The sequence below is a fragment of the Streptomyces sp. NPDC021562 genome, assembly GCF_040640875.1.
GTDB lineage: Bacteria > Actinomycetota > Actinomycetes > Streptomycetales > Streptomycetaceae > Streptomyces.
This window is the reverse complement of sequence record NZ_JBFACN010000020.1, coordinates 1-166,369: the sequence shown is the minus strand read 5'-3', so window position 1 is coordinate 166,369 and position 166,369 is coordinate 1. Positions and strand designations below refer to the sequence as shown.

Below are 166,369 nucleotides of genomic sequence, written 5' to 3'. Positions count from 1 at the left end.
CGCCCACGCCGGGGGTCGACCGCCCACGCCGGGGGTCGACCGCCCACGCCGGGGGTCGACCGCCCACGCCGGGGGTCGACCGCCCACGCCGGGGGCCGGCCCCCCACGCCGGGGGTCGACCGCCCACGCCGGGGGTCGACCGCCCACGCCGGGGGCCGGCCCCCCACGCCGGGGGTCGACCGCCCACGCCGGGGAAGCCGGCCGCCCACGCCGGGGAAGCCGGCCGCCCGTGCTCGGGGGCCGGTCGTGCTCGTCCTGGGGTGGGGTGCTCAGTCCTCGTCGAGGTCGGGGTGGCCGTTCTCGTCCAGTTCCACGTCCTCCTCGGGGTCGTGTTCGTCGTGCGGGGCGGCCACCGTGGTGGTGTGCAGGGGGGCCGGGGCGACCGTCCGGGTCGTGGCGTGGGCGGTGCCCAGCGCCGTGGTCAGGGCGGCTGCGGTCAGGGCGCCGGCCGCGGCGGTACGCGGGGTGAGTTTCATGTCCCGGAAACGATCTTGACGAGGGCGCGGTCACCGTCGTAGGGCCGAACGGGCCGGTGGGGCCGCCGTGCTCGCCCGCTCCACCAGCCGCGTCGACAGCTCGGTGCGGGTGCCCTCCGGGCGGTCCCCGTGCATCATCCGCACCAGCAGCCGCAGCGCCGTCGCCGCCATCTCCGCCAGCGGCTGGCGGACCGTGGTCAGGGCCGGAGCCGCCCAGCGCGCCTCGGGCAGGTCGTCGAAACCGACCACGCTGATGTCGTCCGGCACCCGCAGCCCGCGCTCGGCCAGCGCCGAGTACGCCCCGAGCGCCATCAGGTCCGAGCAGACGAACACGGCGGTCGGCGGCTCCGGCAGGTCGAGCAGTTCGTGCATACGGTGCCGCGCCGTGCCCTCGTCGAAGCCGGCGTGCCGGACGTACTCGCCGCGGTGGCGCAGTCCCGCCGAGGCGAGCGCCGAGCGGTAGCCGGCCACCCGGGCGGTGCCGCACATCTTGCGCCGGCTGCCGGCGATCACCGCGATCCGCTCGTGGCCGAGGGCGAGCAGGTGCTCGGTCGCGGTCACCCCGCCCTGCCAGTTCGCCGCCCCGACCGAGACCGTCCCCGACGGGGGTTCGTGGACGGGGTCGATCAGGACGTACGGGATGCGGTGGTGGTCCAGCCAGGCGTACTGGGCCCGGGTCAGCTCGGCCAGGTTGAACAGGACGCCCGAGGAACCGCGTGCGGTGAGCTTGTCCAGCCAGTCACGCTCCGGGTGGCCGGCCCGCGTCCGGCTCAGCCCCGCCGAGACGACGATCTCCAGACCGGCCTCGTACGCCGCCTCCTCCACCCCGTGCAGCACCGCGCCCGACCAGGAACTGTCCAGTGAGTGCACGACCAGGTCGATCAGGGCGGGCGCCTTGGCCGCGTCGAACCGCGGCCTGCGGACGTAGCCGAGCCGTTCGAGTGCCTCGGTGACCCGGCGGCGGGTCTCGGGGGCCACGTCGTCCCGGCCGTTGACCACCTTGGAGGCCGTGGGTACGGAGACGCCCGCCTCGCGGGCCACCACCGCCAGGGTCGGACCGGCCGCCGCGACGCTCGTACTCCCGGCACGGACCATGGGGAACCCGCCTCTCCGGCCCGCCGTCGGGCCAACGAAAGTAACGAAAGTTGCGACCAACGCTGCTTCCGTGGTCTGCGTGCAAGCCCTGTAGTAAGCGCTTCCTACGATAGGTGCGCGTCAACACGGCGTGAAGACCTGGGAATTCGCCGAATCATCGCGGCCGTAACTTTCGAAACTTCGAACACCGGGGCGGCCGCCGCAGGTGTCCGCCCGGCCGCCGTGCGTGCCGGAATACCGTGAGTCACTGTGGTGCTCTTGTCATACCGGCATACGGCACACGCGGCGGGAGGAGCTGGTGGGCGGATGACGGCGCACGGCACGGACCCGAAGGACCCGGTGACCGGCACCCCGTACGGGGCGGTGCGCGGCAGGTGGGAGCGCGGCATCGCGGTGTTCCGCGGCATCCCGTACGCCGCCCCGCCCTTCGGGGCGCACCGGTTCCGGCCGCCCGTGCCGCCCGAGCCCTGGGACGGCGTGCGGGACGCGGGCGCCTTCGGACCGACGGCCCCCAAGCCGCCGTACTCGGAGGCGTTCGCGCGGTACCTGTCCGACCCGGTGATCCCCGGCGACGACTGCCTCAACCTGAACGTGTGGACCCCGCAGCCAGGCCCCGGCGCCCGGCTCCCGGTCCTCGTCTTCCTGCACGGCGGCGCCCTGACCAGGGGGTCCTCCGCAGTCCCGGTGTACGACGGGCACGCGTTCGCCCGGGACGGGGTGGTCTTCGTCTCCGTGAACCACCGGCTGGGAGTGGAGGGCTACGGCCTGTTCCCGGACGCCCCGCCCAACCCCGGCCTGCACGACCAGCTCGCCGCCCTGCGCTGGGTCCACGAGACCATCGCGCACTTCGGCGGCGACCCCGGCCGCGTCACCCTCTGCGGCCAGTCGGCCGGTGCCATCGGCGCCGGCGTCCTGCTCGCCGCGCCCGGGACCCAGGGCCTGATCCGGCGGGCCGTACTGCAGAGCGGCCCGCCCGAGGCCGCCGAGCGGGACAAGGTCCGGCGCATGGTCCGCCGGATGGCCGCCCGGCTCAGGATCCCCGCCACCGCCCGGGCCTTCGCCGCGGTCGACCGGACCCTGCTGCTGCGCACCCAGGCCGAGGTGGGCCGGCTCAGCAGTCCCGTCCTCGGCGGCCCGGCCTTCGGGATCGTCGTCGACGGCGACCTCGTCCCGCGCGACCCGCTCCAGGCCCTGGTGGACGGCGGGGCGGCCCGGGGAGTCGACCTCCTGATGGGCTGGACCCGCGACGAGTACCGGCTCTGGCTGGTCCCCGGCGGCCTGGTCGACCACGTCGACCGGCTCGGCCCGGTCGCCTTCGCCGGCGCCATGGCCCGCTGCCACGCCTCCCACGAGGTGCCGCGCGGCTACCGCGCGCTGCATCCGGACGCCGGCCCCGCCGAGATCGTCGGCCAGATGGTCACCGACCACCTGCTGCGCCGCCCGCTGCACCGGCTCGCCGGGGCCCGGCCCGGGTCGTCGTACCTCTACGAGTTCGCCTGGCCCTCCCGCCGGCCCGGCCTCGGCGCCTGCCACGCCCTGGAGCTGGGCTTCGTCTTCGACACCGGCACGGTCCCCGAAGCCACCCTGCTGGCCGGCGACGGCGCCCCGCAACGGCTGGCCGACGCGATGCACGGCGCCTGGGTCCGCTTCGCCACCACCGGCGACCCCGGCTGGCAGCCCTGGGACGACACCCACCCGGTCCGCGTCTTCGGCGACGGCGAACCCCACACGGTGTCCGGCCCCCGGGACGAGGAGCTCGCCCTGTGGGCACCGGGCACGACACCACGCCTCGAACGCACGGCCGACCTGACCCTCGCGGTCCGGCGGCTGCGCCGTTCAATGGCCGCGGTGCGCCGCCACTGAGTCCCGTACCACCACCCGCGTGCCCACCAGCAGCCGCTCGGCGGCCGGTGCCTCGCCGTGCCCGAGCGCGGCGCGCACCGCGAGCCGCCGGGGACGCGGGACAGGGCTCGGTGTGGCTCCGCCGCGTGGGCGCGACCGGCCCGGCACGGCCTTCAGCGGCCCCTGCGCAGGACCCGGTACGGCGTCGGGGCGGCCGGCCTCACACCGCCTCCGCGATCCCCGCGATCCCCTGCGGCCCCACCCGGCAGCACCCCCCGATCAGCCGGGCCCCGGCCGCCCGCCACCCCGCGACCTGCTCCGCCCCGAACGTCGTCGGCCCCGTCCACGCCCGAGCCCCCGCGTCCCACACCTCACCGCTGTTGGGATACACGACCACCGGCTTCCCGGTCACCCGGGCGGCCACCTCCACCGCCCCCGGCACGTCCTCGGGCGCGCAGCAGTTCACGCCCACCGCGATCACCTCGTCCACCTCGGCGGCCAGGGCGAACGCCTCCTCCAGCGGCTGTCCCGCCCGCGTCCGTCCCCCCGCCACGCTGTACGAGAGCCACGCCGGCACCCCCAGCCCCCGCACCGCCCGCAGCAGCGCCGCCGCCTCGTCGGCGTCCGGCACGGTCTCCAGCGCGAACACGTCCGGCGCGGCCCCGGCCAGCACCTCCAGGCGCGGCCGGTGGAACGCCTCCAACGCGTCGACGCCCAGCCCGTACCGCCCCCGGTACTCGGAGCCGTCGGCGAGCATCGCCCCGTACGGCCCGACGGACGCGGCCACCCACAGCGGCCGTGCGATCCCCTCCTCGCGCGCCCGGCGCACCGCGTCCCGTCCCAGCTCCACGCTGAGCGCGAGCAGCCGGGCGGCCTCCTGCCGACTGATCCCGCGCCTGCCGAACCCCTCGAACGTGGCCTGGTAGCTGGCGGTGATCGCGACGTCCGCGCCCGCCCTGAAGTACGCGAGGTGCGCGTCGCTCACGGCGTCCGGACGGTCGGCCAGCAGCCGCGCCGACCACAGTTCGTCGCTCAGGTCGTGACCCGCGGACGCCAACTGGTTGGACATGCCGCCGTCGAGCACGACCGTCCCGGCGGCGAGGGCGTCGGCGAGGCTGGGAAAGGTGTCGCTGCGCATACCCCGACGCTAGCCGACCCGGCGCCGGACGACCGACGAGTCCGGTCCGCGAACAGCTCGCCCACGATTCGGACGCGGGCACTCGGCGCCCGACGCTTCCCATCCCGCACAGGGAATGCCGGTCCCGCCGCGCGCCGCGGGATCTGCTGCGAAGCAGCCTTCCTGCCGAGGAGCCGCCCGCGATCGAGATCGACGCACAGTAGCTGGCCGACCGCTGCATCGAGCGGCTGTGGGCCGAGGACGCCACGCACGTCCTCCAGCCGCCCGCGGAGATCAGGGAGACCGCCGCGGAACTCGGCTTCGACCACACGGCTCTGGAGGCCCAGGGACACGATGCCGTCGAGACCCGGGCGGCGCGCACCCACGAATGGTTCGTCGAGAAGCAGGGACTCACCTTCAGGGCAGGCGCCGACGCCGTGCGCCTGCACTGTGTGGTCGAATTCGGCTGGGACGCCGACGGCCGGATCAAGGCCGACTACATGTTCCCGGGCGCCTGACCCGCACCTGTCGGGGCAGCGGACCCGGCGGCTGCCGAGAGCGCCTCGGCCGTCGCCGGGTCGGTCGGCAGGAACGCCTCCAGCTTCAGCTCGGCGAGCGTCACGTCGACGGCGGTGGCGAAGGTCGTCACGGTCGTCATCAGGCGCAGCTCGCCGTACGAGGACCGCAGGCGGAGCGGGACCGCGAAACCCAGGAGCCCGGCGGGTGGCTCGAGTGGGGGAACGTAGGCGGTGAGTTCACTGCGCAACTCCGGCAGATGAGCCAGCCGGGACAGGATGTGGCGGGCCCACTCGGCGAGGTTCAGGATGCGGGGTGCCAGACCGTCGGGATGCAGCGCCAGGCGGTAGACGTTCGTGCCCGGGCCCACGAGTTCGGGGGCCGCGCCCTCGGTGATCACGTCCAAGGCGGTGTTCGCGGCGACCAGATCGCCGCGCCGGTCCGCCACCAGCGCCGGATACGGCCGGTACCCGCGCAGGATGTGGTCGATCGCCGTCCGCACGGGGGCCAGCACCGGGTCCTCGAGCGGGCTCTCGGGGTAGGCGGGCGCGTACCCGGCGGCCAGCAGCAGGTCGTTGCGCTCCCTCAGCGGCAGTTCCAGCGACTCGGCCAGCCGCACGACCATGTTCCGGCCGGGGACGGACCTGCCGGACTCGATGAAGCTGAGGTGCCGCTGGGTGGTGCCCGCCCGCAGCGCCAGGTCGAGCTGGCTGAGGTGACGGCGGATACGGCGTTCGCGAAGCGCACGGGGGAAGTCCACCGGCCTGTTGTAGCGGTGACCGAGGACGCCCGGCCATTCCCCGCGGGGAATTGTCGCCGGCCCGGGCGGTCGTGAACCTCTGGGGCATGGACATCGGTGTACTGCTTCCGACCGGAACCGCCCAGTGGGGCGCGGATGGCGACCCCCGTGATCTGGTCACCTTCGGCCGTCACGCCGAACACGCGGGATTCTCCTCGCTCTTCGTCAACGATTCCCTGATCAGCCCGCGGATCGAGGCGCTCACCATGTTGGCCGCGCTTGCGCCGGTGACCGATACCGCGACGCTGGGCACAGCCGCACTGCTGCCGTTTCTGCGGCGGCCGGTGCAGGCCGCCCAGGCACTCGCTTCGATCGACCTGCTCTCCGGCGGACGGCTCACCGTGGCTGTCGGCGCCGGGTTCCCCGGCCGGTTCGGGCGGCCTCTCTACGTGCTGTCCGAACTGCCGTGGGAGCGGCGCTTCGCCCGTCTGGACGAGACGGTCGCGCTGTGGCGGGCCCTGTGGGAGGGGGCCGACGCCTTCCACGGCGACATCCTCCGCTTCGACGGCATCCCGCCCGCGACCAGGCCCGCCCGCCCCGCCGGTCCGCCCGTCTGGCTCGGCGGCGCGAGCCCCGCCGCGCTGGCCCGAACGGGCCGGATGTACGACGGATGGCTGCCCTACCCGCCCGCCGCGCAGGAGTACGCGTCCGGGCTCCGCGAGGTCCGCCGAGCGGCGACCGACGCGGGCCGCGAGGCCGGGGACATCACCCCCGCACTGTTCGTCTCGGTACGGATCGACGACGACGCGGAGACCGGCCGTCCGGTACTGGACGCGTACGCGCGGGCCACCTACGGCATGCCGCTGTCCGAACTGGAGCGGATCCAGGCGGTCGTCACCGGTACCGCCGACCAGGTGCTCGATCGCTTGGGCCGGTATGTCGCCGCCGGCGCCCGGCACCTCGTCGTCCGTCTCGGCGCCCTGGGCCCGCGCTCCCAGCGCGACCAGCTCGAACGCGTCGCGGACCTGATCCCCGCACTTCGGCGGGCAGGGACCGCACCCCAGCCCGGGGAAGCCCCGTAACCACCGGTCAGACAGCGTGCCTGCCGACCCTGTGCTGCTTTCTCTTTTGGGTGCGCAGGCGGCCTGCCGGGACCGTCAGGCCGCTGAGGAGGCCGCGGGACAGGGTTTACGGCCACCAGCCGAAGGCGTTCCGGGAGCCGGCGGCGTGCGGGTGGTCACGGTGGAGGTGGCGGAGTCCGTCGTGTCTGTCTTCGCCGTGGTCCTGGCCGTCGTCGAGACGAGGAGGTGCCTTCGGTGGGGGGACGGTGCCCGCGTGGTCGATCACCGTGATGCAACGGGCGGGTGCGGTGCCCGCGTCGGACAGGATGAGGCGGCCCGTCATCTTCAACGGCTGCCGCTGAACGACGAGTTCGCCCTGCTGGTCCCGCACGGTGCCCTTGCCGGCGAGCGTGGCGGCGACCCGCAGACCGGCCCGGCGCACAGGGCCAGCGTGTCGTGGATGCGGCGGCCGCCGATCGGAGCGGCTGCCGCGTTTGGAAATCGCTTTCTCCCTTGTCTCGTCAGATCCGTTGACCCGCGCGTAACACGCCCTTACCTTTTCGGCGATCACAACGTTCGTCATGTCAGCTGCCGTTCGGAATCCCGAAGCTCATTCCTTTCCCCAAGGAGCGTGTGTGAGATGAGACGTGCGTTCGCGGTCCTGCTGTCGCTCTGCCTGGCGGTGATCGGCGCCCTGGCCGCCGCCGGCCCCGCCGCGGCCGCCGCCGGGACCGTCACCAACGGCACCCGGTTCACCGACACCTCGGGGAACATCGTGCACGCCCACGGCGGCGGGGTCATCAAGGTCGGCTCGTACTACTACTGGTTCGGCGAGGACCGGAACTCCGACAACACCTTCAAGTCCGTGGACGCCTACCGTTCCACCGACCTGAAGGCCTGGGAGTTCCGGGGCCACGTCCTCACCCAGTCCTCAGCCGCCGAGCTGGGCACCGCCTATATCGAGCGCCCGAAGGTCATCTACAACGCCGCCACCGGCAGGTTCGTCATGTGGATGCACAAGGAGAACGGCGTCGACTACAGCCAGGCCCGCGCCGCCGTCGCCGTCTCCGACACCGTCGACGGCACCTACACCTACCAGGGCAGCTTCCGGCCGCTCGGCCAGTACATGTCCCGGGACCTCACCACGTACGTGGACACCGACGGCACGGCGTACATGGTCTCGGCCGCGAACGAGAACGCCGACCTGCAGATCTACCGGCTCACCGCCGACTACACCGGCATCGACAGCCTGGTCGCCAACCCCTGGGCCGGCGCGAGCCGCGAGGCCCCGGCGCTCTTCAAGCGGGGCGGCGTCTACTTCATGCTGACCTCGGCGGCCACCGGCTGGAGCCCCAACCAGCAGAAGTACGCCACCGCCACCTCGCTCGCCGGACCCTGGACCTCCTGGACGAACGTCGGCGACTCCACGGCGTACGGCTCCCAGACCGCCTACGTCCTCCCGGTCACCGGCACCTCGGGGACCTCGTACCTCTACATGGGCGACCGCTGGGGCAACTCCTTCGGCGGCACCGTCAACGACTCCCGGTACGTCTGGCTGCCGCTGACCTTCCCGACGTCCACCTCGATGTCGATGTCCTGGTACCCGGAGGTGTCCGTCGACACGGCCGCGGGGACCGTCAGCGGCACCGGTGCCACGTACAACACCCTCGTCGCGCGGCACAGCGGCAAGTGCGCCGACGTCCCCAGCCAGTCCCTCTGGGAGGGCGTCGCGATCAGTCAGTACACCTGCAACGGCGGCACCAACCAGAAGTGGTGGTTCAAGGACCTGGGCACCGGCTACTACGAGCTCATGGGCCGTGGCAGTTCGCTCTGCCTCCAGGAGAACGCCGCCGACGTCACCCAGGAGGACTGCACCGGCGCCACCACCCAGCAGTGGTCGGTCGTGACCTCCGGGTCCTACGTCACCGTCAAGGCCCGTACGAGCGGTGAGTGCCTGGACGTGAGCGGCGCGTCCACCGCCAACTCGGCCGCGATCATCACGTACACGTGCAACAGCGGCACCAACCAGCAGTGGACGCGCGGTACCTGAGCGGTCCCGCCGGCCGACGGGTTCAGGCCAGCAGGTCGATCGCGTCCACCGAGGTGCCCGCGCTGAGGAAGGACGTCGTTCCCGAGCCGCTCGCCACGTAGATCTTCAGCGTGTTGTAGGCACTGGGGTCGGTCAGCCAGGCCGACGCCGGGACGCTGTAGGTGAACGTGTGGTTGTTGCCCCGGTAGGAGCCCACGGTCAGCGACCGGGTGCTCGGCTGGGCGGGTGCCGAGGGGACGGCGGAGGTCCAGGTGTCGTTGACGACGACCTGCGGCCGGCCGTTGGCGTACGCCGTCGTCACGCCGATCCTGAGGGTGTGCGCGGCGGCGGCCTGGGCGGCCGTCAGCCTGAAGTAGACGATGATCCCGCTGTTGACGTCCTTCCACAGGTAGCAGGGGAAGGACGAGGTCTCGGTGCCGCTGCCCACGACCACGTTCCCGGTCCAGGACGAGGCCCGCACGTCCGACGGGTGCGCGTACGTCATCAGCTCGGCGTTCTTGAACCCGCCGGGTGTGCCGTCCCAGTTGTTGATCCGCCAGATCGCGGCGGCGTTGCTCGGGTCGTTGGAGGAGGGGATCGCGATGGTGTTGAGGGTGGTGGTCGCACCCGCCGTCACCGTCACGGAGCCGGTGTGGACGGCCAGTTCGCCCTTGAAGACGGTGAGCGTGTACGTCCCCGGCAGCACCCCCGCGATGGAGAACCAGCCGTCCGAGGAGCGTGCCGAACCCCAGTACTGGGCGGCCGGGTTGGCGAGGCCCACGGTGTACGGGTAGGCGGTGTCCCGCCCGGTGATGCCGACGCCCGCGACCCGGCCGCGGCCGCTCGCGGAGACGTACCCGGAGATGCCGAGCGAGTCCGCCCACGACGTGGTCAGGGTGCCCGGGTACAGCGCGGAGGAGGGCGCGCCGCCGTCCGTGAACGCGATGACGTACGGGCCCTGGAGGCCGAAGCGTTCCGGCTCGGTCTGGTTCTCGCCGTAGTACAGGATCTCGTACAGCCCGCCGCCGTCGGCGCTCTGGTGGCGCAGCAGCGAGCGGTAGAAGGGGCCGCCGGAGGCCTTCTCGTGGTTGCTGCGCACGATCCACAGGCCGACGCTGCCGGTGGTCCAGCCGATGTAGTCGTAGTCCATCACCCGCCGTTTCGCGTAGTGCTTGGCGCGGGTCTGGCCGTCGGACTTCTGGAAGACGTCGGCGGACTCGATGACGGTGGGCGCGTAGGTGTAGGAGTCCGGCTCGTCGTTGAGGAACAGGCCGGCCTTGACGCGCACGATGTAGCGGGTGGCGGTCACGGACGAGTCGGCCTTGTCGGTCCACAGGTAGATGTTGTTCTCGCCGCTGCGGGCCGCGTAGTAGTGCTTGAGCGTGCCGTACGTGACGGAGACGAGGATCGTCGGACCCGACTGGGCGATGGTCACCGTGGAGGTGCCGAGGCCGGACTCGACGTGCGAGTTCTTGCCGCCGTAGCCCTGGTACTCGGTGCCCTTGTAGACCAGCGAGGTGAGGTCGCCGTTGGTCTTGCTGACCTTGAAGACCAGGTTGGCGCCGGTGTCGACGACGTAGTGGGAGCCGTCGTCCGACCAGCCGAAGCCCGCTGCCGAGGCGCTCGTGGCCAGCGGCCCTGCGAGGGCCGCGGTGCCGGCGGCGGCCGCGCCGCCGAGGACGAAGGTGCGGCGTCCGAGCGGTCTCCCGGTGGATTCGGACATGGGGGTGCCTCCTTCGGTGGTGCGGGGATGCGGGTGTCCCCGAGCGTGGCAGTTGAATCGATTTCGCGAAAGGGCTTTCGCATGGATGGAGTTGGCAATCTTGTGAAATCGACGCAGGGGCTAGAAAGCGCTTGCGAGCAGCGGTACGGTCCCCGCCAGACGCTGTCGGCATGACTGTCCCGTGACGGAGGAGCCCCGAGTGAGACGTTTCAACGGCGTTCGTGCCACCGCGCTCGCGGCGGTCGTCCTCGGCACCTGCCTGACGGCCGCACCCGCCGCCCAGGCCCACGACCGGCGCCCGCCGCTCGGCCTCGACCACTGCACCGCCGGCGCCTGCCACTTCGACGTCCCGACGGGCGACTACGACGTCACGGTCCGGCTCGGCGGCGAGACCGCGTCCAGCACGGACATCAGCGGGGAGACCCGGCGCTCGCTGCTGCCGGAGACGGCGGTGGCGGCCGGCCGGCACGTCACCCGCACCTTCACGGTCAACGTCCGCACCCCCGAGGGCGAGCCGACGGGACCCGACGGAACCCCCGGCCTCGACCTGGTGATCGGCGGCTCCGCACCCGCACTCGCCGACATCCGGGTGACCCCCGCCCGGCACACCCGGCAGCTCTTCCTGATCGGCGACTCCACCGTCTGCGACCAGCCCGCCGCCCCCTACACCGGCTGGGGCCAGCAGCTCCCGCGGTTCCTGCGCAGGGGCGTCGCGGTCGCCAACTACGCCGACTCCGGCGAGAGCACGGTGACCTACCTCCAGAACCCGCAACTCTGGGACACCGTCCAGCCGTTGATCCGCCCCGGCGACCTGGTGCTGATCCAGCTGGCGCACAACGACAAGACGACCGACGGGCCGACCTACCGAGCCAACCTGGAGACCCTGGTGGCGGGTGCCCGGGAGAAGGGCGGCCGGCCGGTGCTCGTCACCCCGATCGTGCGCCGCTGGTTCAACGCCGACGGCACGCTGAACAACGACACGGCGCTTCTGGTCAACGGGCTCGGCGTCAATCATCCTGAGGTGATCCGCTCGGTCGCCGCCGCCGAGGACGTTCCGCTGATCGACCTCACGGCGGAGACCAAGACGCTGGTCGAGTCGCTCGGCGTGGAGGGCTCCAAGGCGCTGTACCTGTACGACGAGAAGAAGGACAACACGCACACCTCCGCGTACGGTGCCACCGTCTACGCGGGCCTGGTGCGCGACCAGCTCCTCGCCCAGCACCTGGTGCCGCGCGGCACCGTGCGGGTGGAATGAGCCCCTGGGGCGTCCCGACCGGAACCGGGGCGCCCCAGGTCCGAACCGTCCGAGGTCCTGAGCGAGCGAGAAAGAAAGAGCACCGATGCAGCTGCCCCCCGAGGACCGCGGCCCCAGCCCGCGCACCGGCTACACCCGGGCCCACTGGGAGGCGGCGGCCGACGCCCTGCTCGCCGCCGTGGAGCCCCACGCCACCGAGGACCGCGCCCTCTACCACCTCCCCGGCACCCGGCAGAGCTGGTCGGGCCGCCTCTCCGACGGCCTGGAGGGCTACGCCCGCACCCTGCTCCTCGCGGCCTTCCGCCGCGACGAGACCGTGCTCCAGCGGTACGCCGACGGCCTCGCCGCCGGTGTGTCCGGGGTCTGGCCGCGCATCGAGGACCGCGGCCAGCCCCTGGTCGAGGCGGCCTCCGTCGCCCTCGCCCTGCGCCTGACCCGCCCCCTGCTCTGGGACCGGCTCGACGACGCGGTGCGACAGCGCGCCGCGGCCTGGCTCACCGACGCGCTGACCGCCGAACCATGGCCCTGCAACTGGGAGTTGTTCCCGGTGACGGTCGGCGGCTTCCTCGCGGAGATCGGCCACGAGACCGCGGCCGCGCACAAGGCGATCGACCGCGGCCTGGCCCGCATCGAGGACTGGTACGTCGGCGACGGCTGGTACACCGACGGCGACGGCCGGAAGTTCGACTACTACAACGGCTGGGCCATGCACCTCTACCCGGTGCTGCACGCCTGGCTCGCCGACGACCCGGCCCTCCTCGACCGCTACGGCGGCCGGCTGCAGCGCCACCTCGCCGACTACGCCCGGCTGTTCGGCGGCGACGGCGCCCCCCTGCACCAGGGCCGCTCGCTCACCTACCGCTTCGCGACCACGGCCCCGCTGTGGCTGGGCGCCCTCACGGGCCGTACCCCCCTCACTCCCGGCGAGACCCGGCGCCTGGCCTCCGGAGCGCTGAAGTACTTCCTCGACCGCGGCGCGGTGGACGACCAGGACCTGCTGACCCTCGGCTGGCGCGGCCCCGACCCCGCCGTCCTGCAGGGCTATTCGGGCCCGGCGTCCCCCTACTGGGCGAGCAAGGGGTTCCTCGGCCTGCTGCTGCCGCCGGAACACGGCGTGTGGACGGCGACGGAAGAGCCCGGCCCGTCGGAACGCGCCGACGCCGCCACCCCGGTCGCCCCCGCCAACTGGCTGCTCCAGTCCACGCGTGCGGACGGGATCGTCCGCCTCCACAACCACGGCAGCGAGGACGTCCGCTACGACCCCTACTACACCCGGCTCGGCTACTCCACCGTGACCGAGCCCTCGCCCTCGTACGACAACAGTGTGATCGTCGGCGGCGACCCCGGCCGGACGGGGATCGAGCCGCTCGGGGTGGGGGAGGAGTGGGCGGCCTCCCGGCACACGGCCGGGGCCGGCGCCCGGGTCACCAGTGCCGTACTCGTCCGCGGGGCCGTGGAGGTGCGGGCCTTCCTGGTGACGGGTGCCGAGGCCGGGACGTCCGTGCGGGTGACCGGGTGGGCCGCGGGGGACGGGCTGCGCTCCGAACTGCTGCCCGCCGTGGGGCTCGACGAGGCGCTGACCGGGGTCACCGGGGAGGGCGACACCTTGTTCGTCGCGCTGAGCCGGCTCACCGGTGCGGCGGACGCCGAGCCGCTGGGGGAGACGGTCGCGGTTCGCGCGCACGGTGCCCGGGAGTTGACGGTCCTGTGGCGCGAGGGACCCGGTCTGCGGGTCCGGTGGCAGGGCTCCGGGGTGGACGTGGCGGAGGTCGCACAGGTCTGAGCCGCCGCTCGCGGTCCCGGTCCCGCGCGGCCGGGGTGCGTCACGAGGGGCCGGGTCCGCACGCGAGCAGCGTCCGCCCGACCCGGTCCGCGAACGCGCCGGGGTGTTCCAGTGCGCCCAGGTGGCCGCCCGGGAACTCGGCGAAGGCGCCGCCGGTGTGAGCGGCGACGGACTGCGCGGTCCGGTGCAGGAGTTGCTCCCGGGATTCCGTCCCGGCGGCCACGGTGAGCCGGGGCAGACCCTCCTGCGGCCGGTAGGCGGTGAACGGGCGCAGGACGTGGTCGAGGAACACGGTGAACGGGGTCACCTCACCGGAGTCGCGGCGGCCGCCCTCGAGTTGGCCGATCAGCTCCGCCCGCAGCCGCTCCCCGTCCGGCAGCAGCGTGACGCACGGCGGCTCGTGGACGATGACGTGCCGCAGCCGGGCGGGGTGGCGGGCCAGCAGGTCGAGGGCCGCGATGCCGCCGGCGCTGCTGCCGAGGACGTACGCCGACTCGCCCTCGGGCAGCACCTCCTCCAGGATCCGGTGCGCGCCGTCGCTCCAGTCCGGCACGCGCTGGTCGGCGACGGGGGCGCCCAGCCGGCCGTGGGCGAGGCCCAGCGGGTCGTGGGTGACGACGGTGAAGTGCGCCGCCAGCTGTTCGGTGAACGGGCCCAGCCCCATGGGGTGGCCCGCGCCGCCCGGCACGACCAGCAGGACGGGGCCGCTGCCGGTGACGTCGTAGTACAGGTCAGACATGGTGATCGGGGTCCTCTCGGGGCCAGTGCCCAAGGGCGGTGTGCAGGGCGTCGATCGCCCGGTCCCAGGACGCGCGGACGTCCCGTGGGGCGTTGAACCCACCACTGGCCTCCAGGGCGCAGTAGCCGTGGAAGGTGGCGCGCAACAGGCGGACGGCGTCGGTGAGATCGGGTTCGGCCAGGCCGTAGCCGCGCAGCATGCCGTAGGTGATCTCCACGGTGCGGCGCATGGCCGGGGCGTCCGCGTCGACGAGCGCGGGGTCGACCCGGATCTGGGTGGCCGCGTAACGACCGGGGTGGGTGAGGGCGTACGCCCGGTAGGCGTCGGCGTAGGCGGCCAGCGCGTCCTTCCCGGAGAGCCCGGCCACGGCCACGGCGATCCGGTCGATCATCTCGCCGCCCGCGAGGAGCGCGAGCCGGTGGCGCAGGTCCTTGAGGCTCCGGACGTGCGCGTACAGACTCGCGTCCTTCACGCCGAACCGGCGGGCCAGCGCGGACAGCGTGACCTGTTCGAACCCGACCTCGTCGGCCAGCTCGGCCGCGGCCGAGACCAGCAGGTCGGCCGTGATCCCGGCACGGGCCATACGACGCCACCTCCCCTAGGCTTCCTAGATAATATCCTAGGACCACTAGGTTTGGCGTCCGCGTCATTTTCTCGGCGCACCGTACGATGCGTCATGTACCTGGCCTCACGGGCGGCTTGGGGCGGCCGGGAGGCGGGAGGGGGAGGGGGAGCCGTGGCGTACCGGGCGCGGCGCGTGGCACCGGCGGTGCCACGGCGCGCGGTGGAGAGCAGGCCGTTGTGGCGGCAGCGGGACTTCGGGTTCTTCTGGCTCGCCCAGACGCTGTCCGTCCTGGGCGACTCCTTCAGTCTGATCGCGCTGCCCCTGCTCGTCCTCCAGGCGACCGGCTCGGTGGCCCGGATGGGCCTGCTGACGGGCGCCGGCGGCGTCGCGATGGTGCTGGCGGCGGTCTTCGCCGGGGTGGTCGTGGACCGGGTCGACCGCCGTAAGCTCCTCATCGCCTGCGACCTGGTCCGCATGGTCCTGTACGGCCTGGTGCCCGTCGTCTGGCTCGCGGGGCCGCACCTCTGGCTGCTGTACGTGGTCCTGCCCCTGTGCGAGGCCGTCGGCATGCTCTTCGCCGTCGGGTACGTCACCGTCGTACGCGGACTCGTCGGCACCGGCCGGCTGACCGAGGCCAACGGCCGGCTGAACGCCACCGCGGCCGCGGCCGGCGTCCTCGGGCCGCTCGGCGCGGGCCTGGTGGCCGCCTGGACGGGCCCCGCCGACGCCGTGGCCGTGGACGCGGCCAGTTACGCGGTCTCGGCGGGCTGCCTGCTGCTCGTACGGGTCCGGGAGCGCGCCGGGGACGAGCGCCCGCCCGAGGATACGGGCCTCTGGCGCGACCTGCGCACCGGGATCGCGTACCTGGTCCGCCGGCCCGTGCTGCGCTCGCTCACCGGTCTCCTCGCCGTCTTCAGCTTCCTCAGCCTCGGCATCAACGACCTGATCATCTATCACCTGAAGCACGACCTCGGGCACGACGACGGCACGGTCGGCACGGTGCTGGCGGTCGGCGCCGCCGGCACCGTCGCCGGGGCCCTGCTGGTCGCCCGGCTCCGGCGGCGGCTGGGGTTCGGACCGACCTGGATCGGCTCGACGGCGCTGTGCGGAGTGGCCTTCGCCGGGCTCGGCTGGGTCCGCCCGGTACCCGCCGTGGCCGTCCTCGGCGCCGTCTACCTGGGCTGCGCGGGCATGGCGGGCACCTGCTCCATGTCCCTGCGCCAGGAGATCACCCCCGAACATCTCCTGGGCCGGGTCACCTCCGCCCACTGGACCCTGCAGTACTCGCTCGCGCCGATCGGCGCGGCCGTCCTCACCTGGGCGGCCGAACAGTACGGCACCGGCCCGGTGGCCGCCGTCGCCGGAGCGTGCTGCGCCCTCGTCGGCGCCGCCGGCCTGGGCACCCCGATCCGCAGCGCGGGGCGCACCTGACACCCCTGACACCGCGGAGCGGTCAGCCGTTGACCCCCGTGTAGTGGCCCAGCGCCCACCGCCACAACCCCCGGGAGGCCAGGTACAGCAGCAGGCCGACGAGGGGCGAGCCCGCCGCCAGCCAATAGGGGACAACGGTCGAGTGGCCGTGGCCGGTGAGGACCGCGACCGGCAGGTAGGCGACGAAGGCGAGCGGAAGGCCGTAGGTGAGCAGCCCGCCGACCGCCCGGGGCAGCACGTTCAGCGGGTAGCTGCCGAAGGTGCCGAGGAGCTCCTCCAGCCAGCGGCTCCAGTAGTCGGCGGCCGGGTAGCGCAGGGAGGCACAGGCCACCACCGTGAACAGGGCCGCCTCCAGCAGCATCCCGCCCAGGACCGCCGCGATCAGGTACGAGACCCGGCCCGCCGTCCAGTCGAGGTGGCTGCGCCCGAGCGCGCCCACCATCAGACCGGCGGCCACCGTCAGGTCGCCGATCGCGTTGGTGGGGAAGTACTCCAGCTGCACCTGCCGGTGCACGGGCAGCGGGCGGAGCAGATAGGCGTCGATCCGGCCCTCCTGGATGTACCGGCCCACCCCGTGCACCCGGCCGAGGAACAGCACGAACAGGCCGTGGGCCAGCATCCGCGTCGCCGGGATGAGCAGGACGTCCGCGCTGTCCCAGCCGCCCATACCGGTGAACCGGGTGAGCAGCACGGTCGCGAACACGATCACCGACACCTGCCAGACCGCGCCGATCGCGATCATCATCAGGAACTCGGTGCGGTACTCCAGTTGCGCGCGGAAGTTGAGGCGCGTGATGCGCCAGGCGATCCGGACGGCGTTCAACGGCCTCAGCCTCCCTGGGAGATGACACGGCGGGCGGCCCGCCGCCACACGAAACGGGTGAAGAGGTGCAGCGCCACGGCCCAGCCGGCCTGGACGCCGAGCTGGAAACCGGCGTCCGACAGCGGGATCCGGCCCACGTACAGCGACAGCGGCACGCTCAGGGTCGCCTGGAACGGCAGGAAGGAGCTGAGGACGACGAACCAGTGCGGGAAGAACCACAGCGGCGCGTACACCCCGGACAGCAGGTTCTGCGCGAAGACCAGGATCAGCATCGCCGCGGTGTTGCGCAGCGTCCAGAAGCAGAACTGGTCGATGAGGAGCATGACGTAGTAGAGGACCAGCTGGCCGAGCAGCAGGCTGAGCGCGGACACCGCCGCCACCGCGGCCGACCGCGGCGGCTCGACGACCCCGGCCGCCAGACAGACCGCGTACCCCGCCGACGCCCAGGCCAGACCGTACAGCTGCTCGCCGACCGCGCGCAGCGCGTGGTAGCGCTGGGGCGGCAGCGGACGCAGGTACCAGTAGACGATGGTGCCGAAGTGCATGTGCTGCATCACGGAGTCCCGGCCCGCGTACTGGTCCAGCTCCCGCAGCCGGGAGGCGAGCACGGCCAGCACCGCGTAGGTGACGGCCTGGTCGCGGTCCAGACCCGCGGTCGTACCGGACTGGGCGTACAGGCCCCGCCACAGCGAGGCGACCAGCACCACCTGCACGGTCAGCCGCAGCAGGACCCCGGTCATCCGGGGCGGGGTGTACAGCTCGCCGAGCGGGGTGACCCGGGCGGCGCGCCAGGCGTACGGGAGGGCCATCTCAGACCTCGGCCTTCGCCTGCGCGTAGGCCGCCCGCATGACGTCCTCCAGGTCCGCCTCGTCCACCGCGACGCCCGTCACCTCGTACCGCTCGATGACCAGCTTCAGCGCCTCGTGGACCGTGGGCGCGGCCGGACCGTCCGGGCCGAACACCGCCTGCGGGCCCTCCCGGCGCACCAGGGCGACGCCGGGCAGCGGGCCGACCGGGGTGTGCGCGTCGGCGAGCGTGGCCCGCACCTGCCAGGTCGAGCCGAACCGGTGGCGCATCTCGTCCAGCGAGCCGTCGAGGACCAGCCGGCCGTGGTTGACCAGCACCACCCGCTCGGCGAGCCGCTCCACCTCGGTCATGTCGTGGGTGGTGAGCAGCACGGTACGGCCGCGTTCGGCCACCTGGTACCGCAGGAACTCGCGGACCTGTTCCTTCACCACCACGTCCATGCCGATGGTCGGTTCGTCCAGGAAGACGACCGGCGGGTCGTGCAGCAGCGCGGCGGCCAGGTCGCAGCGCACCCGCTGGCCGAGCGACAGGTGGCGCACCCGGGTGTCCCAGAACGCGGAGAGTTCCAGCAGGTCGTCGAACTCCCTCAGGCGGGCCTCGTGTTCGGCCTTGGGCACCTCGTAGATGTCCCGCAGGATCGCGAACGACTCCCGCACCGGCAGGTCCCACCACAGCTGGGTGCGCTGCCCGAACACCGCACCGATGTTTCGGGCGTTGCGTTCCCGCTCCAGGTACGGCACCACACCGGCGACGCGGGCCTCGCCGGAGGTCGGCGTGAGGATGCCGGTGAGCATCTTGATGGTGGTCGACTTGCCCGCGCCGTTCGGGCCGAGCAGGGCGAGGAGTTCGCCCGCGGCGACGTCGAAGGAGATGTCCAGGACGGCGTGTTTCTCGACGCGTTCGGGGTTGACCAGGGACCGCAGGGCGCCCGTGAAGCCCGGGCGCCTGACAGTGGTGTGGAAGGTGCGGGACAGACCGCGGACCTCGATGTTTCCGGCCACGCCGGGGGCCTCCCTCGTTCCGTACACGACGTACGGCCGGCCGGTGTGAGGCCGACCGGCCGCGGATACGTCCCGACGTTCGCAGAGCGCCGAGGGGCCCGGCAATGGATTAATCGACGGGCGATTTGGACTGGTCGATCATCACCGGAGGCCACGGCATCAGCGGGGCAACGCCGGTCGATCAGCGGGGGAACGGCACGTCGATCAGCGGGAGGACGTCATGCCGATCAGCGGGAAGCCGCCGGTGTCCGGCTCGCGCGCCCACCGCCGCGCAGTCGCACCGGCCGCAGCGCGCCCTCCAGTGCGAAGGTGGCCGCGCCCAGGCAGACCGGGTCGCTCGGGATGGGGGAGAGGACGATCTCGGTCGCGGCGAACGGCCGCCCGAGAGCGTGCCGGCGCACGGCCTCGCGCACCTCGTGGAGCAGCGGTTCGCCGAGCCGGCGGGCCACCCAGCTGCTGAGCACGACCAGTTCGGGGTTGAGCAGGTTGACCAGGTTGGCGACCCCGGCGCCGATGTAGCGGGCGGTGTCCCGGACCACCTGGACCGCGACCGGGTCGCCGTCGGCCACGCCCCTGGCCAGCGCGTCGACGGTGGCGGTCTGGTCGTCGGGGTGCAGCAGCGGGCTGTGCGGGCTCGCCTCGCGCAGGTTCAGCATGATCCCGGGGGCGCCGACGTACGTCTCCACACACCCCCGGTTGCCGCAGTGGCAGGGCCGTCCGTCGAGCACGAGCGTCGTGTGACCCCACTCGCCGGCGCTGTTGCTCACCCCCCGGTGCAGGCCGCCGCCGAGGGCGAGCCCGGCGCCGACCCCGGTGCCGAGGTTCACCACCACGGTGTCCCCGCGTCCGCGGGCCGCCCCGAACCACTGCTCGGCCACCGCGCAGGCGCGCAGCGGGTTGTCCAGGTGGAGGGGGTAGGCGATGTGCTCGGCGAGCAGGTCGAGCAACGGGACGTCGTGCCAGTCCCAGTTGGGCGCGTACTCGGCGATGCCGGTGTCCCGGTCCACCTGGCCGGGCACGCTCACCCCGACACCGAGCACCCGTGCACCCTCCACACCGGCCTGGGCCACCACCGAGCCGACGGCGGCGGCGACCTGGGCCACCACCTGCTCGGGCCGGTTCTCGCCGGGCCGCATGTCCTCGTCCGCGCGGGCCAGCACGGTCAACGCGAGGTCGAACAGCTCGACGTGGACGTAGGTCTCGGCGATGTCGACGCCGATCAGCGCGCCCCCCGGGGCGTTGACCGCCACCAGCCCGCGGGGGCGGCCGCCCGCGGAGTCCTCGAAGCCGACCTCCGTGATCATCCGCAGGTCGAGCAGCTCCCCGACGAGCGTGGCGACCGTGGCCAGGCTCAGCCCGGTGACGGACGCCAGCTCCTGCCGTGACGTGGGAGATGCGGCGATGATGTGCCGGAGCACCTCATAGCGGTTGGCGGTGCGGATGTCCCGTGATGTGTGCTTCACACGACGCAACGCTATGACGTGGGAAGCGCTTTCGACAAGCCATTACCTTAAGGGTTGGATTAAGTCCGGCGGGCGGCCCCGGCGGTCAGTCCCGCAGCACCTCCGCCACGAACGGGTTCGTGAACTTCCCGTCGGGGTCCAGGTCCCGGGCCAGGGCGCGGAAGTCCGCGAGCCGCGGGTAGCGGCCGCGCAGCGCCTCACCGGACATCGCGTACACCTTGCCCCAGTGCGGGCGCGGATCGAACGGCTCCAGCGCCTCCTCCAGCCGGCGCACCACCGGCAGCACGGCCGCCGCGTCGTCCACCCAGGTGAAGTGCAGGGCGACCGAGTCCCGGCCGTGGGCGGGGCTGAGCCACTGCGGATCGGCGGCGACCGTCCGCACCTCGCAGGTCTGCAGCACCGCGGAGACCGGCCGGCGGACGCCGTCGACCGCGTGCAGCGCGGCCACCGCCGCCGACCTCGGCAGCAGGTACTCCGACTGGAGTTCGTCCCCGCTGCTCGGCGTGAACTCCGCCCGGAAGTGCGGTAGCCGCTCGTGCCAGGGCCCCGGCACCCCGAACTGCTCGGTGCAGTTGCCGCCCGGCATGCCCGGCACCGGGTGCATCGCCACCTTCGCGGGCACACCCCAGCCGAACTCCACGGCCGCCTCGTCGGTGCGCCGCTTCACCCACGCCTGCCGGAACCCAGGGTCCCGCCAGTCGGTGAACAGGCTCACGCTGTACGCGGCCCCGGTCACGGCGGCGAAGTCCATTCCCTCCATCGGCAGTTCGACGTAGACCGACTGCTCGACCTCGTACGCCGGCTCCAGGTCCAGGGTGAGCGCGGTGACGACCCCGAGCGCGCCCAGCGAGGTCACCGCACCGTCGAAACGGGCGTCCCCGCGCGCGATCGTCACCGTCGAACCGTCGGCGAGGACCAGCTCCACCTCGCGTACGGGCGCCGCGAGCGGCCCGTTGGCCACGCCCGAACCGTGGGTGCCGGTGGCGACCGAACCGGCCACCGAGATGTGCGGCAGCGAGGCCATGTTGGGCAGCGCGAGGCCCTGCGCGTGCACCGCGCGGGCCAGTTCGGCGTACCGCACGCCGCCCGCCACCCGCACCGTACGGGCGGCCGCGTCCACCTCGATCCGCGGCGGCAGCCCGGCGATCGACACCAGCACGCCCTCCGGCCCCGGGTCGGCGATGCGGTTGAAGGAGTGCCCGCTGCCCAGCACCCGCACCCGCGCACTGCCCGCCACCAGGGACCGCAGCGCGTCCGCCGAGTCCGGGCGGTGGAACTCCTTCGCCGTGTACGTGATGTTGCGTGCCCAGTTGGTGACCGTCTGCGCCGGATCCGTCATCCCTGCCGTCCCATCCCTGTCCCCCTTCGGGGAGTACCTGTCCGTTGACCCTCTCATGCGCCGATACCTACGGTAGAGACCGGTTGCTGTCCGTGCGTCACCGAGACCGGAAGGTCACTTCCTTGCCCGAGCGTCCCCAGGCTCTGTTCGCCATGACGGCCCAGAACGTGCCGCACGTCTTCCCGCCTGAGGTGCTCGCGCGGCTGCGTGAGTCCGTGGACATCGATCCCACTCTGGTGGCGCAGGACTTCACCGACACCCGGGTCCGGGAGGCGCTCGCCCGCACCGAGGTGCTCGTCACCGGCTGGGGCTGCCCGGTCCTGGACACGGCGGTCCTGGACGCCGCGCCCGAGCTGCGCGCCGTGCTGCACGCGGCCGGCTCGGTCAAGGGCTTCACCACGCCCGAGGTCTGGCGGCGCGGCATCCTCGTCTCCTCGGCCGCCGCCGCCAACGCGCTGCCCGTCGCCGAGTACACCCTCGCGATGATCCTGCTCGCCGGGAAGGACGTCTTCGCCTTCCGCGACCTGCTGCGCGACCGCCGCTCCTTCCCCTACGGCGACATCGTCCCCGGCATCGGCAACTTCCGCCGCCGGGTGGGCGTCGTCGGCGCCTCCCGCATCGGCCGCCGTCTCATCGAACTCCTGCGCCCCCACGACCTGATCGTCAGCCTCGCCGACCCCTACGTCGACCAGGCCGAGGCGGCCCGGCTCGGTGTCCCCCTGCTGCCGCTGGACGAGTTGCTGCGCACCTCGGACATCGTCACCGTGCACGCCCCGGAGACCCCCGAGACCCGGCATCTGGTAGGCGCCCGCGAACTCGCCCTGATGCCGGACGGGGCCGTGCTGATCAACACCGCGCGCGGCTCACTGGTCGACCACGACGCCCTGGTGGGGGAAGCGCGCACCGGCCGGCTGCGCGCCGTCCTCGACGTCACCGACCCCGAGCCGCTGCCCGCCGGCTCCCCGCTCTTCGACCTGCCCAATGTCTTCCTCACCCCGCACCTCGCGGGCTCCCAGGGCAACGAGCTCGCGCGGCTCGGCAGCACCGTCGCGGACGAGGCGAGGCGCCTGCTCACCGGCGCCGCGCTGCGGTACGCGATCGACCAGTCGGTCCTGGAGCGGGCCGCGTGACGGCCCTCTCATAGGCGACGCGGACGACGCGACGAGGGAAACCGAGCGGTGACGAAGAGGACGCGGCCGGCACCGGGCGGGGGCGCCTCGACGGTACGGGACGTGGCCGCGCGGGCCGGCGTCTCCGCGTCGACCGTGTCCCGGGTCCTCGCGAAAAGCCCGATACCGGGACACACCGCCCGTCGTGGGGGACCCGGCACGGCCGGCGGCCGGGCGGGGGCATACCGTGAGGAGTCGAACGCCTGAGCCGGGAGGAGACACGGGATGGGCAGCCGTACCGCGCTGGTCGAGGATCTGATGGAGAGGTTCCCGCACGTACCACGGGAAGCCGTCTTCAAGGAGGACCTGCTCCGGGGCGGAGTCGCCTTCGACCCGTCCGCGCTGAGCGACAACGAGAGCGGCGAGGTCAAGCCGAAGTCGTACTTCATCTTCTCCTTCGACCACGGCACCCTGCCCGAACTGGGCGAGGCCGCGCTGCGCCGCCCCCCGGAGGAGATCATCCTCACCGGCGGCCCCTACGACCTGCGGCGGACCGTGGTCTCGGTGCGCGTGAACCCCACCTCGCCGTACCGGGTCGCGGCCGACGACGAGGGGATGCTCGGCCTCTACCTGGACGGGAAGCGGATCGCGGACGTCGGGGTGCCGCCGATGCCCGAGTACTACCGGCACAAGCTCTCCAACGGGAAGTCCGTGATGGAGGTCGCCCCGACCATCCAGTGGGGCTACCTGATCTACCTGACCGTCTTCCGGGTCTGCCAGTACTTCGGCGCCAAGGAGGAGTGCCAGTACTGCGACATCAACCACAACTGGCGCCAGCACAAGGCCGCCGGACGGCCGTACACCGGGGTCAAGGACGTCGAGGAGGTCCTGGAGGCCCTGGAGATCATCGACCGGTACGACACCGCGAAGGCGTCCACCGCCTACACGCTGACCGGCGGCGCGATCACCAAGACGGTCTCCGGGCGGGACGAGGCCGACTTCTACGGCCACTACGCCAAGGCCATCGAGGAGCGCTTCCCGGGCCGCTGGATCGGCAAGGTCGTCGCGCAGGCGCTGCCGCGCGACGACGTGCAGCGGTTCAAGGACTACGGGGTGCAGATCTACCACCCCAACTACGAGGTGTGGGACGAGTACCTGTTCAAGATGTACTGCCCCGGCAAGGAGCGGTACGTCGGCCGGGACGAGTGGCACCGGCGGATCCTGGACTCGGCCGAGATCTTCGGCGCGCGCAACGTGATCCCCAACTTCGTCGCGGGTGTGGAGATGGCCGAGCCGTTCGGCTTCAAGACGGTCGACGAGGCGATCGCCTCCACCACCGAGGGCCTGCGCTTCTTCATGTCGCAGGGCATCACGCCCCGCTTCACCACCTGGTGCCCGGAGCCCACCACCCCGCTCGGCAAGGCCAACCCGCAGGGCGCCCCGCTGGAGTACCACATCCGGCTGCTCCAGGCCTACCGCCAGACCATGGAGGACTTCGGCCTCTCCTCGCCCCCCGGCTACGGCCCGCCCGGCCCCGGCCGCGCCGTCTTCTCGGTCAGCTCCTTCATGGACAGCCTCCCCGCGCAGGAACCGACGCAGGAACGGGCCCAGGAACCGGCGGAGGCCTGATCCGGGCTGACGGCAGAAGATTCGCGGGAACGGTGAGTCGAACGGCGGTCGCCGTCCGTACAAGAGGACGGAGTTGTGGGCCACGGCACCGAGTACCGCACCGAGGACGGCACTGAGCAGGGCGGGTTGACGCAACACCGGTGACCGGTGGTATGGGTGACGGCGGGAAATCGTCGCGCGACCACCGGTAGCCGGGTTTGAATATGCCGCTTGTCAGTTGTGCAGGAGACGTGAAAAGCTCGGGTCCTGCCGCGAGGTTCCCCCCAACTCCGTCGCCCCTATGGTGAGTTGACCTCGCATTGGATGCAGGAGACCCATGCCTGACCTGCCGACCCCTCAGGACGCCGCCGAGGCAGCGCTGTTCTCCGAATGCTGGGACGCGGTGCTCTCCTACGCCGACCTGTGCACGTCCGGCTCGCTGACGGCCAATCAACTGGCCACCGAGGCCTTCACGCTCGGTATGCGCGAGGTCCGCGAGGCGGACTTCGCGCCCCAGCGCGGCAGCGGACGGCGCGCCGCCCGGCTGCCGATGATCCCGCTGCTGCTCACCGCCGTGCGCAACACGGCCGCCGGCTGGGAGGCGCAGGGGCTCGGCCACAAGCTCGACCCGGACCTCCGGCTCTGGCTGAACTCGGAGAAGGCCACACGCTACACGGGGCCGCCGTTGCAGCGGCCCATCGCGCTGCGCGGCCTCCGGGACATGCAGGACGCGGACGCGTCGCTGCTGTGGCTGGCCGAGGTGGAGGCGCTGCCGCTGTCCTCCGTGGCCCGCCGGCTCGGTCTCGACCCGGCCGCCGCCGCCCAGGAACTGGAGCAGGTACGCGCCCTGTTCCGGGACCGCTGCCACCGCGCCCACCTCGACTCGCCGATGGACGCCGAGTGCCGCAGCTACGCCCGGCTCCTCGACGCGGTCACCCGGTCCTCCGCGGCCGACACGCCCGACGACCTCTCCCGGCACCTCGCCACCTGCGTGCAGTGCGCCGAGGCCGCCGCCTGTCTGCGGCTGCACGGCGGCGGACTGCCCGCGGCGCTCGCCGGCGGGGTCATAGGCTGGGGCGGCCTCGCCTACCTGGAGCGCCGCCGCCGCGCCTCCGAGGTGCGGCTCGGCGTGGGCCGCCCGGTCCCCGCGGACAACGACGCCGGCGACCCCAGGGAGGGCGCCGGCCGGAGCAAGGTGCTGCGCCACGGACTGCTCGGCGCGGCGGTGCTGATCTCGCTGGTCGCGCTCGGCGTGTCGATGATGCCGATGGGCGGCGGCTCCGGTGACGACACGACGGCCGCCTCGCACGACGACCGGCAGCCCGTCGCCGACCCCGGCTCCGCCCCGCCCTCCACCGCGGACCCGTCCCCCACGCACACCACCTCGGGCGCCCCGTCCGCCTCCGCCTCCGCCGGCAAGCCGGACCACGGCAACCCCGATCCGGAGCCGCAGGGCACGGCCTCGGCCACCGCGAGCAGCGCGCCCGGTCACCGGGCCACCGGCTCCGCGGACCCCAGCGCCTCCGCGTCGGCCACCTGCCGGGCCTCCTACGACCTGGTCAACCAGTGGAACGACGGCTTCCAGTCCACCGTGACCGTCAGCACCACCCGGGCCCTGGCCGGCTGGCGGGTCGAGTGGTCCTTCCGGGACGGCCAGAAGGTCACCCAGATGTGGGACGCCACGGTCAGCCAGAGCGGCGCCCGGGTCTCCGCCGACGCGGCCGACTACAACCAGTCGGTCTCCGCGAACGGCAGCCTCTCCTTCGGCTTCCTCGGCACCTGGAGCGGCAAGAACTCCGCACCGTACGCCTTCACGCTGAACGGCGAGTCCTGCTCACTGAGCTGAGACCGGCCCGGCCGGACCCGCGACGGGCGGCCGGGCGGACCCCACCAGGGGCCGCCCAGCCGCTGTCGGCGCGTCAGAAACCCTCGTCAGAGAGCCTCCGAAGTCCCCAAAGTCCCCCTCAGCACTGCGACTTGTAGAAGTACTTGCTGGTCGACGGGTCGTTCATGTTGTCCTTCGTGATCGCCACCATGTCGGTGCCGACCGACTTGCTCACCGACCTGCCCTCGAAGGCGTCGGCGAGCTGGTCCACCGCCTGCCTCCCGATCGCCGCCGGGTCCTGCGCCACCAGCACCTGGAGGGTGCCCGCCTTCAGCGCGGCGACCTCGTCCGGTTCCGCGTCGAACGCGGCCACCTTCACCGCGCCCTGCTTGCCGGCCTGCTTCAGCCCGGTGGCGATGCCGGTACCGGTGTTGGTGTTGCCCGCGAACGCGCCCCCCAGGTCCGGATGGGCGGCCAGCGTCGACTGGATCTGCGAGGCGGCGGTGGCCGGCAGGTCGTTGTCGTAGAGCGTGGGCAGCACCTTGATGCCCGGGTACTTGCCCATCTCCTCGGTGAAGCCCTTGATCCGCGCGTCCGTCGTCGACACGCCGGGCTTCACGCTGATGACGATGACCGAGCCCTTCTCGTTCATCAGCTTCGCCAGCGCGTCGGCGGCCACCCGGCCGCCCTTCTCGTTGTCCGACGATATCCGGGTGATGCCCACGGAACCGTCGGTCACCGTCGTGTCCACCAGCGCCACCTTGGTACCGGCCGACTGGATCTGCTTGAGCGAAGGCGTCAGCGCGCTGGTGTCGACCGGCGAGATCAACAGCCCGTCCGGGCGCGCCGCCGCCACCGAGTCGAGCAACGGGCGCTGCACCGACACGTCCCACTGCGCGGAACCGTCGGCGGTGAAGTCCATCCCCTTCGCCTTGGCCTCCTGCTGCGCGGCACAGGTCATGGTGATGTAGAACGGGTCGCTCTTCACCCCCGTGATCAGCCGTACCTTCTTCCCCTTGGCACCGCCCGAACTCCCCGAGCCGCCACCGTCGTTCGACGAACCGCACGCCGAGGCGGCGCCCAGGGCCAGCACCGTGCCCACCGCGACCAGCAACCCGCGCCTGCTGCGAATGCTCCCCATCACGGACTTCTCCTTGTCACTCGTCATGCGCGTTCCCGGGTCTTCCTGCGCAACTGGTCGACGTAGACGGCCACGACCAGCACCACGCCCACCGCGACGTCCTGCCAGTACTGCTGGACGCCGATCACGATCAGCCCGGTGGTCAGCACCGCCGGGATGAACACGCCGATCACCGTGCCCAGCACCGAACCCCGGCCGCCGAACAGGCTGGTACCGCCGAGCACCACCGCGGTGATCACCTTCAGGTTGTCGGTGGAGTGCCCGGCGATCGACGTCGTGCCGTACGAGGCCAGCCACATCACCGCGCCGAGCCCGGCCAGCAGCCCCATGAGGCCGTACACCTTGACCAGGTGCCGGCCCACCGGTATGCCCGCCCGTCGCACGGCGGTCGGGTTCGAGCCGATCGCGAGGGTGTGCTCGCCGAACCGCGTGCCGGCCAGCACCGCGCCGAACAGCGCCGTCACCACCGCGGCCAGGACCACCATCCAGGGAATGCCGAGCACCTTGCCGAAACCGAGGCTGTTCTGCAGGTGCGTGGAGGCCGCCCCGGCGGGATCCTGGCCGCCGGTGGCGAGTTCGGCGATCCCCAGCGCCGCGCCCAGCCCGCCCAGCGTCACGATCAGCGGCGGCACCTTGCCGCTCGCCACCACCGCGCCCTGCAGCGCGCCCCACGCCGTGCCCACCGCGAGCGCGATGACGGCACAGATCGCGACCGTGCCCCAGCCGGAGTTCGGACCGCCGTGGTGGAGGTTGTACTCACCCGCGGCCACCGCGGCCAGCACCAGCACCGAGCCGATCGACAGGTCGATGCCCGCCGTGATGATCACGAACGTCATGCCGACCCCGAGCACCAGGTAGATGGCCGCGTTCACGGCGATCTGGGTGATGTCGTACGTGGTGAAGAACTTGCCCGGCGCGGCGACGGTGAAGAACGCCACCAGGGCCACCAGGATCACGAAGGTCCACAGTTCGTTGAGGGTCGCGGCCCGCCGGAGCCAGTCCGGCACGCCCGGACGGCCGCCGACGGCCGCCGCCTTCCGGCTCTCCACGCTCATCGCACGCCCTCCGCTTCCCGGCCCCCGTGCGGGCCGTCCAGCGACCCGGTCATCGCCCCGACGAGTTCCTCGATCGTGGTGTCGGCCGCGGTGTACGACGCGACGCGCCGGCCCAGCCGCAGCACCTCCACCCGGTCCGCCACCGACAGCACCTCGGGCATGTTGTGGCTGATCAGCACGACACAGATGCCCCGGTCGGCGACTCTGCGCACGGTCTCCAGGACCCGGGCGCGCTGGACGACGCCCAGGGCGGCGGTCGGCTCGTCCATGAAGATGACCTTGTGCGCGAAGGCGACCGCGCGGGCCACCGCGACGGACTGCCGCTGGCCGCCGGACAACGTTGTCACCGGAGCCGTCACATCCTTCAGTTCGACGCCGAGTTCGGCGAAGGCGCGTACCGCCTCCCGGCGCATCGCGGGCCGGTCGAGCACGCCGATGCGGCCCAGCAGCCCGCCGCGCACGATCTCCCGGCCGAGGTAGAGGTTGGCCGCCGCGTCCAGATCGGGGGCGAGCGACAGGTCCTGGTACACCGTCTCGACGCCGTGCCGCTGGGCGTCCATCGGCCCGGAGAACCGCACGGGCGCGCCGTCCAGGCGGACCTCGCCCGCGTCGGGGGCGAGCACGCCCGACAGGACGTTCACCAGAGTGGACTTGCCGGCGCCGTTGTCACCGATCAGGGCGACGACCTCGCCGGGGTATGCCGTGAAATCGGCGCCCGAGAGCGCCTGGACGTGGCCGAAACGCTTGACCACGCCGTGTGCTGTGAGCAGTGGTTCCCTTGCAGAGGCCATGTTGTGCCTTCTGGTTGGTATCGTTAACAGCTTGGCTGATTCTTGGGGTGCCCACAGCGGGGTGTCAAGGGTGGTGCACACGAGCGGCGTTCACTGCGCCTGTCCCGCAAATGCCTGTGTTTGTACGGCTGTTGATATGCAGTCGAATGGGTAACGTTGACGAGTCGACGCTCAAACGTGACGCAGCGGGAGGACGTGACGTGGCAGCGACCCGGCCGACCATGAAGGACGTCGCCGCGGAAGCGGGCGTCAGCGCGATGACGGTCTCCCGAGTCGTCAACGGCGACGCGGCCGTCGCCCCGCGGACCGCCGCCCGGGTGGAGGCCGCGGTCCGCAAGCTCGGCTACCAACGCGACGACGTGGCTCGCCAGTTGCGTCGCACCCGCGAACTGAGCCAGACCATAGGGCTGTTGGTCGACGACGTCGCCGACCCCTTCATGGCGGCGGTCGCCTCCGCCGCCGAGGACGTCGCCCGGCAGCGCGGCAGCGTCATGCTCATCGGCTCCAGCAGGGCCGACCTGCGCCGTGAACGCGAGGTGATCGCCGCGTTCACCGCCCGGCGGGTCGACGGGCTGATCCTCACCCCGGCGGCGGGCAGCCACCGCTTCCTGCGCCCCGCCCAGGTCCAGGGCACGAAGATCGTCTGCGTGGACCGGGCGGCACCCGGCCTGGACGTGGACGCCGTGGTGGTCGACAACTTCGGTGCGGCCCGCGAGGCCGTCGGGTCCCTGGTGGCACACGGCCACCGCAGGATCGGGTACGTCGGCGACACACCGGAGATCTGGACGTTCGGCGAACGCCGGCGGGGCTACGTCGCGGCGCTGGCGGCGGCCGGGATCGCGGCGGACCCGGCACTGGTCAGGGAGGGGGTGCGGTCGGGGCCCGAGGCGGCGCGGGCGGTCACCGGGATGCTGGCGCTGCCCGACCCGCCGACGGCTCTGCTGGCCGGCAACGAACGCCTCGCCTTCGGTGCCCTCACCGTGCTCCCGCCCGAACTGGCCTTCGTCTCCTTCGACGACTTCGCGCTCGCCGCCCGGCTGACCCCTCCGGTCACGGTGATCGCCCAGGACCCGGTCGCCCTCGCCACCAGCGCGGCACACCTCCTCTTCGCCCGCATCCACGGCGACGTCTCCCCCTCCCGCACGGTGGTGATGCCGACCCGCCTGATCCGCCGAGGCTCGGGGGAGATCCCGGGCCCGTTCGCCGGGTAGGGGGTTGGCCGGAGGGGGCGTGGAGCGACGGGGCCCGGTAGTCGGTGGCGGTGAGGGTGGGGGGCGCGGTGGGGGCCCGGTGGGGCCGGGCCCCGGTCAGTCGCCGCGGGTGGAGGCGCTCCGGGTACGGGAGGCGGCGCCCCTCGTGCGAGCCGGTGCGCCCGCCGTGCGGGCGGTCGAGCCCTTCGTGCCGCGGGCGGAGCCGTTGGTGCCGGCGGTGGTGCCCGACGTGCTGCCGGAGGCGGCGCCCGGGTTCCGGGTGGTGCCGGTCCTCGCCGGGGCGGCGTTGCCCTTCGTGCCGCGGGTGGACGTGCCCCGGGGCTGACCGGTGGAGCCGGTCGCCCGCGGGGCGGTGGACCTCGCCCTGCCGGTGGCGCTCGCCGTCTGTTCCGACTGCGCGCCGGTGCCCCTCGTCCGAGTGTTCTTGCCCGCCGTGCGGGTGGAGCCGGCCGACGTCCGGGCCGGGGCGGTCGCGGTCCGGACGTCGCCGTCCGGCGCTGCGGATCCACGGCCGCCCCGGCGGCGGGCGGACCGGCGGCGCCCCTCGTCACCGGTCTTCCGCTCCGGGCGGGACCGCGCCGGCGGCGTCGGCTCGGGCACCTCGATGGTGACGGGCACGCCGGAGGGCTCGCGGGCGCCGGTGATACCGGCCAGCTCCGCGTCGCTCGACGTGACGTGGGCCGTCCGCGGACGGATGCCCGCGTCCGACATCAGCCGGGTGACGTCCCGCCGCTGCTCGGGCAGAACCAGGGTGACCACGCTGCCGGAGTCACCGGCGCGGGCCGTGCGGCCGCCCCGGTGGAGGTAGTCCTTGTGGTCGGTGGGCGGATCCACGTTCACCACGAGGTCGAGGTCGTCGACGTGTATGCCCCGGGCCGCGACGTTCGTCGCCACCAGCGCGGTGACCTGGCCGTTCTTGAACTGCTCCAGGGTGCGGGTGCGCTGCGGCTGGGAGCGCCCCCCGTGCAGCGCCGCCGCCCGGACCCCGACGGCCAGCAGTCGCTTGGCGAGCCGGTCGGCGGACCGCTTGGTGTCGAGGAAGAGGATGACCCGGCCGTCGCGGGCCGCGATCCGCGTGGTGACCGCCTTCTTGTCGGTCTCGTCCTGGAGGTGGAGCACGTGGTGCTCCATGGTGGTCACGGCCCCCGCCGACGGATCCACGGAGTGCACCACGGGGTCGGTCAGGAACCGCTGCACCAGACGGTCGATGTTGCGGTCCAGGGTGGCCGAGAAGAGCATGCGCTGGCCGTCGGGCCGTACCAGCTCGATCAGCTTGGTGATCTGCGGCAGGAAGCCCATGTCGGTCATCTGGTCGGCCTCGTCCAGCACCGTGACGCGCACCTGGTCGAGTACGCAGTCACCGCGCTCCACGAGGTCGTTGAGCCTGCCGGGGGTCGCGACGAGCACCTCCGCGCCGCGGCGGAGCGTACCGGCCTGCTTGGTGAGGGAGAGGCCGCCGACCACCGTGGCCAGCCGGAGGTTCACCGCCGTCGCGTAGGGGGTCAGCGCGTCCGTCACCTGCTGGGCGAGTTCCCGGGTGGGCACCAGCACCAGCGCGAGGGGCGCCCTGGGCTCCGCGCGCAGACCGGCCGTACGGGCCAGGACCGCCAGGCCGAACGCGAGGGTCTTGCCGGAGCCGGTGCGCCCCCGTCCGAGCAGGTCGCGGCCCGCCAGCGAGTTGGGCAGGGTGGCGGCCTGGATGGGGAAGGGCGCGGTGACGCCCTGCGCGGTGAGGGTCTTCAGCAGCCCTGCGGGCATGTCCAGAGCCGCGAAGTCCTCGACGGCGGGAAGCGGGGGCGTGGTGTTCTGCGGCAGCCGGAACTCCGTCGACGACGACGCGGACGGTCGGGGTGACGGGGCGCGCCGGTTCGACTTCTGGGGCCTGCGGGGCATGCGGTGGTCTGCCTTCCTGGAAACAGCACAAACCGGGGTCCGCACCATGACGGTGCGGACCCCGGTGAGCGGATACGCGTCCGGTGATCAGGCGGGGACGATGTTCTCCGCCTGCGGGCCCTTCTGGCCCTGCGTGACGTCGAAGGTGACCCGCTGGCCCTCGAGGAGCTCACGGAAGCCCTGGGTCGCGATGTTCGAGTAGTGGGCGAAGACGTCGGGGCCGCCGCCGTCCTGCTCGATGAAGCCGAAGCCCTTTTCAGAGTTGAACCACTTCACGGTTCCCTGTGCCATGACATTCTCCTTATGTAGGCAGAGGCCCCATCCGGAGATGCCGGAAAACAAACAATGCGCCTGATGGATGAACATTCCCGTCAGGCGCACCAAGTTCATGGGTACCACAACTGCAACTCGTTCACCGTAGCACAGCTTCCGGGGCCGTGGCGGCTCGACGTGTCGAAGCCCACCGGGTGACCAGCACCAGGGCCGTGCCGAGCGCCAGCCCCAGGGCGGGCAGCACGGGCAGCCGGCCGTCCGGTGCGAACCCCCGCACGGCCAGCCGGCTCAGCGCGACGACGTCCAGGGCCAGACCGAGCCACAGCGGCCAGGCCCGGCGCAGCCCGGCGTCCGGACTGGTCCGCTCGTACAGCACGGCCAGCGCGCGCTCCAGCGGGCCGAGCGCGGCCACGACGCCTGCCAGGACGAGGCCGAGCACCAGCAGCCACGGCACCCGCAGCGCCCACCAGGCGCCCGAGCCCAGGCCCGGCTCGGGAGCGAGGCCGGTCAGATAGAACGCGGCGGCGGCGACCAGCACCGGCAGCATGTGCCACAGGTACAGCGTCATGCTGGCCGCGCTCAGGGAGCGGACCACCCGCCACAGCCGCTCGCGCGCCAGCAGTCGCCGTACCGCCGGTGCGGCGAGGAGGCACAGCCCGGCCTGGGCCACCACCCACGCCAGCATCGCGGCGGACGGCGGGTCGGTGTTGCCGGGGTGCTGTCCGGTCACCAGGATCAGGCTGACCGGGAACGGCCCGAGGGCCACGAGCGCGGCGAAGGCGGCCAGGCCGCCCGCCGCCATCGTGAGCGGCACGTACCGCCGCCCGGTCAGCAGCCCGTCACGCCAGCAGAAACCCAGCTGGTAGGCCACGCCCCAGACGAGCAGGTAGTCGAGCAGCCCGACGTACGGCGTGTGCTCCCGCACCACGAGCACGTCGACCGCCGACGCCACCGCGCCCATCGCCAGGGGGACGCGCGTCCCCCAGCGCCGGTGGGCCGCGTACATCACCGGAGTCAGGGCGCTGAGCAGCAGATACACCGGCAGAAACCAGAACTGCATCGCCATCGCCCAGCCCACCAGCGCAAGCGTGTCCGCGTCCACACCGGCGGCCGCGCAGACAACGACGGCGACCAGCACCAGGCCGCTGTAGACGCCCACCGGGAGGAGCAGCCGCAGCGCCCGCCGGCCCAGCCACCCGGCGGCGGTGGCCCCGGACTCCCGGGCCCGCGCCCAGGAGCCGCCCGCGGCGTGGCCGCCGGCCAGGAAGAACAGCGGCATGATCTGGAACGCGAGGGTCAGCCACTGCGTCCACGGAACGGTCGCCAGCAGTTCGGGTGCGAGGATCCGGCCGCCGAGCTCCCGGACCAGGGCCGTGATCAGCCAGTGGCCGAGGACCACCAGAACGATCGCCCACGCGCGCAGGAAGTCCACGTACCGGTCTCTGCTCATGGGCCGTCATGCTGCCGCAGCCCCGCCGCCCCCACGCCAGGACACCCATGCCGCAACCATTCCGTGCCCGGCACGACACCCTCCGGACCTGATCGCGTCGGCCTATCCGTGGTCCGCTTCGAGCTCGGTCGCCGGTGTCTGTCGGGTGGCCGCCCACGACGCCAGGAGCTCCACGTTGTCAGCGGTCGGCGTGCCAGCCGGTGCGGTGTACACGGTGAGGTGCAGGCCGGGTTCGGCGGGCAGTTCCAGGGACTCGACGTCCAAGTCGAGCCGGCCCACGACCGGATGGTGCACCCGCTTGCGTCCGGACCGGTGCAGCCGCACGTCCTGAGACGCCCACCGCTGCCGGAACAGCTCACTGCGCGTTGACAGTTCGCCGACCAGGGCGATCAGCTCCTCGTCGTGCGGATTGCGGCCGGCTTCCATGCGCAGCTTCGCGGCCGTGTCACCGGCAACCTGGTCGTAGTCGACGAAGAACTCTCTGGCCGCCGCGGTTTCCAGATAGACGAACCGTGCCGTGTTCGCAGGCCGTCGCGGGTCGGCCAGCACCGGTGAGAACAGCGCGCGGGCGAGTTGGTTCGTGGCGAGCACGTCATAACGCCCGTTACAGATCCAGGCGGGCGCACCGGAGATCGCGTCTAGGACCTGGTGCAGTGCCGAGCGCACTGTCGGGGCAGACCTGCGCCGCCGTGGGCCGCTGGGCGTCCCGGAGCGGCGCGCCAGGTGGAACAGGTGGTCGCGCTCGGCCTCGTCGAGTTGCAGAGCAGAGGCCAACGCATCGAGCACGCCGTCGGAGGCGCCGACGAGGCTGCCGCGCTCCATGCGCACGTAGTAGTCGACCGACACCCCCGCCAGGAGCGCCACCTCCTCGCGGCGCAGCCCCTTGACCCTACGGTTGCCGCCGTAAGCGGGCAGTCCTGCCTGTTCGGGTGCGAGGCGGGCGCGACGTGAGCTGAGAAACTCCCGGATCTCGGTGCGTGGATCCATGGTGGTCATCTCCTCACCGTAGGCCCGTTCCCAGTTCAGGGGGTGCCTGTTGCGGTTGTCGCGATGCCGCCGTCCACCGGGATGACGGTGCCCGTGAGATAGGCCCCGGCCCGGCCGGCGAGGAACACGGCGACACCCGCCATGTCGTCGTCGCGGCCGAGCCGGCGCAGTGGGGCCGCCGCCGCGACCGTGTCGCCGATGGCATCGAGCGTGGACGCCGTCATCCGTGACGGGAACACTCCCGGTGCCACCGCGTTCACCGTGACGTGCTGCGGGCCCAGCTCTCTGGCAAGCACTCGGGTGAGTTGATGGAGTGCCGCTTTGCTGCTGGCGTACGAGTAGTTGGGCGACTGGGCGACGTGGATGGCGGCGATGCTGCCGATGTTGATGATCCGTGCGGGATCGTCGGCGGTGCCCGCCCTGCGGAGGGCCGGAAGCAGCGCCTGCACCAGCCAGAAAGGCGACTTGAGGTTCAGGTCGATCACTGTGTCCCACGCCTCGTCCGGGAATGTCGCCAGCGGCTCGCGCCACATCGCTCCCGCGTTGTTGACAAGGATGTCCAGGCGTTCCGAGTCGACTGTGACGAGATCGGCGAGGCGCTGACACTCGTCGTGCCTGGACAGGTCGGCGGGGATTGCCTGAACATCGCCGAATTCGGACAGTAGACGCTGTGCCTCCGCGCACGCGTCCGCTGTGCGCGAGCTGATGACAACGCGGGCGCCCGCCTGGAGCAGGCCGCGCGCCATCATCATCCCGATGCCTCTGGTCCCGCCAGTGACAAGGGCGTACTTCCCACTCAGATCGAAAAGTTCTGTGCGAGTGGTGAATTGGGCGTCCGCCATCGATCTCCTCATTGGGTGCAGCCGCGGTGGTGTCCGAGGAATGTTGCCGACACTTTCGACTCGGCCAGGTTGACGGGCGTTGAGGGCGTCTGGGAGACCCGGGTGATACAGGTACTGTCAGGACCCCCTGGTCACGTCCGCTGACGCATGTTCCCTTCGTACAGCCAGGCGCAAGCCTCGATCGATGGGTGGAGTTCGGCGAGGATCAACGCCGCACGCTTCGGTACGTGGGTTTCTTCCCTCCACGCCGTCCCGCAGTGATCGATCAAGGTATGCCGCGAGTGGGCGCTGCGAGGTTCCCCCCGAGATGCGGGGAAAGGTGGCAGCAGGTCAGGTGGGTCTCATGAGAGGGACTGTGATCTTCCGCCCCTGCGTCATGCCGGTCCTCCCGCTGTGCTGCCAGGACGGCGAGCCGCCCATTTCCGCGATCTCGTCGTGTCCCCTGTGGTTCCGTGGCTCCTCACATGGCATGAGCATCGCCGACGGTGCTGCACAGTCACGAGCGACCTACCTGGGCGCGTCAAGTCGTATCGGCCCACCTTGCCTGCACATGTCTGGGAACGGACAGCAGAAACCCGCCCTTTGGGCGGATGCAGCGATGGCCATCAATATAGAGGTACAGTTTATAGATGTGTGATTCTATCTTCCAGGAATCGGAGAGGCATGGACAAGCCCGTCGAGATGTTCGACCGCGACTACGAATGGTCAGCGCTGACCCGGTTCATCGAGGATGAGCAGCCGGGTGCGACGCTCGGTGTGGTCTCCGGGCGGCGTCGGCAGGGCAAGACCTTCCTGCTCGACGCGGCCTGCCGTGCCGCGGGCGGGTTCTACTTCGGGGCGACCGAGGCCGCTGATGCCGAGTCCCTCCGGCGGATCAGTGCCGCACTCACCGCGCATGCGCGACCTAGCAGCCCGTACCACTTTGCCGACTGGGCCGAGGCCGTCGACGCACTCCTCGCGCTGGGCACCGACCGGCCAGTGCCCGTCGTGATCGACGAGTTCCCGTACCTCGCCAAGGCGAACCCGGAGCTTCCCTCGATCATCCAAGAAGCCCTGCGGACCCTGCGCGACCAGCGCAGCGGCTCCCGTACCCGGCTGCTGTTGTGTGGCTCGGCGCTGTCGTTCATGGGCAGACTGCTGTCCGGCAATGCTCCCCTGCGAGGCCGGGCAGGGCTGGAGCTGGTTGTCCGCCCGCTCGACCACCGCCTGGCCGCCGAATTCTGGAACATCACAGACCCGCGTCTGGCCATGCAGGTCAACGCGATCGTGGGCGGGACCCCTGCGTATCGACGGGAGTTCGCCCGCGGCGATACCCCGAACGGAGCCGACGACTTCGACAGCTGGGTCGTCCGGACCGTCCTCAACCCAGAGACCCCCCTGTTCCGTGAGGCCCGCTATCTGCTCGCAGAAGAGCCCGACCTGCGGGACACCGCCCTCTACCTGTCCGTGCTGGCCGCGGTCGCCGACGGGAACGCAACCCGTGGGGGTATGGCCGGGTACCTGGAACGCAAGGCCACCGACATTGCGCACCCCATCAACGTCCTCGAAGACGCCGGCCTGCTGCACCGGGACGCCGACGCCTTCCGCGACAACCGCCCCACCTACCGCATCGCCGAACCGCTGATTGGCTTCTACCACGCCATCATGCGCCCGGTCTGGGACCAGTTGGAGCGCCCCGGCAGCGCAGCCCGGGTCTGGCAGGCCAGCCGCCGGCGCTTCACCAGTAATGTGCTCGGCCCTCATTTCGAGCAGGTCTGCCGCGACTGGGCGCTGCACCACGCCGACCCGGAACTGGTCGGCGGTCTGCCCGCCCGGGTCGGACACGGCGTGGTGCACGATCCCAAGGCCCGTGTCGGACACGGAGTGGATGTGGCGGTCATCGGCATCGCCGACGGTGCCCAGCCTCCACTCCTGGCCATCGGCGAGGCCAAATGGAACGACACCATGGGCGTCGCCCACATCGAACGCCTCCGGCACATCCGCGACCTCATCACGCAGGCAGGACGCTACGACACCACCAGCACCCGACTCATGTGTCTCAGCGGCGCAGGCTTCAACGACAAGGCATACGCGGCCGCACACGCGGACCCGCATGTCCAACTGGTTGGCCTGGAAACGCTCTACGGCATGGCATGACCCTTATCCCGAGGGCACGAACAAACCCAGGTCATGAACAGGCGTCTTTTCACGGTGGCTGCCATGAACGGCACAATGCACAGGCTCCCGGCGATCGTGGCCGCGTGCCTCCCGCGCCCGTCGCCGAAGGGGCCTCCGTAATTCGATGGCGTCGTGGTCCGGGGTACCTCTAGGGTCTTTCGAGATGGAGCGGCGACCTGCGGTTGCCGCAAGTGACTTGGTTCGGGAGGTGTGACCGATGGCTGTCATTGAGATGGGCGCTGCCCGCATCCGGAAGTTCATTCAGTCCACCTCCGTGGCCTCCGGCTGACCTCACTCTTCTCCCGCGCCCATGAGCGCGGTGCCGGGGCCACCCTTGTGAAGGGTCTCCCCTTGTCACTCTCCTCTCTCCCGGGTTCGTCCTCTGCTTCGTTGCGTCTCCTGGCCCCGTACGGCTGGGACGCGGACTGGGAAGCCGAGTTCGCCCCTCATGCCGAGCAGGGTCTGCTGCCCGGCCGTGTCGTACGGGTCGACCGCGGCCAGTGCGATGTCGTCACGCCGGCCGGCACCGTCCGCGCCGACACCGAGTTCGTCGTTCCCCGTGACCCGATGAAGGTCGTGTGCACGGGGGACTGGGTCGCGGTCGACCCCGAGGGCAGCGATCCGCGGTACGTGCGGACCCTGCTTCCGCGCCGTACCGCCTTCGTGCGCTCCACCTCCTCCAAGCGGTCCGAGGGGCAGATCCTCGCGGCCAACGTCGACCACGCCGTCGTCGCCGTGTCCCTCGCCGTCGAACTCGACCTCGGCCGCATCGAACGGTTCCTGGCGCTGGCCTGGGAGTCCGGGGCGCAGCCGGTCGTCGTCCTCACCAAGGCGGACCTGGTCCCGGACCCGGTGACGCTCGCCCACCTCGTGCAGGACGTCGAGACGACGGCACCCGGGGTGCCCGTCCTGACGGTCAGCGCACTCGCAGGGGACGGCCTCGACGTCCTCGTCGGCCTGGTCGGCTCCGGGACGTCGGTGCTGCTGGGCCAGTCCGGCGCCGGCAAGTCCACCCTGGCCAACGCGCTGCTCGGGGCGGACGTGATGGAGGTGCAGGCGGCCCGTGACGTGGACGGGAAGGGGCGGCACACCACGACCACCCGCAATCTGCTGCCGCTCCCGGCCGGGGGAGTGCTGATCGACACCCCGGGCCTGCGCGGCGTGGGCCTCTTCGACGCCGAGACCGGGGTCGGGCAGGTGTTCTCCGAGATCGAGGAGCTGGCCCGGCGGTGCCGGTTCGGCGACTGCGCGCACGAGAGCGAGCCGGGCTGCGCGGTGCGCTCCGCGGTGGAGGCCGGGGAGCTGCCCGTCCGCCGGCTGGAGAGCTACCGCAAGCTCGTGCGGGAGAACCAGTGGATCGTCGCCAAGACGGACGCGCGGCTCCGGTCCGAGCGGAGGAAGGACTGGAAGCGGAAGGGGGCGGAGGGGAAGGCGGCGATGGAGGCGAAGCGGGGGCGGTGGGTGTAGTCGCCCGGCGGCGGGGCGGCGGGGCGGCGGGGCGGCGGGGCGGCGGGGCAGCCCGGCAGCGGGGCGCGGAGGCGCGGGGGCACGTTGTCGCCCCCCACGCCTGGGTGCCGCAGCCGGCGCGCTGCCCGAGGGCCGTGTCCGTTTTCCGCCAGCCGTGCGGTGCCGCGTCCCTCACACTGGGACACGTGATGGACGAGGACAGTCGAGGAACTGATGGGCTCACCTACTGGACCCGGATCGCTTCGCCCGTCGGCGAGCTGCTGCTGACCGCCGACGCGGACGGGACGCTGACGTCCCTGTCCGTGCCCGGGCAGAAGGGCGGCCGGAGCGTCGGGACGGGATGGCTGGCGGATCCCGGCCCCTTCACGGCGGCCGAGGAACAGCTCGCCGCCTACTTCGCCGGAGAACTCAAGGAATTCCGGTTGGAGTTGCGGACGCGTGGCACCGAGTTCCGGGAACGGGTGTGGGCGGCGCTCGACGACGTGCCGTACGGGGCGACGACGACGTACGGGGAGATCGCGGCGCGGCTCGGCGCGACCAGGATGGCGGTCCGGGCGGTCGGCGGCGCGATCGGGGCCAACCCGCTGCTGATCGTACGGCCCTGCCACCGGGTGATCGGGGCCGACGGCTCGATGACCGGGTACGCGGGGGGGCTTGACCGCAAGGTACGGCTGCTGACGTTGGAGGGGGCGTTGGCGGCCGGGTAGCCCCGCACTCCGCCAACCGGGTGCCCCCACGGTCGAGTTGCCGCCGCTTCCACGCTCCGTGTGCCACCTTCCCCTCCAGTGGACCTTCGGAAGGGCGGACGTGCGGATGGGCAAGGTCGGTCATGTCCTCGCGACGGCGCTGCTGGCGGTGCTGGGCACGGCGGCGCGGGCCGGTGCCGACCCCGCCCCCTCGCTCTGGACCGGGAGCTGGGAGGCGGCGCCCTCCGGTACGGTCCCGGCCGTGCCGGGCGCCGCGTTCCGCAACGTCGTGCACCTGAGCGTCGGGGGCGCGGCCGTCCGCGTCCGGATCAGTAACCGGTTCGGCAGCGCACCCCTGCGGCTCGGCGCGGTCACCGTCGCCCGGCGGCAGGGCACGGGGCCGGACGCCGTACCCGGGTCGATGCGCGTCGCCACCTTCGAGGGCGCCGGGACCGCGGTCGTACCCGCCGGGCAGGACCTGGTCAGTGATCCGGTGCCGCTCGCGGTGCGGGCCGGCGTGGATCTGCTGGTCAGCGTCGAGACCCCGGGAAGCCCCGGGCCCGCCACGTACCACCGGGTCGCCCTCCAGACCGGCTACATCGCCGGGCAGGGGGCCGGGCGGGCCGCCGACGAGGACGGCGCCGGGTACACCCGGACCACCGGGAACTGGTACTACGTCACCGGGGTCGACGTCCGCGGTGTGACCCTCGGCAGTGTGGTCGCCCTCGGCGACTCCCTCACCGACGGCAACGGTTCCGATTTCGGCGCCAACCACCGCTGGCCCGACCGGCTGGCCGAGCGGCTGCGGCCCTACCGGATCGGCGTCCTCAACGCCGGGATCTCCGGGAACCGCCTGCTCACCGACAGCACCGGCGGCCCAGCGGCCCTGCGCCGTCTGGACGCCGACGCGCTGGCCCGCGCCGGGGTCAGGACCCTGGTCGTCCTCGAAGGCATCAACGACATCAAGGGCACCCCGGCGGCCACCGATCCCGCCGACTTCGTCCGGGCCTACCGGACCATCGTCGCCCGCGCCCACGCGCGGGGGATCCGGGTGGTGGGCGCGACCCTCACGCCGTACGCCGGGTACGGCGAGTACACCGGGGCGGGGGAGTCGGTACGGCAGCGGGTCAACGCGCTGATCCGCACCGGGCAGGTCTTCGACGCGTACGTCGACTTCGACGCCGTCGTACGCGATCCGCGGCGCCCCGCACGCATCCGGCCCGCCTACGACCCCGGCGACCACCTGCACTTCAACGACGCCGGGATGCGCGCCCTGGCGGCCGCCGTTCCGCTCGTCGACCTGCTCTGAGTCTCCCGCGTGTCCTCGACTGCTCTTCTCGTACGCGCGTTCAGAATGTCCCTCGACACGCCGTTCGAGTCCGGGTCGGGCGCGGGATTTTTCCGGATGCCCCGTTTTCATCCGGCCCGTGCGGTGGACAATTGGGGGCATGAGCCAGCCAGGGGGTAGGCCCACCCGTCACGAGGACGACTGGTGGGGGCAGTTGTACGACGACTCCACGGAGGACACCGGACCCACGGCCGCACCCGATTCCCTGGACGACCGCTTCGACTCGGCGAAGAGGACGGTGGGGGGACGGCGGGGCGGCGGCGTGGATCCGGACCTGCCCGACCCGCCTCCGCCGGCCGTGCCGACCCAGCGGAGGGCCGCACCCGAGACGCCGACGCGACGTCCGCCGGTTCCCGACGCGCCCGAGCTGCGCGCGCCCGACACCGGACGGCGCGGCGCCGACGAGGGTGTCCCGGCGGCCCCGGCACCCTGGCCGTGGGACGAGGAGGACCAGGATCCGCTGGACGCCGACGACGACACCCCGCCCTCCATGCCCTACCCACCACGGACCACCCCGCCCGATCCGCCACCCACGACCCGACTCCACCCGCCCGCCCTCCCGCCGAAGCCGCCCTACGCAGCTCCGCGGTCCCCTCTTGCCGGGGAGCCGCCCCACCCAGCTCCGTCGTCCCTTCTTCCGGAGGAGCCGCCTTACACGGCCCCGTCGTCCCCTCTGCCCGAGGAGCCGCCTTACACGGCTCCGTCGTCTTTTCTTCCGGGGGACCCGCCCTACCCGGCGGCCCCGTCGTCTCCTCTACCGGCGGAGCCGCCCTACTCGGCTCCCGTCCCGCCGCCTCACGCCGCAGCCGCTCCGCCGCCCGCCACCCCCGCAGCGCCCTCTGCCCCACCCTCTCCCGCGGCGCCCTCTTCGACAGCGCCGTCTCCCGCAGCGCCCTATCCCACAGCGCCGTCTCCCGCAGCGCCCCCCGCTGTCCCCGCCCCGGCGCCGCCCGTCGCGGCCCCCGCGCCCGCCTCCTCCGTCGAGTACGTCGGGTCCGGGCCGCCCACCTACGACGCGGAGCCCACCGCGATGCCCGTCGCCGATCCGGACGTGCTCGGCGATCTGGTGGCCGACACCGTGCTGGACGGTGCCCGGTACGGCGCCTGCACGCTGCGGGCGGTCTCGCAGCGCGGCGACTCCGCCCGGTACCGGGGCGAGCCGCGCCGCGACGCGCTGCTCACCGCCCGGTTCGGGGCCGGGGACCAGGCCCTGATCCTCGTCGCGATGGCCACCGGCGCCCGGGCCACCCCGGGCGCGCACCGGGCCGCCGCAGAGGTGTGCGAGCTGATCGCCCGAGCGGTGGGCCGCAGCCACCAGCGGCTCACCGAGGACATCCAGGCCGCCCGCCGCGGCGACCTCAAGTCCGGGCTGCACCGGCTCACCGACCGCAGCCTCGGCAAACTCCGCGCCAGCGCGGCCGAACAGGGCGTCGCCGCCGAGGAGTACACGGCCAGCCTGCGCTGCCTGCTCATCCCCGGCCACCCCCAGTGCCGTACCCGCGTCTTCTTCGGCGTCGGGGAGGGCGGGCTGTTCCGGCTCCGGGACGGCGAGTGGCAGGACATCGAACCGCGGACCGACACCGACGCCCCCGGCGAGCCCGTACTCGGCTTCGGCTCGCAGCCCTCCGAGACCCCCTCGGGCGACCGGCTCACCATGGACCTCGGCATCCCCACCCCGCCGAGCCCCTGCGAACCGGCCCCCGAGCCGCCCCGCGACCCCTTCCTCTTCCGGGCCTCGGTAGCCCGCCCGGGTGACGCCCTCGTGATGTGCACCGGCGGCCTCGCGGAGCCGCTGCGCGGGGAGCCCGCCCTCTGCGCCTACCTGGCCCGACGCTGGTCCGGTCGCACCCCGCCGGGTCTCGCCGCGTTCCTCGCGGACGCGCAGGTGCGGGTCAAGGGCTACGCCGACGACCGTACGGCGGCGGCCGTCTGGGAGGCGTGACCGCGACCGTTGTGGATACATGGAAGGGCATTGCCGGGGGATACCGGAGATCCGCGGAGCCGAAGGGTGCCCGACCGCCATGGCCAAGCAGAACGTCGCCGAACAGTTCGTCGACATCCTCGTCCGCGCCGGGGTGCGCCGCCTCTACGGTGTCGTCGGCGACAGCCTCAACCCGGTCGTCGACGCCGTCCGGCGCAACTCCGCCATCGACTGGATCCACGTCCGCCACGAGGAGACCGCCGCCTTCGCGGCCGGTGCCGAGGCCCAGATCACCGGCACCCTCGCGGCCTGCGCCGGCTCCTGCGGCCCCGGCAACCTGCACCTCATCAACGGGCTGTACGACGCCCACCGTTCGATGGCCCCGGTACTCGCCCTCGCCTCCCACATCCCGTCCAGCGAGATCGGCCTCGGCTACTTCCAGGAGACCCACCCCGACCGGCTCTTCCAGGAGTGCAGCCACTACAGCGAGCTGATCTCCAGCCCGAAGCAGATGCCCCGGCTGCTCCAGACCGCCATCCAGCACGCGGTCGGCCGCAGCGGGGTGAGCGTGGTGAGCCTGCCCGGTGACATCGCCGACCAGCCCGCCCCGGAGCAGTCCGCCTCGGCCGCCCTCGTCACCTCCCGCCCGACCGTCCGCCCCGGCGACGACGAACTGGACGAACTGGTCCGGATGATCGACGCGGCGGACAAGGTCACCCTGTTCTGCGGCAGCGGCACGGCGGGCGCGCACGCGGAGGTCATGGAACTCGCGGGGAAGCTCAAGTCCCCGGTGGGCCACGCCCTGCGCGGCAAGGAGCACATCCAGTACGACAACCCGTACGACGTCGGCATGAGCGGACTGCTCGGCTACGGCGCCGCCTACGAGGCCACCCACGAGTGCGACCTGCTGATCCTGCTCGGCACCGACTTCCCCTACAACGCCTTCCTCCCCGACGACGTGCGGATCGTCCAGGTCGACGTGCGCCCCGAGGTGCTGGGCCGGCGTTCCCGCCTCGACCTGGCGGTGTGGGGCGACGTACGGGAGACCCTGCGGTGTCTCGTGCCGCGCGTGCGGGCCAAGGAGAACCGGCGGTTCCTCGACCGGATGCTCAAGAAGCACGCCGACGCGCTGGAGGGCGTGGTGAAGGCGTACACCAGGAAGGTCGAGAAGCACGTCCCGATCCACCCGGAGTACGTGGCCTCGGTCCTCGACGAACTCGCCGACGACGACGCGGTGTTCACCGTGGACACCGGGATGTGCAACGTCTGGGCCGCCCGTTACATCTCGCCCAACGGCCGCCGCCGCGTGATCGGTTCGTTCTCGCACGGCTCGATGGCCAACGCGCTGCCGATGGCGATCGGCGCCCAGTTCACCGACCGGCGGCGGCAGGTGGTGTCGATGTCCGGGGACGGCGGGTTCAGCATGCTGATGGGCGACTTCCTGACCCTGGTCCAGTACGACCTGCCGGTCAAGGTCGTCCTCTTCAACAACTCCTCGCTCAGCATGGTCGAGTTGGAGATGCTGGTCGCGGGCCTGCCCGCGCACGGCACCCACAACATCAACCCCGACTTCGCCGCCGTCGCCCAGGCCTGCGGCGCCTACGGGGTGCGGGTGGAGAAGCCCAAGCAGCTGGCGGGTGCCCTCAAGGACGCCTTCCGGCACAAGGGGCCGGCGCTGGTCGACGTCGTCACCGACCCCAACGCGCTCTCCATCCCGCCGAAGATCAAGGCCGACATGGTCACCGGCTTCGCGCTCTCCGCGTCCAAGATGGTCCTGGACGGTGGCGTGGGCCGCATGGTCCAGATGGCCCGGTCCAACCTCCGCAACGTGCCGCGGCCGTAGGCCCTGTGAGTCAGTCGTCGGTCGGCACCCACTGGCGGACCCCGTCGACGAAGCCGTACCAGTAGTGCGGCAGGCCCTTGATGGAGCTGGTGCGGAACGGCTGCCCGTGGTCGTCGATCCGGACCGTGCCCGAGCGGCCCTGTGAGGACCAGTCGAGTTCGAGGTACCAGCGGCAGTCGCAGCCGACGGTGCTCGCCTGCACCCGCAGCACCTCCGGGTCGGTGGCGGAGACCCGGTAGGGCAGGTGCATGGTGGAGACGGTCTTCCCGTCCGGGCCCTCCCCGGCCACGGGGCGGGCGATCGGCCGGTCCTTGTCCAGGTTGACGTCGAAGTAGCGCGGGGTGAGTCCGCCGCCGCAGCCGTCGGCCATGGAGTAGGCGATGCCCGGGGCGGGGGCCGTCCGGCCGACGACCCGTACCCGCAGGTCCTCCAGGACCACGGCCGTCGACGAGCGGCCCTGCACCGAGACCTCCACGATGGTGTCGCCGCCGTGCACCGCGTTCTGGGTGGCCGCCCAGGTGCCCGCGTCCTGCGGGGCGGGCGGCGGCGGGACCTGCGCCGGCTGTTTGTCGATGACGTAGTGGTGGTCGCAGCCCAGGTCCCACAGCTGGGAGTTCGCGGTCCAGGTGAGCGGGACGCCGGTCGCGCCGCTCGGCGCGGTGGGGGTGGTCCCGCCCGAGGGGGAGGCGGAGGGCCGCGCGCCGCGCGGCGCCCGGGACGGCGACGGGGCGGCGGAGGTGCGGTCGGGGGACGGACCGGTGGACGCGGTGGTCCGGGGGCGCCCGGTGTCGCCGACGGAGGTCGTGGGAGTGGCGGAGCCGGGGTGCCGGGCGCCGGCGTCGGCGGGCGGCCGGTCCTCCGGGAGCGCGGCCAGTGTGCCCCACGTCGACAACAGGACGGTGGCCACGGCAGCGGCAACCAGCGTGCGCCGCCGCCGATACCACCGCCGCGAACCACCGACCACCACGGGAGACACCACCCCGCCCGCCCCGTCGCCCCCTCCCACGACCCCCGGCACCGCCCCGGCCTCCGTGCCGGCCCCCGCCGCCCGCTCCGGCCCACTGCCGGCCGCCCTCTCCGCCGCGGCCCCCGCCGCGAGTCCGGTTGCGGGCTCAGGTGAGGCTTCCGGGGTGGGGGCCGTGGGTGGCTGTTCGGCGTCCGTGTGGCGGGGGCGCTGGCGCGCCGCCACCGCGCGCAGCCAGCGTTCGTGGAGTTCGAGGCGTTCCCGCGGGGTCGCTCCGCAGAATGCCGCCAACCGCTCCACCGGGGCGAAGTCCAGCGGCACCGCCTCGCCCGCGCAGTACCGGTGCAGGGTGGAGGTGTTCATGTTCAGCCGACGGGCCAGCGAGCCGTAGCTCCGGTCCGTACGGTCCTTCAGCTGCCGCAGCAGCGCCGCGAACTCCCCGACGTCGTCCACATCGTCGCGCACGCGCACCTTCCCCCGGTCGTCGCCATCCCAGGCACTCATATACCTGCACGTCAACGGGGCTGGGATGGTTCCAGGGCGGGGAAACGGGCGCCCGCCGTTGCGGTCGCCGCCGGTGACGGCCGATGCTCTTGGTGTCGCACCGAGCGGGCCGGACCGACCAGTCGGCCGCGTCGGCGACAGCCCACACCCATGCACCGACCCACGGGGGATCACCCATGCCCAAGCGCACCCGAGCAGGCGCGCTCACCGCACTCGCCGGCGCCGCACTCGTCGCCGGCACCGCGCTCGCCGCTCCCGCGGCGGCCGCACCCAAGGCGCCCGGCTTCCTCAGGGCGGCCGACCTGCCACCGCGGGCCGGCACGTCCTGGACGGCCGGCAAGGTCACCGCCGGCATTCCGGAGGAGGTCAAGGAAGACATCTGCATCGGCGTCGGGCTGGGCGGCGGTCAGGACTCCTGGTACCGGAAGTTCCGGACCGACCTCGACACGAGTGCCCGTCAGGTCACCGCGGTGCTGCCCAGCGTCCGCCTGGCGAAGGGCCGGTTCGCGAAGCTCGACGAGGACATCGTGTCCTGCGCGGACCGGATCGAGATGGCGGACCCGCAGATGCGGGCCACGTTCCAGGACCACGGCACCCTGCCGGTCGGGGACGGCGCCCACGTCTACGCCCTGCGCACCATCACCGCCTGGGGCACCAGCGACATCCGGCTGATCTCCCTCGGCCGGGAGGGCCGCACCGTCACCGTCGTGGACTGGGGACAGCTCGGCGGCTTCGTGGACGCGCCGGTCAAGGCGTTCAAGAAGACCACCACCACGGCTGTGAACAGGCTCCACTGACCCACGGTCACCACGTACGACCACCACGCACGACCACCACACCAACCGGGGCCGTCCTCTCGCTCGGGGGAGGAGAGGGCGGCCCCAGACCCAGAAAACGGGGAACAGACATGAGCAGCAAGACCCGCGCCGTCCTGACCGCCGGCGTCCTCGCCGTCGCCCTCGGCCTCGGCGCCACCGCCCAGGCCTCGGCCGGCGCCCCGCGCAGCGTGAGCGGCAACCCGTCCGACAACATCACCCGCATCTCCGACTTCTACGGCGCCTACATCGACGCCGAGAGCGACCTGGACGGCAGCGGCAAGCTGCCCACCGCGCTGCGTGCCTACTACATCGCCCCGACCTACCTGAAGAAGCTGCAGGCCTGGGAGGACCGCGAGCACGCGGACGGGGTGCTGCGCGCCCAGAACACCCCGCTCAAGTGGAAGGTCACGGACAACGGCACCAGGAAGTACACGGAGGCCGTCATCACGCTCACCTGGAGCCGCAACACCACCACGAAGCTGGTCGTCGACATGACCCGCGACACCCACAAGATCGTCAACATCGGCACCAAGGGCCTCGGGAACAAGTAGGCGGAAGGTCAGGTTTCGGCCAGGTTCGCCGGTGCCGTGGGCCGCGTGAATCAGCTCGGGGGGTTGTCCGAGAGGCTGATTCACGCCGGGTCCACGGCACCGGTGGCGCGTACGGGACGGTCCTGGCGGCGGCGTGCGCGCCGGGGACGATCCGGGACATGGCCGAACACCCGGTCGTCATCGACGTGACATGACTGGCACGTGCCCGAGCGGGCAAGGATCCCCGTGAACCTGTTCGATCAGGGGGGAACCGGAAACACGTGCGGGCGGGGGCCATGAACAGTCAGGCACGAGGGGGCGGTCCCGTGGCCATCGGGGCCTCCTCGGCGCAGACGGCGGGGGAAGAGACCGACACGACGGAACGGGGACACCCGCCGCAGCTCCGACGGCGGCTGGGACGGTCGGACCTGCGGGCGGTGCCCGAGGCGCGCAGGGAACTCAGGGAACTGCTGCGGCACTGGGGGCGGCCCGGCCGCTCCGAGATCGCGGAACTGCTCACCAGCGAACTGGTCACCAACGCGCTCGTCCACACCGACCGCGAGGCGGTCCTGACGGCCGTCGTGGAGCCGGGCCAGCTGCGGGTGGAGGTCCGGGACTTCGTGGCCCGCAGGCCCCGGGTGTGCGCCCCGGACACCGGGGACGGCACCCACGGCCGGGGCATGGTGCTGGTGGACTCCCTCGCGGACGCGTGGGGAGTGCAGGCGCACGAGGTCGGCAAGTCGGTCTGGTTCGAACTGGACGCCGAGGCCGCCTAGCGGCCCCACGACAGACGGGACGGGGGCGTGACCTTCGCGGTCACGCCCCCGTCCCGAGGTGTCCTGGCGGCGGCGGGCGATCAGCCGAACTGCTGCTCCAGGTCCTTGAGCTTGCGCTCCAGGGAGTCAAGGCGCGGCAGGGCCATTGTGTCGTCCTCCGCGGTCAGGTCGACGGTGATCTCAGACCCTTTGCGGACGGGCTGAAGGGACGGCCGAGAGCGCACGGGCAGCTGTTCCGGCGCCGCTATGGCAGGCTCCGCGGAGGCCTGGGCGGGCGCCCGCTCGACCTGGTGCACCTCGTCCTGCCGGCCGGACCGCCCGACGAAGCCCCGGTGACCGCGGCTTATGGCCTTGAGCTGGGCCCGCTCCAGACGGTCCTGCTCGCGACGGCGCATGCGGTTCTCCTCCTTCTGCCGCTTGTCGTCGCGCACCTCCTCGACCGCCTCGTCCAGGCTGCGCACGCCCTCCAGGAGCATCAGCGACCACGCCTTGTAGGTCTCACGGGGGGCACGCAGCCAGCGCACGATACGGATCTGCGGCAGCGGACGCGGCACCAGACCCTGCTCGCGCAGGGCGGCCTTGCGGGTCTGCTTCAGGGCGCGGTCGAAGAGGACGGCCGCGGACAGCGACATGCCGGCGAAGAACTGCGGAGCGCCGTCGTGGCCCCCGCCCCTAGGCGCGTGCACCCAGTTGAACCAGGCGGATGCGCCCGCGAACGTCCACACGAGGATCCGGGAGCCGAGCGCGGCGTCACCGTGGCTCGCCTCGCGCACCGCGAGGACGGAGCAGAACATCGCGGCGCCGTCCAGGCCGAACGGCACCAGGTACTCCCAGCCGCCGGAGAGGTTGAGGTTCTGCTGGCCGAAGCCGACCAGGCCGTGGAAGGAGAGGGCGGCGGACACCGCCGCGCAGCAGAACAGGAGGACGTAGGCGGCGGTGGCGTAGATGGCCTCCTTGCGCCGGCGCCGCTCCTCGCTGCGCTCCCACGAGTCGTCCTTCGCGTGCTCCCCGCCGGACCGCTTGGAGCGCGCGAGCACCGCCACCGCGACCAGCATGCCCAGGAGCAGTACGGCGCCGGGAAGCAGCCAGTTCAGCGATATGTCGGTCAGTCTCATCTAGGGGTCCCTTGCATTGGGATAGGGCGTAACGCCCGCCATAGTGGCCCAATCCCAGCGGCCCTCAGGGGGTTTCGGGGCAAGAGGCCGCCAAGGAAGTGCAAGGGGATGCTCCAGGGCAGCATTCTGCTCGAACTGCCGCGTGAGGGGCGGGAGTTGAGTTCGAGTAAGACTACCCATACGGGTGGTTCCTCGGAAAGTTCCTGCGGCGAGTGAGGAAGTTGTGAATTCCCTGTCCGGCGCAGCGACGCTCCCGTCCTCCGCGATCTTAGTGGATCCGGAGTGGTGCTTCGCCCCCCAGGGCGCCCTGATAGGGCATCAGGCCGCCGCGGCCGCCGTGAGTTTGGCGATCCGTTCGTCGTCGCGGGTCCGCGGGCAGGTGGCGCAGGTGTCCTCGGGGCGCAGGGTGTAGTACATGCAGCAGCTCACCCGGTCCCGGGTCGGCAGTGGCTCGCCGGCCGGCCCGGTGAGCACCCGGAAGGCCGCGGAGCCCGCGTACGGTCCGGTGGTCCCGGGGAGCAGCGCCGCCAGCTCCCGGACGGCCCGCTCCTCCTCGCCGAGCAGGTCGGCGACGTACCAGAGCCCCTCCACGATCTCGTCGGTCGCCATGCCCCACAGGGCGCGGCCGCGCCGCCGCGTCCGGGGGCCGAAGCCGCCGAGGACCGGTTCCAGGTGTTCGGCCACCGCCGCCCTGACCTCCGCCCGCAGCGCCTCCTCGTCGCCGACGACGACCGCGCCGGGCAGCGCCGCCGCCGGGTCCTCCGGGAGGCAGGCGAAGGAGGTGACCCGTACGGCCATCCGGCCCGCCGTGCGGTCGTACGACACCGCGGATACGGGGAGGCGGGGGACCCGGCGGTCCAGGAACCAGGGGAGGGTGATCAGCAGGCAGGCGGCCCAGGCGTAGCGGTGCAGGCCGAAACTCGCGACCACGTCGGGGCGGCCGGGCCGTCCGTGGTCCCGCAGGATCTGGTCCGCGTCCCAGGCGAGGAAGGCGTCCAGGGCGGGGCCGCCCGCCGCGAGTTCGGCCGCGCCGACCCAGCCGCCGCCCACGGGTGCCGCTTCGTCCGGCGCCGGCTCCGTGACCGTCAGGCCGGGGAAGACCTCGGCGAGGCGGGCGTAGGCGGCGGAGACGGGCGAGGGCATGGGTGACCACCGATCGGATGCGGGTGCGGGCCGACTGTCGGATAAGTAAGGCTTACCTTACCGTTCGTTCGGGAGTTTGAACCAGCGCCTTGTGCGCCTAAGGTGCTTGACGGACAAGTAACAACCCGCCGTTAATGACCCAAGTGCCGACGACCCGAGGAGGGCCCGTGGACCAGCGCACGCACGCGGCTCCCGCCGAGACGGCCCGGGTGCCCGCGCAGTCGCGGTCCGGGGAGACGCGGCTGGAGGCGGTGGGGCGGGAGGCGGGCGGACACCCCGCCGGTACGTCGGCCGTGCGCGGTGAGCACACGCACGGCGAAGGGCCCCTTCCGCAGTCCCGGCCCGCCGTGCAGCGGGCGTCCGTGCGCGGGCAGATCCTCGACGCGCTGCGCACCGCGCTGGTGGGCGGGGAACTGCTGCCCGGTGAGGTGTACTCGGCGCCGGTGCTGGGGGAGCGGTTCGGGGTGTCCGCGACGCCCGTGCGCGAGGCGATGCAGCAGCTGGCTCTGGAGGGCGCGGTCGAGGTCGTGCCCAACCGCGGCTTCCGGGTCGTGGAGCGGGGTGCGCGGGAACTGGCCGAACTGGCCGAGGTGCGGGCGCTGATCGAGGTGCCGGTGATGATGCGGCTGGCGCGCAGTGTGCCGGCCGAACGGTGGGTCGCCCTGCGGCCGCTGGCCGAGGAGTCGGTGCGGGCGGCGGCGACGGGGTGCCGGGCGACGTACGCGGAGGCCGACCGGGCGTTCCACCGGGCGGTGCTGGGGCTCGCGGGCAACGAGCAGCTCGTGCAGATCGCGGAGGACCTGCGGCGAAGGGCGGTGCCGCTGCGCGGGGCGCGGGCCGAGATGATGTCGGACGCGGCGGAGCACTCGGCGTTGCTCGATGTGTTGGTGGCGAGGGATCTGGAAGCGGTGCGGACGTTGGTGGCGGGGCATTTCGCCGACGCGCGGTGAGCTGCCGGGGTCGGTTGCGCGGAGTCTCGCCGTAGGGGCGCGTGCCGGGTGCCGGGTGCGGGCGCATCGCGGCTGGTCGCGCAGTTCCCCGCGCCCCTGACGGGGGCGCTTCAGCCGGTGTGCCGGGTGCGGGTGCGTCATGGCTGGTCGCGCAGTTTCCCGCGCCCCTGGTGGGGTGGTTCAGGCGGTGTGGTGGGTGGGGCCCCCGGCGGGGCGTGTCTCAGTTGCGGGCGTGCGTGCCGCCTGGGGCGGTACGGGTGGGCGCAGCGGCACCCTGTCGGCGCCGGTGAGCGGACCTTGCCTCAGCTGTCACGCCGTTGCCGCGCCGGGGGTCGGTGGGGTCAACTGCCGTGCCAGCCAGGTGGGGACGCCGCCCAGTAGGCGGAAGAGGCGGCTTGCCTCCTCGCGGAGCCGGGACGCCTCCGGTTCCGACTCCGTTTCGGCCAGGGACGCCAGCGCGGGGGCCGTGCCGACCAGGTAGCCCAGTTCCTCCCTGATGCGCAGGGACTCGGCGAAGCCGTGCCGGGCCTCGGTCAGCTCGCCGTCGCGCAGGGCCAGGCCGGCCAGGTGCCGCCAGGTGAAGGAGAGCAGCAGCGGGTCGGCGTGCGCGGTGGCGGCCGCGTGCGCCCTGCGGTAGGCGGCGCGGGCCGCCTGCGGGGACAGGGTCAGGTTCTCCGCCAGCAGCCCCCGGCGGAAGTCCAGCAGGGCGCGTCCCGGCGCCCCCGGCGGGATCAGCGCCGCCGCCCTGCCGAGCGCGGCCCGCGCCTCGTCGGCCCGGTCGCGGACCCCGTGCAGGGTGGCCGCGTAGGCGAGTTGGCCGCGTTCGCAGGCGGCGGCCCCCCGCTCCTCGTCGGTACGGGCCTGCGCCTCCGCCGTACGCAGCGCGTCCTCCGCCTCTTCCCAGCCCCGCTCGGTGTACAGGCACCGTTCGACCATCAGCCCGGCCCGCTGCAGGGAGTACGCCGGGCTGTCCGACGGCAGCAGGGCCGCCGCGTCGGCCCAGCAGGCCCGCGAGCGCAGCCGCCACACCGCGGTCTGGAGCGGATCGTCACCGGCGGTCGTTCCGTTCCCAGACATGGCGGAGTACGCCACGTTGCCCTCCCCTAGCGCGCCGTCGAGCAGTGAAGTGGTGGCCGCATTCCAGCATCGATCGCCGCGCGGGGCCAAGAGGGTGGGTGAATAATTTCACAAAGTCGTGGGACCGCGACGGCACTTGGCGGGAGCCCGTCGCACGCCCGCGTGACCTCAGCTCATCCGCAACGCCAGGAAGAAATCGAGCTTGTCCTCCAGTCGCGCGAGGTCCCGGCCCGTCAACTGCTCGATCCTCCCCACGCGATAGCGCAACGTGTTGACGTGCAGGTGGAGACGGGTGGCGCAACGGGTCCAGGAGCCGTCGCAGTCGAGGAACGCCTCCAGGGTGGGGATCAGTTCGGCGCGGTGCCTGCGGTCGTAGTCCCGCAGGGGGTCCAGCAGGCGGGCGGTGAAGGCGCGCCGGACGTCGTCGGGGACGAAGGGCAGCAGCAGGACGTGCGAGGCCAGTTCCTGGTGGCCGGCCGCGCAGACCCGGCCCGGACGGGCCGCGGCCACCCGGCGGGCGTGCCGGGCCTCCTCCAGGGCGCCGCGCAGCCCCTCGGCCGAGTGCACGGCCGCGCTGACGCCGAGCGTGACCCGTCCGTCGCCGTCGAGGCCCGCCGTCAGCGGCCCGCGTACGGCCGCGAGCAGCACGTCGGCGTGGACACCCGACTCGGAGCCGTCGTGCTCGGTGGTGACGGCGGGCAGCGGGACCAGGGCTATCGCCTCGTCGCCGGTGTGGGCCACCGCTATCCGGTCGGACGGTTCGGGCCCGGTCGCCAGCGGGTCGACGAGGATCTCCTCCAGCAGGGACTGCGCGACCGGACCGCCCTCGACCTCCGCGCCGTCCCACTCGACGCGGGCGACCACCACCTGCCAGTGCGGGGCCGCGCCGAGGCCGGGCAGCAGGACCGGAGCCGCCACCCGCAGCCGCGCGGCGATCTCCGCCGGTGCCGCGCCCGTCTGCACCAGTTCGAGGACCTCCTGGGCGAGCCGGCGCCGTACCGTACGGGCCGCGTCCCGGCGGTCGCGCTCGACGGAGATCAGCTGGGTGACGCCCTGGAGCAGGTCGAGCCGCTCCGCCGGCCAGTCGCCGGCGTCCGCCTCGACCGCGAGCAGCCAGTCCGACAGCACCGACTCGCGCACGTCCCGGCCGCCCCGCGGGGAGCCGCCCGCCCCGGGCGTCGCCGGGAGGTGCCCCCAGCCGATCGGGAAGAGCGAGTACGTGGTGGTGCCCAGCAGCACGCGGTGGGGGCCGCGGCGGCCGGTGCGGGTGGCCGCCAGGTGCTCGGCGGCCAGCTCGGCGCGGACCTCGGCGGGCAGCGCGGGCCCCGACACCTTGGGGCCCGCGATCAGCCGGCCGGTCGGGGAGAGCACCCAGGCGCGCAGGTCGAGGTCGGAGCCGAGCAGGTCCAGGACCACGTCCGGGCCGCCGCCCGCCGGGCCCGAGGTCATCATCCTGCGGTGCCGGTCGACGACGGCCGCGAGGTCCCCGGCCCGCTCGCCGCTGACCTGGCGCACGACATGCTCGGTGATCGTCGCGAAGGCCACCGACTCGTGGACCGCGAAGAGCGGCAGCCGGTGCCGGGCGCAGGCCACCACGAGATCGTCGGGGACGTCGCCGAGTTCCGCCTCGCCGGCCGCCAGCGCCGCCACCCCGGCCTGCACGAGCAGTCGTACGAACGCCTCGGAGTCCGCCGCGTCCCGGCGCCAGGCCAGGCCCGTCAGCACCAGCTCACCGCCCGAGAGGTAGCGGCTGGGATCGCGCAGGTCGGTGGTCATGACCCCGCGCACGGTGCGGTCCAGCTCGTCCTCGCCGCCGAGCAGCCGCAGGCCCAGCGCATCGGTGTCCAGCAGTGCGCGCAGCCGCATCTCGTCGCCGCCGTTCTGTGTCTCGAAATCTACGATGAATCGTGGAGGGCCCGGGTCGGGGTGCCGGGCGTACGCGGTCACGGGCCGTCACCGCGTGGCACCTGAGCGTTTCCCGCGTTTCCGCAGTAAAACCAAGAGGTTACCGATGACCTCCGTTCATACGAATCTACAAGATGCCCGTGCTGGCCAGCCAACTCCTTCATGGTTTCGGTGACTGACCCCGCTGGAGTACGGGGCGGTGTACTGGCCTCGTCCCGCGTGAACAGGACATGAACGAGCCGGGCCCGCCGCACACGGATTGGCTCAATCCGCACGACTCACGAGACTCAACGAGACGGAGAAAAGAGCCGGTCATGGACTTCCTTCGCCCCGCCAGCTGGGAGGAGGCGCTCGCCGCCAAGGCCGAGCACCCCACCGCAGTGCCGATCGCGGGTGGCACCGACGTGATGGTCGAGATCAACTTCGACCACCGCCGGCCCGAGTACCTCCTCGACCTCACCCGCATCGGTGATCTCTACGAATGGGAGGTCGGCGAGGAGAGCGTCCGGCTCGGCGCCTCCGTGCCGTACACCCGGATCATGGAGCACCTGCGTGCCGAGCTGCCGGGCCTCGCCCTCGCCTCGCACACCGTCGCCTCCCCGCAGATCCGCAACCGCGGCGGTGTCGGCGGCAACCTCGGCACCGCCTCCCCGGCCGGCGACGCCCACCCCGCGCTGCTCGCGGCGGGCGCCGAGGTCGAGGCGGAGTCGGTGCGCGGCACCCGGCTCATCCCGATCGACGACTTCTACACCGGCGTGAAGCGCAACGCGCTCGCCCCGGACGAACTGATCCGCGCGGTGCACGTGAAGAAGGCCGAAGGGCCGCAGCAGTACTCCAAGGTCGGCACCCGCAACGCCATGGTCATCGCCGTGTGCGCGTTCGGGCTCGCCCTGCACCCCGCGACGCGGACCGTCCGTACCGGCATCGGCTCGGCCGCCCCCACCCCCGTACGGGCGAGGGCCGCCGAGGACTTCCTGAACGCCGCACTCGACGAGGGCGGCTTCTGGGACAACGGGAAGATCATCACCCCGTCGGTCGCCAAGCAGTTCGCGGACCTGTGCGCCGCCTCCTGCAACCCCATCGACGACGTCCGGGGCACCGCGAGCTACCGCCGCCACGCGGTCGGCGTGATGGCCCGCAGGACCCTCACCTGGACCTGGGAGTCGTACCGCGGCACCACTCAGCAGAAGGGGAGGGCCGCCTGATGCGCGTCCACTTCACCGTCAACGGACGCCCGCAGGAAGCCGACGACGTCTGGGAGGGCGAGAGCCTGCTCTACGTGCTGCGCGAACGGCTCGGCCTGCCCGGCTCCAAGAACGCCTGCGAACAGGGCGAGTGCGGCTCCTGCACGGTCCGTCTGGACGGCGTGCCGGTGTGCTCGTGCCTGGTCGCCGCCGGACAGGCCGAGGGCCGCGAGGTCGTCACCGTCGAGGGCCTCGCGGACTACGCCAGGCAGCGCGACGGCGGCGCCGCGTGCGGCACCTCGGGCACCTCGCTCGACCAGGCCCGCCGCTGGGCCGCCACGGGGCAGGACTCCCAGACCGGCGAGGGCACCGAACTCTCGCCCGTCCAGCAGGCGTTCATCGACGCGGGCGCCGTCCAGTGCGGCTTCTGCACGCCCGGCCTGCTGGTCGCCGCCGACGAGATGCTGGAGCACAACCCCAACCCGACCGACGCCGACATCCGCGAGGCGCTCTCGGGCAACCTGTGCCGCTGCACCGGCTACGAGAAGATCATGGACGCGGTCCGCCTCGCGGCCGCCCGGCAGTCAGAGGCGGTCTGAGCCGATGCCCACCAACGGCGTCCCCACGAAGATCACCCAGGGTTCCCACACCAAGGGCGGCATCGGCGAGTCCACGCTCCGGCCCGACGGCACCCTCAAGGTCACCGGCGAGTTCGCGTACTCCTCCGACCTGTGGCACGAGGACATGCTCTGGGGCCAGATCCTGCGCTCCACGGTCGCGCACGCCGAGATCGTGTCGATCGACACCGCCGAGGCCCTCGCCCAGCCCGGCGTGTACGCCGTCATGACCTACGACGACCTGCCCACCGACGTGCGGAACTACGGCCTGGAGATCCAGGACACCCCGGTCCTCGCCCACGGCAAGGTGCGCCACCACGGCGAGCCGGTCGCCATCGTCGCCGCCGACCACCCGGAGACCGCCCGCCGCGCCGCCGCCAAGATCAAGGTCGAGTACCGCGAGCTGCCCGTCATCACCGACGAGGCCTCGGCCACCGCGCCCGGCGCGGTCCTCGTCCACGAGAACCGCGCCGACCACCACATCGGCCACGTCCCGCACCCCAACATCGTGCACCGCCAGCCGATCGTCCGCGGCAACGCGGACGAGGCGGCGAAGAAGGCCGACGTCGTCGTCAAGGGCGAGTACTACTTCGGCATGCAGGACCAGGCCTTCCTCGGCCCCGAGTCCGGTCTCGCGGTGCCCGAGGAGGACGGCGGCGTCCACCTCTACATCGCCACCCAGTGGCTCCACTCCGACCTGCGCCAGATCGCCCCCGTGCTCGGCCTGCCCGAGGACAAGGTGCGGATGACGCTGGCCGGCGTCGGCGGCGCGTTCGGCGGCCGCGAGGACCTGTCGATGCAGATCCACGCCTGCCTGCTGGCCCTGCGCACCGGCAAGCCGGTGAAGATCGTCTACAACCGCTTCGAGTCCTTCTTCGGCCACGTCCACCGCCATCCGGCCCGGCTCTACTACGAGCACGGAGCCACCCGCGAGGGCAAGCTGACGCACGTCAAGTGCCGGATCGTGCTCGACGGCGGCGCCTACGCCTCCGCCTCCCCGGCCGTCGTCGGCAACGCCTCCTCGCTGGGCATCGGACCGTACGCCGTCGACGACGTCGACATCGAGGCCATCGCCCTCTACACCAACAACCCGCCGTGCGGCGCGATGCGCGGCTTCGGCGCGGTCCAGGCGTGCTTCGCCTACGAGGCCCAGATGGACAAGGTCGCCAGGCAACTCGGGATGGATCCGGTGGAGTTCAGGAAGCTGAACGCCATGGAACAGGGCACGATCATGCCGACCGGCCAGCCGGTGGACTCGCCCGCCCCCGTCGCCGAACTCCTGCGCCGGGTCGTCGCGATGCCGCTGCCGCCCGAGCAGCAGTGGCTCTCGGCCGGCGAGGAGCCGGACGTACGGCAGCTGCCCGGCGGGCTGTCCAACACCACCCACGGCGAAGGCGTCGTACGCGGCGTCGGCTACGCCGTCGGCATCAAGAACGTCGGCTTCTCCGAGGGCTTCGACGACTACTCCACCGCGCGGGTGCGCCTGGAGGTCGTCGGCGGCGAGCCCGTGGCCGTCGTGCACACCGCGATGGCGGAGGTCGGGCAGGGCGGGGTGACCGTCCACGCGCAGATCGCGCGCACCGAGCTGGGCGTGGCACAGGTGACCATCCACCCGGCCGACACCCAGGTGGGGTCGGCGGGTTCGACCTCGGCCTCCCGGCAGACCTACGTCACCGGCGGCGCCGTGAAGAACTCCTGCGAACTGGTCCGGGAGAAGGTCCTGGAGCTGGGCCGCCGCAGGTTCGGCCCGTACCACCCGGCCTGGGCCACCGCCGAACTGCTCCTGGAGGGCGGCAAGGTGGTCACCGACGGCGGCGAGGTGCTCGCCGACCTGGCGGACGTGCTCGGCGAGGAGAGCGTGGAGGTCGAGGCCGAGTGGCGGCACCGGCCGACCGAACCCTTCGACCTGCGCAGCGGCCAGGGCAACGGCCACGTCCAGTACTCCTTCGCCGCGCACCGCGCGGTCGTCGAGGTCGACACCGAGCTGGGCCTGGTCAAGGTGGTCGAGCTGGCCTGCGCCCAGGACGTCGGCAAGGCGCTCAACCCGCTCTCCGTCGTCGGCCAGATCCAGGGAGGTACGACCCAGGGCCTGGGCATCGCGGTGATGGAGGAGATCATCGTCGACCCGAAGACCGCGAAGGTCAGGAACCCGTCCTTCACGGACTACCTGATCCCGACCATCCTCGACACGCCGACCATCCCGGTCGACGTCCTCGAACTCGCCGACGACCACGCCCCGTACGGACTGCGCGGCATCGGCGAAGCACCGACGTTGTCGTCGACTCCGGCGGTCCTCGCGGCGATCCGCGACGCGACCGGCCTGGAGCTCAACCGGACGCCGGTACGCCCGGAGCACCTGACGGGCAACGCGTAGGCACGACAGCACCACCGTTCGTCTCGGGCCGTCCCCCGGGTCGTGCACATCCCAACCCCCTGTGAACCTTGGGAGACGGCACCGTGACCCAGCAGTCAGTGGAGCCCAGGACCACGGCGGACGACGCGGGAGAAGGCACCCGCGTCCCCGCCGGACGCTCCTGGCTCGACCGTTACTTTCACATATCCGCAAGAGGCTCCTCCGTCGCGCGTGAAGTGCGCGGCGGCGTCACCACCTTCATGGCGATGGCGTACATCCTGCTGCTCAACCCCCTGATCCTGTCCGGCAAGGACGCCGCAGGGGACACCCTCGGACAGAAGGCGCTGATCACCGCGACGGCGTTCGCGGCGGCCTTCACGACGCTCCTGATGGGCTTCGCCGGCAAGGTGCCGCTCGCGCTGGCCGCCGGCCTGTCCGTGTCCGGCGTGCTGTCCTCGCAGGTCGCCCCGCAGCTGACCTGGCCGCAGGCGATGGGCATGTGCGTGATGTACGGCGTGGTCATCATGCTCCTGGTCGTCACCGGCCTCCGCGAGATGATCATGAACGCGATCCCGCTCGCGCTCAAGCACGGCATCACCATGGGCATCGGCCTGTTCATCGCCCTGATCGGCTTCTACAAGTCCGGCTTCGTGCACCAGGGCAGGGCCACCCCGGTCACCCTGGGCCCGGCGGGCGAACTCGCCGGCTGGCCGGTGCTGCTCTTCGCCGGCACCCTGCTGCTGATCTTCGCCCTCCAGGCCCGGAACACGCCCGGAGCCATCCTGATCGGCATCGTCACCGGCACCGTCGTGGCCGCCGTGCTGAACGGCCTCGGGGTCATCGATCCCCGGCAGTGGGCCGGCGGCGCCGCCCCCGCGCTGCACGGTTCGGCCGTCTCCCTGCCGGACTTCTCGCTCTTCGGGCACGTCGAGTTCGGCGGCTGGGGCAAGGTCGGCGCGATGACGGTCGCGCTGATCGTCTTCACGCTGGTGCTGGCCGGGTTCTTCGACGCGATGGCCACCATCATCGGCGTCGGCACGGAGGCGGAGCTGGCCGACGACAAGGGCCGGATGCCGGGTCTGTCCAAGGCGCTGTTCATCGACGGCGCGGGCGGCGCGATCGGCGGGCTGGCCGGGGGCTCCGGCCAGACCGTCTTCATCGAGTCGGCCACCGGCGTCGGCGAGGGCGCCAGGACCGGTCTCGCCTCCGTCGTCACGGGCCTGTTCTTCGCGGCCTGTCTCTTCTTCACGCCGCTCACCGCGATCGTCCCGCAGGAGGTCGCCTCCGCCGCCCTGGTGGTCATCGGCGCCATGATGCTGATGAACGCCCGGCACGTGGACTGGGCCGACCGGGCCACCGCCGTCCCGGTGTTCCTGACGGTCGTCCTGATGCCCTTCACCTACACCATCACCACCGGCGTGGCCGCGGGCGTGATCTCGTACACCGCCATCAAGGCGGCGCAGGGCAGGGCCCGTGAGGTCGGGGCGTTCATGTGGGGCCTGACCGTCGTCTTCCTCGTCTACTTCGCCCTCCATCCGATCGAGAGCTGGCTGGGCGTCCGCTGATCCGTGGCTCCCGCCCTCCGCGCAACCGCCGTTCAAGGAGACCGAGACATGCTGGACATCGCCGAGGAGCTGAACCGGTGGGTGGCCGACGGCCGTGACTTCGCCGTGGCCACGGTGGTGGCGGTCGGGGGCAGCGCGCCGCGCCGGCCCGGGGCCGCGCTCGCGGTGGACGCCGACGGCACCGCCGTGGGCTCGGTCTCCGGGGGGTGCGTGGAGGGCGCCGTGTACGAGCTGTGCCGGCAGGCGCTGGAGGACGGGAAGACCGTCGTCGAGCGCTTCGGATACAGCGACGCGGACGCCTTCGCCGTCGGCCTGACCTGCGGGGGAGTCATCGACATCCTGGTGACCCCGATCCGGGCGGACGATCCCGTGCGGCCGGTGGTGGCCGCCGCGCTGGCCGCCGCCGCCCGCGGGGAGGCGGCGGCGGTCGCACGGATCGTCACCGGGCCGCCGGAGCTGGCGGGCCGGGCCCTGCTGGTGGCCGCCGACGGCTCCCGGGAAGGCGGCTTCGGCGCCCACCCGGAACTGGACCGCACGGTGGCCGCCGAGGCCGGTGCCTTCCTGGACACCGGCCGCACCGGCACCCTGGAGATCGGAGAGCAGGGCTCACGCTGCGGAGCGCCGCTCACGGTGCTGGTGGAGTCGTCCGTCCCGCCGCCCCGGATGATCGTCTTCGGGGCGATCGACTTCGCCTCGGCGCTGGTGCGCGTCGGCAAGTTCCTCGGCCACCACGTGACGGTGTGCGACGCGCGCCCCGTGTTCGCCACGAAGGCCCGGTTCCCGGACGCCGACGAGATCGTCGTCGAGTGGCCCCACAGGTACCTGGAGCGGACCCGGACCGACGGCCGTACCGTCCTGTGCGTCCTCACCCACGACGCCAAGTTCGACGTCCCGCTGCTCCGGCTCGCGCTCCGCCTCCCGGTGGCCTACGTCGGCGCGATGGGCTCCCGCCGCACCCACCTGGACCGCGCCGCCCGGCTGCGCGAGGTCGGCGTCACCGAACTGGAGCTGGCGCGTCTCAGGTCCCCCATCGGCCTCGACCTCGGCGCCCGCACCCCCGAGGAGACCGCCCTGTCCATCGCCGCCGAGATCGTCGCCGCCCGCCGGGGCGGCACCGGCGTCCCCCTGACCGGCGCCCACACCCCGATCCACCACGACGCGACCTCGACGCCGCCCCCCGCCCGGCGGATCGGTTCGGTGGCCTAGGGCGTGTTGCGAAAGTCCCGCCTGCCGCGCGACGCCATGCACGCTCCCCCAGCCTTCGGCCGGGGGGACCCCCAGAGCACGCACCTGACGCCGCGCGGCCCGCCCTCCGGGCGGACGACGGGACTTTCGCAACACGCCCTAGCCCTCCCCCTGCCCGGTCACCACCGGGTGGGCTCCCCCGGTGGCGCCCGGTCCGTTTCCCCCGATAGCCGAACCGGTCCGGGCGCCAGGGGATGATGGAAGCGCCTTCGCGGCCGTCGTACAGCGTCAAATGACGCATTCGGCACGGGGAGTTCCGTTCCGATGCGCCGGCGGTGCAAGCCGGTCCTGGCGCGGGCGGGCGCTCACTCCTCGGCCCAGCGTCGTAACCCCGCCAGGTCGAGTACGACCGTCCGGCCCCGGCCGGTCGCCACCAGGCCCTCCTGCTGCATCGCCCGCAGACAGCGCACCACGGACTCCCGGGACGCCCCCGTGGCGGAGGCCAGTTCCCGCTGGTTGACCTGGACGGCGACGGCACCCGGGGGTGCCTCGGAGGCGGCCGAGCCGTACTGGACCGCGAGTTTCACCAGCAGCCCGGCGACCCGGGCCCGGGTGGTACGGGCGCCCTGCTCGGCGCGCAGCCCGTCGGAGTCCCGCAACCGGCCCACCACACTGCGCAGCACCGCGAGGCACAGCGCCGAGTCCCGCTCCAGCAGCCGCAGAAAGGCGTCTCCGGCGACCACCACACCCGCCGAGCGGCGCATCGCGGTGACCGTGGCGCCCCGGGGACGGCCGTCGATGCAGGCGAGCTCGCCGAGGAGTTCACCGGGGCCGCGCAGGGCGAGCAGGCTGGTGTAGCCGTTCGCCGAGTCGACCGTCGCCTTGACCAGCCCGCCGGTGAGCAGGACGACGGAGTCGGCCGGGTCGCCCTCCCGCATCAGCACCTCCCCGCGCGCCCAGCCGCGCGGGTGTCCGGCCTCCCGTATCAGCTGGACCTCCCCGGGCGAGAAGAGTGCCACCCCCGAGCCTCCCCGCCGCGTCGACCCACGGTGACCGTTCGCCACCGGAGAGCCACTGTCCATCGTGCGGCCGGGATCTGCCAAGGGGGCGGCGACCGGTCGTCACCGGCTTCGGCTACGGGGTGCGCAGCAACGTGTTGAGCGTCCGGCCGAACACCGCGCGGGACGTCCGGCGCACCAGCGGGTCGAGGGCCGACGGCAGGCCCCGGACGCGCAACTCCTCGTGCCAGAGCACCCGGGTACGCCCGCCGGGCCCCGGGCGCACCTCCAACTCGGCCCAGCCCAGCACGACCCGGCCCTGTTTGACCAGGCGGCACCGGCCGGAGCCGCCCTCCCGCGGCGGCTCCCAGACGGTCACCTCCATCGGATCGTCGAACGACAGCGGCCCGAGGCCCGAGCGGGCCACGAAGACGGTGCCCTGGTGGGTCGGGGGATCGGTGAGCACGGTGACCCGGGTCAGCGGGATCGCGCCGGCGTGCCGGGGCCACTCGGTGAGCCGGCGCCACGCCTCGTCGATCGGCAGCGGGACCGTCCGCTGGAGGAGGAAATTGACCACGGCACGATCGTAGGGAACGGGCGACCGTGAAGGGGGCAGGCACCGAGTGTTCACATGAGCTGCAGAATCGTCCCGCCGGGCGGGCGGGGGGCTCGTCCCCGGCTCCGGGGTGTGACCATGGACGGAGGGGGGGCCGACCGCACCCCCGGAGGACACCCCATGCGCTACCGGGACCGCACCCAGGCGGGACGCGAACTCGCCGCCGCGCTGCGGGAGGTGCGGGACGAGGGCGCCCTGCCGGAGCCGGTCGTGCTGGCCCTGCCCCGGGGCGGCGCCGCCGTCGCCGTTCAGGTCGCGCGGGAGCTGTCGGCGCCGCTGGACGTGCTCGTCGTACGCAAGATCGGCGCCCCGCACCACGAGGAGTTCGGCGTCGGCGCGATCACCGGGGACGACCCGCCGCTCCTCGACCGGGCGACGCTGGCCCGGCTGGGCCTGAACGCGGAGGCGCTGGCCCCCGTGGTGGAGCGGGAGCGGCAGGAACTGCGCCGACGCGAGCGCCGGTACCGGCAGGGCCGCCCGCCGCCCGCGCTGCGCGGCCGTTCGGTGATCGTCGTGGACGACGGCCTGGCCACCGGTTCCACCGCCCGCGCCGCCCTGCGCCACGTCCGGCGCCAGGGGCCCGCCCGGACCGTGCTGGCCGTACCGGTCGGCGCGCCCGACTCCCTCGACGCGCTCGCCGCCGAGGCCGACCTGGTGGTCTGCCCGTTCCGGCCGGCCGTGTTCAGCTCGGTGGGCCAGTGGTACGACGACTTCGAGCAGCTGACGGACGCCGACGTGCTGGACGCCCTGCGCGGGGCCTGACGGGGCCCGGCGAGCGCGGGCGCCGTGACACCCCACTGGATACGATGTGTGCAGGGTCTGGCAGGTTCGTGCAGGTTCCGGCGTCACGGGGTGAGGCGTGATGGCGACGCACATCGCGGGCTACGAGGTCCAGGGCGAGATCGGACGCGGCGGCATGGCCGTCGTCTACCGCGCCAGGGACCTGCGTCTGGACCGCACCGTCGCCCTGAAGCTGCTCGCCCCGGAGATGGCCCGCAACGACACCTTCCGCCGCCGTTTCACCCACGAGTCACGGGTCGCGGCGGCCCTGGACCACCCGCACATCGTGCCGATCTTCGAGGCCGGTGAGACGGACGGGGTGCTGTACATCGCCATGCGGTACGTGTCCGGCCCCGATCTGCGCGCGCTGCTCGACAAGGAGGGTGTGCTGCCGGTGGCCGCGACCCTGCGCATCGCCGGCCAGGTGGCCTCCGCGCTGGACGCGGCCCACCGGCACGACCTGGTGCACCGGGACGTCAAGCCGGGCAACGTCCTGGTGGCGCAGGGCACCGACAGCGACCACCCCGAGCACGTCTACCTCACCGACTTCGGGCTGACCAAGAAGTCCCTGTCCCTGACGGGGTTCACCACGGTCGGCGAGTTCGTCGGGACGCTGGACTACGTGGCGCCGGAACAGATCTCGGGCCGTCCCGTGGACGGGCGGTGCGATCTCTACAGCCTGGCCTGCGTGGTCTTCGAGATGCTGGCCGGCGGGCCGCCGTTCGTACGGGACGAGGACATCGCGTTGCTGTGGGCGCACCAGTACGACCTTCCGCCCGCGCTGAGCGAGGTGCGGGCGGGGCTGCCGACGGCGTTCGACGACGTGTTCGCCAAGGCGTTGGCCAAGACCCCCGAGGACCGCTACGACTCCTGCCTGGAGTTCATCGGCGCGCTGCGGTCCGCCGCGTACGGGGCCGGACCGGTCGCGCCGACCCCGGCGGACCGCGCCGCCGACACGTCCCCCACGCTCGGCCGCCCCACCACCGCGCCCCCGTCCCCACCGACCTGGGCCCGCCCGGTCCTCACCCCCCACCCCGCCGGCTGACCCCTCGCTCGGGGAACCCTGGCCCGGGCCCTTCGCACGGCGGGTGGGTTTGGCTCAGCCCTCCGTCAGGAACTGTTCGGCCCAGACCGTCTTGCCGGTGCTGGCGTGGCGGGTGCCCCAGCGCTGGGACAGCTGGCCGACGAGCAGGAGCCCGCGGCCGCCCTCGTCGTAGGTGTGGGCGCGCCGCATGTGCGGCGCGGTGCTGCTGGAGTCGAAGACCTCGCAGGTGAGGGTGTGGCCGTCGTGGATGAGCCGGAGCCGGACCGGCGGGCGGCCGTACCGGAACGCGTTGGTGACCAGTTCGCTGACGATGAGCTCGGTGATGAACGCGGCGTCCTCCAGCCGCCAGGCGACCAGCTGGTCGGTGGCCCGCTTGCGGGCCTCGGCGACCGCGGCGAGGTCGAAGGGCAGCTCCCAGGTGGCCACCCGGTCCGCGTGCAGGGCGCGGGTGCGGGCGACGAGCAGGGCGATGTCGTCGTCGGGGCGGTGCGTGAGCATGGACGTCAGGACCCGGTCGCAGACGGTGTCCAGGCTCTGCGCGGGGCGGGCGAGCGCGGCGAACATCTTGTCCAGGGCGTCGTCGATGTCGTGGTCGCGGGGTTCCAGCAGGCCGTTGGTGTAGAGGGCGATCACACTGCCCTCGGGCAGCTCCGTCCCGAACGACTCGAAGGGCAGCCCGCCGAGGCCGAGCGGGGGACCGGCGGGGACGTCGAGGAAGGTCACGGCGCCCTCGGTGACCACGGCGGGCGGCGGATGGCCGGCGCGGGCGACGTCGAGGCGCCGGGTGACCGGGTCGTACACGCCGTACAGACAGGTCGTGCCCACGCCGCCGGCGGCCTCCGCACCGTCGGTGTCGCCCTCCTCGGCGGACAGGTGGACGACCAGGTCGTCGAGGTGGCTGAGGAGTTCGTCGGGCGGCAGGTCGACGTCGGCCAGCGTCCGCACCGCCGTACGCACCCGGCCCATGGTGGCGGCGGCCCGGATGCCGTGGCCGACGACGTCGCCGACGACCAGCGCGACCCTGGTGCCGGACAGCGGGATGACGTCGAACCAGTCGCCGCCCACCCCGGCCTGGCTGACCGAGGGCAGATAGCGGGTGGCGATGTCCAGGGCGGACTGCTCGGGCAGCGTGTGCGGCAGCAGGCTGCGTTGCAGGGTCATCGTGGTGGTGTGCTGCCGTTCGGTGCGTGCGGTGCCGTGGATGCTGGTGGCCGCCCGGGCCGCCAGCTGCTCGGCGATCCACAGGTCGTCGGCGTCGAACGGCTCGGTCCACCGGTTCCGGCCGAACAGCGCGACGCCGAACGTGGCACCGGCCGCGGTGAGCGGCACCGCGAGCAGCGAGTGCGCCCCGCTCTCCCGGATCCACGCGGCGGCCCCCGGGTCCTCCAGCGCCCAGCGGCCCACCACCTCGTCGTCCGCCGCGTACACCGCGCCCCGTCCGTCGGCCAGGCACCGGCCCGAGGGCGACCAGGGCGGGCAGCGCAGCACCTCGCCCGAGGGGTGCGGCGGCGGTGGCGCGTCGGGCACCGAGCGGACGGCCGCGCGGCGCAGCGTCCGGCCCCCGGACGGGGGTCCCCCGTCCCGGCCGGGGGGCCGGTGCGCGGGCCCGGTCGAGCGCGGCGGAGTGTCCAGCAGGTCGACGGTGCACACGTCTGCGAAGCCGGGCACGGCGACGTCGGCCAGCTCCCGCGCGGTGCGCTGCACGTCGGGGGTGGTGCCGATGCGTGTTCCGGCGTCGCTCAGCAGCAGCATCCGCTGCCGTACCAGCCGCTCGGACGGGTCGGAGTGGGCCGTCAGGGCCACCCCCCGCACCCGGCCGCCCGGGTCCGTCAGCGGCACGATCCGGGCGTGCCAGTCGCGCGCCGGATCGGCCGGGTCCAGGTGCAGGTGGACGTCCTGCGGGGCGCCGCCGTCCAGGATCCGCCGCATCCTCGCCTCGGCCTCGGCGCTGCCCTCGTACGGTGCGATGTCCGTCAGCCGCAGCCCGCGTATCGTCCCCTCGGCCAGGGACAGCGCCCGCTGCATCCCGGCGCTGGCCCGTACCAGCCGCAGCCCCGCGTCGAAGACGGCGGCGACGCACGGGGACTGGTCGAAGGCCCATTCCCCCAGTTCCTGACCGGTGGTCGGCGGCAGCCCGGTGACGGCGGACACCACCAGCCACTCCGTGCCGCCCAGCGGTTCGCCGACGGGCCTGCGGTGGACCAGCACGTCGTGGTCCAGCCGGTGCCCGTCGTGGTGGCGCAGGGCCGCGGTGCCGCTCCAGCGCGGCCCCGCGGCGGCCTCCCGCCAGGTCTCCCCGTCCGGTTCGGCGAGCAGTTCGGTCGCCTTGTGCCCCAGGATCTCGGCGGCCGGATAGCCCAGCAGCACCCCTGCGCCGTCGCTCCAGCCGGTCACGACGCCCCGCTCGTCGACCGTGACCGCGGCGGTGCGGCCCCCCTGGGGTACGGCGTGGGTCCCCGCCGGGCTGCTGGGAGAGGTGGGAGGTCGTTCCATCGCCGCTCATCCTTCGCGGAACCTGCACGGCCGCTTCTCCTCCCCAGGATGATCCCGGTCGGCACGGAGCACCAATCCGCTGCGGTCCCGGTCGCCGCCCGCCGGGTGCCTGTGACACGCCTGTGACGGTCGGCGGACACCGTCATGACGTCGCCTTGTCAGGGTTTTCTAAACGGACAAAACGTACTTATCGGTTTTGTGGAGGAACTCCTCATGAGCGTCGCCGTCACCGAGCACACCGAGACCGCCGCCGTCGCGCTGGCCCCGCGTGAGCGCGAGACGCTCCGGCACATCGCCGCGGGCCGCACCTACCTCCAGGCGGCCCGCCAGATGGGCCTGTCCCGGCACACCGTCGACGCCTACCTCCGCCGGATCCGCGCCAAGCTCGACATCAGCACCACCGCCGAACTGACCCGGCTGGCCGTCTCCCTCGGTCTGTGATCCCGCTCCGCCCGACAGATCCGCCTCCGGCGTGACAGCGTGGGAGCAGCGGCGGTCATGGCGTTCCTGGAGGCGGAGATGACGGTGAGCGGGCTGGGACTGGTGGTGCACGGGGGCCGTGCGGAGGCGGTGGACGCGGCCCGTGCGGTACGGGCGTGGGCCGCGGAGCGCGACGTGCCGTGCACCGACATCGACGTGTGGCACGACGGCGGACGGCACAGCTCCGGCGAGGAGGTCGCGGCCGCCGGCGACCCCGATCTGATCGTCACCCTCGGCGGTGACGGCACCTTCCTGCGCGGCGCCCGGCTCGCCGCCCGCAACGACGCGCTGGTCCTCGGCGTCGACCTGGGCCGGGTCGGCTTCCTGACCGACGTGCCGGTCCGCTCGGTCACCGAGGCGCTGGACGCGGTGCACGAGGACCGGTTCGACGTCGACAGCCGGCTGCTGCTCACCATGCGCTCCTCGCGCAGGCTCGAAGTGCCCGCCCAGATGGGGGACCTGATGCAGTACGGCCGGGGACCGCTGCTGCCGCCGCCCCAGGTGCGCACCGACTGCGAACAGGACCCCGACTGGGGCGTCCCGCTGCACATCACCGCCGTCAACGACGTCGTCCTGGAGAAACTGTCCCGGGACCGCCAGGTGTCGGTGGGCGTGTACATCTCCGGACGCCTGCTCGCCTCGTACTCCGCCGACGCGCTGCTGGTGGCCACCTCCACCGGTTCGACCGCCTACAGCTTCGCCGCCGGCGGACCCGTCGTCTCGCCCCGCGCGGAGGCGCTCGTGTTCACCCCGGTCGCCCCGCACATGGCGTTCGACCGCTCCGTCGTCACCGCCCCCGACGAGGCGGTCGGCCTGCGCGTCCTGGAACGCTCGGGACCGGCCGCGGTCAGCGTCGACGGACAGGTGCGGGGCGTCGTGGAACCGGGTGACTGGATCGGCGTGTACGCCGCCCCGAAGCGGCTGCGGGTGGTCCGGCTGGCGCCCATGGACTTCTACGGCCGGCTGCGCGAGCGCATGAACCTGACCGACGCGCCCGCCGCGGTCGCCGACGGCACCCCGGCCCCCCTGTGGTCGCTGACCGCGCCCCCGCCGGGCGACCTCGCGCACCTCTCCTTCCCGCTCCTCGCCGAGCAGCGCGCCCAGGCGGACGCGGCCTGCGCCGACGGGCGGGACGGCGCCGCCCCCGCACCGCAGGAGCCGTCGCTCCCGCGGTCGCCGCGGGAGGCCGACCGCCCGTGACCGCCGCCACCATGGCGCGGGCAGCGGCAGGTCAGTCCCCGGGGCGCACCGCGGGGATGCCGAGGGCGACCGGGCCGGTCTTGCAGGAGTCGTGGCAGTCCTTCTCCAGGCTGCAGCACAGCGAGCAGATCGGCCCCGAGTGGAACGGGCAGCCCGCCACGTCCGGCCGCTCGAACCCGGTCGCGCACACCGTGCAGGTCAGCACGGCCGCCGACGGCAGCCCGTCCGCGCCGAGCAGCGGCTCGGCGAGGTCGTCGACGCGGGCGATGTAGTACCTGCCCCTGGTCACCACCGCGAGCAGCGGCGAGAGCACCATCGCGAGGAACAGCGCGACGAACGGCGAGTACGCCTTGGCGTAGGCACCGAAGGCGTCGAAGTACGCGGCGATCGAGACCGCCGACGCGATCAGCATCGAGCCGAAGCCGACCGGGTTGAAGTGGTGCAGATGGGCCCGCTTGAACTCGATGTACGACGGGCTCAGCCCCAGCGGCTTGTTGATGACCAGGTCGGCCACGACCGCGCCGATCCAGGCGATCGCCACGTTGGAGTAGAAGCCGAGCACGGTGTTCAGGAAGCCGAAGACGCCCGCCTCCATCAGGGCCAGCGCGATGCCCACGTTGAGGAAGATGTAGACCACGCGGCCCGGGTGACGGTGGGTCAGCCGGGAGAAGAAGTTCGACCAGGACAGCGAACCGGAGTACGCGTTCGTCGAGTTGATCTTCACCTGCGACAGGATCACGAAGAAGGTGGCGAGACCCAGCGCGATGGGCGCCGCGAACGTCCCGAAGCCGTGCACGTACTGCTGGATCGGCTCGTTCGCCTTGGCCAGCCCCACGCTGCCCGCGATGGAGAAGGCGAGGAACGCCCCGCCGATCTGCTTCGCCGCGCCGAGCACCACCCAGCCGGGACCGGCGGAGAGCACCGCCGCCCACCACTTCTTCCCGTTCTCCGGCGTCCGGTCCGGCATGAACCGCAGATAGTCGACCTGCTCACCGATCTGCGCGATCAGCGACAGCGCCACCCCGGCGCCCGCGCCCACGCCGAGCGCGCTGATGCCCGACCCGGTGGGGGAGTCGCCCGCGAAGTGCGTGAACTGCGAGAACTTCCCCGGATCCTGGACCGCGACGGACACGAACGGCGCGACCATCAGCACCAGCCACACCGGCTGGGTCCACACCTGCATCCTCGACAGCGCGGTCATGCCGTAGACGACCAGCGGCAGGATGACGAGCGAGCAGATCAGGTACCCCACCGCGAGCGGGATGTGCAGGCCCAGTTCCAGGGCCTGCGCCATGATCGAGCCTTCGAGGGCGAAGAAGATGAAGGTGAAGCTGGCGTAGATGACCGAGGTCAGGGTCGACCCGAGGTAGCCGAAGCCCGCGCCCCGGGTCAACAGGTCCATGTCGATGGAGTACTTGGCCGAGTAGTAGGAGATCGGCACCCCGGTCAGGAAGATGACCACCGCGGCCGCCAGGATCGCGACCATCGCGCTGGAGAAGCCGTGGGAGACGGCGATCGAGCCGCCGATCGCGAAGTCCGCGAGATAGGCGATGCCGCCCAGCGCGGTCGTCGCCACCACGTAGGGGGTCCAGCGGCGGAAGGACTTCGGCGCGTAGCGCAGCGAGTAGTCCTCCAGCGTGTCGTTCTTCGCCCAGGCTCCGTAGGTCCGTGTGCCGTCCGTGCGTTGGCCGTCCGTCCGGCCCTCCGCCGCGGCGGGCGGCGTCTCCTTGCCGACGATCTCCGTCACGACTCTTCCCTCTTCTCGTCCCCGGTCGTTTGCAGGGAAGAGTCCCGGGGCGCTGTTTCCCGGGCGTTGCACCGGCTTTAAAAGACCGGCCCTTGAGGGCTCTTGCCCGGCAACTGCCGTCAGGGCAGACCGGTTTCACCAGCCGGTGAGCAGCAGGTGGTTCAGCAGCAGCGCGAGCACCGCCTGGGCCAGGAGCCAGCCCCGCGTCCGGGGAAGGAAGGCGGCGGCGGCCGGCAGCCACACCGCGAACGGCAGCCAGATCCGCTCCGTCTCCGCCTTGCTCATCCCGGACAGGTCCGCGACCAGCAGCGCGAGCAGGACCACGCCCACGAGAAGGGCGAGGCGGAGCTCGGGTCCGGGCGCGGTCCGGCGCCGGGCCAGGACGGCACCGGCCCGGCGCAGCCCCGCCACCGTCGCCGGACCGGTGACGAGCACCGTGCAGGCCAGGTTCGCCCACACCCAGTAGCCGTACGGCCGGATCCGGCCGATGCCCTGGTAGTAGCGCGTCACCAGCAGCCGGTACCCCTGCCACCAGTCGAACCCGGCGAGCGTGAACAGGCACGGCACGACGGCCGCCCCCGCCACCAGCAGCACCACGAGGACCGGCCGCGCCCGCACCCCCCTGCGGCCGAGCAGCAGTACCGCCGCCAGGGGCAGCGCGAACAGCGCCAGACCGTACGACAGGTAGCAGGTCAGGCCGTACAGCAGCCCCGCGCCCACCGCCCACCCCGGGGACCGCCCGGTCACCGCGAGCGCGAGGAGCGCGACCGCCCAGGCGGCGACCGCCGTGAAGTAGCCGTCGGCCGAGACGCCCACCCACACCGCGGCCGGGGTCACCACCAGGAAGGGCGCGGCCCGCCGGGCGAGCCGCTCCTCGGTGAGCGCCCGCACCGCCACCAGAACGGCGACGCAGGCCGTGGACCCGACGGTGACGCACCAGGCGCCCGCCCACCCGCCGCCGTGCAGTCCCGCCCGGTCCAGCAGGACGAACGTGAGGGTCGCCGCCGGGGGATGCCCGGCGACGTGCACGGGCCAGGGTGCCGCGGTGCCGTCGACGATGTGCCGGCTGAAGTCCCGCAGGGTCGCCGGTATGTCGTGGAAGCGCCCGACGGCGGTGAGGTACTCGTTCGGCCTGGTGAGTCGGCCCGCCACGCCCCGCTGCCAGCCGTCGACCAGCGCCAGGGACCACGTCCAGGCCAGCGAGCAGCCAAAGGCCGCGCCGAGCAGGCCGCGCCACGGCAGCCGGACCGCGAGGGCCGGCCCGTACGCCACCACGGCGGCCCCGACGAGCACGGCGGCCGGGGTGCCCGGTCCCAGGTGCGGGTCCCAGTCGGCGAACAGCGGCGGCCAGTGCACGAACAGGACACGGTAGGCGTCCTGGAGGTGCCGGCCGACCAGGACGGCGGCGAGCACGAGCAGGGCGGCGGCGAGGACGGCGGCCGGATCGGCGTACCGGCCGCGAAGAGGGGTGCGGGTCACACCGGAACGCTAGGGCAGCGACCGGGCGACGCCGTGGATCAGTGGGCGGACGTCAGACTTTCGTCATGGGCCGGTTGCCCGTCGCGGGCGTGCTCCCGGCCTACGGTCGGAGCATGCGAGACGACGATCCACGGCTCCCCACCTCACCCCGTTTCTGGCGCAGCCCGCTGCGGGGCACCTGGTTCACCTCGGTCCTCGGTCTGGTGCTGCTCGGCGGTGTCACCGTGCTGTTCGTGACCGGACTGGTGTCGTACGCCGCGTACAACCCGGACCTGGCCCCGGTGAACGACCAGACCCCGGACAAGGGACTCCTCGGCTTCTACCTGTTCTCCTGGCCGACCAACCCGTACTGGCTGTACCGGCTCACCCAGGGCCTGCACGTCACCCTCGGGATCACGCTGATCCCCGTCCTGCTAGCCAAGCTGTGGTCCGTGGTGCCGAAGCTGTTCGCGCTGCCCCCGGCCCGCTCCCTCACCCACGCCCTGGAGCGCCTCTCGCTGCTGCTGCTCGTCGGCGGCGGCCTGTTCGAGTTCGTCACCGGAGTCCTCAACGTCCAGCTCGACTACGTCTTCCCCGGCTCCTTCTACCCCCTGCACTTCTACGGTGCCTGGGTGTTCTTCGCCGCGTTCCTGGCCCATGCGGCGCTGAAGACCCCGACGGCCCTGCGTGCGGTCCGCGGGCGGGGCACCGAGGAGCGCCTGCCCCAGCCGGCGGCGGTGCCGGCGGACGAGGGCGGGTTGGCGTCGCCCCGGCCGGCCCCGCCGACCGTGGGCCGGCGGGGAGCGTTGTGGTTCGTCGGGGGCGGGTCGCTGCTCCTGCTCGTCACGACGGCCGGGCAGAGCATCGGGGGCGCGTGGCGGCGTACCGCCCTGCTCGCCCCGCACGGCTGGGCCGACCCCGGCGGCGGCCCGAACGGCTTCCAGATCAACAAGACGGCCGGGTACGCCGGCATCGACCCGAGACAGACCGCGGAGGGGACCTGGCGGCTCGTCGTCACGGGGCGGGGCGGGCGGACGGTCCGCCTCAGCCGCGCCGAACTCCTGCGGCTTCCCCAGCACAGCGCCGCGCTGCCCATCGCCTGCGTGGAGGGCTGGTCGACCGCCGACCAGTGGTGGCGCGGGGTGCGGCTGCGCGACCTCGCCGCCCTCGTCGGCCACGACGGCGACCCGCCGGACGTCCTCGTCGAGTCCCTCCAGCTGCACGGCGCCTTCCGCCGCGGGGCGCTGCGCGCCAACCAGGTCGCCGACCCGCGCTCCCTGCTCGCGCTGCGGGTCAACGGCGAGGACCTGTCCCCGGACCACGGCTACCCGGCCCGCGTGATCGTGCCGGCCGCTCCCGGTGTGCTCAACACCAAGTGGGTGGCCCGGCTGACCTTCGGGGAGCTGTGATGCGCCCCCGTCTCGTCGTCGGCAGCCCGTTCCAGCTCCTCCTGCTGGTCTGCTCGTTCGCGCTCGCCGCCTATGCCGGCGTCAGGCTGCTGGCCGGGGACTGGTTCGGGGTGGCGCTGTGGATCGTGGGCGCCGCCCTGCTGCACGACCTGGTGCTGCTGCCGCTCTACGCCCTGGCCGACCGTGCGGTGGTACGGGGGCTGGGCGCCGCGGGCCGGCGGGAGCGGACGATGTACGTCCGGGTCCCCGCCGCGCTCTCCGGGCTGCTCCTGCTGGTGTGGTTCCCGCTGATCAGCGGGACGGTGGCCGGTTCCTACCGGTCGGCCACCGGCCTGTCCCCGGACGGCTTCGCGGCCCGCTGGCTGCTGATCACCGCCGTGCTCTTCGGCGGCTCGGCGCTGCTCCTGGTGGTGCGGCTGCGCAGGCAGACGAAGCGGCGTCCGCCGGCCGTCCACTGACCGGTGGGCGCCCAGCCCCGGGCGTACCGCAGCAGGGCCGGGGTGCCGAGCCGTGCCCAGAGGAAGGGCTCCCCGACGGCTCCCCGGGCGTCGGTGAGGTGGACAAGGGCGCGTTCGTCGACGTCCACGGGCACGGTCTCGGCGATCAACAGGCCACCGGGCGCCAGGAGTTGCCCGACACGGTCCAGGAGCAGGGCGGGGTCGCCGCCGATCCCGACGTTGCCGTCCATGAGCAGCACGGTGCCCCAGCGGCCCTCACCGGGCAGCGGCTGGAAGACCGAACGGCGCAGGGCCTGGCCGCCGAGGTGCACGGTGTGGTCGACGGCGGCCGTGCTGACGTCGACGCCGAGGACGGTACGCCCCCGGGCGGCGAGTTCGGCGACGAGCCGTCCCGGGCCGCAGCCGACGTCCAGGACGGCACCCTCGCAGCGGTCCAGTACCGCACGGTCCACCGCATCGGCCCGTGCGCACCAGCGCTCGACCTCCAGGGGCAGCAGCCAGCCGTCGGTACGGCGCAGGTACAACGGGCCGCGCCCGGCGCGCAGGGCGGCCGCGTAGGGATCGGCGCCGGTCCAGGCGACGGGCGGCGAGGTGGTCACCGGCGGCCCGTACCGCTGTGCGCCGTGCACCGGGCCAGCCGGGCGGCGAACCGGCCGTGCGGGACCAGGGCCGCGACCGCCGTGGCGTCGGCGGCGGTGTCCACGTCCCGCAGCCGCGGCAGGTCCCGCACGCGCAGTCCGGCGGCGGTGAGCCGCCGCCGCTGGACCTCACCCGTCCGGGGGCTGGACATCGGCACCCCGAGCAGCAGCCCGGGGTCCGGATCGGCCAGCCCCAGCGCCCAGAACCCACCGTCCTCGGCGGGACCGAAGTACGCGTCGCACCCCGTGAAGTCCACCGTGAGCAGGGCCGGGGTGACCTGCGGGGTGTCCATGCCGATGAGCAGGGTGGGGCCGGCGCAGTGGGCGAAGGCGTCGGCGAGACGCGCGTCGAGCCCGCCCGCGCACTGCGGCACGACGTCGAAGCCGGGCGGCAGCCAGGGCCCCGGACTGCCGTCGAGGGCGAGGACCCTGCGGGTGGCGGGGGCCCCGGCGACGGCGTGCAGCGTGTCGGCGAGTGAGGCCTCGGCGAGCGCGGCGGCCTGCTCGGGCGAGAAGGGCGGGGTGAGCCGCGTCTTGACCCTGCCGGGGCGGGGTTCCTTGGCGATGACGAGGAGGGTGGTCATGGGGGTTCCCTGGATACGGCGCGGTGGGCTGGAAAGGGGGGCGGCGGCCCGGCGGGGGCGCGGGACCGCGTCGACGTGCGGCTCGCCGGGGGGCGATCAGTCCCCCTCCGCGCCCCGGGCCCGGGGCGGTTCGTTCAGCACCCGGCTCATGTCCCGCACCGCCTGCCACGTGCCGCGCCAGGTCCCGGTCACCTTGGACCGGCCGGTGCGCGGCAGGTAGGCCACGTCGTGCTCGGTGACCCGCCAGCCCGCGTCGGCGGCCCGCACCACCATCTGCAACGGGTAACCGCTGCGCCGGTCGTCGAGGGACAGGGACAGCAGCGGTTCCCGGCGGGCCGCCCGCAGCGGCCCCAGGTCGTGCAGGCGCAGCCCGGTCCGGCGCCGCAGCATCCGCGCCAGCGCCAGGTTGCCCGCGCGGGCGTGCGCCGGCCAGGCGCCGCGCTCCTGCGGTCGCCGTCGGCCGAGCACCAGGTCGGCCCGCCCGTCGGCGACTTCCCGCACGAACGGTACGAGGAGTCCCGGGTCGAGGGACGCGTCGCAGTCGCAGAAGCAGACGATGTCGGCGCTCGCCGCGGTCAGCCCCGCGTGGCAGGCCGCGCCGAAGCCGCGCCGCGCCTCGCGCACGACGGTCGCCCCGAGCGCCCGCGCGATGTCCGCCGAGCCGTCGGTGGAACCGTTGTCCACCACGAGGGCCCGCCAGCCCGCGGGGATCCGGCCGAGCACCCAGGGCAGTGCCTGGGCTTCGTTCAGACAGGGGAGGACGACGTCCACGTCCGTCGACGATGAGGTGGGTGAGGTGGTCACGGTGTCACCCTACGAACGCGAACCGGACATAACGGACCCAGGACCCTTACGAAACGCGGACGTCGTGCCCGTTGCCGTCGTCGGGCGCGACACCCGCGCGAGCCCGGTGCGAGGGTGGAGGCATGCAACAGCCGTACGAGCTCACCGAGGCCGCCGCCACCGCCGGGGCCGCCCGGATCCTGGTGGTCGACGACGATCCCACCGTCGCCGAGGTCGTCGCCGGGTACCTCGACCGCGCCGGCCACCTCGTGGACCGCGCGGGCGACGGCCCCACCGCCCTGACCCGGGCCGCGGCCCACTGGCCCGACCTGGTGGTGCTCGACCTGATGCTGCCCGGCATGGACGGCCTGGAGGTCTGCCGGCGGCTGCGCGACCGGGCCCCCGTCCCGGTCATCATGCTCACCGCGCGCGGCGACGAGGACGACCGCATCATGGGCCTGGAGGTCGGCGCCGACGACTACGTCACCAAGCCCTTCAGCCCCCGCGAACTTGTGCTGCGGGTCGAGTCGGTGCTGCGCCGCAGCCACCCCGCGTCCACCGCGCACCCCCTGACGGCCGCCGGGCTCACCCTCGACACCGGCGCCCGCCGCGCCACCAAGAACGGCACCGAACTCGCCCTCACCCTGCGCGAGTTCGACCTGCTTGCGTTCTTCCTGCGGCACCCGGGCCGGGCGTACGGCAGGGAGGACCTGATGCAGGCGGTGTGGGGCTGGGACTTCGGCGACCTGTCCACGGTCACCGTCCATGTCCGGCGGCTGCGCGCCAAGGTGGAGGACGATCCGGCCCGGCCGCGCCTGATCCGGACGGTGTGGGGCGTCGGCTACCGCTTCGAACCGGGCGGAACGCAGGAAGGGGCCTGAGATGCGCGACACCTTCCTCATCGCCCTGTACGCCTTCGCGGGCGCCGCCGCCACCGGCCTGCTCGGCGCGGCGGCGTTGCGCCTGCTGCGCCGCCGCTCGCTCACCGCGTCCCTCGCGGTGGTCGCCGCCGTCGGCGTGGTCGCGATGCTCGCCGGGACCCTGGCCGTCGCCTGGGCGATGTTCCTCTCCTCGCACGACCTGTCGGTGGTGACCACGGTCGTCGCGATGGCGGCCGCCGTGTCGCTCGCGACGGCGCTGGTCCTGGGCCGCTGGGTCGTCGCGCGCAGCCGTGAACTCGCGCTCGCGGCCCGGTCGTTCGGCGAACACGGCGACTTCGCCGAACCCGAGGTCCCGGCCACCGCGGAACTCGCCGCGGTGAGCCGCGAACTGGCGGCCACCAGCGCGAAGCTCGCCGAGTCCCGGGAGCGCGAACGCGCGTTGGAGACCTCGCGCCGGGAACTGGTCGCCTGGATCTCGCACGACCTGCGCACCCCGCTCGCCGGACTGCGCGCCATGTCCGAAGCGCTGGAGGACGGTGTCGCCGCCGACCCGGACCGCTATCTCAAGCAGATCCGCACCGAGGTCGAACGCCTCAACGACATGGTCGGCGACCTCTTCGAACTCTCCCGCATCCACGCCGGGGCGCTGTCGCTGAGCCCGAGCCGGATGTCGCTGTACGACCTCGTCGGCGACGCCCTCGCGGGCGCCGACCCGCTCGCCCGTGAGCACGGCGTGCGGCTGGTCGGCGACCGGGTGGAACCGGTGCCGGTCGAGGTGGACGGCAAGGAGATGAGCCGGGTACTGGGCAACCTCCTGGTGAACGCGATCCGCCGGACACCCCCGGACGGCACGGTCGCGGTCGCCGCCGAACGCGGTCCCGACGGTGTCGTCCTGTCCGTCACCGACGGCTGCGGCGGCATCCCCGAGGACGACCTGCCCCGGGTCTTCGACACCGGCTGGCGCGGCAGCCACGCGCGGACGCCCCCGGCGGGCGCGGGCCTCGGCCTCGCCATCGTCCGGGGGATCGTGGAGGCCCACCGGGGGACGGCCACCGTGCACAACATCCCCGGCGGCTGCCGCTTCGAGGTGGTGCTGCCCACCACCGCTTCCTGATCGCGGGCAGCACCACCGGTCCGTCCGGGACTACGCGTCCCGCATCCCGGCCCGCGCGAACTCCGCCATGCCGTCCGCGAACCCGACCTCCGGCTTCCAGCCCAGCTCGGCCCGCAGCCGCGCCGAGTCGGCCGTGATGTGCCGTACGTCGCCGAGCCGGTACTCGCCGGTGACCACCGGCATCGGGCCGCCGTGGGCCTCGGCCAGCGCACGGGCCATCTCCCCGACGGTGTGCGGCTCCCCGCTGCCGGTGTTGTACACGGTCAGCGCGCCCGTCGCCGACCGCGCCTCGAGGGCCGTCGCGTTGGCGGCGGCCACGTCCCGGACGTGCACGAAGTCCCGGCGCTGCCCTCCGTCCTCGTACACCCGGGGGGCCTCGCCGCGGGCGAGCGCCGACCGGAAGAAGGAGGCGACGCCCGCGTAGGGGGTGTCCCGGGGCATCCGGGGGCCGTACACGTTGTGGTAGCGCAGCGACACCGCCGAGCCGCCCGTCGCGCGGGCCCAGGCGGCGGCCAGGTGCTCCTGGGCCAGTTTGGTGGTGGCGTACACGTTGCGCGGGTCGGCCGGGGCATCCTCGCCGACCAGCCCGGGGGCCAGGTCGGCGCCGCACACCGGGCAGGCCGGCTCGAACCGGCCGGCGTCCAGATCGGCGACGGCACGCGGGCCGGGCCGTACGACGCCGTGTCGCGGGCACTCGTACCGGCCCTCCCCGTACACCACCATCGAACCGGCCAGCACCAGGTGCCGTACGCCCGCGTCGGCCATCGCGGCGAGCAGCACCGCCGTGCCGAGGTCGTTGTGGGACACGTACTCCGCCGCGTCCCCGAAGCCGGTCCCGAGTCCCACCATGGCGGCCTGGTGGCAGACGGCGTCCACGCCCGCCAGCGCCCGCCCGACCGCCATCGGGTCGCGGACGTCGGCGCCGGGTCCGTGCCGCACGTCGAACACCACCGCCTCGTGTCCGCGCGCCTCCAACGCCTCGACCACATGGGACCCGATGAACCCGGCACCGCCGGTGACCAGTACACGCATACGGTCACGCTAGGTCCGCCCGGCCCCCGGGCCACGCGCCCACGCCCTCAGGTCACCACTTCGTAAGACACGCGACCGGCCCCCGGGCCCGTCACCGGGACGCCCGGCTCCGGAGCACGGCCGTGTCCAGGGCGCCGCGCACCTCCTGCGGGAGCCATCCGCAGCGCGGCCACTGGACGATGTGTTCCGCGATCTCGCGCAGCTTGGTGTTGGTGTGCTGCGAGACCTCCCGGAGGATCTCCCAGGCCGTGTCGGGACCCACCCGGGCGTACGCGACGACGACGCCCATCGCCTGGTCGACGACGGCGTGCGCGGTCACGGCGCGCCGGAGCTGGGCGACCTCCTCTTCGAGAGCCGCGATCCGGTCGGCGCTGGTGAGGGGTTCTGGCATCGAGGGCGGGCCTTCTGCTCGGTCGGGCGGTCCGGTCCTTATGACTGCTGCCCGCTGTGGGCGGCCGTGAAGGTCCGGTGGACGAACAGTCGTCCCGCAGGTGTCCAGAAAGCGAAAGGCGGCCTTCCGCGGACGGCCGCGCCAACCCGCCCGCCCTCCCGTCGGTGGCGGGCCTGCTGACAAAATCGGCGTCATGGATTCGCTCTTGTTCGAAAGCGACGACCTCGGTGTGACGGAGGACTTCCTCTGCCGTGCCTATGCGGACATGCGCATCGGCAGTGCGACCCCCGACGCGAGCCGGGCCCGGGTACGCCGCGACAGCGCCCCCTCGATCAGCGTCGACGAGCTCGACCTGAACTTCGAGATGTCGTACTCCGTCAGCCCGCTGGGCAGGATCTGCCTGTGCGTCGTCCATGAGGGCACCGTCCAGGACCACGCCTTCCGCGGCGTCCAGGACGCCTTCGGCCCCGGTGACGCCGTCCTGTTCGCGCCGCACGACGAGCCCTACTCGGGGCGTATCGGCAGCGCCCGGTACAACATCACGATGATCGACCCCGGACTCCTCGACCAGGTCGCCGCCACCGAGCGCGGCCCGATGCGCGAGCCCGTGCGGCTGACCGGCCACCGGCCCGTCACCGAGGCCTCGGCCGACCGCCTGAAGAGCACCATCTTCTACCTGCGGGACCACGTGCTGGCCGCCCCGGACGCCGAGGCGCACCCGCTGATGGTCTCGGCGGCCGGCCAGTTGCTGGCCGCGAGCGTCCTCGCGGCCTTCCCCAACACCGCACACACCGAACCCACCGGCCAGGACCGCACCGACGCGCACTCCGCCACCCTCAGGCGCGCCGTCGCCTACATCGACGACCACGCCGACCAGCCCCTCACGGTGGCGGCGATCGCGGACGCCGTGCACGTCACGGTGCGCGCCCTGCAGTACGCCTTCCGCCGTCATCTGGACACCACACCGCTGGCCTACCTGCAACGCGCCCGGCTCGCCCACGCCCACCGGGACCTGCTCGCCGCGCACCCGCGCGACGGCGCCACCGTCGCCGGCATCGCCGCCCGCTGGGGGTTCGCCCACCCCGGCCGCTTCGCGGCCCGTTACCGAGCGGCCTACGGCACCAGTCCCGCGACCACCCTCCGGGGCTGACGCCCGGGTGGCGCGGCACCTTGCCCGGGTCGATCCTGTACGGGTCGGCGCGGCCGTGTTGTTCGCGATGCCGCCGCGCGTGGTTCGTGACGAACGTCCGTCCGGTGTGCGGCTCGGGGAACCACGGAGGAGGCGAGCATGTCGGAACCGTCCCACGAGCAGCTCTCGGTGCGGCTCGGGCCGGCCGGAAAGCGGGTGTCCGTCGCCGTCCGCGGTGAGTGCCGCCGCGACGACAGCGGGGACCTTCAGCACGCCCTGAACGAAGCCCTCGGCCGCGCCGCCGACGGGGTGGACCTGGACCTCTCCGGGTTGACGTGCGCGGACTGCTCCGCCCTGAACGTGTTGCTGGCCGTCCGGGGACAGGCCGCCATGGTGGACAAGACGGTCACCCTCACCGCCGGGCCCGAGGGACTGCTGCGGACCGAAGTCGTCCAGCTCAGGCGGGCCCTGCGGACGCGTCCCGACATCGACCTCGCCCGCGGCATCCTCATGGCCACCTTCGGGCTGAACGCCGAACAGGCGTGGGAGGTGCTGGTCACGGCGTCGCAGCACACCAACGTCAAGCTGCACCGGCTCGCGAGGACGGTGGTGACGACCATGGAGGGGGAGTCGCCGCCGGACCCGGTCCGGCGGGAGCTGACGGCCGCCGTCTCCCGGGTCCGCGGGACGCGCGCGGGCCGGAACTCAGTCGTCGCCCCTGACGATGTTCCCCTCGGTGCCGGCGGCGCGCGCGGCCGGTGAGACGCGCTCGTCGGCCACCGCCGCGACGCAGGTACGCACCCCCTTGCGCGGGAGCCGATGCGCCTCGGCCCAGCCGGTCTCCGCCACTCGGAGGGACTGCTTCTCGTCGGTTCGCCTGGTCACGGCGTCTCATCTTCTCTCTGTGCGTTGCCTGTCCACCGGGTTCCCCCCGCCCCACGGCCAAACATCGGCCACCGCGGTCACCCCGTCAGCAGCCGCAGCACCGCCTGTTCGACAGCCCCCTGCGTGGCCGGACTGCCCGGCACCGCGCCCGCGCCGAGCGAGCCGAGGGCCGGAGCGATGGTGCGGCCCTGCTCGAAGTGCTCGACGACACGCGGGTTGATGTACGAGGCCCGGCACACCGCCGGGGTGTTGCCGAGGTAGCCGGCGACCTCCCGAACGGCCCGGCGTACGGCACGGGTCCGGAACGCCTCCGACTCCTCGGCCGCCGGGGCGGAGACGGCGAGGGCGACGGCGGCCAGGACCGTCGCGTGCCAGGTGCGGAAGTCCTTGGCCGTCAGGTCGGCGCCGGTGCCCTCCCGCAGATAGGCGTTCAGGTCGGCCGCGTGCACGTCGTGCCAGGACCGGCTTCCCCAGTAGGCGAAGAGACGTGCGCTGTCGTCGTTCCGGCGCAGCAGGGCCCGTGTCGTACGGGAGACGGGTTCGTCGACGAGGGTCCGGGCGACTTCCTTGGAGTTCTTGGCGGCGTAGGTGAAGCAGACCTCGCCCCCGTGGCAGGAGACGTGTTCGCGCAGCAGGGTGGTGAGGCCGTAGGTGTCGTTGTCCCTGGCGTAGGACTCGTTGCCGATCCGGAAGAAGCCGAGGTCCAGCAGCCGGGCCGCACAGCCGAGGACCCGGTCGTGGCAGAGCCCGCGTCGGGCGAGGTCCCGGGTCACGCGCTCACGCAGTCTCGGCAGGGTCTCGGCGACGGTCAGTACGTGGTCGTGCTTGGCCCTCTCCTGCTGTTCGCGGAACCGCCGGTGGTAGAGGTACTGCCGGCGGCCCGCGGCGTCCGTGCCGGTCGCCTGGATGTGCCCGTTGGGGGCGGGGCTGATCCAGACGTCCGTCCAGGCCGGCGGGATCACCAGCTCCTTGATCCGCTCCAGCTGTGCGGGGTCGGTGATCGTCCTGCCCTGGCTGTCGAGGTAGCGAAAGCCCCGGCCGCAGGGTCGGCGGGTGAATCCCGGGGTGTGGGGGTCGCTCGTTCTCAGGCGCACGGCCGGTCCGTTCTCAGGCTCATGGCCGGCCCCGGCGCCCGCTGTCGCGGCTCGCGCGGCACAGCAGCCGTGCCCCCTGGAGCAGGGTCAGCGGCCACACCGCCGCGAAGCACCACAGCACCACCGGGTCCGAGGTGCGGATGCCCACGACCGCCAGGACCACCGAGGCCACCGTCAGCAGGGCGACGGCGGACCGCAGCCAGAACCGGGCCGGCGGCCCGCCGCTGCCGCGCCGCATCCGCCACGCGAAACGGCGGTCGCCCCGCAGCTCCGCCTCGATCCGCAACCAGGCGAGCCGCTCCACCCGCGAAAGCCGAACGTCGTTCGAAGGACCCGTGCTGTCCGCCACGATGACGGAACCTCCCTGTGCCTACCTGTGCCTACTGTGCCCGCGGACGTGTCGGCACCCGTGCCCCCACCGGGACAGGGATGCCGGCAGCCGGGTGCCCGCATTCCGGCGGCCGATGCCCCGGTCCGCCGTGGTCAGCGGACGAGCGGGCGGGGTCACCGGGCCCGCGGTCGCGGGGACCGTCGTCGCGCCGCGGCCGCGGGCAGTCGGGCCTGTCCGGGGCTCAGCGTCCGAGGGCCTTCCGCAGCTGGTCCTTGGTCATCGAGGAACGCCCGTGGACGTCGCGCTTCTTGGCCTCCTCGTACAGCTGGTCCCGGGTCGGGCCCTGGGCGCCGCTGTGCGAGCGCTCCCCGCCGCGCTGGGAGGCGGACTTGGGGTCTCGGGTGGAGGTCTTGCTCGCGCTCTTCGCCTCGCCGGACCGGGCGCGCTCCTTGTTGACGGTCCGGGCGGCGATCTCCTCGGCCCGCCCGGTGGACTCGCCCCGGTCCTGGGCGCTCTTCTTGATGTGCTCGTACTGCCGTTCCCGCTTGGGACTCGATCCGGCAGGCATCACTCTTCTCCCTTCCCGCTGTCGTCGCCGTCCGCCTCACTGCGGACGCGTCGCAGTCCCGAGTTCCCCGAAGCCTCCGTCCGACCCGCCAAGTCCCGTGGTTGTCCCGGCGCAGGTGAGGTACCGGGGGTCCATGAGTTTCGTCCGAATCACCACCGGTGAGCTGCGTGCGGTCGGCCGCTCGGTCAGCAGGTCGGTGACCGAGCGCGGCCCGGAGCGGGAGACGGCGGTGCAGTCGCTGAAGGCGGCGGCCGCCGGGGTCCTCGCCTGGGCACTGGCCGGCTGGTGGTGGCACGCCCCGTTCGCCCTCCTCGCGCCCTGGACCGCCCTCTTCCTCGTCCAGGACACCGTCTACCGTTCCCTCGTCTCGGCGTTGCAGCAGTTCGCCGTGGTCGTGCTGGGCACCCTGCTGGCCGCCCTCGCGGGGATCGTCACCGGTGACACTCTGGCCGCGCTCGCCCTCGCCCTGCCGGCGACGGTCCTCCTCGGCACGTACGCCCGTTTCGGTGCCCAGGGTCTCTACGCCCCCACCGCCGCCCTCTTCGTCATCGCCTACGGCACCTACGGGCCGATGGACATCGTGCACCGGCTGCTGGAGACCGCCCTCGGGGCCACGGTGGGCCTGAGCGTCAACGCCCTCGTGCTGCCCCCCGTCCACCACCGCCGGGTCCGGCGGCTGCGCCACCAGCTGGCCGCCGAGAGCGCCCGGCTGCTCACCGACGCCGCGGACCGGCTGGCCGAGAGGGAGGCGGCGGACGAGCCGGACGACTGGGACGACCGGGCGCGCTGGCTGGGCGACGTCCTCACCGATCTGCGGGCGGCCCGCCGCTGGTCCGACGAGAGTCTCCGGCTCAACCCCCTGCGCCGGCTGCGGCACCACACGGACCGCGAACCGGCGGACCCACCGCCCGCCGTGGCGGACACCGCGTGGTACGACATCACCGACCGGCTGCTCGCCCTGATGCGCTCCCTCATGGACGTCGAGACGCACCCGGCGGCCATCCCGCCGGACGCCCTCGAACCGCTCCTCGCCTTCCTGCGCGGCGCCGCCCGCGCGATGGGGCCCCGCGAGCAGGGCCCGGACGACGGCGAGCCGGCCGGACTCGACGCCGCGCGCCGGGCCCACCGGGCGCTCGAGGAGCGCCTCGCCTCACCAGGTGCCCTCAACCCCGAACAGGCATCGCTGCTCAGCGCCTCCGGACACCTGCTCGCGGCTCTGGAGCGGGCCTGCTCCGACGCCGCCGTCAGCCGGTGAGTCAGCCGGTGAGCAACGCCTTCCTGACGGCCCGCACCCGCAGCTCCTCCAGGGTGCTCATCTGCTGTTCGGCCCGTGCGAGCAGCCCGTCGAGCTCCCCCTGGTCGAGGCGGTCGTCGGCCTCGGCGAGGGTCCGCAGGGTGCGCCAGCCGAGCTCCTTGCCCTTGACCCCCAGCCGCAGGAACTCGAGTTCGACGACCAGCGTCAGAGGGGACGGCCGCACGAGGCGCCCATTGCTCTTGAGCCGCCCGAGCCGCTCGGCCACACCGGCCGCCGCCACCTTGTACCGGCGCGCCGGTATGCCGAGGCCGCGCATGATGCGCAGCAGACTCGCACGGTCCTCGGTGATCTCGCCCGCGAGGTTCCGCAGCGGTTCCGCGAACGGCGGGTCACTGTGCGACCCGGCCATGAACTGGGCGCGTCCGGCCCCGGCGGTTGCGCCGGCGAGGTGGTCGTTGAGGTAGATCCCGAGCAGGTCCGTGCGGACCCGGCGGGTCCCCGGGCGGGTCCCCGGCATCGATGTCGTCATGGCTCCCTGCCTCGCTTCCTGCCGCCCGCACGATGCGACGGCCCCGCACGAGTACCCGACCACGCACATCGGAACGGCCACCCGGGCACTTCGCCCCCGCGTCCGCACCGCGCGCCGGCGGGCCCCGGAGCCGGGACCCGCCGAGAGGGGTGTCACACCTGGGTCACACCTGGGCGGGGAAGCGTTCCCAGACGCGGTGTTCGCCCATGAGGGCGATGATCTGCTGCAGGGTCTCCGGGCCGCCGTCGCCCACGATCACGCCCGGCGCGTCGGCGGGCACGCCCGCCCCTTCCAGGGCGGTCTCGGCGCCCTTCCAGCCGCCGATCGCCTTGCCGTGCCGGAAGACCTCGTTCAGCAGCAGCGCCACCCGGGGATCCTGACCGGGGCGACCGCCGTTGCCCGTACCCGCCTTGGCGTCCCGGGCGCCGTACGCGTCGTCGCCCAGGCCCGGCGCGCCGGCGACCAGGACGGCGTCGAACTCCACGGACCGGGCGGTCGCGTAGGTGCGGTGCACCGGCAACTCGCCGTCGCCGTTCCCCAGGAACCCCCCGGTCGGGGCCACCACCAGCGGCACCATGCCCGCCTCGTCCACGGCGTCCCGCACGGCGCGTACGCCGTCGAGGTCGCCGTCCGGGCCGGTGACGATGCCGACGATCCGGCCCTCGGTGGGCCAGGTCCGGCCGACCTGCGACAGGGCGGGGCTGGGCGCCACGTCGGCGAGCGGCACGGTCGGCTCCGGCGCGGGCAGCCCCAGACCGGCCGCGACCTGTGCGCACAGTTCCGGGTCGATGTTGGCGAGCACCCCCAGCGCGCGTTCCCGGACGGCAGGTTCGTAGCACTTGCCGAGTTCGAAGGTGTAGGCGCCGATGATGTGCTCGCGTTCCACCGGGCTCATGCTGAGCCAGAACCGCCGCGGCTGGCTGAAGTGGTCCGCGAACGACTCGGGCGCCTCCCGCACCTTGTGCGCCGCCGGCACCGGCACGGGCGTCTCGACGTATGCGCCGAGGTCGGCGCCGGGGGCGAACGGGCAGCCGCCGTCCAGGGAGTTGGGCCGGTAGGGGGCGACGCCCCGGTGCACGGCCGTCTGGTGCATGCCGTCGCGCAGCATGTCGTTGACGGGCGCGTGCGTGCGGTTGATCGGCAACTGGCCGAAGTTGGGGCCGCCGAGACGGGTGATCTGGGTGTCTAGGTAGGAGAAGAGGCGGCCGGCGAGCAGCGGGTCGTCGGTGACGTCGATGCCGGGCACCAGGTGGCCGACGTGGAAGGCGACCTGCTCGGTCTCCGCGAAGAAGTTCGACGGGTTGCGGTTGAGGGTCAGCAGCCCGATCGGCTGCACCGGCGCGAGCTCCTCGGGGACCAGGTTGGTCGGGTCGAGGAGGTCGATGCCCTCGAAGGTCTGGTCCTCGGTGTCGGGGAAGGTCTGGATGCCGAACTCCCACTGGGGGTAGGCGCCCGCCTCGATGGCGTCGGCGAGGTCCCGGCGGTGGAAGTCGGGGTCGACGCCGTTGATGATCTGCGCCTCCTCCCACACCAGGGAGTGCACGCCGAGCTTCGGCTTCCAGTGGAACTTCACCAGCGTGGTCGCGCCCTCGGCGTCGACCAGCCGGAAGGTGTGGACGCCGAAGCCCTCCATGGTGCGGTACGACCGCGGGATGCCCCGGTCGGACATGTTCCACAGCGTGTGGTGGGTGGCCTCGGTGTGCAGGCTGACGAAGTCCCAGAAGGTGTCGTGCGCGCTCTGCGCCTGCGGGATCTCCCGGTCCGGGTGCGGCTTGGCGGCGTGCACCACGTCCGGGAACTTGATGGCGTCCTGGATGAAGAAGACCGGCATGTTGTTGCCGACCAGGTCGAAGACGCCCTCGCTGGTGTAGAACTTGGTGGCGAAGCCGCGGGTGTCCCGTACCGTGTCGGCCGATCCCCGGGACCCGAGCACGGTGGAGAACCGTACGAAGACCGGTGTCTCGACGTCCCTGGCGAGGAACGCCGCCTTCGTCACCGACGCCGCCGTCCCGTAGCTCTGGAACACGCCGTGCGCGCCCGCGCCCCGGGCGTGCACCACCCGCTCCGGGATCCGCTCGTGGTCGAAGTGCATGATCTTCTCGCGCAGATGGTGGTCCTGCAGCAGGACCGGGCCGCGCGGGCCCGCCTTCAGCGAGTGGTCGGTGTCGGGGCGGCGGTGCCCCTGGGCGTCCGTGAGGTAACTGCCCGCCTGCGCCACCCGCTCCCGGTCGGCCCCGGTCGGCTGCCCGGTCGGCGAGTAGGTGTCCGGGCCGCTCTGGTCCGGCTTCGGCGGCAGCGGGCCACGCGCCTGCGTCGGTTCCGCGACCGGGGGCGACTCGGGCCCCGGCTTGCCGGGGACGTCGCCGACGGGTCCCGTGTGGTCGCCGCGCAACGCGTCGGAGACCTTCTCGGCCGCTCGCTTGAGGGGATTGCTCTCGCCCATGGGTACCAGCCCTTCGCCTGAGGGGACGCGCACCGTGGCGCGGCCCGGGTCATGCCCTGAAACCGTCGTCCACCCGGCCGTCGCACCCGCCGGGGAGCCGCGGACAGGGGATGAGACGCCCGACGCGAAGCCTGTACAGCGCCTCCCGCGCCGTCGGCGCTCATGGTTTCGACCGCGTACCCGGCCCGGGGAGGTCGACTCGCACATCCGGCGGCCGATCCGGGCGCGGGCGGCTCAGCCGGTGCCGCCGCCGTCCGCCGCATCCGGGCGCAGGAGGAGCAGCGCCACGTCGTCGGCCGGGTCGGAGGCGTGGCCGAGCAGCCGGTCGGCCATGCGGTCCAGGTCGGTGGGGTCCGTGCGGGCGACGAGCCGGGCGAGTTCCTCGACCGCGGCGTCCGGATCGAGGCCGGGGCGCTCGATCAGCCCGTCCGTGAACAGGACGAGGACACAGCCGGCCGGCAGCCGGTGCTCGGCGGCCGGGTAGCCGGCCTCCCGCTCGATGCCGAGGAGAAGTCCGGCGGGGACCCGCAGCACCTCGGTGCGGCCGTCCGGGTGCCGGAGCACGGCGGGCGGGTGCCCCGCACTGGCCAGGCAGCCCCGCCGACGGGCGAGGTCGAGGTGCAGGTACAGGCAGCTGGCGAACCGGTCGGAGTCGAGGTCGCCGAGCAGCCGGTTGGTCGCGGCCAGCACCTCGCCGGGAGCGGCCCCGGCCGCCGCGTGGCCGTGCACGGCCACGCGGACCTGGCCCATCACCGCCGCCGCGTCGATGTCGTGGCCCTGGACGTCGCCGATCACGGCGGCGGCGCGGTGCTCGTCGAGACGGATCAGGTCGTAGAAGTCGCCGCCCACCTCCAGGCCGTGCCCGGCCGGGCGGTAGCGGGCCACCGCGCCCAGCCCCGGCACGGACGGCAGGCGCCGGGGCAGCAGGGCGCCCTGGAGACGGTGGGCGACGGTGTACTGGGTGTCGTAGAGGCGGCCTCGTTCGAGGGCCTGGCCCACCAGTCCGACGAGCGCGGTGAGCGCGGCCCGCTCGGAGGGCGGGAAGTGCTGGGGCCGGTCGTAGGCGAGGAGCAGGGAGCCGACGGCGCGGCCGGAGGCGATGAGCGGCAGGAACGCCCAGGAGACCTTGTCGTCCAGGTGGACGGCGTGCGGGTAGCGCGCCTGGAGCTCCTCGAAGCTCCTGAAGAACTGGGCGCTGCCCGTGTCGAGGACGCGTACGGCGGGGGTGTTCTCACTGAGCGGCAGGTCGTCGAAGTACGCCATCAGGCCGGGGTCGTAGCCGCGGTGGCCGAGCATTCTGAGCCGGCCGTCACGGGGCGCCATCAGGGCCATCGCCGTGGCGCCGAGTGCGGGCATCAGCTGGTCGGCGGCCTGGTTCACCACGTCCTGGACACCGACGGCCTCGGTGAGGGTGCCGGCCAGGTGCATGAGGTGGTAGAGGAGACTCGCCCGGCCGGGGCCCGCCGCGGTGTCGACGGGGGCGGCCGGCGTCCCGGGCGGCGCGGGGAGCGGATCACCGCCGGGGTCGGCGCCCAGGATCCGCACGCTGATGCCCGAGGGGTCCGGACACAGCTCGAAGACCAGCCGGGTGCCGGGCGGCCGCGTGGCGCTGAAGGAGAGGGGGCGTCCGCTCATCACGGCCCGGCGGTAGCGGTCCTCCACTTCGGGCACGTCCATCCAGGGCAGCGCCTCCCAGGGCGTGGCACCGATCAGTTCGGCCACGTCCGCCCCGAGCAGCCGGGCCGCCTCCGGCGTGACGAACGTGAACCGGCCGGTCACGTCCAGGGCGCAGGCCCCGCCGGGCAGCCGGCCGATGAACGCGGCCAGTTCGTCCGCCTCGGCGGGCAGCGTCCGCGGATGCGAGGGATGCGGCAGGATGCGCGGCCGTGAGGGCGGACTCTCCCGCTTCTGGTGCGCCCACGCCAGCAGCTCGCCGAGCCGGCGGCAGCCGGCGTCCACGGCGGCGCGCTCGCCGGCACTGAGCCGCGACGCGTGACCACCCGGCCACAGCAGCACCAGACCGCCCACCGGGGCGCCCCGGTCGACGAGCGGCGCGGCGGCCAGCGCGAAGTCGTAGGGCAGCACGAGTGCGGTGCGGGGGTAGCGGCGTGCCATCTCCTCCAGGTCGCCGACCCACACCAGCCGGCCCTCACGGACCGCGTCGGCCACCGCCACCCGGTCGGCGAGACCGACCCGGGTCCAGGGCACGGCCATCTCGCGCGGTGCGCCCGTCAGCGTCATCAGCCACAGCGCGTCACCGCCGTACGGCAGGACGTAGAGCAGCCCTCGGGAGGCCCCGCTCTGCCGGACCACTTCCAGCAGTGCGGCGTCCAGCGTCTCGGTCGCGGTGTCGGACCGCGCAGCGTCTCGGCTCACACCGCCTCCCAGAGGGGGTACGGCCGCCCCGCGGACAGGGCCCCTGTCCGCCGTCCGTCCCCCTTCTTCGTACCGCGTACCGTTCAACCACCGGGTTCCCCCAACCCACCCGTCCACCCGTCCGTCCCCACACCTGCCGCCCGGCTCGCGCCTCCCCTGCCTCCGGGGCCGTGCCGGACCACCCGTCCGGGGCTCGCTCATCCGGCCGGGGGCGCCGGTCCATCCGTCCGGGGTTCGCTTGTCCGCCCGGGGCTGTGCCGGTCACACCCGTGTGGGGGGCGCGTTCCGGTGCGGGGGGCAGAGGGTGGGTGTCGTTTCGGCGGGGCGGGAACTCGGCTGTCATGAACGCCGAGCGAGAGACCCGGGGATCGTACTGGCTGGAAACCGCGCCGGGCGGCGCCCCCGCCCCACCGCCCGCAGGGGACGTCTCCGTCGACGTGGCCGTGGTCGGCGGCGGGATCGCGGGCCTCAGCACCGCCTTTGAGCTGGCCCGCCGGGGCCGTGAGGTGGCCGTGCTGGAGGCCGACCGGATCGCGGCCGGCGTCACCGGCCACACCACCGCCAAGCTGACGGTGCTGCACACGCTCGTCTACGACCACCTGCGCCGCACCCGCGGCCGCGACGGCGCCCGGCTGTACGCCGAGTCGCAGTCGGCCGCGCTCCGCCGGGCCGCCGAGGTCGTCGCCGACCTCGGGATCGACTGCGAGTGGGAGGAAGCGGCGGCCCACACGTACGCCGAGGCTCCCGAGCACGTCGAGACCCTGCGCGCGGAGGCCGAGGCGGCACGTGAGGCGGGTCTGCCGGCCGAGTTCGTCACCGGGACCGAGCTGCCCTACCCGGTGGCCGGGGCGGTCCGGGTGACCGGCCAGGCGCAGTTCCATCCCGTGAAGTACCTGCGCGCCCTCACCGACGACCTGAAACGGCACGGCGGCACCGTGTACGAGGGCACCCGCGTCACCGGCCTCACCGAAGGCGAACCCTGCGTGCTGGAGACCGACACCGGCGTGTCGGTGCAGGCGCGCGAGGTGGTGGTCGCCACCCACTACCCGATCTTCGACCGTGCCCTGCTCTTCACCCGGCTCTCCCCGCGCCGCGAGCTGGTCGTCGCCGGTCCGATCGACGCGGACCGGGCGCCCCGCGACATGTACATCACGACCGAGCAGAACACCCGGTCCGTGCGCAGCGCCCCCCACGCCGACGGCACCCGTCTGCTGGTCGTCACCGGGGAGCACTTCACGCCCGGCGCCCCCGGCGCCGCGGACGTCGAGGAACGCTTCGCCCGGCTGACCGCCTGGGCCCAGAGCCGCTTCCCGGGCCTGACCCCGACCCACCGCTGGGCCACCCAGGACAACGACTCCACCGACTCCGTCCCCCTGGTCGGGCGCCTCCACCCCGGCAGCCGGCACACCTATGTGGCCACCGGGTTCGGCGGCTGGGGCCTGAGCGGCGGCATCATGGCCGGCCGGCTGATCGCCGACCTCGTGGAGGGCCGGGAGCCCGAATGGGCCGGCCTGTACGACCCCCGCCGGCTGGCCTCCGTGGTCCGCGAGGGCGGGACCTTCCTCAAGACCCAGGCGCACGTGGCCAAGCACTTCGTCGGCGACCGGCTGCCGTCCGTGACCTCACCCGCGCCCGAGGACCTCGCTCCCGGGGACGGCGCGGTCCTGCGGGTGGACGGCCACCAGTGCGCCGTCCACCGGGACGACAGCGGCCAGTTGCACGCGGTCTCGGCCCGCTGCACCCACCTCGGCTGTCTCGTCGCCTTCAACCGCGCGGAGCGGGCCTGGGAGTGCCCCTGCCACGGTTCCCGCTTCGACCCCGACGGCCGCATCCTCCAGGGCCCGGCGGTCCGGCCCCTGGAACCGCGCGAGATCACGTCACACTGACCGGGTGGGTACCCGGCGGGCCGAGCGGGTGGACGGCGCGGCGCACGGATCTCCGGGCCCGGCGTGCCGAACACGCCACGCCGGGCGAAACCCGGCAGGCCGTTTCGGGCGCGCGGCGCGAGGGCACCCGTGCCAGGCTCGTAAGCGATCCCGGTGCGCGACGTGTCCCGGCCCCGCGCCTGTGGCACGCAGGTCCGGCGCGGCCGGTTCACGTCGGCGCCCGGGTGGCACGGCCGGACGACACGTGAAGGAGGCCGAGTCATGACCGACAGCGGCGCCGACGACGCGACCCGCAGGGCACGGCCGGACCCCGGCCGCCAGAACCTGCTGTCCGGTCCGCAACCGGACGTGGCCGGGGCGTCCGGCTACCCGGACAGCCCGCCGCGCATGGGCTTCTTCACCGACACCACCGTCTGCATCGGCTGCAAGGCGTGCGAGGTGGCCTGCAAGGAGTGGAACGCGGTACCGGAGGACGGCCTCGAACTGACCGGCATGTCCTACGACAACACCCAGGGGCTGGGCGCCGACACCTGGCGCCACGTGGCCTTCATCGAACAGCGCAAGCCGCTCGCCGTCCAGGAGCCCGGCGTCGCCCACGACGACGTCGACGTGTTCGCCGCCGCCCGCGTCCTCGGCACCTCCGCCTCGTCGCCCGGTCCCGGGGCCACGGCCCCCGCTCCCGGCACCGGCGCCGCGCCGCCGGGCGCACCGGCCGGCGAGATCTCCCCGGTGTCCCCGGACGGGCGCACCGAGCTGCGCTGGCTGATGGCCTCCGACGTGTGCAAGCACTGCACCCACGCGGCCTGCCTCGACGTCTGCCCCACCGGCTCGCTCTTCCGCACCGAGTTCGGCACGGTCGTCGTCCAGGAGGACATCTGCAACGGCTGCGGCTACTGCGTGCCCGCCTGCCCCTACGGCGTCATCGACCAGCGCAAGGACGACGGACGGGTCTGGAAGTGCACGCTGTGCTACGACCGGCTCGGCGTCGGCATGGAACCGGCCTGTGCGAAGGCGTGCCCGACCGACTCCATCCAGTTCGGGCCCCTGGACGAGCTGCGGGAGCGGGCGGCCGAGCGGGTCGGCCGGCTGCACGCGGCGGGCGTCGCCGACGCCCGGCTGTACGGCGAGGATCCCGGCGACGGGGTCGGGGGCGACGGCGCGTTCTTCCTGCTCCTCGACGAGCCGGAGGTGTACGGCCTGCCCCCGGACCCGGTGGTCACCACCCGGGACCTGCCCGACATGTGGCGCCGCGCGGCGCTGGCGGCGGCCACGCTCATGGCGCTCGCCGCCGGCAGTTTCGTGCGCGTCGGCCCGAGGAGGCGGCGATGAGCGGTTCCGATGTGACACGCGACGGCGTGCGGGGGGACCGGCCCGGCCGGAACGCCGTCACCGGCGGGTACGGGAGGCACCGGAAGGGGAGGAAGGGCAAGGGGCGCGGCGAGCGGAGCATGGTGCCGGACGCGGCGTTCTCGTCGTACTACGGCAAGCCGATCCTGAACAAACCCACGTGGAAGCCGCTGGACATCGCCGGCTACCTCTACCTGGGCGGGCTCGCGGGCAGTTCCTCGCTGCTGGCCGCCGGCGGACAGCTCACCGGACGTCCCGCGCTGGCCCGGGCCGCGAAGCTGGCCGCGACGGGCGGGATCTCGCTGTCGCTGGCCGCGCTCGTCCACGACCTGGGGCGTCCGGCCCGCTTCCTCAACATGCTGCGCGTCCTGAAGCCGACCTCGCCGATGAGTGTGGGTTCCTGGCTGCTGGCCGGGTACGCCCCGCTGACCATGGCGGCCGCGGCGAGCGACGTCGCCGGCCGGTACCGGCCGGCGGGCGCGGCCGCCACCGCGTCGGCCGCCGTGCTCGGACCGGCGGTCGTCACCTACACCGCCGTGCTGATCGCGGACACCGCCGTGCCGTCCTGGCACGAGGGCTACCGCGAACTGCCGTTCGTCTTCGCGGGCTCCGGCGCGACCGCGGCGGCCGGGCTGGCGCTGCTGGCGGCGCCGCCCGCGCAGACCGGCCCGGCCCGGCGGTTCGCGGCCCTGGGCGCCGCCCTGGAACTGGGCTGCTTCCAGCTCATGAAGCACCGGATGGGCGGCCTGCTGTCCGAGCCGTACGAGCAGGGCCGGGCGCACACCCTGCTGCGCGCGTCGGAACTGCTCACGGCGGGAGGTGCGGCCCTCGCGGCCCTCGGCGGCCGACGGCCCCACCGCGCCCTCGCGGCGGTGGCGGGCGCGGCCCTGCTGACCGGCTCGGCGGCCCTGCGCTTCGGCGTGTTCCACGCCGGGGTGGCCTCGGCCGAGGACCCGAAGTACACGGTCGTCCCGCAGCGGGCGCGGCTGAACGCGAAAGAAGCGGGAGGGTAGGGCGGTTTCTGCGGGACCACCACGGGTACTCCGGCGCAACGACAGAACCGGTACACGCGGGGAGGTGGCGTCGATGCCCACCAGGAGCCAGGTGCTGCGCATGCTCGCGTCCGGTCTCGACTACGAGGAGGCCGGCCGGCGGCTCGGGCTGCCGCCCGGTCAGGTGTTCATGATCGCGACCGGCCTGCCGGCCGACGGCGGAGACAGCCTCGCCCCCTCCGAACAGCGCCGCCCGGGCATGCCGCGGGAGGCCACCCAGCACCTGGCCAACCCGCCGGCCGAGAACCCCACCGGCAAGGACTCCGTACGGCGGTGGCTCAAGGACCGGGCCGCCGCGGACTCCGCGATGGCCGAGGCCGGCCGCGCCCGGGACGCCTGTCCCGAGGGCGAGCGCGCCCCCGGCGACGTGCACGAGCTGACCGACACCCTGACCCGTGACCACGACCGGATCACCGCCCTCGTGAAACAGCTCAAGGCGCTGCCCGGCGCGAAACAGGGCGGCGCACCGCGGCACCTCGAACGCCGCGAGTCGATCGTCGACCTGGTCGCCCAGGCCCTGGCGAGCCACGAACCGGCCGAGCAGCGGCACCTGTGGCCCGTCGTCCGGGAGGTCCTGGACGACGGCGACCGGATCGCCGAGGAGGCGCTGGCGCAGGAACACGAGGGCGCCCGCACCCTGGCCGCGCTCGCCGCGGCGGCCCCGGGCAGCGAGGAGTTCGACGACCTCGCCGGACAGCTCGTCGACCAGCTGCGCCGGCACGTGGCCTTCGAGGATGCCGTGTTCGCCCGGCTGCGGGAGAATCTCTCCCGGGAGGACCGGGAGCGGCTCGGCGAGCAGGTCGTGCGCTCCTGGCGGGCCGCACCGACCCGCCCCCACCCGCGGGCCCCGCAGCGACCGGCCGCGGCCGTCGCGGCCGCCGGGACCGCGGCGGCGGTCATGGACCACATCCGGGACACCCTCGGCAGCCGCCCCGCCGACCGCCGGGGCACGGAACGGGAGGACTGAACCATGGGCGTACGCACCTGGATCGACTCCTGGCCGGTCTACCGCCAGCTCACCGGCACCGACCCGCTGGGCCGCGGCGCCGCCGCGAAGAGCGGGCGCAGCGCCCGGCTGACCCCCCGGGTGGCGAGCGCGGACCGCGTGGTGAAGTCGGTCTGCCCCTACTGCGCGGTCGGCTGCGGCCAGAACGTCTACGTCGAGAACGGCAAGGTCACCCAGATCGAGGGCGACCCCGACTCCCCGGTCTCCCGCGGCCGCCTCTGCCCCAAGGGCTCGGCCAGCCTCCAGCTGACCACCGGCGACGCCCGCGAGCACCGGGTCCTCTACCGGCGCCCGCACGGCACCACCTGGGAGCACCTCGACCTCGACACCGCGATGGACATGATCGCCGACCGGGTCATCGAGTCCCGCCGGGCCGGCTGGCAGTGGGAGGTGGACGAGGCCCGCACCCGCCGCACCCTCGGCGTCGCGAGCCTCGGCGGCGCGACCCTCGACAACGAGGAGAACTACCTCCTCAAGAAGCTGTACACGGCGATCGGCGCGATCCAGATCGAGAACCAGGCGCGTGTTTGACACTCCTCCACCGTTCCCAGTCTGGGAACCTCGTTCGGACGCGGCGGCGCGACCACCTTCCAGCAGGACCTCCAGCACTCGGACTGCATCGTCGTCCAGGGCTCCAACATGGCCGAGTGCCACCCGGTCGGGTTCCAGTGGGTCATGGAGGCGAAGGCCCGCGGCGCCAAGCTGATCCACGTCGACCCGCGGTTCACCCGCACCAGCGCCCTGGCCGACCTGCACGTACCGCTGCGCGCGGGCACCGACATCGCCTTCCTCGGCGGGATCATCAACTACGTCCTGGAACAGGAGAAGTACTTCCGGGAGTACGTCGTCGCGTACACCAACGCGCCCGTGATCCTCAGCGAGGACTTCCGGGACACCGAGGACCTGGACGGCGTCTTCTCCGGCCTCGACCCCGACAGCCGCTCCTACGACAACAGCAGCTGGCAGTACGAGGGCATGGAGATGCAGGCCGCGTCCGGTGAGCGCGACCAGGAGTACGACGACCGCACCGACGGCGGCAGCTCGGTGGCCGAGGCCGCGCGCGGCGAGGCGCACGGCTCCGGCGGCGCCGACATCGGCGAGGGCGAGCCCGAGCGGGACGAGACGCTCACCCACCCGCGCTGCGTCCTCCAGGTCCTCAAACGGCACTTCGCCCGCTACACACCGGAGACCGTCGAGCAGATCTGCGGGGTCCCGCAGGACGTCTTCCGCCAGGTCTGCGAACTGGTCACCGACAACTCCGGACGGGACCGCACCACCGCCTTCGCCTACGCGGTCGGCTGGACCCAGCACACCGTCGGCGTGCAGTACATCCGCTCCGCCGCCATCCTGCAGACCCTGCTCGGCAACATCGGCCGGCCCGGCGGCGGCATCCTCGCGCTGCGCGGGCACGCCTCCATCCAGGGCTCCACCGACATCCCCACCCTGTTCAACCTGCTGCCCGGCTACCTCCCCATGCCGCACGCCCACCAGAACCAGGACCTCGACGCGTACGTGGAGGCGGAGGCCGCCCGCAAGGGCTACTGGGGCAACATGCGCTCCTACCTGGTGAGCCTGCTCAAGGCGTACTGGGGCGACGCGGCCACCCCCGAGAACGACTTCTGCTTCGACTACCTGCCGCGCCTGACCGGCTCCCACTCCACCTACGAGACGACGATGGCCCAGCTGGAGGGCGTCTGCAAGGGCTACTTCGTGCTCGGTGAGAACCCCGCCGTAGGCAACGCCGACGCCAAGATGATGCGGCTGGGCATGGCCAACCTGGACTGGCTGGTGGTCCGCGACTTCTCGCTCATCGAGTCGGCCACCTGGTGGCAGGACGGCCCCGAGATCGAGACCGGCGAACTGCGCACCGAGGACATCCGCACCGAGGTGTTCTTCATGCCGGCCGCCGCGCACACCGAGAAGGACGGCAGTTTCACCAACACCCAGCGGATGCTCCAGTGGCACCACCAGGCCGTCGAACCGCCGGGGGACTGCCGCAGCGAGCTGTGGTTCGCCTTCCACCTCGGCCGGATCATCCGCGAGAAGCTGGCCGGCTCCACCGACCCCATGGACCAGCCGGTGCTCGACCTCACCTGGGACTACCCGACCAAGGGCGAGCACGCCGAACCGGAGGCGGAGGCCGTCCTCGCCGAGATCAACGGCTACGACGCCGAGGGCGACCCGCTCGCCTCCTACGAGCAGCTCAACGCCGACGGTTCCACGGCCTGCGGCTGCTGGATCTACTGCGGCGTCTACGCCGACGGCGTCAACCAGGCCGCCCGCCGCAAACCCGGCAAGGAGCAGAACTGGGTCGCGAACGAGTGGGCCTGGGCCTGGCCCGCCAACCGGCGCATCCTCTACAACCGCGCCTCCGCCGACCCGGACGGCAGGCCGTGGAGCGAACGCAAGGCCCTGGTGTGGTGGGACGAGGAACAGGCGAAGTGGGTCGGCCACGACATCCCCGACTTCGCCGACAACAAGTCCCCGCAGCACCGTCCGCCGCCCGGCGCGACGGCAGCCGAGGCCCTCTCGGGCACCGACCCGTTCATCATGCAGGCCGACGGCAAGGCCTGGCTGTACGTGCCCTCCGGCCTCACCGACGGCCCGCTGCCCACCCACTACGAGCCCCAGGACTCGCCGTTCCCGAACCTGCTCTACCGCCAGCAGCGCAACCCGGTACGGCAGTTGCTGCGCCCGCACCCCGACAACCGCTACCAGCCCAGCGGCACCGAGCCCGGCTCCGAGGTCTTCCCGTACGTGGCCACCACCTACCGGCTCACCGAGCACCACACCGCCGGCGGCATGTCCCGGTGGCAGCCCTACCTGGCCGAGCTGCAGCCCGAGTTCTTCTGCGAGGTGTCACCCGAACTCGCCGCCGAGCGCGGCCTGGAGCACACCGGCTGGGCGACGATCGTCAGCGCCCGCGGCGTGGTCGAGGCCCGGGTGCTGGTCACCGACCGGATGGCCCCGCTGACCGTGCAGGGCCGCCGGCTCCACCAGGTCGGCCTGCCCTACCACTGGGGCGCCAACGGCTACAGCACCGGTGACGCGGCCAACGAGCTGCTGCACATGTCCCTCGACCCCAACACCCACATCCAGGAGAGCAAGGCCTTCGCCGTCGACATCCGCCCCGGCCGCCGCCCACGCGGTCCGGCCTCGGTGGAGCTGGTGCGCGCCTACCGGGCGCGGGCGGGCATCGACGACCGCACGGGCACGGAGCCCTGATCACCCGAGAACGAGATCACCCGAGGACGAGATCACCCCAGGACGGGATCACCTGAGGACGAGCGAGTGGTCCCCGCGCGGCACCAGTTCCCCGATCACCGGCGCCCCCGGCACCTCCCCGGCCACCAGCAGCCCGCCGGAGGTCTGGGCGTCGGCCAGCAGCAGCCGGGTGTCGGGGTCGGTGTCCCCGAAGTCGGTGTACGGCGCCACCCACTCCAGGTTGCGCCGGGTGCCGCCGCTGACGTACCCGTCGCGGACCGCCTCCCGGGCACCCTCCAGACAGGGCACCGCGGCGGTGTCCAGCACGGCGGTCACCCCTGAGGCGCGGGCCAGCTTGTGCAGGTGGCCCAGGAGCCCGAAACCCGTGACGTCGGTGGCGCAGCTCGCCCCGGCGGCCAGCGCGGCGGCGGAGGCGTCCCGGTTCAGGGCCGTCATCGTCGCGACCGCCTGCTCGAACCGCTCGCCGGTCGCCTTGTGCCGGTTGTTCAGCACCCCCACGCCGAGCGGTTTCGTCAGCGACAGCGGCAGTCCCGGCCGCCCGGTGTCGTTGCGCAGCAGCCGCGCCGGGTCCGCGACCCCGGTGACCGCCATGCCGTACTTGGGCTCGGGGTCGTCCACGCTGTGCCCGCCGCCGACATGGCAGCCCGCCTCGGTCGCCACGTCGAGGCCGCCGCGCAGCACCTCCCGGGCCAGCTCGAACGGCAGCCGGTCCCGGGGCCAGCCGAGCAGGTTGACCGCGACCAGCGGCCGGCCGCCCATCGCGTACACGTCCGACAGCGCGTTCGCGGCGGCGATCCGCCCCCAGTCGTAGGGGTCGTCGACGACCGGCGTGAAGAAGTCGGCGGTGCACACCACAGCCGTCCCCTGCGCTCCGGGCACGGTGACCACGGCCGCGTCGTCGCCGGTGGCGAGGCCGACGAGCAGCGGGCCGGCGGTGCCGTCGAGGGAGGGCGCGGTCAGCCCGCCGACGACCTCCTCCAGCTCACCGGGCGGGATCTTGCAGGCGCAGCCGCCGCCGTGGGCGAACTGCGTGAGCCGTACGGACGCCGGGCGGGTCGCTGGTGTCATTCCGCTCTCCTGGGGAACTAGCGTGGCGGTCGGTGGAGGCGTGTGGGTGCCTGGTGGCCCTCCCGGTCTTCAAAACCGAGGTGCCCGAGGATCTCGGGCAGGCGGGTTCGATTCCCGTCCGCCTCCGTCCCCCGCCTGCTGTCGGCAGCGTCGGCGCGTGTCGTCCACGCGCTCCGTGTACCCGCGGGCGTCCAGGCACTCCAGCAGCGGCACGGCCACCCGCCGGGTGGTGTCCAGGGCCTGCCGGGCCTCGCTCAGCGTGAACGGCTGGGGGAGTCCCGCGAGTACGGTGGCCGCCCGCCCGTCGGCTCCCGGCAGCAGCACGATCCCGTCGGCGATCCGCAGCAGCGCCCCGGCCGCCTCCGCCGCGGCCACCGCCCGGCGGTCGAGCCCGAGTTCGGCGAGCCGCCCGGCGTCCGGGGCGCGGAACGGGGCCCGTTCGAGGTCCGCGCGTACGGCGTCCACCGCCTTCCGTACCGGGGGCGGCAGCGGCGGACGGCGCTCCTCGGCGCCGTACAGCCGGCCCTGGCGGACCGTCAGCCCCGGATCCGCGGCGGCGAGCGCGTCGACCAGGGCCCGGTCGGGCAGGCCCAGCAGCCGGCGGGCGGCCTCGGTGGGCAGCCCGGGATCCAGCGGATGCTCCGCTGCGTGCCGGCCCACCCCTTCGGCCAGGCTCCGGCCCAGCCGCGCCCAGTGGTCCGCGTCGACGAGCCAGTCCCCGGCCACGGGCGCGACCGGCGCCGGGACGCCCATCGCGAGCAGTTCCGGGCGCCGGATCAGCCCGCGCCTGCGCAGTTCGGCCGCCCCGTCCGCGGAGCCGCTCATACCGGCCAGTTCCGCGGCCCGCGCCCGCCCCGCGCCCCGCCGGGCCAACGGCGGCGGGCGGACGTCCAGCACGGTCGCGGCACAGGGCACGCGCCGGCCACCCGGTTCGCGCAGCACCGCCCGGTCGCCCACGCGCAACGGCAGCTCCCGGCCCAGGGCGAGCCGGGCGGTGTCCTCGCCCAGCGGGCGGACGGTCACCGGGACGGCGGCGGTGCCGATGTGCAGGGTCACGCTCCGGGGCAGGTCGACGACGGCCTCCCCGGTGACCCGGACGTCCACGAGCCGGGTACCCAGCCAGCGCCCCGGCGCCAGCAGCACCTCGCCGCGCCGCAGTGCGCCGACGCCGGGGCCGTGCACGTTGACGGCCACGCGCGCGACCCCGCTGACGGCGGAGCGGTCCTCGTGCAGGGCCTGGAGCCCGCGGACCCGCAGCACGGTCCTGCCGTCCCCGGTCACCAGCCGGTCCCCGACCCGCAGCGTGCCGGCCCCGAGCGTGCCGGTGACCACCGTGCCGTGCCCGCGCACCGTGAACGCCCGGTCCAGCCAGAGCCGGACGTCCGCGGCGGCGGACGGCACCGGCAGGCGGGCCGCCAACTTCCCCAGTTCGGCACGGAGTTCGTCGAGCCCGGCGCCGGTCGTCGCGCTGACCGCGACGGCGGGGGGCGTGCCCAGCGAGGTGGCCGCCAGCCGTTCGCGGGCATCGGCCAGCACCGGTGCCGGGTCCGCCAGGTCGCTGCGGCTGACGGCGAGGACCGCGTGCCGTACCCCGAGGGCGTCGAGGATCGCCAGGTGCTCCCCGGACTGCGGCTGCCAGCCCTGGTCGGCGGCGACCACGAACAGCACCGCGGGCACCGGGCCGACGCCGGCCAGCATCGTCGCCACGAACCTCTCGTGGCCGGGCACGTCCACGAAGGCCAGTTCCTCGCCGTCCGCGCCGAGCCGGGTCCACACGAACCCCAGGTCCAGGGTGAGCCCGCGGCGCCGCTCCTCCTCGAACCGGTCCGGTTCCATCCCCGTCAACGCCCGTACCAGGGCGGACTTGCCGTGGTCGACGTGGCCCGCGGTGGCCAGCACCCGCATGATGACGTCCGCCTCCTACCCGCGCGCCGCGGCACGGACCGCGTCGGCCAGCCGGGCGTCGTCCTCGGGCGGCACCGCCCGCAGATCGAGCAGACAGCGCCCCGCCTCCAGCCGCCCGACCACCGGGACCCGCCCGGCCCGCAGCACCGCGGCGAACGGCTCGGGCAACGACAGCGCGGCACTGGGCAGCGTCACCCCGGGCGCCCCGCCCCCGCCGACCGTGGCGGAACTGCCGACGGACCGTGCGTCGACGCCGTCGGCGGCGAGCGAGGCGGCGAGCCGGTCGGCGCGCTCGCGCAGGGCGGTGGGGTCGGCGGTCAGCGCGGCGGCGGTCGGCGTGGGCGGTCCGGTGAGGGTGGCCTCCAGGGCGGCCAGGGTCAGCTTGTCCACGCGCAGGGCACGGGCGAGCGGATGCCGGGCGAGGGCGCGGACCAGGCCCTCCTCGCCGAGCAGGAGCCCGCACTGCGGGCCGCCGAGCAGCTTGTCGCCGCTCGCCGTGACCAGGGCGGCGCCGGCCCGCAGCTGGGTCGCGGCGTCCGGCTCGTCCGGCAGCAGCGGGTGCGGCGCGAGCAGCCCGGAGCCGATGTCGACGACGACCGGGACGCCCAGCCCGGTGAGTTCGGGCACCTCGGCCGCCCGGGTGAAGCCGGTGATGCGGAAGTTGGACGGATGCACCTTCAGCACGAACCCGGTGTCGGGGCCGATCACGGCGGCGTAGTCGTCGGCGGTGGTGCGGTTGGTGGTGCCCACCTCGCGCAGCCGGGCGCCCGTGGACAGCAGCAGGTCGGGCAGCCGGAACCCGTCGCCGATCTCCACCATCTCGCCGCGGCTGACGACGATCTCCCTGCCGGCGGCGAGCGCGGTCGCGGCCAGCACCAGCGCGGCCGCGCCGTTGTTGACGACGTGCACGGCCCCCGCCGCCGGCACCCGGTCGGCCAGCGCCCGCAACGCCGTGCGCCCGCGCCGGGCCCGTACCCCGGTCTTGAGGTCCAGCTCCACGTCGGTCGGCCCGGCGGCCCCGGCCACCGCGCGCCGGGCCGCGTCCGACAGCGGGGCCCGGCCCAGGTTGGTGTGCAGGACCACGCCGGTCGCGTTGATCACCGGGCGCAGCCCGCACGCCGTCTCCGGGAGCAGCGCGAGCGCCTCACCCGCCACGTCCTCGGGCGCCACCCGTCCGGCCCGGGCCCGCTGCTGCGCCTCCCGGACGGCGGCCTTGACCACGGGCGCACCGAGCAGCCGGGCGGCCTCGGCGAGCCGCGGCTCCCGCAGCAGGACATCGGTGCGCGGCACCAGCCGGCGCACGTCGGGCGCCGGCTGCACGCCCTCCTCCCGCGCTGCACCCCGCGGACCCATCCGGCTCCCGTCCCTCCGCCCCGCCTGCGACTGCCCGAGCACCCCCACCGTCCTCCAGTGCCCCCGACGGACCCTCCGACACGCGGAAAGCCCCCGACACGTCCCCGACAGCAGCCGGGCGGTGGGGTGCGGGCGAAGCCGCGGCGGTTCAGCCGACCGTCCGGACCCCCACGGCCTGCGGGCCCTTGGTGCCCTGGCCGAGTTCGTACTCCACGTGCTGCCCTTCCTCCAGGGTCCGGAAGCCGGTGCCCTGGACCTCCGAGTAGTGCACGAACAGGTCGGCGCTGCCGTCCTGCGGAGTGATGAACCCGTACCCCTTCTCCGCGTTGAACCACTTCACTGTGCCCTGGGCCATCGCTGTTTCCTTCACCTTGCCGCCGCGAACCGATCGTCGTGGACCGCGAGGATGGTCCCCCGGCACCGCGCCCGGCATACGCCCCGCGCCCGATCACGACCCGACCGGGTGAACCGGCGCCGTACCGGCAGGGGCACGGCCGCGCCGCGTGCGCTCAGCCGGCGGGCAGGTCGGCGAGGAAGCGTGCGCCCGGACCGTGCCCGGGGTCGTGGGACACCTCGCCGCCGGCGGCGCGGGCCAGCCGCCGCGCCAGCGGCAGCCCGAGGCCCGCGCCGTCGTGCCCGTCGTGGGGATCGGCGCGGCGGCCCGGCCGGAAGAGGTCAGCGGTGAACTCCGCCGGCACGCCCGGCCCGTCGTCGGCGACGCTGATCCGCACTCCGCCGGGCGTCCGCCGCGCGCCCACGGTCACCGTGGATCCGGCGTAGCGGCCCGCGTTGGCCAGCAGCGGACTGACGATGCGTTCGAGGAGCGCGGGCGCGACCCCCGCCGCCAGCTCCGGATCGGCCGCCTCGACGACGACCTCGACCCCGGTCCGGGACCCGAGGCCTTCGGCCAGCCGGGACAGGACCGGCAGGACCGCGGTGGCACCGGGGGCGGTGGCGGTGTCCGGCGCCCCGGCGCGGGCCTCGCTCAGCAGCGTGTCGCAGATGGCGCGCATGGACCGGGCGGCCTCCGCGATCACCTCGTGGGTGGCGCGGGTCTCGGCGTCGGTGCGCGGCCGGGCCCGCCACCAGTCGAGTTCGACGACGATCCGGGTGAGGGGGGTGCGCAGCTCGTGGGACAGTTCCCCGGTCAGCTGCCGCTCGTGCCGCAGCACGGTCCGGATACGGTCCAGCAGGCCGTCCAGGGAGGCGCCCAGCCGGGCGAGTTCGGCCGGCTGGCCGGTGCCGCCGAATCGCTCGTCGGAGCCCACGGCGCTCCACTCGGTGGCCTGGTCGGTCATGGTGCGCACCGGACGCAGCGCCCGTCCGACGGCGAGCCGGGTCAGCGCGTAGGTGCAGGCGAGCATGACGGCGTCCAGGACCAGGGAACCCAGCAGCAGGGTCCTGGCCGAGTTGCGGTACGGGGCGAGGTCCAGGGCCGTGACGATCACGGCCGCACCGGCGTGGCCGGACAGGGGCCAGGAGCACATGCGGACGTGCCGGGAGCCCTCGGCCCCGACCGTCGTGCACCGTGCGCGGCCGTCCGCGGCGAGCCGGTCGGCGGCCCGGGTCAGCGCACCGTCGGCCGGGGCCGCCGGCGGTTTCTCCAGCAGCCGTGCTCCGGAGTAGATCCACGCGTTGGCGTCGAGGAGGCCGTCGCCCGCGGTCTCCAGCACCCGCACCCGGCGGCCGCCGGTGTCGACGGTGGTGGCGACGGCGGCCGCCCGGGTGTGCAGTTCGTCGTCCGCCTGGTGCCGCAGGTGCCGTTCCACCACGACGTTGAAGACCGCGGTCAGCACGGCCATCAGCAGTGCGGCGGTGGTGAGGGCCACGAGCGAGAGCCGGCCGCGCAGGGTGCGCGGGGCCGGGCGGCGCGGGAGGCGCGTCATGACAGCCGGTGGCCGACCCCGCGGGCCGTGCGCAGGACCAGGTGACTGCCGGCCTCGCGCAGCTTGCGGCGCAGCCGGCTCAGGTACTGGTCCAGGGTGTTGTCGCTGACGTGGGCGCCGTCCGGCCAGGCGGCCCCGACCAGGTCCCGGCGGCTCACGGTGCCGCCGTCCGCCGCCACCAGAGCGGCCAGCAGGCGGAACTCCGTCGGGGAGAGCCCGGTCTCCACGCCGCCGATCCGGGCGCTGTGCCGGGTCGCGTCCAGGACCAGGTCGCCGGTCGCCGCCACGGCGGGCGGCCCGGAGCGGCGGAGCGCGACCCGCAGCCGGGCCACCAGTTCGGCGAGGTGGAACGGCTTGGGCAGGTAGTCGTCACCCCCGGCGGAGAACCCGGACAGCCGGTCGGTCAGGTGGTGGCGGGCCGTCAGGAAGATGACCGGGGCGCCGAAGCCGTTGCCGCGCAGCGCCTGGCAGACGTCCCGCCCGTCGGCGTCCGGCAGTCCGACGTCCAGGACGACCGCGCCGATGCCGTCGGCGGCGAGCCGCAGGGCGGTGGCGCCGTCGGGGGCGGGCACGGGCTCGAACCCCTCGTCGGCCAGGCCGCGGCGCAGCACGTCCCGCAACGCGTGGTCGTCCTCCACGACCAGGATCTTGTGACGCATCTTCCTCCGTCGGATCTTCGTCTTCGTACCTCGGCCGGGACGGGGCCGTTCGGGTGGACATCGGCACGGAAACGCCGGCAGGACTACAGGTGTGTAGACGCGACACGCCACTCTAGACGCCGACCGGATGCATTCCTGTCGCGCTCTCACCGTATGCCTACCTCTACATGATGTAGTTGCCGTTTGGCCGAAACGAGGCGAGGGAGGTGGGCGTCATGGCCGACGCCTACGGTGCCGGCGCCGGCACCAGGACACGGTTGCGGAGGGTGACGGACCGGGCGACGCCACCCCCGGCTCCCGGCGGCACCCCTGCCGGGCCCCGGCAGCTGCACCGCGGGATGACGCTGCTGGCGACGATCAGCCTGTTCATCGGGACGCGGGCGGCCTGGACCACCGCGATGACGTCCGCGCCGCCCGTCGCCGCGGTCATCTCCGTCTGCTACGCCTCGATCCTCGTCTGCGGCGTCCTGTGCCTGACGGTGCGCGAGCGGCGCTCGCTGATCCGGGTGGACGCCGTCGTCCTCGCCACCGCCGTCGCCCTGGTGACCTGCGGCTACCTGCTCGACCACGCGGGCAGCGACGAAGGCGTGCTGACCGCCCAGGCGGCGAGCGAGATCCTGCGCGGCCACCCCGTCTACGGGCAGCCCTGGCCGTGGCTCTTCGGCACCCCGCAAGTCGGGATCACCAAGACCATGTCCGGCGGCGCCGACTACACCTACGGCTATCCGCCGCTCACCGCCCTGCTCGCCGCCCCCGTGCACGCCGTCGTCCACTCGACGGCGGCCGCCACCCTGGTCACCACCGCCCTGCTGCTCGCCTCCTCGGTCCTGCTGTGGTTCCTGCTCCCGGCCGTGTGGCGGTCCGCGGCCACCGCCGTCTGCCTGGGCTTCGGCCTGCTGCCCCAGTACGCCTACTACGGCTATCCGGCGGTCACGGCCCTCGCCCTGCTGGTGCCCGTGGTGGTCCGCTGGCCGGACACCGGCACGGGCGGCCGGCTCGGCACCCGCGGCCTGCTGCGGGCGGTCTGCCTGGGCGCCGCGTGCGCCGCGCAGCAGCTCGCCTGGTTCCTGGCGCCGTTCCTGCTGATCGGCCTCTACGCCGTCCGGCGCGGCGAACTCGGCCGCCGCGGGGCGCTGGCGGTCACCCTCCGCTACGCGGGCACCGCCGCCCTCGCCTGGGCCACCGTCAACGCCTACTTCGCCGTCCAGGACTTCTCCGGCTGGCTGCACGGCATCCTGCTGCCGCTCCGGCAGAAGGCGATCCTGCACGGCCAGGGCGTGATGGGCATCTCCTACTACTTCACCGCCGGCAGCAGCCGCCTGGACTACTACTCCTACGGCAGCACGCTGCTCCTGCTCGGCCTGCTCGCCGCCACCGTGCTGTTCGTCCGCCGGCTCGGCCCCGCCCTCACCGTCCTGCCGTGGACCGCGTTCTACCTGGCCACCCGCTCCCAGGACGGCTACTACCTGCTGATGACCCCGCTGTGGCTGGCGGCCGCCGCCACGGCCCCGCCCGCCGCGTTCACCACCGCCTGGCAGCCCGCCCTGCCGCGGGTCACCGGCCGCCGCGCCCGGGCCGCCCTGGCCGCGGCGCTGCTCACACCGGCCCTGCTGTGCGTGACGGTCGCCGCCGCGAGCCCCCCGCCCCTGCGGATGACCCTCACCGCGCGTCTCGCCACCCGGCACGCGCGCGTGGGCGTCACCGCCGTCGAGGTCCGCGCCGTCAACAGGACGGGCGGTCGGCTCTCCCCGCACTTCGCCAGCCGCACCGGTCAGGGCGCCTCCGACTGGTGGAAGGTCACCGCGGGCCCCGCCACCCTCGGCCCGCACGCCACCGCCGAGTACGTCGTCACCCCGCCGGGCGGTTTCCGCGTCCTGCACCGCCGGACCTACCTCATCGCCGTCACCGGAACCCCGATGACGATCACGACCGCCCGGCTGCCCGCCGCCTCGCCCTCCTGACCACCGGGCCGCCCGAGGAGCTCCCGCGAGGGCTCGTCCTACGACAAGTAGGAGGTGCCCGGTAGCCTGTCCGCAACAACGGCGAGGGAAGGCGGGCGGCGGGGTGACGGGCCGAGGAGACGAGGATGCCCGAGAGGCGTCCGGCAGGCGGGCGCGGGGCGAACTGGAGAGCGATGTGCTCGCCGCGCTCTGGGCGGCCGACGGTCCGCAGACCGCGCGCCAGGTCCAGGACCGGCTGCCGGGCGACCTCGCCTACACGACCGTCCTGACCATCCTGTCCCGGCTGTACGACAAGGGCATGCTCGTCCGGCACCGCGAGGGCCGCGGTTACGCCTACGAACCGGCCCGCGACGAGGCGTCCCACACCGCCCAGCGCATGCACTCGCTGCTCGCAGGCGGCTCCGACCGCGAGGCGGTGCTGGCCCGTTTCGTCTCGGAACTGTCCGAGCACGACGAGCATCTGCTGCACCAGCTGCTGTCCGGGCCCTCAGAGGCGCCCGCCGAGAGCAAGAGCCCGCGCGGGAAGCGGTGAGCCGGTGCTGGTCAACGTCTACGTCCCGCTCCTCGTCACCGCCGCGCTCGCGGTGCTCGCCCCTCCCGTGGCACGGCGGCTGCCCCCGCGCCCGGCGGCCTGGGCGCTGGCCTGTGCCGCAGTGGTGACGGCGGTCGGCTGGGCGGGTTCGCTCGCCCTGCTGGCGTTCACCGGCGTGGCGCAGATTCCCCAGATCGCCGCGGAGGGCCGCTGGTCCGTGGCCGCGCTGCGCGCCGAGGACCCCGTCTACCTGGTCGTGGCGGCCCTCAGCACGCTGGTGCTCGCGGCGGGCGGCGTCGCCCTGGGCGTCGCCGCCGTCCGGCAGGGCCGGCGGCTGGTCCGGTCCCGGCGCGAGTGCGCCCTGCTGCCCGGTGCGACCGAACTGGCCGTGCTCGACGACGACGTCCCCCTGGCCTTCGCGCTGCCCGGCTCGCCGGGACGGATCGTGGTCTCCCGGGGCATGCTCCGCTGTCTCGACGACGACCACCGTGAGGCCCTGCTCGCCCACGAGCGGGCGCATCTGCGCGGCCGTCACCACGTCTTCCAGAGCGTGTGGCGGCTCACGGCCGCCCTCACCCCCCTGCTGAGGCCGGTGGCCGTGGCGGGCGACTTCGTGCTGGAGCGCTGGGCCGACGAGGAGGCCGCCGAGCGGGTCGGGAGCCGCGAGGTGGTCGCCCACGCGGTGGGCCGCGCGGCCCTGGCGTCGGCGGGCGCGGCCCGTCCCGTCGCGCTGGCCCTGACCGGCGGGGCGGTGCCCCAGCGGGTCCGGGCCCTCATGGCCCCGCCGCCCGCCCGCCGGAGCCTGCCCCTGCTCGCGGGCGGGCTGCTGCTGGCGGTCTGCTGCGGGAGCCTGGCCAACGCCGCCTCCGACAGCGACCGGATGCTGGACAGCGCCCAGTGGGCACTGTGCTCGGCGCACGCCCCCGCGGGCGCCGCCGCCACCGCCGCGCCGGCCGGTCACGCGCACGACGACGACCACGGCCTGGACGGCTGCTGCGTGGACCGCGACCACCTGGCGCGCGCCCAGCGGCACCTGTGACGCCGTGCGGACGAGCGCCCGCCGGCCGAGCGCCGTCGGTGCGCCGCCCGGTAGGGTGACCGTGGATCTACGCCCCGTAGTCGGTGAAGGTGGGTCGATGCCAGGGACCTCGTACGCGGCGGCCTCCCACGCCGTCCGGCCGTCCGACGCCGTGCCGTGGTACCGGCGGGACGGGACCTGGCTCGCCGCGGTGGCCGCCGGGTACACCGTCGCCCAGCTCGTTCTCGTACGACCGGGGATGGGGCTCGGCTGGGACGAGTCCGTCTACGTCAGCCAGGTCAGCGGACACGCCCCGGCCGCGTTCTTCAGCGCTCCCCGATCCCGGGGGATATCCCTGCTGGTGGCGCCGGTCGCCGGCTGGTCGTCGTCGACACCCCTGCTGCGGGTGTACCTCGCGGTACTGGCCGGCCTCGGTCTGTTCCTGGCGCTGCGCGCCTGGCGCGGCCTGCTGCCGGTCCGCGTGCTGACGCTGGGCGGCGGGCTGTTCGCCTCGCTCTGGGTGACGCTGTTCTACGGCCCGCAGGCCATGCCCAACCTCTGGGTCGCGCTCGCCGCGCTCGCCGCGGTGGGGTGCTTCCTGCGGGCGCAGGCGGACCGGAGCCGCCCGGGACCGCTCCTCGGGCTCGCCGCGAGCGCCGCCCTGATGGCGCTGATGCGCCCGACGGACGCCGTCTGGGTGTGCCTGCCGCTGCTGGCGGCGCTGGTGGCGCTACCCCGGTGGCGGCACGGCCGGGCGCTCCTCGCGCTCCTCGGCGGGCTGGCGGCGGGCGCCGCGGAATGGGTGATCGAGGCGTACGTCAGCTACGGCGGCCTCGCCCGGCGGCTCTCCGCGGGCTCCGACGTCCAGGGCGGCCTCGGCTGGCACAACGCCGTCGTCGACCAGCTCCGCAGCCTGAGCGGCCGTACGCTGTGCCGCCCGTGCACCGGGGCGGTGCCCCACGCGGCCGTGACCCTGTGGTGGTTCGTGCTGCCGGTCCTGGCCGTGCTCGGCCTGGTGGTGGCCGTCCGGGCGGGCCGCGCCGCCCCCACCGCTCTGCTCTGCGCCTGCGCGGCCACAGGGGCCTTCCCCTACCTCTTCCTGATCGGCTACGCGGCCCCGCGCTTCCTGCTGCCCGCCTACGCCCTGCTGTCCCTGCCGGTCGCCGGCGCGCTGCTCTTCCTGGTGTCGGCGCCGCGCGGCCACTGGCGCACGCTCGCCGTCACCGCGGTGGCCGTCGGCGTCGCCGGGCACCTGGCCGTCCAGGCGGTGGTGCTGGAGCGCCTGGTGGACCGTACGACCGCCGGCCACCAGCGCTGGGCCCGGGTGGCCGAGGCCCTGCACGCCCACGGTGTACGCCCGCCCTGCGTGCTCACCGGGAACGAACCGGCGACACCCTCGATACCGGTCGCCTTCTACGCCGGGTGCGCATCCGCCGACACCGGCGGCAACAACGAGAACACCACGCCGGCCGCCCTCGTACGGACCGCGCGCCGGATGCCGGTCGCCTTCCTCACCACCGAGGACGGGCGACCACCGCGGTACGCCCGGGACTGGCGACGGGTGCACCTGGACGGCCGGGTGTACGCCTACCTCGCCCGCTGAAGGGGCCTGCGGGGGTCCCGGTTCAGCGGGGGTCGCCGACCGCCGGAGCGGCCTGCGGGGCGGCCCCCGGCACGACGGCGGGGCCGGCCGTCAGCAGCGGGCGCAGCGCTCCCTGGCTCAGGGAGCCGATCAGCGGGGCCGCCCAGCGGCCGAGGGCCAGGCTGACGAGGTAGGCGACGGGGAGGGCGAGGACGGCGGAGCCGAGGACGTCGTGCGGGTAGTGCGCCCCGACGTAGACCCGGCTGAAGCCCTCCAGGACGGCGAACCCGGCGGCGACGGCGGCCAGCCTGCGGTCCAGCAGGAACAGCGCGGCCACGCTCGCGGCGGCGACCGTGGCGTGTCCGCTGGGGAAGGCGTAGTCGCTCGGCGCCGGGCAGCTGTCCACGAAGTAGGCGTGGGGCAGCGAGCGGCAGGGCCGTACCTCGGCCACGATCTTCTTCACGACCTCGGCGGCGGCGAAGGCGGTCAGTACGGCGACCGGCGCGGCCAGCGCGAGGGTCATCGCCCGCGCGTCCCGGCGCCGGGCCCGCCACCAGCCCATGACCATGAGGACCGCGAAGACTCCCAGACCGACGTTGGTCCACACCTCCATCGGGGTGTTGAGCCACCTGGTGTCGCGGGCCAGGTCGGTGACCGAGGTGAACCACGAGCCGTCGATGCCGGATCCGTCGAGGGCCAGGTGCGCGGTGGCGGCCGCGGTCATAGCGGGACGTCCTTCCGTCTGTCGGTGACATCTCGGTGTTGCCGCGGTGTCGTCGTGGTGAGGTCGCGGTGATGCCGAGATGATCGCCCGGTAAATCTACTACATCTTGTAGGGGTCGGGCGGCCGGTGTCAGGCGGCCCGCTCCGCTGGGGGCCCGGATGGGCGTTCCCTAAGTTCTACATCATGTAGTAGCTTCACCTCGCGGCGCCACCGCGGTCGCGGTCCATGCCCCGCAGTTCCCAGCCCTCACTCCGTCAGGAGGCTGATCGACCGTGCTCCACTGTGACGATCCGGCGCCGGAGCCGGCACCGCCGCAGTCCCTCGCGACGCCGCAGGGCGCGACGGACGGCGGCCGGATCGCGATCATCTCCGCGAGCGTCGGCGCGGGGCACGACGGCGCCGCGGCCGGACTGGCGGCACGGCTGGCCGCGCAGGGCTTCCAGGTGGACCGGTACGACTTCCTCGACCTGCTGCCCGCCGGTGCGGGCCGGCTGCTGTGCGGCGCCTACCACTCCATGCTGACCTGGGCTCCCGCGAGCTACCAGCGCCTGTACGCGGCCACCGACCGGGCGGCCCGCCCCGGCGCCGTGTGGCGGGCGCTGTTCCGCGCCGCCGAGCCGCGCACCCTGCGGGCCCTCGCGCCGGGCACCAGCGCCGTCGTGTCCACCTACCCCGGTGCCGGCCAGGTCCTCGGCGCGCTGCGCCGGCGCGGCCTGCTGACGGTTCCGGCCCTCACCTACCTGACCGACTTCTCCGTGCACGCCCTGTGGGTGGCCCCCGGCATCGACGCCCACCTGGCCGTCCACCCGGTACCGGCCGCCCAGGCGCACGCCCGGGGCGCGGCGGCCGTCACCGTCGCGGGCCCGGTCACCGACCCGCGTTTCACCCCGCCCGCCCCCGGCCGGCGGGCCGCCGCCCGGCTGCGGTTCGCCCTGCCCGCGGACACGCCCCTGGCCCTGCTGGTGGCCGGCTCCTGGGGTGTCGGCGCCGTGCGCCGCACCGCCGCCGAGATACGGCGGACCGGAGTGGCGGTCCCGGTGGTGGTCTGCGGACGCAACCGGAGCCTCGCGGAACAGTTGCGCCGGGACGGCGTCGAGCACGCCTTCGGCTGGGTGGACGACATGCCCGGCCTGATGCACGCCTGCGACGTACTGGTGCAGAACGCCGGCGGACTGACCTCCCTGGAGGCCTTCGCCGCCGGGCTGCCGGTGCTCAGCTACCGCTGCATACCCGGCCACGGCGAGACCAACGCCGCCGCCCTGGAGGAGGCGGGCCTGGCGCCCTGGATCCGCGACCCGGCCGACCTCGGGCCCGTGCTGGCCGAACTCCTGGCGGGACCGCGCGGCCGGACCCAGCGCGCGTCCGGGCTCGCCCTGCACCGCTCCGCCCCCGGCCCGGTACCCGCCATCGCCGCCAGGGCCCTCCCGAGGGATCCCCGCGGCGTCGCGACGCCCGGCGCGCACGCACCGAACGCCGCCCCTTCTGACACGGAGAGCCGTCACAGGGGCCCTGGGTCCGGCCCCCGGCCCGGGCCGTCCGGCCCGCCGGCCCGGCCCGCGCCGAAGCGGCCGCGCGGCCGCCGGCGCGGCGCCCTGACGGCCGTCGCCGTGGCCGCCACGGTCTGTCTGGGCGTCGCCGCCCCGCTCGCCCACGCCTTGACCGAGACCCCCGCCCGCTTCACCGCCGTGGCCCACTACCTGGACGGAGCCGGACGATGACCCCCTCACGTCTCGCCCGCGGCACCGCGCTCGCCTCGGCGGCCGCGCTGCCCGCCCTCGCCGCCCTGCACGCCGCACCCGTGATCTCCACCTTCGGCCCGCTGCGCAACCGGGTCATGCCCCGCCTGGCCGGGCAGGGCCGCCCCGACCACGTCGCCCTCACCTTCGACGACGGCCCGGACCACCTGTCCACCCCGCACTTCCTCGCCCTCCTCGAAGCCCGCCGGGTGCGTGCCACCTTCTTCCTGCTCGGTTCGATGCTGTCCCGCTCGCCCGGACCGGCGAAGGACATGGCCGCCGCCGGGCACGAGATCGCCGTCCACGGCTGGCACCACCGCCCCCTGCTGCTGCGCGGCCCCCGCGCCACCTACGACGACCTCGCCCGCGCCCGGGACGCCGTGGCCGACGTCACCGGGAAGCCGCCCACGCTCTTCCGGCCGCCGTACGGCGTGATGAGCACCGCCGCCCACCTGGCCTGCCGGCGCCTCGGCCTCACCCCCGTGCTGTGGACCTGTTGGGGCGAGGACTGGCGCGGCCGGGCCACCCCCCGGTCCGTGCGGGACACCGTCCTGCGCGACCTGCGCGGCGGCGGCACCGTCCTGCTGCACGACTCCGACTGCACCTCCGCCACCGGCTCCTGGCGCACCACCCTCGCCGCCCTGCCGCGCATCCTCGACACCTGCGGGGACCGCGGCTGGCAGGTGGGCCCACTGCGCGAGCACGGCGTTCCCGGCCTGCCCCGGTAGGCCCCTGCGGAGCGCCGGCGGCTCGCCGCGACGGCTCACTCCGCGTGCGGGCGGGCCAGGCCGTGGTCGTAGGCGAAGATCACGGCCTGGACGCGGTCACGGGCGCCGATCTTCGCCAGGACCCGGCCGACATGGGTCTTCACCGTGGACTCCGACACCACGAAGCGGGCGGCGATCTCGCTGTTGTTCCAGCCCTTGCCGATGGCCACGAGGATCTCGCGTTCGCGTTCGGTCAGGGCATCCAGCCTCGGGTTCTCACCGGCACCGGCCGCCGGGGGCGGCACGAGGCGGGAGAACTCGTGCAGGAGGCGGCGGGTGAGGGAGGGCGCGATCACCGCGTCCCCGGTGGCGACGGCCCGGATGCCGGCGATGAGCTCCTCGGGGCGCGCGTCCTTCAGGAGGAAGCCGCTGGCCCCCGCGCGCAGGGCCGCGTGCACGTACTCGTCGAGGTCGAAGGTGGTCAGCACGAGGACCCGGGAGCGGTCGCCCGCGGCGGTGATCCGGCGGGTCGCCTCGATGCCGTCCATGCCGGGCATCCGGACGTCCATGAGCACCACGTCGGGACGGAGCTCGGCCGCCATGCGGACCGCTTCCGTACCGTGCGCGGCCTCGCCCACGACGTCCGTCTCGGCGACCGAGTCGAGGAGCAGGTGGAAGGCGTAACGCTGGAGCGGCTGGTCGTCCACGATCAGTACGGTCGTCACCGGCCACCGCCCTGGGGGGTGAGGTCGAGGACGGCCTCGACCGTCCATCCCGCGTCGGCGGGGCCCGCCGTGAGGCTCCCGCCGTACAGGGCCGCCCGTTCGCGCATGCCCACCAGACCGTGTCCTTCCTCGTTCACCGGGCCGGTGCGGCGGTCGGCCCCGGGAGGGCCGGTGTCCTGCACCGTGATGGTCAGCCGCGTCTCGTCCACGACGATCGCGAGGTTCACGCGGGTGTCGGCCCCGGCGTGCTTCAGGGTGTTCGTGAGGGCTTCCTGGACGATGCGGTAGATCGTCAGCTGCACCCCGCTGTCCAGGGCGTCGACGTCGCCCGCGGTCCGGTAGAGGACCTCCAGACCCGCGGCGCGCACCCCCTCGCACAGCGCGTCGAGGTCGGCCAGGCCCGGCTGCGGACTGAGCTCGGGTTCGCCCCGCGCGCCGTCCGACGCCTCCCGCAGCACCCCGAGCACACGGCGCAGCTCGCCGAGCGCCTGCCGCCCCGTGTCACCGATCAGCCGCAGCGCCTCCCGGCCCCGGTCCGGAGCGTGGCCCGTGGCGTAGGCGCCGGCGTCGGCGAGGGTGATGATGACGGCCAGGTTGTGGCCCACGATGTCGTGCATCTCGCGGGCCACCCGGGCGCGCTCGGCCGCGGCGGCGAGCCTGCTGCGCTGGTCGCGCTCCACCTCCAGGCGGGTGGCCCGGTCCCGCAGCGCCGCGAGCTGGGCCCGCCGGATGCGGACCACGAGGCCGAGCGCGAGCGCCGCCGTCGCGGTGCTCAGCAGGAAGAACAGCGCGTCCCAGAACGGCACCACCGCCGACACCCGCGCCGCGACCAGCGCCATCGCGCCCGTCATGACCCCGCAGGCCCAGGGCAGCCGCCGCAGCCGCCCGTGCAGGACGAGGCTGTACAGGGCCACGACCAGGGCGACGTCCGCACGCAGCAGGACGTCCAGCGACCACTGGAGCACGAAGACGGCGGCCACGGTGCCGAAGGCCGCCGCGGGCCTGCGCCGGCGCCACAACAGGGGCAGCACCAACCCGGCCTGGAGGGCGAGCATCGCCGGGACCGGCAGCTGGGTGAACGCCAGCCGCAGGTGGTGCGGCTCGTCGCCGTCGGGGCCGCCGCCGGCCCGCAGCAGGTCCGGCAGGCAGAACAGCAGGAAGACCAGCGTCACCACCGCGGTGTCCAGCACCCACGGACGGGCCCGGTCGGCATGCCGCAGCCGCTGGCCGGCCCGGGAGAACCGGGCGACCAGCGGCCCCATCCCGCCGAGGTCGTCGGCGGTCGCGGTGGTGGGCGCGGTGACCTGGGAGGTCACGGAGGTCACGGGGGTCACCTGCCCATCATGCGGGTGTCATACGTCGGTGCGCAGCAGCCGGTAGGCCGCCCCGGCCAGCGCCAGCACCGTCCAACCCACGAAGACCAGCAGACCGGCCCCGGGCGACAGGCTCGTGGAGTCGTGGGTCAGGGCGAACATCGACTCGCCCGCGTTGCTGGGCAGGTAGCGGCTGATGTCGTCCCGCCAGGAGCTGGGCAGCAGCGAGACCAGGCCGGGGACCAGCATCAGCGTGGCGACCAGCACCGAGATGCCACCGGCCACCGACCGCAGCAGTGCGCCGAGAGCCGTGCCGATCACGGCGACCAGGCCGAGGTAGAGACCGGCGCCCAGCAGGCTCCGTACGACACCGGCATGGGAGAAGCCCATGGCCGCGGGCGTACCGGAGACGATCCGGCTGCCGAAGAAGAAGGCGACACACACGCCGACCGTGCCGACGGCCAGCGCGACCAGGCCGAACACGGCCGCCTTGGACCACAGCACCGGCAGCCGGCGCGGCACCGCGGCCAGCGTGGAGCGGATCATGCCGGTCGAGTACTCGCCCGCCGTGACCAGCACGCCGAGGACGCCGAGGGCGAGCTGCGCGAAGTTCGTACCGAACAACGACAGGCTCACGGCGGTCGAGCGGGCGAAGTCCGGGTCCATGTGGGCGGAGCCGATCCCCGACTTGTAGCGGCTCGACGCGATCAGCCCGAACGCGACGAGGAACAGCAGGCCCACCCCGAGGGTGATCCAGGTGGACCGCAGCGACCAGAGCTTGGCCCATTCCGAGGCCAGCACGCGCCTGCCGGTCACCCGGTAGGCGGGGCGTGCCACGGCGGGGGGAGTGTCGGTGGTGGCGGTGAGCGTGGTGGTCATGCCGTCCTCCCGAGGGACTCGGCGGTCTCGCCGGCGGTCGTGGAGCCGTGGTACTCCACGGCGTCCTTGGTCAGGTCCATGAAGGCCTGCTCCAGGGAGACCTCGCGCGTGCTCAGTTCGAACAGCGCGATGCCGTGCTCGGCGGCCTTCAGACCGATCTCCCGCGCGCTCAGCCCGGTCACCTCCAGCTCCTCGGAGCCGATGCGCCCGGTGACGTCGACGCCGGGACCGGCCAGGGCCTCCCGCAGCCGCGCCGGATCCTGCGTGGCCACGTGCACGGTGTCGCCGCCGGCCCGGCGCACCAGGTCCCGCACGGTCGTGTCGGCCAGCAGGCGTCCCCGGCCGACGACGATCAGGTGGTCCGCGACCAGCGCCATCTCGCTCATCAGGTGCGACGAGACGAAGACCGTACGCCCCTCCTCGGCGAGCGACGTCAGCAGGTTGCGGATCCACAGGACGCCTTCGGGGTCCAGGCCGTTGACGGGCTCGTCGAGCATCACCGTCTGCGGGTCGCCCAGCAGGGCCGCCGCGATGCCGAGCCGCTGGCCCATGCCGAGGGAGAAGGCGCCGGCCCGCTTGGCGGCCACGCTGCCCAGCCCGGCGAGTTCGATGACCTCGTCGACCCGGCGGCGCGGGATGCCGTGGGTCAGCGCCAACGCCCTGAGGTGGTTGCGGGCCGAGCGGCCCGGGTGGATCGACTTGGCCTCCAGCAGGGCGCCGACCTCCTGGAGAGGCGCCCGGTGCTGCGCGTAGTGCCTGCCGTTCACCGTGACGGAGCCGCTGGTCGGGGCGTCCAGGCCGACGACCATCCGCATCGTCGTGGACTTCCCCGCCCCGTTGGGCCCCAGGAAGCCGGTCACGGTACCCGGCTTCACGACGAACTCCAGGCCGTCCACGGCCGTCTTCTCGCCGTACCTCTTGGTCAGCTGCCGCGCGTCGATCATCGGAGCTCCTTTCCTCGGACTCGGCGCCCGTGCCATCGACGCCTCCTGGCCACGCTAAGTCCGCGATCACCCCGATCCGGTGGTACCGGGGGCTGAACGGGGCCCTGGGGGTCGTACCGCGGTACTACGCCCGGGACGTCCCGGGCTCGGCCCGGCTCCCTGACCTATTGACATGACATTCGCACATGAGTCATCGTGCAGGGGCCAGCTCCGGAGTGAAGGGACACCTGCGTGATGCCGTTCGAAGTGCTGACCATGGGCCGCGTGGGGGTGGACGTGTATCCGCTCCAGACCGGGGTGGGGCTGGCGGAGGTCACCTCGTTCGGCAAGTACCTGGGCGGCAGCCCGACGAACGTGGCGGTGGCGGCGGCCCGCTACGGCCGTTCCGCCGCGGTCATCACGAAGACCGGCCGGGACCCGTTCGGCGACTTCGTCCGCACGGCCCTCGGCGGCTACGGCGTGGACGCCCGCTTCGTCGGGGTGTCGGACATCGCGCCGACCCCGGTGACGTTCTGCGAGATCTTCCCGCCGGACGACTTCCCGCTCTACTTCTACCGCCTGCCGAAGGCTCCCGACCTGGACATCCGGCCGGACGAGCTGGATCTTTCGGCGGTGCGCGAGGCCACCGTGTTCTGGATGACGGGGACCGGGCTGAGCGAGGAGCCGAGCCGCGCGGCGACGCTGGCGGCGCTGGAGCACCGGGCCAAGGCGGGCACGACGGTGTTCGACCTGGACTGGCGGCCGATGTTCTGGGCCGACCCGGCCGAGGCGCGGTCGTACTACCGGCAGGCGCTCCGGCACGCCACCGTCGCGGTCGGCAACATCGACGAGTGCGAGGTCGCCACCGGCGAGCGGGAACCGTACGCCGCCGCGCGGGCGCTGCTGGCCGCCGGTGTGGAGCTGGCCGTGGTGAAGCAGGGCCCCAAGGGCGTGCTGGCCGTGGACCGGGACGGGACGGCCAGCGAGATCCCGCCGGTGCCGGTCGACGTGGTCAACGGCCTGGGCGCCGGTGACGCCTTCGGCGGCGCGCTCTGCCACGGGCTGCTGTCCGGCTGGGACACCCGGCGCACGGTGTCCTTCGCGAACGCGGCCGGGGCCCTCGTGGCCGGCCGGCTGTCCTGCTCCGACGCGATGCCGACCGAGGCCGAGGTCGAGGCCGAACTCGACGAGGTGACCCGTGCTGCCTGAGAACCTGAACCGGATCGTGCACGCCCGGGTCAACGACCCCGGTGCGGTCGCGACGGCCGCCGCCCGCCGCGTGAAGGCGACCTCGCTGCTGGGCGAGCACGGCAAGGCGATGATCATCGCCGCCGACCACCCGGCCCGCGGCGCGAACGGGGTGGGTGCCGACCCCCACGCCATGGCCGACCGCTTCGAACTCCTCGACCGGCTGTGCGTCGCCCTGGAACGCCCGGGCGTCACCGGCGTCCTCGGCACCGCGGACATCCTGGAGGACCTGCTCCTGCTGGGTGTCCTCGACGGCAAGTCCGTCTTCGGATCGATGAACCGTGCCGGGCTCGCCGGCTCCGTCTTCGAGATCGACGACCGGTTCACCGGGTACGACGCCGAGACCATCGCCGCGATGGGCTTCGACGGCGGCAAGACCCTGACCCGTATCGCACTGGACGACCCGGCCACCCCGTCGGCCCTGGAGAACACCGCCCGCGCGGTCAACGAGCTCAACGACCGGCACCTCATCGCCATGGTCGAGCCGTTCCTCTCCAGCTGGCAGGACGGGCGGATCCGCAACGACCTGTCGACCGACGCCGTGATCACGTCGGTCACCATCGCCTCGGGACTGGGCCGGCGCACCGCCTACACCTGGCTGAAGCTCCCCGTGGTCCAGGACATGGAGCGCGTCCTGGCCGCCTCCACGCTGCCCGCACTGCTGCTCGGCGGCGAAGTGCGGGACGCCGAGGCGGCGTTCGCCTCCTGGGGGAGGGCGCTGCGGCAGCCGACCGCGCAGGGCCTCGTCGTCGGCCGCTCCCTGCTCTACCCGGCGGGCGGCGACGTGGCCGGCGCCGTCGACAAGGCGGTGAGCCTGCTGTGAGCGACACCGATGCGTACCACCTGCCGGCCGGCACCGCCGCCGAAGGCCCCTACGACCTCCTGGTCACGCCGGAGTCGGCGGGCTGGGGACACTCCGGCCTGCGGATCCTGACCCTCGGGCCGGGCCGGTCGCACGCCCTGTCCACCCGGGACTCGGAGTTCCTGGTGCTGCCGCTGGCGGGCTCCTGCACCGTCACCACGGACGACGGCACCTTCGAACTCGCCGGGCGGACGGGCGTGTTCGACTCGGCCACCGACTTCGCCTACCTGCCCCGGCAGGCGGAGGCCGTGATCAGCAGCGCGTCCGGTGGCCGGTTCGCGCTGCCCTCCGCCCGGACCGAGCGGGGCGGTCACCCGGCCCGGTACGGGCGCAGGGAGGACGTCCCCGTGGAACTGCGCGGCGCCGGGGCCTGCTCACGCCAGGTCAACAACTACTGCCTGCCCGGCACCTTCGACGCCGAGCAGCTGCTGGTGTGCGAGGTGCTCACACCCGGCGGCAACTGGTCCTCGTACCCGCCGCACAAGCACGACGAGGCGCGCACGGACGCGGACGGCACCCCGGTCGAGTCGCAGCTGGAGGAGATCTACTACTTCGAGGTCTCCGGCGGGAGCGGCTTCGGCTACCAGCGGGTGTACGGCACCCCGGACCGGCCGATCGACGTGCTCGCCGAGATCCGCTCCGGTGACACGGTGCTGATCCCGCACGGCTGGCACGGCCCCTCGATCGCCGCCCCCGGCTACGACCTCTACTACCTCAACGTCATGGCGGGTCCCGGTCAGGACCGCGCCTGGCTCATCTGCGACGACCCGGCCCACGGCTGGGTGCGCGGGACCTGGGACGCCCAGGACGTGGACGACCGGCTGCCCTTCGGAGAGGACCGATGAACACCGTACGACTGACCACCGCCCAGGCGCTGGTCCGCTTCCTGGCCGCCCAGTACAGCGAGCGCGACGGCCAGGAGCAGCGGCTGGTCCCCGGGGTGTGGGGCATCTTCGGCCACGGCAACGTGGCCGGCATCGGGCAGGCCCTGCTCCAGGCCGCCACCACCGGCGAGGCCGACCTGCCCTACTACCTCGCCCGCAACGAACAGGGCATGGTCCACGCCTCCGTCGCCTACGCCAAGATGCGGGACCGGCTGGCCACCTTCGCCTGCACGGCCTCGACCGGTCCCGGCTCGACGAACATGATCACGGGCGCGGCGCTGGCGACGACGAACCGCCTGCCGGTCCTGCTGCTGCCCTCGGACATGTTCGCGACCCGCGCCGCCGACCCGGTCCTGCAGCAGCTGGAGGACACCCGCGGCGGCGACGTCACCGTCAACGACGCCTTCCGCTCGGTGTCCAAGTACTTCGACCGCGTCTCCCGGCCCGAGCAGCTGATCCCGGCCGCGCTGGCGGCCATGCGCGTGCTGACCGACCCCGTCGAGACCGGAGCCGTCACCCTCGCGCTGCCCCAGGACGTGCAGGCCGAGGCGTACGACTGGCCGGCCGACTTCTTCCGGCGCCGGGTGTGGCACGTGGGCCGCCCCGTCCCGGAGCCCGCCGCGGTCGAGCGCGCCGTCCGGCTGCTGCGGGGCGCGCGCAAGCCGCTGATCGTCGCCGGCGGCGGTGCCGTGTACTCCGGTGCCGAGACCGCGCTGCGGGCGTTCGCCGAGGCCACCGGCATCCCGGTCGCCGACACCCACGCGGGCAAGGGCGCGGTGGCCTGGGACCACCCCTGTGCGGTCGGCGGCATCGGCTCCACCGGTTCGTACGCGGCGAACGAGCTGGCTCGCGAGGCCGACGTCGTGCTCGGCATCGGCACCCGGTACTCGGACTTCACCACGGCCAGCCACACCGTGTTCGGCAACCCGGAGGTCGCGTTCGTCAACCTCAACGTGGCCCGCCTGGACGCCGTCAAGCACTCCGCCGAGCCGCTGGTGGCGGACGCCCGCCTCGGCATCCAGGCGCTGGCCGGCGCCCTGGACGGCTGGGAGGTCGCCCCGGAGTACCGGCGCCGTACCCGTGAACTCGTCGCCCGTACCCGGGAGATCGAGGACGCCTGCTTCCACGTCGGGCACGGCCCGCTGCCCGCGCAGACCGAGATCCTCGGCGCGCTGAACGACGTCCTGGACGACCGCGCGGTGGTCATCAACGCGGCCGGCTCCATGCCGGGCGACCTGCAGCAGCTGTGGCGCGCCCGGGACCCGAAGGCCTACCACGTCGAGTACGCGTACTCCTGCATGGGATACGAGGTCGCGGCGGGCGTCGGCGCCAAGATGGCCGACCCCTCGCGGGAGGTCGTCGTCCTGGTCGGTGACGGCTCGTACCTGATGATGGCCCAGGAGATCGTCACCATGGTCTCGGAGGGACTGAAGGTCATCGTCGTCCTCGTCCAGAACCACGGCTTCGCGTCCATCGGCGCCCTCTCCGAGTCGCTCGGCTCACAGCGCTTCGGCACCCGGTACCGCTACCGCGACGCCGGTTCCGGCCGGCTCGACGGTGACGTCCTCCCCGTCGACCTCGCCGCGAACGCCGCCTCCCTGGGCGCGGACGTCCTGAGCGCCGGCTCCGTCGAGGAGTTCCGCTCCGCGATGGAGAAGGCGACGGCCGCCACCCGCACCACCGTCGTGCACGTGGAGACCGACCTGTACGGGCCCAACCCGCCCGGCCACGCCTGGTGGGACGTCCCGGTCGGCCAGACCTCCGCCCTCGACTCCACCCGGGCCGCCCACGCCGCCTACCTGGACCACAAGCGCGCCCAGCGGCACTACCTGTAACTCCCGCCCCCGCAAAGGAAACCCGCACCGTGACCACCATCCAGCACTGGATCGACGGCGCCCTCACCCAGGGCGCCGCCACCGCCACCCAGCCCGTGTTCAACCCGGCGACCGGCGTCGAGCAGGCCCAGGTCGTCCTCGGCGGCGGCGCCGACGTCGACGCCGCCGTCCGGGCCGCCGCCACCGCGTTCGAGACCTGGCAGGACTCGTCCCTCTCCCAGCGCGTCCAGGTGATGTTCGCCTTCCGCCAGCTGCTCGTCGAGCACGAGGAGGAACTGGCCCGGATCATCTCCGCCGAGCACGGCAAGACCGTCGACGACGCCCGCGGCGAGATCACCCGCGGCCGTGAGGTCGTCGAGTACGTCTGCGGACTCGGCGACGTGCTGAAGGGCTCGTTCTCCGACCAGGTCTCCCGTGGCGTGGACGTGCACGGCTTCCGTCAGCCGCTCGGTGTCGTCGCGGGCATCACGCCGTTCAACTTCCCGGCGATGGTGCCGCTGTGGATGCACCCGGTCGCCATCGCCACCGGCAACACGTTCCTCCTCAAGCCGTCCGAGCGCGACCCCTCCGCCGCCAACTTCGTCGCCGGGCTGTACCAGAAGGCCGGTCTGCCCGACGGCGTCTTCAACGTCGTGCACGGCGGCAAGGACGCGGTGGACGCGATCCTCGCCCACCCCGGCATCGAGGCCGTCTCCTTCGTCGGTTCCACCCCGATCGCCAAGTACGTCCACGAGCGGGCCACCGCGCACGGCAAGCGGGTGCAGGCCCTGGGCGGTGCCAAGAACCACGCCGTCGTGCTGCCCGACGCCGACCTGGAGTTCGCCGCCGACCACATCACGGCCGGCGCCTACGGCTCCGCCGGGGAGCGCTGCATGGCGGTGTCGGTGGCCGTCGCCGTCGGTGACGCGGCCGACCGGCTCGTGGAGATCCTCACCCGCAAGGCGAACGAGGTGAAGGTCGGTCCCGGCGACGCGCCCGGCACCGAGATGGGCCCGCTGGTCACCAAGGCGGCCCAGGAGCGCGTCGAGAACGCGGTCGGGGTCGCCGCGACGCAGGGCGCCACCGTCGTCGTGGACGGCCGCGGCCTCAAGCTCGACGATCCCGCGTACGCCGACGGCTTCTTCACCGGCCCCTCCCTCCTGGACCACGTCACCACCGAGATGGACGCCTACAAGGAGGAGCTGTTCGGACCGGTCCTCGCGGTCGTCCGTGCCGACTCCCTCGACCAGGCCATCGACCTGATCAACGCCAACCCGTACGGCAACGGGACCGCGCTGTTCACCGGCTCCGGAGAGGCCGCCCGCCGCTTCCAGCGGAAGATCAAGGTCGGCATGATCGGCATCAACGTGCCGGTCCCGGTGCCGATGTCCTACTACTCCTTCGGCGGCTGGAAGGACTCCCTCATCGGCGACTCCCCGATCCACGGCCCGGAGGGCGTCCGCTTCTACACCCGGCCCAAGGTCGTCACGAGCCGCTGGCCGGAACCGAGGCACCAGGACACCGCAGGGTTCAACTTCCCGACCTCCCGCTGATCAGCGTCCCTCCACCGGCGTCTCACAGCCGCAGGGTGAACCAGGTGGTCTTCCCCTCGTCCGTGGCCCGCACCCCCCAGTCGGCGGCGAGCGTGCGGACGAGGAGCAGGCCCCGGCCGGACTCCTCGTCCTCGGCGGCCAGGCGCGGCCGGGGCAACTGCGGGCTGCGGTCGCTGATCTCGACGGTGAGGTCGGTGGCGGTGCGGTGCAGGTGCAGGCCGATCGGGCCCTCGCCGTGCTGGACGGCGTTGGTGAGGGTCTCCGACAGCAGCAGCAGCGCGTCGTCCGCGCCCGCGACGCAGTCCCAGGCGGTGAGCGCCCGGTGCAGGAACGCCCGCCCCTCCGGCACCGAGGACGGGCAGGCCGGCAGCTCGGTGCTCAGAGCCGCCAGCGGCCCGGCCGGCAGCTGCGCCAGCAGCAGGGTCACGTCGTCGTTGTGGCTCTCCGCGTCGGGCAGCAGACTCGCCAGCACATGGTCGGCGGCGGTCTCCAGGCTCGGCGTGCCGGCGAAGAACTTCTCCAGCACGACGGTGAGTTCGGCGACCCGGACCTCGATGTCACTGCCCGGGGTCTCGATCAGCCCGTCGGTGTACAGCACGAGGGTCGCCCCGGGCGGCACGGCCGAGCAGGACTGCTCGTAGAGGATGCCGCCCACCCCCAGCGGGGCGTTGACGGGTGAGTCGAGGATGCCGACCGCGCCGTCGGCGGCGCCCGCGACGAGCGTCGGCAGATGACCGGCCGAACACACGGTGACGGTCCCGGAGTCCGGGGCGATGACCAGATAGCAGCAGGTGACGAGCTGGTCGGGGACGTCCAGGTCGGCCACGCAGGAGTCCAGTGCCTGCATCAGCAGCCGGGGCTCCATCCCGGTCTTGGCCAGCGCGTGCGCCGCCGAGCGCAACTGGCCCATGACGGCGGCGGCCTCCAGCCCGCGGCCCATGACGTCCCCGATCAGCACACCCACCCGGTCGGCGCCCAGCGGTATCAGGTCGAACCAGTCGCCGCCCACCCCGGCGCCCTGGGTGGCGGGCCGGTAGCGGCTGGCGGTGGCCAGGCCGGGCAGCGCAGGCGGCGTGCCCATCAGACTGCGCTGCAGTGTGAGGGCGATGTGCCGCTGCTGCTCGTACAGGGCGGTCAGTTCGGCCTCGGCGCGCTTGCGGTCGCTGATGTCCCGCACGATGGCACAGGCGCCGACGACCCGGCCGCGGGTGTCCCGCGTCGGCCACAGGGTGACGTCCACGTCGAGCAGCCTGCCCGAACGGGTCACGCGCAGCGTCTCGAAGTGCTCGACCTTCTCGCCACCCCGCAGCCGGGCCAGCAGGGCGCGGATGTCGCCGCGCAGTTCGGACGGGGCGAGCATGGACACGTGCCGTCCGATGGCCTCCTCGGCGGTGTAGCCGTAGAGGTCCTGCGCCGCCGCGTTCCAGTACGTGATGTACCCGTCGAGGGTCTTGGCGAGGATCGCGTCCTGGGAGGACTCCACGAGCGCGGCCAGCTCGTTGATCCGGGCCTCGGCCGCCTTGCGGTCGCTGACGTCGCGCACGGCGGCGGACACCAGCAGCCCCTCCTCCGTCTCCATCGGGCTGAGGCTGATCTCCACCGGGAACTCGGTGCCGTCCTTGCGCAGCCCGTGCAGCTCCAGGCCGGCGCCCATCGGCCGGACCTGGCGGTTGGCCGAGTAGCCGCCCCGGTGCCGGGTGTGCTGGCCGTGGAAGCGGGTCGGTATCAGCAACTCGACCGGACGTTCGAGGAGTTCCTCGCGCCGGTAGCCGAAGAGCGCCTCGGTCTGGGCGTTGACGAGCTTGATGCTGCCCGAGCCGTCGACGATGACCATCGCGTCCGGCGCGGCCTCCAGCAGACCGCGGAAGCGTTCCTCCGCGGCGCCGGTCCCCTGCCCGGGTGCCGTGGCACGGCCGCACGCGCAGCGCTCGGCCTCCGTCGTGACCCGCACACGCGCACGTTCGTCCTCGAGGGAGCCGACCATGTCCGCCCCACCCCTTTCCCGCCGGTTACTGCGGTCATCTCAGCGCGTGCGAGGCGCGCGGGCGGGGAGAAGTCGTTTACTGGCCGTGACCGGCCGAACCTGTCCGGTACGGCACACTGTTGGCCGTTGTGTGCGCGGGACGTGCGCCGTGTCACCTGGCGTGGCCGCCGGTGGCCGGCTGCTCCAGGTGGGAGGCGAGGACCGCGGCCTGCACCCGGCGCTGTACGCCCAGCTTGGCGAGCAGCCGGGAGATGTGGTTCTTGACGGTCTTCTCGGACAGGAAGAGCCTCTTGCCGATCTCCCGGTTGGTGAGGCCGTCGCCGATCAGGGCGAGGATGTCGCGCTCGCGGGGCGACAGGCTCGCCAGTTCGGCGGGCACGGAGGGCGCGTCGGCGGGGTCGGCGCGCAGGGAGCGCATCAGGCGGGCCGTGGTCGCGGGGTCCAGCATCGACTGCCCGGAGGCGACCGTGCGGACCGCGGAGACCAGGTCGGAGCCCTTGATCTGCTTGAGGACGTAGCCGGACGCCCCGGCCATGATCGCGTCGAGCAGGGCCTCCTCGTCGTCGAACGACGTCAGCATCAGGCAGGCCAGGCCGGGCATCCGGTCGCGCAGTTCCCGGCAGACCGTGATGCCGTCGCCGTCGGGCAGGCGGACGTCGAGGACGGCCACGTGCGGACGCAGCGCCGGGCCGCGGGCGAGGGCGTGCTGGACCGTACCGGCGTCGCCGACGACCGAGATGTCCGGCTCCGCGTCGAGGAGGTCGGTGATGCCACGCCGCACGACCTCGTGGTCGTCCAGCAGGAACACCCGGATCGGGTCCTGTGCCGTGAAGGTGCGTGACTCCGTCATGTCGACCTCTCGTCCTCGGCGGCCGCCCGGCCGGCCGCGGGCTGCCCAGCAGGATCATCGCGCCGCGCGGCGGGACGCACTAGGGCCGTCCGGCCCCACTCGGGCGTTCCCGGCCGGCCGGCGCGGCGGGCACCGGCTCCGGGGACAGGTCGAACTCCACGTCCACCACCCCCTCGACGGCCCTGACCAGGCGAGCCCCCACGGGCACCAGGGCCGTGTCCCGGATCCGGCCCGCGAGCGTCACGACCCCGTCCTGGACGTGCACGCGCAGTGCCGAGTCGGGGGCGGGGAAGAGGTACGACACGATCTCACGGCGGACCTCCTCGGCGATCTCCTCGTCGTCGCGCAGGAAGACCTTCAGCAGGTCGGCGCGGCTCACCACGCCCTGCAGGACCCCCACCCCGTCGGTCACCGGCAGGCGCTTGACCTTCGCCCGTGCCATGACGCGCGCGGCCTGCGCCAGCGTGGCGTTCGCCGGGACGGTGACCGCGGGCGAGGTCATCAGCTCGCCCGCCGTGAGGGCACCGGGCCCGGCCGGCGCGTCGGCGCGGCCCGGCCGGGCACACCGGTCGGGGTCGCCGTCCCGGAGCTCCTCCGTGGGCAGCAGGTCCGCCTCGGAGACGACGCCGACGACCCGGCCCTCGCCCTCGACCACGGGCAGGGCGCTGACCCGCCAGTCCCGCATCAGCTGGACGAGTTCCTTGAAGGAGGCCTCGCGTCCGACGCTGACGACGGTCGTCGTCATGACGTCGCTGACGATGTGCGGCGTGCCGTGCATGGGGTCACTCCTCAGCCGTTGTCGTTCCTCACGGAGGCGGGGACCAGCCGGCAGCGCACGTCGACCACGCCCTCCACGGCGCGTGCCAGGCGCTCGGCGACCGGCGCCAGATCCGTCCCGTCGGTCCACCCGGACAGGGTGACGACTCCCTCGTCGACCTCGACCCGGATGTGGTCGGCGGACAGCGGGAACAGCCGGTCGACGACCTCCTGGCGCACCTCCTCGGTGAGCTCCTCGTCCTCCCGCAGGAAGACCTTGAGCAGGTCGGCCCGGCTGACGATGCCCTCCAGCATGCCCACGCCGTCCACCACGGGCAGCCGCTTGACGCCGCGCCTGGCCATGATGCGTGCGGCCTCGGCCAGGCCGGCGTCGGCGTGCACGGTCACCGCGGGCGCGCTCATCAGCTCACCGGCGGTCACCCCGCCGGCCTTGGCCAGGTCGGCGAGCCGCTCCCGTTGCACGAACCGGTCCGGATCGCTGTCCCGGAACTCCTCCTTGAACAGCAGATCGGCCTCGGACACGACGCCGATCACCCTGCCGTCGCCCTCCAGCACGGGCACAGCGCTGACCTTCCACCGGTCCATCAACGAGACGACGTCCTTGAACGGGGCGTCACGGCCGACGGCGACGGCACTGCGGGTCATCACGTCGCCGATGGTGTGCGGGCTGCCGTGCATGGTTGCCTCCTCGGATCTCCTCCCAGCGTGGGCCCGGTCCGGCCCGGGCACCAGGGCTGAGCGGGGCGGCCGAGGGGGCCGGGTGGCCCCTCCTGCCGGCCGGCCGCCGGTGCGATGGTGAGAGGGGATGCACCTGCCGCGCGAGGTGGCAGTCCGAGGAACGGCGGTGGGGACGATGACGACGATGACGCTTCCCCTGGTCGTGGGCGTCGACGGGTCCGACGGCAGCCTGCAGGCGGTCGACTGGGCGGCGGACGAGGCCGCCCGCCACGACGTCCCGCTGCGGCTGGTGTACGGGTCCCTGTGGGAGCGCTACGAGGGCGGCCTCCCCGAGGTGGGTACGGAGCGCCCGTCCGAACGCGTGCTGGCCGAGCACATCGTCGCCTCCGCGGCGGACCGCGCGGCCCGGCGCGCCCCGGACGTGAAGGTCACCACCGACATCCTCCCGGAGGACGCGGTGGACGCCCTGCTGCACGAGGGCAACAACGCCTCCCTGCTCGTCACCGGGTCACGGGGCCGCGGTGAGCTGACGGGACTGCTCCTCGGCTCCGTCGGCCTGGCGGTCGCGGGCCGGGCGCACTGCCCGGTGACCGTGGTCCGCGGGGACGCCGCCGGCCTGGCGGGCACCCACGAGCGGATCCTGCTCGGCGCCGCCGACCCGGCCTCCGGCGGCGCGGCCGCGCGCTTCGCCTTCCGCGAGGCGGCGGTGCGCGGCTGCGTCCTGGACGTGGTCCGCGCCTGGCGCCGGCCCGGCACGTCCGAGGCACCCGCCCGGGAGGCCGAGGCACGGGCCTCCGCGCTGATCGACGCGCTGCTGCGCGAACCGGCGGCCGAGTACCCGGACGTGCGGGTACGCGCCGTGACGGTCGAGGGCCCCGCCCACCGGATCCTGGTCCACCGCTCGGCCGCCGCCGACCTCGTCGTCCTGGGCGCCCGCCGCCGGTACGGCCACCACGGCCTGCAGCTCGGCCGGGTGGTCCACACGGTGCTGCACCAGGCGGAGTGCCCGGTGGCCGTCGTACCGCACACCGTGTGAGCGCCGCCGGTGGCGAGGAGAGCACCGAGGTGAGATGGGAGTACGACGGTTACGTCCCCGCCGACGAGCGGCTCAGGGAGTCGCTCTGCACGCTCGGGAACGGCTACTTCGCCACCCGGGGCGCCCTGCCGGAGTGCGCCGCGGACGACGTGCACTACCCCGGCACCTACGTGGCCGGCTGCTACGACCGGCTCGCCTCGCGGGTCGCCGGGCACCGGGTCGAGAACGAGGACCTGGTGAACCTCCCGAACTGGCTGCCGCTGCGGTTCCGGCTGCCGGGCGGCCACTGGCTGACCCCGGACACCGAGCCGGTGCTGGAGCACCGGCAGGTGCTGCGCCTGACCGACGGGGTACTGGAGCGGCGGACCCGCTACGGGCTCGGCGCCGGACGGGTGCTGGACGTGCGCCAGCAGCGGCTGGTGCACATGGGGGACCCGCATCTCGCGGCGCTGCGCACCGAGTTCACCGCCGAGGGCTTCACCGCTGACCTGGAGGTCGAGGCGGCGCTCGACGCCGACGTCCGCAACGCCGGGGTGGCCCGCTACCGTGAGCTGGACGGCCGTCACCTGGTCCGCGTGCGCACCGGTACCGCCGCCCCGGACACGGTGTGGCTGCGCTGCCGTACCCGCACCTCGGACATCCGGATCGGCATGGCCGCCCGCCTCGGCCCAAACGCCCCGGTCCCGGAGGGCGACGGCCGCCGCGCGGCCGTACAGCGGCTGCGGCTGCCGCTGGCGCCCGGCCGTACCCGCACCGTGGACAAGACCGTCGCCGTGCACACCTCCCGCGACCCCGCGATCGCCGACCCCGTGGCGGCCGCCGTCGACCGGGTCGGCGACGCGCCCGGCTTCGGCGCGCTGCTGCGGACGCACCGGCGGGCCTGGGACCAGCTGTGGCGCCGGACCGCCCTGGACGTCCCCGGCCGGGCCGGCGAGATCCTGCGGCTGCACCTCTTCCACGTGCTCCAGACGCTCTCCCCGCACACGGCCGACCTGGACGTCGGTGTCCCGGCCAGGGGGCTGCACGGCGAGGCGTACCGCGGTCACGTCTTCTGGGACGAACTGTTCGTCCTGCCCTTCCTCGACCTGCACTTCCCCGAGGTCTCCCGCGCCCTGCTCCACTACCGCCACCGGCGCCTGGAGCGCGCCCGCGCCGCCGCCCGCGCGATCGGCCGGCGCGGCGCGATGTACCCGTGGCAGAGCGCCACCGACGGCCGCGAGGAGTCCCAGGCACTGCACCTCAACCCGCGGTCGGGACGCTGGCTGCCGGACCACTCGCGCCTCCAGCGGCACGTCGGCTCGGCGGTGGCCTACAACGTGTGGCGGTACTGCGAGGCGAGCGGCGACACCGAGTTCCGGCACACCAAGGGCGCCGAGATGCTCCTGGAGATCGCCCGGTTCTGGGCGGACTCGGCCACCTGGGACGACCACCTCGGACGGCACCGCATCCGCGGCGTGGTCGGCCCCGACGAGTACCACGACGCCTATCCCGGCGCCCTGCGGCCCGGCCTCGACGACAACGCGTACACCAACGTCACCGCCGCCTGGGTCCTCACCCGCACCCTGGAACTGCTGGACACCCTGCCCGAACCGCGCCGCCGCGAACTCACCGCGCGCACCGGCCTGGACGACGCCGAGCTGCACCGCTGGCAGGAGGTGTCACGCACCCTCCACGTGCCCTTCCACGACGGTGTCGTCAGCCAGTTCGAGGGCTACGGCGCTCTCGCCGAACTCGACTGGGACGGCTACCGCGAGCGGTACGGGGACATCCGCAGGCTGGACCGCATCCTGGAGGCGGAGGGGGACACCGTCAACCGCTACAAGGCCTCCAAACAGGCCGACGTCCTGATGCTCGGGTACCTCTTCTCGCCCGCCGAACTCCGGGACCTGTTCGCCCGGTTGGGTCATGGACTCGACGAGGGGACCTGGACCCGCACGGTCGACCACTACCTGTGCCGCACCAGCCACGGCTCGACCCTCAGCGGTCTGGTGCACGGCTGGGTTCTGGCCCGCGACCGGCGTGCCGACGCCTGGGCGTTCGTCCAGGAGGCGCTGCGCGGCGACATCGCCGACGTCCAGGGCGGCACCACCGGCGAGGGCATCCACCTGGGCGCCATGGCGGGCACCCTCGACCTCGTCCAGCGCGGGCTGACCGGGCTGGAGACCCGGGAGGGAGCGCTCTGGGCCGACCCGGTGCCGCTGCCGGAGCTGTCGTCGTACGGCATGTCCCTCCGCTACCGGGGGCACTGGGGCGTGCGACTGCGGCTGCGGCGCGGGCGTCTGGAGGTGACCGTGCCGTCGTCCGACGAGTCGCCGATCGACATCCGGCTGCCGGACCGCACGGTGTGCGTCGAACCGGGTGAGACCTGCGTCCTCGTCCTCCCGCCCGCCGCCGACCGGCCCCCCCACGGTCCGCACGCGTGGCCGCACGGGCCGACCGGCCCCGCCGACGGCTGAGACCCGCGCGCCCTGCCTCTGCTCGCCGGCGGCCGAGAGCTGCGCCGCGTGCCGCCGGCGCCGAGAGGAAGCCCGCGGGGTCACAGTCCCCGGGGGCCTGCGGCCGTCGGGCCGGGGCCTGACGGTTCTTGCAGCACGGTCCGGGCGACCGGTCCCAGCAGGTCGGCCAGTCCGCGGAAGACGTCGAGGAACAGGTCGTCCACGGTCAGCACGCCCACCGCCCGGCCCAGCTCCAGGACCGGCAGCCGACGCACCCCGGTGCGGCGGAAGGCACGGTAGGCGGTCTGGAGGTCGTCGCCCGCGTCGACGGTGACCACCCGGGCCGACATGACCGCGTCCACCCGCGCGTCCCGGTCGAGGCCACCGCCCAGCCCGCGCACCGCGACGTCGCGGTCGGTGACGATACCGAGCAGCATCCCCTCGGCGTCGACGACCAGCACCGATCCGACGGAGGCGTCCGCCATCCGCCGGGCCGCCTCGGCCAGTTCCACGTCAGGGGCCACCGTCACCGGCGGGGCGGTCATCGCCTCGGACACCTTCATACGCCACCTCCTGGTGGGGGGACGGGACGACGTCGAGCACCTCGGCCACCGGACGCCGGGGGCTGGGGTGGCCGAGGGGGCCGTAGCCGAGCCGGATCACCATCTGCACATGCGCCATGCCGGAACCCGGGTCGCGGGTCACCCGCCGCAGCTCGGGCCACTCCAGGGTCTGGGACACCATGGAGGCGACCAGCCCGCCGGCCGTGGCCGTGAGCAGGACCCGCTCCAGCGCCTGCCCCGCCCGCAGCCGGTCAACCGGCCCGTCCCGGCCGGTACCCAGCAGCGCGAGCTGGGGATTCCGCTCGAACACCGCCCAGCCGCGGCCCGGCACCGCGTGCCCGGCGGCGAAGTCACGCACCGGCGTCGCGCGACCGTACCGGCTGGGGCCGAGCGCCTCGACGGGGATGCCGTCCGACGCGGGGGAGGCGCCCGCGGGGCCGGACCGGACCCAGCGGGCCGTCTCGGCGCGCAGGGCGGGGTCGACCGCTTCCCGGCCCTCGGCGTCCTGCACCAGTTCCAGCAGCTCCTGCACGTGCCAGGTGCCGGGGAAGACCAGCTGCGCCCCCTCGGCGTCCGCCGCCTCGCACAGCCGCTCCCGCAGGTCGGCCGGTATCGGCCGCTCGCTGAAGGGACGACGGCTGGAGTGGCGCCGGGGGAGCGCCGGGTACAGGGCGGCGAGCGCCGGGTCGGGCGGTGCGGTGTCGTCCAGGGTCACCCCGGCGAGCAGCGTGGGGTCCGCCGGATCCGGCAGCAGCCGTACCACCGGGGCCCACCCGGCCGCGCAGGCGGCCACCCGCAGGTTGAACAGCGCGGCACCGCACCCCATGTACAGGCCACGGGCGTCCGGGTCGGTGCGCGGCAGCGCGCGCGAGGGATCGGCGTACAGGCGCAGGACGCCGTCGGCGGCCAGGTAACGGAAGCTCCACGGCTGTGCGTTGTGCAGCGACGGCGCCGTGATGGCGTCGGCCACGAGTGCGGTCAGCGTGTTCGCGTCCACGTGCTGAGCGGTCACGATGACTCCCTTCGCCGGGCCTCGCTCCCAGCGTGGCCGGTCGCCACCGTGGCGGGCATGGGCCGCCCGAACCCGGCGAGGGGCCACTCGGCCCAAGCCGTGCCCTGTTGTGCCGACGCAGGCTGAAGAGGTGGACGCTACTCCGACGGAGCCGACCGCTCCGACCGAGCCGACCGTGAGCGACGTGATGACCCGCACCGTCGTCGCCCTGCGCACGGGCGCGGCCTTCAAGGACATCGTGAGGACCATGGGGGAGTGGCGCGTCAGCGCCCTTCCCGTGCTGGACGGCGACGGGCGCGTCACCGGGGTCGTCTCGGAGGCGGACCTGCTGCCCAAGGAGGTGTACCGCGAGGGCGGGGAGAACCCCCGGGAGCACCTGCGGCACCTGGCCGACACCCGCAAGGCGGACGCGGTGACCGCCGACGAGCTGATGACCGCCCCGGCCGTCACCGTGCCGCCCGGGGCGTCCCTCGCCCACGCCGCCCGGCTGATGGCCCGCCGCGGGGTGAAGCGGCTGCCGGTGGTCGGTCACGACGGGGCGCTCGTGGGCATCGTCAGCCGCTCCGACCTGCTGAAGGTCTTCCTGCGCGACGACGAGGACATCGCCGCGGAGGTACGCCGGCAGGTGGTCGGCCATCTCTTCGGCACCTTCCCGGCACCCGTGGCGGTCGAGGTGTGCGACGGGGTCGTCACGCTCACCGGACGCGTCGAGGACACGGTGCTCGTCCCGCTGGCCACCCTGCTGGCCCGGTCGGTACCGGGAGTCGTCGACGTGCACTGCGCCCTGACCGGACGGCGGCGCCCTTGAGAGGTGACTGAGAGGTTTCTGTGCAACGCTGACGCGCCTTCGCACCAGGCGTCCCACCGACCCCCCTCACCGACTCCCCCCAAGGATCTGTTCATGACCCTGATAAACGGCCTGCCCGCCCACGTCCTGCTCGTGCACCTCGTCGTGGTCCTCGTCCCGCTGACCGCGTTGGCGCTCGTGGTCGCGGCGGTCTCGCCGCGGGCGGCCCGGCGCATGGGCGTGGTGCTGCCGCTGCTCGCGCTGGTCACGCTGGTCGGGGTGCCGCTCACCACGCAGGCCGGTGAATGGCTGGAGCGCCACGTCGACGACGACGCCCTGGTGCGCCGGCACGCCGAGCTCGGGGACGGGCTGCTTCCCTGGGCCCTGGGCCTGTTCCTGCTGGCGGCCCTGGTCTGGTGGGCCGGCCGGTCGTCGGCCGCGGCGTCCGGCCCGGACTCCGCGGGCACCTCCGTCTGGTCCGGCACGCCCCTGCGGGTGGCCGCGGTGGTCCTGTCGCTGGTGGTGGCGGCGGGCGCCGTGGTGGACGTCTACCGCATCGGCGACTCGGGCGCGAAGGCGGCCTGGCACGACGGCTTCACCCAGTCCGCCTCGAACGGCGCCACGGACCACTGACGGCACCCCCGCCCGCAGCGGCGGGGCTTTCGCCGGGGCGGTCGGCGGCACGCTCGACGCCGAGGACACCCCCTGACGGCCTCACCATGGTGCTCAGCCTCCCGCCGGCACCGCGACGCCACCCGGAGCAACCGGACCCGCCCCGGGCAACCGGACCTGCCGGCCACCGCGGCTTCCGTCGCCGGGGCGGAGGCCCGGTCGCCGAGGCCGGTCAGTGGCAGAGCCTCGGGTCGGGATGCCCGGCGTGCGCGACCGGCACCGGGCACGGGTCGTGGCATGCGGCGTGCCTGAGGCGGACCACGGCGTCGAGTCCACCGCCGGGGGCCGCCTCCAGGGTGACCTCGCCCCCTCCCGCGCGGGTGAGGTGCCGTACCAGGGGCAGACCAAGGCCGGTCCCGTCGTGGTCGGCGTGCGGAGCACGCCAGAAGCGGTCGAAGGCCCGGTGCCGTTCGGCCTCGGTCATGCCGGGCCCCTGGTCGATCACGTGCAGCTCGGCCATGGCCGGGGTACGCGCTCCCCGTGCCGGGGCGGTCATGACGGCCAGTGTGACGACGGTTCCCGGCGCGGACACCCGCAGCGCGTTGGAGAGCAGGTTGTCGATGATCTGTTCCAGTGCGCCGGGGACCGCCAGCACCGGCACGGACGTGCCTCCGGTCACCCGGATGCCGACCTGCTGTTCGTCGGCGAAGGCCGTCCAGATGTCCGCGCGGCCGGAGACGACGGCGTTCAGATCGGCGGGCTCCGCCCGGATCTCCGTGTTCTCCAGCCGGGCCAGTGTGAGCAGCCCCTGCACCATGCGGCTGAGCCGCTCCAGCTCCCCGAGTGCCTGGTCGAGGCTGTCCTGGGCGCAGGGGGCGAGGTGCGGCTCGAAGTTCTCCAGACGCAGCCGGAGCGCGGTCAGGGGTGTCTTCAGCTGGTGCGACACGTCGGAGGCGAACGCCTGCTGAGCCTGGAGCAGGTGCTGGAGCCGGGTCGCGGTCCGGGTGAACGACGCGGTGAGCCGGCGCAGTTCCGGCGGCCCGTGACCGGTGGCCGGCGGATCGGTGATCCGGCCCTCGGCGAGTTGCGCGGTGGCGCGTTCCAGGGCCTGCACGGGGCGGGTGATCGAACGCGCGAGAGCGAACCCGATCAGCGAGGCCGCGGCGAGGACCGCGAGACCGACGGCGGCGAGGACCAGCCAGGTGGTGCGCACCCTGGCCCTGACCGGGCCCAGCGCGTACACCGTGCGCACCACACAGGCCACGGTGGGGGCGGAGCCGCCCGGCACGGTGACCAAGAGGAGCCCACCGTCCGCGGACGGGTCCCGGCGCGTGCCGACGGCGGGGCGGTCGCGCAGCGCCGTGGAGATGTCCGGCTCCGCGGACAGGTCCGTGCCGACCCGGGAGGGGGCGGCGGTGTCGGTGAGGACCCGGCCCCGGCGGTCGGCGACGAGCACGGCGGCGCCGGTCCGCCGCCCGTACGCGCGGGCGAGGTCGGGCAGGTCGGCCGTCAGCCCGTGCTCCATCTTGTCCTCGCACACCTCGGCGAGCGTCATCGCCCCCTGCTCCGCCGTGCGGGAGAAGCGGGCCAGCTCACTGCGGGCGTAGAAGACGCCGAAGGGCACTTCGAGCGCGAGCAGGACGAGCACTATCAGGCTCAGGTGGCTGAGCAGGAGGCGACGGGTCACCGGATCTCCGCCGGGGGGACGAGACGGAAGCCGATCCCGCGGATGTTCTCGATCCAGGACGCGTCGCCGAGTTTGCGGCGCAGCGCGGCGATGTGGACGTCCAGGGTCTTGGTGGGGCCGAAGAAGTTCGGTTCCCACACCGTGTCGAGGATCTGCCGGCGGGAGCAGACGGCGCCCGGGTCCTCCGCCAGACAGGCGAGCAGGTCGAACTCCTTGGGCGCGAGGGCGACGGACGACCGGTGCAGGTGTACCTGCCGGGTGCGGCAGTCGATGGTCAGCGGGCCGATCCGCTGGACGCCGGGCGTCCCGGGACGATCAGCGCCGTCGGCGGGCTGCGCCGGGCCACCCGGGGGGTCGGCGAGGGCCGGGCGGGCACGGCGGGTGACGGCACGGATCCGGGCGACGAGCTCCCGGACACCGAACGGCTTGGAGACGTAGTCGTCCGCGCCCAGTTCGAGCCCGAGCACCCGGTCCACCTCGTCGTCCCTGGCCGTGATCATGATGATCGGCACGGCCGAGCGGGACCGCAGCGCCCGGCAGACGTCGATGCCGTCCATGTCGGGCAGCCCCAGGTCCAGCAGCACCATCGCCGCCTCCGGCGCGGCGAGGCCCTCGGCCCCCGTCCTGGCGTGGTCCACGGTGAACCCGAACCGGCGCAGCCCCTCCGTCAGCGGCCCGGCCACCCGCTCGTCGTCCTCGATCAGCAAGACACGCATGCCGAAAGGCTCACAGACGCCGGCCCCGGCGCGTGGCGCAAACGCCGCAAGCTCCCCCGAGTCAGTGATCTTCCACGACCGGCTCATGCGGTGGGGCGCGGTTTCCTGACGACATCAAGGGTCCGGCCAGCGTGGCGTAAGCCGAGAGTTAAGACGTCGCACGACCGCCCCCTGTTTCCCAGGTGACGCGCGGATGCTGATCCAGGGTCAGCCTGTCGGCCCCGGCGTCCTGTGCGGGCGGTCCGGCGGACCCGCGCCGGGAGAAAGGCTGTTTCAGGGGTGTCCGCGGCCCTCTCGCTGTCTTCGCTCTGGCAGTTCCCTTGATCGTCTTCCCGTAGCGTCGGCCGGGCGGTCGGTGCCACCGGAGCACCACCGGACCACCCGCCACCGCGAGAACCAGGGACACCGCATGCCCATCGACGAACTGCGCCGCGTCCGCCCGGACCTGGTGGAGCCCTTCGCGACCGCACTCCCGGGAGCACGCGCCACCGTGCTGTCCCGCCTGTGGGGCGCCTTCGCACGAGAACCCCTGCCCGGTGTGACCACGCGGCGCCGTGCGTCCGGATCCCTGGTCGTCCACCTGCGACGGGGCGGTTCGCTCTCGGCGCCCGAGGCGGCGGCGCGGCCGTTCGCCGACGTACCGCCCGACTTCGCCGTGGCGGGGCCGCAGGGACCGATCGGCGACCCGGTCCGGCTGCTGGCAGAGCTGGGCCTGCGCACCGCCGCGGCGCAGCGGCTGGCGGCCGAACTCGACAACAGCGTCGCCAACCTGGCCCTCGCCAGAGCCGCCAACGCGGGCCGCAGGGCCGCTCCCGCCGACTCGGCGGACGCCGAGCAGGCGGTCGTCGACGGCCACCCGCAGCACCCCTGCTGCCGGACCCGCACCGGCATGTCCGTCGCCGACGTGCTCGCCTACGCGCCCGAACACCACCCGGTCGTCCGGCTGGCGCTGCTCCGGGTCCCGGCCGACCGCTGGCAGGGCGCCGGCGACTGGCCGGCGACCCTGCGCGACGGCGACGCCCGCCTGCTGCCGGTGCACCCCTGGCAGCGCGACCACGTGCTCCGGCACCACCGCGACCTGGCAGTCGTCGAGGAGACGATCCCGGCCCGCCCGCTGCTGTCGCTGCGTACCCTCGCACCGCTGGCCGGCGCCCTGCCCGGCTGCCACGTCAAGACCGCGCTCGACGTCCAGGTCACCAACTACCGGCGCACCATCTCCGCGGCCGAGGTCGCCGACGGGCCCCCGCTGTCCGAGCTGGTCGCGGCCGTCCTCGACAAGGCCGGACACGGCGGTGGCCTGCGCGTCCTGCGGGAGCTGGGCGGCGGCTCGGTGCGCGTGGACGGGCAGCCGTCCGCGAGCCTGACGGCCATGATCCGCGAATCGACCGAGTGCCACCTCGACGCCGGTGAGATCGCCGTGCCGCTCACGGCCGTGCACGCGACCGGAGCCGCCGTGGTGTCGGGGGACCCGGTGCGCTGGCTGGCGGACCTCGCCGGTCTCGTCCTGCCGCCGGCCCTGACGCTGCTGTCCATGGGGGTCGCCCTTGAGGCACACGGCCAGAACACCCTGGTCGTCCTGCGGGACGGCCTGCCGGTGCGGGTGCTGTACCGGGACCTGGACGGCGTCCGGGTCAGCCCGCGCCGCCTGGCCCGGTGCGGTTTCACGCTGCCGCCGCTGCTCGGCAGCCGCGCCGGCGACGACATCGGCGCGCTGCGCACCAAGCTCTTCGGCGGCCTGGTCAGCGGCGTCTTCAGCGAACTGGTGGACGTCCTCGGCCGGACCCGGGCGGCCGAGCCGCGGGCGCTGTGGGGCACGGTCGCCGAGGCCGGGCGGCGTGTCTTCGCCGACCTGCCGGACCAGGAGGACGCGGCGGCGTTCTTCGGGGACACGATGCCGCTGAAGGCGACCGTCGCCATGCGCCTGTCCGCGAACCCGGGCGCCGCGCAATGGACGTCCGTTCCCAACCCCCTGGCGCTGTGCCGTTGACCTCCGACACCGACCGCTTTCCCCCAGGAGCGACCACATGACCACCGGCACCGCCCACACCGACCGCACCACCACCGCCCCCGCCCCCCACACCGACCGCACCGCCGCCGCCCACGCCCCGGCCGCCGAGCCGGCACGGACGGCCGACCTCGTCACGGCCCACACCCTGCTCAACTGCCTGGTCCGCGAGGTGTCCGCCCCCGAGCACCAGGTGACGGTCGTCGACGACCACCTCCTGCTCCGACTGCCCCGCCGGGGCCTGCTGCTGCGTGCCGCGCTGCGGCGGACCTCGCTGATCGGAGCGCACCGCTTCCGGGGCCCGGTGCAGCGGCTCGACGGCGACGCCTGGGTGAGCGTGGACTGGCGCGAGCTGGCCGCCTGCATCCAGGACGAACTGGAACAGCGCACCGGTCTGGCCAACGAGGAGTTCCTGGGCCAGGTCGCGGACAGCCGGGAGACGATCCGCGTCGTGCTGGAGGAGCGGGCGGGCGCCCGGGCGCCCGCGGACCCGTACGTCGCCTCGGAGCAGTCCCTGGTGTTCGGCCACCGCTTCCATCCCACGCCCAAGGCCCGTACCGGCGACCCGGCGGACTGGCTGGCGTACGGCCCGGAGACCGGCACCCGCTTCCGCCTGCGCTACCTGGCCGTGCGCCGGCACCTCGTACGGGAGGAGGGCGAGCCGCAGGCGCTGGACGCGCTGCACCCGGTGGCCGGCCCCGGTTTCGCCGTACTCCCCGTGCACCCCTGGCAGTACCGGCTGCTGAAGGACCACGAGCGGCTCCGCGAGGCGGTCGCCGCCGGGGACGTCGTGGACACCGGCACGGGCGGCCCGGAGCTGGTGCCGACCGCGTCGGTGCGGACGCTGTACGCACCGCAGGCCGACACGTTCCTGAAGTTCAGCCTCGACGTCCGCCTCACCAACTGCGTCCGCAGGCACGCGAGTTACGAGCTGTCCGGGGCCGTCGCCCTCAACCGGCTGCTCCAGCCCGTCTTCGCCCGGCTCACCGACCGCTTCCCGGGGTGCGCGCTGCTGGCCGAGCCCGGCTACCGCACCCTCGCCCCGGCCGGCGACACCGCCCTCCTGGAGGGCTTCGGCGTCATCGTCCGCTCCGGCCTGCGCGGTCATCTGCGTCCCGGGGTCACACCCCTGCTCGCCGCCGCGGTGGCGGACGAGTACCCGACCGGCGCGGCCCATGTCTCCCGGCTGCTCGCCCGCGGCGACGGCGACGTCCTGGCCTGGTGGGACGCGTATCTCGGGCTGTTGCTGCCGCCGGTCCTGGCCGCCTACTTCGAACACGGCGTCGTCCTCGAACCCCACCTGCAGAACGTCGTCGTCGGCGTCCGGGCCGACGGCACGCCCGCGCAGATGTTCTTCCGCGACCTGGAGGGCACCAAGCTCCTGCCGGGCCGTCACCGGCAGGCCCTCGCGGACCTCCCCGACGCCGTGCGCGGCCCCCTCACCTACGATCCCGAACACGGCTGGAACCGGGTCGCCTACTGCCTCCTCGTCAACCACACCGCCGAGATGCTCAGCGCCCTGGCCGACCTCGACCCGACGCTGGAACCCGCCCTGTGGGGCCTGGTCCGCGACCACCTCGCCGCGTACGCCCGCACCGCCGCCGAACCGCCGCGCCTGCGTGCCCTGCTGTCCGGCGTACCGCTGCCGGCCAAGGCCAACCTGCTGCTGCGCTGGTCCCGCAAGGCCGACCGGCACGCGACCTACGTGCCGCTGCCCAGCCCGCTCGGCGCGGACTTCCCCCGCGAGGTGGTCCGGTGAGGCCCGGGACGTACGACCTCGTCGCCGCACTGCCCGACGACGACCTGCCCGCCTACGTCTACGACCTGCCCGGCCTGCGCGACCACGTGCGCGCGATCCGGGCCGCGCTGCCGGACCGCGTCGAGCTGCTCTACGCGGCCAAGGCCAACTCCGACCCCCGGATCCTGCGCACGCTCGCCGCCCACGTCCACGGCTTCGAGGTGGCCTCCGGCGGCGAACTGGACCACGTCCGCGCCGTCGTCCCGGGCGCGCCGATCGCGTTCGGCGGTCCCGGCAAGACCCCGCAGGAGCTGACCCGGGCGCTGGACGCGGGAGTCGGGCGCCTGCACATCGAGAGCGAACACGAACTCCGCCTGCTGACCACCCTGCTGGGCGGGCGGACCGTGGACGTCCTGCTGCGCGTCAACCTGCCCGTGGACGTGGGCCCGGTCGCCCTGACCATGGGCGGCGGGCCGTTCGGCATGGATCCCGTACAGCTGGACCGCTGCCTGGAACTGATGCGGTCGGTCCCGGGCGTCCGGCTGCGCGGCCTCCACCTCCACCTCGCCAGCGGCCTCCAGGCCCGGCCCCAGCTCCTGCTCGTCGACGAGATCCTCACCTGGGCGAGGAGCTGGGCCGGCGAGCGCGGGGTCGAGCTGCGCGAGGTCAACGTCGGCGGCGGCATGGGCGTCGACTACACGCACCCGCCCAGGGTGTTCGACTGGCCCGCCCTGGGCGCCGGACTGCGGCGGATCCTCGCCCGCCACCCCCACCTCACCCTGCGCGTCGAGCCCGGCCGCTCGGTCACGGCGTACTGCGGCTGGTACGTCACCGACGTCCTGGACCTCAAGTCCAGCCGGGGGCACGCGTTCGCCGTCCTGCGCGGAGGCACCCACCACCTGCGCACCCCGGCCGCGAAACAGCACGACCAGCCCTTCGAGGTGATCCCCCGGGAGACCTGGGCGCGGCCCTGGAACCGTCCGGAGATCAGGGACGAGCCGGTGACGCTGGTCGGGCAGCTCTGCACGCCCAAGGACGTCCTGGCGAGCCGGATCACGACGGAACGGCTGCGGGTCGGCGACCGGGTCGCCTTCGCGATGGCCGGCGCCTACGCGTGGAACATCTCCCACCACGCGTTCCTCATGCACCCGCACCCGACCTTCCACCACCTCGACGACGCCGAGGCGCCCGCCACGGGCGGCACGTCTGCCCGCCGGACGTCATGAGTGCCGTCGTCCGCCCGCCGGCGACGCACGCGCTCACCGTCCGGAACTTCCGGCGCTACCTGCTCGGACAGCTGGTCTCCAACATCGGCACGTGGATGCAGCGCGCCGCCCAGGACCTGCTCGTCCTGCACATCACCGGCGACAGCGGCAGCGCGGTCGGGATCGTGACCGCGCTGCAGTTCCTCCCCGGGACCCTGCTGGGCCTGGCCGGCGGCGTGCTGGCCGACCGGTATCCCAAGCGGCGGACACTGCTCCTGACCCAGACGGCGATGGCCGCCCAGTCGCTCCTGCTGGGACTGCTCACGGTCACCGGAGCGGTGAACCTGCCGTCCCTCTACGCGCTGGCCCTCGTCCTCGGCGCCGCCACCGCCGTGGACGGTCCCGCCCGCAACGCCTACATCGGCGAACTCGTCTCCCGCGAGCACACCGCCGGCGCCGTCAGCCTGAACGCCGCCCAGTTCAACGTGGCCCGCGCCGTCGGCCCGGCCCTCGCCGGCCTGGCCGTCGCGGCGTTCGGCAGCGGCCCGGTGTTCCTCCTGAACACCGCCTCGTACCTGGCCGTCCTGTACGGCCTGATCGCCGTCCGTAGCGACGCGCCGGACGCCCCCGCCCGCGCCCGGCCGGGCCCCGCCCGGGTGAGCGAGGCGCTCCGCCACATCGCCGCCACCCCGGATCTGCTCCTCCCGATCGGTCTCGTCGCCTTCGTCGGCACCTTCGGCCTCAACTTCCAGGTCACCATCTCGCTCGTCGCCGTCACGGTGTTCCACACGGGCGCCGCCGCCTTCGGCTGGCTCTCCGCCGCCTACGCCCTCGGCGGCCTTGTCGGCGCGCTCTACTGGGCCCACCACGGCAAGCCGCCCACCCGGCGCCGTCTGACCTCCACCGCGATCGGCTTCGGCGCACTGGAGGTCGCGCAGGGCCTCATGCCGGACTACGGCTCGTTCCTGCTCCTGCTGTTCCTCACCGGATGCGCCGCGGTGACCGTGACCACCACCGCCAACGCGCTGGTCCAGCTGCACGCCGACCCCCCGCTGCGCGGCCGGGTCCTGTCCGTCTACTTCCTCGTCCTCCTCGGCGGTACCCCCGTCGGCGCACCCCTGGTCGGCATGGTGTCCGATACGCTCGGAGCCCGCTTCACCCTGGTCCTGGGCGGCGCCGTCTCGCTCGTCGCGGCGCTGGCGCTCGCCGTCCGCGCCCGCGGGCGCCGGGCCCCGAGCCCCCGGAGCCGGCGCGGCCTCGCGCCCGCGGCCGAGGGGGCGGCTGCGGGCCCGGCGCCGGAGCACCTTACTCTTACGACATGTAGGAGCTGCCGGGGGTGTGAGCGCGCCCCGGCAGGCCCCAAGAGCGCACTTCGTGGGCTGCCTCCCGGCGCCGACGGGGACGGGCGCTGACCGAGGAGTGGCGAGAATGAGCGAACACCGGCGCCGACCGTCGGGGCGGACCGCACCGCCCGGCCCCGACGCCCCGCACCACGGCGGCCGGGCCGCGGCGCGCCGGGCCGCGCGGTCCGGGGAGGGGCGCGCCCGCCGAGCCGCCGGCACGCGGCACGCGGACGCCGGACACCCCCGTCGACGGAGCCTGATCGACTACCCGCGGGCCGGCCGGCGCGGTCTCCGGCGGTGGCTGCCGTCGTGGAAGCTGGTGTCGGGCACCTTCCTGCTGTTCGCCGCCGGCCTGCTGGGCCTGTTCGGCTACGCCTACGCCACGACGACCATTCCCAGCGCGAACCCCAGCACCCAGGCGCAGAGCAACACCTACTACTGGTCGGACGGCTCGGTGATGACCACCCAGGGGGCGACCAACCGGCAGAACGTCGACCTCGCCCAGGTGCCGAAGCTGGTGCAGTGGGACTTCCTCGCCGCGGAGAACGCCACCTTCTACACCGATCCGGGCGTCGACACGCGGGGCATGCTCCGCGCCGTCTACCACATGGCCACGGGCGGCGAGGTGCAGTCGGGGTCCACCATCACCCAGCAGTTCGTGAAGAACACCTACCTCAGCCAGGACCAGTCGGTCACCCGCAAGCTCAGGGAGATCATGATCTCCCTGAAGATCGGCGGCCAGCTGTCCAAGCAGCAGATACTGCAGGGCTACCTCAACACCTGCTACTACGGCCGGGACGCCTACGGCATCGAGGCCGCCGCCCGCACCTACTACCACGTGCACGCCTTCCAGCTGAACGTCAGCCAGGGGGCCTTCATCGCCGCCACGGTCAACGAGCCGAGCCTGCTGATGCACGCCGACACCGACCCGCAGGCCAAGGCCCAGGCCAAGGCGCGCTGGACGTACGTGCTGGACCGGATGGCCAAGATCCACAAGATCACCGCCGCCCAGGAGCAGCAGTACCTCGCGGCGGGGTTCCCCACGCCCAAGCCGTACGCGCCGTCGGCGGGCATGGCCGGGCAGACCGGGTACCTGGTGCAGGCCGCGGAGAAGTACGTCGAGGCCCACACGTCCCTCACGGACCAGCAGCTGGGCCACGGCGGCTACCAGATCTACACCACCTTCGACAAGAAGAAGGTGGGCGCCCTGTCGGCGTCCGTCGCGGCGATGGAGCGGAAGCATCTCGACCCGAAGCACCGCACGGCCGACAAGGACGTCCAGGTCGGCGCGGCGTCGATCGATCCGTCCACCGGCGCGCTCGTCGCGCTGTACGGAGGGCCCGGCTGGAACAAGGGGCACTGGACGGACAACGCCGACGCGACCGGCGTCCCGGTCGGCTCCACCTTCAAACCCCTCGACCTGGCCGCCGCCCTCGACCACGGCGCCGTCCTCTCACCCGGGCAGCCGGCCTCGCCCATCACCCCGGACTCGAAGTTCGACGGCGACGACGGCATCACCATCAAGAACCAGCAGGGCCAGGAGCTGCCGGACGCGAAGGACCCCACGGGACTCCTGCACCAGCGCAACGACGTCACCACGAAGTGGGGCTACATCACCCTGCGCAAGGCGATGGAGCAGTCGGTCAACACCCCGTACGTCCAGCTCGGCGAGTACGTCGGCTACGACGCCGTGGAGGCCGAGGCCCTGAAGGCGGGACTTTTGCGCCCGAGCCTCCAGTACGACACCCCGGGCTTCTACATCGGTACGTCCACCCCGTCGGCGATCCGCATGGCGGACGCGTACGCCACCTTCGACGACGGCGGAGTCCAGCACGAGCCGTACTCGGTGACCAAGGTCGTCGCCGACGGCCGGCAGCTGCCCGGCTTCGACAAGCCCAAGGGCACCATGGCCATGCCCGCCTCGACCGCCGACACCGTCACCGACGTCCTGCGGGACGTCGTCAAGAACGGCACCGGCACCAACGCCCAGGCCCTGGGCCGCCCGGCGGCCGGCAAGACGGGTACCACCGACGACTACAAGTCCGCCTGGTTCATCGGCTACACCCCACAGCTCACCACGGCCGTGAGCATGTTCAAGGAGGACCCGAAGAACGCCGGCCTCCAGTCCATGCAGGGCGTCGGTGGCTACGCCAAGGTCTTCGGCGCCGACATGCCCACCGAGGTATGGACCGGCTACATGACCGCCGCCCTCCGGGGACAGCCCGTCCAGGAGTTCCCGCCCGCACCCGCGCTCGGCCAGTCCACGGACGAGTACGGCGCACCCTCGCCCACGCCCTCCGCCACCGTGGCCCCGAGCACACCCCCGGCGACCCCGACCGCGCCTCCCACCCCGACCCCCACCACCGCACCGTGCCGCGGGCACGGAAGGCACTGCGTCAGCCCGAGCCCCACCGACACCACGGGAAGCGGCGGCGCTACCGGGGGCGGTACCGGCGGCGGCCTGTTCGGCGGCACGACCGGCGGCACGACCGGCGGCACCTCACCCTCACCCGCGCCGACGAGCACCACACCGGTGCCGGGACGCGGCCGCGGTTAGGGCCTGCCCATGGCTTTCATCGTGGTGTGCGAGGACGACGCGGCGGTCCGTGACGTCCTCAAGCGCGCGCTCGAGCACGACGGCCACACGATCGCCGTCACCGCCACCGCGGACGGCCTGCTGCGCCGGCTCGACCCGGCCCCTGACCTGGTCGTCCTGGATCTGGGGCTGCCGGACGCCGACGGCCGCGACGTCTGCCTGGCGCTGCGCTCGCGCGGCGTCGACGCCCCGGTGCTGATGCTCACCGCGCTGGACGGCATGCACCACAAGGTAGGGGGGTTCGAGGCGGGAGCCGACGACTACATGACGAAACCGTTCGACATCCCGGAGCTGCTGGTGCGGGTCCGCGCCCTGCTGCGCAGGACGACCGCGACGACCCCGCCGAGGGGCGTCGTCCTCGATCCCGCGAAACACGTCGTGACCTACGGTTCTACGAGCGAGAGCCTGACGCCGACCGAGTTCCGGCTGCTGGGCAGGCTCATCGCCGCACAGGGTGACGCGGTACGCCGGCACGCCCTCGTCGCCGCGGGGTGGCCGCACGGCGCGCAGGTCAGCGACAACACCCTGGACTCCTTCGTCCGCCGGCTGCGGACCAAACTCGGTGCGCTGGGCGTGGCCGACCGCCTGGCGACGGTCCGCGGGGTGGGCTACCGATGGGAGTGACGGGCTTTCGCGGCAGGGTCGTCGCGCTCGCGGTGCTGATCGCGACAGCGGTCGTCGCGGTCCTGGTGGTGGTCTCCCACGTGCTGCTGAGCCGGGTGACCGACGCCGACGCGAACGCCCTGGCGCACACCCGTGCCGAAGCGGCGGCGGCGAACGTGGCCGTCCGCGGTGGCCGCGTCGTGCTGATCGAGGGCGGCAACGAAGCACTGGACACGGTCTCGTGGGTGTATGCCGACGGGCACCTCATCGACGGAATCGTGCCGCCCGGTGTGCTCGAACGCGTCGACGCGCTGGTCGGCTCCGGGCAGTCCCGGACCACCACGGTCGGCAGTGATCTGCTGTACGCCAAGCCGATCCGCCAGGGAAGCCACCACGTCATGGTGGTCGTGCGGGTCGACCTGACACCGTACGAGACGTCGGAGCAGCGCAGCCTGACGATGTCGCTCATCCTGGGCGGCATCGCGATCCTGCTCGCCGGTGTCGTCGCGCGCCTCGTGGTGGGCCGCGCGCTGCGGGTGGTCCACGACATGGCCGCGCTCGCCGACGACTGGGGCGAGCACGAACCCGGGCGCCGCTTCGACCTCGGCGTGCCCCGGGACGAGTTCGGGGAGCTCGGACGGACACTCGACCGCCTGCTCGACCGCGTGGACAACGCGCTCGCGGACGAGCGCCGGCTCACCGACGAGATCGCCCACGAACTGCGGACGCCCCTGACGGCCCTGCGGGGCGAGGCACAGCTGGCGCAGCTCTCCGGTCAGCAGGTGGCACCCCAGGCCGTGCTGACCGAGGTGGACCGCCTGAACACGGCGATCACCGCGATCCTCGGTGCCGCCCGGACCCGGATCGACGGAGGTACCCGCTGCGATCTCCGGGCGGCGGCGCGAAAGGCCGTCGCCGGCCGGTCCATCGAACTCGCCGTCCCGGCCGACGTCGACGTCGCCGTGGCCACCGAACTCGTCGTGGCCGTGTTGTCACCCCTGCTGGAGAACGGCCTGCGGCACGCGAACTCGCGCGTCTGGGTCACGGGGCGCGTGCAGCCCCAGGGTGTCGTGATCGACGTCCTCGACGACGGCCCGGGGTTCGACCCGGCGGAGGTCGACCGGGTCTTCGAAGCGGGCGTGACCGGCGGCGACGGACACGGACTGGGACTGGCCGTGGTCAAGCGGCTCGCAGCGTCCGCCGGAGTGGCGGTCCGTGCGATCGCGGCCGGTCACGGTCGCGTCGAGGTGACCTTCCCCACACCGGAGGCGGCCGCGTAGTCAGGTTGTGTGCAGGTTCGCCACACCAACCTCATTGCATGACAACGACGAGCGAAGCCCGCACGCACCGCAGCGGGCGGCTGATGCTGAACAAGGTTCCCGAGGTCACCGTCTGGTTCTGGGTGATCAAGATCCTGTGCACGACCGTCGGTGAGAGTTTCGCCGACTGGATCAACATGAAACTGGGCGTCGGCCTGGTGAGCACGGCCTGGATCTTCACCGCGGTGTTCGTCGTGGTCCTCGCCGTCCAGCTGCGGCTGAAGCGGTACGTACCGTTCCCGTACTGGCTGACCGTGGTCGTCGTCAGTGTCACGGGCACGCTGTACACCGACATCCTGACCGACCAGCTCAACGTGCCGCTGTGGATCAGCACCGTGGTGTTCTCGGTCCTGCTCGCCGTGGTCTTCGGCGCGTGGTGGCTGCGCGAGCGCACCCTCTCGATCCACTCGGTCAACACCCTGCCGCGTGAGTCGTTCTACTGGCTCACCGTTCTCGTCACCTTCGCCCTCGGCACCGCGACCGGCGACTGGACCCTGGAGCTCACCGGCTGGAGCCCGGGAGTCTCGGTCCTGCTGCCGCTCGGCCTCATCGCGGCGATCACGCTGCTGTGGAAGTTCGGCGCGAACCCGGTGCTGTCCTTCTGGCTCGCCTACATCCTGACCCGCCCGCTGGGCGCCAACATCGGCGACTGGCTCGCCTCCCCGAAGGTCGCCGCGCCGGGCGAGCCGACCGGCCTGGCCATGGGCACCTTCACCACCAGCCTGATCTTCCTCGGCCTGATCCTGGCGACCGTCGTCTACCTGACGGTGACCCGCTCCGACGTGACCGAGACCTACGACGCCACGCACACCCCGGGCACCACCTCCGACCCGCGGCGGGAGCGCGTCGCGCTGGCGGGCTTCGGCCTCCTCGCCGTCGCCACGGTCGGCCTGCTGGTCTGGGCGCACGGCCGGCCGCACGTCGGACCGGCGCCGGAGACCGACGCCACCTCCACCGTCCACCTCGCCCCCGGCCAGGCCGTGAAGAAGTTCCCGGCCAAGAAGGTCGACGCGCTGCGGGCCCTCGCCACGACCTCGCTCAAGGACGCGCAGTCGGGGAACGCGAGCGGCGCCCACGCGGCCGCCCAGTCGCTGCGCGACCTCTGGGACGCCGACCAGGCCACGTTGCAGCCGCTGGACAACACCGGCTGGACGTTCCTCGACGCCCAGATGGACCAGGTCCTGAAGACCTTCGGCATCGACCACCCGAACCCGCCGATGCCCCCGGCCCGCCAGGAGGCCGAACTGCGCACCCTCCTCACGGACATGCGCTGACGGACCTGATCGGCGGCGACTTCACCGGAGTCGCCGCCGATCACGCCCCGATGGGCAGTCGACACGCCCGCCCGTGAGTCCTTATACCGGCTCGCCGCCGGACCCCGGGCTGCTTGCCCGCCGCTCGGCGTTGTGAACCGCGGGGGCACTCGCCGTACCGCGGCTCCGCGGACGCGTGCTCAGTCCGGCGGACCGGGCTGCTGTTCCAACCGATACCCGTGCCCCCGCAACGTGGTGATCCGCGGCAGCCGGGCCGGCCGCCCACCCGTCTGTGCCGCCTCGGTGAGTCCCCGGCGCAGGCCCGCCAACGTCACGTCCAGGGTCTTGGTGGAGCCGTACCAGTTCTCGTCCCACACCTCGGCCATCAGCGTCTCGCGCGAGACCGCCTCGCCGGCCCGCGCGGCCAGCACCGCGAGCAGGTCGAACTCCTTGGCGCGCAGCGGGACGTCGACGCCCAGCAGGACGCAGCGCCGGGCCGTCACGTCGACGACCAGATCGCCCAGCCGCACCGGCTCCCGGGCCGGCACGGCCACCGTGTGGCGTCTGAGGTGGGCCCGCAGCCGGGCGAGCAGCACGGTCAGGCTGAACGGCTTGACCAGGTAGTCGTCGGCACCGGCGTCCAGCCCAGCGATGATGTCGATGTCGTCCGTCCGTGCCGTCAGCACGACGATCAGCAGGTCGGGGAGGCGGGCGCGCAGTTGCCGGGCGACGTCCAGGCCGTCCATGTCCGGCAGCCCCAGGTCCAGCAGCAGGACCTCGTACGGTGCCCGCCCGGCCTCCGCCAGTGCGCCCGCTCCGGTGCGGCACCACGTCGGGGCGTAGTCGTGGCCGCGCAGGCCGGTTTCCAGGTGGCGGCCGATGGTGTCGTCGTCCTCGACGACGAGGACGCGCAGTCGGCTGCGGTCCGGTGCGGCGGGCGTGCGCATGGTCGACAGCTTAGGAGCCGCCGGGACGAGGGGCTCGTCACGGGTGCGGGCCGGGTTCACAGGTCGCGGAGCTCCTCCACGGCGGGGCGGTGGCTGCCACGGATGCCGTTGAGGGCCGCTGCCAGGATCGCGGCGACGGCGGCTGCCCCGGTGAGTGCCAGGTAGGCAGCGGGGACCGACAGGGCCGCGGGGGGCGGATCGAAGACGCCGGTCAGGACCTTGACCAGCATCTCCGACAGGGCCCAGCCGATGAGGGCGCCTCCGGCGAGGCCGGCGACGGCCAGCAACAGGGCCTCGGAGAGGACCATGCCGCGCAGGTGGCGTGGTCGCGCGCCGAGGACGGTGGCGATGGCGAAGGTCCGGCGGCGTTCGGCGAGTCCGAGGGCGAGGACCAGGCCGCCGGCCCCGGCGGCGAGCAGGACGGCGAAGGCGAGCTCGATGCGGGTGAGGCCGGCCAGGTCGACGGAGGTCAGGCTGGTGCCGACGGTGCCGCGGGTCTGGGTGAGGTCGGTGACGGTGGCCCGGGTACCGAGCTGTCCCCGCAGGTGGGCGGCGATCCGCTGCTGGTTCGTGCCGCCGGTGTCGAGGAGGAAGGCGCCGACCGAGTCGTCGCCGGTGACCTGGGCGATGTAGGCGGCGTTGGCGACGAAGAAGCTGTCCTTGGGGGCGGTGGGGAACTCCTTGGCGATGCCGGCGTAGTGGAAGGGGACCGTGCGCAGGGACTTGGTGCGCGTGTCCTGGATGCGCAGGTTGACGGTGTCTCCGGGGGAGAGCTGGAAGTCGTTCACGGTCTCGACACTGACCAGGAGATTGTCCGGGCGCTGGGCGAGGCGGCGCATCAGCTGGTCGGCGGTGCCGCCGGCGAAGTAGGCGTCCTGCAGCGAGGTGGCCTTGGCGACGCTGTCCGGTCGGACGCCGTAGAGGTCCTGGAGGTCGGAGCCGACGTAGGCGAAGCGGTGCTGGAGGGGTTCGACGTGCCGTACGCCGGAGACCTTCAGTGCTGCTCCGGCCGCGGGCGGTACCTGGGCGCCGGGAGGTTCGGTGACGGTGACGTCGGCGCCGTTGGTCAGCCGGGCGTCGACCTCGGCCTGCTGGTGGTAGGTGGCGTTGAAGACGGCGGTGGAGATCGCGAAGGAGACGGCGAGGGCGAGCAGGACCACCGACCGGGCGAACGGGCGGCGGCGCCGGGCCAGGACGGCGGCGGTGGTGCCGGCCAGGGTCGCGGTCAGCGGCCGGACCACCCGGGCCAGCGCCGGCCGGCCGTGGGTGAGGGAGAGCAGGACGAGACGCCACAGCAGCAGGGCCGCGCCGATCCACAGCAGGGCGGGGCCGAGAAAGGCCCAGTACGACACGGAGATGCTGGGGACGCCCTCCGGGGCGAGGACGAGTGCGTACTGGTTGCCCGAGGAGGCACGGAAGACGAGCCACGAGCCGATCAGCAGGGCGAAGTCCAGGCCGTAGCGCATCCACCAGGGTGACCGGGAGCGTCGGGCGTCCTCCTGCTTGCGGGTGTCGGCGACGGTCACCGTGCGCAGGTCCCGCAGGGCCGGGACGAGGACCGCACCCGCGGCCACCGCGGCCCCGAGCACGAAGGCGACGCCGTACCACACGTACCAACTGCCGGCGCTCGCCCCGAAGGAGGCCGTGCCGAAGGCGAGACAGCCGGTGAGGGCGGCGATGCCCAGCCCGGCCAGACCTCCGGCCAGACCGATCAGGGCGGCCTCCAGACCGGCGAGTGCGGTGATCTGGCCGGGCCGCAGACCGCGCAGCCGCAGCAGTCCCTGCTCCTGACGGCGCCGTTCGCCGCCGGCCGAGGCGACCGCCGCCGTCAGCGTGGCGGCCAGCACCGCGCCCGGCACACCGAGGAAGAGGAAGAGGATCTGGGCGTACAGGGCGTCCTGGCGGGCCGAGTCGAGAGCCGCGCCGATGTTGTTGCCGACCAGGGCCGTACCGGCGGAGCGGGCTTCGAGGTTGTGGGCGGCTCCGGTGACGGCGGAGTACGCGGCGGCCGGGTCGGAGGGCAACCGGGTGTTGTCGCGGGCGGCGTGGATCTGGGTGGTGACGCCGGTGGCGCCGCGGGTGAGGGCGGCGAACCGGGTGGCGGGCAGGAGGACGACGTTGTCCGGGGGCGCGGTCGGCTGGGACTGGCTGGGGGCTCCGACGGTCTGGAAGAGGGAGTCGGCCTGCGGCAGGTCGACCACACCGTCCACCTTCACCTGGCGCAGACCGGCACCGGGGAACTGGACACTGATGGTGTCGCCGGGGGCCGCGTGCAGGTTGGAGGCGGTCTGCTGGGCCAGCAGGACTCCGGTGGACGAGCCGGAGAGCGTGCGCATGGCGTCGGGGAACCGGGCGCGGTAGCCGTCAGGAAGGCCGAGGGCCATGCCGGGGCCGGTGGCCTGGGTGCTGCCCTGCACGCGGGCGGTGAAGCCGCTGGTGTGCGCGAAGCCGACGGGCAGGGCGGTGCGGGTGCCCGGGGTCCCGGCCACCAGGGACAGGACCGTACGCGGATCGGCGCCCGGCTGCGCCTGCACCTGCCAGTCCACGGCGACCGAGCGCACGGCACGCTGGGTCATCGTCGCCTTCGACGCGGTGAGGAAGGAGCCGAGCGCGGCGACCAGGGCGACCGCGAGCGCGACGCCGGTCAGGGCGGCCAGCAGCCGTCCGGTGCGGTGGCGGGCCAGTCCGCTCGCCCAGGTGGTGATCACGGCACCTCCTCGGGTGCGAGCAGGCGTCCCTCGCGCATGCTCCGGCGGACGGTGAGCCGGGCGGCGACGGCCGGGTCGTGGGTGGTGACGACGAGGGCCGCGCCGGTGTGGTCGGCGGCCGTCAGGAGGGCGTCCAGGACGTGGCCGCCGGTGGAGTGGTCGAGGCGTCCGGTGGGTTCGTCGGCGAGGATCAGGCGGGGCTCCTGGGCCAGGACCCGGGCGACGGCCACCCGCTGGGCCTGACCGCCGGAGATCTCCTCGGGGAGCCGGTCGGCCAGGTCGGCGGCGTCCACCAGGGCGAGTGCCGCGAGCGCGCACAGTCGCGCCTCGCCCTCCGGACGATCGGTGAGGACCAGGGGCAGAGCGGTGTTCTCCACCACGTTCAGGGCGGGTATCAGGCTGTCGCCCTGGAAGACCAGGCCGATGTCGTACGGCCCGAGCGCCCTGGCCCGGGAGACGGTGCCGCTGGTGGGCTGTTCCAGCCCGGCGAGCAGGTGCAGCAGTGAGCTCTTGCCCGACCCCGAGGGGCCGACGACCGCGAGCCGGTCCCCGGCCCGGATCTCCAGGTCGGCCCCGTGCACGGCCACGACCGCCTGGGGCCCACGGCCGAAGGTCAGGGCCGCGTCCGCGCAGCTGACAAGCACCTCATCCGACGGCATCGGGTTCCTCCTCGTGATCCTGGCGCCGGGCCTCGGCGGCCTTCCCGTCCGTCAGGGTGATCACCCGGTCCGCGATACGGACCGCTTCCCGGCTGTGCGTGACGATCAGCACCGCGCACCCCTCCGCGGCCCGCTCCCGCAGCATCGACAGGACCAACTGCTCGGTCGCGCCGTCGAGTTCACCGGTCGGTTCGTCGGCGAGCAGGACGGCGGGCGAGTTGGCCAGCGCGACGGCGAGCCCGGCCCGCGCCAGCTCTCCGCCGGACAGCCGGCGCGGCAGGGCGTGCGCCCGGTCGGCGAGTCCCACCCGGGCCAGCAGTTCGCCGGCCGGGACGGGGGCCCTGCGGCCCCGCGCCCGCTGCGGCAGCCGGACGTTGTCGCGCACGCTGAGGTGCGGCAGCAGGTTGCGGGTCTGGAGCAGGACGCCGATGTGCCGGGCCCGCAGCCGGGCCCGCTCGGTCTCGGGCCGATGGCTGATCCGTACGCCGTCGACGCGGACCTCGCCGCCGGAGGGCTCGTCGAGTCCGGCAAGGCACGCCAGCAGGGTCGACTTGCCGGCCCCGGACGGACCCACGACCGCGACCGTCTCGCCACGACGCACCCTCAGCGACACGCCGCGCAGCGCGAGTGTCTCCTCCTCGCCGGCCCGGTAGAAGCGGTACAGCTCGCGGGCCGTGAGGACGTCGTCGGCGACGCCGCCCGTCCGTGTGCTGTCGGACATGGTGCTCACTGCCAGGTGAAGGAGTCGCTGACGATGCGCCAGGGATCGACGTTGTCGGCCTTGACCGGTCCGGACAGGGTCAGGTCCACCTCGTGCCCCGCGCGGTAGAACGCGTACCGCTCGAAGGCATCCCGCACCACCTTGCCGGTGACCGGGTCCTTCGCCGAGTCGCCCTGATAGGTCAGCAGCACCACCCGGCCGGCGTGCCGGGTCACCTCGCTCACCTTGGGCGAGGAGAACTTCGGTACCTGGGAACGGAGTTGGGGTACGACCGTGTTGGTGACCGAGCCGGCCGTGGGCGTGCCGGAGGCGGAGACCGCGGTGATCTTCACGGTGTTGAGCTTGTCGGTGAACGCGGTGGTGGAGCCCTGGCTCGTACGGGCCCAGCCCTCGGGCACCTTCACGGTGAAGCCGGTGAAGGTACCGCCGGTGGGACGGTAGGAGACGTACACCTGGTTGTCGGGGATGTCGCCGGGCGGGTTGGACTCGGTGGGTGCTTGCTGCTTCTGCCCGCTGACGGTGACCGACCCGGACGCCGGGCTGCCGGAGCCGGCGCCCGACCCGGATCCGGAACAGCCGGCGGTCACCGCCGCCGCGAGGGTCAGCCCGACGACCGCGTACGCCCTGGTGTGTGCTGCCATGGCCACTGCCCTCCAGAGGAGCCTCGGACCGGACGGTCATGGCACCGACGCTAGGAGGTGGTCGGTTAACGCCCCGATGACCGAGGGTTAGACGACGGCAAAACCGTGTGGCGCAGTGCATCCGCCCAGGTGAGCGGCGCGCATGATGAGGGCATGAGACAGCGCGTGGTGCGAGTCGCCCTGACCGCCGCTCTGGTCGCCGTCGTCCTCCTCGCCGTCCCGCTGGCCCTGGCGATCAGATCGTCCCTGTACGCGGACCAGCGCGACACCTTGGAACGTGCGGCCCTGGCCGCGGCCGTACGGGTGAGCCCGGACTTCGTGACCGGCGACCCGGTGGAACTGCCCGCGCCCCCGGCCGGGGGGCGTCTCGGGCTGTACGACCCCCGATGGCGACTGCGCGCGGGCACCGGCCCCCGGTCCGGCGACACCCCGGTCCGGCGAAGCCTCGGCGGTGGCATGGTACGGAGCCGGTCGGCCCAGGACCTGGTGGTGGCCGTACCCGTCTCCCACGCCGAGAAGGTGATCGGCGTCGTACGCGCCTCGTCTCCCGCGGTCGCCGTACGGGACCGGGTCGCCGTCGCCTGGCTGCTGCTGCTCGGCGTCGCCGCACTCGCGCTGACCGTCGCGGTCCTCGTCGCCCGCCGTCAGGCCCGGGTGCTGGCCGCGCCGCTGGAGGACCTCTCCCGCCACTGCCGGGCGGTGACCGAGGGCGACCTGACCGCACGGGCCGCCCGGAGCGGCCTCGCCGAGATCGACCAGGTCGCCCGCACCCACAACGAGATGCTGCACAGCCTCTCGGAACTCCTGCGCCGCGAACGTGACTTCACCGCCAACGCCTCCCACCAGCTGCGCACCCCGCTCACCGGCCTGCAACTCGCCCTTGAGGCGGGCCTCGCCCAGGACGACGACGCCCGGCTGCGGCCCGTACTGGCCGAGGCGCTGGCCACCACCCAACGCCTGCACCACACGGTGGAGGAAGTGCTGCGTCTGTCCCGCTCCGGAGTGCCGGCCCGCCCCACTGCCAGGACGATCGCCGTACGACAGCTGCTGGGGGAGACGGAGGAACGGTGGCACGGCCTCTTCGCCCAGGACGGCAGACGCCTGGAGTGCGCCACCCAGGAGACGGCGGCCGGCACCCGGGTTCCGGGCGCGTCCGTCTCGGAGCTGCTCGGGATCCTGCTGGACAACGCCCGGGTGCACGGGCACGGCACGGTTCGCCTGGCGGTGCGGGACCTGGAGGACGCCCTCGCCTTCGACGTGAGCGACGAGGGCGCCGTGACGGGCGAGCCGTCCCGGCTCTTCGACCGCGGACGCACCGGCGACGGAGCGGGAACCGGCATCGGCCTGGCCCTCGCGCGCGACCTGGCCGTCTCGCTCGGCGGCAGGCTCTTTCTGTCCAGCAGGGACCCGGCCACGTTCACCCTGCTCCTTCCTGCCGGTCAGGACGAGACTCACGGGACGGGGACAAGCGGGTGAGCATGCCGGGGCCGCCCCGGTGCTGTCACCTGGGCGGCCCTGTGCCGGTGGCGGTCAGCCGGTCGGCCCCGCCGGGGTCGTGGTGGTCTTGAAGCCCTCCGTCTTGTTGGCCTGGACGGCGAAGTCGTTGGTGAACGTCTTGCCGAGGTCCACCGAGCCCTTCACGTTGCCGACGAGCCGTTCCGTGGCCAGCGAGGTCTTCGGACCGCCGGCCGGCATGATGCCGTCGGGGAGGAACTGGCCCTTGTCCTCGGTCAGGGCGGTGATGTAGTCGGCCTTGGTCACCAGCTGGTTCGACACGAACGACGCCGGCAGCTTGTTCGCTATGTCGGCCGCGCTGTGCGTGTTGATCCAGTGCATGGTGGCCACGAGCGCGTCGACGACCTTCTGCACCGTGTCCTTGTGCGCGTCCACCCAGTCGGTGCGGGCGAGCACACTGGCCGCGGGATAGGCGCCGCCCATGGCCGCCGTGGCGCCCTGGGTGGTGGCCAGGTCGATCGCGGAGGTGCCGACACCCTTCTTCTGGATCGCGGCGACCGTCGGCTGTGTCGTCATCACACAGTCGACCTTGCCGTTCTGCAGGGCGGCGATGGCGGTGGAGCCCGCGCCGACGCCTATCCGGTGGAACTGGCTGGTCTTGACGCCCTTCTTGGCGGCCAGGAACTGGGTGAGCGTGTCGGTGCCCGAGCCCAGGTCGGTGACGCCGAGGGTCTTGCCCTTGAAGTCGGCGCCCGACGTGACGCCGGACTTCTTGGTGCACATCTCCCGCTCGCCCGGCGCGCCGGACAGCTGGACGACGTCCTCGACCGCCTTGCCCTTCGCCTGGAACTCGATGGTGTGGTTGTACCAGGCGCCGGCCATGTCGACCTGCCCCGAGGCCATGGCCTCCTCGGCGCCGACACCGCCGTCCTGCTCGGTGCTCAGCTGGACGTCGACGCCGTACTTCTTGTAGAAGCCGAGGTTCTGGGCGAGCTGGTAGGGCAGGTAGATCTGCTTGTCGATGCCGCCGACCATGAGCTTGACGGTCGGTGCGGAGCCGGAGCCGCTGCTCGCGGTGGTGCTGCCGGAGTTGCCGGAACAGGCGCTGACCGCGCCGAGGGTGAGAACGGCGAGGAGCGACGCGGCGACGGTGGCGGGTCGTCTGGACATGGCTGGCCACATTCCTTTTCTGAGGTCGAACAGGGAAGAACAGGGAAGAGCAGGGAAGAGGGAGCGACGGGTCGCGTCAGAGCGCGTTGGACGCCTCGGAGGGGGCCGGCGGACGCCAGGACAGCAGCCGGTGCTCCAGCTTGCCGATCACCCACTCGGCGCCGAGCACGATGACCGAGATGACGAGCATCGTCGCGAACACGCCGTTGGGGTCGAAGTTGTTCTGCGCGGTCTTGATGACCAGGCCGAGGCCGCTCTGCGCGCCCAGCACCTCGCCGACCAGCGCGCCGACGATGGCGAACCCGAAGGCGCTGTGCAGGCTGGCGATGATCCAGGTGAGCGCGGAGGGCACGGTGACGTGCCGGATGATCTGCGCCTGGGACGCGCCCAGCACCCTGGCGTTGGCGAGGATGTTGCGGTCGACCTCGCGCACGCCCTGGAAGGCGTTGAAGAAGACGATGAAGAACACCAGCACCGCGGCGAGCAGGATCTTCGGCAGCACCCCGATGCCGAACGCGACGATGAAGATCGAGCCGAGGACGATCCGCGGGATCGCGTTGACCATCTTGATGTAGGGGCCGAGGACGTCGGCGAGGAAGCGGCTCTGCCCCAGCGCGACACCGAAGACCACGCCGGTGACGGCCCCCACGGCGAAGCCGGCGAGCGCCTCCTGGATCGTCGTCCAGATGTTCGCGTAGAAGGATCCGAACTCGGTTCCGTGCCGGAAGAGGTCAACCAGCCGCCCGGCGATGCCCGAGGGCTGCCCGAAGAAGAACGGGTCGACGATTCCCCAGGTGGTGAAGGCCTGCCAGCCGCCGATGACGAGGACCGCGAGCCCGATGCGGCCGGCCCACACCAGGGCGGCGCGAAGCCGGCGAGCGCGTCGGGCGGCGGCCCCCGCCGAAAGCCGTGCGCCGTCCTCGGCGGGCGCGGCGGAAACTGCGGACACGGTGCTCATGCCGTACCTCCTGCGGTGCGTGCGTAGGCGCGCTCCACCTCCTCGCGCAGCGAGTCCCAGATCTGGTGCTGAAGTTCGATGAAGCGGGGCTGGAAGCGGATCTCCTGGACCGAGCCGCGCGGGCGGGGCAGGTCGATGTCGAAGACCGCCTTGACCGATCCGGGGCTGGACGTCATGACGACGACCCGGTCGGCGAGCGCCACGGCCTCGTCGAGGTCGTGGGTGATGAAGATGACCGACGGCCGGATCTGCTCCCACAGACCGAGCAGCTCGGTCGACATGATCGCCTTGGTCTGCACGTCCAGGGCGCCGAACGGCTCGTCCATGATCAGGATCCGGGGTTCGTTGATCAGCGCCGCGGCCATCGCCACGCGCTTGCGCATCCCGCCGGAGAGCTGGTGCGGGTAGCGGTCCTCGAACCCGGTGAGGCCCACCCGGCGCAGCCAGTCGCGCGCCGAGGCCTGCGCCCGCTGCTTGGGCACCCCGCGGAAGACGGGGCCCATCAGCACGTTGCCGAGCACGGTCTTCCAGGGCAGCAGCGCGTCGGCCTGGAACATGAAGCTGACGCCGTCGGTGACGCCGTCCACCTCACGGCCGCCGACCCTGACCGAGCCCTCGCTGGGCCGGTCGAGCCCGGACACCATGCCCAGCGTCGTCGACTTGCCGCAGCCGGTCGGGCCCACCACCGCGCAGAACTGGCCCGGCTCCACGGTGAACGAGACGTCCCGCAGTGCCGTGAACACCTCACCCGCAGGGGTCAGAAACCGTTTGGTGAGCCCTGAAATCTCGACTCGCGCGCTGCCCTGGCCGTCCTTCTCGGCGACCGGGCTCGGCGCGGCATCGTTGCGTGCAGCCATCGGCGGCTGTCTCCTTCCTGACCTCGGGGGTCGGACCTCGGGGGTCGAGGAAGGCAGACGCTAGGGGCCACCGGGTGTTACGTCGCTGTTTCCTCCGTATCCCGCGTTAGCCGTGTTAGCCGGACTTCTGCTCGTTCTGCTCAGTGAGCCGGGGGTGGGCAGAAGGCCGGTGCCGGGGGCACAATCACGCCACCACGGGTACGGCGCCACAGGTCGCGCCGGCAGCCCTACGACAGGCGAGAGACGCGAGGGAGACTGGTGAAACCCGTCCGTATCCCGATCGGCCGTGGCGGGAAGGGGCGGCTCTCCGCGCGGATTCTGGCCAACCAGCTGCTCATCCTGGCGCTGACCGGGCTGATCGGTTTCGTGCTGTTCGCCTTCGCCCAGCGGGGCGAGCTCGACCGTGCCTACGAGCAGCGGGCCCTGGACATCGCGCGGACCACCGCCGCCGAACCGCAGATCCGGCAGGCCATGCGGAACGGGGGCGGCGGGGACGTCGTGCAGCGGGTGGCCGAAAGGATCCGCCACGCCTCGGGCGCGTCGTACGTCGTCGTGCTCGACCTGCACGGCGTCCGCCACTCGCACCCCGACCCGGCGCTGATCGGCGTGGCGACGGGAGACCCGATCGTGGTCCTGGACGGCCGGACGCACGTGGGCACCGACCCGGGCGGGCTCGGACGCTCCGCCAACGGCAAGGCCCCGCTGTACGGACCCGACGGCAAGCTGGTCGGCGAGGTGTCCGCGGGCATCACCGAGCACCATGTGCTGGGCGAGCTGTGGCGCGAGCTGCCCACCTTCGGCCTGTACAGCGCCATCGCCGTGGCGCTCGGCTCGACAGCCGCGTTCCTGCTGGCCAGGCGGCTCAAGCGGACGACGTTCGGGCTGGAACTGGAGGAGATCGCCGGGCTGCTCCAGGACCGGGAGGCGATGCTGCACGGCATCCGCGAGGGAGTCGTCGCCTTCGACCCCGACGGCCGGATCACGGTGGTCAACGACGAGGCCCGCGACCTGCTCGGACTCGGCACGGCGCTGGGCAGCACGCTGGACGAGGCACTGCCGGACGGGCGGCTGCGCCGCGCCCTGGACGGCACCCTGGCGGGCAGCGACATCAGCGTGCTCACCGACGACCACTGCCTGGTCGTCAACCGGATGCCGGTGGCCCTGCACGGCCGGGAACTGGGCGCCGTGGTCACCGTCCGCGACCGCACCGAGCTCATCGGGCTGCTGCGCGAACTGGATTCCGTGCGTGGGCTCACCGACGCGCTGCGCGCCCAGCAGCACGAGTTCACCAACCGGATGCACACGATGGCCGGGCTGCTGGACATCGGCGACCACGACGCCGCCTACGAGTTCGCCGTCGAGACGGCCGGCGCCGAGCAGGCGCTCGCCGAATCCGTGCGGGAACGGATCGGCAACCCACTGCTCGTGGGACTGGTCGTCGCCAAGACCACGGTGGCCGCGGAACGCGGGGTGCGGATCGTCCTCAGCGACGACTCCGCCCTCGGCGGGGACCCGCCGCATCTGCGCCGGCTGCTGACCATCGTCGGCAACCTCCTGGACAACGCGATCGACGCGTCCGCGTCCGCCCCGGCCCGGCCCGGCGGCCCCGAGGTGCGGCTGTCGTTGATCGAGGCCGTCGACGTGGTCCGGGTGGAGGTGGCCGACACCGGGCCGGGCATCCCGCCGGGCGCCGCCGAGTCGATCTTCGAGGACGGCTGGTCCACCCGCCCGGACCGGGGCACCGCGCGGCGCGGCCTCGGACTCGCACTCGTCCACCGGCTGGTGCAGCGGCACGGCGGCACGATCACGGTCAGCGAGGGTCCGGGTGCGGTCTTCACCGTGGTCCTGCCCGTGCCCGACCTCGCCCCGGCCGCACCGGGCGCTCTCTTCACGGCGGGCCGGCCGGTGCCGGTCGGCGCGCCGGACGGCAGCACGGGAGGTGACCGCTGGTGATCCGGACCCTGGTGGTGGACGACGACTTCCGGGTCAGCCGCATCCACTGCGACTACGCGTCCCGCGTCAAGGGCTTCGAGGTGGTGGGACAGGCGGCGACCGTGGGCGCGGCGCTGGACGCGGTGCGCGACCTCCGTCCGGACCTGCTGCTCCTCGACATCTTCCTGCCCGACGGCAGCGGACTCGACGTGCTGCGCCGGCTGAGCGGGGACGAGGGCGGGAACCGCCCCGACGCCATCATGATCACCGCCGACCGGGACATCACCTCGGTGCGGATCGCGATGAAACTCGGCGCCGTCGGCTACCTGGTGAAACCCTTCGGCGCGCCCGACCTCGCCGAACGGCTCACCGCCTACCGCGAGCTCCAGCACCGGATGGACGCCCTCGGCGCGGTGCCGGAGACCGACCAGGCCGATGTGGACGCCCTGTTCAGCGCCGCCCGGCCGCCCGCCGTGCCCCGCGTCCCCGCCAAGGGCCACTCCGCGCCGACCCTCGCCCTGCTGCACCAGACCCTGCGCGCCGCGCACGACGACCTGTCGGCCGCGGAAGCCGCCGAACGCACCGGCGTCTCCCGCGCCACCGCCCAGCGTTATCTCTCCTACCTGGTCAAGGAGGGCATGGTCCGCCTCGAACTGCGCTACGGAGCCACCGGACGCCCCGAGCACCGCTACCGCGTGGCGCACTGACCGGCCGACGGTGACGGCAACGGCGACGGTCACCGGCGGGCGGGGCTCCGCTAGGGTGAGTCGATCTTCAGACTCGTACGCGTGGGGGCACCGCTGTGACGACCGACGTGACACCCGAACTGGCCGAGGCGATCCAGCGTGGCTACGACCGGCGCGACCGGGCGGACATGGCACCGACGATCGCCTACTTCCAGGCGCTGCTCGCCGCACACCCCGACCACCCCGTCCTCGTGTACGAGCTGGGCGGCGCCTACGACACCGCGGGACAGGAGGAGACCGCCCGCGGCCACTACGAGCGGGCGCTCGCCCTCGGCCTCGACGGCGACGTCCTGCGCCGGTGCCTGTGCCAGTACGCCAGCACCCTGAGGTGGCTGGGCGAGTTGGACGAGTCGCTGAAGGTGCTCGACCGCGCCCGCAGGGAGTTCCCCGACTCCGACTCCGTACGCGTGTTCCGCGCCCTGACGCTCAACGACGCCCGGCGGCCGGACGAGGCCGTGGCCGAACTGCTCACCGTCGTCACCGAGCACGCCGAGGTCACCGACCTCGGGCGATGGGCGGTGGGGCTGCGCGGCCTCGCCCAGTGGCTCTCCGACGGCCGCCCCGCGTAGGAAGCGCTCGGGCAACGCCCTCTGGGGCATCGTGCCGAACCCGGAACCGGCGTCCGGGGTGTGCTGAACGGGACGGGTGCACCTGACCGGTATCGTCCCGCACGACATGCCCGGCAGTCGCCCTGTGCCGCGGAGGATCGACATGGACAGCCACCGGCACCCGACCGGCTCGGACGAAGGACCATCGGCGGGGCTGTCAGGGCCTCCTGTTCCGCACCCGCAGGCCGGGGTCCGCCTCTCGCTGGTGGTCGGGGCGCTCGGGGTGGTCTTCGGCGACATCGGGACCAGCCCGATCTACACCCTCCAGACGGTGTTCGACCCGAGCGACCCGCACCCCGTGCCGGTCAGCACGGAGAGCACGCGCCGGCGGGGGCACCGAACTGGTGCTTCTGCGATGCGCGATCAGCTGCACCTTCAGCGCCTCCTGATCGGTCAGTCTGCGCACCAGCACCAGGCTCGGCTACCACACCCGGCTGGATGGACGTCTCCGTACATCCAACTGCCGCGAGCGCCCGCCTGGTAGAACCACCCCCACGTCGGTGGGGGACGTTGTCAGGGTGCTGTGGGGCCGCCGAGGGCGAGGAGGGCTTGCAGTGGCCGGGTGGGCCGGGGGACGGCGCGCCAGATCAGTGCTTTGCGGTAGGTGAGGGAGGGGCTGACCGGGACGGCGCGGATCCGGGGGTTTGCGGTGAGGGCCCGGTCGGTCCTCACGGTGAGGGAGATGCCCACTCCGGCTTCCACGAGGGCGGCGTGCAGGCCCCCGTCGTTGGTGGCGTACTGGGTGGTGAAGTCGATGCCGGCGGCGTCGAAGGCGGACTGAAGTCGTGCCCGCAGTCCACTGTCGGGGTCGTAACTGATCAGGGTCTTGCCGGACAGCAGCTCGATGGGCACGTTCTCCCGGTTTGCCAGTGGGGAGTCCGCGGGCACGACGGCCACGATCTCGTCCTCGAGCATGACCGCGCTGCGCAGGTGTTCGGCCAGGGGCTGCTGGGGCAGGGCCACTACGGCGGCGTCCAGTTCGCCTTCTTCGACGCGTGAGATGAGTCCGGCGCTGCGTCCTTCGACGAGTTGCACGGCGACGCCCGGGTACTGGCGGTGGAAGGTGCCCAGGAGTGCGGGCAGAGGGGTGTGCTCGGCCCCGTCCACGGTGCCCAGGACGAGGGTGCCGGTGACCAGGGCGGCGCGGGAGGCGAATTCGGCGGTCACTCGGTCGGCGTCGGCGAGGGTCTGGGCGGCCAGGGGGAGCAGCACCCGGCCGGCCTCGGTCAGTCGGACGCTGCGGGTGCTGCGCTCGAAGAGTGCCTCGCCGAGTTCCTTTTCCAGGGAGCGGATCTGGTGGCTGACAGCGGGCTGTGCCACTGACAGCCGTTCGGCGGCGCGGGTGAAGCTCTGCTCCTCGGCCACGGCCACGAAGACCCGCAGGGTCCTCAGTTCCACAGTCATCAACCTCATTTATCAATCGGATCAAAAACTGGTCTTTGACCTCTTGCTCGTTTATCTCCACTGTAGAGGCATGGCAGACGTGACACAGGCGCCGAAGCGCCTCGACGGGACGAAGACGAAGCCTGCAGACCCCCTTGGCCCGCCCGGGCTCAGCAAGGGGCAGGTGACGTGGATGTCGGTCGCGGCCGGCGTGAGCGTCGCCAACGTCTACTACCTGCAGCCGCTCCTGCGGCCGCTGGCCGCCTCCTTCGGTGTGTCCGACGCGCTCGCCGGACTGCTTCCGATGATCACCATGGTCGGCTACGCGGCCGGGCTGCTGCTGGTGGTGCCCGCCCTGGAAAGAACCGGACTGCACCGGCTGATGCGCTGGCTGAACGCGGCCAGGCTGATCGCCCTGGCGTTCGCTGCATCCGCCACCGACTACGCGCTGTTCGCGGCGGCATCGGTGCTGCTGGGAGCGACCAGCGTGCTGGCACAGATCCTGATGCCGGCCGCGGCGTCGCTTGCGCCGCGCGAGGCGGTGGGGCGCACGACGGCACGCATCACGGCCGGCCTCTTCGGCGGCATCGTGGGCGCCCGGGTCATCGCCGGGGCGCTCGACGGTCTCCTCGGCTGGCGTTCGGTGTATGTGCTGTCGGCGCTGATGACGCTGGTCGTGCACGTCGCGCTGCGAGGCCTGCCCGAACCGCCCGTGCGCCACGGGCTGCGCTACCGGGCCCTGCTGGCTTCGCTCCTTCCGCTCCTGCGGAGTCAGCGAGGTCTGCGCCGGGCCGCGCTGACCGCGGCCGCCGGATTCGCCGGCTTCAACGTCTTCTGGACCGCGGTGACGCTGTACGTGACCGGCCCGGCGCACCACTGGTCGACCACCAGTGCCGGACTGCTGGGCCTGGTCGGCGTCGTCGGCACCGCCACGGTCCTGGCCATCGGCCGCTTCCTCGACGGCCGTATGCGGCGACGTCTCGCGGTGGCGGCCGCGGGGACGATGGCTCTCGGCCTCCTCGTCGCCGGTGTATGGGGCCTGTCGGCCGGTGCACTCATCGTCGGGGCACTGCTGCTGGACTCCGGTGCCCGCGTGAGCAACGTCGCCAACCAGACCCACGCCCTCACACAGCATCCCGAGGCACGCGCCCGCCTCAACACCCTCTACATGACGGCCTACTTCGCGGCCGGGTCGCTCGGCTCCGCGGCAGGGGCACTGCTGTTCGCACACGGCGGCTGGACTCTCACCGCGCTGGTCGCCGCAGCCCTGGCCGCGCTGGGAGCCGCGCTCGCAGCCAGAGCATAGCGAGGGGGTGAAGGGCCTCGTCTCCGGGATGCCCACCGGCCATCCGTCTCTCCCGCACTCTCATGAGCTGCGTGTGCTCGACGCGCGGTGCACGGTGGGTACAGCGGCCGTGCGCTGACGAGCATGGACCCCTCGTCCACCGGTTCTACGGTGACGGCACAAGGCGGCGAACCCCTAGCGCCCCCTCCGGTCGATGGCACAAGGCAGTCGGCAGATCACCAAGAGTGGTCGAACTGGCAGTGTCCGGTCGGCCATGACCTGCACAAACCGGCCCGGCACCAGCCGTGGCCCCACAGAAGGAAACACATCATGAGTGATGCCAAGAAGGTCCTGACCGATCTGGTGCTGTCCGCCTCGACGGAGCACGCTCCGCTCGACGCGCCCTGGGAGGCGATCGACATCGCCGACTGGCTGCT

General features: G+C 73.4%; 140 protein-coding genes, 1 tRNA gene and 1 pseudogene. 71 read left to right on the top strand and 71 right to left on the bottom strand.

Annotated features, from left to right (window positions below):
• Positions 1–269 precede the first annotated feature (269 nt).
• Positions 270–476, bottom strand: coding sequence for a hypothetical protein (locus AB0G52_RS28865; protein ID WP_132890048.1), 207 nt, complete (start codon positions 474–476; stop codon positions 270–272).
• Positions 477–506: 30 nt separating this feature from the next.
• Positions 507–1,571, bottom strand: a complete 1,065-nt coding sequence (locus AB0G52_RS28860; RefSeq protein WP_132890047.1) for a substrate-binding domain-containing protein — start codon at positions 1,569–1,571, stop codon at positions 507–509.
• A gap of 306 nt (positions 1,572–1,877) precedes the next feature.
• Here AB0G52_RS28860 and AB0G52_RS28855 point away from each other — a divergent pair, with 306 nt between their 5' ends.
• On the top strand, positions 1,878–3,434 hold the full coding sequence (locus AB0G52_RS28855) for a carboxylesterase family protein (protein ID WP_207921776.1): 1,557 nt from the start codon (positions 1,878–1,880) through the stop codon (positions 3,432–3,434).
• A 199-nt stretch (positions 3,435–3,633) separates the two neighbouring features.
• Here AB0G52_RS28855 and mmuM read toward each other — a convergent pair whose 3' ends face one another.
• Both mmuM and AB0G52_RS28845 read right to left on the bottom strand, forming a co-directional pair.
• Entirely contained in the window at positions 3,634–4,551 is a 918-nt protein-coding gene (gene mmuM, locus AB0G52_RS28850) for a homocysteine S-methyltransferase (RefSeq protein ID WP_132890046.1), read from the bottom strand.
• Positions 4,552–5,026: 475 nt separating this feature from the next.
• On the bottom strand, positions 5,027–5,806 hold the full coding sequence (locus AB0G52_RS28845; protein WP_132890045.1) for a helix-turn-helix domain-containing protein: 780 nt from the start codon (positions 5,804–5,806) through the stop codon (positions 5,027–5,029).
• An 86-nt stretch (positions 5,807–5,892) separates the two neighbouring features.
• Here AB0G52_RS28845 and AB0G52_RS28840 point away from each other — a divergent pair, with 86 nt between their 5' ends.
• Positions 5,893–6,867 (top strand): LLM class flavin-dependent oxidoreductase, encoded by a 975-nt coding sequence (locus AB0G52_RS28840; protein ID WP_361340080.1) that lies wholly within the window; start codon positions 5,893–5,895, stop codon positions 6,865–6,867.
• A gap of 106 nt (positions 6,868–6,973) precedes the next feature.
• Here the strand turns inward: AB0G52_RS28840 and AB0G52_RS28835 are convergent, their stop codons facing one another.
• The gene (locus tag AB0G52_RS28835) at positions 6,974–7,288 is read right to left on the bottom strand and encodes a hypothetical protein (protein ID WP_361340077.1); all 315 of its coding nucleotides are present in this window, start codon (positions 7,286–7,288) and stop codon (positions 6,974–6,976) included.
• A gap of 198 nt (positions 7,289–7,486) precedes the next feature.
• Between AB0G52_RS28835 and AB0G52_RS28830 the strand changes: the two genes are divergently transcribed.
• The gene (locus tag AB0G52_RS28830) at positions 7,487–8,896 is read left to right on the top strand and encodes an RICIN domain-containing protein (protein ID WP_361340075.1); all 1,410 of its coding nucleotides are present in this window, start codon (positions 7,487–7,489) and stop codon (positions 8,894–8,896) included.
• Between the two features lie 22 nt (positions 8,897–8,918).
• Here the strand turns inward: AB0G52_RS28830 and AB0G52_RS28825 are convergent, their stop codons facing one another.
• Entirely contained in the window at positions 8,919–10,598 is a 1,680-nt protein-coding gene (locus tag AB0G52_RS28825) for a rhamnogalacturonan lyase B N-terminal domain-containing protein (protein WP_361340072.1), read from the bottom strand.
• A 199-nt stretch (positions 10,599–10,797) separates the two neighbouring features.
• Here AB0G52_RS28825 and AB0G52_RS28820 point away from each other — a divergent pair, with 199 nt between their 5' ends.
• The gene (locus tag AB0G52_RS28820; RefSeq protein ID WP_361340069.1) at positions 10,798–11,853 is read left to right on the top strand and encodes a rhamnogalacturonan acetylesterase; all 1,056 of its coding nucleotides are present in this window, start codon (positions 10,798–10,800) and stop codon (positions 11,851–11,853) included.
• Positions 11,854–11,938: 85 nt separating this feature from the next.
• Positions 11,939–13,636, top strand: coding sequence for a DUF2264 domain-containing protein (locus tag AB0G52_RS28815; protein ID WP_361340066.1), 1,698 nt, complete (start codon positions 11,939–11,941; stop codon positions 13,634–13,636).
• A 40-nt stretch (positions 13,637–13,676) separates the two neighbouring features.
• On the opposite strand, the gene AB0G52_RS28810 is transcribed toward AB0G52_RS28815, so the two are convergent.
• On the bottom strand, positions 13,677–14,375 hold the full coding sequence (locus AB0G52_RS28810; protein WP_361340063.1) for an alpha/beta hydrolase: 699 nt from the start codon (positions 14,373–14,375) through the stop codon (positions 13,677–13,679).
• On the bottom strand, positions 14,368–14,958 hold the full coding sequence (locus tag AB0G52_RS28805) for a TetR/AcrR family transcriptional regulator (protein WP_361340060.1): 591 nt from the start codon (positions 14,956–14,958) through the stop codon (positions 14,368–14,370). Before AB0G52_RS28805 ends, AB0G52_RS28810 begins: the two co-directional genes overlap by 8 nt.
• Positions 14,959–15,111: 153 nt before the next feature.
• Between AB0G52_RS28805 and AB0G52_RS28800 the strand changes: the two genes are divergently transcribed.
• Positions 15,112–16,371 carry an MFS transporter gene (locus AB0G52_RS28800; RefSeq protein WP_361340057.1) on the top strand — a complete coding sequence of 420 codons (1,260 nt, stop codon included), beginning with the start codon at positions 15,112–15,114 and terminating at the stop codon, positions 16,369–16,371.
• Between the two features lie 22 nt (positions 16,372–16,393).
• On the opposite strand, the gene AB0G52_RS28795 is transcribed toward AB0G52_RS28800, so the two are convergent.
• The 5 genes from AB0G52_RS28795 to AB0G52_RS28775 all read right to left on the bottom strand — a co-directional run bounded on the left by AB0G52_RS28795 (position 16,394) and on the right by AB0G52_RS28775 (position 21,805).
• Positions 16,394–17,194: an ABC-2 family transporter protein gene (locus AB0G52_RS28795; RefSeq protein ID WP_132890035.1), complete on the bottom strand. Its 801-nt coding sequence runs from the start codon at positions 17,192–17,194 to the stop codon at positions 16,394–16,396.
• Positions 17,195–17,199: 5 nt separating this feature from the next.
• On the bottom strand, positions 17,200–18,003 hold the full coding sequence (locus AB0G52_RS28790) for an ABC-2 family transporter protein (RefSeq protein ID WP_361340054.1): 804 nt from the start codon (positions 18,001–18,003) through the stop codon (positions 17,200–17,202).
• A gap of 1 nt (position 18,004) precedes the next feature.
• The gene (locus tag AB0G52_RS28785) at positions 18,005–19,003 is read right to left on the bottom strand and encodes an ATP-binding cassette domain-containing protein (RefSeq protein WP_361340051.1); all 999 of its coding nucleotides are present in this window, start codon (positions 19,001–19,003) and stop codon (positions 18,005–18,007) included.
• Between the two features lie 227 nt (positions 19,004–19,230).
• On the bottom strand, positions 19,231–20,466 hold the full coding sequence (locus AB0G52_RS28780) for an ROK family protein (RefSeq protein WP_132890032.1): 1,236 nt from the start codon (positions 20,464–20,466) through the stop codon (positions 19,231–19,233).
• Between the two features lie 85 nt (positions 20,467–20,551).
• The gene (locus AB0G52_RS28775; protein WP_361340047.1) at positions 20,552–21,805 is read right to left on the bottom strand and encodes an FAD-binding protein; all 1,254 of its coding nucleotides are present in this window, start codon (positions 21,803–21,805) and stop codon (positions 20,552–20,554) included.
• Between the two features lie 122 nt (positions 21,806–21,927).
• On the opposite strand from AB0G52_RS28775, the gene AB0G52_RS28770 reads away from it, so the two are divergent.
• From AB0G52_RS28770 to AB0G52_RS28755, 4 genes are all read left to right on the top strand, one after another.
• Positions 21,928–22,935, top strand: coding sequence for a hydroxyacid dehydrogenase (locus AB0G52_RS28770; RefSeq protein ID WP_132890030.1), 1,008 nt, complete (start codon positions 21,928–21,930; stop codon positions 22,933–22,935).
• A 48-nt stretch (positions 22,936–22,983) separates the two neighbouring features.
• Positions 22,984–23,181: a LacI family DNA-binding transcriptional regulator gene (locus tag AB0G52_RS28765; RefSeq protein ID WP_361340044.1), complete on the top strand. Its 198-nt coding sequence runs from the start codon at positions 22,984–22,986 to the stop codon at positions 23,179–23,181.
• An 18-nt stretch (positions 23,182–23,199) separates the two neighbouring features.
• A complete protein-coding gene (locus AB0G52_RS28760; RefSeq protein WP_132890029.1) occupies positions 23,200–24,543 on the top strand; it encodes a radical SAM protein in 1,344 nt (447 codons plus the stop codon).
• Between the two features lie 316 nt (positions 24,544–24,859).
• Positions 24,860–26,368: a cellulose-binding domain-containing protein gene (locus AB0G52_RS28755; protein ID WP_361340040.1), complete on the top strand. Its 1,509-nt coding sequence runs from the start codon at positions 24,860–24,862 to the stop codon at positions 26,366–26,368.
• Between the two features lie 118 nt (positions 26,369–26,486).
• Here the strand turns inward: AB0G52_RS28755 and AB0G52_RS28750 are convergent, their stop codons facing one another.
• The 3 genes from AB0G52_RS28750 to AB0G52_RS28740 are packed head-to-tail and all read right to left on the bottom strand — an operon-like array spanning position 26,487 to position 29,334.
• Complete coding sequence (locus AB0G52_RS28750) at positions 26,487–27,515, bottom strand: ABC transporter substrate-binding protein (RefSeq protein WP_361340038.1); 1,029 nt, start codon at positions 27,513–27,515, stop codon at positions 26,487–26,489.
• On the bottom strand, positions 27,512–28,543 hold the full coding sequence (locus AB0G52_RS28745) for an ABC transporter permease (protein ID WP_361340035.1): 1,032 nt from the start codon (positions 28,541–28,543) through the stop codon (positions 27,512–27,514). The genes AB0G52_RS28750 and AB0G52_RS28745 overlap by 4 nt, the downstream gene beginning before the upstream one ends.
• Positions 28,540–29,334: an ATP-binding cassette domain-containing protein gene (locus AB0G52_RS28740; RefSeq protein WP_132890027.1), complete on the bottom strand. Its 795-nt coding sequence runs from the start codon at positions 29,332–29,334 to the stop codon at positions 28,540–28,542. Before AB0G52_RS28740 ends, AB0G52_RS28745 begins: the two co-directional genes overlap by 4 nt.
• A 221-nt stretch (positions 29,335–29,555) precedes the next feature.
• Here AB0G52_RS28740 and AB0G52_RS28735 point away from each other — a divergent pair, with 221 nt between their 5' ends.
• Entirely contained in the window at positions 29,556–30,545 is a 990-nt protein-coding gene (locus AB0G52_RS28735) for a LacI family DNA-binding transcriptional regulator (protein WP_361340107.1), read from the top strand.
• Between the two features lie 96 nt (positions 30,546–30,641).
• On the opposite strand, the gene AB0G52_RS28730 is transcribed toward AB0G52_RS28735, so the two are convergent.
• The 5 genes from AB0G52_RS28730 to AB0G52_RS28710 form a co-directional block, all read right to left on the bottom strand.
• Positions 30,642–32,438, bottom strand: a complete 1,797-nt coding sequence (locus AB0G52_RS28730) for a DEAD/DEAH box helicase (protein WP_361340032.1) — start codon at positions 32,436–32,438, stop codon at positions 30,642–30,644.
• Between the two features lie 87 nt (positions 32,439–32,525).
• On the bottom strand, positions 32,526–32,729 hold the full coding sequence (locus tag AB0G52_RS28725) for a cold-shock protein (protein WP_132890026.1): 204 nt from the start codon (positions 32,727–32,729) through the stop codon (positions 32,526–32,528).
• Positions 32,730–32,850: 121 nt separating this feature from the next.
• Positions 32,851–34,161 (bottom strand): acyltransferase, encoded by a 1,311-nt coding sequence (locus tag AB0G52_RS28720; RefSeq protein ID WP_361340029.1) that lies wholly within the window; start codon positions 34,159–34,161, stop codon positions 32,851–32,853.
• A 102-nt stretch (positions 34,162–34,263) separates the two neighbouring features.
• Positions 34,264–35,157, bottom strand: coding sequence for a helix-turn-helix transcriptional regulator (locus tag AB0G52_RS28715; protein WP_361340026.1), 894 nt, complete (start codon positions 35,155–35,157; stop codon positions 34,264–34,266).
• A 26-nt stretch (positions 35,158–35,183) separates the two neighbouring features.
• Positions 35,184–35,990, bottom strand: coding sequence for an SDR family oxidoreductase (locus tag AB0G52_RS28710; protein ID WP_361340023.1), 807 nt, complete (start codon positions 35,988–35,990; stop codon positions 35,184–35,186).
• A gap of 663 nt (positions 35,991–36,653) precedes the next feature.
• On the opposite strand from AB0G52_RS28710, the gene AB0G52_RS28705 reads away from it, so the two are divergent.
• The 6 genes from AB0G52_RS28705 to AB0G52_RS28680 all read left to right on the top strand — a co-directional run bounded on the left by AB0G52_RS28705 (position 36,654) and on the right by AB0G52_RS28680 (position 45,412).
• Complete coding sequence (locus tag AB0G52_RS28705) at positions 36,654–38,126, top strand: ATP-binding protein (protein ID WP_361340020.1); 1,473 nt, start codon at positions 36,654–36,656, stop codon at positions 38,124–38,126.
• A 411-nt stretch (positions 38,127–38,537) separates the two neighbouring features.
• Positions 38,538–39,614 (top strand): ribosome small subunit-dependent GTPase A, encoded by a 1,077-nt coding sequence (gene rsgA / locus AB0G52_RS28700; protein WP_361340017.1) that lies wholly within the window; start codon positions 38,538–38,540, stop codon positions 39,612–39,614.
• A 188-nt stretch (positions 39,615–39,802) separates the two neighbouring features.
• On the top strand, positions 39,803–40,321 hold the full coding sequence (locus AB0G52_RS28695) for a methylated-DNA--[protein]-cysteine S-methyltransferase (RefSeq protein ID WP_361340104.1): 519 nt from the start codon (positions 39,803–39,805) through the stop codon (positions 40,319–40,321).
• A 106-nt stretch (positions 40,322–40,427) separates the two neighbouring features.
• Positions 40,428–41,609, top strand: coding sequence for an SGNH/GDSL hydrolase family protein (locus AB0G52_RS28690; RefSeq protein ID WP_361340014.1), 1,182 nt, complete (start codon positions 40,428–40,430; stop codon positions 41,607–41,609).
• A gap of 712 nt (positions 41,610–42,321) precedes the next feature.
• Entirely contained in the window at positions 42,322–43,590 is a 1,269-nt protein-coding gene (locus AB0G52_RS28685) for a protein phosphatase 2C domain-containing protein (RefSeq protein ID WP_361340101.1), read from the top strand.
• Positions 43,591–43,669: 79 nt separating this feature from the next.
• Positions 43,670–45,412, top strand: coding sequence for a pyruvate dehydrogenase (locus tag AB0G52_RS28680; protein ID WP_132890018.1), 1,743 nt, complete (start codon positions 43,670–43,672; stop codon positions 45,410–45,412).
• Positions 45,413–45,422: 10 nt separating this feature from the next.
• Here the strand turns inward: AB0G52_RS28680 and AB0G52_RS28675 are convergent, their stop codons facing one another.
• Positions 45,423–46,880, bottom strand: a complete 1,458-nt coding sequence (locus tag AB0G52_RS28675; RefSeq protein WP_132890017.1) for a helix-turn-helix domain-containing protein — start codon at positions 46,878–46,880, stop codon at positions 45,423–45,425.
• A 176-nt stretch (positions 46,881–47,056) separates the two neighbouring features.
• Between AB0G52_RS28675 and AB0G52_RS28670 the strand changes: the two genes are divergently transcribed.
• The 3 genes from AB0G52_RS28670 (at position 47,057) to AB0G52_RS28660 (ending at position 49,004) form a co-directional block, all read left to right on the top strand.
• A complete protein-coding gene (locus AB0G52_RS28670) occupies positions 47,057–47,677 on the top strand; it encodes a hypothetical protein (RefSeq protein ID WP_361340009.1) in 621 nt (206 codons plus the stop codon).
• A gap of 110 nt (positions 47,678–47,787) precedes the next feature.
• A complete protein-coding gene (locus AB0G52_RS28665) occupies positions 47,788–48,249 on the top strand; it encodes a hypothetical protein (protein WP_361340006.1) in 462 nt (153 codons plus the stop codon).
• 305 nt (positions 48,250–48,554) lie between these two features.
• The gene (locus tag AB0G52_RS28660) at positions 48,555–49,004 is read left to right on the top strand and encodes an ATP-binding protein (protein WP_132890014.1); all 450 of its coding nucleotides are present in this window, start codon (positions 48,555–48,557) and stop codon (positions 49,002–49,004) included.
• An 80-nt stretch (positions 49,005–49,084) separates the two neighbouring features.
• On the opposite strand, the gene AB0G52_RS28655 is transcribed toward AB0G52_RS28660, so the two are convergent.
• Both AB0G52_RS28655 and AB0G52_RS28650 read right to left on the bottom strand, forming a co-directional pair.
• On the bottom strand, positions 49,085–50,119 hold the full coding sequence (locus tag AB0G52_RS28655) for a DUF2637 domain-containing protein (RefSeq protein WP_132890013.1): 1,035 nt from the start codon (positions 50,117–50,119) through the stop codon (positions 49,085–49,087).
• A gap of 318 nt (positions 50,120–50,437) precedes the next feature.
• Entirely contained in the window at positions 50,438–51,262 is an 825-nt protein-coding gene (locus AB0G52_RS28650) for a (2Fe-2S)-binding protein (protein ID WP_361340002.1), read from the bottom strand.
• Positions 51,263–51,429: 167 nt separating this feature from the next.
• Here AB0G52_RS28650 and AB0G52_RS28645 point away from each other — a divergent pair, with 167 nt between their 5' ends.
• The gene (locus AB0G52_RS28645; RefSeq protein ID WP_361339999.1) at positions 51,430–52,212 is read left to right on the top strand and encodes a GntR family transcriptional regulator; all 783 of its coding nucleotides are present in this window, start codon (positions 51,430–51,432) and stop codon (positions 52,210–52,212) included.
• Positions 52,213–52,521: 309 nt separating this feature from the next.
• Here AB0G52_RS28645 and AB0G52_RS28640 read toward each other — a convergent pair whose 3' ends face one another.
• Together AB0G52_RS28640 and AB0G52_RS28635 are read right to left on the bottom strand one after the other, a co-directional pair.
• Entirely contained in the window at positions 52,522–53,289 is a 768-nt protein-coding gene (locus AB0G52_RS28640) for a hypothetical protein (RefSeq protein WP_132890010.1), read from the bottom strand.
• 168 nt (positions 53,290–53,457) lie between these two features.
• Positions 53,458–55,155 carry a PucR family transcriptional regulator gene (locus tag AB0G52_RS28635; protein WP_132890171.1) on the bottom strand — a complete coding sequence of 566 codons (1,698 nt, stop codon included), beginning with the start codon at positions 55,153–55,155 and terminating at the stop codon, positions 53,458–53,460.
• A 353-nt stretch (positions 55,156–55,508) separates the two neighbouring features.
• On the opposite strand from AB0G52_RS28635, the gene AB0G52_RS28630 reads away from it, so the two are divergent.
• From AB0G52_RS28630 to AB0G52_RS28610, 5 genes are all read left to right on the top strand, one after another.
• The gene (locus tag AB0G52_RS28630) at positions 55,509–56,399 is read left to right on the top strand and encodes a xanthine dehydrogenase family protein subunit M (RefSeq protein ID WP_132890009.1); all 891 of its coding nucleotides are present in this window, start codon (positions 55,509–55,511) and stop codon (positions 56,397–56,399) included.
• Complete coding sequence (locus AB0G52_RS28625; protein WP_132890008.1) at positions 56,399–56,977, top strand: (2Fe-2S)-binding protein; 579 nt, start codon at positions 56,399–56,401, stop codon at positions 56,975–56,977. Before AB0G52_RS28630 ends, AB0G52_RS28625 begins: the two co-directional genes overlap by 1 nt.
• A gap of 4 nt (positions 56,978–56,981) precedes the next feature.
• Complete coding sequence (locus tag AB0G52_RS28620; RefSeq protein ID WP_361339994.1) at positions 56,982–59,369, top strand: molybdopterin cofactor-binding domain-containing protein; 2,388 nt, start codon at positions 56,982–56,984, stop codon at positions 59,367–59,369.
• Between the two features lie 83 nt (positions 59,370–59,452).
• The gene (locus AB0G52_RS28615; RefSeq protein WP_361339991.1) at positions 59,453–60,913 is read left to right on the top strand and encodes an NCS2 family permease; all 1,461 of its coding nucleotides are present in this window, start codon (positions 59,453–59,455) and stop codon (positions 60,911–60,913) included.
• Between the two features lie 48 nt (positions 60,914–60,961).
• The gene (locus tag AB0G52_RS28610) at positions 60,962–62,119 is read left to right on the top strand and encodes an XdhC family protein (RefSeq protein WP_361339989.1); all 1,158 of its coding nucleotides are present in this window, start codon (positions 60,962–60,964) and stop codon (positions 62,117–62,119) included.
• Between the two features lie 344 nt (positions 62,120–62,463).
• On the opposite strand, the gene AB0G52_RS28605 is transcribed toward AB0G52_RS28610, so the two are convergent.
• On the bottom strand, positions 62,464–63,117 hold the full coding sequence (locus tag AB0G52_RS28605) for a Crp/Fnr family transcriptional regulator (RefSeq protein ID WP_361339986.1): 654 nt from the start codon (positions 63,115–63,117) through the stop codon (positions 62,464–62,466).
• A gap of 115 nt (positions 63,118–63,232) precedes the next feature.
• On the bottom strand, positions 63,233–63,673 hold the full coding sequence (locus AB0G52_RS28600) for an SRPBCC family protein (RefSeq protein ID WP_361339983.1): 441 nt from the start codon (positions 63,671–63,673) through the stop codon (positions 63,233–63,235).
• A gap of 159 nt (positions 63,674–63,832) precedes the next feature.
• On the opposite strand from AB0G52_RS28600, the gene AB0G52_RS28595 reads away from it, so the two are divergent.
• Positions 63,833–64,474, top strand: coding sequence for a phosphoribosyltransferase family protein (locus tag AB0G52_RS28595; RefSeq protein ID WP_361340098.1), 642 nt, complete (start codon positions 63,833–63,835; stop codon positions 64,472–64,474).
• A gap of 100 nt (positions 64,475–64,574) precedes the next feature.
• A complete protein-coding gene (locus AB0G52_RS28590; protein ID WP_132890001.1) occupies positions 64,575–65,537 on the top strand; it encodes a serine/threonine-protein kinase in 963 nt (320 codons plus the stop codon).
• 54 nt (positions 65,538–65,591) lie between these two features.
• Here AB0G52_RS28590 and AB0G52_RS28585 read toward each other — a convergent pair whose 3' ends face one another.
• Entirely contained in the window at positions 65,592–68,030 is a 2,439-nt protein-coding gene (locus tag AB0G52_RS28585; protein WP_361339980.1) for a SpoIIE family protein phosphatase, read from the bottom strand.
• A gap of 213 nt (positions 68,031–68,243) precedes the next feature.
• Between AB0G52_RS28585 and AB0G52_RS28580 the strand changes: the two genes are divergently transcribed.
• Positions 68,244–68,471 (top strand): helix-turn-helix transcriptional regulator, encoded by a 228-nt coding sequence (locus AB0G52_RS28580; protein WP_132889999.1) that lies wholly within the window; start codon positions 68,244–68,246, stop codon positions 68,469–68,471.
• A 78-nt stretch (positions 68,472–68,549) separates the two neighbouring features.
• Entirely contained in the window at positions 68,550–69,710 is a 1,161-nt protein-coding gene (locus AB0G52_RS28575; RefSeq protein WP_361340096.1) for an NAD(+)/NADH kinase, read from the top strand.
• Between the two features lie 31 nt (positions 69,711–69,741).
• Here AB0G52_RS28575 and AB0G52_RS28570 read toward each other — a convergent pair whose 3' ends face one another.
• Positions 69,742–71,457 carry a hypothetical protein gene (locus AB0G52_RS28570; protein ID WP_132889998.1) on the bottom strand — a complete coding sequence of 572 codons (1,716 nt, stop codon included), beginning with the start codon at positions 71,455–71,457 and terminating at the stop codon, positions 69,742–69,744.
• Positions 71,458–71,592: 135 nt separating this feature from the next.
• Positions 71,593–72,936, bottom strand: coding sequence for a hypothetical protein (locus AB0G52_RS28565; protein WP_132889997.1), 1,344 nt, complete (start codon positions 72,934–72,936; stop codon positions 71,593–71,595).
• Between the two features lie 113 nt (positions 72,937–73,049).
• Between AB0G52_RS28565 and AB0G52_RS28560 the strand changes: the two genes are divergently transcribed.
• Positions 73,050–74,324 (top strand): molybdopterin-dependent oxidoreductase, encoded by a 1,275-nt coding sequence (locus AB0G52_RS28560; protein ID WP_361339975.1) that lies wholly within the window; start codon positions 73,050–73,052, stop codon positions 74,322–74,324.
• A gap of 313 nt (positions 74,325–74,637) precedes the next feature.
• On the opposite strand, the gene AB0G52_RS28555 is transcribed toward AB0G52_RS28560, so the two are convergent.
• From AB0G52_RS28555 to AB0G52_RS28545, 3 genes are all read right to left on the bottom strand, one after another.
• The gene (locus AB0G52_RS28555) at positions 74,638–75,381 is read right to left on the bottom strand and encodes a methyltransferase domain-containing protein (protein WP_361339972.1); all 744 of its coding nucleotides are present in this window, start codon (positions 75,379–75,381) and stop codon (positions 74,638–74,640) included.
• Positions 75,378–76,004, bottom strand: a complete 627-nt coding sequence (locus AB0G52_RS28550; protein ID WP_361339969.1) for a DUF2064 domain-containing protein — start codon at positions 76,002–76,004, stop codon at positions 75,378–75,380. The genes AB0G52_RS28555 and AB0G52_RS28550 overlap by 4 nt, the downstream gene beginning before the upstream one ends.
• A 96-nt stretch (positions 76,005–76,100) precedes the next feature.
• Positions 76,101–76,808 carry a glycosyltransferase family 2 protein gene (locus tag AB0G52_RS28545; RefSeq protein ID WP_132889993.1) on the bottom strand — a complete coding sequence of 236 codons (708 nt, stop codon included), beginning with the start codon at positions 76,806–76,808 and terminating at the stop codon, positions 76,101–76,103.
• 122 nt (positions 76,809–76,930) lie between these two features.
• Here AB0G52_RS28545 and AB0G52_RS28540 point away from each other — a divergent pair, with 122 nt between their 5' ends.
• Entirely contained in the window at positions 76,931–77,668 is a 738-nt protein-coding gene (locus tag AB0G52_RS28540) for a response regulator transcription factor (protein ID WP_132889992.1), read from the top strand.
• A gap of 1 nt (position 77,669) precedes the next feature.
• Complete coding sequence (locus AB0G52_RS28535; RefSeq protein WP_361339965.1) at positions 77,670–78,782, top strand: HAMP domain-containing sensor histidine kinase; 1,113 nt, start codon at positions 77,670–77,672, stop codon at positions 78,780–78,782.
• A 30-nt stretch (positions 78,783–78,812) separates the two neighbouring features.
• Here AB0G52_RS28535 and AB0G52_RS28530 read toward each other — a convergent pair whose 3' ends face one another.
• Positions 78,813–79,814: an NAD-dependent epimerase/dehydratase family protein gene (locus tag AB0G52_RS28530; RefSeq protein WP_132889990.1), complete on the bottom strand. Its 1,002-nt coding sequence runs from the start codon at positions 79,812–79,814 to the stop codon at positions 78,813–78,815.
• Positions 79,815–79,905: 91 nt separating this feature from the next.
• Positions 79,906–80,205 (bottom strand): ANTAR domain-containing protein, encoded by a 300-nt coding sequence (locus AB0G52_RS28525; RefSeq protein ID WP_132889989.1) that lies wholly within the window; start codon positions 80,203–80,205, stop codon positions 79,906–79,908.
• Positions 80,206–80,398: 193 nt separating this feature from the next.
• Between AB0G52_RS28525 and AB0G52_RS28520 the strand changes: the two genes are divergently transcribed.
• Entirely contained in the window at positions 80,399–81,355 is a 957-nt protein-coding gene (locus AB0G52_RS28520; RefSeq protein WP_361339962.1) for an AraC family transcriptional regulator, read from the top strand.
• A 138-nt stretch (positions 81,356–81,493) separates the two neighbouring features.
• Entirely contained in the window at positions 81,494–82,096 is a 603-nt protein-coding gene (locus tag AB0G52_RS28515) for an ANTAR domain-containing protein (protein WP_361339959.1), read from the top strand.
• On the opposite strand, the gene AB0G52_RS28510 is transcribed toward AB0G52_RS28515, so the two are convergent.
• The 4 genes from AB0G52_RS28510 to AB0G52_RS28495 form a co-directional block, all read right to left on the bottom strand.
• A complete protein-coding gene (locus tag AB0G52_RS28510; RefSeq protein ID WP_132889986.1) occupies positions 82,040–82,219 on the bottom strand; it encodes a hypothetical protein in 180 nt (59 codons plus the stop codon). The two genes, AB0G52_RS28515 and AB0G52_RS28510, sit on opposite strands and share 57 nt — an antisense overlap.
• 77 nt (positions 82,220–82,296) lie before the next feature.
• A complete protein-coding gene (locus AB0G52_RS28505) occupies positions 82,297–83,313 on the bottom strand; it encodes a DNA topoisomerase IB (RefSeq protein WP_361339956.1) in 1,017 nt (338 codons plus the stop codon).
• Positions 83,314–83,332: 19 nt separating this feature from the next.
• Positions 83,333–83,662 carry a DUF3040 domain-containing protein gene (locus tag AB0G52_RS28500; RefSeq protein ID WP_361339954.1) on the bottom strand — a complete coding sequence of 110 codons (330 nt, stop codon included), beginning with the start codon at positions 83,660–83,662 and terminating at the stop codon, positions 83,333–83,335.
• A gap of 223 nt (positions 83,663–83,885) precedes the next feature.
• Entirely contained in the window at positions 83,886–84,212 is a 327-nt protein-coding gene (locus AB0G52_RS28495; protein WP_132889983.1) for a plasmid stabilization protein, read from the bottom strand.
• A gap of 133 nt (positions 84,213–84,345) precedes the next feature.
• On the opposite strand from AB0G52_RS28495, the gene AB0G52_RS28490 reads away from it, so the two are divergent.
• Positions 84,346–85,467: an aromatic acid exporter family protein gene (locus tag AB0G52_RS28490; RefSeq protein ID WP_361339951.1), complete on the top strand. Its 1,122-nt coding sequence runs from the start codon at positions 84,346–84,348 to the stop codon at positions 85,465–85,467.
• A 1-nt stretch (position 85,468) separates the two neighbouring features.
• On the opposite strand, the gene AB0G52_RS28485 is transcribed toward AB0G52_RS28490, so the two are convergent.
• The 3 genes from AB0G52_RS28485 to AB0G52_RS28475 form a co-directional block, all read right to left on the bottom strand.
• Positions 85,469–85,996, bottom strand: a complete 528-nt coding sequence (locus AB0G52_RS28485) for a hypothetical protein (RefSeq protein ID WP_361339948.1) — start codon at positions 85,994–85,996, stop codon at positions 85,469–85,471.
• Positions 85,997–86,159: 163 nt separating this feature from the next.
• Positions 86,160–88,439 (bottom strand): catalase, encoded by a 2,280-nt coding sequence (locus AB0G52_RS28480; protein WP_132889979.1) that lies wholly within the window; start codon positions 88,437–88,439, stop codon positions 86,160–86,162.
• A 234-nt stretch (positions 88,440–88,673) separates the two neighbouring features.
• A complete protein-coding gene (locus tag AB0G52_RS28475) occupies positions 88,674–90,815 on the bottom strand; it encodes a SpoIIE family protein phosphatase (RefSeq protein ID WP_361339944.1) in 2,142 nt (713 codons plus the stop codon).
• 341 nt (positions 90,816–91,156) lie between these two features.
• On the opposite strand from AB0G52_RS28475, the gene AB0G52_RS28470 reads away from it, so the two are divergent.
• From AB0G52_RS28470 to fdh, 5 genes are all read left to right on the top strand, one after another.
• A complete protein-coding gene (locus AB0G52_RS28470; protein WP_361339941.1) occupies positions 91,157–92,701 on the top strand; it encodes an FAD-dependent oxidoreductase in 1,545 nt (514 codons plus the stop codon).
• Positions 92,702–92,962: 261 nt separating this feature from the next.
• A complete protein-coding gene (locus AB0G52_RS28465; protein ID WP_132889976.1) occupies positions 92,963–94,030 on the top strand; it encodes a 4Fe-4S dicluster domain-containing protein in 1,068 nt (355 codons plus the stop codon).
• Positions 94,027–95,061 carry an NrfD/PsrC family molybdoenzyme membrane anchor subunit gene (gene nrfD / locus AB0G52_RS28460; protein ID WP_361339938.1) on the top strand — a complete coding sequence of 345 codons (1,035 nt, stop codon included), beginning with the start codon at positions 94,027–94,029 and terminating at the stop codon, positions 95,059–95,061. The genes AB0G52_RS28465 and nrfD overlap by 4 nt, the downstream gene beginning before the upstream one ends.
• 73 nt (positions 95,062–95,134) lie before the next feature.
• Positions 95,135–96,067, top strand: a complete 933-nt coding sequence (locus AB0G52_RS28455) for a hemerythrin domain-containing protein (protein WP_361339936.1) — start codon at positions 95,135–95,137, stop codon at positions 96,065–96,067.
• A 3-nt stretch (positions 96,068–96,070) separates the two neighbouring features.
• Complete coding sequence (fdh, locus tag AB0G52_RS28450) at positions 96,071–99,331, top strand: formate dehydrogenase (protein ID WP_361339933.1); 3,261 nt, start codon at positions 96,071–96,073, stop codon at positions 99,329–99,331.
• 48 nt (positions 99,332–99,379) lie between these two features.
• On the opposite strand, the gene selD is transcribed toward fdh, so the two are convergent.
• Complete coding sequence (gene selD / locus AB0G52_RS28445; protein WP_361339930.1) at positions 99,380–100,399, bottom strand: selenide, water dikinase SelD; 1,020 nt, start codon at positions 100,397–100,399, stop codon at positions 99,380–99,382.
• A gap of 34 nt (positions 100,400–100,433) precedes the next feature.
• Between selD and AB0G52_RS28440 the strand changes: the two genes are divergently transcribed.
• Positions 100,434–100,526 (top strand) — tRNA-Sec (locus AB0G52_RS28440).
• Positions 100,527–100,561: 35 nt separating this feature from the next.
• Here AB0G52_RS28440 and AB0G52_RS28435 read toward each other — a convergent pair.
• The 5 genes and pseudogenes from AB0G52_RS28435 to AB0G52_RS28415 form a co-directional block, all read right to left on the bottom strand.
• Positions 100,562–102,304: pseudogene (locus AB0G52_RS28435) on the bottom strand (SelB C-terminal domain-containing protein); the annotation flags it as partial.
• Between the two features lie 15 nt (positions 102,305–102,319).
• The gene (gene selA / locus AB0G52_RS28430) at positions 102,320–103,657 is read right to left on the bottom strand and encodes an L-seryl-tRNA(Sec) selenium transferase (protein WP_361339927.1); all 1,338 of its coding nucleotides are present in this window, start codon (positions 103,655–103,657) and stop codon (positions 102,320–102,322) included.
• 148 nt (positions 103,658–103,805) lie between these two features.
• Positions 103,806–104,012, bottom strand: a complete 207-nt coding sequence (locus tag AB0G52_RS28425; protein WP_132889969.1) for a cold-shock protein — start codon at positions 104,010–104,012, stop codon at positions 103,806–103,808.
• A gap of 154 nt (positions 104,013–104,166) precedes the next feature.
• Positions 104,167–105,543: an ATP-binding protein gene (locus AB0G52_RS28420; protein WP_361339923.1), complete on the bottom strand. Its 1,377-nt coding sequence runs from the start codon at positions 105,541–105,543 to the stop codon at positions 104,167–104,169.
• On the bottom strand, positions 105,540–106,202 hold the full coding sequence (locus tag AB0G52_RS28415; protein ID WP_132889967.1) for a response regulator transcription factor: 663 nt from the start codon (positions 106,200–106,202) through the stop codon (positions 105,540–105,542). The genes AB0G52_RS28420 and AB0G52_RS28415 overlap by 4 nt, the downstream gene beginning before the upstream one ends.
• Positions 106,203–106,540: 338 nt before the next feature.
• Between AB0G52_RS28415 and AB0G52_RS28410 the strand changes: the two genes are divergently transcribed.
• The 4 genes from AB0G52_RS28410 (at position 106,541) to AB0G52_RS28395 (ending at position 111,316) form a co-directional block, all read left to right on the top strand.
• The gene (locus AB0G52_RS28410; RefSeq protein ID WP_361340093.1) at positions 106,541–108,163 is read left to right on the top strand and encodes a hypothetical protein; all 1,623 of its coding nucleotides are present in this window, start codon (positions 106,541–106,543) and stop codon (positions 108,161–108,163) included.
• Between the two features lie 103 nt (positions 108,164–108,266).
• Positions 108,267–108,695, top strand: coding sequence for a BlaI/MecI/CopY family transcriptional regulator (locus AB0G52_RS28405; RefSeq protein WP_132889966.1), 429 nt, complete (start codon positions 108,267–108,269; stop codon positions 108,693–108,695).
• A 4-nt stretch (positions 108,696–108,699) separates the two neighbouring features.
• Positions 108,700–109,734 (top strand): M56 family metallopeptidase, encoded by a 1,035-nt coding sequence (locus AB0G52_RS28400; protein ID WP_361339919.1) that lies wholly within the window; start codon positions 108,700–108,702, stop codon positions 109,732–109,734.
• A 238-nt stretch (positions 109,735–109,972) separates the two neighbouring features.
• Positions 109,973–111,316 carry a hypothetical protein gene (locus AB0G52_RS28395; RefSeq protein WP_361340090.1) on the top strand — a complete coding sequence of 448 codons (1,344 nt, stop codon included), beginning with the start codon at positions 109,973–109,975 and terminating at the stop codon, positions 111,314–111,316.
• A 22-nt stretch (positions 111,317–111,338) separates the two neighbouring features.
• Here the strand turns inward: AB0G52_RS28395 and AB0G52_RS28390 are convergent, their stop codons facing one another.
• Positions 111,339–112,019, bottom strand: coding sequence for a phosphatase PAP2 family protein (locus AB0G52_RS28390; protein ID WP_132889964.1), 681 nt, complete (start codon positions 112,017–112,019; stop codon positions 111,339–111,341).
• 272 nt (positions 112,020–112,291) lie between these two features.
• On the opposite strand from AB0G52_RS28390, the gene AB0G52_RS28385 reads away from it, so the two are divergent.
• Both AB0G52_RS28385 and AB0G52_RS28380 read left to right on the top strand, forming a co-directional pair.
• A complete protein-coding gene (locus tag AB0G52_RS28385) occupies positions 112,292–113,737 on the top strand; it encodes a glycosyltransferase (protein ID WP_132889963.1) in 1,446 nt (481 codons plus the stop codon).
• Positions 113,734–114,483, top strand: a complete 750-nt coding sequence (locus tag AB0G52_RS28380) for a polysaccharide deacetylase family protein (protein ID WP_132889962.1) — start codon at positions 113,734–113,736, stop codon at positions 114,481–114,483. The genes AB0G52_RS28385 and AB0G52_RS28380 overlap by 4 nt, the downstream gene beginning before the upstream one ends.
• Before the next feature lie 35 nt (positions 114,484–114,518).
• Here AB0G52_RS28380 and AB0G52_RS28375 read toward each other — a convergent pair whose 3' ends face one another.
• From AB0G52_RS28375 to AB0G52_RS28360, 4 genes are all read right to left on the bottom strand, one after another.
• Positions 114,519–115,187, bottom strand: a complete 669-nt coding sequence (locus AB0G52_RS28375) for a response regulator transcription factor (RefSeq protein WP_132889961.1) — start codon at positions 115,185–115,187, stop codon at positions 114,519–114,521.
• Entirely contained in the window at positions 115,184–116,449 is a 1,266-nt protein-coding gene (locus AB0G52_RS28370) for a histidine kinase (protein ID WP_132890166.1), read from the bottom strand. Before AB0G52_RS28370 ends, AB0G52_RS28375 begins: the two co-directional genes overlap by 4 nt.
• 90 nt (positions 116,450–116,539) lie before the next feature.
• Positions 116,540–117,379: an ABC transporter permease subunit gene (locus AB0G52_RS28365; protein ID WP_132889960.1), complete on the bottom strand. Its 840-nt coding sequence runs from the start codon at positions 117,377–117,379 to the stop codon at positions 116,540–116,542.
• A complete protein-coding gene (locus AB0G52_RS28360) occupies positions 117,376–118,323 on the bottom strand; it encodes an ATP-binding cassette domain-containing protein (RefSeq protein WP_132889959.1) in 948 nt (315 codons plus the stop codon). The genes AB0G52_RS28365 and AB0G52_RS28360 overlap by 4 nt, the downstream gene beginning before the upstream one ends.
• Positions 118,324–118,557: 234 nt before the next feature.
• Here AB0G52_RS28360 and iolC point away from each other — a divergent pair, with 234 nt between their 5' ends.
• From iolC to AB0G52_RS28335, 5 genes are read left to right on the top strand one after another with little or no spacing between them, the layout of a single operon-like run.
• Positions 118,558–119,511, top strand: coding sequence for a 5-dehydro-2-deoxygluconokinase (gene iolC, locus AB0G52_RS28355; protein ID WP_132890165.1), 954 nt, complete (start codon positions 118,558–118,560; stop codon positions 119,509–119,511).
• Positions 119,501–120,373, top strand: a complete 873-nt coding sequence (locus AB0G52_RS28350) for an aldolase (protein WP_132889958.1) — start codon at positions 119,501–119,503, stop codon at positions 120,371–120,373. The genes iolC and AB0G52_RS28350 overlap by 11 nt, the downstream gene beginning before the upstream one ends.
• Positions 120,370–121,257, top strand: coding sequence for a 5-deoxy-glucuronate isomerase (iolB, locus tag AB0G52_RS28345; protein WP_132889957.1), 888 nt, complete (start codon positions 120,370–120,372; stop codon positions 121,255–121,257). The genes AB0G52_RS28350 and iolB overlap by 4 nt, the downstream gene beginning before the upstream one ends.
• Complete coding sequence (gene iolD / locus AB0G52_RS28340) at positions 121,254–123,131, top strand: 3D-(3,5/4)-trihydroxycyclohexane-1,2-dione acylhydrolase (decyclizing) (RefSeq protein WP_361339910.1); 1,878 nt, start codon at positions 121,254–121,256, stop codon at positions 123,129–123,131. The genes iolB and iolD overlap by 4 nt, the downstream gene beginning before the upstream one ends.
• Before the next feature lie 29 nt (positions 123,132–123,160).
• Entirely contained in the window at positions 123,161–124,663 is a 1,503-nt protein-coding gene (locus AB0G52_RS28335) for a CoA-acylating methylmalonate-semialdehyde dehydrogenase (protein WP_132889955.1), read from the top strand.
• Positions 124,664–124,685: 22 nt separating this feature from the next.
• On the opposite strand, the gene AB0G52_RS28330 is transcribed toward AB0G52_RS28335, so the two are convergent.
• From AB0G52_RS28330 to AB0G52_RS28315, 4 genes are all read right to left on the bottom strand, one after another.
• Complete coding sequence (locus tag AB0G52_RS28330) at positions 124,686–126,647, bottom strand: PAS domain S-box protein (protein ID WP_165939410.1); 1,962 nt, start codon at positions 126,645–126,647, stop codon at positions 124,686–124,688.
• A 151-nt stretch (positions 126,648–126,798) separates the two neighbouring features.
• Entirely contained in the window at positions 126,799–127,497 is a 699-nt protein-coding gene (locus AB0G52_RS28325) for a response regulator transcription factor (protein ID WP_132889954.1), read from the bottom strand.
• A 79-nt stretch (positions 127,498–127,576) separates the two neighbouring features.
• Positions 127,577–128,275, bottom strand: coding sequence for a CBS domain-containing protein (locus tag AB0G52_RS28320; RefSeq protein ID WP_132889953.1), 699 nt, complete (start codon positions 128,273–128,275; stop codon positions 127,577–127,579).
• Between the two features lie 11 nt (positions 128,276–128,286).
• Positions 128,287–128,952: a CBS domain-containing protein gene (locus AB0G52_RS28315; protein WP_132889952.1), complete on the bottom strand. Its 666-nt coding sequence runs from the start codon at positions 128,950–128,952 to the stop codon at positions 128,287–128,289.
• Between the two features lie 184 nt (positions 128,953–129,136).
• Here AB0G52_RS28315 and AB0G52_RS28310 point away from each other — a divergent pair, with 184 nt between their 5' ends.
• The gene (locus AB0G52_RS28310; protein WP_361339905.1) at positions 129,137–129,988 is read left to right on the top strand and encodes a universal stress protein; all 852 of its coding nucleotides are present in this window, start codon (positions 129,137–129,139) and stop codon (positions 129,986–129,988) included.
• Positions 129,985–132,444, top strand: coding sequence for a glycosyl hydrolase family 65 protein (locus AB0G52_RS28305; protein WP_361339902.1), 2,460 nt, complete (start codon positions 129,985–129,987; stop codon positions 132,442–132,444). Before AB0G52_RS28310 ends, AB0G52_RS28305 begins: the two co-directional genes overlap by 4 nt.
• An 80-nt stretch (positions 132,445–132,524) precedes the next feature.
• Here the strand turns inward: AB0G52_RS28305 and AB0G52_RS28300 are convergent, their stop codons facing one another.
• Positions 132,525–132,986: a CBS domain-containing protein gene (locus AB0G52_RS28300; protein WP_132889950.1), complete on the bottom strand. Its 462-nt coding sequence runs from the start codon at positions 132,984–132,986 to the stop codon at positions 132,525–132,527.
• Positions 132,937–133,998: a nitroreductase gene (locus AB0G52_RS28295; RefSeq protein ID WP_361339899.1), complete on the bottom strand. Its 1,062-nt coding sequence runs from the start codon at positions 133,996–133,998 to the stop codon at positions 132,937–132,939. Before AB0G52_RS28295 ends, AB0G52_RS28300 begins: the two co-directional genes overlap by 50 nt.
• Before the next feature lie 187 nt (positions 133,999–134,185).
• Between AB0G52_RS28295 and AB0G52_RS28290 the strand changes: the two genes are divergently transcribed.
• Together AB0G52_RS28290 and AB0G52_RS28285 are read left to right on the top strand one after the other, a co-directional pair.
• Positions 134,186–134,806 (top strand): CBS domain-containing protein, encoded by a 621-nt coding sequence (locus AB0G52_RS28290; protein ID WP_361340086.1) that lies wholly within the window; start codon positions 134,186–134,188, stop codon positions 134,804–134,806.
• Positions 134,807–134,899: 93 nt separating this feature from the next.
• The gene (locus AB0G52_RS28285) at positions 134,900–135,418 is read left to right on the top strand and encodes a DUF2231 domain-containing protein (RefSeq protein WP_132889948.1); all 519 of its coding nucleotides are present in this window, start codon (positions 134,900–134,902) and stop codon (positions 135,416–135,418) included.
• A 211-nt stretch (positions 135,419–135,629) separates the two neighbouring features.
• Here AB0G52_RS28285 and AB0G52_RS28280 read toward each other — a convergent pair whose 3' ends face one another.
• Entirely contained in the window at positions 135,630–137,084 is a 1,455-nt protein-coding gene (locus tag AB0G52_RS28280) for a HAMP domain-containing sensor histidine kinase (RefSeq protein ID WP_361339895.1), read from the bottom strand.
• A complete protein-coding gene (locus tag AB0G52_RS28275) occupies positions 137,081–137,800 on the bottom strand; it encodes a response regulator transcription factor (RefSeq protein ID WP_132889946.1) in 720 nt (239 codons plus the stop codon). Before AB0G52_RS28275 ends, AB0G52_RS28280 begins: the two co-directional genes overlap by 4 nt.
• Positions 137,801–138,209: 409 nt before the next feature.
• Here AB0G52_RS28275 and AB0G52_RS28270 point away from each other — a divergent pair, with 409 nt between their 5' ends.
• From AB0G52_RS28270 to AB0G52_RS28235, 8 genes are read left to right on the top strand one after another with little or no spacing between them, the layout of a single operon-like run.
• Complete coding sequence (locus AB0G52_RS28270) at positions 138,210–139,787, top strand: IucA/IucC family protein (RefSeq protein ID WP_361339892.1); 1,578 nt, start codon at positions 138,210–138,212, stop codon at positions 139,785–139,787.
• A gap of 37 nt (positions 139,788–139,824) precedes the next feature.
• Positions 139,825–141,564 (top strand): IucA/IucC family protein, encoded by a 1,740-nt coding sequence (locus AB0G52_RS28265; protein ID WP_132889944.1) that lies wholly within the window; start codon positions 139,825–139,827, stop codon positions 141,562–141,564.
• Positions 141,561–142,769 carry a type III PLP-dependent enzyme gene (locus tag AB0G52_RS28260; protein WP_132889943.1) on the top strand — a complete coding sequence of 403 codons (1,209 nt, stop codon included), beginning with the start codon at positions 141,561–141,563 and terminating at the stop codon, positions 142,767–142,769. The genes AB0G52_RS28265 and AB0G52_RS28260 overlap by 4 nt, the downstream gene beginning before the upstream one ends.
• Positions 142,766–144,160 (top strand): MFS transporter, encoded by a 1,395-nt coding sequence (locus tag AB0G52_RS28255; protein WP_361339888.1) that lies wholly within the window; start codon positions 142,766–142,768, stop codon positions 144,158–144,160. Before AB0G52_RS28260 ends, AB0G52_RS28255 begins: the two co-directional genes overlap by 4 nt.
• 16 nt (positions 144,161–144,176) lie before the next feature.
• A complete protein-coding gene (locus tag AB0G52_RS28250) occupies positions 144,177–146,648 on the top strand; it encodes a transglycosylase domain-containing protein (protein ID WP_361339885.1) in 2,472 nt (823 codons plus the stop codon).
• 9 nt (positions 146,649–146,657) lie between these two features.
• Entirely contained in the window at positions 146,658–147,311 is a 654-nt protein-coding gene (locus AB0G52_RS28245; RefSeq protein ID WP_132889941.1) for a response regulator transcription factor, read from the top strand.
• Positions 147,302–148,570: a HAMP domain-containing sensor histidine kinase gene (locus AB0G52_RS28240; protein ID WP_361339882.1), complete on the top strand. Its 1,269-nt coding sequence runs from the start codon at positions 147,302–147,304 to the stop codon at positions 148,568–148,570. Before AB0G52_RS28245 ends, AB0G52_RS28240 begins: the two co-directional genes overlap by 10 nt.
• Before the next feature lie 38 nt (positions 148,571–148,608).
• On the top strand, positions 148,609–149,883 hold the full coding sequence (locus tag AB0G52_RS28235) for a hypothetical protein (protein ID WP_361339879.1): 1,275 nt from the start codon (positions 148,609–148,611) through the stop codon (positions 149,881–149,883).
• A gap of 179 nt (positions 149,884–150,062) precedes the next feature.
• Here AB0G52_RS28235 and AB0G52_RS28230 read toward each other — a convergent pair whose 3' ends face one another.
• Genes AB0G52_RS28230 through AB0G52_RS28210 form a run of 5 tightly spaced genes read right to left on the bottom strand, consistent with a single transcriptional unit; the run spans position 150,063 to position 155,538 of the window.
• Positions 150,063–150,809: a response regulator transcription factor gene (locus AB0G52_RS28230; protein ID WP_132889938.1), complete on the bottom strand. Its 747-nt coding sequence runs from the start codon at positions 150,807–150,809 to the stop codon at positions 150,063–150,065.
• Positions 150,810–150,865: 56 nt separating this feature from the next.
• A complete protein-coding gene (locus AB0G52_RS28225; protein WP_132889937.1) occupies positions 150,866–153,517 on the bottom strand; it encodes an FtsX-like permease family protein in 2,652 nt (883 codons plus the stop codon).
• A complete protein-coding gene (locus tag AB0G52_RS28220) occupies positions 153,514–154,176 on the bottom strand; it encodes an ABC transporter ATP-binding protein (protein ID WP_132889936.1) in 663 nt (220 codons plus the stop codon). The genes AB0G52_RS28225 and AB0G52_RS28220 overlap by 4 nt, the downstream gene beginning before the upstream one ends.
• A complete protein-coding gene (locus AB0G52_RS28215) occupies positions 154,163–154,897 on the bottom strand; it encodes an ABC transporter ATP-binding protein (RefSeq protein ID WP_132889935.1) in 735 nt (244 codons plus the stop codon). Before AB0G52_RS28215 ends, AB0G52_RS28220 begins: the two co-directional genes overlap by 14 nt.
• Before the next feature lie 5 nt (positions 154,898–154,902).
• A complete protein-coding gene (locus AB0G52_RS28210) occupies positions 154,903–155,538 on the bottom strand; it encodes a hypothetical protein (RefSeq protein ID WP_132889934.1) in 636 nt (211 codons plus the stop codon).
• Between the two features lie 153 nt (positions 155,539–155,691).
• On the opposite strand from AB0G52_RS28210, the gene AB0G52_RS28205 reads away from it, so the two are divergent.
• Positions 155,692–157,014: a HAMP domain-containing sensor histidine kinase gene (locus tag AB0G52_RS28205; RefSeq protein ID WP_132889933.1), complete on the top strand. Its 1,323-nt coding sequence runs from the start codon at positions 155,692–155,694 to the stop codon at positions 157,012–157,014.
• A gap of 54 nt (positions 157,015–157,068) precedes the next feature.
• On the opposite strand, the gene AB0G52_RS28200 is transcribed toward AB0G52_RS28205, so the two are convergent.
• The 3 genes from AB0G52_RS28200 to AB0G52_RS28190 form a co-directional block, all read right to left on the bottom strand.
• Positions 157,069–158,163, bottom strand: a complete 1,095-nt coding sequence (locus AB0G52_RS28200; RefSeq protein WP_361339874.1) for an ABC transporter substrate-binding protein — start codon at positions 158,161–158,163, stop codon at positions 157,069–157,071.
• A gap of 76 nt (positions 158,164–158,239) precedes the next feature.
• Positions 158,240–159,121 carry an ABC transporter permease gene (locus AB0G52_RS28195; protein ID WP_361339871.1) on the bottom strand — a complete coding sequence of 294 codons (882 nt, stop codon included), beginning with the start codon at positions 159,119–159,121 and terminating at the stop codon, positions 158,240–158,242.
• Positions 159,118–159,978, bottom strand: a complete 861-nt coding sequence (locus AB0G52_RS28190; protein ID WP_361339869.1) for an ABC transporter ATP-binding protein — start codon at positions 159,976–159,978, stop codon at positions 159,118–159,120. Before AB0G52_RS28190 ends, AB0G52_RS28195 begins: the two co-directional genes overlap by 4 nt.
• Before the next feature lie 258 nt (positions 159,979–160,236).
• Here AB0G52_RS28190 and AB0G52_RS28185 point away from each other — a divergent pair, with 258 nt between their 5' ends.
• From AB0G52_RS28185 to AB0G52_RS28170, 4 genes are all read left to right on the top strand, one after another.
• On the top strand, positions 160,237–161,931 hold the full coding sequence (locus tag AB0G52_RS28185; RefSeq protein ID WP_361339866.1) for a sensor histidine kinase: 1,695 nt from the start codon (positions 160,237–160,239) through the stop codon (positions 161,929–161,931).
• Positions 161,928–162,617 carry a response regulator gene (locus tag AB0G52_RS28180; RefSeq protein WP_132889928.1) on the top strand — a complete coding sequence of 230 codons (690 nt, stop codon included), beginning with the start codon at positions 161,928–161,930 and terminating at the stop codon, positions 162,615–162,617. The genes AB0G52_RS28185 and AB0G52_RS28180 overlap by 4 nt, the downstream gene beginning before the upstream one ends.
• Before the next feature lie 95 nt (positions 162,618–162,712).
• Positions 162,713–163,225: a tetratricopeptide repeat protein gene (locus AB0G52_RS28175; RefSeq protein ID WP_207921769.1), complete on the top strand. Its 513-nt coding sequence runs from the start codon at positions 162,713–162,715 to the stop codon at positions 163,223–163,225.
• A gap of 106 nt (positions 163,226–163,331) precedes the next feature.
• Positions 163,332–163,748, top strand: a complete 417-nt coding sequence (locus tag AB0G52_RS28170) for a KUP/HAK/KT family potassium transporter (RefSeq protein WP_361339862.1) — start codon at positions 163,332–163,334, stop codon at positions 163,746–163,748.
• 29 nt (positions 163,749–163,777) lie between these two features.
• On the opposite strand, the gene AB0G52_RS28165 is transcribed toward AB0G52_RS28170, so the two are convergent.
• Entirely contained in the window at positions 163,778–164,668 is an 891-nt protein-coding gene (locus AB0G52_RS28165; RefSeq protein ID WP_361339859.1) for a LysR family transcriptional regulator, read from the bottom strand.
• A gap of 70 nt (positions 164,669–164,738) precedes the next feature.
• Between AB0G52_RS28165 and AB0G52_RS28160 the strand changes: the two genes are divergently transcribed.
• Positions 164,739–165,953 carry an MFS transporter gene (locus tag AB0G52_RS28160; protein WP_361339856.1) on the top strand — a complete coding sequence of 405 codons (1,215 nt, stop codon included), beginning with the start codon at positions 164,739–164,741 and terminating at the stop codon, positions 165,951–165,953.
• The last annotated feature ends 416 nt before the right edge of the window (positions 165,954–166,369 follow it).

Bases quoted from the DNA above. Each gene is read 5' to 3' on its own strand.
- AB0G52_RS28240 (WP_361339882.1), top strand. From the start codon at position 147,302: ATGGGAGTGACGGGCTTTCGCGGCAGGGTCGTCGCGCTCGCGGTGCTG.
- AB0G52_RS28380 (WP_132889962.1), top strand. From the start codon at position 113,734: ATGACCCCCTCACGTCTCGCCCGCGGCACCGCGCTCGCCTCGGCGGCC.
- AB0G52_RS28300 (WP_132889950.1), bottom strand. From the start codon at position 132,986: ATGAAGGTGTCCGAGGCGATGACCGCCCCGCCGGTGACGGTGGCCCCT.
- AB0G52_RS28710 (WP_361340023.1), bottom strand. From the start codon at position 35,990: ATGGCGGACGCCCAATTCACCACTCGCACAGAACTTTTCGATCTGAGT.
- nrfD (WP_361339938.1), top strand. From the start codon at position 94,027: ATGAGCGGTTCCGATGTGACACGCGACGGCGTGCGGGGGGACCGGCCC.
- AB0G52_RS28550 (WP_361339969.1), bottom strand. From the start codon at position 76,004: ATGACCACCCTCCTCGTCATCGCCAAGGAACCCCGCCCCGGCAGGGTC.
- AB0G52_RS28775 (WP_361340047.1), bottom strand. From the start codon at position 21,805: ATGACGGATCCGGCGCAGACGGTCACCAACTGGGCACGCAACATCACG.
- mmuM (WP_132890046.1), bottom strand. From the start codon at position 4,551: ATGCGCAGCGACACCTTTCCCAGCCTCGCCGACGCCCTCGCCGCCGGG.
- AB0G52_RS28360 (WP_132889959.1), bottom strand. From the start codon at position 118,323: ATGATCGACGCGCGGCAGCTGACCAAGAGGTACGGCGAGAAGACGGCC.
- AB0G52_RS28760 (WP_132890029.1), top strand. From the start codon at position 23,200: ATGGGCAGCCGTACCGCGCTGGTCGAGGATCTGATGGAGAGGTTCCCG.
- AB0G52_RS28655 (WP_132890013.1), bottom strand. From the start codon at position 50,119: ATGAGACTGACCGACATATCGCTGAACTGGCTGCTTCCCGGCGCCGTA.
- AB0G52_RS28670 (WP_361340009.1), top strand. From the start codon at position 47,057: ATGCCCAAGCGCACCCGAGCAGGCGCGCTCACCGCACTCGCCGGCGCC.
- AB0G52_RS28630 (WP_132890009.1), top strand. From the start codon at position 55,509: ATGGACTTCCTTCGCCCCGCCAGCTGGGAGGAGGCGCTCGCCGCCAAG.
- AB0G52_RS28675 (WP_132890017.1), bottom strand. From the start codon at position 46,880: ATGAGTGCCTGGGATGGCGACGACCGGGGGAAGGTGCGCGTGCGCGAC.
- AB0G52_RS28540 (WP_132889992.1), top strand. From the start codon at position 76,931: ATGCAACAGCCGTACGAGCTCACCGAGGCCGCCGCCACCGCCGGGGCC.
- AB0G52_RS28455 (WP_361339936.1), top strand. From the start codon at position 95,135: ATGCCCACCAGGAGCCAGGTGCTGCGCATGCTCGCGTCCGGTCTCGAC.
- iolD (WP_361339910.1), top strand. From the start codon at position 121,254: ATGAACACCGTACGACTGACCACCGCCCAGGCGCTGGTCCGCTTCCTG.
- AB0G52_RS28495 (WP_132889983.1), bottom strand. From the start codon at position 84,212: ATGCCTGCCGGATCGAGTCCCAAGCGGGAACGGCAGTACGAGCACATC.
- AB0G52_RS28390 (WP_132889964.1), bottom strand. From the start codon at position 112,019: ATGACCGCGGCCGCCACCGCGCACCTGGCCCTCGACGGATCCGGCATC.
- AB0G52_RS28635 (WP_132890171.1), bottom strand. From the start codon at position 55,155: ATGCGGCTGCGCGCACTGCTGGACACCGATGCGCTGGGCCTGCGGCTG.
- AB0G52_RS28610 (WP_361339989.1), top strand. From the start codon at position 60,962: ATGCTGGACATCGCCGAGGAGCTGAACCGGTGGGTGGCCGACGGCCGT.
- AB0G52_RS28735 (WP_361340107.1), top strand. From the start codon at position 29,556: ATGAAGGACGTCGCCGCGGAAGCGGGCGTCAGCGCGATGACGGTCTCC.
- AB0G52_RS28200 (WP_361339874.1), bottom strand. From the start codon at position 158,163: ATGTCCAGACGACCCGCCACCGTCGCCGCGTCGCTCCTCGCCGTTCTC.
- AB0G52_RS28325 (WP_132889954.1), bottom strand. From the start codon at position 127,497: ATGACGGAGTCACGCACCTTCACGGCACAGGACCCGATCCGGGTGTTC.
- AB0G52_RS28215 (WP_132889935.1), bottom strand. From the start codon at position 154,897: ATGTCCGACAGCACACGGACGGGCGGCGTCGCCGACGACGTCCTCACG.
- AB0G52_RS28860 (WP_132890047.1), bottom strand. From the start codon at position 1,571: ATGGTCCGTGCCGGGAGTACGAGCGTCGCGGCGGCCGGTCCGACCCTG.
- AB0G52_RS28530 (WP_132889990.1), bottom strand. From the start codon at position 79,814: ATGCGTGTACTGGTCACCGGCGGTGCCGGGTTCATCGGGTCCCATGTG.
- AB0G52_RS28575 (WP_361340096.1), top strand. From the start codon at position 68,550: ATGACGGTGAGCGGGCTGGGACTGGTGGTGCACGGGGGCCGTGCGGAG.
- AB0G52_RS28740 (WP_132890027.1), bottom strand. From the start codon at position 29,334: ATGGCCTCTGCAAGGGAACCACTGCTCACAGCACACGGCGTGGTCAAG.
- AB0G52_RS28490 (WP_361339951.1), top strand. From the start codon at position 84,346: ATGAGTTTCGTCCGAATCACCACCGGTGAGCTGCGTGCGGTCGGCCGC.
- AB0G52_RS28170 (WP_361339862.1), top strand. From the start codon at position 163,332: ATGCCCGGCAGTCGCCCTGTGCCGCGGAGGATCGACATGGACAGCCAC.
- AB0G52_RS28690 (WP_361340014.1), top strand. From the start codon at position 40,428: ATGGGCAAGGTCGGTCATGTCCTCGCGACGGCGCTGCTGGCGGTGCTG.
- AB0G52_RS28205 (WP_132889933.1), top strand. From the start codon at position 155,692: ATGAGACAGCGCGTGGTGCGAGTCGCCCTGACCGCCGCTCTGGTCGCC.
- AB0G52_RS28665 (WP_361340006.1), top strand. From the start codon at position 47,788: ATGAGCAGCAAGACCCGCGCCGTCCTGACCGCCGGCGTCCTCGCCGTC.
- AB0G52_RS28840 (WP_361340080.1), top strand. From the start codon at position 5,893: ATGGACATCGGTGTACTGCTTCCGACCGGAACCGCCCAGTGGGGCGCG.
- AB0G52_RS28720 (WP_361340029.1), bottom strand. From the start codon at position 34,161: ATGAGCAGAGACCGGTACGTGGACTTCCTGCGCGCGTGGGCGATCGTT.
- AB0G52_RS28535 (WP_361339965.1), top strand. From the start codon at position 77,670: ATGCGCGACACCTTCCTCATCGCCCTGTACGCCTTCGCGGGCGCCGCC.
- AB0G52_RS28255 (WP_361339888.1), top strand. From the start codon at position 142,766: ATGAGTGCCGTCGTCCGCCCGCCGGCGACGCACGCGCTCACCGTCCGG.
- AB0G52_RS28480 (WP_132889979.1), bottom strand. From the start codon at position 88,439: ATGGGCGAGAGCAATCCCCTCAAGCGAGCGGCCGAGAAGGTCTCCGAC.
- AB0G52_RS28730 (WP_361340032.1), bottom strand. From the start codon at position 32,438: ATGCCCCGCAGGCCCCAGAAGTCGAACCGGCGCGCCCCGTCACCCCGA.
- AB0G52_RS28640 (WP_132890010.1), bottom strand. From the start codon at position 53,289: ATGTCTGGGAACGGAACGACCGCCGGTGACGATCCGCTCCAGACCGCG.
- AB0G52_RS28220 (WP_132889936.1), bottom strand. From the start codon at position 154,176: ATGCCGTCGGATGAGGTGCTTGTCAGCTGCGCGGACGCGGCCCTGACC.
- AB0G52_RS28465 (WP_132889976.1), top strand. From the start codon at position 92,963: ATGACCGACAGCGGCGCCGACGACGCGACCCGCAGGGCACGGCCGGAC.
- AB0G52_RS28420 (WP_361339923.1), bottom strand. From the start codon at position 105,543: ATGACGCGCCTCCCGCGCCGCCCGGCCCCGCGCACCCTGCGCGGCCGG.
- AB0G52_RS28235 (WP_361339879.1), top strand. From the start codon at position 148,609: ATGACAACGACGAGCGAAGCCCGCACGCACCGCAGCGGGCGGCTGATG.
- AB0G52_RS28195 (WP_361339871.1), bottom strand. From the start codon at position 159,121: ATGAGCACCGTGTCCGCAGTTTCCGCCGCGCCCGCCGAGGACGGCGCA.
- AB0G52_RS28485 (WP_361339948.1), bottom strand. From the start codon at position 85,996: ATGACGACATCGATGCCGGGGACCCGCCCGGGGACCCGCCGGGTCCGC.
- AB0G52_RS28470 (WP_361339941.1), top strand. From the start codon at position 91,157: ATGAACGCCGAGCGAGAGACCCGGGGATCGTACTGGCTGGAAACCGCG.
- AB0G52_RS28285 (WP_132889948.1), top strand. From the start codon at position 134,900: ATGACCCTGATAAACGGCCTGCCCGCCCACGTCCTGCTCGTGCACCTC.
- AB0G52_RS28625 (WP_132890008.1), top strand. From the start codon at position 56,399: ATGCGCGTCCACTTCACCGTCAACGGACGCCCGCAGGAAGCCGACGAC.
- AB0G52_RS28750 (WP_361340038.1), bottom strand. From the start codon at position 27,515: ATGACGAGTGACAAGGAGAAGTCCGTGATGGGGAGCATTCGCAGCAGG.
- AB0G52_RS28515 (WP_361339959.1), top strand. From the start codon at position 81,494: ATGTCGGAACCGTCCCACGAGCAGCTCTCGGTGCGGCTCGGGCCGGCC.
- AB0G52_RS28650 (WP_361340002.1), bottom strand. From the start codon at position 51,262: ATGCCCTCGCCCGTCTCCGCCGCCTACGCCCGCCTCGCCGAGGTCTTC.
- AB0G52_RS28705 (WP_361340020.1), top strand. From the start codon at position 36,654: ATGGACAAGCCCGTCGAGATGTTCGACCGCGACTACGAATGGTCAGCG.
- AB0G52_RS28855 (WP_207921776.1), top strand. From the start codon at position 1,878: ATGACGGCGCACGGCACGGACCCGAAGGACCCGGTGACCGGCACCCCG.
- AB0G52_RS28190 (WP_361339869.1), bottom strand. From the start codon at position 159,978: ATGGCTGCACGCAACGATGCCGCGCCGAGCCCGGTCGCCGAGAAGGAC.
- AB0G52_RS28330 (WP_165939410.1), bottom strand. From the start codon at position 126,647: ATGGTCGGCTCCCTCGAGGACGAACGTGCGCGTGTGCGGGTCACGACG.
- iolC (WP_132890165.1), top strand. From the start codon at position 118,558: ATGCCGTTCGAAGTGCTGACCATGGGCCGCGTGGGGGTGGACGTGTAT.
- AB0G52_RS28595 (WP_361340098.1), top strand. From the start codon at position 63,833: ATGCGCTACCGGGACCGCACCCAGGCGGGACGCGAACTCGCCGCCGCG.
- AB0G52_RS28250 (WP_361339885.1), top strand. From the start codon at position 144,177: ATGAGCGAACACCGGCGCCGACCGTCGGGGCGGACCGCACCGCCCGGC.
- AB0G52_RS28590 (WP_132890001.1), top strand. From the start codon at position 64,575: ATGGCGACGCACATCGCGGGCTACGAGGTCCAGGGCGAGATCGGACGC.
- AB0G52_RS28210 (WP_132889934.1), bottom strand. From the start codon at position 155,538: ATGGCAGCACACACCAGGGCGTACGCGGTCGTCGGGCTGACCCTCGCG.
- AB0G52_RS28745 (WP_361340035.1), bottom strand. From the start codon at position 28,543: ATGAGCGTGGAGAGCCGGAAGGCGGCGGCCGTCGGCGGCCGTCCGGGC.
- AB0G52_RS28755 (WP_361340040.1), top strand. From the start codon at position 24,860: ATGCCTGACCTGCCGACCCCTCAGGACGCCGCCGAGGCAGCGCTGTTC.
- AB0G52_RS28585 (WP_361339980.1), bottom strand. From the start codon at position 68,030: ATGGAACGACCTCCCACCTCTCCCAGCAGCCCGGCGGGGACCCACGCC.
- selA (WP_361339927.1), bottom strand. From the start codon at position 103,657: ATGGGTCCGCGGGGTGCAGCGCGGGAGGAGGGCGTGCAGCCGGCGCCC.
- AB0G52_RS28310 (WP_361339905.1), top strand. From the start codon at position 129,137: ATGACGCTTCCCCTGGTCGTGGGCGTCGACGGGTCCGACGGCAGCCTG.
- AB0G52_RS28415 (WP_132889967.1), bottom strand. From the start codon at position 106,202: ATGCGTCACAAGATCCTGGTCGTGGAGGACGACCACGCGTTGCGGGAC.
- AB0G52_RS28230 (WP_132889938.1), bottom strand. From the start codon at position 150,809: ATGCGCACGCCCGCCGCACCGGACCGCAGCCGACTGCGCGTCCTCGTC.
- AB0G52_RS28520 (WP_361339962.1), top strand. From the start codon at position 80,399: ATGGATTCGCTCTTGTTCGAAAGCGACGACCTCGGTGTGACGGAGGAC.
- AB0G52_RS28410 (WP_361340093.1), top strand. From the start codon at position 106,541: ATGACGCTGCTGGCGACGATCAGCCTGTTCATCGGGACGCGGGCGGCC.
- AB0G52_RS28865 (WP_132890048.1), bottom strand. From the start codon at position 476: ATGAAACTCACCCCGCGTACCGCCGCGGCCGGCGCCCTGACCGCAGCC.
- AB0G52_RS28265 (WP_132889944.1), top strand. From the start codon at position 139,825: ATGACCACCGGCACCGCCCACACCGACCGCACCACCACCGCCCCCGCC.
- AB0G52_RS28165 (WP_361339859.1), bottom strand. From the start codon at position 164,668: ATGACTGTGGAACTGAGGACCCTGCGGGTCTTCGTGGCCGTGGCCGAG.
- AB0G52_RS28315 (WP_132889952.1), bottom strand. From the start codon at position 128,952: ATGCACGGCAGCCCGCACACCATCGGCGACGTGATGACCCGCAGTGCC.
- AB0G52_RS28275 (WP_132889946.1), bottom strand. From the start codon at position 137,800: ATGCGTGTCTTGCTGATCGAGGACGACGAGCGGGTGGCCGGGCCGCTG.
- AB0G52_RS28830 (WP_361340075.1), top strand. From the start codon at position 7,487: ATGAGACGTGCGTTCGCGGTCCTGCTGTCGCTCTGCCTGGCGGTGATC.
- AB0G52_RS28805 (WP_361340060.1), bottom strand. From the start codon at position 14,958: ATGGCCCGTGCCGGGATCACGGCCGACCTGCTGGTCTCGGCCGCGGCC.
- AB0G52_RS28245 (WP_132889941.1), top strand. From the start codon at position 146,658: ATGGCTTTCATCGTGGTGTGCGAGGACGACGCGGCGGTCCGTGACGTC.
- AB0G52_RS28680 (WP_132890018.1), top strand. From the start codon at position 43,670: ATGGCCAAGCAGAACGTCGCCGAACAGTTCGTCGACATCCTCGTCCGC.
- AB0G52_RS28725 (WP_132890026.1), bottom strand. From the start codon at position 32,729: ATGGCACAGGGAACCGTGAAGTGGTTCAACTCTGAAAAGGGCTTCGGC.
- AB0G52_RS28620 (WP_361339994.1), top strand. From the start codon at position 56,982: ATGCCCACCAACGGCGTCCCCACGAAGATCACCCAGGGTTCCCACACC.
- AB0G52_RS28365 (WP_132889960.1), bottom strand. From the start codon at position 117,379: ATGACCACCACGCTCACCGCCACCACCGACACTCCCCCCGCCGTGGCA.
- AB0G52_RS28160 (WP_361339856.1), top strand. From the start codon at position 164,739: ATGGCAGACGTGACACAGGCGCCGAAGCGCCTCGACGGGACGAAGACG.
- AB0G52_RS28580 (WP_132889999.1), top strand. From the start codon at position 68,244: ATGAGCGTCGCCGTCACCGAGCACACCGAGACCGCCGCCGTCGCGCTG.
- AB0G52_RS28370 (WP_132890166.1), bottom strand. From the start codon at position 116,449: ATGGGGCCGCTGGTCGCCCGGTTCTCCCGGGCCGGCCAGCGGCTGCGG.
- AB0G52_RS28320 (WP_132889953.1), bottom strand. From the start codon at position 128,275: ATGCACGGCACGCCGCACATCGTCAGCGACGTCATGACGACGACCGTC.
- AB0G52_RS28825 (WP_361340072.1), bottom strand. From the start codon at position 10,598: ATGTCCGAATCCACCGGGAGACCGCTCGGACGCCGCACCTTCGTCCTC.
- AB0G52_RS28810 (WP_361340063.1), bottom strand. From the start codon at position 14,375: ATGTCTGACCTGTACTACGACGTCACCGGCAGCGGCCCCGTCCTGCTG.
- AB0G52_RS28270 (WP_361339892.1), top strand. From the start codon at position 138,210: ATGCCCATCGACGAACTGCGCCGCGTCCGCCCGGACCTGGTGGAGCCC.
- AB0G52_RS28425 (WP_132889969.1), bottom strand. From the start codon at position 104,012: ATGGCCCAGGGCACAGTGAAGTGGTTCAACGCGGAGAAGGGGTACGGG.
- AB0G52_RS28525 (WP_132889989.1), bottom strand. From the start codon at position 80,205: ATGCCAGAACCCCTCACCAGCGCCGACCGGATCGCGGCTCTCGAAGAG.
- AB0G52_RS28560 (WP_361339975.1), top strand. From the start codon at position 73,050: ATGCGAGACGACGATCCACGGCTCCCCACCTCACCCCGTTTCTGGCGC.
- AB0G52_RS28395 (WP_361340090.1), top strand. From the start codon at position 109,973: ATGGGGCTCGGCTGGGACGAGTCCGTCTACGTCAGCCAGGTCAGCGGA.
- AB0G52_RS28290 (WP_361340086.1), top strand. From the start codon at position 134,186: ATGACCCGCACCGTCGTCGCCCTGCGCACGGGCGCGGCCTTCAAGGAC.
- selD (WP_361339930.1), bottom strand. From the start codon at position 100,399: ATGACACCAGCGACCCGCCCGGCGTCCGTACGGCTCACGCAGTTCGCC.
- AB0G52_RS28790 (WP_361340054.1), bottom strand. From the start codon at position 18,003: ATGGCCCTCCCGTACGCCTGGCGCGCCGCCCGGGTCACCCCGCTCGGC.
- AB0G52_RS28815 (WP_361340066.1), top strand. From the start codon at position 11,939: ATGCAGCTGCCCCCCGAGGACCGCGGCCCCAGCCCGCGCACCGGCTAC.
- AB0G52_RS28715 (WP_361340026.1), bottom strand. From the start codon at position 35,157: ATGACCACCATGGATCCACGCACCGAGATCCGGGAGTTTCTCAGCTCA.
- AB0G52_RS28695 (WP_361340104.1), top strand. From the start codon at position 39,803: ATGGACGAGGACAGTCGAGGAACTGATGGGCTCACCTACTGGACCCGG.